The 171,193-nt window shown below is 52.3% G+C and carries 163 protein-coding genes, 1 tRNA gene, 2 pseudogenes, 1 CRISPR repeat array and 1 riboswitch; of the genes and pseudogenes, 55 read left to right on the top strand and 111 right to left on the bottom strand.

The features are described 5' to 3' along the window. Positions 1–91: 91 nt before the first annotated feature. From WMO24_RS14650 to WMO24_RS14600, 11 genes are all read right to left on the bottom strand, one after another. Positions 92–454 carry a DUF1667 domain-containing protein gene (locus WMO24_RS14650; RefSeq protein ID WP_349217116.1) on the bottom strand — a complete coding sequence of 121 codons (363 nt, stop codon included), beginning with the start codon at positions 452–454 and terminating at the stop codon, positions 92–94. Continuing rightward, positions 448–1,689, bottom strand: coding sequence for an NAD(P)/FAD-dependent oxidoreductase (locus tag WMO24_RS14645; RefSeq protein ID WP_349217115.1), 1,242 nt, complete (start codon positions 1,687–1,689; stop codon positions 448–450). Before WMO24_RS14645 ends, WMO24_RS14650 begins: the two co-directional genes overlap by 7 nt. After that, the gene (locus WMO24_RS14640; RefSeq protein ID WP_349217114.1) at positions 1,686–3,137 is read right to left on the bottom strand and encodes an NAD(P)/FAD-dependent oxidoreductase; all 1,452 of its coding nucleotides are present in this window, start codon (positions 3,135–3,137) and stop codon (positions 1,686–1,688) included. The genes WMO24_RS14645 and WMO24_RS14640 overlap by 4 nt, the downstream gene beginning before the upstream one ends. Positions 3,138–3,284: 147 nt before the next feature. After that, on the bottom strand, positions 3,285–3,962 hold the full coding sequence (locus WMO24_RS14635) for a FadR/GntR family transcriptional regulator (protein WP_349217113.1): 678 nt from the start codon (positions 3,960–3,962) through the stop codon (positions 3,285–3,287). 68 nt (positions 3,963–4,030) lie between these two features. Beyond that, positions 4,031–5,191 (bottom strand): MFS transporter, encoded by a 1,161-nt coding sequence (locus tag WMO24_RS14630; RefSeq protein ID WP_349217112.1) that lies wholly within the window; start codon positions 5,189–5,191, stop codon positions 4,031–4,033. A 134-nt stretch (positions 5,192–5,325) separates the two neighbouring features. Continuing rightward, complete coding sequence (locus WMO24_RS14625) at positions 5,326–6,495, bottom strand: Gfo/Idh/MocA family protein (protein WP_349217111.1); 1,170 nt, start codon at positions 6,493–6,495, stop codon at positions 5,326–5,328. Continuing rightward, entirely contained in the window at positions 6,495–8,003 is a 1,509-nt protein-coding gene (locus tag WMO24_RS14620; protein WP_349217110.1) for a tripartite tricarboxylate transporter permease, read from the bottom strand. The genes WMO24_RS14625 and WMO24_RS14620 overlap by 1 nt, the downstream gene beginning before the upstream one ends. 17 nt (positions 8,004–8,020) lie before the next feature. Continuing rightward, positions 8,021–8,500, bottom strand: coding sequence for a tripartite tricarboxylate transporter TctB family protein (locus WMO24_RS14615; RefSeq protein ID WP_349217109.1), 480 nt, complete (start codon positions 8,498–8,500; stop codon positions 8,021–8,023). Positions 8,501–8,625: 125 nt separating this feature from the next. Further along, on the bottom strand, positions 8,626–9,708 hold the full coding sequence (locus WMO24_RS14610) for a Bug family tripartite tricarboxylate transporter substrate binding protein (protein WP_349217108.1): 1,083 nt from the start codon (positions 9,706–9,708) through the stop codon (positions 8,626–8,628). Then, the gene (locus WMO24_RS14605) at positions 9,705–10,037 is read right to left on the bottom strand and encodes a substrate-binding domain-containing protein (protein WP_349217107.1); all 333 of its coding nucleotides are present in this window, start codon (positions 10,035–10,037) and stop codon (positions 9,705–9,707) included. Before WMO24_RS14605 ends, WMO24_RS14610 begins: the two co-directional genes overlap by 4 nt. Then, on the bottom strand, positions 9,937–10,785 hold the full coding sequence (locus tag WMO24_RS14600; protein ID WP_349217106.1) for a LacI family DNA-binding transcriptional regulator: 849 nt from the start codon (positions 10,783–10,785) through the stop codon (positions 9,937–9,939). Before WMO24_RS14600 ends, WMO24_RS14605 begins: the two co-directional genes overlap by 101 nt. Positions 10,786–11,311: 526 nt before the next feature. Between WMO24_RS14600 and WMO24_RS14595 the strand changes: the two genes are divergently transcribed. Further along, the gene (locus WMO24_RS14595; protein WP_349217105.1) at positions 11,312–12,589 is read left to right on the top strand and encodes a chloride channel protein; all 1,278 of its coding nucleotides are present in this window, start codon (positions 11,312–11,314) and stop codon (positions 12,587–12,589) included. Positions 12,590–12,636: 47 nt separating this feature from the next. Here WMO24_RS14595 and WMO24_RS14590 read toward each other — a convergent pair whose 3' ends face one another. Further along, positions 12,637–13,914 carry a hypothetical protein gene (locus WMO24_RS14590; protein WP_349217104.1) on the bottom strand — a complete coding sequence of 426 codons (1,278 nt, stop codon included), beginning with the start codon at positions 13,912–13,914 and terminating at the stop codon, positions 12,637–12,639. Positions 13,915–14,095: 181 nt separating this feature from the next. Here WMO24_RS14590 and WMO24_RS14585 point away from each other — a divergent pair, with 181 nt between their 5' ends. The 4 genes from WMO24_RS14585 to rbr all read left to right on the top strand — a co-directional run bounded on the left by WMO24_RS14585 (position 14,096) and on the right by rbr (position 19,433). Continuing rightward, positions 14,096–14,473, top strand: a complete 378-nt coding sequence (locus WMO24_RS14585; protein ID WP_349217102.1) for a PH domain-containing protein — start codon at positions 14,096–14,098, stop codon at positions 14,471–14,473. Positions 14,474–14,572: 99 nt separating this feature from the next. Beyond that, positions 14,573–16,885: a leucine-rich repeat domain-containing protein gene (locus WMO24_RS14580; RefSeq protein ID WP_349217101.1), complete on the top strand. Its 2,313-nt coding sequence runs from the start codon at positions 14,573–14,575 to the stop codon at positions 16,883–16,885. 119 nt (positions 16,886–17,004) lie between these two features. Beyond that, positions 17,005–17,376: a Fur family transcriptional regulator gene (locus WMO24_RS14575; RefSeq protein ID WP_349217100.1), complete on the top strand. Its 372-nt coding sequence runs from the start codon at positions 17,005–17,007 to the stop codon at positions 17,374–17,376. Beyond that, the gene (rbr, locus tag WMO24_RS14570) at positions 17,376–19,433 is read left to right on the top strand and encodes a rubrerythrin (protein ID WP_349217119.1); all 2,058 of its coding nucleotides are present in this window, start codon (positions 17,376–17,378) and stop codon (positions 19,431–19,433) included. The genes WMO24_RS14575 and rbr overlap by 1 nt, the downstream gene beginning before the upstream one ends. A 57-nt stretch (positions 19,434–19,490) precedes the next feature. Here rbr and WMO24_RS14565 read toward each other — a convergent pair whose 3' ends face one another. The 4 genes from WMO24_RS14565 to WMO24_RS14550 are packed head-to-tail and all read right to left on the bottom strand — an operon-like array spanning position 19,491 to position 22,391. Further along, positions 19,491–20,420, bottom strand: a complete 930-nt coding sequence (locus tag WMO24_RS14565; RefSeq protein ID WP_349217098.1) for a putative ABC transporter permease — start codon at positions 20,418–20,420, stop codon at positions 19,491–19,493. 24 nt (positions 20,421–20,444) lie between these two features. Beyond that, the gene (locus tag WMO24_RS14560) at positions 20,445–21,401 is read right to left on the bottom strand and encodes an alpha/beta hydrolase (protein WP_349217097.1); all 957 of its coding nucleotides are present in this window, start codon (positions 21,399–21,401) and stop codon (positions 20,445–20,447) included. A gap of 35 nt (positions 21,402–21,436) precedes the next feature. After that, positions 21,437–21,811: a desulfoferrodoxin family protein gene (locus WMO24_RS14555; protein WP_349217095.1), complete on the bottom strand. Its 375-nt coding sequence runs from the start codon at positions 21,809–21,811 to the stop codon at positions 21,437–21,439. Between the two features lie 31 nt (positions 21,812–21,842). Then, positions 21,843–22,391, bottom strand: coding sequence for a DUF308 domain-containing protein (locus WMO24_RS14550; RefSeq protein WP_349217094.1), 549 nt, complete (start codon positions 22,389–22,391; stop codon positions 21,843–21,845). Between the two features lie 155 nt (positions 22,392–22,546). Between WMO24_RS14550 and WMO24_RS14545 the strand changes: the two genes are divergently transcribed. Continuing rightward, a complete protein-coding gene (locus WMO24_RS14545; RefSeq protein WP_349217092.1) occupies positions 22,547–23,257 on the top strand; it encodes a Crp/Fnr family transcriptional regulator in 711 nt (236 codons plus the stop codon). Positions 23,258–23,292: 35 nt separating this feature from the next. Here the strand turns inward: WMO24_RS14545 and WMO24_RS14540 are convergent, their stop codons facing one another. The 8 genes from WMO24_RS14540 to WMO24_RS14505 all read right to left on the bottom strand — a co-directional run bounded on the left by WMO24_RS14540 (position 23,293) and on the right by WMO24_RS14505 (position 32,104). Continuing rightward, the gene (locus WMO24_RS14540; protein WP_349217090.1) at positions 23,293–23,904 is read right to left on the bottom strand and encodes an HdeD family acid-resistance protein; all 612 of its coding nucleotides are present in this window, start codon (positions 23,902–23,904) and stop codon (positions 23,293–23,295) included. Positions 23,905–23,917: 13 nt separating this feature from the next. Beyond that, positions 23,918–25,693, bottom strand: a complete 1,776-nt coding sequence (locus WMO24_RS14535; RefSeq protein WP_349217089.1) for an oleate hydratase — start codon at positions 25,691–25,693, stop codon at positions 23,918–23,920. 263 nt (positions 25,694–25,956) lie between these two features. Further along, positions 25,957–27,234 carry a nickel-dependent lactate racemase family protein gene (locus WMO24_RS14530; RefSeq protein WP_349217088.1) on the bottom strand — a complete coding sequence of 426 codons (1,278 nt, stop codon included), beginning with the start codon at positions 27,232–27,234 and terminating at the stop codon, positions 25,957–25,959. Beyond that, on the bottom strand, positions 27,231–27,680 hold the full coding sequence (locus tag WMO24_RS14525; protein WP_349217087.1) for an HIT family protein: 450 nt from the start codon (positions 27,678–27,680) through the stop codon (positions 27,231–27,233). Before WMO24_RS14525 ends, WMO24_RS14530 begins: the two co-directional genes overlap by 4 nt. 12 nt (positions 27,681–27,692) lie before the next feature. Beyond that, on the bottom strand, positions 27,693–28,988 hold the full coding sequence (locus WMO24_RS14520) for an AGE family epimerase/isomerase (protein WP_349217086.1): 1,296 nt from the start codon (positions 28,986–28,988) through the stop codon (positions 27,693–27,695). A 15-nt stretch (positions 28,989–29,003) separates the two neighbouring features. Then, a complete protein-coding gene (locus WMO24_RS14515; RefSeq protein ID WP_349217085.1) occupies positions 29,004–29,852 on the bottom strand; it encodes a carbohydrate ABC transporter permease in 849 nt (282 codons plus the stop codon). Further along, the gene (locus tag WMO24_RS14510) at positions 29,845–30,744 is read right to left on the bottom strand and encodes a carbohydrate ABC transporter permease (RefSeq protein ID WP_349217084.1); all 900 of its coding nucleotides are present in this window, start codon (positions 30,742–30,744) and stop codon (positions 29,845–29,847) included. Before WMO24_RS14510 ends, WMO24_RS14515 begins: the two co-directional genes overlap by 8 nt. A gap of 76 nt (positions 30,745–30,820) precedes the next feature. Continuing rightward, positions 30,821–32,104 carry an ABC transporter substrate-binding protein gene (locus tag WMO24_RS14505; protein WP_349217083.1) on the bottom strand — a complete coding sequence of 428 codons (1,284 nt, stop codon included), beginning with the start codon at positions 32,102–32,104 and terminating at the stop codon, positions 30,821–30,823. A gap of 281 nt (positions 32,105–32,385) precedes the next feature. On the opposite strand from WMO24_RS14505, the gene WMO24_RS14500 reads away from it, so the two are divergent. The 3 genes from WMO24_RS14500 (at position 32,386) to WMO24_RS14490 (ending at position 34,653) form a co-directional block, all read left to right on the top strand. Beyond that, positions 32,386–33,075 (top strand): FadR/GntR family transcriptional regulator, encoded by a 690-nt coding sequence (locus tag WMO24_RS14500; protein ID WP_349217082.1) that lies wholly within the window; start codon positions 32,386–32,388, stop codon positions 33,073–33,075. Between the two features lie 24 nt (positions 33,076–33,099). Next, positions 33,100–33,924: a helix-turn-helix domain-containing protein gene (locus tag WMO24_RS14495; RefSeq protein WP_349217081.1), complete on the top strand. Its 825-nt coding sequence runs from the start codon at positions 33,100–33,102 to the stop codon at positions 33,922–33,924. A gap of 264 nt (positions 33,925–34,188) precedes the next feature. Then, positions 34,189–34,653 carry a TspO/MBR family protein gene (locus WMO24_RS14490; RefSeq protein WP_349217080.1) on the top strand — a complete coding sequence of 155 codons (465 nt, stop codon included), beginning with the start codon at positions 34,189–34,191 and terminating at the stop codon, positions 34,651–34,653. A 124-nt stretch (positions 34,654–34,777) separates the two neighbouring features. Here the strand turns inward: WMO24_RS14490 and WMO24_RS14485 are convergent, their stop codons facing one another. The 3 genes and pseudogenes from WMO24_RS14485 to WMO24_RS14475 all read right to left on the bottom strand — a co-directional run. Next, positions 34,778–35,284: a helix-turn-helix domain-containing protein gene (locus WMO24_RS14485; protein ID WP_349217079.1), complete on the bottom strand. Its 507-nt coding sequence runs from the start codon at positions 35,282–35,284 to the stop codon at positions 34,778–34,780. Between the two features lie 130 nt (positions 35,285–35,414). After that, entirely contained in the window at positions 35,415–35,579 is a 165-nt protein-coding gene (locus WMO24_RS14480; protein WP_349217078.1) for a hypothetical protein, read from the bottom strand. Positions 35,580–35,596: 17 nt separating this feature from the next. Then, a pseudogene (locus tag WMO24_RS14475) lies at positions 35,597–36,364 on the bottom strand (cation transporting ATPase C-terminal domain-containing protein); the annotation flags it as partial. Between the two features lie 393 nt (positions 36,365–36,757). On the opposite strand from WMO24_RS14475, the gene WMO24_RS14470 reads away from it, so the two are divergent. From WMO24_RS14470 to melB, 3 genes are all read left to right on the top strand, one after another. Then, positions 36,758–37,807 (top strand): LacI family DNA-binding transcriptional regulator, encoded by a 1,050-nt coding sequence (locus tag WMO24_RS14470; RefSeq protein WP_349217077.1) that lies wholly within the window; start codon positions 36,758–36,760, stop codon positions 37,805–37,807. Between the two features lie 180 nt (positions 37,808–37,987). Beyond that, entirely contained in the window at positions 37,988–40,069 is a 2,082-nt protein-coding gene (locus tag WMO24_RS14465) for an alpha-galactosidase (RefSeq protein ID WP_349217076.1), read from the top strand. Positions 40,070–40,115: 46 nt separating this feature from the next. Next, on the top strand, positions 40,116–41,648 hold the full coding sequence (melB, locus tag WMO24_RS14460) for a melibiose:sodium transporter MelB (RefSeq protein WP_349217075.1): 1,533 nt from the start codon (positions 40,116–40,118) through the stop codon (positions 41,646–41,648). 210 nt (positions 41,649–41,858) lie between these two features. Here melB and WMO24_RS14455 read toward each other — a convergent pair whose 3' ends face one another. The 19 genes from WMO24_RS14455 to WMO24_RS14365 all read right to left on the bottom strand — a co-directional run bounded on the left by WMO24_RS14455 (position 41,859) and on the right by WMO24_RS14365 (position 64,075). Further along, complete coding sequence (locus WMO24_RS14455) at positions 41,859–42,527, bottom strand: lysoplasmalogenase family protein (protein ID WP_349217074.1); 669 nt, start codon at positions 42,525–42,527, stop codon at positions 41,859–41,861. 57 nt (positions 42,528–42,584) lie between these two features. Next, entirely contained in the window at positions 42,585–42,779 is a 195-nt protein-coding gene (locus WMO24_RS14450) for a hypothetical protein (protein WP_349217073.1), read from the bottom strand. 148 nt (positions 42,780–42,927) lie between these two features. After that, complete coding sequence (locus tag WMO24_RS14445) at positions 42,928–43,074, bottom strand: hypothetical protein (RefSeq protein ID WP_349217072.1); 147 nt, start codon at positions 43,072–43,074, stop codon at positions 42,928–42,930. Further along, positions 43,071–44,390, bottom strand: coding sequence for a restriction endonuclease subunit S (locus WMO24_RS14440; protein WP_349217071.1), 1,320 nt, complete (start codon positions 44,388–44,390; stop codon positions 43,071–43,073). Before WMO24_RS14440 ends, WMO24_RS14445 begins: the two co-directional genes overlap by 4 nt. Next, positions 44,390–45,808: a class I SAM-dependent DNA methyltransferase gene (locus WMO24_RS14435; protein ID WP_349217070.1), complete on the bottom strand. Its 1,419-nt coding sequence runs from the start codon at positions 45,806–45,808 to the stop codon at positions 44,390–44,392. The genes WMO24_RS14440 and WMO24_RS14435 overlap by 1 nt, the downstream gene beginning before the upstream one ends. Beyond that, the gene (hsdR, locus tag WMO24_RS14430; protein ID WP_349217069.1) at positions 45,805–49,071 is read right to left on the bottom strand and encodes a type I restriction-modification system endonuclease; all 3,267 of its coding nucleotides are present in this window, start codon (positions 49,069–49,071) and stop codon (positions 45,805–45,807) included. Before hsdR ends, WMO24_RS14435 begins: the two co-directional genes overlap by 4 nt. 381 nt (positions 49,072–49,452) lie before the next feature. Beyond that, entirely contained in the window at positions 49,453–49,869 is a 417-nt protein-coding gene (locus WMO24_RS14425; RefSeq protein WP_349217068.1) for a hypothetical protein, read from the bottom strand. A 15-nt stretch (positions 49,870–49,884) separates the two neighbouring features. Continuing rightward, the gene (locus tag WMO24_RS14420) at positions 49,885–50,043 is read right to left on the bottom strand and encodes a hypothetical protein (RefSeq protein WP_349217067.1); all 159 of its coding nucleotides are present in this window, start codon (positions 50,041–50,043) and stop codon (positions 49,885–49,887) included. Between the two features lie 422 nt (positions 50,044–50,465). After that, a complete protein-coding gene (gene gloA2 / locus WMO24_RS14415) occupies positions 50,466–50,846 on the bottom strand; it encodes an SMU1112c/YaeR family gloxylase I-like metalloprotein (RefSeq protein ID WP_349217066.1) in 381 nt (126 codons plus the stop codon). A gap of 668 nt (positions 50,847–51,514) precedes the next feature. Next, complete coding sequence (locus tag WMO24_RS14410; protein WP_349217065.1) at positions 51,515–53,188, bottom strand: hydantoinase B/oxoprolinase family protein; 1,674 nt, start codon at positions 53,186–53,188, stop codon at positions 51,515–51,517. Between the two features lies 1 nt (position 53,189). Next, complete coding sequence (locus WMO24_RS14405) at positions 53,190–55,229, bottom strand: hydantoinase/oxoprolinase family protein (RefSeq protein ID WP_349217064.1); 2,040 nt, start codon at positions 55,227–55,229, stop codon at positions 53,190–53,192. Between the two features lie 152 nt (positions 55,230–55,381). Further along, positions 55,382–55,786: a D-ribose pyranase gene (gene rbsD, locus WMO24_RS14400; RefSeq protein ID WP_349217063.1), complete on the bottom strand. Its 405-nt coding sequence runs from the start codon at positions 55,784–55,786 to the stop codon at positions 55,382–55,384. Between the two features lie 15 nt (positions 55,787–55,801). Then, entirely contained in the window at positions 55,802–56,206 is a 405-nt protein-coding gene (gene rbsD / locus WMO24_RS14395; RefSeq protein WP_349217061.1) for a D-ribose pyranase, read from the bottom strand. A gap of 233 nt (positions 56,207–56,439) precedes the next feature. Continuing rightward, positions 56,440–57,960: a xylulokinase gene (xylB, locus tag WMO24_RS14390; RefSeq protein WP_349217059.1), complete on the bottom strand. Its 1,521-nt coding sequence runs from the start codon at positions 57,958–57,960 to the stop codon at positions 56,440–56,442. A gap of 13 nt (positions 57,961–57,973) precedes the next feature. Further along, positions 57,974–58,957, bottom strand: coding sequence for an aldo/keto reductase (locus WMO24_RS14385; RefSeq protein ID WP_349217057.1), 984 nt, complete (start codon positions 58,955–58,957; stop codon positions 57,974–57,976). 49 nt (positions 58,958–59,006) lie between these two features. Then, the gene (locus WMO24_RS14380; RefSeq protein ID WP_349217056.1) at positions 59,007–59,918 is read right to left on the bottom strand and encodes a substrate-binding domain-containing protein; all 912 of its coding nucleotides are present in this window, start codon (positions 59,916–59,918) and stop codon (positions 59,007–59,009) included. A gap of 345 nt (positions 59,919–60,263) precedes the next feature. Further along, positions 60,264–61,208, bottom strand: a complete 945-nt coding sequence (locus WMO24_RS14375) for an arginase family protein (protein WP_349217055.1) — start codon at positions 61,206–61,208, stop codon at positions 60,264–60,266. A 93-nt stretch (positions 61,209–61,301) separates the two neighbouring features. After that, the gene (locus WMO24_RS14370; protein WP_349217054.1) at positions 61,302–62,657 is read right to left on the bottom strand and encodes an APC family permease; all 1,356 of its coding nucleotides are present in this window, start codon (positions 62,655–62,657) and stop codon (positions 61,302–61,304) included. 401 nt (positions 62,658–63,058) lie between these two features. Continuing rightward, a complete protein-coding gene (locus WMO24_RS14365) occupies positions 63,059–64,075 on the bottom strand; it encodes a LacI family DNA-binding transcriptional regulator (protein WP_349217053.1) in 1,017 nt (338 codons plus the stop codon). 360 nt (positions 64,076–64,435) lie between these two features. On the opposite strand from WMO24_RS14365, the gene WMO24_RS14360 reads away from it, so the two are divergent. After that, positions 64,436–65,323 (top strand): IS30 family transposase, encoded by an 888-nt coding sequence (locus WMO24_RS14360; RefSeq protein WP_435414131.1) that lies wholly within the window; start codon positions 64,436–64,438, stop codon positions 65,321–65,323. Between the two features lie 758 nt (positions 65,324–66,081). On the opposite strand, the gene deoC is transcribed toward WMO24_RS14360, so the two are convergent. The 11 genes from deoC to WMO24_RS14305 form a co-directional block, all read right to left on the bottom strand. Then, positions 66,082–66,786, bottom strand: a complete 705-nt coding sequence (gene deoC / locus WMO24_RS14355) for a deoxyribose-phosphate aldolase (RefSeq protein ID WP_349217051.1) — start codon at positions 66,784–66,786, stop codon at positions 66,082–66,084. Positions 66,787–67,000: 214 nt separating this feature from the next. Beyond that, positions 67,001–67,291: a hypothetical protein gene (locus tag WMO24_RS14350; protein WP_349217050.1), complete on the bottom strand. Its 291-nt coding sequence runs from the start codon at positions 67,289–67,291 to the stop codon at positions 67,001–67,003. Positions 67,292–67,525: 234 nt separating this feature from the next. Beyond that, positions 67,526–67,699 carry a hypothetical protein gene (locus tag WMO24_RS14345; RefSeq protein WP_349217049.1) on the bottom strand — a complete coding sequence of 58 codons (174 nt, stop codon included), beginning with the start codon at positions 67,697–67,699 and terminating at the stop codon, positions 67,526–67,528. Continuing rightward, complete coding sequence (locus tag WMO24_RS14340) at positions 67,699–67,851, bottom strand: hypothetical protein (protein WP_349217048.1); 153 nt, start codon at positions 67,849–67,851, stop codon at positions 67,699–67,701. The genes WMO24_RS14345 and WMO24_RS14340 overlap by 1 nt, the downstream gene beginning before the upstream one ends. A gap of 74 nt (positions 67,852–67,925) precedes the next feature. Beyond that, positions 67,926–68,048 carry a hypothetical protein gene (locus WMO24_RS14335; RefSeq protein WP_349217047.1) on the bottom strand — a complete coding sequence of 41 codons (123 nt, stop codon included), beginning with the start codon at positions 68,046–68,048 and terminating at the stop codon, positions 67,926–67,928. 595 nt (positions 68,049–68,643) lie between these two features. Next, positions 68,644–69,273: direct repeats of the CRISPR family, unit length 36 nt; unit sequence GTTTGACTACCATCTAAAACAACACGACTCTCAAAC. A 68-nt stretch (positions 69,274–69,341) separates the two neighbouring features. Next, positions 69,342–70,034 carry a type II-A CRISPR-associated protein Csn2 gene (gene csn2, locus WMO24_RS14330; RefSeq protein ID WP_349217046.1) on the bottom strand — a complete coding sequence of 231 codons (693 nt, stop codon included), beginning with the start codon at positions 70,032–70,034 and terminating at the stop codon, positions 69,342–69,344. Beyond that, positions 70,031–70,351 carry a CRISPR-associated endonuclease Cas2 gene (gene cas2, locus WMO24_RS14325; RefSeq protein ID WP_349217044.1) on the bottom strand — a complete coding sequence of 107 codons (321 nt, stop codon included), beginning with the start codon at positions 70,349–70,351 and terminating at the stop codon, positions 70,031–70,033. The genes csn2 and cas2 overlap by 4 nt, the downstream gene beginning before the upstream one ends. Further along, entirely contained in the window at positions 70,341–71,216 is an 876-nt protein-coding gene (gene cas1 / locus WMO24_RS14320) for a type II CRISPR-associated endonuclease Cas1 (protein ID WP_349217043.1), read from the bottom strand. Before cas1 ends, cas2 begins: the two co-directional genes overlap by 11 nt. Continuing rightward, positions 71,213–75,253: a type II CRISPR RNA-guided endonuclease Cas9 gene (gene cas9 / locus WMO24_RS14315; RefSeq protein ID WP_349217042.1), complete on the bottom strand. Its 4,041-nt coding sequence runs from the start codon at positions 75,251–75,253 to the stop codon at positions 71,213–71,215. Before cas9 ends, cas1 begins: the two co-directional genes overlap by 4 nt. 459 nt (positions 75,254–75,712) lie before the next feature. Then, positions 75,713–75,937 (bottom strand): hypothetical protein, encoded by a 225-nt coding sequence (locus tag WMO24_RS14310; RefSeq protein ID WP_349217041.1) that lies wholly within the window; start codon positions 75,935–75,937, stop codon positions 75,713–75,715. Positions 75,938–75,942: 5 nt separating this feature from the next. Continuing rightward, positions 75,943–76,383, bottom strand: coding sequence for a recombinase family protein (locus WMO24_RS14305; protein WP_494338181.1), 441 nt, complete (start codon positions 76,381–76,383; stop codon positions 75,943–75,945). 346 nt (positions 76,384–76,729) lie between these two features. Here WMO24_RS14305 and WMO24_RS14300 point away from each other — a divergent pair, with 346 nt between their 5' ends. Together WMO24_RS14300 and WMO24_RS14295 are read left to right on the top strand one after the other, a co-directional pair. Beyond that, on the top strand, positions 76,730–77,032 hold the full coding sequence (locus WMO24_RS14300; RefSeq protein ID WP_349217039.1) for a type II toxin-antitoxin system RelB/DinJ family antitoxin: 303 nt from the start codon (positions 76,730–76,732) through the stop codon (positions 77,030–77,032). Continuing rightward, positions 77,029–77,337 (top strand): type II toxin-antitoxin system RelE/ParE family toxin, encoded by a 309-nt coding sequence (locus WMO24_RS14295; RefSeq protein WP_349217038.1) that lies wholly within the window; start codon positions 77,029–77,031, stop codon positions 77,335–77,337. Before WMO24_RS14300 ends, WMO24_RS14295 begins: the two co-directional genes overlap by 4 nt. Positions 77,338–77,352: 15 nt before the next feature. On the opposite strand, the gene WMO24_RS14290 is transcribed toward WMO24_RS14295, so the two are convergent. Continuing rightward, positions 77,353–77,574, bottom strand: a complete 222-nt coding sequence (locus WMO24_RS14290) for a helix-turn-helix domain-containing protein (protein ID WP_349217036.1) — start codon at positions 77,572–77,574, stop codon at positions 77,353–77,355. Positions 77,575–77,768: 194 nt separating this feature from the next. On the opposite strand from WMO24_RS14290, the pseudogene WMO24_RS14285 reads away from it, so the two are divergent. From WMO24_RS14285 to WMO24_RS14260, 6 genes and pseudogenes are all read left to right on the top strand, one after another. Further along, positions 77,769–78,134 (top strand): annotated as a pseudogene (locus WMO24_RS14285) (tyrosine-type recombinase/integrase); the annotation flags it as partial. Between the two features lie 182 nt (positions 78,135–78,316). After that, positions 78,317–78,625 carry a DUF6788 family protein gene (locus WMO24_RS14280; protein WP_349217035.1) on the top strand — a complete coding sequence of 103 codons (309 nt, stop codon included), beginning with the start codon at positions 78,317–78,319 and terminating at the stop codon, positions 78,623–78,625. After that, positions 78,622–79,113, top strand: coding sequence for a DUF3990 domain-containing protein (locus WMO24_RS14275; protein ID WP_349217034.1), 492 nt, complete (start codon positions 78,622–78,624; stop codon positions 79,111–79,113). The genes WMO24_RS14280 and WMO24_RS14275 overlap by 4 nt, the downstream gene beginning before the upstream one ends. After that, on the top strand, positions 79,113–79,352 hold the full coding sequence (locus tag WMO24_RS14270; RefSeq protein ID WP_349217033.1) for a hypothetical protein: 240 nt from the start codon (positions 79,113–79,115) through the stop codon (positions 79,350–79,352). The genes WMO24_RS14275 and WMO24_RS14270 overlap by 1 nt, the downstream gene beginning before the upstream one ends. Further along, positions 79,352–79,567, top strand: coding sequence for a DUF3791 domain-containing protein (locus WMO24_RS14265; RefSeq protein WP_349217032.1), 216 nt, complete (start codon positions 79,352–79,354; stop codon positions 79,565–79,567). The genes WMO24_RS14270 and WMO24_RS14265 overlap by 1 nt, the downstream gene beginning before the upstream one ends. A gap of 292 nt (positions 79,568–79,859) precedes the next feature. Further along, the gene (locus WMO24_RS14260) at positions 79,860–80,231 is read left to right on the top strand and encodes a hypothetical protein (RefSeq protein WP_349217031.1); all 372 of its coding nucleotides are present in this window, start codon (positions 79,860–79,862) and stop codon (positions 80,229–80,231) included. Positions 80,232–80,550: 319 nt separating this feature from the next. Here WMO24_RS14260 and WMO24_RS14255 read toward each other — a convergent pair whose 3' ends face one another. The 3 genes from WMO24_RS14255 to WMO24_RS14245 are packed head-to-tail and all read right to left on the bottom strand — an operon-like array spanning position 80,551 to position 82,484. Beyond that, positions 80,551–81,078 carry a hypothetical protein gene (locus WMO24_RS14255; RefSeq protein ID WP_349217030.1) on the bottom strand — a complete coding sequence of 176 codons (528 nt, stop codon included), beginning with the start codon at positions 81,076–81,078 and terminating at the stop codon, positions 80,551–80,553. A 1-nt stretch (position 81,079) separates the two neighbouring features. After that, positions 81,080–81,766, bottom strand: a complete 687-nt coding sequence (locus WMO24_RS14250; protein ID WP_349217029.1) for a hypothetical protein — start codon at positions 81,764–81,766, stop codon at positions 81,080–81,082. Continuing rightward, entirely contained in the window at positions 81,756–82,484 is a 729-nt protein-coding gene (locus WMO24_RS14245; RefSeq protein ID WP_349217028.1) for a hypothetical protein, read from the bottom strand. Before WMO24_RS14245 ends, WMO24_RS14250 begins: the two co-directional genes overlap by 11 nt. Positions 82,485–83,122: 638 nt before the next feature. On the opposite strand from WMO24_RS14245, the gene WMO24_RS14240 reads away from it, so the two are divergent. Further along, entirely contained in the window at positions 83,123–84,259 is a 1,137-nt protein-coding gene (locus WMO24_RS14240) for an IS3 family transposase (RefSeq protein ID WP_349217027.1), read from the top strand. A 183-nt stretch (positions 84,260–84,442) separates the two neighbouring features. On the opposite strand, the gene WMO24_RS14235 is transcribed toward WMO24_RS14240, so the two are convergent. Then, positions 84,443–84,519: transfer RNA gene (locus tag WMO24_RS14235), tRNA-Met, on the bottom strand. A gap of 165 nt (positions 84,520–84,684) precedes the next feature. Here WMO24_RS14235 and WMO24_RS14230 point away from each other — a divergent pair. Next, positions 84,685–84,831, top strand: coding sequence for a hypothetical protein (locus tag WMO24_RS14230; protein ID WP_349217026.1), 147 nt, complete (start codon positions 84,685–84,687; stop codon positions 84,829–84,831). Between the two features lie 7 nt (positions 84,832–84,838). Here WMO24_RS14230 and WMO24_RS14225 read toward each other — a convergent pair whose 3' ends face one another. The 6 genes from WMO24_RS14225 to proB form a co-directional block, all read right to left on the bottom strand. After that, a complete protein-coding gene (locus WMO24_RS14225) occupies positions 84,839–85,267 on the bottom strand; it encodes an Lrp/AsnC family transcriptional regulator (protein ID WP_349217025.1) in 429 nt (142 codons plus the stop codon). 277 nt (positions 85,268–85,544) lie between these two features. Further along, positions 85,545–87,449, bottom strand: coding sequence for a sensor histidine kinase (locus WMO24_RS14220; protein ID WP_349217024.1), 1,905 nt, complete (start codon positions 87,447–87,449; stop codon positions 85,545–85,547). Between the two features lie 13 nt (positions 87,450–87,462). Further along, positions 87,463–88,167 carry a response regulator transcription factor gene (locus WMO24_RS14215; protein ID WP_349217023.1) on the bottom strand — a complete coding sequence of 235 codons (705 nt, stop codon included), beginning with the start codon at positions 88,165–88,167 and terminating at the stop codon, positions 87,463–87,465. Between the two features lie 128 nt (positions 88,168–88,295). Beyond that, the gene (locus WMO24_RS14210) at positions 88,296–89,111 is read right to left on the bottom strand and encodes a hypothetical protein (RefSeq protein WP_349217022.1); all 816 of its coding nucleotides are present in this window, start codon (positions 89,109–89,111) and stop codon (positions 88,296–88,298) included. Positions 89,112–89,130: 19 nt separating this feature from the next. Then, positions 89,131–90,366, bottom strand: coding sequence for a glutamate-5-semialdehyde dehydrogenase (locus tag WMO24_RS14205; RefSeq protein ID WP_349217021.1), 1,236 nt, complete (start codon positions 90,364–90,366; stop codon positions 89,131–89,133). Positions 90,367–90,369: 3 nt separating this feature from the next. After that, positions 90,370–91,140 (bottom strand): glutamate 5-kinase, encoded by a 771-nt coding sequence (gene proB, locus WMO24_RS14200; RefSeq protein ID WP_349217118.1) that lies wholly within the window; start codon positions 91,138–91,140, stop codon positions 90,370–90,372. A gap of 130 nt (positions 91,141–91,270) precedes the next feature. Here proB and WMO24_RS14195 point away from each other — a divergent pair, with 130 nt between their 5' ends. From WMO24_RS14195 to WMO24_RS14185, 3 genes are all read left to right on the top strand, one after another. After that, complete coding sequence (locus tag WMO24_RS14195) at positions 91,271–91,807, top strand: GNAT family N-acetyltransferase (RefSeq protein ID WP_349217020.1); 537 nt, start codon at positions 91,271–91,273, stop codon at positions 91,805–91,807. Further along, a complete protein-coding gene (gene hflX, locus WMO24_RS14190) occupies positions 91,804–93,051 on the top strand; it encodes a GTPase HflX (RefSeq protein WP_349217019.1) in 1,248 nt (415 codons plus the stop codon). Before WMO24_RS14195 ends, hflX begins: the two co-directional genes overlap by 4 nt. 49 nt (positions 93,052–93,100) lie before the next feature. Next, positions 93,101–93,176: riboswitch (Fluoride riboswitch) on the top strand. A 52-nt stretch (positions 93,177–93,228) separates the two neighbouring features. Continuing rightward, positions 93,229–94,407, top strand: coding sequence for a cation:proton antiporter (locus WMO24_RS14185; RefSeq protein ID WP_349217018.1), 1,179 nt, complete (start codon positions 93,229–93,231; stop codon positions 94,405–94,407). A gap of 76 nt (positions 94,408–94,483) precedes the next feature. On the opposite strand, the gene WMO24_RS14180 is transcribed toward WMO24_RS14185, so the two are convergent. After that, positions 94,484–96,157 (bottom strand): formate--tetrahydrofolate ligase, encoded by a 1,674-nt coding sequence (locus tag WMO24_RS14180; protein WP_349217117.1) that lies wholly within the window; start codon positions 96,155–96,157, stop codon positions 94,484–94,486. A 172-nt stretch (positions 96,158–96,329) separates the two neighbouring features. Here WMO24_RS14180 and WMO24_RS14175 point away from each other — a divergent pair, with 172 nt between their 5' ends. Beyond that, on the top strand, positions 96,330–97,175 hold the full coding sequence (locus tag WMO24_RS14175; RefSeq protein ID WP_349217017.1) for a DegV family protein: 846 nt from the start codon (positions 96,330–96,332) through the stop codon (positions 97,173–97,175). A gap of 19 nt (positions 97,176–97,194) precedes the next feature. Here the strand turns inward: WMO24_RS14175 and mnmM are convergent, their stop codons facing one another. The 10 genes from mnmM to WMO24_RS14125 form a co-directional block, all read right to left on the bottom strand. Next, positions 97,195–98,040, bottom strand: a complete 846-nt coding sequence (gene mnmM, locus WMO24_RS14170) for a tRNA 5-(aminomethyl)-2-thiouridylate-methyltransferase MnmM (RefSeq protein WP_349217016.1) — start codon at positions 98,038–98,040, stop codon at positions 97,195–97,197. Between the two features lie 54 nt (positions 98,041–98,094). Continuing rightward, positions 98,095–98,523, bottom strand: coding sequence for a GNAT family N-acetyltransferase (locus WMO24_RS14165; protein ID WP_349217015.1), 429 nt, complete (start codon positions 98,521–98,523; stop codon positions 98,095–98,097). A gap of 17 nt (positions 98,524–98,540) precedes the next feature. Continuing rightward, the gene (locus WMO24_RS14160; RefSeq protein WP_349217014.1) at positions 98,541–99,152 is read right to left on the bottom strand and encodes an Rnf-Nqr domain containing protein; all 612 of its coding nucleotides are present in this window, start codon (positions 99,150–99,152) and stop codon (positions 98,541–98,543) included. Then, on the bottom strand, positions 99,149–99,805 hold the full coding sequence (locus WMO24_RS14155; protein ID WP_349217013.1) for an Rnf-Nqr domain containing protein: 657 nt from the start codon (positions 99,803–99,805) through the stop codon (positions 99,149–99,151). The genes WMO24_RS14160 and WMO24_RS14155 overlap by 4 nt, the downstream gene beginning before the upstream one ends. Further along, a complete protein-coding gene (locus tag WMO24_RS14150) occupies positions 99,802–100,791 on the bottom strand; it encodes an RnfABCDGE type electron transport complex subunit D (protein WP_349217012.1) in 990 nt (329 codons plus the stop codon). Before WMO24_RS14150 ends, WMO24_RS14155 begins: the two co-directional genes overlap by 4 nt. A 25-nt stretch (positions 100,792–100,816) precedes the next feature. Then, on the bottom strand, positions 100,817–101,470 hold the full coding sequence (gene rpe / locus WMO24_RS14145; protein WP_349217011.1) for a ribulose-phosphate 3-epimerase: 654 nt from the start codon (positions 101,468–101,470) through the stop codon (positions 100,817–100,819). A gap of 67 nt (positions 101,471–101,537) precedes the next feature. Beyond that, positions 101,538–102,746, bottom strand: coding sequence for a S1C family serine protease (locus WMO24_RS14140; RefSeq protein WP_349217010.1), 1,209 nt, complete (start codon positions 102,744–102,746; stop codon positions 101,538–101,540). Then, positions 102,743–104,224 (bottom strand): sensor histidine kinase, encoded by a 1,482-nt coding sequence (locus WMO24_RS14135; protein WP_349217009.1) that lies wholly within the window; start codon positions 104,222–104,224, stop codon positions 102,743–102,745. The genes WMO24_RS14140 and WMO24_RS14135 overlap by 4 nt, the downstream gene beginning before the upstream one ends. 4 nt (positions 104,225–104,228) lie before the next feature. Continuing rightward, a complete protein-coding gene (locus tag WMO24_RS14130) occupies positions 104,229–104,918 on the bottom strand; it encodes a response regulator transcription factor (RefSeq protein ID WP_349217008.1) in 690 nt (229 codons plus the stop codon). After that, positions 104,897–105,166, bottom strand: a complete 270-nt coding sequence (locus tag WMO24_RS14125) for a hypothetical protein (protein WP_349217007.1) — start codon at positions 105,164–105,166, stop codon at positions 104,897–104,899. Before WMO24_RS14125 ends, WMO24_RS14130 begins: the two co-directional genes overlap by 22 nt. Positions 105,167–105,417: 251 nt before the next feature. Between WMO24_RS14125 and WMO24_RS14120 the strand changes: the two genes are divergently transcribed. From WMO24_RS14120 to WMO24_RS14025, 20 genes are all read left to right on the top strand, one after another. Continuing rightward, positions 105,418–105,630: a DUF5348 domain-containing protein gene (locus WMO24_RS14120; RefSeq protein ID WP_317321827.1), complete on the top strand. Its 213-nt coding sequence runs from the start codon at positions 105,418–105,420 to the stop codon at positions 105,628–105,630. Positions 105,631–106,705: 1,075 nt separating this feature from the next. Then, positions 106,706–107,341, top strand: a complete 636-nt coding sequence (locus WMO24_RS14115) for a hypothetical protein (RefSeq protein WP_317321828.1) — start codon at positions 106,706–106,708, stop codon at positions 107,339–107,341. 119 nt (positions 107,342–107,460) lie between these two features. Next, positions 107,461–107,898, top strand: a complete 438-nt coding sequence (locus tag WMO24_RS14110) for a hypothetical protein (RefSeq protein WP_349217006.1) — start codon at positions 107,461–107,463, stop codon at positions 107,896–107,898. Between the two features lie 38 nt (positions 107,899–107,936). Continuing rightward, positions 107,937–110,021, top strand: a complete 2,085-nt coding sequence (locus tag WMO24_RS14105) for a hypothetical protein (RefSeq protein ID WP_349217005.1) — start codon at positions 107,937–107,939, stop codon at positions 110,019–110,021. Between the two features lie 341 nt (positions 110,022–110,362). Next, positions 110,363–111,829, top strand: coding sequence for a C40 family peptidase (locus WMO24_RS14100; RefSeq protein WP_349217004.1), 1,467 nt, complete (start codon positions 110,363–110,365; stop codon positions 111,827–111,829). Between the two features lie 16 nt (positions 111,830–111,845). Beyond that, the gene (locus tag WMO24_RS14095) at positions 111,846–112,223 is read left to right on the top strand and encodes a hypothetical protein (RefSeq protein ID WP_349217003.1); all 378 of its coding nucleotides are present in this window, start codon (positions 111,846–111,848) and stop codon (positions 112,221–112,223) included. Between the two features lie 31 nt (positions 112,224–112,254). After that, positions 112,255–114,693: a VirB4 family type IV secretion system protein gene (locus WMO24_RS14090; RefSeq protein ID WP_349217002.1), complete on the top strand. Its 2,439-nt coding sequence runs from the start codon at positions 112,255–112,257 to the stop codon at positions 114,691–114,693. A 45-nt stretch (positions 114,694–114,738) separates the two neighbouring features. Next, positions 114,739–115,299 (top strand): DUF5697 family protein, encoded by a 561-nt coding sequence (locus WMO24_RS14085; RefSeq protein WP_289598938.1) that lies wholly within the window; start codon positions 114,739–114,741, stop codon positions 115,297–115,299. Then, positions 115,266–115,970, top strand: coding sequence for a DUF6100 family protein (locus WMO24_RS14080; protein ID WP_349217001.1), 705 nt, complete (start codon positions 115,266–115,268; stop codon positions 115,968–115,970). The genes WMO24_RS14085 and WMO24_RS14080 overlap by 34 nt, the downstream gene beginning before the upstream one ends. Positions 115,971–116,125: 155 nt before the next feature. Continuing rightward, a complete protein-coding gene (locus WMO24_RS14075) occupies positions 116,126–117,268 on the top strand; it encodes a hypothetical protein (RefSeq protein ID WP_349217000.1) in 1,143 nt (380 codons plus the stop codon). Further along, positions 117,265–119,121, top strand: coding sequence for a VirD4-like conjugal transfer protein, CD1115 family (locus WMO24_RS14070; RefSeq protein WP_435414112.1), 1,857 nt, complete (start codon positions 117,265–117,267; stop codon positions 119,119–119,121). Before WMO24_RS14075 ends, WMO24_RS14070 begins: the two co-directional genes overlap by 4 nt. 18 nt (positions 119,122–119,139) lie before the next feature. After that, the gene (locus tag WMO24_RS14065; protein ID WP_349216997.1) at positions 119,140–120,372 is read left to right on the top strand and encodes a S1 RNA-binding domain-containing protein; all 1,233 of its coding nucleotides are present in this window, start codon (positions 119,140–119,142) and stop codon (positions 120,370–120,372) included. Between the two features lie 14 nt (positions 120,373–120,386). After that, positions 120,387–120,800: a YbjN domain-containing protein gene (locus WMO24_RS14060; RefSeq protein WP_087169803.1), complete on the top strand. Its 414-nt coding sequence runs from the start codon at positions 120,387–120,389 to the stop codon at positions 120,798–120,800. Positions 120,801–120,860: 60 nt separating this feature from the next. Beyond that, positions 120,861–121,595: a CAP domain-containing protein gene (locus tag WMO24_RS14055; RefSeq protein ID WP_349216996.1), complete on the top strand. Its 735-nt coding sequence runs from the start codon at positions 120,861–120,863 to the stop codon at positions 121,593–121,595. A 184-nt stretch (positions 121,596–121,779) separates the two neighbouring features. Beyond that, positions 121,780–128,046, top strand: coding sequence for a SpaA isopeptide-forming pilin-related protein (locus tag WMO24_RS14050; RefSeq protein WP_349216995.1), 6,267 nt, complete (start codon positions 121,780–121,782; stop codon positions 128,044–128,046). Then, on the top strand, positions 128,043–128,771 hold the full coding sequence (locus WMO24_RS14045) for a class B sortase (protein ID WP_349216994.1): 729 nt from the start codon (positions 128,043–128,045) through the stop codon (positions 128,769–128,771). The genes WMO24_RS14050 and WMO24_RS14045 overlap by 4 nt, the downstream gene beginning before the upstream one ends. 17 nt (positions 128,772–128,788) lie before the next feature. After that, the gene (locus WMO24_RS14040; RefSeq protein ID WP_349216993.1) at positions 128,789–129,052 is read left to right on the top strand and encodes a hypothetical protein; all 264 of its coding nucleotides are present in this window, start codon (positions 128,789–128,791) and stop codon (positions 129,050–129,052) included. Between the two features lie 23 nt (positions 129,053–129,075). Next, a complete protein-coding gene (locus WMO24_RS14035) occupies positions 129,076–129,537 on the top strand; it encodes a hypothetical protein (protein ID WP_349216992.1) in 462 nt (153 codons plus the stop codon). A gap of 287 nt (positions 129,538–129,824) precedes the next feature. Continuing rightward, complete coding sequence (locus WMO24_RS14030; RefSeq protein ID WP_349216991.1) at positions 129,825–130,373, top strand: zinc-finger-containing protein; 549 nt, start codon at positions 129,825–129,827, stop codon at positions 130,371–130,373. Further along, entirely contained in the window at positions 130,370–130,894 is a 525-nt protein-coding gene (locus WMO24_RS14025) for a sigma factor (RefSeq protein WP_349216990.1), read from the top strand. Before WMO24_RS14030 ends, WMO24_RS14025 begins: the two co-directional genes overlap by 4 nt. 178 nt (positions 130,895–131,072) lie before the next feature. On the opposite strand, the gene WMO24_RS14020 is transcribed toward WMO24_RS14025, so the two are convergent. The 11 genes from WMO24_RS14020 to WMO24_RS13970 form a co-directional block, all read right to left on the bottom strand. Next, positions 131,073–131,723 (bottom strand): hypothetical protein, encoded by a 651-nt coding sequence (locus tag WMO24_RS14020; protein WP_349216989.1) that lies wholly within the window; start codon positions 131,721–131,723, stop codon positions 131,073–131,075. Next, entirely contained in the window at positions 131,713–132,447 is a 735-nt protein-coding gene (locus tag WMO24_RS14015; protein ID WP_349216988.1) for a YkgJ family cysteine cluster protein, read from the bottom strand. The genes WMO24_RS14020 and WMO24_RS14015 overlap by 11 nt, the downstream gene beginning before the upstream one ends. A gap of 64 nt (positions 132,448–132,511) precedes the next feature. Then, positions 132,512–133,288: a hypothetical protein gene (locus WMO24_RS14010; protein WP_349216986.1), complete on the bottom strand. Its 777-nt coding sequence runs from the start codon at positions 133,286–133,288 to the stop codon at positions 132,512–132,514. Further along, the gene (locus WMO24_RS14005; RefSeq protein ID WP_349216985.1) at positions 133,272–133,784 is read right to left on the bottom strand and encodes a hypothetical protein; all 513 of its coding nucleotides are present in this window, start codon (positions 133,782–133,784) and stop codon (positions 133,272–133,274) included. The genes WMO24_RS14010 and WMO24_RS14005 overlap by 17 nt, the downstream gene beginning before the upstream one ends. After that, positions 133,781–134,008: a hypothetical protein gene (locus WMO24_RS14000; protein ID WP_349216984.1), complete on the bottom strand. Its 228-nt coding sequence runs from the start codon at positions 134,006–134,008 to the stop codon at positions 133,781–133,783. Before WMO24_RS14000 ends, WMO24_RS14005 begins: the two co-directional genes overlap by 4 nt. Positions 134,009–134,074: 66 nt before the next feature. Continuing rightward, on the bottom strand, positions 134,075–136,051 hold the full coding sequence (gene ligA / locus WMO24_RS13995; protein ID WP_349216983.1) for an NAD-dependent DNA ligase LigA: 1,977 nt from the start codon (positions 136,049–136,051) through the stop codon (positions 134,075–134,077). Continuing rightward, positions 136,029–136,433: a hypothetical protein gene (locus tag WMO24_RS13990; protein ID WP_349216982.1), complete on the bottom strand. Its 405-nt coding sequence runs from the start codon at positions 136,431–136,433 to the stop codon at positions 136,029–136,031. The genes ligA and WMO24_RS13990 overlap by 23 nt, the downstream gene beginning before the upstream one ends. Then, positions 136,430–136,888 (bottom strand): hypothetical protein, encoded by a 459-nt coding sequence (locus WMO24_RS13985; protein ID WP_349216981.1) that lies wholly within the window; start codon positions 136,886–136,888, stop codon positions 136,430–136,432. The genes WMO24_RS13990 and WMO24_RS13985 overlap by 4 nt, the downstream gene beginning before the upstream one ends. Before the next feature lie 409 nt (positions 136,889–137,297). Further along, positions 137,298–137,549: an HPr family phosphocarrier protein gene (locus WMO24_RS13980; protein WP_349216979.1), complete on the bottom strand. Its 252-nt coding sequence runs from the start codon at positions 137,547–137,549 to the stop codon at positions 137,298–137,300. Positions 137,550–137,707: 158 nt separating this feature from the next. Beyond that, positions 137,708–138,334 (bottom strand): helix-turn-helix domain-containing protein, encoded by a 627-nt coding sequence (locus WMO24_RS13975; protein ID WP_349216978.1) that lies wholly within the window; start codon positions 138,332–138,334, stop codon positions 137,708–137,710. Between the two features lie 82 nt (positions 138,335–138,416). Continuing rightward, entirely contained in the window at positions 138,417–139,646 is a 1,230-nt protein-coding gene (locus WMO24_RS13970; protein ID WP_349216977.1) for an ATP-binding protein, read from the bottom strand. A gap of 337 nt (positions 139,647–139,983) precedes the next feature. On the opposite strand from WMO24_RS13970, the gene WMO24_RS13965 reads away from it, so the two are divergent. Then, positions 139,984–140,598 carry a recombinase family protein gene (locus WMO24_RS13965; RefSeq protein ID WP_349216976.1) on the top strand — a complete coding sequence of 205 codons (615 nt, stop codon included), beginning with the start codon at positions 139,984–139,986 and terminating at the stop codon, positions 140,596–140,598. A gap of 153 nt (positions 140,599–140,751) precedes the next feature. Here WMO24_RS13965 and WMO24_RS13960 read toward each other — a convergent pair whose 3' ends face one another. The 21 genes from WMO24_RS13960 to WMO24_RS13860 all read right to left on the bottom strand — a co-directional run bounded on the left by WMO24_RS13960 (position 140,752) and on the right by WMO24_RS13860 (position 166,117). Next, complete coding sequence (locus WMO24_RS13960) at positions 140,752–141,816, bottom strand: LCP family protein (protein ID WP_349216975.1); 1,065 nt, start codon at positions 141,814–141,816, stop codon at positions 140,752–140,754. Positions 141,817–141,863: 47 nt separating this feature from the next. Next, positions 141,864–142,526, bottom strand: a complete 663-nt coding sequence (locus tag WMO24_RS13955) for a CpsD/CapB family tyrosine-protein kinase (protein WP_349216974.1) — start codon at positions 142,524–142,526, stop codon at positions 141,864–141,866. After that, positions 142,523–143,296 (bottom strand): YveK family protein, encoded by a 774-nt coding sequence (locus WMO24_RS13950; RefSeq protein WP_349216973.1) that lies wholly within the window; start codon positions 143,294–143,296, stop codon positions 142,523–142,525. The genes WMO24_RS13955 and WMO24_RS13950 overlap by 4 nt, the downstream gene beginning before the upstream one ends. A 16-nt stretch (positions 143,297–143,312) precedes the next feature. After that, complete coding sequence (locus WMO24_RS13945; protein ID WP_349216972.1) at positions 143,313–144,020, bottom strand: CpsB/CapC family capsule biosynthesis tyrosine phosphatase; 708 nt, start codon at positions 144,018–144,020, stop codon at positions 143,313–143,315. Positions 144,021–144,112: 92 nt separating this feature from the next. Further along, positions 144,113–145,606, bottom strand: coding sequence for an oligosaccharide flippase family protein (locus WMO24_RS13940; RefSeq protein ID WP_349216971.1), 1,494 nt, complete (start codon positions 145,604–145,606; stop codon positions 144,113–144,115). Continuing rightward, positions 145,596–146,168 (bottom strand): acyltransferase, encoded by a 573-nt coding sequence (locus tag WMO24_RS13935; protein WP_349216970.1) that lies wholly within the window; start codon positions 146,166–146,168, stop codon positions 145,596–145,598. Before WMO24_RS13935 ends, WMO24_RS13940 begins: the two co-directional genes overlap by 11 nt. A 40-nt stretch (positions 146,169–146,208) precedes the next feature. After that, on the bottom strand, positions 146,209–146,751 hold the full coding sequence (locus WMO24_RS13930; protein ID WP_349216969.1) for an acyltransferase: 543 nt from the start codon (positions 146,749–146,751) through the stop codon (positions 146,209–146,211). A 63-nt stretch (positions 146,752–146,814) separates the two neighbouring features. Then, positions 146,815–148,119, bottom strand: a complete 1,305-nt coding sequence (locus tag WMO24_RS13925; RefSeq protein ID WP_349216968.1) for an O-antigen ligase family protein — start codon at positions 148,117–148,119, stop codon at positions 146,815–146,817. Then, positions 148,091–149,290, bottom strand: a complete 1,200-nt coding sequence (locus WMO24_RS13920; RefSeq protein WP_349216967.1) for a glycosyltransferase — start codon at positions 149,288–149,290, stop codon at positions 148,091–148,093. The genes WMO24_RS13925 and WMO24_RS13920 overlap by 29 nt, the downstream gene beginning before the upstream one ends. Beyond that, complete coding sequence (locus WMO24_RS13915) at positions 149,268–150,197, bottom strand: glycosyltransferase family 2 protein (RefSeq protein WP_349216966.1); 930 nt, start codon at positions 150,195–150,197, stop codon at positions 149,268–149,270. Before WMO24_RS13915 ends, WMO24_RS13920 begins: the two co-directional genes overlap by 23 nt. Before the next feature lie 6 nt (positions 150,198–150,203). Then, on the bottom strand, positions 150,204–155,198 hold the full coding sequence (locus tag WMO24_RS13910; protein ID WP_349216965.1) for an InlB B-repeat-containing protein: 4,995 nt from the start codon (positions 155,196–155,198) through the stop codon (positions 150,204–150,206). Positions 155,199–155,202: 4 nt separating this feature from the next. Further along, a complete protein-coding gene (locus WMO24_RS13905) occupies positions 155,203–155,868 on the bottom strand; it encodes a prolipoprotein diacylglyceryl transferase family protein (protein ID WP_349216964.1) in 666 nt (221 codons plus the stop codon). A 77-nt stretch (positions 155,869–155,945) separates the two neighbouring features. After that, a complete protein-coding gene (locus tag WMO24_RS13900) occupies positions 155,946–160,187 on the bottom strand; it encodes a phosphodiester glycosidase family protein (RefSeq protein ID WP_349216962.1) in 4,242 nt (1,413 codons plus the stop codon). Between the two features lie 406 nt (positions 160,188–160,593). Then, a complete protein-coding gene (locus WMO24_RS13895; RefSeq protein ID WP_349216960.1) occupies positions 160,594–161,142 on the bottom strand; it encodes a hypothetical protein in 549 nt (182 codons plus the stop codon). A gap of 31 nt (positions 161,143–161,173) precedes the next feature. After that, positions 161,174–162,031 carry a LicD family protein gene (locus WMO24_RS13890; RefSeq protein ID WP_349216958.1) on the bottom strand — a complete coding sequence of 286 codons (858 nt, stop codon included), beginning with the start codon at positions 162,029–162,031 and terminating at the stop codon, positions 161,174–161,176. Then, positions 162,032–162,829: a glycosyltransferase family 2 protein gene (locus WMO24_RS13885; RefSeq protein WP_349216956.1), complete on the bottom strand. Its 798-nt coding sequence runs from the start codon at positions 162,827–162,829 to the stop codon at positions 162,032–162,034. Between the two features lie 2 nt (positions 162,830–162,831). After that, positions 162,832–163,539, bottom strand: a complete 708-nt coding sequence (locus WMO24_RS13880; protein ID WP_349216954.1) for a sugar transferase — start codon at positions 163,537–163,539, stop codon at positions 162,832–162,834. A gap of 184 nt (positions 163,540–163,723) precedes the next feature. Beyond that, a complete protein-coding gene (locus WMO24_RS13875; protein WP_349216953.1) occupies positions 163,724–163,963 on the bottom strand; it encodes a hypothetical protein in 240 nt (79 codons plus the stop codon). Positions 163,964–164,496: 533 nt separating this feature from the next. Further along, positions 164,497–164,856, bottom strand: a complete 360-nt coding sequence (locus WMO24_RS13870) for a hypothetical protein (protein ID WP_349216951.1) — start codon at positions 164,854–164,856, stop codon at positions 164,497–164,499. A 275-nt stretch (positions 164,857–165,131) separates the two neighbouring features. Beyond that, a complete protein-coding gene (locus tag WMO24_RS13865) occupies positions 165,132–165,725 on the bottom strand; it encodes a recombinase family protein (RefSeq protein WP_349216949.1) in 594 nt (197 codons plus the stop codon). A 68-nt stretch (positions 165,726–165,793) separates the two neighbouring features. Then, entirely contained in the window at positions 165,794–166,117 is a 324-nt protein-coding gene (locus tag WMO24_RS13860; protein ID WP_349216947.1) for a hypothetical protein, read from the bottom strand. Between WMO24_RS13860 and WMO24_RS15815 the strand changes: the two genes are divergently transcribed. The 7 genes from WMO24_RS15815 to WMO24_RS13825 all read left to right on the top strand — a co-directional run bounded on the left by WMO24_RS15815 (position 166,018) and on the right by WMO24_RS13825 (position 171,111). Next, positions 166,018–166,377, top strand: coding sequence for a hypothetical protein (locus WMO24_RS15815; protein WP_353963955.1), 360 nt, complete (start codon positions 166,018–166,020; stop codon positions 166,375–166,377). The two genes, WMO24_RS13860 and WMO24_RS15815, sit on opposite strands and share 100 nt — an antisense overlap. Positions 166,378–166,448: 71 nt before the next feature. After that, on the top strand, positions 166,449–167,015 hold the full coding sequence (locus tag WMO24_RS13850; RefSeq protein WP_349216945.1) for a hypothetical protein: 567 nt from the start codon (positions 166,449–166,451) through the stop codon (positions 167,013–167,015). Positions 167,016–167,024: 9 nt separating this feature from the next. Further along, a complete protein-coding gene (locus WMO24_RS13845) occupies positions 167,025–167,474 on the top strand; it encodes a hypothetical protein (protein WP_349216944.1) in 450 nt (149 codons plus the stop codon). Further along, positions 167,471–167,647, top strand: a complete 177-nt coding sequence (locus tag WMO24_RS13840) for a hypothetical protein (RefSeq protein WP_158097844.1) — start codon at positions 167,471–167,473, stop codon at positions 167,645–167,647. The genes WMO24_RS13845 and WMO24_RS13840 overlap by 4 nt, the downstream gene beginning before the upstream one ends. Before the next feature lie 197 nt (positions 167,648–167,844). Further along, positions 167,845–168,324: a single-stranded DNA-binding protein gene (locus WMO24_RS13835; protein ID WP_349216942.1), complete on the top strand. Its 480-nt coding sequence runs from the start codon at positions 167,845–167,847 to the stop codon at positions 168,322–168,324. Between the two features lie 108 nt (positions 168,325–168,432). Further along, on the top strand, positions 168,433–169,224 hold the full coding sequence (locus tag WMO24_RS13830; protein WP_349216941.1) for a hypothetical protein: 792 nt from the start codon (positions 168,433–168,435) through the stop codon (positions 169,222–169,224). 6 nt (positions 169,225–169,230) lie between these two features. Beyond that, positions 169,231–171,111, top strand: a complete 1,881-nt coding sequence (locus WMO24_RS13825) for an AAA family ATPase (protein ID WP_349216940.1) — start codon at positions 169,231–169,233, stop codon at positions 171,109–171,111. The last annotated feature ends 82 nt before the right edge of the window (positions 171,112–171,193 follow it).

The raw sequence follows: 171,193 nt of genomic DNA, 5'->3' as shown, positions 1-171,193 counted from the left end.
CTTCCGATCTAGCACCTGCAGGTGCTTCGCGCGCAAAGAAGACCGCGGCACGGCAGAAGGAGAGACCGATTCCGCAGATCTGAAAAAAGCCTCAGAGGGCGGCCACCTCTTTGGTGACCAGCACGTCCACCCCCAGCCCCAGCACATTGGGCAGCGCTACCTGTCCCACGTGCACCGGCGCTTTCAGGCGAAGCGGACGAATGGCGTTCATCACGTCAAAAATGCGGTCCTTGGGGATCGGGCCGGACAGCCGGACGCTGACCAGCGGAAGCTGGCCGCCTTCCAGCAAAACCGAAGTGGCAATGTTCCGGCGCGGGTCCGTCAGTTCCTGGGTGACGTACTCCTTGCCGCGGGGGCACAGCGCGCCCTCGATGTCGCAGATTTCTCCGTTTTCCAGCTTTGCCGTGATCTCACAGCCGTTGGGGCAGATGATACAGGTATACGTTCTCAACATTGCACACTCACCTCCAAATCGGCTCCTTCCTGCAGATCTTCCGCCTTCAGGGGAACCTGGATCATCTCCGCAGGAAGCGCCTTGCGCATTTTCATCTTCTTAACGGTCCGGCCATCCTGGCGGACCTCCAGCACACAGTTTTTCATGGGGGTGCGCACACGCAGAGACAGTGTCACATCCTCTGCACCGCTGACGGTGTGGGGCAGCACATGGCCCACGCCCGCGCCCGCCCGAACGCAGCTTTCGCAGCGCGGCAGGCCGCCTTCGGCCAGATAGCGGGCCACGCCCTCGGCCAGGTGCTCTGCTTCCAGAGACACAAAGTCCACCACGTCATGAACATGCAGCACGTTGCCGGCGGCGAAAATGCCGGGCACGCTGGTTTGCAGGTACTGGTCCACCACCGCGCCGCGGGTACGCGGGTCCAGAAGAACGCCCGCATCCAGAGAAAGCTCGTTTTCCGGCAAAAGACCCACCGAGAGAATCAGGGTATCGCAGTCGATGCGCTCCTCGGTTCCGGGAATCGGGCGGCAGCGCTCATCCACCGCGCTGACCGTGACGCCTGTGAGCCGGGCGTTGCCATGGATCTCCGTGACCGTGTGGGACAAATGCAGAGGAATGTGGTAATCGTTCAGGCACTGTTCAATGTTGCGGGGCAGGCCGTTGGCATAGGGCTGGATCTCGTACACGCCCAGCACCTGCGCGCCTTCCAGCGTCATGCGGCGGGCCATGATGAGGCCAATATCGCCCGAGCCCAGGATGACCACCCGCTTGCCCACCATGGTGTTGTACAGGTTCATGTAGGCCTGTGCCACGCCGGCGGTAAACACGCCGGTGGGCCGCTCGCCGGGAATGGCCAGCGCGCCCCGGGTCCTCTCCCGGCAGCCCATGGCCAGAACCACTGCCCCGGCCTTGTACTGCGCCAGTCCGTCGCGGCTGGCCGTGGTGACCAGCCGGTCGCCGGACACTTGCAGGACCGTGGTGTCGGGCACAATTTCAATGCCCAGCTGCTGTGCCTGGCTCAAAAAGCGCTGGGCGTACTCCGGTCCGCTCAGGGTCTCGCCGAAGCGGGTCAGGCCGAAGCCGTCGTGAATGCACTGGCGCAGAATTCCGCCAGGCTGTTTTTCGCGTTCCACCACAAGAATATCGCGCACACCCAATTGGTGCAGCTTGACCGCCGCCGCCAGTCCGGCGGGGCCGCCGCCCACGATGACGACGTCTTTGTTCTCACATTTCATTGCTCGCGCACCCTCCCTGTGAACGGATGAGAGCCGGGCCGGTTGTACAGCACATCGGTGGGCTGCAGCCCAAGCTCCTCCTCAATCATTTGCGCCATGCGCATCTGGCAGTATCCGCCCTGGCAGCGCCCCATCATGCAGCGGGTGCGGTATTTTACCGCCACCATGGTGTGCACACCCAGAGGGTTGTGAATGGCCTGCAGCAGTTCGGCACGGGTCACTTTTTCGCACCGGCAAATCAACTCGCCATAGTTGGGGTCCTGGGCGATCAGCTGTGCTTTCACCTCATCCGACTGCTCGGCAAAGCGCACAATGCCCTTTCGGCGCGGATTGAAATCGGGATTTTCCGGCAGATCCGCCTTCTGCCGAATCAGGTTGATCACATACCGGGCAATGGGCAGCGCGGCCGTCAGCCCCGGCGACTCGATGCCGATCAGGTTGACGGCATTGGGCGCTTCGGGCCGCATCTCGATGGTGAAGTCGTGAATGGTGCCGTCCGCGTCCACCCATTTGGACAGAATGCCGGAATAGTTGCGAATGTAATCTTCCCGGCGGATGCAGGGCCACAGCGTATTGGCACTCTCCGCCAGAGATTCGATGCTCGTGGCGGGCACACCATAATAATCAAAATCGTCCACGTATTCGGCGTTGGGGCCGACGGTGACGTTTCCGTCCACCGTGGGAGTCACGTGAATCCCCATGTATGTGTTGCTGGGAACCGGATAGACCGGCATGGGAAGCAGCGGGCCCACCCGCTTGTCCAAAATGATGTAATCGCCTTTGGAGCCGCGGATGCTGTAACCGTGAATGCCCAGCATATCGCTGATTTTTCCGCAGCCGAGGCCGGCACTGTTGATGACCCAGCGGCTGGTGAACTCTCCCTGCTTGGTGGTCAGGTGATAAATGCCGTCTTCCCGGCGAATGGCCGTGACTTCGGCGTCAAAAAAGAAGCGTGCTCCGTTCTGAACAGCGTTCTCTGCCAGCGCCACAGTATACAGGAAGGGGTCCATGATGCCGCTGGTGGGAGACCAGAGCGCGAACTCGCCCACCACGGACGGCACCAGCTGATGCAGGCGCTCCTTGTCGATGATCTCCAGATTGCGGGCGCCGTTGATGCGTCCGGTCTCCAGTGTGCGGCGCAGGCTGGCCATGTCCTCGGGCGTGTTGCCCACCAGCACCTTGCCCGTGCGTTTGAACGGCACGTCCAGCTCCTCTGCCACCTGGTCGAATTCGGCGTTGCCCTCCACGCACAATTTCGCCTTCAGCGTGCCCGGATCGTAGGCAAAGCCGCCGTGCAGCACCGCCGAGTTGCGGCCGCTGGCCTCATACGCCACATCCAGGTTCTTCTCCAGCAGGCCCACTTTCCAGCGGGTGCGGGTCAATTCCCGGGCGATGGCGCAGCCCACCACACCGCCGCCGATCACCAATACGTCGAATTGGGATTCCATGGAATATCCCTCCAAAATCATAGGATGTATTTTATTTTTATTTTAACGCAAATCCCTTTTTCGTCAATAGATTTCCCTTAAAAAAGAAGAAATCAGCGTTTCTCCCAAGAGAAACACTGATTTCTTGTATAAATTTCATGGGATGAATTAGACGGAATCCGAATCCTTTGTACGCCGGTAGGAATTGTACAGCAGATGATACAGCATGGCCTGCTGCGCGTCCGCCTCATGGCGCAGGCGAATGGCCTGAAGAATGCGGCGGTGAGAGCGCACCGTCTGTACGCACTCCTGTTCCGTCTCGGACGCATACACACTGACGCCCCGGGTGATCACGGGGATCAGATTGGACATCACGCTGTTGTGCGTGCAGCGGGCAATGATGGTGTGGAACACCTGGTCCGCCGCGGTAAAGTCCTGTCCCTCCCGGATGCACTGCTCCACGGCGGCACAGGCCTGCTCCAACTCCGTCAGTTCCTGTTCGGTGGCATTGCGCGCCGCCAGCGCCGCAATGGACGGTTCAATGATGCAGCGAATCTCCATCAATTCATCGGTCAGGCGCCGCCGGTCCGACACCAGCGTAAAGCCCAGCGGATCGTCGGAAACGCCCATTTTCTCGCACACAAACGTGCCTGCTCCCTGCCGGATCTCCAGAATGTTGCGGCTGGCCAGCATCCGCACTGCTTCGCGCAGTGTGTTGCGGCCCACACCCAGCATCCGCGCCAGCTCATATTCCGTGGGTATTTTTGCGCCCGGGGCGAGCTGCTGCTCCCGGATATACTGCACCAGCTTTTCTGCGGTGCTGTGCGCCAGCGTTTTTGTCTCCATGCACGGACCCCTTTCCCGGCCGCAAACGGCCACTTTCTATTCAGCATAACGGAAAGCCGGGCCGACCGTCAAGTGCGCTTTGCCCGTCGGGGCAAAAGCGTCAGCGTAAGCACCAGTGCCAGCAGCGCCACCACGCTCATCACGCGGAAGGCGGCGGGCAGGCTCAACCCGTCGGTGAGCATTCCCATCAGAATCGGGCCGGCGGTCATGCCCAGACCGTAGATCGCCTGAAAAAAGCCCATGGCGGTGGAACGGCGGCCGGGGCCCACATTCTGCACGCAAACCCCCAGCAGCACGGACATGGTAAGGGTGTTGCTCACGCCCGCCAGCGCCTGCAGCACATAGACCCACTCCATGGCGGGCGCCCAGGGGAGCACCACGCAGTAAATTGCCGTCAAGCCGAAGCCCACCGCTAAAAGGGACCGGGCGCCGAAGCGGCTCAGCCACTTGCTGGCCACCAGGTAATTGGATGCAACCAGCGGCACCATCATCACAATGCTCATCAGGCTCAGCTGTGCGGCCTGTGCGCCGATGTCTACCGCGTAATTGGTGACAAACCCGCTGTAAGTGGAAAATGCCACCACCTGGGTGAGCACCGCCAGCAGCGTGCACGCCAGCAAATTCCGGTCCCGCAGAAGGCCGGGCACTTCCTGCAGACGGACCGGCGCACCTGCCGGAGCGCTGTTGCGCACAAACAGGCACAGCACCGCTGCCGCCAACCCCGCCAGACCCGCCAGGAAAAAGCTGCTGCGCTCTCCCAAACGTCCCACCAGTGCCGCCACCAGCACAAAGCAGAGCAGACGTCCCGCCTGATTGGCCACATTCAGCATATTGATGGCCTGAGGCCCTTTTTCCGCCGGAAAATAGCTGCTGTACAGCACCGTGAAAGCCACCCATGTGGCCGCGGCAAAGCCGCCCAGTGCGCGGAAAACCAGAAAACCGGCCGGCGTGTAACGAAAATACATGCCGAACCCGGACAGGGATGACAGAAGGCAGCCCGCCAGAATAAATGTTTTGTGGCAGCGGAACCGGTCGGCCGCAATGCCCAGCGGCAGACGGGACAGCAGCTGCGTGAAACCGTAGCCCCCGCCCACCAGGCCGATGAAGGTGGCGCTGGCGCCCATGGCCTGCAGTTCCGGGTTCAGATAAGGGGTGTAGGCGTACTGAGAAAACCAAAACAGAAACGTGACGCAGAACAACGCCCGCGCCGCTGTGCGATATCGGTCCACAACGAAGACTCCCTTTCGTGCGCCTTTCTGCGGCGCGTATTGCCGGAACCCGGCTGGTAAAAGAGCAGAGGCGGTCCGGACAGTGCCGGACCGCCTCTGGGCTGCAAAAGGAAAGCAATGCTTCAATACAGACGTTACAGCTCCACACGGATGCCCTCGCCGTCGGACAGATAGGCTGCGTACACCGCCTGGATGGTGTCGTACGCAAGGCGGAAGCCGGACTGCGGCTCACGGCCCGTGGCAACGCACTCCATAAAGTCCTGCAGCTCGCCCACATAGCCGCGGGCGATCTCCTCGTCTACAAAGACATTCTGCCAGCCTGCTTTTGTCTCTACCTTCTCGGTGATGTACACATCTTCCAGACCCTGCTCGCTGACATGATAGGCCATCATGGCGTTGTTGGGCGCGATGTTGGGCTGATAGGAACCCTCGTTGGTATACACTTCCACCAGGTTGCGCACACCACCCAGGATCATGTCGCCGGCCACAATGTTGGCTTTGGTGCCGTCGCTGAAGGTCAGCACCATGTTGGCCTGATCCTCCACGTCCACCGGACGGGACAAAATGAAGCGTTTCTCCTCTTCGCTCAGGCAGTTCTGGGTCACGCCCATGTCGCCGGTCACGCTCTTGATGGAGATCTCCTCACCGCGGATGGCAGCCTCCTGATGTTTCAGATAGATGACGGCGCTCAGCGGATGGCAGCCCTGACGGATGAAGGAGCCGCCGCCGTTATACTTCCAGTACGCGGCATGGTGCGCATGGGAGCCGCAATGGCTCTCCTCGCCCTTCATGTACAAAATCTTGCTCTTTTTGGCCCGCAGAAACTCCAGCGTTTTCTGGATGGACGGCGCGTACACGAAGTTTTCCGCATACATGAACAGCTTGTCACTGCTCTCCACCACCTTTTTCAGGTCGTTCAGCTCTTCCATCACTTTTTCGTACATGACACGCTTGTCGGACTCGCCCACATGGTCATTGTCAGCGCCCTTTTCTCCGAAATAACCGGACAGGGGTTTTTCGCAGATCACGTGCTTGCCCGCGGCCAGCGCCTGTTTGATCATGGGCACATGCAGGTGCGGCGGCGTGCAGATATCCACTACGTCGATATCCGGGTCCTTGAGCATCTCCGCATAATCGCTGTAGATTTTGGGGATGTTGTATTTTTTTGCAAAATCATGGATGGTGTCCTCTACGGAAGCCACCGCTTCCATTTTGACGTCCAGACCATATACTTTCTGATAAGCGTCGCCGTGCAGGGTGGCGGAAAAACCGCTGCCCACCAGACCCACGGAAATATGCTTCATCACTCTTCACTTCCTTTTTTCTTTTTAAACAGCAGCTTGAACACGCCCATCTGAGACAGGATCAGACCGATGACCACAATCACAAAGAACAGGCTGATGGGACGCGTAAAGAAGGGTGCTACGCTGCCGCCGCTCAGGGTGAGGGCGCGGCGCAGGTTGGAGTCGGCCATGGTTCCCAGTACCAGGCCCAGCATGAAGGGCGCGGCGGGGAAGCGCATCTTCGCAAGGAAGTAGCCCACGATGCCGAAGATGAACATGCACGTTATGTCGAACATATAGTTGCGGACCACGTAGCTGCCCACGACGCACAGCGCCAGAATAATGGGCATGAGGATCTCGCGCTTGATGCTCAGAACGCGCACCGTAAATTTGGCAATGAGCATGGCCAGCAGCCACATGGCAAAGCTGGCGAACGTCATGTACACGCACAGCTTATACAGCAGCTCGGGCGTCTCGCTCATCAGCATGGGGCCGGGACGGTAGCCGTGCAGCTGGAAGGCCGCCAGCAGCACCGCGGCGCTGGTGGAGCCAGGAACAGCCAAACTCAGCACAGGAATAATTGCACCACCAATGCAGGAGTTGTTGCCCGTCTCACAGGAGATCACGCCGTTGGGGTTGCCCTTGCCGAAGGTCTCTTTTTCGGCCTTATCCTTGGTGGAAGCTTTTTCCGCCCAGTAGGACAGCCAGCCGCCGATGTCCTCGCCTACGCCGGGGATGATGCCAACGCCCGCGCCGATCAAAGCAGAGCGCAGAATGTTCAGTTTGTTGCGCATGAGAATTTTAAAACCGGTTTTCATCTCAAAGCCGCTCATCTTGGAGACTTTCTGCTCGGAATCCAGGTTGAACATGTTCAACAATTCGGGGAAGCCGAACAGGCCGATCATGACAGGGATCAGCTGGATGCCGCCGCGCAGCGAAGTGCTGCCGAAGGCAAACCGCGGATATGCATTGATGGGATCCAGGCCGATCATGGCGACCATCAGGCCCAGGATGCCCGAGATCCAGCCGCGCAGCGGATGGCCGTTGGAGGTGATGTTGCCGCAGATGATAATGCCGAACAAAGCCAGCATGAAGTATTCATATGTACCGAATTTCAGCGCCAGAGAGCTGAGCACAGGCGTCAGGAACAGCAACAGAACCACGCTGATGAGCGTGCCCAGGAACGACGCGGAAGTTGCCAGGAAAATGGCCAGGCCGCCCTTGCCTTTGCGGCCCATGGGGAAGCCGTCCATCGCGGTGGCCGCGCTGGCCGGTGTGCCCGGGATGTTCAGAAGAATGGCGGACTGACAGCCGCCGGAAATAGCGCCCACGTACACGGCGATCAGAATGACCAGAGCGGTCTCGGTGGGAAGGCCAAAGGAAAGGCCGGTCAGCAAAGCCACGGCCATGGTGCTGGTCAGACCCGGCAGCATGCCGACGATCAGACCAAGAAACGTCGTCGCAAACAGGCAAACAATGTTCAGCGGGGTGCAGATCAGGGAAAGCGCTTCTAAAATATAGGTACCCATCTTTTACTTTCCCTCCTTTACGGCAGACGTACATGGAACGCGTACTGGAACACGCCCACGATCAGTGCAACGGTGAGAACCGCAATCAACACAGCCCGAACCGGCTTGGTCGAATGCAGGTAGAAGAACAAGAACAGCAGCATGATCAGCGTAGCCAGCCAGTACGGCAGGAACGCCATCAGCACACAGGTGTACACGAACATGATCAGCATGCCCAGCACGGTGTTGCGGGTCTGTTTGCTGTGGAGTGTCTCATGCCACCAGTCTTTCAGCTGGGCCAGCGTGGTTTTCAGGCCGGTCGCCCGCAGGCTTTCAGCCAGAAGAAGAATTGCGGACAAAATCAGCGCGCCGCCCAGAAGCCCCGGCATGAAGCCGGGCGAAACGATAAATGCCGTTCCGGTTTCGATGGTGATGAAAATGCTGTAGGCGAGCACAAACACGCCCAGCACGATCAGGATCAGAGAGACCAGAAAATCGAGGTATTTCTTGTCGTCCATAAGCATTCCTTCCCTCTATGCAAAACTGCACAGAAAATTGCTCAACAAAGGTTCAAAAAGAGCCGCCTTGCCGCGAAGCAGCAAGGCGGCGGTTCATGCAAACATGCAAGCAGACAACGCGGCTGTTATTCCGCAACGCGCTCGATGCCGAACTCCTCAGGGCTCACAGTAACTGTGCCGCCGTCATACAGCGTCCAGTCAACCAGAGAAGCCAGATGTCCAACATACTCCTGGCTGGTGTCGCTGCCGTTGTAGGTAACGACCATGCCTTTGTCCGCGCAGAAGGTCTGGAACGCTTCGCTCTCGGCCACGCCGGGCATCACTTCGTCCAGCTTGTCGATGATGGCCTGATCCACACCGGAAGGAACACACAGAGCAATGGTCTCGCCCATGGGAACCACGTTCTCCATATCAGGCACAGCGCTCAGGATGGAGGGGATGGTGATGTCGCCGATGACCAGGTCTTCGTCGCTCAGAACGGCCAGGCACTTCAGATCGCCGGATTTCACATAGTCCACGACCTCGGTGATCAGCTGGCAGTTGGCGTCGACCTCACCGGAGATGGTCGCCACGATGCAGTTGGAACCGGAGTCATAGGGAACATGGTTGTACTCGAAGCCGGCGCCGTTGGCCAGGATCTCGCAGCCGGTGTGTCCGCCGGAGCCAGTGCCCGCAGAACCGAAGGTCAGGGTCTCTTCTTTCGCAGCAGCGATCAGATCTTCGATGGTGTTGTAGGGAGAGTTGCCGGGGACCACAACTACGTTGGGCGCGTACGCCATGGTGTAGAAGGTCCAGTCACGGTAAGTCACATCGGTGTAGCCGTAGCAGGGATAAGTAACCATGGCCTGCAGACCGGCGCCCAGCAGGTTGTAGCCGTCTTTCGGGCCGTCCTGCACAGCGATGGTACCCACGGAACCGGCAGCGCCGGCGGTGTTGCCGATGGTGATGTTCACGCCCAGCGCTTTGGCCAGCTCATCGGAGAACGCACGCACGGTCAGGTCGGTCACTCCGCCCGGATTCCAGGGCACCGTCATGGTGATGTCATACTCGGGCCAATCGGTCTCCGTGGTAGCTGCCGCGGACGTGGAGCTGGTCTCAGCCGTGGAAGCTGCCGCGGAACTGCTGGTCGCCTCACTGCCGGAAGAGCAGCTGCCCAGCAGCGCCAGCGCCAGAGACAGCGCCAATGCGACGGATGCGAATTTTTTCATAATTTTTCCTCCTTTTTGCCATCCGGATCGTCCGGACGTATGAACTTGATCGAACTGCCTTCCACAAACGTGCCCGGGAACATCCTGCGCACAGTGGACGGCACTGTTTTTCCATTGGTGGCACTGGAAATGCGTTCGAACAAAACCTGCGCCGCTGTCTCTCCAACCTTTGCGGCCGGAAGTTCCATGTGCGCCAGCGGCGGCGAGTAAAGCGAAACCCAGTCCGGGTCACCAATGACAAAAACCGAAAGGTCCTCGGGAATGCGGACCCCGTGTTCCCGAAGCACCGGCAGACCGCCCTGGGCATAGAAATGATACCCATATACCACAGCGGTTGCCTGCGGAAGCGTATCGAGCATCCGGCGGGTCATCCGGCATCCTGCCTCCGGGCTGAAGGGGCCCCTGCAGCACATATTCCGGACGATACGGGATATCCGCTTCCTGTAAAGCGGCCTGATACCCGCGCAGACGTTCCTGCAAACTGACCACCCGGGCCTCCCAGGTGAGAAAGGCGATGTTTCGGTGTCCCTTCTCGATCAGGTACCTGGTCGACCGATAGGCCAAATCAAAGTTATCGATCAAAATGTAATCGTAGATCTCATATCCATAATCCAGCATGGGGCGCTCAGCGATCACCGTGGGCACTCCGATGCGGCGGATCAGCTCATAATTCTGCGTGCTGCGTTCGCTGGGGATCAGAATAATGCCGTCCACCCGCTGCTGAATCAGGCTCTCCAGCACCTCGCGTTCCCGGTCAGGGTCGTCGAAGGTATTGCACATGGTGACCACATATCCCTGCGCCCGCGCCACCTGTTCCACCGCCAGCACCAACCGGCTGAAGAAAATGTTGGTGAACTGCGGTACTGTGATGGCGATGACGCCGCGGCTCTTTCCTTTCAGGCCGCTGGCCAGCGCACTTTTCACATAGTTCAGTTCCTGTGCCGCCGTCAGAACACGCTGGCGAAGTTCATCGCTCACATAGCGGTCCTGCACACCGTTGAGAATGTACGAAACGGTGGCCGTGGAGGTGTGCGCACGCCGGGCCACATCCTTCAGTGTGGTGTATTGCTTGCCCATTTTTTCCACCCTTGCTCTTTTCTGTGAATCCGTGCGAGCCCATATGTAAACGATTACTTATGGAGATGTGTACCCGCGCAGCGTTCTTTCCGCCGCCGGATTTTCGCACATTCGTCGGATGAATTTACCCGATTTCCCTCTTGCAAACGCCATAGGGAAACGATTACTTATGAAGGAAAATAAAAGAGACTTCGTATCTCCCTGAGAAGATATCCTGTCCTCCTTGCAGTTTCTATCTTACGAGCGCTTATAACGATTGTCAATAATTTTTTCTTTTTTAAATAAATTTTGTGCACAAAACAGATAGTTTTCGCGCATGATTGTGCATTTCGTTAGAAATTTAGCAAACAAATCCTGTTTTCTTCTCAAAAAGCGCATTGCAGCGCGCACTTTTCTTTCATCCCATCAAATGCCGCACATTCTTTCCGGTATGTGCTTTTGCCGCTTTCCCGAAAAGCCGCTTGTTTTGAGCGTTCAAATGTCGTATAATACCGGCGCACATTAATCCTGAAAAGGGAGGATCGGTTTGAAGGAACAGCGAAAAAAAGTCATTTCGTCGGCGGGCCTGTACGCCGGCACTCTTCTGAAATGGGTCACCCTGGCGGGCCTCATCGGGCTGGTCAGCGGGCTTTTGGGAACCGTTTTCCATGTGGGGGTGGAAATTGCCACTGAGCTGCGCGGCGCCAATGCCTGGCTGCTGTGGCTGCTGCCGGTGGCCGGGCTGGTGATCGTGGCCATTTACCGGCTTACGCACACGGAAGGCCAGGGAACCAACGACATCTTCGACCAGGTCCACCAGGGAAGCCACATCTCGCTTCTTCTGCTGCCCGCCATCTTCTGCGGCACCATTTTAACGCATTTGTGCGGCGGTTCCGCCGGACGCGAAGGCGCTGCGCTGCAGATGGGCGGCGCGATCGGGTTTCACACCGGGCGCCTGTTCCATTTGGATGACCGCGACCTGCGCACCGTCACCATGACCGGAATGGCCGCCTTTTTTTCCGCGCTGTTCGGCACCCCGGTGGCTGCCGCCATCTTTGCCGTCATGGTGGTCAGCGTGGGCCAGATCTACCACGCCAACTATTTCCCCAGCCTGGTGGCCGCCATTGTCGCCTACGGAGTCACCCTGGCGCTGGGGGTGAGCCCCACTTCCTTTTCGGTGCAGGCCCCTGCCTTTGACGTTGTGCTGACGGGCAAAGTGGCGCTGCTGGCCATCGGCTGCGGCCTGGTGTCCATGCTTTTCTGCACGGCGGTGCACCGGGCGGAAGACATTCTGAAAAAGTGGCTGCCCAACGCCTATCTCCGCGCCTTTGCGGGCGGCCTTGTGCTTGTGGCGCTGACTTTTTTGTGCGGCAGCACCCGCTACAACGGCGCCGGTATGGATGTGATCACCGCTGCCATTGAGCAGGGCCGGGCACAGCCGCTGGACTTTGTGTGGAAAATTCTGTTCACAGCCATCACACTGGGCGCCGGTTTCAAAGGCGGCGAAGTGGTGCCCTCGTTCTTCGTGGGCGCGGTGTTCGGCTGCATGGCGGGCCCGCTGCTGGGGATTCCCGCCGGGTTTGCCGCCGCGCTGGGCTTGGTCACCGTGTTCTGCGGTGCAGCCAACTGCCCTCTGGCGGCCACGGCGCTCTCGGTGGAGCTGTTCGGCGCCGACGGGCTGGTGTATTTTGCCCTCTCCTGCGCGGTGGGCAATCTGTTCTCCGGCTATCAGGGACTTTACTCCAGCCAGACCATTCTTTATTCCAAATGGAAGGCCCGTTACATTCATATTCACGCCAACGACCACGCGAACACGCCGTCATAAAACACATGGGAAAAGCCCGGTGAAGCAAATGCTTCACCGGGCTTTTTTCATCGCCGGTACACCGCCAGCGCCGTGACCAGCGCCAGCATGATCGTGGTGAGGATGGTGGATGCCCAGATGAGCATGTCCCCATCGGAAAGGATCTGCACGATGGACAGCACCGACGCCAGAATGGACACGATGCCGAACAGGGTGATGATGTTGATGACCGTCTCGCTGCGGGCATGCTCGATCTCCTGCTGGTGCGAAGCCAGGATGTTCAGCTTGCTGCTGATGTCGCCGACGGCGGCGGGAATGTCATTGACCTCCAGCAGATTGGCATAGATCCGCTTGACGTTGTGCCAGCGCGAAATGCTTGCGGGCGTCACCGTACCGAACGCCTGAAAATTCAGCATCAGTTCCTTCAGCTCTTTGATCTGGTCTTTTTTCAGATGGGTGATCAGCTCGGTAAAGCGCAGGCAGGTGTACTTTTCGTACAGCGACAGCACCACCATGGGCAGCCCGTCCTCCGCCTGAACGCGCTGCTCGGCCGCCAGGTCCATATCCGCCCGGGCCACCACATAAGAGATGGTCTGCGAGGCCACGCAGCAGCCCCAGCGATACGCCTGTCTGTCCAGATTTTTTGCCGCAAACACATACCGGATGTCCTCTTCCGAAGCGTCCTCCATGGGCGTGTCCGGAGACATCATTTTATGCAGATTGAAGGTGATCCGCCGCATGGGGTCCAACTCCTGGAACCACTGGGGCACCACCGCCAGAATGTAGGCGTAAGCATCCAGCAGGTAGGAGGCGTCACCGTCGAAAAACTTTCGGATTCCCAGCGGCGCCAGAAACGCAGAGAGCCAGTTTTCCATGGAGAACGTGTGCGCATTTTGCTGCGCGTCCAGCCACTCGAACACCGCGGGATTGTGCGCCCAGCCGGGATTGCAGATCGTCTCCAGCGCCTCGATGCAGGAAAAAGAAAGACTCAGGCACAAAAACGCCACCCGTGTGTGGAAGACATACAAAAAGGAATCATTCACCGAAAAATCGAAAGACTGCCCGCAGTCCGTGACCCGAAAACAGCAGGGGCCGTCCGCACCGGGCTTCGGTTCCAGCGCCGCCGTGAGAAACGAGCGGCTGACTGCGTAGCAGGTTCCCACCGAGGAGCCGGACGCAGGGTCCAGCATGGCCTTGATGTTTTCATTCAGATCCATGGTGGTCATGGGCACGCAGGGCGCTGCCCGCTCCAGCCGCGCGCGGTCCAGCGTATCCGGATCGTATTTCAGCGGAATGACGAGAAAGCTTCCATAAGCCGCCTGAAAGCTTTGCGAACGGTGTTCCATAGCAATTCCTCCCCGGTTATTTGCCCTTATTATAGCAGGTCGCCGCACCGGAAAACAGCCTGTTTTTTCTTTTTTCGCGCCCGTTGTACACACAACCGATGCGAAGCCCGAAAAGGGGTATGCTAAAGACAGATGCAGAAGTTTCTTCTGCGGCATTTTAAAAACACAAGGAGGAATCGACATGATCGATTTTGAAAACATGGCTTTCCTGAAACTCCGCCCCGTCACCGACTCCCGTCTTTCCGAACAGGTCGCACCGCTTTTGTGCCCGGGCGAGTCCATTGAACAGCAGTTTCAGGGCATCCGAGACGGCATTGTATTCACCGACCGCCGCGTCATCGCCGTCAACACACAGGGGTTCACCGGCAAGAAAAAAGCCTTTGTGGTACTGCCGTACAACCGCATTCAGGCGTATTCCATCGAATCCGCCGGCGTGATGGACTTCGACACCGAAATGAAATTATGGTTCTCCGGTCTGGGCATCGTCACCTTCGAACTGATCGCCGGCTCGGACCTTTCCTCGCTGGCCCGGCTGATCGGGAACGCCATTCTGACGTGACCGCTCTGCCCGCCCGACAAATTCCGCTGCGGCAACACGCCGCGGCGGAAGTTCTCTGCAAGACAACTTCCGTCCCTATGAAAGGATGTGCTGTAAAGCATGAAAAAACAAGACAAAAACGACCGCGCGCCCGGCGGAAAGGCCGTGCGCTGGAAACGCGGCATCGCCTGTGTTCTGGCGCTTTCTCTTCTGAGTTCCACCGCCTGGGCGCTGGAGCCCGCCTTTGCACCCGAGGTCTCATCCTCGTCCTCGCAGACCGTTTCGGACGCCGAAGAGAGTGCCTCTTCCGACGCCGAGTCCGCGTCCTCTCTCGCGCCGGAAAGCGAGTCCGCTTTGCCCGCCGGAACCGAGGAATCTTCCTCTGCACCGGAAAGCACGGACACCTCTTCCTCTGTACCGCCCGACAGCGCATCTTCCGGCGAGAGCGCTTCTTCCCAGGCCGTGACGCCCGTTCCCGAAAGCACCGAAACGATTGCGGCTTCCGCCTCGGAAGCTGACTCGGAGATCCCGCTGGACACCACGTCCTTCCCGGACCAGGCCTTTCTCGATCGGGTCCGCGCCTTTGACACGGACGGAAACGGAGCGCTTTCCCCTTCGGAATGCGCCGCCGTGACCCGGCTTGACGTTCGAAACAAGGGCATCCGCTCTCTGGAAGGAATCGGCTGCTTTTCCAATCTCACCTATCTCAACTGCATCGGCAACGCCCTTTCGGAACTGCCGCTGGAGCAGCTGCCCCACCTGACGTCTCTGCTGTGCAACGAAAACGATCTGAGCGCATTGGACCTGGCCTGCGTTCCCGAGCTGGAACTGCTCCACTGCCACGACAACCGTCTTGCAGCACTGGACGTCTCCATGCTGCCGCGGCTGCAGGAACTGGCCTGCGGCGACAACCTTTTTGAAACGCTGGACGTATCACAAAACGCAAATCTGACGTATCTTCTGTATCTGGGCGGACCGCTCAAGACGCTGACGCTGTCCAACAACACGGCTCTGTCGCAGCTTTGGTGCTCCTACTCGCTTGTCTCGCAGCTGGATCTTTCGCAGGCGCCCAACCTGGAATTACTGGGCATCGACCGCAGTGAATTTCAGTTTCTGGACCTCAGCGCCAACACAAAACTCACCGATGTCCTGGGCGCGGACAACCAGCTGCTGGCCGTCCGCACGGGCGGTGCTCAGCCCCGGATGGAGCTTTCCAACCAGCGCCCTGTGGACGTGCAGATCGCCGAGGGGGAATCCACCTTTGACCTCACACGGCTCTCAGTGCCCATCGATCCCGCCTGCATCTCGGACGTAACGGGCGCACAGCTGACCGGAAGCGTTCTGAGCGGCATTCAGGACAACAGCATGGTTACATACCGCTATACAGACGGCACCGCCTCCTTTACGGCCACCCTGCAGTTCCACGTCAGCAACGCCTGGCTGGAGCCGCTCACCCTGGAGGACTGGACCTACGGAACCCCGCACCACGACCCACACGCAAATGCACAGTACGGGCAGCCGGTCTACGAATACAGCGCCTCCCCCGACGGAATATTCACCGCCCGGATTCCTGAAAACGCGGGCACCTGGTATGTGCGTGCCAGCGTGGCACCCAGCCCGGAGCATGCGGGCCTGACCGCAGTCACGGAATTCCACATCCTCAAAGCGCCGGCCGTCTACACCCTTCCCGCAAACCTGACCGCCGTGTACGGCAGCACGCTGGACTCCGTGGACCCGGGCACCGGGTTCACCTGGAAAACAGCAGATCAGGCCGTCGGCAATGTGGGCACACACACGTTTGAAGCGCGCTATGTTCCTGCGGACCTGGCCAACTACCTTGTGGCGGACCCGGTGAGCATCCCCCTGCGGGTCACACCCAAACATGCTTCCCAGCTGTGGGTCTCGGATGTGAAAAACGAAGAGGATGCCCGGCACCTGACGGTGCGCGACGGAGACAAAACCCTTCAGGAAGGCGTTGACTATACGCTGGCCTACCGAACCATCAACAATCAGATGATGATCACCATTTCCTTCACCGGCAATTACACCGGCTCCGTTTTCCGGGGATGCCCCATCTCCCAGCCCTCTCCCAACGTTCCCGTAACGCCGGTCCAACCGGAAAAAACGCCGCATCCCCAGACCGCGCGGCCCATCGTGTCAGTCTCAACCTCTTCGTCCAGGCCCGCTTCGGAAAGCACACCCCCGGTCTCGCAAAGCGACCCGGACGCCGACTCTTCCAGCACGGCGGTGTCCGACCCGGAGAGCACAGCTCCTTCCTCCGCCTCTTCCGAAAGCACAGCAGACCCCACACCGTCCCAGAGCCACCCCCTCTGCTGGCTTGCACTGCTCCTTCTGATTTTGCTGGGAATCGCCCTGGCGTTTTATCTGATGCGCAGCAAGGATGCCCCGGACCCGCCGCAAGACACGCAATAACCATCCAGACAAACGGCGCCGGACGAAAGTCCGGCGCCGTTTTGCTGCATTTTCCATTGACTTCTGCAACCAAAATAAATATAATACAAATTAGAATAATTCTAAAATGTAGTGATGAAATGACAACGTATGCAAAAAAAATTTTAGAGCTGATCGAAGCCTCTGACTGCCACATGACAGCGGAGCAGGTTTTTGACGCGCTGCGGAGCACCTACCCACGGGTGGTGCTGGCCACGGTTTACAACAACCTGAACCGGCTTTGTGCGCAGGGGGCCGTGCGCAAAGTTTCCGTCGAGGGCATGCCCGACCGCTATGACAAGACCCGGCGGCACGACCATCTGGTCTGCAAGTACTGCGGCAAACTGGCGGACGTGGACCTGGGAGACCTGACCCGCCAGCTGGAAAAAACAGCGGGCATCCCCATTTTATCTTACGACCTCAAGCTGCTTTATGTATGCGAAGAGTGTAAAAACAAACGGAAAGGAATGTGATGAATCTGAACCATTTGCCATTATCTGTTCGTGTTCCCATCGAAACGGACAACCCCAGCATCGTCCGCTGGGAGGAGAAGTGCATCCGGTGCGGCATGTGCAAGGAAGTGTGCACCCACAAAATGGGCGTACACGGCACTTACACGCTGGAGCAGACCGGCGGGAAAGCGGTCTGCATCTACTGCGGCCAATGCGCCAATGTCTGCCCGGTGGACAGCATCACCGAACGGGACGAATGTCCCCAGGTGCAGCAGGCCGTGGCCGACCCCGACAAGATCGTGGTGGTGAGCACCTCTCCCTCGGTCCGTGTGGCACTGGGCGAGGCCTTCGGTATGGAGCCCGGCTCCTTTGTGGAGGGCAAAATGGTGGCATTGCTGCGCGCTCTGGGCGCCGACTTTGTGCTGGACACCAACTTTGCCGCTGATTTGACCATTGTGGAAGAGGCCAGCGAGCTGATCCGCCGCATCACCCAGAAAGACCGTCCCCTGCCGCAGTTCACCAGCTGCTGCCCGGGCTGGGTACACTTTGCGGAGATCTATGCACCGGAACTTTTGCCGCATCTCTCCACCGCCAAAAGCCCCATCGGCATGCAGGGCGCAACGGTTAAAACTTATTTTGCCCGCAAAATGGGTCTGGACCCGCGCAAGATCGTCCACGTGGCCCTGACCCCCTGCACCGCGAAGAAGTTCGAGATCCGGCGCGAGGAAATGCACGCTGCCGCAGACTTCCATGCCGTCGAAGGCATGCGGGACACCGACCAGGTGATCACCACCCGGGAGCTGGCGCGCTGGGCCGCCCAGGCGGGAATTGACTGGAACGCGCTGGAAGACTCCGCCTATGACTCGGTCATGGGGCAGGCTTCGGGCGCGGGCGTGATCTTCGGAAACACCGGCGGCGTTATGGAGGCCGCTCTGCGCACTGCCTATGAGTATCTGACCGGGAGCCCGGCATCCGATACCCTGCTTCAGCTGGACCCCGTGCGCGGCTACGAGGGCGTGCGGGAGGCCGCTGTGACCATCGGCGACCAGACGCTGAACGTGGCGGTGATCTACGGCACTGCCAACGCGCGCAGCTTCCTCAAACGGATGAAGGAGAGCCAGAAGCCATATCACTTCGTCGAGGTCATGGCCTGCCCGGGCGGGTGCATCGGCGGCGGCGGACAGCCCAAGGATCTGGCCCGCGACGCCGACGAGACACGGCGCCAGCGGATCGCAGCCCTGTACCGGCGGGACGCGGCCATGCCGCTGCGCAAAAGCCACGAGAACCCCCAGATCCGGGAAGTTTACGAGGCGTTTTACGGCCGTCCTCTCAGCGAAATGGCCGAAAAAATGCTGCATACCCAATACACAGACCGAAGCGACATTCTGAATAAGAAAGGAAAAACGACTATGAGCAAATGGAAATGCAAAGTGTGCGGTTATATCTACGAGGGAGAAAACCTGCCCGAGGACTTCACCTGCCCGATCTGCCGGCAGCCTGCCTCCGCCTTTGAAAAACTGGAAGAAGCGCCCGCCAAGGGGCTGAACAAATACGCCGGCACCCAGACCGAAAAGAATCTGGAGGCAGCCTTTGCGGGCGAGTCGCAGGCGCGCAACAAATACACCTATTTTTCTGCGGTCGCCCAGAACGAGGGCTACGAACAGATTGCCGCGCTCTTTTTGAAAACCGCCGAAAACGAACGTGCACACGCCAAACTGTGGTTTGAAGAACTGAACGGCCTGGGCGACACTGCACAGAACCTGCTGCACGCGGCCGAGGGCGAAAACTACGAGTGGACGGACATGTACGACGGCTTTGCCAAGACCGCGGAAGAAGAGGGCTTCCCGGAGCTGGCGGCCAAGTTCCGCCTGGTGGCAGCCATTGAAAAGCGCCACGAAGAGCGTTACCGTGCGCTGCTGCGCAATGTGGAGACGGCGCAGGTCTTTGAGAAAAGCGCGGTCAAGATGTGGGAATGCCGCAACTGCGGCCACATCGTGGTGGGAACCGCGGCGCCGGAAGTGTGCCCCACCTGCCTGTATTCCAAGAGCTTCTTTGAGATCCTCGCCGAGGAATATTGAGCCGGAGCAAGCCAAAAGCCAGGGTGCTGACGCACCCTGGCTTTCTTGTTGTTTCGTTTACTCGTCCCGCAGAAGGTTCTTCATGTCCTGCATGGCTTCGCCGTGCTTTCGGGAGACTGCGTACGGGTTTCGGCGCAGATGGCGCGCAGCCCGCTGATACATCTTGTCCGTGCGGCTTTCCATGGCCCGCAGCTCGCTTTTCAAAATCTGCATCTCGCTTTCCAGCCGCTCCGGCGAGCGGCGCCGGTCGAAACGCATTTCCTCCAGACGAGCCGCCATCATGCGCAAAAGCGTTTTTCGCTCCTCCCGCAGCGCTTGGAGCCGCTGGGCAAACCCCTTCTTTGCACTGCGCACCGCCTCCGCCTGTCTGGACTGTTCCCAGTCCAGCTGGGTGAAGGCCGCGGTCACTTCCAGCTGCTTCTGCAGCCGGGCAATGCGCCGCTTGCTTTCGCTGAGGGCGTTCAGCAGCGAACGCATGTCCATGGCCTCCCGCATGGAGACGATCAGGTCTGCCGTCATCCCCAGGGCCAGCACCAGAGCCAGGAGCCCGGCACCCAGAGGCGACAGCCCCCGGACCAGCCCGGCCACCGGTGGCTGAAGGACCCGCACCAGAAGGATGGAGAAGACGCCCCAGCACAGCGATGCCACCACACAGATGTACCCGTTCAGGTTCCAGCGGAACCGGCTGTAGTCCCAGTAGCGGACATGGAACAGCTTTTCCATGCTGTAGCCGGTAACGTATTCCAGAAGTGTGGCGCCCAGCATGCCGGCCGCAAACACCAGCAGCGTGTTGTTCTGCACCGGCCAGGTGAAAAGCAGAATGGCCACGGCGCCGAACCCGTAGATGGGAAGAAACGGGCCGTTCAAAAAGCCACGGTTCACCCAGCGGTGCTGCTGCACCGACACCAGGCACGACTCCCACACCCAGCCCAGGAACGAATAAATGAAAAAGTACAGCACCCACTGTGCCAACCCATAACCTGTCATGAAAAACCCCTCCCGGTATTCGGTTTAGTAGTCAAGAACAAACGCTGCGACCCGCTCCATCGCCTGCTGAGACTGGGGCAGCGGGAACATTTGAAACACGTGCCACATCTCGGGCCAGCACTGAAGGACATTGGGGATGCCTGCTTCGTCCAGATGCTTTTTCAAGCGGATCGCATCATCGGCGAGGATCTCGTGTCCGCCGTACTGGACCAGCACCGGCGGGAAGCCGCTCACATCCTGAAACAACGGCGAGAGTTCCGGCTGGTCCCAGCCGCCCTGGGGCGCGTAGGCCTGGCGGACTGCTTCCAGATACGCCCGGGTCAGAACAGGGTCGTCCTCTTTGTGCGCCTCATAGGAATCTCCGGAGCAACTCATATCTGTCCAGGGAGAGCACAGCACCAGCTTGCCCGGCAGGCGGCGGCCGGCCTCTTTCAGCGCCTGCGTCAAAACCAGCGCCAGATTTCCGCCCGCCGAGTCACCGGCCAGCACCACGTCCCGGGCGCCGTATCCCAGTTCCATCAGGTAATCCCAGGCGGCCAGCGCGTCTTCCAGCGCGGCGGGATAGGGATGTTCCGGCGCGAGGCGGTATTCGAAGCTGAGCACTTCGTACCCCGTGCTTTTGGCCAGCTTGGACGCCAGCACCCGGGCGTAGCCCAGATTTCCGCTGGTGTAGCCGCCGCCGTGGCAGTAGAGCACCACATGGTGCCTGTCATGACCGCATTCCGGTCTTGCCCACGCCATGGGCATGGACCCCAGCTGAAACGGCTCCCAGCTGTACCCCAGCTCCGGGCTGACCAAACGGCCCAGAATGTTCTGGCTCTGCCGCTGCCGCTCCAGGCCTTCCAGCGCACCGTCGGTGGGCGCGGACAGGGAGTGGACGGTTTTCAGTGCCGCAAGCATTGCCTGCGCGGCTTTTTCATTGACGGAAAGTTCCTCTGCGGCCTCGCTGAAGCTTTGGCCGGTAAACCATAATTTTTTCATAAGATTCCTCTTTTCTGCCGGCGGACCGGCTTTTCTCACAGCGAGCTTTTCCAAAGTCCGTGCAAGTTGCAAAACGCATACGCGGCGACGGGCTGTTCCTGACGGCCCAGCTTAAAAAATGCGGCGGGCGGTTCGTCGGGTTTCAGAAAACGGACCAGGTATCCGCAATTCGTCTCCAGCACGATCCATTCGATCCGGTGCTCCGGCGTCATGGGGTGGGCGATCCGCCCCACCTGCACCTGCACCACCTGCTCTTTCTGAACCGCGTCGGGCACGTGCTTTTCCAGCGACGCGTCCGTCTCGCCGGGTATGAGCTGTTTCATGGGTTCGCCGCAGCACACCACGGGCACCCCGGAATCCTTCAGCATGATGATTTGATTGCCGCAATGGGCACATTGATAAAATTTCATTGTTCATTTCTCCTTTTCATTGATCCGGCGGTCATTTGCCCGCCGGGGTTGCGGACCGTTTGTCCAGCAGAACGGTGAGGAAGTCGCTTGCGCCATCTGCCACCAGGCTGAGGCCGAACACCATCACCACGATTTTTGCGGTTTGGAACGGATTGACCACGATCAGGATTCCCAAAAGGATGGGGATCACCGACGCGAGGATCATCGGCACCATGTTGGGATATTTGTCACGGATTGCGGTGAGCGCCAGCGGAAGTTTTCCCACCCCGTCCACCAGGAGCAGCGAGCCCAGCACCAGCGGCAGAACCGACAGCACAGCCTCGGGCCAGAGAAGCGCGAATCCGGCAAACGCAGCGGGCAGGATCGACAGGAACAGATCTCCCGCCAAAGCGCCTCCCGAACGGCGTCCCTGGATATAGCGCCACAGATGGCTTGCTCCGTACGCCGCGGCCCCCGCCGCCAGTACCCACACAAACAGCGTACTGCTTGCACCCGGAAAAGCCAGCAGCAAAAGCCCCATGACAATGTACAAAACCGCGATCCATACCGATGCGGCACGCACCCAGAAAAATTCAAACATAAAAATTGCCTCCTTTATTTTGTTATATTCATCGTACCATTTTGGCTGCGCAAAATCGGTTTGCCAAACAACGAACCGGATTTTAATCTGCGCTTGAAAGACGACGCTTTCAAAGACTATAATAGGAAAAGAGAGAATTGAAGGGAGTCTTTCGCATGGAAACGGAACTGGATCTTTCCATTCTGAAATCAGGGCTGCTGTTCCGAAATCTTTCGGACGAAGAAATACGGGAAGTGATCGAAACCATGTCCCCGCACCGGGCCAGATACGCCAAACGCGCGGTGATCGCCCGGGACGGAGATCCCTTTCCGGAGATCGGCATTCTGCTGTCGGGCAGCGCCCATCTGGCGCACATCGACAGCAACGGAAACAACAACCTGATGGACGTGCTGCAAGCCGGAAGAACGCTGGGCGAATTGAACGCCGTGGGGCGCTACCGGCTGCACTTTACCATTACCGCCGCCGAACCCACCGAGGTGCTTTATCTCAGCGTGGACCAGCTGCTGCGAAAAAATGTGCTCACCGCGCCTGTCCAGATCCGTTTTCTGCAAAACCTGACTCTGGCCATGGCCCAAAAGGCCCAGTATCTGACCCTCAAACTGGAAGACAGCATCCGCCGTTCCACCCGGGAGCGGCTGCAGGACTATCTTTCGGACCAGTATCACCGCACCGGCAGCCGGACCTTTTCCATTCCGCTGAACCGGCAGGACCTGGCGGATTTCCTGTTTGTGGACCGCAGCGCAATGTCCAACGAGCTGTGCAAAATGCGGGACGAGGGATTGCTGCGCTTTGACAAAAGCCGCTTTGAATTGCTGGTGGAAATGCCCATCACTGAAGACGAACCGGACCCCAACGACCAGGAATAAAGAAGGCCGCGCTTTTGCGCGGTCTTCTTTTTTTGTCAGGCGTCGCCCCGCACGCCTCTGCGGCCGGAAATGGATTCCACCAGCAGAGCCAGCCCGGAAACACTCAGGTAAATGCCCCACACGGCGCTCAGCGCGAACCAGCTGGCAAGCGGATTGGTCAAGAGCACGATACCCAGGATCACATTGAGGATGCCGCTGGTCAGCACCCAGGCGGCGCCTTCCGTGCCGTGCTCCCGCAGCTCCGCGAAGGTGAAAAACTGGCCGATGCCGCTGAGGACCGTGAAGAAAGCCACCACCGTTGCCAGAACGGAGATCATTGTCACGGTTCCGTAAGTGGTCTGCACCGCGGACCAGAGAGTGAACAGGCTGAACCCGGTCAGCAGGATCCCGTTGGCCAGTGCCCAGCCGCTGCGCCGCTCCTTTCCGGCCCGGACAAAGGACACCAGCTGGGTCGCCCCGTAGACCCCCAGCCCCGCTGTGATCACATACGCCAGGGACAGACCCGTGGCCACCGGGGCAAAGGCGGCCAGCAGACCGAAACCGATCATCAGTGTGCCGATCAGCACCCCGCTCGCCACGCCGGTCTTGCGGGGCGTTTCTTCCGCGTGCTCCTGTACGGGCACGGTTGTTTCATAGGTTTGGTTCATAAATGTTTCCTCCTCAAATCAGCTGGTAGCGTTCCAGCATCTCTTCCAATACAGTTCCCTGCAGCTTCTCCAGCCCGGCGTGCAGCGCCAGCTTGTACGGCAGGGGCAGCTTCATTTCCGTCAGTCGGCGTCCGTCCAGCAGATAATGGGTGGCGTTCAGCAGGCAGCGCAGGTCATACACTGACCCGAACACCTCCGGCACGCCGCGCTCCACCTGCAGCAGGGTATACACCGCCTCCATGGCTGTGCGGACCGAGTACTCCGTGGTGAAAATCGTGTCACGGGGCGTCTGGGCAAACTGGCCCAGGAAGGCAAAGTTCACGCAGCCTTCGGGCACAACGTCCGGCCGGTCGCCCGCAGCGCGGGGCATAAAGAACGCGGTCACGTACGGCATCATGCACGGCACGGTGTTGGCCGCCGTGTGCGCCAGCGTCTCAATTTCGTTTTCGGGAACGCCCAGGTGGTACAGCCACTCCATGCAGATCTCTGCGCCGGTGCACTCCTTCATGGGCTTGCCCACAAAATCTCCCGGTTCGTCCGGGTACAGCCCGTAGATCCAGCCCACCAGCTGTCCCTCCGGCTGCGCCTTGAAGTGAGGCTGCCGGTTGAAGGTCCAGCTCATCAGCCAGGCCGAATCCTTTACGGTCACGATGCCTCCCGTGACCACCTTGCCCGCATACGGGTCCCGGTGGCTGATTTTTTCCAGATACGAGGCGATGCGGTCGTCCAGCAGCGTCACCGTGGCAGACTCCCAGCGGGTGGCCTCAATGTCCGAGCAGAATTTTTCCGGCCGGCCAAACAGCGGGTTCTGCACCGCAATGTTTTTCCACAGCTCCCAGCTGGAGCCCTGTCCCGACTCCACATCCACCACCGGCGGGTGATCGTTGTCGCCCAGCGCGCTGGCCTCGGTGCAGGAGCCGTTGGTCACAAACACCAGGTCGTTCTCCGTCAGGTCCATGGTCTCCTCCCGGCCGCCGCGAAGCAGAACCATTTGATGCGCTACCTTCCGGTCCGGGAAAAAGTGGAACAACACGTTGGTCACCTTGACGCCGTACTCAAACTGTACACCCTGTTCCTCCAGGTATTTTGTCAGGGGCAGGATCAGCGATTCGTACTGATTGTACTTGGTGAATTTCAGCGCGGAAAGATCCGGCAGCCCGCCGATGTGATGCAGAAAACGCTGCAGGTACAGTTTCATTTCCAGCGCGGAGTGCCAGGTTTCAAAGGCGAACATAGTCTGCCAGTACAGCCAGAAATTCGACTTGTAGAACTCCTCGTCCAGCACATCGTCGATGGTCTTGTCATACAGGTCCTCGTCCCGGGTGAAAAACAGCCCCATCAGTTCCAGGGCAGCCGCATCGCTGAGTTCAAACCGGTTTCCCGTCTCGGCGCTTCGGCCCTGTTCCAGTGTGGCCCGGTTCATGGAAAAATTCGGGTCATCCTTGTTCAGCCAGTAGAACTCGTCCAGAACGCTGACGCCTTCCTGTTCCAGCGACGGAATGGAGCGGTACAGGTCCCACAGGCACTCGTAATGGTTTTCCATCTCACGGCCGCCGCGGATCACAAACCCCATCTCGGGGCGAAACAGTCCGTCACAGGCGCCGCCGGGCAGCTCCGCTTCTTCCAGCACATGAATGTGGTTTCCCGGCACCTGTCCGTCCCGGATCAGGAACGCCGCCGCGGCAAGGCTGGCAAGGCCGCCCCCCACGAGCCACGCGTGTTTTTCGTCTGCACCCGCCGGTTTCCGCGGTTTGGCAAACGCTTCATAATTTCCGTTTGAATAATACATATTCATACCTCCTGTTTCCGCGGAACTCTGCCCGCGGCCTTTTCAAAAATGGATTTCGTTCGATGAAAAACTTTGCCGCAGACCAACGTTTGCCGCCGGGCACCGCTTTCAACTTGTTCTCAGCTTACGCTTTTCCCTCTGTAAAATCGGTGTTCTAAACAACGAAAAATCAAAAATCCCTGCGTTTTGCACAAACGCAGGGATTCCATGCAAAAAGCCGCGCGTCCCCGCCATGGGAACGCGCGGCTTTTTTACTTTTTTGCTCACGCCTGATACAGGAAGGTTTCCGCCCCGTTGCTGACCGCGGCAACGGTGGCGTCCGGATACTGGGCCATGGCGTCGTCCACGGCCTGCTGCAGCGCTTCCACCGGGTAATGCCGGCATCCGCACAAAGCCATCTCCTCCGGGCTGACCCCATTGCTGACCACCACCAGCCTGCGGCGGCGGCGCATCTTGGACATGCTGTTGCCCACGGCAATGGCCAGCGCGTCTCCCTCGCAGGGCGCGCCGTCAAAAATGCCTTTGACGATTTCATCTCCGTCATCGCGGCCCATCATCTGCAAAAATTCCGGGTGCGGGCCCACGCCCTCGTAGTTGGGCGACACCAGCACGATGGTGCCGCCGCTGCCTCCTTTCAGCGCGTGCTCTGCGGCATACATGCCCTTGGGCGACTGCCAGAAGTCCTGATCGGCCGGATAGCCGCTGACCACCACCACATCCACGCGCTTTTCCACCTTGCAGCCCAGCACGTGCTTGGCCAGCTCTACGCCGGCGCGCTGCGCATGCACATAGTGGCCGGCCACAGCGTGGCACATCTCCAAATCGGAATTGAGCACGGTGTTCACAATGAAATCCAGCCCGATGGTGTCCACCCAGCCTTCCATCATGGTGCGCACGGGGCTGGCGCTGTTGCCGAACAGGTTTTCATTGTACAGCGACGCTTTCAAATGGAAATAGGAGACGGTGTCCTCACCCGCCACACCGGGATACAGAATCTTTCCGCCGCCGCTCCAGCCCATCACCGGATGCGGGACCAGGTTGCCGATGCCGATGCGGATGTCGGCCTCCATCACCCGTTTGTAGGCGTAGATATCCACCCCATCGCTGGTTTTCCCCAGGAACACCAGTTTGTCCGGGTCCCGGAATTCCGAGTTGACCACCTCGTAGCGGGCGTACACCTGTTCGCCCACGCGCTCGGCCAGCTCCTGCGCCGTCATGTGACGGTGACTGCCCAGCGCCACAATGATGCAGATGTTTTCATCCCGCACGCCGATGGCCTCCAGCCGGGCCAGCACAATGGGCAGGATGCGGCCAATGGGCGTCGGCCGGGAGCCGTCGTCCACAATAATGTTCACGCGCATGTCCGGCGTGATCATCTCCTCCAGCCGGGGCGTGCCCACGGGATGGTCCAGTGCGCGCTCGATCTCGGCCGCGAAATCCGGCGCGGGCGGCGTATGCACCGGGTCGTACATTTTCACGAACCGGTCATCGTCCACCTCAAAGCTGACCTTTTCGCCGCCATACGGAAGTGTGACCTTCATTCCTTCATCCCCCTCTTTTTCAACAGCGCGTCCCGCAGACGTTCGATCTCTGCTTCGTACTGTTCCGGCGTCAAGAATACCCGATGCTCCGGGAACATTTCAAAGGGGCGGCCCCAGCCCAGTTTGTCCCGGTACTTGGGGCAGATGGTGAAGTGCACATGGCGCACCTCGTCGCCATAGATGCCGTAATTGATTTTGTCTGCGCCGTAAAGTTCCTGAATGGTCTGTGCCAGCACGCACACATCCTCCATAAACTCATTGCGCAGCGCCCGTGGAATTTCATACAGCTCCTCATAATGATTGCGGAACATGATGGTGCAGCGGCCGGGCAGCGTCTGGTCTTTGCAGAAAAACACTTTTGAAATTTTCAGATCGCACACTTCAAACAGCAGTTCCTGAAAAGACCTGTCCCGTTCGCAGTAATAACAGCCTTTTTGCTTTTCCATGGCGCGTTCCTCCTAAACTTTCTCGTGGGCTGACTGCCGCTCCAGAAGTTCGATCAGCAGCGCCAGATTACGCGTGATGTGATACGGGTCCTTGACCGGAAGCGCCACCACCTTGTTCTGGGGTGTTCCGTCCCGGCACAGAATCTGAATCCACTCGCCCACCTGCGGATTGGGGTTGGGAAAATGGGAGAACGTGTAATCAAACACCTTCTTGTGCCAGTTCCAGAAAGCCTCCTGCCCGGTGCGCAGATAAAACAGCAGCGTGGTGTAAAGCGCCTCGGAGTGCACCCACCACAGCTTGTCGGACCAGCCGTCCAGCACCTGCCTGACCGTGGGTTCCGCGTCCCATGGCCCTGCCGACGCGCAGGGACGTCCGCCCTGGGGCGCGGCGTAATGCAGCAGGCCGCCGCAATCCTCGTCCCATCCGATCTCCAGCGCCTTCAGCGCAATGGACGCTGCCTTTTCGGCCAGTTCATCCTGCTGCAGGATCTCCGCCGCTTCGGCAATGAACCACATATCTTCCAGCGTGTGCCCCGGGTTGGCGTGCTGGCCCAGAAGCGTCGGTTCAAAGGAACCGTCTTCATAAATCACCTCATGGACCACCAGGTCTTCGTCCGTAAATTCTTCCAGCACCTGCCGGGCGGTGCCGCGCATATCCTCGCGCAGCTGCTCGCAGAGCGCCGGTTCAAAGCGTTCCGCCGCGCGGTACAGCTCCACCGCCACATTGGTGAAAATCATGGGCACGCCATGGGCGCGCAGGCCCTTGCCCAGCGGGTAGGGCAGCGTTTTGAAGCAGCCTGTTTCAAACCGGTTTTTGGCCGACTGGTACAGCTTGCGCGCAAAGACATAGGCCTCCGCGTCCTCCGCGGCCCGGGAGTAGCAGGCGAGTCCCGCGATCACAAAGCAGTCCGCGTAGATGCTCATATCCAGATCCGGCCAGTCTCCCACCTGTTTGGGAGCACCGGTCCGGTCCATCAAAAACACGCAGCGCCAGTCATCGCTGCCCATCAGGCAGTGGCTGCGCAAAAACACCACGCCGCTTTGAGCCAGGCGCAGAAAGCGCTCCCGCTGCGCATCGGGGAACAAATCGCTGCGCAGCAAAGCCAGCTTGGAATACATCCACACAAACCGCCCCTGGCTCCAGGTGTATTTGTCCGTGCTCACGCGGCGGGTCCCCTCGTTGTTGTAGCAGTTAAAATAGCCGCCGTACTGCCGGTCCAGGCACCGGGGAAGCCAAAAGGACAGAATGCGGTTGGTCAATTCGTTTTCATAAAACCCCAACATGGTTTTTTGCTGAAATCGATCCATCCCGTTCCCTCCGTATCATTTGATAGCGCCAGAGGTCAGATCTCCGGTGATGTAGTTGCGAATGCTGATGAACAGAATGACCAGCGGGATCGTGGCATACACCGCGCCCGCCATCACGTAATGCCAGGGAATGCCCACCGCGGGGTTGTTTTTCAAAATCTCGTACAGGCTGACGATGATGGGCTTTTTCTCCGTGGTGGAAATGTACGTAAACGCAAACAAGAATTCGTTCCAGGTGCGGGTAAAGGCAAAGATGATCGCCACCGCGATGCCCGTTTTGGAAATGGGCACAAAAATGCGCGTCAGGGTCATGAAAGAACTGCAGCCGTCAATGGTGGCGGCCTCTACCACTTCTTTGGGCACATTGTCGAAAAAGCTTTTCAGCATCAGCACAATGAACGCCAGGTTGAAGGTGGTATTCATGATGATCAGGCTCAGCCAGCTGTCGATCAGGCCCAGATTGTTCATCATGTTGTACAGGGGAATGATGATGATGACCGGCGCAAACATCTGGCTCATCAGCGCCACATAATACAGCGGCTTTTTCAAATAAAAGCGCAGTTTTGAAAAGGCATAGGCCGCCGGAATGTCGATCAGCATAATGGTGACAATGCTGCCCGCCGTGACGATGATGCTGCTTTTGAACCCGTCCAGAATGTTCATTTTATAGAACACGTCCACGTAGTTCTGCAGCTGGACCACCGGCGGAATCCAGGTGACCGGCAGGGAAAATACGTCGTTGGCCCGCTTGAGGGAAACCGAGATCATGGCTGCCACCGGGAACAGCAGCACCACCAGCATCACCAGAACCACTGCGGCAAAGGCCACGCCGTACACACGCTTTTTAAACAGAGCCTTATTCATAAGAAACATCATCCTCCCTTGCAGCGGAGCGCACATACAGCAGCGCGAACACCGAGAGAATCACAAAGCAGATCACGCTCACCGCCGAGGAGTAGCCCCGGTCGTTGAAGCGGAACGCGTAGTCGTACACTGTGTTCACCAGAATGGCCGACGAGTTGGCCGGGCCGCCGGTGGTCATCATGTAAATAACGTCAAAGGAGTTGAAGCCCCAAATTCCGATCAGAATGCCCAAAGTGCGCAGCGACGGAATCATCAGCGGGAAGGTGATGTTCCAAAACTGCTGCCAGGAGCTGGCGCCGTCGATGGAAGCGGCTTCGTAAATATATTTGGGAATACTGTAAAGGGAGGACAGCAGGTTCAGCGCGCAGAACGGAGCCACCGCCCAAACATTCACAATCATTACGGCCAGAAGCGAGGTCTTGATATTGCCCAGAAAATTGACCGCCTCGTTGGTCAGGCCCAGATCGCGCATCAGCTGACCGATGTGGCCGAACATCGGGTTGTACAGCAAGCGCCAGATCATGCACGAAACCGCCGCCGGCATGGCGTACGGGATCAGCATCACGCCTGTGATCATTTTCTTTCCAAAAAAGTTTTTGTACAGGATCAGGGCCATCAAAAAGCCCAGAAACAGCTTGGCAAATGTACCGCCGAACACCCAGATGGCCGTGTTCAGCACAATTTTTGCGGAATCCGGATTTTCAAAAAAGCTTATAAAGTTTTCCAGCCCCACAAACAGCATATCGCCGTTGACTTTGCGTTCATACAGGGACGTGCGCATCACTTCCAGCATGGGGTAAATAATCAAAACCACATACACCACTGCCATGGGAAGCACGTAAAGCATGTTGAAGCTTTTTTCGCGCCGTTCCAGCTTGTTTTTTCCTTTCATGTGTGAAGCTCCCCCTCTCTTCGGAAAGATGTGGGCAAGGGGTGTTCGCCCCTCGCCCACATTTCATACGATCGGATCAGCCGGCCAGAGCTTCGTCCACCTGACCGCCCGCCAGTTCCATGGCTTCCTGTGCGGTCAGCTCGCCCATAACCGCCTTGGTGACGGCGTCGGCCAGATATTTCTGCACTTCTTCCCAGCAAATCAGCGTGGGTTTGAACTTTGCGATGGGTTCATACTCTGCAAAAGGTGCTACCATAATGTTCTCCGGGTCGGTAAATGCCGGATTCTCTTCGTAGTAGCTGGCCTGGTTGGGAACCCAGCCCGCGATTTCGAACACTTTGCCCTGATACTGCGCCTGATGCCAGAACTCCAGCCACTGGCCGGTGATCTCCTCATTGCCGGTGGCAAACATCAGATCGATGTCCATGATGCCCAGGGAATATTTCTCGCCGCCGGGGCCTGCCAGGGGGTCCGCCACAACGGCCCAGTCAAAGTTCTGCCCGGCGTCGCGCATGGCCGCCATGCCCTGCGCATTGTGGAAGCAGGCAGCCGCCACCTGATTGGTCCAGTTGCTCTGCATCTCGTTGATGGTGGCCTCGCCGTAATCCGGCACGGAATACTGAGCCAGGTCCACGTACATCTGCAGCGCGGCCACGCCTTCGGGGTTGTTGAATCCGTTGGCTGTGCCGTCTTCGTTCACAACGTCAGCGCCATAGGCCCACAGGATCGGCAAGAAGCAGTCCACGGTGTTTTTCGCGTGTCCGGCTACCAGCGAGTAGGCGTATTTGGCGTTGGAGGGATCATACAGCTTCGGCGCGATCTCCAGGAACTCTTCCCAGGTGGTGGGGATCGACTCTACGCCTGCCGCGTCCAGCATATCCTGGTTGAACAGGATGGTGCGCACGGACATGTACGAGGGCAGCGCCCACATTTTTCCGTCCACGTTGCACACGGTGCGGGCCGTTTCGGAAAAGTCATTGTACAGCTCTTCGCTGATATAATCCTCAGCGCAGGCAATGTAGCCGGCCTCTTTGAATTCAGGCGTCCAGCCGGAGAAGCCGTACATGGCGTCCGGCATATTGCCGCCCTCGGCCAGGGTGATGATCTTCTGATAGGCATCTGTATACGACCAGGACTCCAGCTTCACTTCCACACCCGTCTGCTCCTGGAACGCAGCCGCTGCTTCTTTCAGCTGTTCCATACCGGTGTCGCCCAGTGTTACATATGTAATGGAACCGGCGCCTTCGGCGGCTGCATCACCCGTGCCGGAACCGGTGGACGTGCCGGAGTCGGAACCGCCGCATCCGGCCAAACTGAGTGCCATTGCAAAAGCCAAAAAGATCGCGAACACTTTCTTCATTTTTCATTCTCCTTTTCAAAAAATTTCCATCACGCGCCGCAGCGGACCGCGTGCTCGTTCCACGGGATAAATTCATATTATGATATGATATTTATCGGATCACGCCTTTATTATATATTGCCCGTTTCTTTTTGTCTTTGCAGATTTAATATGGATATTTTGCATATTTTAATATCACAATATAAGAAAAAAATATTTATTTTGCAAAGTATTTACTTTTCAAAACCATTCGTTTAAAATAATATCATAATATGATTTTCCGTCGAAAGGAGCGCAGCGCCGTGCCGATTGCCAAAACTCGCCTGTCAGACCAGGTCGCACAGGAATTGCAAAATATGATCGCCGATGAAACCTATAAGGTAGGGCAGAAGCTCCCGGTGGAAAACGAGCTGGCGCAAATGTTCAGCGTCAGCCGTGTTACCGTGCGGGAAGCGGTGCGCAAACTGAGCGTCATGGGCATTCTGGACGTTCGCCAGGGCGGCGGAACGTTCGTCAAATGTCTGACGCCGGAATCTTTCATGACGCCCGTGCTGCCCATGCTGGCGCTGGACAAGAAGAACCTCAACGACATCTTTGAGGTGCGCATTCTGATCGAGTGCAAAAGCGCGGAATTGGCCGCACAAAACATTACGGACGCGCAGCTGGAAAAGCTGAAGCGCCTTTTGGACAAGATGGACGCCTGCGCCCTGCAGGAGGATCTGGACACTTACAATCAGTACGACACCAAGTTCCATTATCTGATTTCAGCCAGCTGCGGAAACAAGGTTCTGAAAACCATTCAGGGCCTGGTGGGAAACATGGTGTCCGATGCGATCCGCGCAAGTCTGATCGCCCCCAACGCGCTGACCCGTTCGTGCATTTATCATAAGAAGATTTACGACGCCCTGTGCGCCCACGACCCCGTGGCCGCACAGGAGTATATCCGCACGCACTTGGAAGGCGGTGCGGTCTACATCAAGGAAAACGCTTAACTGGAATCCGTCAAGAGGTGCGTTATGTTTTTTCATCAGCTTTCGGTCGATTCGGTCTCGCAGATCACCCAGCCGCAGACGGTTTCCATGGGGCCCGACTCCTTTGCGCTTTTGCTGAGCACGGCGCAAAATCCCGCGTTCTCCCTGTGCGGCAGCGCGCAGGACAGCCCGGCTTTTTCGCTTTTTCTGTTGGTTCCGGACGAGGCGGAGTGTGTGATCCGGCAGGCATCCTCCTTTCTGCTGATTTCCTTTTCCGTTCCGGACGAGGTCATGCGTGCTCAGATCCGCCTGCTGCCCCGCCGTCTGCCTTTTCCGGAATTCACCGTCCGGCATTTTGCCATTAACTTTTTAAGCGCCTACTCGCTGCACACCCCCATGTATCATGAAAAGATGGCCTACGACCTGCTGACCATTCTGTTTTACGGCCATCTGGCGCAGCACCGCGCCTTTCCCACCGATGCGGCGCTGTCCTTTGACCGCTCGCTGGACACCACGCTGCCCGAAAGCGACACGGCTCTGGCCGTTCGGTACATCTCCGACCATCTGGCGGAAGATCTAACGGCAGACGCAGTGGGCAGCAGCATCCGCATGTCCGGCAAACAGGCCAACGAACTGTTCAAGCGGGAATACGGCTGCACGGTGGCACAATTTATCAACCGGTTCCGCCTTTTCCGCGCCAAGGAACTTTTGTGCTACACCAACAGCAGCATCACCGAAATCGCCACCATGACCGGGTTCAAAACGGTGCATTATTTCAGCCGCTATTTTAAAGAAAAGGAAAATCTTTCCCCTATCGAATACAAGCGAACGGTCACGGAAACCATTTCACTGCATACGCTTTCGGGCTGACCTGCCCTGCGGAATTACAAAAAGCAGCACTCGCAAACCGAGTGCTGCTTTTTTATTCCCGAAAAATTCGATGCCCGCACCTTTCAGACACAGGCCTCATAGTATGAAAAGCGGCGTCCCTTGCGCAAAAGCCGGCCTTTCCGTTGGCCAGCCAACCGACTTTCGATCCCGCACCGGATATACTGATACTGGAAACAAACCTTTGGGCCGGCATTTTGCAAACCGCAGGCGGCTTATTTTCTGAAACGAACCGGGAGGCACAATATGAAAGCTTTAAAATTTATCTTTTTCCCGCTTTTGGCCCTGGGGACAGGGGCTTTTGCAGGATATCTGACCAGCGACAGTCTGGAGACCGTCTATTCCACCCTGGACAAATCGGTTTTCACGCCGCCGGGCTGGGTTTTCCCCATCGTGTGGACCGCACTGTATCTGCTGATGGGACTGGGCATGGCAATGGTCGCTTCCAAAGGCCAGCCCAAAACAGCGCGTTCGGTCTTTTGGTGGTGCCTGCAGCTGGCCCTGAACTTCGGCTGGAGCCTTCTGTTCTTCAACGTGGGCGATTACTTTGCCGCTCTTGTATGTCTGGCCGCACTGTGGATCGCGATTCTGGCGATGACCATCTCTTTCGCCGCCGTCAGCCGTCTGGCCGCCTGGCTTCAGGTGCCCTACCTGGTGTGGGTCGGGTTCGCCGGATACCTGAACGCCGCCGTCTGGGTTCTCAACCGATAACAGCCGCTTTGCCGCAAATACCCAAACCAAACAAAAACACGATGCATCTTTGATGCATCGTGTTTTTTCACGTCATATCCGCCACATTGAACAGCCCTGTCTGCACACCGGAACGCAAATCTCCTCAACGTATTTTTGAAAGCAGCTTTCGCTTTGCCTGCCGGATTCTTGCGGCGAAGCGGCTTGTAAAAATGGCGCCAAGGAACAGCATCCCAAACGCAAAGCCCAGCCCGAACCCTGCCAGTTCCTGATAAGGCGTTGTGTTTTCCAAGTCCGCGGACAAGATCACAAGGGCGGCCGCAAAGCCCGCAAGGCCCGCAAGAAACAACGCGTGCATCCGGCCAAGCAGCCTGCGTTTTTCCTCGCTGCTGTACTCCGCCACCGCAGTCAACGTTTCTGTTTCCTGCTGCGCCGGCTCGCTTTCCCTTTCCCCGTTCAAAAGTTCCCGAAGCCCCACCTGGTAATAATCGGCAAGCTCTATCAAAACGGTCAGATCCGGCAGATTGTTTCCGTTTTCCCAGCGGGATACCGTTCTGCCGGACACGCCGAGATGCTCTGCCAGCTGCTCCTGGGTCAACGAACTTTCTTTCCGTAATTGTCTCAGAAATGCACCGATTTTCCTCTGGTCCATATTGCCGCCTCCCTTTGGAAACAGTGTAGCAGATCCCGCACCGTTCCAACAAGGACACCGAGCGGGAATCGGCCCCCTTTAAAGCGGACATTCTGTGTCCGGGCGCTTCTTTCCTCCCAAAGGCAAAGCGTTATTGCCGGGCACTGTGCTCTTTTTGGGGCTTCATGCCCCAGAACACGGCATTCATCACAATCACGATCAGGCAAACCGCGGCCATTGCCGCCCAAAAGCCCATGTTGATGCCCAGAAAAGAAGTCGTTCCAAACAGGTTGAGCCAAAGCGTGTTCCAATTCATTCAAAGCACCTCCCATGTTAAAGCAATTCCCCGTAATGCCGTACATAAGCCTTTTTCAGGCTGGTTGCCAATGCCATATAAAGCAGGATGCAGGGAATCAGATAGGCAAAATAACTGACCGGCAGTGCAACAAAACCCAGCGCCGCACCCAAAGGCGTAAAGGGAATGACCGTCAGCACAACAATGCCGGTCAGGGTAAGCAGCGTAAGCGGCGCCGACGCGCGGCTTTGCAGGAAAGGCAGCTTCGGCGTGCGGATCATATGGATCACCAGGGTCTGGCTCCACATGGACTCCACAAACCAGCCCGCCTGAAACAAACCGATGTACGTTGCCTGCAACAGCGCCAGTTCCGCGCCATGGAAATGGGCGGGCAGGTCATTGAACAGCACCCCGTTGGACACCACCAGCGGGCAAAACACAAAATACATGAACAGATAGGTGGTAAAATCGAAAATCGAGCTGGTGGGGCCGAGCCAGATCATGAAATTGCCCACACTGGCGGCGTCCCATTTGCGGGGCTTTGCGATAAACTCCTCATCCACATTGTCCCAGGGGATCGCAGTGCAGGAGAGATCGTAAATCAGGTTCAGAAAAATCAGCTGCACGCTCATCATGGGCAGGAACGGCAGCAATGCCGCCGCGGCCAGCACCGAAAACATATTGCCAAAGTTCGAAGAGGCAGTCATCTTGATGTATTTGATCATGTTGGCATAGGTCTTGCGGCCCTCGATGATGTCCTGCTCCAACACCATCAAATCTTTTTCCAGCAGGATAGCGCTGCCGCTGAGCCGATTGCCGGGTTTTACACATTTTGTACATCGCACGTTCCTCCGCATTCCACATCAAATTCAAAACGACCATCTTATCCGGCAGGCAGGGCCAATCCGCCCTGTCCACCCCCTCAGCGGAATCCGTCTCGTTGATATGCTTTCATTATATCCTTTCTCCTCAAAAATTTCAAAACCCGATCGCTGCCTTTCCGCATCATGGCTTTATTGCACACTGTTTGGAAAAGGAGCCGATGAAGCAGCAAAGACCGCTTTGTGTGCCCCGGTCCTGCTTTGACTTTTTACACAATTTCCTCTTGTTTCAAAACGCGATCTATAGTAAAATTATTAGTAATCATTCGGGGGTGAACACGAAATGTTTTACCCTTCTTACGGAACGGAGCAATCACCATGGCGACACTGAAAGACATTGCGGCCCTTGCGGGCGTATCTTCGGCCACCGCGTCCCGGGTTCTGAATCAGGACCCCTCCCTCAGCGTTACGGAACAGACCCGTCAGCGGGTATTGGACGCGGCCCGGGAATTGGGGTATCGGACGGTTCAGCAGCGCTATCAGGCGGTCAAAATCCCGGAGAACACCGGCGACCGGGCGCAGCCCGAAAATGCCGAAAAGCGCATCGGCATTGCCCAGATGTTTGAAACCGAACAGCTGCTGGAAGACATTTACTACATGCTGCTGAAAAACCTGCTGGATGAGGCCTGCTTTGAAAAGCGCTGGTCCACGGTGATGCTGTTTCGCAACGAACAGCACCACTTTGTAAAAAACGACGAACTGCCTTTGGACGGCATTGTGGCCATCGGCCGCTTCACCCAGAGTGAGATCGACGATTTTCACGCGCTCACCGACAACATTGTGTTTCTGGACTCCTCTCCCGACGAGGAAAAATATTGCAGCATCGTGCCCAACTACCGTCTGGCGGTCCAGCAGGTTCTCCACTGCTTCTGGGACCACGGCTACCAGAAAGTGGCGTATCTGGGCGGCGTGCGCACCTTTGGCGCCACCAAAAACCTGACGGTGGATCCCCGGTTCTATTATTATAAAAACTCCCTTCTGGAACGGTCGCTGTTCGACCCCGATTTGGTGATCGACTGCGAGATGAATTCCGCCAGCAGCTATACCGCCATGAACGAATACCTGAGGCAGGGCAAACCGGTTCCCGAAGCGATCTTCGCCGCCAGCGACGTGGTGGCGCCCGGCTTGCTGAAAGCCTTGTGGGAACACGGAATCTCCATCCCCGAACAGGTGGGCGTCATCACGTTCAACAACACCAGCCTGTCCCAGTTTTCCGAGCCGCCGCTGTCTTCGGTGGATGTCTTTCTGCGGGAAAACGCAGAGGCCGCCGTCTTCTGCATGGAGCTGCTCTGGCAGAAAAAGACCCACCCCAAACAGATCATCATCTCCTGCCGGCTGGAAGAGCGCGGCAGCGTGCACAACAAATGAACAAAACCCTGCATGCAGAAGAGATTTCTCTTCTGCATTTTTCATAAAATCCAGTAATTCTTTTAGTGAATATTTTACGAAAATTTTTCCTTTGCACTAAAATTTTAAGTAAATATATTGATACCCTTCTGGCTGAATGCTATCTTTTATAATAGAAAGCACAAAAGGCAGGGGAACATTATGAGCATTGAGGTCAGCGAAAACAAAGACGTATTCCTACTCAGCACAAACTCCACCAGCTACGCCTTCGGAGTGGACGATCAGGGGCTGCTCCGTCACTTGTACTGGGGCAGAAAGCTGACATCCGTGGCGGATTTGGAGATGCCGCCGCTTACCGAAGTTTCCACCAACGACCCCGTGTTTGAGATCACCCGGGAGGAATTTCCCGTGCATGGCGGGCTGCGGTACAAAGAGCACTGCCTGAAGGTGATTTTTGCGGACGGCACCCGGGAGCTGGTGTACCAGTACTGCGGATACGATGTGACACAAAGCGAGGAGCAAGAGGAACTGATCCTTCATCTGAAGGACGAACACTATGCCTTCTATGTGGATCTGCACTATGTGCTGCACCCCGCTTACGATTTGATGGAGCGCAGCGCCGTGATCCGCAACGAGATGTCCGACCCCATCCAGGTGGAAGAGCTGTACAGTGCTCAGTTCCATATTCCCTACGAGAACCTGAACTTTTCCAATGTGCACGGCCACTGGGGCGCCGAGGAGCAGCGTTTTACCCAGAAGGTCAGCTACGGAAAGATCGTCATTGAAAACCGGCGGGGCATTTCCGGCCACAACCACAACCCCTACTTCATTCTGGACCGGGACGCATCGGAGACCAGCGGCGAGGTATTCTTCGGGGCGCTGCGCCGGACAGGCAACTTCCGGGGCGTGGTAGAGCAGACTCCTTACGGTGAGACGCTGGTGCAGCTGGGTCTGAACCCCAGCGACTGCCTGATCGAGCTGGCGCCGGGAGAAAATTTTGCGGCGCCCGCCATTCTCTTCGGCTACCCGCACACCGGCTTTGAGACCATGTCGCACAATCTGCACCGCTTTGCCCGCGACCACATTGTGCACAAGGGAAGCCGGCCGGTGCTGTACAACTCCTGGGAAGCCACGGAATTTCACGTGAACAGCCGGGACCAGATCAAGCTGGCGCAAAAGGCCCGGGAGCTGGGCGCGGAGCTGTTCGTTTTGGACGACGGCTGGTTCGGGGAGCGCCACAGCATTCAGAACGGACTGGGCGACTGGTATGTGAACGAGGGAAAATTCCCCAACGGTCTGGAGGAACTGATCAGCGAGGTCAAAGATCTGGGCATGATGTTCGGCATCTGGGTGGAGCCGGAGATGGTCAATCCCAAGGCACAGCTGTATCAGCAGCACCCGGACTGGATCTACCATTACGAGACCCGGACCAGCGACACTTCCCGCGGACAGTACCTTCTGAACGTGACCAAGCCTGAGGTGCAGGAGTTCATCTACAACATGATGGACAATCTGCTCACCCGATACGACATCGACTATGTCAAATGGGACGCCAACCGCCCCATCTCCCAGACCGGACCCCAGCGAGACATCTGGGTTCGGCACATCCAGACTCTGTACACAATTGTGGATGATTTGAAGAAAAAGCACCCCGAGGTGCTCTTCGAGGCCTGCGCCTCCGGCGGCGGCCGCATTGACTACGGCATTCTGGGTATCTTTGACGATTTCTGGACCAGCGACAACACCGACGCTTACGACCGGTTGTACATTCAGGACGCCTACTCCCGCATCTATCCCATCAAAGCCATGCGGGCCTGGGTCACGGACTGCCCCAACTTTTTGTCCAACCGGGTGATCCCGCTCACCTTCCGGTTCCACAGCGCCATGATGGGCTCTCTGGGCATCGGGTGCAACATTCTCAAGTTCACCCCGGAAGAGATGGAATTGTCCAAAGACATGATTCGCCTGTACAAGGAAATCCGCCCCATCATTCAGGAAGGCGATTTCTACCGTTTGGAAAATCCGTCCGCAGACGATTATTTCCTGTATGAATACCGAAAGGATAACGAAGGTCTGCTCTTCGCCTTCCTGCCTCAGAGCAAGGTGGGGCACCGGGGCACCACTGTTCGGCTGCGGGATTTGGACGAACAGGCAATGTACACATTGCACACAAAGGAGGGCGAGATCACAAAGAGCGGAAGCTACCTGATGTACCACGGCCTGGACCTTCACCTGAACGGCGATTATGCCAGCACCATCATCCGGTTTGAATGCAAGCAATAAGGCCAGGGGTTCCCTGGGATGAAACGATTGTTGGAGGGAAAATGTTATGAAACTGTCCGCTGGAAGGAAGTTGTGCTTCGGCGTAGGCGCACTGGGCAAGGACCTGTGCTATGCCATGATCAGCACCTACCTGATGATTTATTTGACCGACACCGTGGGTCTGGCCCCGTTGTTTGTGGGCAACCTGTTTCTGGTAGCCCATGTGTGGGACGCCATCAACGATCCCATGATGGGTTTTGTGGTAGACAACACCCGTACGCGCTGGGGTAAGTTCCGCCCGTGGATCCTCATCGGCACGCTGCTCAACGCAGTGATTCTGGTTCTCCTGTTCTGGGGCCCGGATCTGGAAGGCTTCAGCCTGTACGCTTTCTACTCCGTCATGTACATTCTCTGGGGCATGACCTATACCGTCATGGACATTCCCTACTGGTCCATGCTTCCGTCCATGTCCTCCACCAAGGAAGAGCGTGACACCATGTCCGTCATTCCCCGCATCTTCGCCAGCTCCGCGTGGCTGCTGGTGGGCGCTTTCGGGCTGGCGCTCATCCAGTACCTGGGCAACGGCAACGAGGCCAAGGGCTATGCCTCCTCGTCCATTGTGGTGGCGGTGATTTTCGTGGCTACCATCCTGGTCACCGTGATCTTCTCCCGGGACCGCAGCTGCCTGGACCCCGCCTCGCAGCAGAACGCAAAGCGCACCAGCCTGAAGGAAGCCATCCACGTGATCACCGGCAACGATCAGCTGAAAGTCTACATCGGCGTCGTGCTGGCCTACAACCTGGTGGTTCAGCTGGCCGGCGGCATGGCTCTGTACTATTTCAAGTATGTGACACAGAACGAGGGCTTGTTCCCCTATTTCACCACCGCCGCCTCCGTCGCCGAGATGGGTGCACTGTTCCTGTTCCCTGTCCTGTCCCGCTTTATGTCCAAAAAGGCAGTGTTCGCCCTGGCCAGCTTCACCCCGGCCATCGGCCTGATCTCGCTGCTGGTTGCCGGCGCCGTAATCCCTTCCAACATCCCGGTAATCATCATTTGCGGCCTGTTCTATAAGTTCGGTTCCGGCCTGACGCTGGGCGCCACCACTGTGATGCTGGCCGACGTCATCGATTATGGCGAGGTGAAACTGGGCACCCGTAACGAAAGCATCGTGGCCTCGTTCCAGATGCTGCTGGTCAAAACGGCTTCCGCCGTGGCCGGCTGGCTCATCGGCGTGGGCCTGACCATCTCGGGTTATGTGGAGAACGTTGCCCAGACCGGGACCACCATCCTGGGCATGCGCATCCTGATGGGTGTCGTTCCTTCGATCATCACCGTACTGGCGTTTGTGATCTACGTCCGCGGCTACAAGCTGGAGGGCAGCTTCCTGGAGAACATTAACGCACAGCTGAAAGCCAGCCGGCAAAACAATAATTCCGTCCCGACGGGCAACGGAACCCCCTTTTGCGGCAGGGGGTTCCGTTTTTTTGCAGATATACCCACGCCAAAGCTGTCCCGCGCATCCTGTGCCGCTTGCTTTGATTCTCCGGCATCGGCTTCCGGTGCCAGCCTTGGTATAATTACGAAGAAAACAGAAGGTTAACCGGGTATGCAGACACATTATCCAATCAAAGTACATGTTATAAATTTCTAAAATTCTTGATTATAAAGCAAAAAGCCGCAGAAATCCCTGCGGCTTTTCATCGGTTTTGTGACATATCTTAATCTTTTCAGAAAAGCGAGTGACTCTCCAGACAAGGAAACGGCGCTTCTGTTCCAACAGCTGCTGCCAAGTGATAGCGTGTCTCCATTCTCAGAACGCGAGGCTGACTGCGATCAGAAACATCGCATAGTAGTAGGTCAAAAGATTGGCGACGTGCACGGCCGGATTCTTTGACGCGTAAAAATACAGGAACAGGATCAGCAGGTCGGAAATCCAAAACAGCGCCGCCCCTGCCAGCACCAGAAAGCACCAGGGCTGGGCCATGCCAAAGGCCAGCTGCAGTCCCTTGCCCAGCAGTGCCGAGACAAAGGCCGCGTAAAGCACCACCCAGGGGCGCAGCCGCCCGGTCTGCATTCCCGGCATGCCGGACAGTACCACCGCGCTGCCGGCCCCCAGCACCGCGGCCAGCGGCACCGGCCAGCCCATGGGCTGCAGCCGGCACAGGCCCCACACAAACAGCGTGTGTCCGGCCAGAAAGGCCCCCAGTCCGGCCAAAAACAGGCCCGGACGGCGCAGGTTGTTGTAGAGTGCCAGCACCACATCTCCCACCACACAGCACAGCAGCGCCGGCAGTAATCGCCAAAAAGCTTCGGGACGGCTGCCCAGAGCAGCGCACACCGCCGCCACGATTACAAAGCAGAGGCTGCACAGTGTCTTTTCGGGCAGATAGCCCCGACCCGGCAAGCGCAGCCGCCGCATCAGCAGCCACAGGGCGGCGGTGTAGGCCACTCCCATTCCGACAATGTACAGTATGCTCATAGGCCGCGCCTCCTTGGCATTGCTTCACTTTCAGTATAGGCAAAAAGCGCCTGACCGTCAATTTGTGCCCTGCCCAAAAATCCAGCAGAGCCTTTGGATACCCTGCGAAGCTTCGGTTTCAGGCTCTGCCGAGTAGGGTTGCTGTGCCAGAACCCCACTGCCCACAAACAATAAAAAAGATGTTTTGAGAAAATCGGGTGGTTTTAGGTCTGGCACGTCAACAGTTTCATTATTGGAAAGAATTGTTTCCATTCTGGTCAGCGGTTCACGAAAGGAGCTGTGAAAATTCAGTATGGTTGTAATGCTTGCAATAATAAATGTGACGGACCTTGAATGTCAATACCAATATTGATTATGATTGTGTGAAAAAAGTTTGGTCCCCATTGCAGCCTATCCAGTTTTAGTGAATTTTTTTGATTATGCACATCCGAATACAATTCATTTTCTTTAAAAAAGCAAAAAACAACGCGCCAAAAAGGCGCGTTGTTTTTTGTTGATCGCTTTCTTTCTCGCTGAGGAGAGCACAAGATTTTTTCGGATCGGTCATAGGATGAAGCTCTTTTTCAGCAACTCCTGTGCGCTCTCTTCGTTTGGGTCGTTGGTGCCCAGCTCGCCGCGGAAGGCGCGGGCGAGGATGGATTTTTTGATGAGGTCGATCTGCTCCAGCACCCCTTCGGCGGCTTCCTTGGCCTGCTGTTCTTTGGCGAGGAGGTCGTCTAGGATGCGGACAATTTCGGTTTGTTCAGGAAAAGAAGGCAAGTTGATTAATATTGCCCCCAATTCTTTGGAATTAATATTATTGATTCCAGCGGATGATTTTGCCTTTTTGAACATTTGCATCCTTGCATCAGTAGAATTTAAATACATAACTAAATAATTTGGAACTACCGACTCTAATGGCTGAATCCGTATTAAAAAAGAGGCATAAGCGTATTCTCTGTCTAATTGTGGTACAAGAACGCTTTTTCCAACCAATTCTCTACTACCGTTCGAGCGAACAATTAAAATGTCATTCTCATGAATTTGATTTTCGTCAGAAATATCCTTATGAGATAGAAATTTGAGATCCTCAAAGCTTAAGCCATCATCTGTGATATTGGGTATTCTAAAAACAGGCATTCCTTTATAAGAATAATCGCTTTTTTCAGATGTTCCGTATTTGAAGCCTATGACAATTTTAGATAGTGTTGTATTATCCCAACTCTCCATCCTCACGCCGTGTTCTTTTCTCCACTGGGCGGTGAGTTCGCCGGTGAAGGCTTTGTGAAGGATGGCCGCTTTGCGGGTTTCAAAGCTATCCAATGTATCCTGCGCCTTTTGTTTTGCCTCGTCCAGTTTGGCAAACAGGTTTTCAATGCGGTCAACAATGCGCTGTTGTTGTTTGATTGGCGGAACCGGGACTGGAAAGTCTTGTAGATTTCCTAAGCGAATGTATGGTATGGCTGTTCCAAACATTTTATCTTTGTTAAAATCAAACCATTTATACTTAAACCAGTAGAAGACGTAATCAGTATTGATTGGCTCTATTATTTCTACCACATAGGTTCGCTGATATGCTTCAAACTTACCGTTGTAGCAACTTATATTGTTAATATCACCATTTCCTGCAAGCAGAATAGCATTACAGTCAAATGAATACCCATGACAACGAATTGGCTCTGCAGCGCATGTGAAAAAAGGATACTCGCCATCTACACTACCGTAATTGGCATCTTTTTTACCCGTTTGGATTTTAGACATTGATTTAAGATATGTCCAGCACCAATTCCCCGGCACCTTGTACGGCTGCTCGCTCTCCGGCACCAGGGCCGCCTGCAGGCGCTCCTCCGGCGTCAGGGTTTCCTTTTTCTTTCCTCTCGCCATCAGTCCCGCACCTCCAGCGCACGCAGCTCCTTCACCACGCTCATGAGCAGGTCCACGGCTTCTTCCAGATTGGCAGCGGCCTCCTCGGCGCTCTGGGCCGGGTCGGGCAAATCGTTGTAGTCCAGCACCGAGTCGTCCCGAATGAGGCCCAGGTCCAGGCTGTTGCCCTTTTCCGCGATCTGCTCCCGGGTAAAGACGCTCCACCGCTCGTCCTGCACGGCATGGCGGTCCTCGGCCTCGAACGCCTTTTCAAAGTCCGCAAAATGCTCGGTTTTCAGCGGGGTGGTCTTACCAAAGCTGGGCATATTGGTGCGCAGGTCGTAGAACCAGACCTCTTTGGTGTTGCCCTTATCGCTTTTGCCCCGGGTGAAAAACAGCACGTTGGTTTTGACGCCCTGAGCGTAGAAAATGCCGGTGGGCAGGCGCAGAATGGTGTGCAGATCACACTTATCCATCAGGTCGCAGCGGATTTTTTCGCCGTCGCCGTCCGCAAAGAGCACGTTGTCCGGCAGCACCACGGCGGCCCGGGCCTTGCCATTGGCTTTCAGACTGCGGTAGATGTGCTGGAGAAAGTTCAGCTGCTTGTTGCTGGTGGGGAAAGTGAAGTCATCCCGGGTGGCGCGCTCGCCGCCCTTCTTGGTACCGAAGGGCGGATTGGTGAGCACCAGATCAAAGTCGTGGAGGGCCTTGCCCTGATTGGACAGGGTATCGGCCAGCAGAATCGGCCCGTCGATGTCGTGGAGCATGGCGTTCATCAGGGCCAGGCGGTGGGTGTCATGGACCAGCTCGCAGCCAGTGAATGCCTCTTCCCGCTCGAATTTGGCCAGATCCGCATCCAGATCATAAAAATCGTCGGTGTGCTCCTTCACATACCGATGGGCGGCGATCATAAAACCGAAGGTGCCGCAGGCGGGGTCGTTGCACCGTTCGCCGGGCTGAGGCTTCATGAGCCGGGTCATCACGTCGATGAGGACACGCGGCGTAAAATACTGGCCCGCGCCGGACTTTTTCTCGCTGGCGTTTTTCTCCAGCAGTCCTTCGTACAGGTTGCCCAGCCCCTCTTCCCGGGCGGAGTACCAATCCAGGCCGTCGATGGTGGTGATGATTTTTTCCAGGTTCTTGGGCTCGTCAATGTTGGTGGCGGAGCCCTGATAGATTTCCCGTACCCGGCCGGTGCAGTTTTCGCCCAGGTGGGTCAGCAGCTCTTTGTAGAACTTCTTGAGCTCGATGCCGCTTTTGGCGGTGAGCTGGTCCCAGCGGCAAGCGGCGGGGATCTGGCTTTCCACGCCGGTCTCCTTGGCCATTTTCAAAAACAGAATGTACGTCAGTTCGGTGACGTACTGATGATAGGTGATGCCGTCATCCCGCAGTACATTGCAGAGATTCCAGAGCTTGGACACGATTTCCTGTGTGGTCATGCGCTTCTCCCTCCATCATCATACAGGTACTCGTTGAGCTCCAGCACGATGCTTTCTAACTTGTTTTGAAAAATTCGGTCGATCTTCTTAAATCCGCCCTCGTTTCGGAACCGGGTGTCCTCATCAAACACGCTCACATTGAGCACTGATTCTTCCAGCAGATATTTTTCCATGCGGCCGATCCACTTTTGCTCGATGGCCGTAAATTTGTGGGCCTTTTTCAGCTTGTCCACCGCCCGGCGGATACGGGCTTCGTGGCTGATGAGCATGGAGCCGATGGCATAACGGCGAATCAGACTGATGATGTCCGCTGCCATCTCCTCGTTGGTCAACTCCGAAACGGCAGTATTCAGCTGCTGAGTGGTGAACCCTTCCCGGTCCAGCGTCAGGCGCAAGTCCTTGAGGCTGGCCCGGGTCAACTCTTTCGGCCGGGTACAGACGATGTTCAGTGCCGCAATTGCGTTGATGTTGGCTTTGACATAGTCCGCAAAAGCGTCCAGATAGTCCTCCGGACGGCTGCCGGTACCATAGCCGCGGGTGTGGCTGACCAGCTCATCCGGTGCGTCGGAAATGACCACCGAGCGGCCTCCATTGGCACGGTTCTCCGCCAACAGCTTAAACAGATCCCGATGCGCCAAAAGGCGGTTGCGCGCCTGCTGCATCGGCTCCTTCTCCAGCTGCTGAATAAACTGAGTAGGGTCCATGCCGCCAGTCATGCTGACGAAATGTTCCAGGGTCTTACTGTCCAGCTTCCGCTTTTTCCGCTGGAGCTTGGCGATGATCTGGTCGATCTGGTACTCGATCTGCTTTTCGTCTTCCAGCACCTCGAGGCCGTCCAGCAGCTGTTCAAAGGAAGCGGACGGATTGGCCACCACCGGTTTCATGGTATTGACCGGTTCCAGCGATTCATATACGCCGACCGGGTCATAGATTTCAAAGTGGGTTTTATGGATCTTGGGACACAGGCGAGTGGCACGGCCCAGCATCTGTTCAAACAGAATGCGGGATTTCACACGGCGCAAAAACACCAGATTGGTAATCTGCGGCACGTCGATACCGGTCGTCAGCAGATCTACAGTGACGGCGATGCTGGGATAGCGCTCGTTCTTGAAGCGCTTAATGGCTTCCTGTACCTTTTTGGGATTGCCGCCGCCAACACTGCCGGTGATCTTCATGATCGCATCATTGTCCACGCCGTATTCCGCGTAGATATTCTTGAGGATATCCACGATCATGTCGGCGTGCTGATCGTCCACGGCATAAATGAGGGTTTTGCCCTGCTCTTCCGGGTTTTCAGGGTCGATGTCTTTGGCGATCTCCGCCAACACGGTCTCGTTGAAGGAGCGGGTGATCACCTTGCGGTTGAACTGCTCCACGTCGAAGTTCAGTTCGTCGTTCAGCAGCTCACTGTTGGTGATTTCACCGGTCACCGGGTCATAGACGGTGACGGTGTCACCGGACTGATAATGGATTCCCTCATCCCGCAATTTGGTGTGAAGATCGTGGGGCGCATCGTGGTCTACCAGATAGCCCTCGATGACCGCTTCCCGGTAAGTGTATTTGAAGACCGGCTGACCGAAAATTTCGGTGGTTTGGAGAGCGGGAGTGGCAGTCAGCGCAATTTTCGCGGCGTCAAAATACTCAATCACGCTGCGGTATTTGCTCTGATAGTCCCGCTGGTCCCGATAGAGAAGTTCGGCGTCTCCGATTTCCTTATCCAAAAGGTAGCCCCGGTGCGCCTCGTCGATGATGATTAAGTCATAGTCGTTGACCGCCGGCATGGTTTCCCCATCATTGTAAAGGATGCGCTTGACCATTCCCTGAACGGTAGCCACCTGGATCCGGGTCTCCCGCTCAATCTCTTTATCTTCCAGCCCTTTGATGTTGTAGATATCCGCCAGGGGCATCAAATCCTCCAGCTTGACCTCTTTGAAAACATCAAGCGCCTGCTCACCCAGAGCAGTCCGATCCACCAGGAAAAGAATGCGTTTGAAGCGGCCTGTTTTCAAGAAACGATAGATCATCCCCAGCACGGTCCGGGTCTTGCCGGTTCCGGTGGCCATGGCCAGCAGAGCAGCATTTTTTCCCTCTATGATTGCTTGCTCTGCTGCCTGGATTGCGCGCAACTGGTAATCCCGCAGGTTCAGGCCGTCTTTATCCCGCAGTAAATCGAAGGGCATCTGCTTCAGCGCCTGATTGCCGGCTTCGTTGTCCTTTCCCAAAAGCTCCAAAAGATTTTCCGGACTCATCCAGCCTCGCAGCGCTTTGGGCACATTGGAAGGGGTCCGGAGATCCAAGAACCAGATGCCGGATTTTGTTTTATACTGTTCCAGATATGGTCTGCCATTGGTCGCAAAAGTGAACGGCACTTTATAGTTGCCCCAAGTCCCGATTTGATACTGTGCATCTGCCGAGCGAATATTGCGCGGATAATCCTTTCCCTGAAAATCAATTACAGAGGGAATATCCTTGTGCGCCGCCTTTGCCTCAATAATGCCGACCAATTGCAGCCCAATAAAGAGAGCGTAGTCAGCACGGCCATGATTCCCCACAGTGGAATCTGTTGGCCACTCTGCGATAGCAATATTTCGGCCTTTAGCGGGGCGAGTGCCGTTAGAGAAGCACAGATTTTCCGTATCAGCCTCCCAGCCCACTTGACGGAGTTGCTGATCAATGATGTAGCGTGTTTCTGCTTCCGTCCTTTGCCGCTGACTGGCAGCTCTGGCTGCCTGCTGGCGGCGGCTGTCTTTCGGAATCGACTCTGCCTGCGCGGCTTTCGTTTCGGCCTGCTGCGCCAAACGGATTTCGGTCTCCGCCTCTGACGTTCGGTCCGCACTCCTTACCTGCTGCGGAGAAGGCATTACAAATGTACGGGGCTGGTAATTCCAATCGCCGTAGGTTTGCATAAACCACTCACACAGGCTGTGCGCCATGGGCAGCAGAGCCCTTGCATCCGTGACCGAAGCGTAGTTCTCATGAACCGCCTTATTTCGAGCTTTCCGAAGCGCATGCAAAATTTCCACCAGGTCCTGTGTCAACAGGCCCTCGCGGTAGAGCGTATCAATTCGCTTCACCGCCGTATTGTCATCTGGAAGCGAAATGCGGTCATAAGTAAACATCAGGTTTACAATGGTTTCTCCAATCATTCCCAGTTTCATCAGGCTGGAGTTTGCATCGCTGGCGCAATATTCTTCCGCCAATCTGCCAAAGTTAAACAGAACCGGAAATTCATTTTCCAAAAACGCAAAGTTACTCGTTGTCATCGTGCACCACCTTCGCAATTTTCTGTGCTTAGGAAGAGTCTTTTTTCCATTATGACACAATGCACGGATGACATCAACGATTGTTTTCTGACAACACCTTAGGGACATTTATCATCTTCGCGCGGCAAAGGCTCACCTTTCGATCGATAAGGGGTAAAATTGGGGTAAGAGGGGCAGAAAACACAAGTTTGAGAAAAAGAAAAACAGCGATGAATCTTTCGATTCATCGCTGTTTTTAAGTGGCTGCGGAGGCTGGATTTGAACCAACGACCTTCGGGTTATGAGTGCGGCTTCGCGGTTTTCACCTGTTTTTTTCTGTGGTATACAGGATTTTTGCACGCCTCAGTTCCCGGAATTTTGCATCCATTCTTTTGCGTTGCATCAATCACCAGAAGAAAAGGGGTAACATTGGGGTAAAGCCTGTTTTGTGCCCCACTCATCACATTCGCATTCCCGATTTGATTCAAGGCATTCAATCATTTCGGCATATTCCTCGGGCGTAAACGCAACTCCTTCGTCCAGTGTTTCAAGCAATGCCATCACACTTGCAATTGAGTTTTCCTCTTTTGAATCATATTCGTATAATTCTGCGAACCATATAACATTCACCCATGCTACCAGCTCCGACAATGACACTGTTTTTGCAAGATACTGTTTCATGGCATACACTACATCGGCGGCAGATACTTTTTCGGATGTTACATCGGCAACGTTGTACAAATCCTCGCCCAACACGCTTTTCAGCTGCTGCAAAGAAATAGCAAAGCGTTTGTATTTTTTCAAAGTGGTTTTCATCATTGCTCTTCAGCCTCATTACATCTTTTCGGCTTTTATATGAACACCGGTTTCTACAGCTTTTTCAAAAAGGTCCGCCATAAGATCAAAAACCTGTGCCGTTTCCTCATAATCAAACGCCTTGTCTTTATAGAGCGTCAAATCATCAAGATATTCTTTCGGATCGAGTTCCGCCACAGTTCCATCGTCGGCAAAGATCCCTTCCTTTTGTTGATAATCTCTTGTAAATTCATTTCATCCCATGCCATCTAGTGCGGGCGCGCCATAAATATCTTCAAGGTATCCCTCTCCAATAAGGAAAACTTCCATATTTGCAAGTGACAGTACGATTTGGGTCTCACCTTCATAACCCTCTGGATCAACGCAGATCATCTTGCACTTTTCAAATATATATTTGGGGGAAGAAATGCTATTTCTTAATCACTTTAATCGCCTTGTTGACAATGTCAGCAACTTTTTTCGTTGAATGAGAAATACTTTCAAAATTGTTGAGATGAGTATGATAGGTGGACAGAACACGGCCGCTCTCGAAAATTCCTTTGCAGATCCAGAACGTTTTGTAGGCGCTGTCCACCACTGTAGATTCTAAACGGGTCTTGCTACTCGTGGATTTCAATGGGTAGTCCATCGGGATCGGTAAAAAATGTCATCTTTTTTCCCGTGAAGGTATCCAGTCGTACCGGCTCACATTCAATTTCACGCTGTTTAAGCTCTTTGACCATATTATCCACCGACTCCACTGTGAATGCCAGATGACGCAAGCCACATGCTTCCGGTCGGCTCACCCGTTCAGGGGGATTCTTCACCGCGAAAATCTCAAGCTCTGTTGTGGCATTAATCCTTAAATCTAGTTTCCAATCACCGCGTTCAGCACGGTAATTCTCCCTGATAATCGGGAAACCAAGTTTTGTTACATAAAACTTTTTTGCTGTGTGAATATCTGAAACAATAATCGCTATATGATGGATGATGTTAAACACAGTAAAACCTCTTTCGATTATATCTCCATAATGTGTTATAAAGTCGAATAAACTCGCAGCACACGCCGTCTATTCTCACTGCTTTCCAGAAGTCCAGAACGACTGTTCTATTCTACAATTTCTACCGCACAAGTTGAGATACCACAAGTTCGATCTATGCGGCATATTAAGCCATAACCGCTTTTCACTACCTTCTCACTGAAAAGTATTCGACACATTTTTAATACAGTGAATTTTTAGACGTGGGGCAATTTTGTTTAGCTACATGAGGCTATTATACTCCGGTGGTTATAATAGAACAAATCATGAGACAGGGTCCTTGGCTAAGCAGGGGCTTGAGCAAATCGTAGAAGGGCATTCGTACTGGTGTGCCTCTCCAGAGTCTTTGAAAAATCTGCACTGGACGTCATTCACCCCATCTCAAATAAACAGGCATCTAACACACCAAATCAGTCCTTTCGCATGAGAAAGTCACTCTTGTGATCTTTCTGATAGTCTCAATACTTAAAACAAGCGAAAACTTTTTGCTCTCCGTGGCTTTGCGAGAAATTCGTTTCGCCAAAACATACTAACTGTAAGCCGGTTGCTGGCATGCCAGCAACCGGCTTTTGTCGTCAAAATTATGGTTTCATTAGCTGCTTACAGAAAAATTGATGCTTCCTCGTTTCTTATGCTTTTCCTTGATAACCATACAATTCTTTTGCCTTTTCCAAAGAAACCTTTTTACGGCGGATATCACGCTCAATCTCTGCCACCGGGCGCTCCAACGGATTGCCGTAACCGGCGCCACCGCCCACTGCCACGAGCATTTTATCGCCGCGGTTGAGCACACGGCTGCCCTTGGACGGCAGATTTTCCTTGGTTCCGTCCGGATGATACAATTTAATATAGGCAGTGGAACCGTCCAGGCCGCCCGCCACGCCTTTGGCAGGATACTTAAAGCGGTCTGAATACACGGTCATATTGACATTGTCTTCCAGAATTTCGTATTCGCGATAGGCGCCCAGGCCTCCGCGATGCCGGCCCGCGCCGCCGCTGTCGCAGCGTAGCTCATACCGTGTCACCCGGAAGTATTTCTGCTCGATTTCCAGGCTTTCCACCGGGGAGTTGGTGCAGTTGCCCAGGGGGTCATCCAGTTGATCCGCGCCATCGTTGCGAATGCTGGCGCCATACCCGCCTCCCAACTGATCGCTGATGGCCACGAAGCCTTTCTTTTCGTCACCGGACCACTGAAGGTTGACTTCGGTTCGCTGGTCGTAACCCTGAGCCGGCACACGCTCGGGAAGGACTTTTTCAAACGCTTTCAACACCGCCTGGAACACGCGCATAATGATGACGTTTCGCCCTTCTACCGGCGCGAATTCCTTCGGGTTGAGCAAGCACCCCTTGGGCGCATAAATGTGCACCGGGCGATAAGAACCATCGTTGATGGGGAAAGACGGATCGGTCATGATCATCTTCAATACCGTGTAGGTGGCCGAGACCGTGGACGAAAACGGACAGTTGATGGCTGTGGTCACCTGCGGGCAGGTGCCGGTGAAGTCCACATAGACCTCGCTTCCCTCTACAGTGACTTTCACCTTGATCACCAGCGCCTCGTCGTGAACACCGTCATCGTCCGCCATGCATTCGCCGTAATACACACCGTCCGGAATCTCTTCCAACGCGGCACGCATGACCTTTTCCGCATAATCGAGAAACTCCTCGCAGATCTCCATAAACGTGTCGTACCCGTAACGATCTATGAGGGCATGCACTCTCCGGCGACCGGTTTCATTTGCCACAAGCTGTGCATTGATGTCGCCGATGGTATCTCTGGGAATTCGCAAATTGGAACGCAACACCTGCTCCAAAATTCCCCCGTTCCAGTCATGGCTGACCGAAAAGACCATTGGGCAAAAGCGGAATCGCTCTTCAAAAATGTCTTTCGCGTGGAGATTGAAGCCTGCCGAATGTCCCAAGTCCGCATGATGGCCGGTGGTGCCAGCAAAGGCGACCAATTTTCCATTGTGAACAATGGGAGAAAAGATGTAGATGTCCGACTGGTGCTGTCCACCGCTGTAGGGATCGTTGAGTATGATGGCATTGTCCTCTGTGAGGTTTGTCACATCCACTTTGCTCAGCGCCCCGGTGAGCGCACGGCTGACTGAGTTCATATGCAGCGGCTGGTCCTGCGGCTGCGCCAGGATACGCCCCTTTGCGTCCGCCAAGAAGGTGGAGCAGTCCGCAGCCTCACGAATCACCACGGAATAGGCGCTGCGCAGGAAATCCGCGCTCATCTCACGTGCGACCGACATCAAATTGTTGGTGAGAATATTGAACAACGCAACGTCCTTTGCCATGTTAGTTTTCCTCCTTTTCCAAAATGATGCTTCCATTGTGCTGCAATTTTGCAATCCAGCCCAAGGGTACCACACACGTGGAAGTTTCATCTTCGATTACAGCCGGTCCGCTGAGCACCGAATCCACCGGAAGTCCATTCCAAGTGTAAAAATGGCAATCACGCCACTGGCCGCCCATCAACACTTTCTGAACGCTGCTTCCCGACTGTCCAGGAATGGGTTCGTACTTCATCCCGCTGAGCAAATCGTTGTTTTGCGGAACGGTGCATTTCAAACGATAGTTGACGATTTCCACCAGATTCTGCGGCGAGTTGAATCCATACCGTTTGTGGTGTGTCTCGTGGAAAACCTGCGTGATCTCTTCGCTGTCGGTGGGAATATGATCGAAGTCCATCTGAAGCTCAAACGCCTGTCCCTGATAGCGCGCATCCACTGCGTACTGGAATTTCAGGCTCTCCTTGCGGAACCCGTAATTGCACATATCCTCTTCGGCTTTTTCACGCATCTTGCCAAACTGGGAGGCCAAATCCTCCGCGCTGGTTTCCACGCACAGAGACACTTTTGTCTGCACATAGTCGCGGATGATGTCCGCCACCAGCAGGCCGAACGAGGAGAGCAGTCCCGCGTAGCGCGGCACCAGCACCCGTTTCATGCCCAGCTCATCGGCGATGGTCGCCGCCATCAACGCACCGGCTCCGCCAAATGCCACCATGGTGTAATTGCGGGCGTCGTAACCGCGCTCGGTGGATGCCAGGCGCACCGCCTGCATGGTATTCGCCTCCATCACGCGGCAGATGGCCTCTGCCATCTCATCCGATGTGACGTTCATTTTCTGTGCGATTTCGCCGATGACCTTTTTGCTCAGTTCCGGATCCAACTTGTAGTTGCCGCCTGCAAAGTGGTCGGGGCGCAGCAGGCCGCGATAGGCCAACGCATCCGAAAGAGTCGGTTTTGTGCCGCCGCGGCAATAGCACGCGGGGCCGGGGTCCGCACCGGCGCTCTGCGGTCCCACCTGAAGCATTCCGCCGCTGTCAATCCAGGCAATGGAACCGCCACCGGCGCCCACTGTCACAATGTCGAGCATCGGAACTGCTATGGCGTTTCCATCAATTTTGTTGGTGGTGGACACCAGGGGATTGCCCTTGTTGATGAGGCAGACGTCGGCGCTTGTTCCGCCGATATCCAGCGTAATAATATCCTCAATTCCAACCTGTTTGGACATAAACACTGCGCCGGTGACGCCGGCAGCAGGGCCGGAAAGCAGTGTGCGCGCCACTTCTTTTCGGAGAGCATCCATGGGGATCACTCCGCCATTGGACTGCGTAATGAAGATCTCTCCCTTGAAATCGCGCTCCTGCAACTGCCGGTACAGGCTTTCGATGTAACGAACCATGACGGGCGCGATGTAAGCCGTGATGGCCACGGTGCTTGTGCGCTCATATTCGCGGAACTGGGGCAGAATTTCATAAGAGGCCGTCACGATGCCGTCCGGAATCTCCTCTTCCAGAATTTTCTTTGCCAACATTTCGTGCTGTGCGTTCGCATAGCTGTGCAAAAAGCAAATGCCGATCGACTTTACGCCCTGCTCCCTCAATTGGCCGGCGATGGTCCGCAGCTCTGCTTCTTCCAGGGGGATCAGCACTTGTCCATCCGCGTTCATTCTTTCGTGTACGGCGTACACCAGGTTTCTCGGCACCACCGGTTCGGGCCGCTGGTAAAACAGATCGTAGATATTGGTTTTATCGCCCCGGAGAATCTCAAGCGTATCCGAGAAACCTTCGGTCACCAGCAGAGCCGTGGGCACGCCTTTGCGCTCCAGTACCGCGTTCGTCGCCACGGTAGAACCGTGCAGCATCTCTGACATATTGGACCAATCTTTTAAAAGTTTGTCCGCCCCTTCAATCACCGCTTCTTCCGGTCGTGAAGGCGTGGAGGCCACCTTCAATGTCTTCAGTTGCGTTTTTCCGTTTTCTTCCTGAAACAAAATAATATCAGTAAATGTTCCGCCGATCTCTGCGGCAAATTTGTTTTTTACACTCATTTTTTGCGCTCCTCCTGTAAAATCATCATACATGCGCTCTTCCCATTGGGAATTTTGCGAATGTGCGGCAGCCCGCAATGACACTGCTCATACATTTTCCTTCCCGTTCTCACATGCCTGCGCGCCCAAGAGGCGCGCAGGCTCTCTTTTCTTTAGTACGGACAGCCACAAACCAGCAATACAGAAGAATAATGATATCTGTTTTCACCCGTGCGGATCGCCGCTTTGCACTCCGCGGTCATTTCCAGCATTTTGGCGTGGGGAATGCATTCAATGGGAATCTGGCGCGCCGCGAACAGTTTTTCGTACTCCGCAAACAGATCCGGTGAATACTGTTTCATCTCATTGGCCATGTATACTTTCTCGATGATGCATTCTTCCAAAATTCCTTCCACCACGGGCACCAGAGGAGGAATTCCCAGCGTAAACGCCAGGTCAATGCGCTCGGCGTTCTGGGGCAGTGGCATTGCGGCATCGGACACAAGCATGGTGTCCAAATGCGTCATTTTGGACAGCGCACAGTTGACCTGCGGATTCAAAATACCATTTTTCAGCATAATAAAACTCCTTTCTCAATACGGACAACCGCTTACAAGGATGACCGAAGAATAATGATAATGGAATTCACCCGTCCGGATTGCCACCGACACTTTATCGGCCAGTTTGCAGAATTCGGTGTGGGGGATGCACTCCACAGGAATGTCTTCCTTAGCAAAGATTTCGCTGTAAATGGCAAACAGCTCGGGAGAATACTCCTTCATCTCATTTGCCATACAGGCTTTCTCCACGATGCATTCCTTCAAGATCCCTTTCACCACAGAGGTGATCTCGGGAATTCCCGGCGTATAGGCGAGATCCACACGGTTCAAATAAGCCGGTAATTCCATGGCCGCATCGCTGATCATCACGCTGTCCTGGTGAGCCAGGCAGGAAAGATGATAATTGATTTGTGGATTGATGATGCCCGTTTTAAACATTTTCATTACTCCTCTCGTTTTTTATCTCCGACCCGGATAATTCATTTTCGCACGGCCGATGCGTCCTTCAGCTGACCGGCGCGTGCAATCGCCTCGTGTGCAACCCGAAGAGCTTTTCGCGCACATCTCCGTTTGGATTTTCTCCTGTGCACCCGCAAGCGGCCCGGCAGTGCATCCGCCGATTTTCCCTCCCTTGCGGACGGCGCTCTCGAAACAGGCCCGCGAACCCCTTTTTATTGCAAAGACGCCAACCGACGGTAAACCGATTGCAACGCAAAATACGCCTCGTCGAAAATCGGTTTCAGTTTCTCGTATTGTCTTTGGGCCTCGGGCTGAGGCGACAGCGCCTCCTGTGCCTGCACAAAATGTTCAACGCTCTCAAAATTTTTCAGCGCACCAACGCCGACGCCGGCCGTCACTGCCGCGCCAATGGACGTCGCTTCCTCCAGATAATTCATCCGCATCGTGTTGCATCCCAGAACGTCCGTGAGAATTTGCGCCACGATTTTCCCCTTTGCAAGGCCGCCAATCAGATGGATGTTTTCAATGTCGGCGTGCTGGCGGAACACCTTGAAGATAATTTCCAGATTCATGGCAATGCCCTCCACGGTCGCCCGCAGCAGGTCTTTGCGCTGATGTTCCATTTTCAAGCCGATGAAGGCAGCGCGTGCTTCCGGAGACCAGCGTGGACTGCGCTCGCCCAGCAGATAGGGCAGATACAAAAGCCCACCGGCACCGCACGACGACATCTCGATTTCACGATCCATGGCCTCATAGACATCTCCGCCCGTCTGACAGACTGCCTCGATCAAATCTTTGCAAAGGTTGTTTTTCATGAAAGAAAGCGAATTGCCCGCCGCCTGCATGGTGCCGGTCGGGGCAAAATAGCCCGGTACAATGTGCGCCCAATTAAAGGTGCGCATCTGCGGATCGTACACCGGCTGGTGGGAAGAATAGGCAATCCAGGAGGAAGATCCCAGATAAGCATACGCGCTGTTTTCTTTGACGGAGCCCGCGCCCACTGCGGCGCAAACTCCGTCGCCACCACCAAGGATGACCGGCGTACCGGCCAACAGCCCGCATTGGGCGGCGGCGCGTTCCGTCACTCTGCCCGCAATGTGCGTAGACGGAAAGACTTCGGGGAAAAATTTTTCATCTACACCGGCAAGACGAAGAATGTCCGTCGACCAGCACATTCTGTTCAGATCAAAGGCATTGGTGCCGGACGCATCCGAATAATCCGTGGCAAGTTCGCCTGTGAGCTGATAGACGACATAGTCTTTTGGATTGAGGCATTTTCCCAACTTGGAAAAGACATCGGGCTCGTGATCTTTCACCCACATCAATTTTTCTAGGCTGTAAGAAGCGCTGATGCGATGCCCTGTAATCCGGTAAAACTCCTGTTGGGAAATGTCTTTTTCCAGATTTTGCGCCTGCTGTACCGCTCTCTGATCCGCCCAGATGATGCCGTCTCTCAGCAGCTCTCCGCGTTTGCCCAGGCAAACGCATCCCATCATCTGGCCGCTGAAGGCAACCGCGGCGATGTCGCCCGCAGGAACCTGCTCCAAAAGGCGACGACTGGTTTCGCATACGGCCTTCCACCAATTCCGGGGATCCTGTTCTGCCCAAGTGCTGTTGAAATAGCGCGTAGGATAGGGATACACCGTATGCGCAACCAATGTGCCATCTACCGAAAACAGTGTTGCCTTGTTTCCAGTGGTTCCTAAATCGTGCGCCATCAAATATACCGCCATAGACATCTTTCCTTTATATATTTTCAAAGGGTGCGATGATTGTCTCGATCTCCGCGAACATTTCCTCCGTCAAGTCCCAGGTCAGACAATGGAGATTTTCCGTCAGCTCTTCTGGCGTACCAGCTCCGGCAATGATGGAAGTAACCTCTGGTTTCTGACGCAGCCAGTTCAGGGAGATTTCGTTCAGCGGATGGCCGATCTTTTTGGCCAAATCATTCAGGCTGCATGCCGCTTTGTAATAACGTTCAAACAGCGGCGGCGAAAATTTCGGGTTTTGATTGCGAATGTCCCTGTCCGAAAAATTCAAATCCTTTTTGAATTTGCCGCTCAAAAGGCCCTGGAACATGGGGCTGTAAGGCATGAACGCCTGGCCGTGGGCTTTCACATGCGGCAACACTTCCTTTTCCGTCTTATATTCCAACGGAATATGGTGGTAGCTGTCCGTATTGCGCTCCAGCATATTGTAGAGCGACTGCTGAGAATGAATCTCCATCAGCGATTCAAAATGCTCGGCGTCCTTCTGTGAAAAGTTGGTCAGGCCCACATAGCGGATCTTTCCGGCTGCCTGCAGTTGTTTCAGCACCTCGACCGTTTCCTCGATCGGCGTATTGTGGTCGGGCCAGTGGAGCTGATAGATGTCCACGTGGTCCGTCTGCAGGCGCGTCAGGCTCTGGTCAATCTCCCACAGGATACTCTCTTTGCTCAAATCGTTGCGCGTCACGCGGTCTTCTCCCCAGCGCAGTCCGCACTTACTGGCAATCAGCACCTTGTTGCGCAAACCATGTTTTTTCAAAATCGAACCCAGCACGGTCTCTGAATGAGAAAATCCGTACACAGGCGCAATGTCGAAAAAGTTAATGCCATGGTCGATGGCGCTCAGCACAATTTTTTCAGTATTGCTGTCGTCGGAGCAATCCCAGTCGCCACCAAAATTCCAACAGCCAATTCCTATTGCGGAAATTGGTTCCTTGATTTTTTCTACCTGCTTGTAAATCATATGTACCGCCTCTCCTCTCTGCAACATCCGTCAAATTTTGAAAAAGCCATCACTCGTTGGGGTAGAGGAGCTTATGTACGGTCGGATCGTCGATGTTGTCCTTTGTGACGATGGTGGCACCCGTGTCGACATCCTTGGGCACCGTGCCGCCTTCCAGCACCTGTGTCAGGAACATCGCGCTCTTGTAGCCGATTCCCATGGGATCCTGAACAACCATGCCCGTGAGCACGCCGTCTTTGACCGCACGAATTTCCTCTTCGTTCGCATCAAAGGCATATGCCATCACACGGCCGGCGGCGCCCGCATTGGCAATTCCCCTGGAGATTCCCACGCCCGTCATATCGTTATCCGCAAAGATTCCGATCAGATCCGGGTTCTCCTCGATCAGCGTCTTGGTGACCTTGGCCGTCAATACGGGATCATTTTCCACATACTGCACATCCAGCATCGTCATCGAGGGAACCAGCGCCTTCATGCGCTCCATGAAGCCGCGGTCACGGTCCTGGTCCACCTTCGACTCGCGGGAAGAATTGATGACCACGAATTTCTTTCCCTCGGGAGAAATTCCAGCCTTCTTCCAATCGCCGAGCATGGCGTCCGCAGCGGAGGCGGCAGCATTGACGCTGTCCGTGGCAAGGAAAGAAACAAAGTTGTCCGAACGGATTCGGTTGTCCATTGTGACAACTGGGATTCCCTTTTTCATGGCCGCGTCGATAGCGGGAATGGTCAGGTCATTGCTGGTGGAAGCAATCGCGATGCCGTCCGGTTCGCTCTCCACCACGCGCTCTAGAATTTCCACCTGAAGAGCAATGTCGCTCTCCTCGGGCGGGCCGTAGGTCGTCACTTTCAGAAGTTCCGGGTGCTCTTTGGCCGCTTTTTTGGCGCCGTTCAACATTGTCTGCCAAAAGTCGGAGTTCAAAGCTTTTACGATAACAGCAACTTCATATGGTTTTTTTCCCATGTTCAATCCTCTTTTCCTTGAATTATTTTGATCCATTTATAGAACCGGTACCATGCAAAAAACCGCCTTTACGCGCTTACCAATGCGGAGGAAGTAAACAAATGACCCAAATTTCTTTACGTTTCGCGTTGGTTTTCTTTCATATAGGCAATGTTTTTGCTCTATGTCCATTTTTCTCTGCATTTTTGCGGAACCGTTTTAGTGAACCGGTTCCACACGGCCTATTATACGAAGCTTTTCGGCCGGTGTAAATTGTTTTTCTAACCTAAAATGCGAACAAGTTTTTGTATACTTTGTATGCCATAGGGACTTTCGCAGAGGCACAGCGCAGAAACGCAAGAAAAATCAGCCCAGGCTCGGGCATTTTTTCCAATTTCCAAGGCCAGCCGCAATCAGCTTCAGGCCGCTCAATGTGCTCACTTCGCGCCCTTCTTTTTCCTCGCCAGTGTTGAAATAGATGGAGTTCAGATTGTACACCGCCACTTTGCCGGTGTCCATCACTGTTTTGATGTTTCTCAGCACGGTATTGATATCGGGACCGCCCATTTCAATGGTAAAATGATCTGGAACATACCGTCCATCCAGAATGTCCGCGTCCACATGCAGATAAAGCACATCCACACGCTTTGCCAGCTCTTCCACCGCGGCCTTCCATTGATCTGCATCGCAAAATGCCTTGGTATCCAGCACTTTTACACCCAAGCGGCTCAGATTGGCGAGTTCTCCCTGGTCGACATCCCGTGCGTCGCTGAGCAGCACATCCGTGTCGCGATAGGGGACCTCAATTCCCACAAACCGGCGCCAATCTTCAAAGCACAGCCCCAACACAGTGGCCAAAGGCATGCCGCCCAACATTCCGGAATTGGTGCTCTCGGGCGTATTGATGTCACCATGTGCGTCCAGGTATATAATACCCACTTTTGTCTCAGGTCCAAAGGCTCTCTGAATTCCTCCGGCCACCGGCACGCCGTACATGCAATAGCCGCCGGTCAGGAGAACGCTTTTCCCCTCCAGCAACCCCGTGCACACCGCGTCGGAAACGCTTCTCGACAGCGTTTCATACACGCGCTCGCCGTCTTTCGGCGCATATTGAATTTCATTAATTGTGACAGGAACATCCGCCGTATGATAAATTCCACACAAATGGTAGTCGTGCAGTTCCCGCGGCTCCGTCCAATATTGCAGGTCGGATTGAATTCCCGCCTCTTTGTTGTTGACGTCCAATCCCCAGCCAATATCTCCATAGGGGATTTCAATCACTTTGAGTGCTTCTACAATTTTCGTGTTCATTTCAAGGCTCCTTTCCGCACAAGGTTTTGGGAATGCAATGGATTAACTTGTGCACGGCGGCATGCGCCGCGCACAAGTCAAAGGTTAAAAAGATCAGTGCACGTCTTCGTCTGCTGCAGCTTCTCCCGATTTCACAATCGACTGGGGATATTTATAACGCATGTACGCGTATACCGGCAATCCAAGCAGCAGGAACAGGAAGCCCCACATGACGGATTCATAGCCCGTTCCATAAATGGCATACAGAAGGTATACGAACGCAAGCAGCGGAAGCGCACATTTTTTGATGTAACGCCAAGGAGTGACCTTGCCGCCCATATCCCGCAGTAACATGATATCCGAAAGCACCGTGGCAATGAAGCAGATGATGGTCGACATGGTCGAGACCAGGATGATGAACAGATAGGCGCCTGCCAGGCCTTTCGTATAGTTGGCAATGATCAGCAGGCTGCCGAAGATTCCTTCAATGATGAGCGCAGTGATGGGGGTGTTGTATTTGGGATGCAGTTTTGCAAAGATCGGCGGGAAGATCTTCTGTTCGCCCATACCGTAAGAGAACTGCGCCGCAGCAAGCAGGGTGCCGCTTGCGCAACCGTAAATGGAGAACATAATGAAGATCGACATGACATAGCTCCACACATTGCTTCCCGTGCAATACTGAAGAATTTCGGAGAAGGGAGCACTTGTGCCAGCCAGCATTTCCTGATCCATGACCCCATACGCTATAAAGATGACCAGCACATAGACAATCGTAACAAACAGGATGGACAAAATGGTACCACGTTTGATGTTTTTCTCCGGATCTTTGACAACACCTGCAGATTGTGCGATGGTGTCAAAGCCCATGAAACACCACATGGTGACGGCAAGTCCAGCGGGAATGGTGGCAAACTGACTTGCGCCGTCTTGCACCATAGCAGGATTCACGGTGGTCAAATTGGCAAAATCGAATTTGGTCGCCGCAATCAGCACGAACAGAATGATGGGGATGACCTTTACCACGGTGGTAATGATATTGAACGCACTGGCGCTCTTGACACCACGAATGTTGATGAGAACGATGAACCAATAAAGGATCAGGCACACAATCAGCGCCGCCACATTATTGACCAGCAGAACCGGGAAAAATACGCCCAGGTAAGCCACCATGCCGACTACCAGACCCGCGATGGAGCTGGGGCCCGCAAACCAGTTGTACCAACCTACCAAGAACGCCGCAAAACTCCCTTCGGCCTTTTTCACGTACACAATGGTGCCGCCGCTCAACGGCATTTTTTGCGAAAGATTCGCAAAACTAAACGCGACGATGATACAGCCAAATGCAGACACTACAAATGCAATCAGAGACGCCAAAGGCGTGCTTGCCGCAGCAAGGTTCTGCGGAATAAAGAACAGACCAGAACCAATGGTATTTCCAACTCCCATTGCAATGACGCCCAACAAACCCATTTGACGCTGCAAAGACTGTTTCTTTTCGGCAGGAGAAATTACATGATTATCCAACTCTTAACGCCTCTCTTTCCTTTCTGTGTGAACAACGTTTTGATGCAAATCTTCAAACGCTTCGGCTTCCACCTCCATCCTTGGGTCCATTTATGCAAAGAAAAATGATCATACTGTTATGAAAAGCAACGCTGTTTTACCAAAAAGAGGAACCGGTTCCTTTTTTTGGTAAAATTATGAGCGCAAAATATTCTTTTGCACTTTCAAATATGCAGTTCCCATACATTAAATATAAATATGATGCAAACAAATATAAAAAGCGGCTCAGTTATTGGAACCGGTTCCTCTTTTTGAGGAAAGAAATGCCCCGTTTTGCCTCAGGGGCATCGGCTTTGTATTGAAAACGCTCACTCGCTCCAACGTTCTGAACCGCGCAGCATCAAGCTTGCGGAAATGATATGTTCTCTGCGGGGCAAGTCGGGTTGAGCGATCCGGTCCATGAGCATATGCATTGCCATTCGTCCCATATTGATTGTGTCACGCTCTACATAGCTGAATCCAATGTTCAAAATGTCAAAAGCATCTACATAATCAAATCCAATACAACATATATCCTTTCCGAGTCTCATTTTAACCTCGAAAATCGCCTTTATGAACCCCAGCGAAGTGAGGTTGTTGCTCAAAAAAACTGCCTGTGGCATGTTGCCGGAAGCGATCATCTGTCGCGTAAGTTCGTAGGCCTTTTGGGTTGTAAAATCGCCTTCATAGATGTACGCCGGATCCACAGAAAGCCCGGAATCATAAATGGCCTGCTTAAATCCTCGAAAGCGCTCCCGGCCATGGAACTGGCTCAAATCGCCCGTGATGATGCCGATTTTTTTATGACCGGCCTGGATCAGCGCTTCCGTAGCCTGATAGGCGCCTCCAAAATTGTCATAATAAATTCCATCCCATTGGGGATTTTGCACTTTGCGGTCCAACAACAGAATCGGAACGTTCAATCGGTCCAAGGCGGTTTTCAACCTGCGGGCCTCTTTGGGTGAACCATAATCCGCTGTAGGCGTGAGAATCAAGCCACGGACCCGCTGTTCCTGTAACATCCGCAAAGCCTTTTGTTCCTTGCTCTGGTTGTTTTCGGTGTTGCAAAAAATCATTGTCAAGTTATTTTTATCCACCACTTCACTGATTCCGCGCAACACCTCTCCGAAAAAAGTATTATCCGCTTCCGGAATCACCACACCGATGGTCCTGGACTCCTGCTTTGACAAACTTCTCGCCATCGCCGAGGGTAGATAATTGGTTTCTGCAATTACTTGTTCAATTTTTTTTCGTGTCTCTATTCCTACGTAACCGGAATTGTTTAGAACGCGGGACACCGTGGATTTTGCCACACCCGCCCGATCCGCAATATCTTTGATTGTCAAAATCTTCTCACGCTCACTTCAAATATGGAAACGGTTCCTTGTTGTCAGTATAATCTATTTTTTAATCTGTTGTCAATAAATTTTAGTGCATAATTTACACTTTTCGCTATTATACAATTTATAAATCCGGTTTTTGCACAATATTACAAGATTATACATCCCGTTCCTCTAGGATGTCTCAAGAACTAGTCGACATCTGAAAAGAAACTTAGGTCCTGATAGGATCAGTATCCGCGTTTAAAATAGCGCGTTCCGGTTTCAAAATCAATTGTGCCACAGCCTTCCAAAACGCAAAGGAGTTCATACAAAACCCTGGCAGAATAGAGTTATCATACGACTAAATCACAGGGTGGGAACTATATGAACTATCATCATCTTACCATAGAAGAACGCAGTTGTATACGGAAATATTATGCGGACGGATTGAGTTACCGGGAGATAGCCCGACTGATCGGGAGAAACGTGAGTACAGTATCGCGAGAGATACGGAGGAATTGCACCCACATGTATGACATCCCGACCTACTACCCACACACAGCACAGAAGAAGTATCTGCTGCGGCGTTCCTACTGCCACCGAGGAATGTTCCATTCCCAGGAGATTATCGACTACATAGTGGGAAAACTGCGTGCGACGTGGTCGCCGGAGCAAATCGCCTGTACTCCTTGTGAATTGAAGATGCCCAGCTGGCGGACGATCTACCGCTGGATTTACGAGAAGTACCTGGTAAACGGTAATCTGAAGGTGCTTCGCCGCAAGGGAAAGAGCCATGGAGTGAAAGAAACATGGGGAAAGTACAGCAAAGGAAAGTCCATCCGCAAGCGGGACAAGTCGGTGTACATCCGCCAGGAAGCTGGACACTGGGAAGCGGATACAGTGGTGAGCGGCCAAGGCAAGAGCAAGGCCTGCTTTGCCACCCTGGCGGAACGAAAGACCCGGTTTTACATTGCGGTGAAAATGCTGGACCGACGAGCAGAGACCATGGAGAACACCATTGTCGCTGCACTGTCCGTGTTTCCTCCTCAGCTGGTCAAGACCATTACCTGTAACCGAGGCACAGAGTTTGCCAACTGGCGCCTTATTGAAGAGCGATTGCATTGTGCTGTCTATTTTGCCGACCCGTATTGCGCCTGGCAGAAAGGCACCAATGAGAATCTGAACGGACTGCTTCGGGAGTTTTATTCCAAGGGCAGAAATCTTTCCCGCGTTGCCCCCGCCACATTAAAAACGAAACCTGGCGTTGATTAACGCCAGGCCTCGCAAGATTCTTAACTTCCATTCTGCCCAGGAATTATGGGACTTCGAGCTCAATTCCCACTGCACTTAGTTTGACAATTCACTCAAACAATCAGCAAAGGAAGAAGGCTAAACGCTACCACTCCGGTTTTCCCCAAAGAGACCACAGGGTCTTATACGGGCACGCGGCGATTGTTCTCCTGCCACGTGGAAACGCCTCATCAGATCGCTTGCGCCGCGGGTGACCCTGACGAAGTCGGTTTTCTCCGTGCTCATGTGATCGGTATGACGCATATATTGTCCCGGCCGACCTCGCAGACATAAGCGAATGCATTCTTCCGAGGCGTTGACGAGGAAGCCATCCGTGCCGATTGAGCGACTCCCTGCACAGCGTGATGCCACGCTGCTCCGTCAAATCCGCGAGCACACGCACGTTTGCGATGCTGCACTGCCACGCTCCTTTTGTCTGCTAACCATGTACAGTTTGCTGTTCATAGCCGTCACACCCAGCTCTTTGAGCACTAACGGTGGCTAGCGCTAAAACGCAAATGTATTCTCTACGACGGTCGAAACGGCCGATGAAATATTCTCGCCAGGACGCGTCCCATAACTGCCAGTCAATCCAATGCCGCTGCGCCCGTCCGCTTCTTGCAGTCTGGCAATCTATTTGGAACACATCCCGTGCAGAAAATTTCGAGGATATCGAAACTGCGTTTTGTAATTTTTCTACATACGGAACGTAGCCGTCTCCCCATAAATCCCGTACTTCATCACTGTTTTTCTCGGGTGTTCTGCATAGATTTGAAGCCCTCGACGATCTCAATGCCGCGGCTCGTGCCGATGCGGCTTGCGCCTGCTTCGATCATCGCCAGCGCCTGTTCGGCGGTGCGGATGCCGCCCGCGGCCTTGATGAGTAGCTTATCCCCGACGCACGATTTCATCAGACGCACATCGTCAACGGTCGCGCCGTGGGTGCCGAAACCAGTGGATGTCTTGATGAACACCGGCTTCACACGCAGCGCCACCTCGCACAGCTTTTTTTTCTCATCGTCTGTCAGGTAGCAGTTTTCAAAAATCACCTTGCTCGTGATGCCCCTCTCGCGGCAGGCCTCCACGATCCGGCGCATCTCCTCCTCGACGTAGTCCCAATTGCCGCTTTTAAGCTCGACGAGGTTCACCACATAATCGACCTCGCCCGCGCCCTTTTCGATAACGTCGATCGTCTCGAACACCTTCGTCTCGATGGTGCACTGTCCTAGCGGAAAACTCACCGCCGCGTCACACAGTACGCCTGTGCCCTCGAGGATCTTTTTGCAAAACGGCACTGGTGCGTTGTTGATTGCAACGGTTTTGAAATGGTATTTTGCGGCGCCCTCGCAGTGCTTGCGCAACTGCTCCAGCGTGGCGTCCGGTTTGAGCAACGTCTGGTCAATCATTCCGGCCAACGTCTCCGCGGTCAGCTCATTCACATTCATCACGTTTCCCTCCTGTAATTCATTTCCATTTTGCAAGGCCGCTGTAGGTATCCAGCAGCGCATGATGGCTCTGATCGAACGACTGTTTGAGCTCGCTGTATTTTTGTGATTCCCCCAGTTGGGCTCCGCCACGTCGTCGATGCGGATAAAGCGGTCAATCGCAGTGAAATCGTGCAGCACATCCGCTCCGACGCCCGCACCGATTGACGCACCCTCATCCAGCCAATTGAGTCTCTTGCCTGTGCGCCGCAGATATCCGCCAGCGCATGGCGGGCCAGGTCGCCCTTGGCAAGTCACCGATTACATTCAACACGGTGAGATCCGTCTCTGCACGGAACACCTCCATGATGATGTACAAATTTATCAGAATTCCTCCGATACACGCCCAGAGCATATCCCCGCGCGCCTCGCTGTTCCAGCGGGGGCTACGCTCACCCATAATGTACGGCAAAAACAGCAGCCCGTTTGCACCCGGGGGCGAGGCGGCGATCTCCTTGTCCTTCATGTGATAAGCGCTGCCGCCGGTCTTCTCCGCGATGCGCTCCAGATCGCGGCACAGCGTTTCTTCATGAGCTTAAACGAGTTTCCCACGACCTATATCGTACCACTGCGAGAATATTTGCCCAGGATCATGTGCGCCCATTTGTACGTGCGCAGCTGCGGGTCGAAGATGGTCGCGTCGCCGGTGAAGACCACCTATGACGACGACCCAAGCAAGATCGTTGAGCGTGTCGTTGCTTCAGACGCTGCCCACGCCCACCGCCGCACATACGCCGTCGCCGCCAATCACGATGGGCGTGCCTGACGCAAGGCCGCACTTCGCAGCCACCGCGCCCGCCACATGCGTGAACAGATACAACTTCGCGAGAAGCGACGTACCGATACGTGCACGTCCAGAATTCGCTGCGACCACTACAGACGGTTCAGGTCGAGGCAATTCGTTCCGGACGCGTCCGAATAGTCCGTCACAAATTCCCCTGTCAGACGGAACAGAATGTCGTCCTTTGCTAAAATCTTATCGAGACGCACCATCTCCTCTTCGCTGATTCCCACTCGGTGCAGCACAGGCTTTTTTCCAGCTGTTCCACGCTAGACGCGCCGCCGATGATGGATGCTGCCTCGAACTTCTGTCGCAGCCGTTAAAGATGTCCCATTTCCTCCGCGAGCGCCTTGATTTTGTGCGCCGCGCCGCCATAGACATGAAACGCTTTACCGACCAGCTTGGGGTTTGTATCGCGGATATCGTGAGAGGAAAAGCCCACCACATTGTCTCCTATGTTTTCTCCAATAAAACGTTCGCATTCAGCCAGCGCATCTGATAGAGCCCCATGTATTTAGTCAGATTATTAAATAAGGTTGTCCATTGTCTCGTAGATGGTGCGAACGGAATTGCTCTCACTCGCATCGCCCCAGTCGCCGCACATGTTCCGGCATCCGGTTCCGAGCACAAAACTCTCTCTGAATTTTAAAAATCTTTTTAAGCTATATATTTCTATCTTCTTTTCTTCGCAAAATCACGTATTCTTCTCTGGCGTTTTTGTGGTATCGGTTCCACATTTTTGCCCAAAACCCTATCACACAAACGTTAAAAATATTATTATCTATATATAACTATATAACATCTATAACATCTTTTATTCAAAATGTCAATTGTTTTAATTTTTTCTATTTTATTGGGATTTTAATGACTGCTGCGGGATCATTCAGGCTTTTATCCATCACCCCGTCTACAAACTATAAATTACGTTTTACCGTTGAATATAGCACATTGCCCCGATGACAGTCAACATTATAGACAATTTGATTAAATAACAATATTTCCCAAAAATCTTCAGAGTTTCCATTATTGGCAGATAGGGTTCACTACCATCTAAAACAACACGACTCTCAAACCCTGCAATTTCCTTTGACAGCACCGGCCAAGTTTGACCACCATCTAAAACAACACGACTCTCAAACCGCCGGAACGGGATCAAAAAGCTGGTATGGGTTTGACTACCATCTAAAACAACACGACTCTCAAACTATTGGTCCAGTCTTACCCACTCGGAAAAAGTTTGACTACCATCTAAAACAACACGACTCTCAAACCACACCAGAACGAGTACGCCCAGTGATAGGGTTTGACTACCATCTAAAACAACACGACTCTCAAACTACTTCCTACAGCAGCGAACACATTGCAAAGTTTGACTACCATCTAAAACAACACGACTCTCAAACCATATCATCCGTCTGCGCAAGAATAGCTTCGTTTGACTACCATCTAAAACAACACGACTCTCAAACTGCAGCGTGGGCGGCGGCACCCACACCAAAGTTTGACTACCATCTAAAACAACACGACTCTCAAACCATAGTTGATCGGACAACTTTAATAGAAGAGTTTGACTACCATCTAAAACAACACGACTCTCAAACAACAGTAATGTACTTCGGAACAGAGAATTCGTTTGACTACCATCTAAAACAACACGACTCTCAAACCTCAAATTGAAAGAAACGCCACGACACCGCGCTGTGTGTTTCAGATAGATTGACCTACCATTTATAGTTTATAACAATGATGCATTTGAATCAAGACGCAGTTCACAGAGTCCAGCGTCCAACAGGCAGATTTCTTCTTGCGGCAGCGGAGCTGTCAGCCGCTGTTCCATCAACAGAATCTTCCACTTTTGATAGGCGGCCATCCGGTACAGTTCACAGAGCTCTTTCTCTGAAAAAAATGCGTGAGCCTCCACCAGAACGAAACACTGGTTTTTCATCAGTCCCTGATACAGTTCAATGTACTGCATCAGGCGTTCCAGCGGATGCGCCCCATCCAGAACCGGTTGGCAGCGCAGCGCTTTCAGCAGCGGCAGCACATATTCGCCTTCGGAAAAACTGACCGGATACTCCACTGCGCCGACCAGCATTTGCAGATACTCTTCAATGCTCTGCTGCAATATATGGGTGGATGTCGCCAGTTCTTCCTGTACGGTCCACTGCAGCCGTGCCTGAAAACGGTTTTGCAGCTTTCGGTCATCCAATGAAAGGCACATAAGATCCCGCAGTACATGTACATGCTCCGCACAATCCAGTGTCTCATAGTCAAGCGACAGAACAAAATCCCCCTCTTCCCCTTGGGCCTGCTCGCTGAGCATGAACACCATGCTTCGGAAGGTTTCCGGTGCTTCAATCACCCAAACCGGAACACGGCCTTCTTTCCAATGCAGCGGGGATGAAAGCAGCGGGTGTGCCAATCTCATAGAATCACCAACCGTTCTTCATCATCAATAATTTCCGTATGATATTCTCCCAGAACAAACTCCATGCGGGAAAACTGCTTTTCTGTGACCAAAAGCATCTGCACCAGCCCTTTGTGCGGCCTGCGGCTGCGCACGCCGTCCATGATACTTCGTGCCGCTGTGGGGTTCAAGGCTAGCTTGCAATATACAGATTCCTGCATCATTAAAAAACCGTCTTTCACCAGCGCCCGACGAAAGCGGGCATATTCGCGCCGTTCCGCTTTGGTCTCCACCGGCAAATCAAAAAACACCAGCACTCGCATAAATCTACCATTCATACTCGATCCATTTAATTTCTGCCATATCTCCGCTTTCCAGCGCCCGGAACAGCCCTGCGCAATACAACCGGATTGCGTACAGAAGATACTGACGCTTACCGTTGTACTGCACTTCACGGTTCAGCAGCCGTACCAAAGCGATTTTTTCTTCCCGCCCCAACTCTTGCGGGCATAGTTCCAGCACTGTTCCATCCACCAACGGCCGCAGGGGTTCAACAAAGTCGCATCCCAAATTGAACGGATTAAATGTATTTTCATGGGCGATTCCCAGCTGATTGAGATATCCCGCAGCGGAAATCTCACGGTTGATTGCCGACAGCAGCAAACTGTACCCATAATTCAATGCCGCATTGACCGGATCACTTCCGGAGCGGGTGAACTCTGCGCCAAACAACGCGTTAAAATAGACTTTTGCCGCATGTCCCTCGCGATTTGTGATATCGTCCCACTGAAGTTGTTCTATATATACGGTGAGTATGTCTGCCTGCGGCAAGCCGCGGCAGCGCAGATGATCCCGCTGCCGCCGCAGCTTTTCCCTCACGATTTCCGTCCATACTTGCTGACACACCGTCCGTTCCCAGCCAATTTGACGGCGAATACGAGCACTGCTGTCGTGGCTGCCATTGACGGGAACCAGTTCGGCACACGGATTTCGGTCATGGTCGCAAAAGATCACTTTAATTTTGCGCCGCATCAGTTCGCACAACAAATAGGCCGTAAGGGAGACCGCTGTGCTTTCCACCATCAGCACGCCGATCTCGCTGAGGTGAATGCGCTTCACTTCATCAAGCGTACGCACTACAAGATAGTCCAGTTTATAATCCAGCTTTGCGTTGCTTGCCACCATCACGACCCGCCAACTCACTGCGCAACCTCCGCCAACAAATCGATTTGCTTTTCAAAAACGCCTGTCACGGACTGATGGATCAGCTTCAACTCGTGGCCCTGGTAGTTGTCCAGATTTTTGGAGAGCAGAAGTATCCCGATACCCGCTTTCCCGTTTAACAATTTTAAATCCGCACTAGCCGCGTTGTCGGCAAACAGGTTCAGCAGCTGCATCAGAATGCGGCACTGATCCGGAACGGTGAGCGTCCCGAATTTTTCCTGCTGTTCGCGCACTGTACTGGCTGCGGTCTCCAGCCGGATACGGTACAGGCGATTCTCCAATTTTTCCAACAGCAGCTGATAGAACTGAACATTCTGCTCCGCTGTCAAACCGTCATACCGGGTAATCGGCAAGTCTGCTTTTGCGCTTTTGCAGCGCTCCAGATATTTTGCAATGTTTTTGACATATTGGTGCCAAACATCATCCACCACCAATGGATTTGCATTTTTAAAACTGATTTGATTGTTAGTGCGTCCGGAAACATGCATGCGGAAACCATCAAAAGACAGCAGTGAATCAATGCGCACCTTGTTCAGCAGGATCACCGGCTGCTGTAAATCTAAAATTTCCCGACAATAGCGCTGCGCATCCTGTTCATACAACCCCTGATGAAGCAGGAAGACGGTTTCCAGAGAACGAACTCGTTTTTTCTTTTTAGTATGTTCTACAAGAATAAAATACGCACCGGTAAGTTTATTGTATCCGCCGTACTTCTCAACAGCCATTCGAGGATCAGACGATTTGATAGAAGTCTGACCTTGTTTTTTGGGGACAATCAGCTGATCGAACAGGCCACCGCCCACCTCCGATGTACGGCGTGTGAGCAGAATATTGTTTTTCGCCATCGTGCGGCGCACAACCGCAATGCTGCCAGCCTCCCCGGCGATCCATGCACGTTCACCACCGCGCTCCACATCAAAATCAAACATCCGGTTCAGGCTGTAACGTGCATCTTTCTGACGGATAAAATTGGCCGGGGTGCGCGTGAATTTAACGTGATAGACGTTTCCTGCTACGATATTCAAGTAGGCGTCCTTCGCATGATGGAACACATTGATTTCACGACATTTTACAAACAGCGGGTCCTGTATCGTATGAATACCCTTGCACTGACCGGCCTGCATTCTATCTCCATCAGCTGTCAGGCGCTGATCGTGCCGGAACGAGGAAACATTCCCCGCTTTTACATACACTATTTCTGTATTCTTCCCGAATTTACGCTGCAGCAGCTCCGCCACGATCTTGCTTGACTGGCGCGTTTCCACCAGTTGCCGCGCAATAAAGCTCGCCTGTTCCTCCGCTGTGAAGCCGGTTGCGCGGGTAAGCCGGTCAAATTTCTCCTTGCTGATCAGTTCCTTTTTTCTCAGCTGCGCCCACAATGGTATCATCTGCTTACGAATCTCAGCGGCAATGGGATATGTATCTGATTTTGCCGCATTCAGCTGACGTTTCACCAGCACGCGATTGCGCAGACTGTCATCCTTTGTTTTGCTTTGCGGGTAGATGTGATCAATGTCATAATCGGAATCCAGTCGCTCCAAATCAATCGCTTCGCCGCTGTACATACACCGCCCCAGCTGCGTGTAATACAGGTACAGCTTGTCGCGCCGCAGCTCTCCCTCCGTCTGGCTCTGAAGCTGCTGGAACAGTTCTCCGCTCTCTTCCCCGCACTTTCTATACAAAGTCTCCAGTTGCGCTTTCCGAGAAACTGTGCGCACGCCCTTTTCGCCATCTTCGCGCGCCATTTCCACAAAAATGCGCTTCGGCGGCGCTTTCATGATTTTTTCGATCTCACCTGCAATTTCAATCACCTGGTGGATAGCACGTTTGATTCCCGGCGAGGCGTAACTTTCGTCAAGATAGTTCTGCAATGTCATCTCACTGCCGGAAAATTTATCTCTGCGATACGCCTCTACCGCTTGCGCAAACGTGTATTTTCCGCTGAGCAATTCCATCAAATTATCATTGGTACGCCACAGCATGTCCAGAATCGAAAACGCTTCTCCGGTAGTCTTGTCCACATGAAAAATCTTTGTCAGGAATGCGTTTGAGAGTCTGCCCCATCCGCTTGCGCGAAAAGCCAGTGCTTTTCTCTCCTCCTCCGCTGAGAGCATCGTTCCATATGTTTTGTGCAACCAGCTGCGCAGCAATTTCCGGTCTTCTCCGAACAGTGTAATATGTCGGATGATTTCTTCCGCCGCCTCGAATCCTCCCGGACGCTGCAGCAGCCAATCGTAATGTTTCCACGGGGCAAGCGTTGCTTTGATCTCATTGTCGAAACCGCCCAGACGGTCTTCCTTCCCCAGTTGCAAGGCATTGCGCAGTTTCGTCTGCGTCACCTTTTTCCCTGTAAGAAACAGTTCTTTATAAAGCATCTGCTTTTGCTGCACGGAAATCTCTTTTCCGTTTATCGTAAGATTGTTGAGCTCATTCAGCACCATAAATTTTGTGTACAAAAGAGAATCTTTCGGTAAAACATCTTCTCCGAGATAGCTGCACTTGGCGGTCATACGCGTAATAAAATTGTGACGGCATTGTTCCAGATCCACCACCCGCTCAAAATTCCACGGATAGATCTTCTCGTTGCTGCGCACAATCCAGCTGTTTGGGGACCGGCTGTCCAGAGGGCCAACATAATACGGGACGCGAAAGCAGAACATCTGATGGATACGCTGTGCCAAAGTCAGTCCGGTCTCATCCGCCTGCTGTAAAAAAGGCAAATACTTTTGCGCGTTTTCCAGAATCCTCACCAGTTCCATCTCGTGAAGCTGATGAGGAATGATACCGTTGTTTTTGCTTGTCGGTCTCGGCAAAAACGTTCCGCATTCCAGTTCTTCCAATATCTCGTCTATCTGCGGGACAGAATCCCGCAGCGAATGGAGCTTTCCCGTCAGGTATTTACGGAATTGATCATAATCGCAGCGGTAATTTGCAGCTCCTTTTCCGGCATAGGCGGGATAATTATCCAGCTTTTTTCCGGCAGTATGAAATATCTCTCTGTAGAGTTTCGAATCTGCATGCTCTTTCAGCACCATTTTCAGTCTCTTCAGGTCTGATTCATGTTTTTGATATGTCTTTACCTTTGCAAAGGAGAGATATTTTTCTCCGTCCAGCATCGTCTCCAGTCGCGACCAGTCATAAATTTCCTTGACAGCCAGAATCAATTCGATGCAGTCACCCAAACGTTCCACAAGCTTTTCTTCATAGAGATCAAATTCATCTTCCAGACTGATCTTGTCGATTTCATCGTTCGCGGTTCCTTCTCCGTACAAGCTGTTCAATGAAACCTTTGCACCTGTCAGCAGTTCTATCACTGCATAGGAGCATCCATCTTTTTTCTCCACATGAAATTGCTGTGCAAGCTGTTTTTTACGTCGCGCCTTATTCAAAGTGCGAGACAGCAGGATATCCTGTAGCTCCTGTTCATTCTCGCACAAAAACTGTTGCTCGCACACCTGTTCCACTGCTCGGGTCAGACGCTCCAATCCGGCATGCAGTGTAATTGTTTCCAAAGAAACGTCCCCATACAGGAAATGGCCACGATTTTTGAAAATGTGGTGAAGCGCAAGGTATATAAGGCGCACGTCAAAGGCATCGTCTGATTCAAGCAGTGCTTTACGCAGATGATAGATGGTTGGGTACTGGCGATGATAGTCTTTGTCACAATAATTTTTGTCCGCAAAAAGCGTGTATCTCCCCAGAGGCAAATCTGCCTGCTTGTCTTCTTCCAGAAACTTACTTTCCCGCAAGCGCTGAAAAAACGCTGGGTCCACTTTGGCGATTTCCTGCGAAAACGCTTCCTGCAGCCATTGAAGCCTGGCCCGGCGGCGTTCGATACGGCGTCTGGCAACGCGATATCCGCGTCGCTCCTGTGCAGTCTTTGCACTCTCGAACAAACGCACACCCCAGAGTGTTTTTCCATATCTTTTTTCCAGCCGATATTGAGAATCCGTCACAGCCCACCCGACTGATTCCGTACCGATGTCCAGCCCCAAATAATATGATTTTTCCTCCATTTCATTTTCCTCCTCAAACAGATTGACATCCGTGTCTGTGCGGTATAAAATGAAATTGTCTTAAGACTACCATCTAAGACAACACGACAGGTTCAAATACGGCATTGCCAAAAATACCGGTATATCCGGACTCACAGTGTGTGAAATGAAAAGCTCGCCTATGCGGGCTTTTTTGTTTTGATAGAAGCGATACACCGATGTGCTGCCCTTCGATGTCAAATGATACTATTGGGATTTCATCAATTTTTATATTTCTCAACAATAATTTTGAATATTTTTACAAATCCATTTTTATTATATTATATTTTTTGTGTATAATAAATATATTTTATGTTAAATAAAGCGCCAATAAGCTCCTGTTTTCATATTGGGACGTCCCAACGCAGAAAAGTGAGTCTATTGGCACTCTTTTTAGGTTGATTCTTTTGTCCCGTATGGGTAAAGCCATATGGGACATTTCTAATCGATTAGCGACTGCAAATCTTCCAAATCGGCAATCAGCTCCCGGATACTATCCGACAAATCCATTTCATTTTCCTGCATTTCCATTTGCCATCGGATATTCTGCGCCATTGCTTTCCAGAATCGGTTGAGCAGGCTGCGGTGCATCCAGAATTGAAATTTCTGCGATATTGTGGTCTGGAATGCTTTTTCCATTATTTGCTCCATTTGTACGAAGTCCATTTTGGTCAACTCCTTTTAAAAGATTCGTTATTCTTCTGTTGGAACATTCGATAAAAGGTACTCTTGCTGACATTCATCTTCCGCATGGCCTCTGCGGCAGTAAGGCTGCCTTTGCGGTATTCGTCTAAAATAGGTTGCAGAGCCGTCCGGTCGATGGGTTTGCGGCCCTTGTATTTCCCGGCCTGTTTGGCGATGGCTTCTTTCTTACTGACGAACCCGATACCCTTGGCGTTCAGCTGTTCCATCAGTTCCAGCAGATCCCGGGTGTTTCTGGCAAAGCGGCTGATGCTCTCCACCACAATGGTAGTGCGAATCGTAACAGGATTCACACAAAGGCGTATCACTGTCTCCGGCATCGTGTTCGCGCCAGATGCGCTCGCCGCAGTAACTGCAGACAGTGGTGTCCGTTTCGGCACAAGACGGACAGACGGCTTCGTCGCCCACATACAGGGCTTCTTCCGGGCGGAGCTCTGCTCCACATTCGGTACAAACGATTTGGCTCATTTTTCTACTCCTTTTTGTTTTTAAGAAAACAGTCGGAAGCGGCCATCAGGACGGCGACCGCGAAGGTCAATGCCGCCTCGATGACCTCTTTGTTCAGGGCAGGAACATCTTTTTTGCGAACATATTCATTCCTCCTTTTCCTATCTTCAGAAGAATGATATATGTTTCAGATTTACGCGGTTGCGGGAATCAGTTGGAGCGCCAACAATGTAGCTACCAAGTGGCTACATTGTTGACAAAGTGAAATCAATCAGGGTATACTATTCTTGAGATCAGGAGGTGATCCGAATGAAAAATGTTGTTTCAGCTCCAAAGACGGATATGTTCCGGATTCGAATCAATCCCGAACTGCGCCAGCAGCTCGAAGAAGTGTATGGAAAAAACGGACTTACTCTGACAGATGCGGTCAATGTGTTTTTTCAACAATCTCTGAATGCCGGTGGATTTCCTTTCACTGTGAACGAAAACAATGCCGAGATCATAAAAGGAAAGGCGATGGCACGTCTGATGAAAGAGCTGGCAGCAGCGCAGAATGATCCTGTCACGCATTCCGAAGAAGATGTCTATGCCATGTTCGGAGTGGAAAAATGAACGTTGTGTACAAACATCTGGCTGTAGTGGATCTTCAGAGAACACAGGAATACATTGAAACGAAGCTCGGCAACCCCCAAGCGGCGCGAAAACTAATTGCATCCATTCTGCATGCAGTGTCCCTGCTGCTGGAAAATCCGATGATGGGGATTTCCATGGAAGCGAAATTCGGAATCGAGTCTTCCGTGCGCTTTTTTGTCGTTGCAAAGCAGCTGGTTTTTTATGAAATCACGGACGAAGACACTTTGACCGTACTGCGGGTATTGGATGGACGTCAGGATTATCTTTCGATTCTTTTCGGCTGAAGAGTGCCCTATCCGTCATACAGGATGCTTTTTGATGAAGTCGATCAGATCCTTTCTGTAAATTCTCCAACTTCCGCCTACTTTGCATGCCGGTAACTTGCCGCTTTGCAGCAGTCTGTAAACTGTGTTTGGATGCAGATCCAGCAATTCACTGACATCGGACGGACGAAGAACGATGCAGGCATCTTCCAACTCGTCCTCGATTGCATTTTGCTCCATTGAATAAAAAAGACTCACGATGAATCACTCCTTGTAAAAATAGTGAGAATTGCACATTACTGTGCTGTTTCACAAATTTCCACCAATTTTATCAATCACAAGACAAAATAAAATCGGCTGAATTCCCCACATGCCTGTATACAGGCGCTGGAGAATTTTCAGCCGATTTTTTATAGTGTTCAAAAGACAGACAGACAACAAAAAACAGATCTTCCTATGAAAACACGGGATATGTAGTGACGAACGAGTTCGGCAAGCCGATCGAGCCGCGCACATTCCGGGATCACTATATCCGGATCTTGAAAGCGGCCGGGCTTCCTCACTTCACGTTTCACGCGCTTCGCCATACCTTTGCCACGAGGGCAATTGAGCAGGGAATGGACGTCAAAGCACTCTCCAAGATTCTGGGCCATGCCAACGTCGGATTTACATTGGATACATACGCCCATCTGCTGGATGACCACAAGCGGGAAAGTATGATGCTGATGCAGGAACTGTACCCGCAGCCGGCTACACAAAAGCCGGAAGGAAAGCTGATTTATCTTCCGTTTACTGCTCGCAATATTGCAAAAGAATAACGCGCCGAAGAAATTCGGCGCGTTAATTTTTTATATGTAGAATTGGGGAAATATGGCGGAAGGCCTGCGCGATGTGTGAAACTCGAGAAGCATTGAAATTTGTTTGCAGAGAGAGCAAGAACAGTAAATGCACAACGTTGTGTTGATAATAGCTTAATTGTTGTGTATAATGAAAACGGGTGATGAGATTGAATTTAATGATAACCACCATTCTGAAGGAAAAAGAACGCGTCGATCGGATGCTGGAGAAATACCAAGAAGAACTGAAAAAACTCCCCAAAGGAACGATTTCCGAAAAGAAAGCCGGACAATCCACCTACTTCTATTTGAAATACCGTGATGGGAAAAAGGTGATCTCTCGATACATCCCCCAAAAGGATGCGGAGGATGTTCGAAAACAGGTGGAAAAACGCAGACATATCGAAACGATGATTCGATCTTTGCAGGAAGAACGTGCGATTGCAGAGCAAGCATTGGAGGGGCATATATGATTTTATATCATGGCAGCAATGTGATTGTGGATCAGCCTAAACTCATTCAGCAAAACCGCTTTCTGGATTTTGGTTTTGGCTTTTATACAACAACGAACAAAATCCAGGCAGTCAGCTTTGCCGATAAAGTCACAAAGCGGCGGAGATCCGGTCAAAAGGCAGTAAGCATCTACGAAATCGACGAGGCTGTTGCTTTTTCAGAATGTTCGATTCTTCGCTTTGCTGAACCGAATGAAGCGTGGCTGGATTTTGTATCCGACAACCGTTCCGGTAATTATGAGGGAAAATCCTATGATTTCATCTTTGGGCCGGTGGCCAATGATGATGTGTACAGGACATTCACACTCTATACTGCTGGAGTGCTGACGAAAGAGCAGACATTGGATCAGCTTAAAATCAAGAAGCTGTATAATCAGTTGGTATTGACTTCGGAAAAGGAACTGGCCTATCTGCGCTTTGTTGGCACAGTACCAGAGGAGGAATTTTGATGGCGGATAAAAAATTTGAAGCAATTTTGACTCTGCTTGTTCCGCAGGTTATCAATCTGATTTGTGAAAACTATCCGTTGGATGAAATGACAGCATCAAAAGAGTTTTACGAATCGAAAGTTTATTCCCTGTTGGAGCAGGAGGATACGAAGCTGTGGCATTTCAGTCCTCTTACTCTGTTCAATATGTTTGACGAAGAAAGAACGACAGGAGATTTTCAAATGCCGGAGGAGGCGTAATGATGAGCAGGCAGGGCGATTTTCTCATTTATTGTGTGGAAACCTATAAAACCGCAAAGAACCTGACGGGGAAACAGGTGGCCGATCTTTTCACCCGTTATCGGGTGTGGGAGTATGTGTACTCCTGTTTTGAGGCGCTTCATACCACAGGAGCGAACTATATCGTTGAAGATATCGACCTCTATATTGAAGCGAGAAAACCGATTATGGCGTAAATCTATCGCTGAGACGGCGCACTCACCAAATTGCTTTTGCAAAAACGGTAAAAATACTTTTTATAGTAATGCAATTTATTTCCATCAAACTCCAAGGACAGACGGACAATAAAAATGAAAAAGTAGATAAAAATTTCGCGTTTTACCCCCATTTTCAAACGTGTTTCAAAATACTTTTTGAAAGCAGCTGTCCGTCTGTCCTTTCAAAAAGGTTGGATTTTTCTCTTTACGATGGGCTGATGTGAATACTTAACTCATCTCGTATCATTTTATTGTTTCTGGATAGGAGAGAATGATGAAGAAAAAATTTGCTGTTTTTGTATCTGTAGTTGTCCTTGCAGTTGCTGTTGCGGCAGCGACTGCTATTGTTAACAGAAAGCCTACCTTGACCGGAAGAGCAATCGTCAGCAATTCCACGATTTTGATTGCGGATGAGAGTGATATGCCGGTACAGCTAAATCCAAAGACAGAAAAAGTGTTTCAGGATGTTACGATCCATACCGGTGATTTGATTCGAATTACATATGACGGCTATTTTTTGTACAGTTCTCCGGCGCAGACTGTTATCGATAAAATTCAGGTGCTGGAACGTGGTTCCATTTCAGACGTGCCCGAAAAAGCAATTGAAGCGCTCAAGGGTAACTACAAGTGGCCGATCGATTGAGTCGGTATTTTGATAAGGTGCCATTTAGGGGTAAAACTGGGGTAAAAGAGATAGAAAAGGCACATTTTGCAAAAAGAAAAGCAGCGATGAATCCTTCGATTCATCGCTGTTTTTAAGTGGCGTGTCGTTCCAAAAAAGATATTTTGGGAAATCGGATGATTTTGGCCCGGAAATTTTCACAATTCAATGCGAACGGACCTTACGTAAAAATCTGCAGTGACCAAAAAAAGTTTTCCAGAAACCACAAGGTTATGCATCGTATTTTTCTTTCAAATCAGCAAACCTGAAAACAGCAATTTAAATCCCGTCACATACTTCCTTACTCTGCAGAGTTAAGGACTTTCTGGATTTCCTTTTGCATATGTTCTTGGAGCACTCCTACGTTCAAACAATTCTCGTTATTGGCCATAATAATTATTTGCTTAAATCGTTCCTTGTCGATTTTTGGCGTGCGTTGGCTATCTTCACAAACTTTACAATAGACCTGTAAAAGATTACCGATTTTTTCGTACGTTAAGTCACACAGATTTGTATGTAGTCCTTCTAATCCCGAATATGCTGTTATACCTGGCTCCGTATCGTCTGTCCGAATACCTGCCCATTCTAAAGCATCTGAATCTATAATTAGAAATTGAGAAGCATTAACTTGGGAAGACGCTAATAAGGCAGCATTAATAGCTTTATCAATATCCTTTTTATCTAATGACTCACTGCGCCAAACCGATAAAGTATTGCTCGATGTCCGTAGGTCTTGTCCTAAAAAGTCAGCCTGAATATTTCGAAAATTGTCCGTATCCCTCAACTTAAATAGACTGGATGGCTTGGAAAGCTTTCTAACATAGTACATACTATCCCTCTATTTCGAAAACTACGCTATCAATATAGGCTCTTAGCCAAGCAGCTCTACAGTCTAAATTTTTAAGTATTGGTAGTAGACTTTTATCCTGCCAATTCTCCAGAAGAAAAACTGCATATTCTTTTACAGTATCACTTTTATGGCTAAAAAGAGATAAAAGAATCATGGGGCCCCACTCAGCAGTCTGCTGTAATTCAAAACTGCACAAGCATTTAGCTATAGCGCACAAAATATTAACGCAATCATTACGTCTAATAACAATCTCTTGAAATGCAGCACCTAAAATAGAAATTGACTTTGAAGCAATATTATCTACAACTGACCATATATAATTTTCACTTTCCTCGTCATAATTGTATAACTCTAAATATGGCATCAATTTTGATACCGCATCATTGATGAGCTTCCGTCTTTTTTCTTCATCGGTCAATGCAATAAAATCCAACAACTTATTCTCTAGCCAAAGTGGAATGCGTTGAGTTGAAAAATTGTTTGTACCTAGCGTATTGGTGGACACATTTTCTCTGCTATTTGAGCTCTGCGGATTTACTTCTCCATACTTGGGGTTATCAATAATAATAAAAAAGCTATTTTCAGAAGAACTGCTTGGCTGTCTTCGGGGAACAGTATCTTCCATCAATTCCGATCCTTGAAGATTTAAACTAAGATTAATCACCACTAATCAGCCTTTCAACATCATTCGCTATTCTTTGCGCTACTGGTGTTACAGTCTGGACAAACTGTTTCAACGCACTTACATCAAAGCGTATATTTGCATTTTTCGGCACTGTATTGATATCAATATGAAAAAGCACTGCTGCTTTTTGCCCCGTCATATCTTGCGCAGAAGTAACTTCAGTAATATAATTCACAAGTTCATCAGCTTCATTTAACTGAATATTTTCTTGCGAATTCGTTCGCATAGACCATTCAGCAAGTGGCTTTCCCTCGTAAAATGCAGCGGCTTTTAGAAGTTCCTTGCCCTTACTTTTCATTTTATCAAAGCTTTCCATTTCGCAGACTTCTTGAATATTAAGTGCTAACCTATTAGATACAGCATTTGAATTGTCGAAAAGTGCAGTAAATGCTTCAATTGCAAGTTCATAAAAATCATCCATAGAGACATCAACATCACTAGGTTTATTGTATGTGACATCAATTCTCTCATTCAGAATACTGATATTGTATTTCTGATCTTGTGTAACAAATCCAAGATTAGAAATTGCCGTAACACGATTGCTTGGAATTTCTATCTGCTGACTTGAAATTAGATTTGGAAGAAATACTTGTTTGGTTCTTTCATTGATTTTCGGCATAAGTGTAGAAATCGTTTCAGGAGTGGGGCTAATAGAAAACTTCCCAAACATAGACAATTGATAATTGATAACTGTCGCCATTCTAACGCTCTCCTTACTATTCCATTCAATTGAAAAATACTTATTGTTGACTTTAAATAGTATTTGGGGAAAATAATGCATATTACTGCTGCCACCTTTCATACAACAATCAGAGGCTGTATTAAAAAGTATGCAACAGTTTAAAGAATATTGTTACCCGTATTCTTTATTGGTTGCATATAATATGGTTCAATTGCTGACTCTATAGCAACCTATTTTTAGTATATTTCATCGCAATAATTTGGTCAAGATGCCAACCCGGAATCTTGTCAAATACTTATTGGTCTCATCTCACAAGGCTATTATGTTTCACTATACATGTTCAGCTAAATGCCACCGCAAGGTTAGGTTGATTTTTCCTTTATATAATGGTATTCTAGAATTAGAAAAGAAGCATAAGATTCCCTTATTTAAGGGAGGATTCGAATGAAACCAAAAGTGGTCCAGCTTATCCCTTTGTCACCACCCAAAGTCAATATACTATGTCGTATGAACCGTCTTGATTTTTCAAGGCGGTTTTTTGTTGTTATGTTTCAGAAAGGAGCATTTGTATGAAAAAAGCAAAGAATTCGTCTGTCGATAGGCAGAACACCAGTTGCTCGTCCCTTTCCATCAATCAGCACAAGGAGGAAACACTTATGAAAACAAATGAACATCCTATCGAACTGGTCCAGAAGTGCTGTGCCGAATACTATGATGGCAAGCCCGTAACAGAAATCAGCAAAGAAAATCAAGTGGCCCGCTGCACTATTTACCGATGGCTAAAACAATACAAAAACCTGTCACCGGATTTAATTCCCACCCAAAGAGCCCTCAGCGACCTGCGAAAAAAGCAGCAGCGGACGGAGCAGATCTGTCAAATTCTGAAAGCGGTTAATTGTACGGCTTCCGATCCGGTTTCGGTAAAGCTCTCTGAGTTGGAAAGACTTCTGGATCAGTATCCCATCCGGGTCCTCTGCGATGCCCTGGAAGTCAACCGCGGGACTTTCTACAATCACATGAAAAGCAAACAAGAACCTTCCCTTCGTACTCAGCGAAGGAAAGACCTTTCTGCGGCTGTCAAAGAGGTTTTTGAGGAAAGCCACGGGTTGTTCGGATCCGATAAAATTCTTGCCGTACTGCAAACCCAGGGATACAAAACCAGCAAAAAGACCGTCCTCGACATCATGCATGATCTGGGACTTTCCAGCTTCCGCACCACTGCTAAGGCAGATTACAAAAAATGGGTGAAGCTTCAGGGAAATCCCAATGTTCTAAACCGCCAATTCAACGTCAGTGCGCCCAACACGGCATGGGTGGGAGACTGCACCCAGTTTGCAGTGTGCGGCAAGAAATACCACATCTGCGCCATCCTGGATCTGTATGCCAGAAAGGTGATTGCCTACAAAATCTCTCCCCGGGCAAGCACCCAGTTGGTGACTGCCACCTTCAAGCAGGCCTTTGAGCAAAGGAAGCCCGGCAAAGATCTGATCTTCCACTCTGACCGGGGATGCCAGTATACCTCCCAGGCCTTCCGAACTCTTCTGCGCGATTACCATGTGACTCAATCCTTCTCCAAAGGGGGCACACCTTATGACAACGGCGTGATGGAGTCTTTCTTCTCCTCCCTGAAGCAAGAAGAACTGTACCGAAGCTCCTACCGGTCTGAAAACGAATTCAAGAAAAGGGTTTCCGAATATATGAAGTTCTACAATAAAAGGCGTCCTCATCGCGCCAACCAGTACAAAACACCGGATGAAGCGGAGAACGCCTTTAATGAAAAAAATACAGGCTGAAACTGTTGCAGAAGCTGGTTCAAATAAGGGGGCTTGAAGCTGTTTATGATCAAAAATGAGAAAGTTTGAATATTTGTGTCGCAGGAGGCCAAATGCCGGAAAACCCTGATATGACAATACAAAACGGGAGTCAAGTTTCGTCCGATCTCACCGGATCGTTCAGAACTTGACTCCCATTCAATATGGTTGCGGAGGCAGGATTTGAACCTACGACCTTCGGGTTATGAGCCCGACGAGCTACCGGACTGCTCCACTCCGCGATCTCTTGCACCCTCTTCTTGGGTGCTAAATTATCTTATCATATTCTGGGGCTTGTGTCAATACCGAAATTTTTGTGAAATCTATTTTTTCTACATGGTTTTTTCATCTCTGAAGCATACACTAAATAAAAGCCGTTTTTTAACCGCACAAACAGGAGTTTTTTCATGGATCTCACTTTTCTCTTTCTTGTCCTTGGCATTCTTGCCGCTGCTGCAACGCTGGTGGCCTACGCCTGCATTGTGGTGGGCGCACGCAGCGAACAGCCGCCTGACAGCTCCTTCTTTGCCAAAGACAACCGTCACAAACAATAAAAAACGCTTACACCCGTGTACGCTTATCCACCGGCGTGGAGAGAATGATCTGGCTGCTGGTCTGCCCCAGCTTCTGAAACCGGTTGATGAGATGCTCCAGCGCCGCAATGCCCGAGCAATGCACCTTCACGATGAAGCTGTGCGCCCCCGTGACATGGAAGCACTGCTGCACCCCTTCCTGCATCTCCGCCATGTTTAAAAAGCGGTCCCGGTCTGACGGGGACACGGAAATGCTGATGAGTGCGTCAATGGCGTTTTTGTCCGGCTTTTCGCCCAACACCACCGTATAGCCTTCGATGACGCCCCCTGCTTCCATACGGCGAATGCGCTCGCTGACAGCCGGGCTGGTGAGCGCCACCCGCTGAGCGATGTTCTTCACGGTCATGCGGCCGTCCTCTTCCAGCAAACGCAAAATTTTGCGGTCCAACTCATCCATTGATTTTCCCTCGCATACAACTTTCTAATGTTTTTAAGTTCAAATCACCGTTCAATTTTTTAAATAAGAATTAACTGAAAACCTTTCCCCTTTTCTTTATTATATTATCCTAAACCTGGTTTGTAAACAACAAAATAAAGCATTTTCAGGGGTATTGGTTTGACAAAATAAGCAAATTCGGTAAAATGATAACTGCAATAAAGATTTCACCTAAATTTATTTATACTTTCCCACCCCTCTATGCAAAAGGAGCCGCTGCAAAGCGGCTCCTTTTGCTTTACGCGTTTTTCTCCTGCAGATCGGGCGGGTTTGCGGGGGCTGCAGCGAAGGAAAGCGTCACCGTAAAGGCATCGCCCCGGATGGAAACCTTCAGCCGGCCGCCGAAGCTGTTCATAAAGCTTTCGGCAATGGACAGGCCCAAACCGCTGCCCTCGGTGGTGCGCGATTTATCCCCCCGGACAAACCGCTGAAGGATCTCCTCTTCGGTAAAATCCATCTCATAGCCCGCGGTATTGGTCAGCGACAGGCACACCTGATCGGGGCGGGATTCCACTTCCAGATAAATGCGGGTCCCCTGCAGCGAATAGCGCAGGGCATTGTCCAGAATGTTCTGCAGCACCCGGTACAGACGCCGGTTCTCGGCAAAGACCCAGGCGCTTTCCGGCAGCGTGGGACGCACGGGAATGCCCGCTTTTTCCACCGCGTCGCCCATATCCGCCAGCGTCTGATGCACGGCCATGACCAGGTCCAGCGGCTCCAGAATCACGGTTTCTTCGCCGCTGGTGGCTTTGGACAGGGTGAACAGGTCATTGACCGTATGGCTCAGCCGCTCGGATTTTCTGCGCAGGATCTTCACATAATCCGCGGCCTCGGCAGGCAGGTCCTGCTTTTCCAGCAGATCCAGATAGCCGATGATGCTGGTGAGGGGCGTTTTCAGGTCATGCGACACATTGGTGATGAGCTCCACTTTCATGCGCTCGCTTTTCAGGGCGCTGGCCAGGCTTTGCTTGACGCCCTCGTCCAGGCGGGCAATTTGAAGAGAGGTTTTATGCAGCGGGCTCTCCTCAGGCAGCGTGGGGCGAGTCTCCTGCCCCGACGCCGCGGCCTCCACCTGATCGGTGAGCGCATCCAGCGCACGGCCGTCCCGCGCCTGCATGACCAGCAGATACAGCATACCCGCCACGCACACCATGCCCAGCAGCAGGGCCGTGGCCAAAATCAACAGGCGGGCCCCAAAGAACACATACAAAAACAGACACAGAAGGACGCACAGCGTCATGCAGGACATTCCCGTCCACAGAATGCGGCTGACCGCCTGACGGCCCACCCGGCCGGAAACGCGCCAGGTTTCGCCCCGGCACAGCCAGGCGATGCCCCGGCAGATGTGGTGCAGGATGCTGTCGGCCCACAGACGGCCCGCTTTGGCCTTGCGGGCCAGGCTCAGCAGCAGCGCCAGCCCCACCAGGCCGATGGCTAAATCAATGGCCATCAACGCGTACGCCTGATCGCCGCGCAGGCTGTCGGACGTGACCAGCAGCGCCATCATCAGCAGCACAGCCAGGATGGCCTCGACCCCCAGCAGGATCTCGGTGGGCCAGCGGTCCACAAACAGCAGGTGCAGTTCGTTGTCCTGCCCGGTGCGGCCTGCCACGGCCAGCAGGTACACCACCAGAAGGCCGATGGCGGCCATCACAAACCAGAAGCTTTGCTGCCACTGCTGAACAAAGGCATAATCCCGGTCGTATTCCTCTTCCATCTGCTGCATATAGTCTTCGTCCATCACAAGGATGAGGTCATCTGCATTGCTCCAGCTGCTTATTCCGTACCACATCTGCCGCGTCTCCTCGGAGGTGCCGTCCGGAACGATGAGTTCATTCTCCGTATAACGATAGACCCAGTCGCCCCCGGCCCGGGCAATCTGTTCCAGGTCCCGGTCGCTGTTGGTCCAGACATCCTCTCCGGCGCGGATCAGATACTCGTAATGGATCTCGCCGTACACACGCCCCTCCTGGGTTACCACAGCACAGTCGTTGAGTGCCGACGCCACCACATTGACGTACCGGGTGGAATCGGTAAACTGCGGCTGGGTCGTATACACGTCACTCAGATCGATGCGCCGGACGGTCATGCCCAGACCCGCCAGCGCCACCAGCGCCGTGAGCACAAAGGCCAGAAACTTCAAAACCGGGCTGCGGCTAAATTTTTTCCATCTTGTAACCAAGGCCCCACACCACCTTCAAATAATTTGGATTTTTGGGATCGATCTCGATCTTTTCCCGGATGCGGCGGATGTGCACCATGACCGTATTTTCCACGCCGAAGCCCGGCTCGTTCCAGACGTGCTCGTAAATTTCCGACGCGCTGAACACGTGACCCGGATTTTCCATGAGAAACTGAACAATGCGGTATTCGGTGGCGGTCAGGCGCACCGGTTCGCCGTCCACCTCCAGAATTTTGGCCTGGGTGTCCAGGGCGAGGCCGCCCAGCTGGATCACGCCCGGCCGGGCGGGGGCGCCCGCCACCGTGCCCAGCGTCATGTAACGGCGCAGAAGTGCCTTGACCCGGGCGGCCAGTTCCATGGGATTGTAGGGTTTTGTCATGTAGTCGTCGGCACCGATGGACAAGCCGGCAATTTTGTCCGCGTCCTCGGTTTTGGCGCTGAGCAGCAGAATGGGCACGTTTTTCTCGCGCCGGACCTGCATGGTGGCGGACAGGCCGTCCATCCGGGGCATCATCACATCCAGGATGATGAGATGCACGGTCTGCTCGTGCAGGATCTCCAGCGCCTCCAGCCCGTCGTAGGCCCGCAGGACCCGATGGCCGTCCAGCTCCAGCAATTTGGCAATGGCCCCCACAATCTCCCGGTCGTCGTCCACGACCAGAATGGTCGCCTGTTCCATGATGCACCGCTCCTTCCGATGGTTTCAGGATACCTCATCTTTTTTACGCTGAGGGCAGGGAAAAACTTACGATTTTCTTAAAACAGCACAGAAAAAGCCCCGCATGGAATCCATGCGGGGCCATGGGGTCATTCCACGGGGTCTTCGGGCAGCTGGCTCTGGGCCACCGAGGAATCGGTGGGCAGGCTGTTGGCCAGATCGTCCATGACTTCCTGCGGCGCGGTCACCACAGATTCCGCCGCGACGGAAGAGCTGGAAGCAGTTTCCGGCTTCATCTCGCTGGCCACGATGGCCGACAGATAATATTCACCGTCGATTTTGGTGAAAATATAGTCCTGATACTTGGTGGGGGTGATGTCCATATTGGAGCTGAACTCGCCGCCCGCGCTGAAGGGAGACAGATATCCCACCGTGACGCGCTTGGTATCGCCCTCGCGCTTGATGCGCTCCACCTTGGGGAAATAGTCGTTGACCGCGCTGGTGACCGGCAGCAGATAGGCCTGCTTTTCGGCCACATACTCAAAGGTCATGCCGTGGTCCTCAAAGGTCTCGTAGGTGAACTTGAAGTCCGGGCCGTACAGTTCGGCGGCGGCCTTGTCGATGTCGATGGTGGGCAGGTACATGGCGCCCGTCTCGTCGTGTTCATAGCTGCTGGAATCGCCGATGCAGCTCCAGATCAGCGCGTTGAGCAGTGTGTTCTTGTTGGCTTCGTCCAGGCTGTCGAAGGGGGTGGGGTCCAGGGCCACCAGGTTGCGCAGCCGCAGCTCGTAGGCCTCTTTCTCCTCGGTGTCGTCAAACAGCGCCGCGCCCAGCTGAATGCCGCCGGACACCACGCTGAACAGGCCGATGACCACCAGAACGCAGACCACCGCGCCCAGCAGCTGCCGCAGACGGCGGCGCCGGCGCAGCGCGCTCAGCTCTTTGCCTTCAGGTTGTGTTGCCATAATGTTTCTCCTTCCGGGCTCAGCGCACCTGGCCGTCGCCCTCAATGATGTATTTGTAGCTGGTCAGCTCACACAGGCCCATGGGGCCGCGGGCGCCCAGCTTCTGGGTGGAAATGCCCATCTCGCAGCCAAGGCCGAACTCGCCGCCGTCGGTGAAGCGGGTGGAGGCATTGACGTACACCGCGGCCGAATCCACCCCGGCGCAGAAGGCGTCGGCAGCGGCGCGGTCCTGCGTGACGATGGCCTCGCTGTGGCCGGTGGAATGCGCGGCGATGTGCGCCACCGCCTCCTCCACGCTGCCCACCACTTTGACGGCCAGAATGTAGTCCAGGAACTCGGTGTCAAAGTCCCGCTCGCCCGCGGGCGTGCCGGGGATGATGGCCGCCGCTTCCGGGCACAGGCGAAGCTCCACATGCTTTTCGTCCAGCGCCTGTTTCAGACGCGGCAGGAACACGGGCGCCACGTCCCGGTGCACCAGGCACACCTCTTCGGCGTTGCACACCGAGGGACGGCTGGTCTTGGCGTTGTACACGATAGCCACGGCCTTGTCCAGGTCGGCGGCACGGTCCACATACACATGGCAGATGCCGGTGCCTGTCTCGATGCAGGGCACTTTGGCGTTCTCCACGCAGGCGCGGATCAGGCCTGCGCCGCCCCGGGGGATCAGCAGGTCCACCAGGCCGCGGGCCTCCATCAGCTGCGTCGCGCTGGCGCGGGTGGTGTCCTCCACCAGGTTGACCAGTGTTTCCGGCGCGCCGTTTTCCCGCAGCGCCGCGCGCAGGGCGGCCACGATGGCGGTGTTGGAATGGATGGCCTCTTTGCCGCCCCGCAGAACGCACACATTGCCGCTTTTCAGGGCAAGGGCCGCTGCGTCAGCGGTGACATTGGGCCGGCTTTCGTAAATGATGGCGATGACACCCATGGGCACCCGCACCTTGCGGATGACCAGGCCGTTGGGCCGGGTGATCTCACTGAGCACGTCGCCCACCGGGTCCGGCAGGTCGGCCACGGCACGCAGGCCCTGGGCCATGGCGGCCACGCGGTCGCCTGTCAGGCGCAGCCGGTCGATCATCACCGGGGCGATGGTGGCCCGGGCGGCCTCCACGTCCTGATCGTTGGCGGCCAGGATGTCTGCCTGATGCTGCACAAGGCTGTCCGCCATGGCCAGCAGAAGGCGGTTTTTCTCTTGGGTGGACAGGGCGGCCGCCGCACTCTTCGCGGCTTTCGCGCCCTGCAGCAGTTCCTGAGTGGTCATGGTTCACATCTCCTTTGCAAGAAACAACGTGCCCACGGTGACGCCGTCCACAATGTCGTACAGGCGGGTGGGGTCCTCGCCGTTGGCGATGATCATGGGCACCCCATGGGAAGTGGCCATTTTGGCCGCGCCCAGCTTGGTGATCATGCCGCCGGTGCCCTGCCGGCTGCCCGCGCCCCCGGCGGCCGCCTCCATCTCCGGCGTGATGTGTTCCACCACGCTGATGAGCTTGGCGTCCGGATGGGTGTGGGGATCGGCGGTGTACAGGCCGTTGATGTCGGACAGAAGGATCAGCAGGTCCGCCTGCACGCTGACGGCCACAATGGCGGACAGGGTATCGTTGTCGCCCACCTTGATCTCGGCGGTGCTGACGGTGTCGTTCTCGTTGATGATGGGGATGGCGCCCAGCTCCAGCAGGCGCTCCAGCGTGCGTTCGATGTTGTGGCGGCGCTCGGGGTCGTTCACGTCCTCGGCGGTCAGAAGGATCTGCGCCACGGTGTGGTTGTAATCGGTGAACAGCTTGTCATAGGTGTACATCAGTTCGCACTGACCGACGGCGGCCGCCGCCTGCTTGGTGGCGATGTCCGCGGGACGGCTTTGCAAAAGCAGCTTGCCCACGCCCATGCCGATGGCGCCCGAGGAAACCAGCACCACCTGATGGCCCGCGTTCTGCAGATCGGCCAGCGTCTTGCACAAAAGTTCCACACGGCGGATGTTCAGCCGCCCGGTTCCATGGGCCAGCGTGGATGTGCCCACCTTTACCACGATTCGCATCATTTTCCCCCCATTTTTCATCCTGCATATAGATATATAGTATACCATAGCTCGCGCGAGAAATCAAAAGGTTTGACGCAAACCGGTGTTTCGCCGTATAATGGGAAAAACTTTGCAAGGAGGCGGCCTCATGACCGATGTGCTTTCTACGCCCCGGCTGGTGCTGCGGCCCTTTGTGCCCGAGGACGGGGCGGAAATGTTCCGGGTGTGGGCCAGCGACCCGCAGGTGACCCGGTTTCTGCGCTGGACGCCCCACAAAGACGAGGCGGAGAGCCTGGCGCTGGCCCGGCAATGGGCCGCCGACCGGCAGGCGCACCAATGGGCCATTGTGCGCGGCTGCGACGGGCAGCTGATGGGCTCCATCGGCGTGGTGCCCGCCGAGGACGACCCCGCCCTGTGGGAGCCGGGTTACTGCCTGGGCCGGGACTTCTGGGGAAAAGGATACATGACCGAGGCGCTGGACGCGGTGGTGCGCCACCTGTTTGCAGACCACGGCGTTGACCGGCTGGGCTGCTGCCACGCCGCCGCCAACCCGGCCAGCGGCCGGGTGATGGAAAAGGTGGGCTTTCACTACACCCACGACGTGATGTGCCACAAGTTTGACGGGACGCCGCTTCCCTGCCGATCATACATTTTATACAAAGAGGAATATTTAAGCAAATTATGACAGAAGACGGAATGATGAACGTTGTGCTGTTCGGGCTGGACCTGGGCGCGTACGACATGGACAAAAGCATGGATGAACTGGCGGCGCTGGCCCAGGCCAACCACATGGTGGCGGTGGCCCGGCTGGTGCAGAAGCGGGATGTGCCGGAGAGCGCCACCTATCTGGGCGAAGGACGGCTGGCCGAAGGGCGGCTGCTGTGCATGAACCTGGGCGCGGAGTGCGCCATTTTCGATGCAGAGCTGTCGGGAAGCCAGATCCGCAATCTGGAGCAGATTCTGGAAGTGCCGGTGATGGACCGGACCATGCTGATTCTGGAAATTTTTAAAAACCGCGCGGTGACCAACGAGGGCAAGCTGCAGACCGAGCTGGCCACGCTGCGCTACCGGCTGCCGCGGCTGGCCGGGCTGGGCGAGAGCCTGTCCCGTCAGGGCGGCGGCGGTGCGGGCGGCGGCGGCGCGCGCCGCGGTGCGGGCGAAAGCAAGCTGGAGTACGACCGGCGCCATGTGCGCCGGCGCATCGAAGCGCTGAGCCAGCGGCTGGAAGAGATGGAGCGCCGCCGGGAACAGACCCGCAAAAGCCGCCGGAAAAGCGGCGTGCCGGTGGTGGCGCTGGTGGGCTACACCAACGTGGGCAAGTCCAGCCTGCTGAACCGGCTGTGCGGGGCCGATGTGCCCGCCCAGGACATGCTGTTTGCCACGCTGGACCCCACGGCCCGGCGGCTGACCCTGCCCTCGGGCCTGACGGTGGTGGCGGTGGACACGGTGGGTTTTGTGAGCCGCCTGCCCCACGGGCTGGTGGAGGCCTTCAAGAGCACGCTGGAAGAAGCCGCCTATGCGGACGTGATTGTAAAGGTGTGCGACTTGTCCGACCCCGAGGCATCCCAGCAGCTGACGGTGACGGACCAGGTGCTGGACTCGCTGGACTGCGGGGACATTCCCCAGCTGACGGTGTACAACAAGTGCGACCGGGCGCCGGGCGCCACGCCCTTTGACACCAGTGCCATCTGCACCAGCGCGGCCACCGGCTACGGGATGGACGCCCTGCTGGCCCGGCTGGACCAGGTGCTGGCGGACCGGGTGCGCCGGGTGGCGGTGCTGCTGCCCTACGACAAGCTGGCGCTGGCGGGGCACATCCGCGCCCAGGGCACCATGCTGACCGAGGAGTACCGGCCGGAGGGCGTGTACTGCGAAGGCGTGGTGAAGGCGGCGGACCTGCACCTGTTCGTGCCCTATTTTGCGGACTAGTGCCCGAACCGAAAAGTTTTGCTTGCAAATTTGCCGCGGCTGTGGCATACTGCTGAAAGGGAATGAAGTTCTCCCCTGGCAATCGGCCAAAACCGCTTTTCAAAGCTGATGACTTCTGTGATCTTGGAATCGCAGGGGGCATTGGCTTTTTTTGTTCCCTGCAAAAGGAGGAACCGTATGTTATTTTCTCTGGCGCTGATTTTTCTGTGCGGCATGGGGCTGGGCAGCCTGTTTCAAAAGCTGAAGCTGCCCGCGCTGCTGGGCATGCTGCTGACGGGCATTCTGCTGGGCCCCTCTGTGCTGAACCTGCTGGACGGGTCCATTCTGGCGGTCTCGGCCGACCTGCGGCGGATCGCTCTCATCATCATTCTGACCCGGGCGGGGCTGAACCTGGACCTGGCGGACCTGAAAAAAGTGGGGCGGCCCGCGGTGCTGCTGTGCTTTGTGCCCGCCAGCTTTGAAATTCTGGGTGCTTTGGTGCTGGCGCCCCGCCTGCTGGGCCTGAGCCTGACCGAGGCCGCGGTGCTGGGGGCGGTCATCGCGGCGGTGTCGCCGGCGGTGGTGGTGCCCAAAATGCTCAAGCTGATGGACGAGGGCTACGGCACCCGGCAGAGCATTCCCCAGATGATTTTGGCGGGCGCATCGGTGGATGACGTCTTCGTGATCGTTCTGTTCACGTCCTTCACGGGACTGGCGGCCGGCGAGGGCGTGGCGGCGCTGGACTTTGCCAAGATCCCCACCTCCATTGTGCTGGGGGTGGCGGGCGGCGTCGCCTGCGGCTGGGTGCTGGCGGAACTGTTCCGGCGGGTCCACATGCGGGACAGCGCCAAAGTGGTGCTGCTGCTGAGCACGTCCTTTCTGCTGGTGACGCTGGAAGACGCCCTGCCCGGGCCGGTGAGCTTTTCCGGTCTGCTGGCGGTGATGGCCATGGGCATTGCCCTGCAATACCGCCGGGGCCAGGTGGCGGCGCGTCTGTCGCAGAAATACGCCAAGCTTTGGGTGGCGGCGGAGCTGCTGCTGTTCGTGCTGGTGGGCGCCGCGGTGGATGTGGGCGCTGCGGCCGAGACCGGTCTTGCGGCCGTGGGGCTGATTTTCGGGGCCCTGTGCTTCCGCATGGTGGGGGTGCTGGTGTGCACCCTGGGCACCCGGCTGACCGGCCGCGAACGGCTGTTCTGCATGCTGGCCTACACGCCCAAAGCCACGGTGCAGGCGGCCATCGGCTCGGTGCCGCTGGCCATGGGGCTGGCCTGCGGGCAGACGGTACTGGCCGTGGCGGTGCTGGCCATTCTCATCACCGCGCCCCTGGGGTCGGTGGCCATCGAAAGCACCTACCGGCGGCTGCTTCAAAAAGAATAAAAAGAGCCGGTCAGGCAATGCCTGACCGGCCTTTTTTCATTGACAGCACTTGCGACACAAGCCGCAAGCCTTTTCCTCAGAACAATCCGCTGATGACACCGTTCTCATCCACGTCGATGCCTTCGGCCGCCGGTTTTTGGGGCAGGCCCGGCATGGTCATGATGCTGCCCATGACCGCTACCACGAAGCCCGCGCCCGCGGACAGGCGCAGCTCCCGCACGGTCATGGTAAAGCCGTCGGGCGCCGCCAGCAGTTTGGCATTGTCGCTGAAGGAATACTGGGTCTTGGCGATGCACACCGGCAGCTTGTCGTAGCCGGCGTCGGCCAGCTCCCGCAGCTGCTTCTGGGCCGCGGCGGAGAAAACCACCTCTTTGGCGCGGTAAATGTTGCGGCACACCGCGCGGATCTTATCGGCCACAGGCAGATCGTCGGCATAGGTGAAGTGCACGGGCCGTCTGTCCAGAATGCCCAGCACGTCCTCGGCCAGCTCCAGGCCGCCTTCACCGCCCTTTGCAAACACCTCGCTGAGGGCGCAGGGCACGCCCAGGCCCGCGCAATAGTCCCGCAGGAACTGGTGCTCTTCCGCAGAGTCCGTGGGGAAGGCGTTGATGGCCACGCACACGGGCATGCCGAACTGCTTCTGCATGTTCTCCACGTGCCGGGCCAGGTTGGCGCTGCCGGCTTCCAGATATTCCAGATTGGGCACGCCCAGCTGCTCTTTGGGGCAGCCGCCGTGATGTTTCAGCGCCCGCACGGTGGCCACGACCACCACCGCCGCGGGCGCGATGCCCGCCATGCGGCACTTGATGTCCAGGAATTTCTCGGCGCCCAGGTCCGCGCCGAAGCCCGCCTCGGTGACCACATAGTCCGCCAGCTTCATGCCCAGCTTGGTGGCGATGACGCTGTTGCAGCCGTGGGCGATGTTGGCGAAGGGGCCGCCGTGGACCAGCGCGGGGGTGTGTTCCAGCGTCTGGACCAGGTTGGGGTCAAAGGCGTCCTTCAGCAGAGCGGCCATGGCGCCCGCCGCGCCGATCTGACCGGCGGTGACGGGTTCGCCCGCGTAGGTATAACCCACCACGATGCGGGCCAGGCGCTCTTTCAGGTCCTTCAGGTCCGTGGCCAGGCAGAAAATGGCCATGACCTCGCTGGCCACGGTGATGTCGAACCCGTCCTCGCGGGGGGTTCCGTTCACCTTGCCGCCCAGCCCGTCGGTGATAAACCGCAGCTGGCGGTCGTTCATATCCACGCAGCGCTTCCAGGTGACGCGGCGCGGGTCGATGTTCAAAGCATTGCCCTGATAAATGTGGTTGTCCACCATGGCCGCCAGCAGGTTGTTGGCCGCGCCGATGGCGTGCAGATCGCCGGTGAAATGCAGATTGATGTCCTCCATGGGCACCACCTGGGCGTAGCCGCCGCCGGCCGCGCCGCCCTTCACGCCGAACACGGGGCCCAGGCTGGGCTCCCGCAGCGCCAGAATGACCTTTTTGCCCATGCGGTGCAGCGCGTCCGCCAGGCCCACGCTGGTGGTGGTTTTTCCCTCACCCGCGGGCGTGGGGCTGATGGCCGTGACCAGAATGACCCGTGCGTCGGGCTTGTCCGCCATGGCCTTCACCAGACGGTGATCCACCTTGGCCTTGTACCGGCCGTAAGGGATCAGTTGTTCTTCGGCCAGACCCAGTCGCTGGGCGACGGCGCCGATGGGCTCCATCACGGCCTCCTGTGCGATTTGAATGTCGCTTTTCATGGCAATGCTCCTTCTTTCTTTGGAATGTTTCCGGCTTTTTTCATCTTACCAAATTGAGCGGACAAATACAAGCCGTGGCCGTGCGCTGTGCGTTGACTTTTGAGCGGGGCAACGGTACAATAAGGACAGGAATACCTGCGGAGCAAAACGGTGTTTTTCCGTGGAAATGAGGTTTTTAATGAACATTCAGATCATTGTTGACAGCTGCTGTGACGTGACCGACGCCTTGCGCAACGTGCTGAGCCTCTCGCTGGCCAGTTTGAAAATCACCGTGGGGGAACATTTTTACGAGGACGACGGCACCATTGACACGGGTGTGCTGGTGGCGGACATGAAGGCCTGCCGGACCGCCCCGACCACGGCCTGCCCCTCTCCGGAAGAATACGCCGCCCTGATGAGCCAGGCCGATGCCAGTTTGGTGGTGACGCTGTCCAGCAAGCTGTCCGGCAGTTACAACGCGGCCTGCGTGGGCCGGGACCTTGCCCTGGAAGAGTCCCCCGAAAAGAAGATCCATGTGTTTGATTCCGAGAGCGCGTCCGCGGGCGAGACCCGCATTGCTCTGCTGCTGCGGGACATGATCGACGGCGGCATGGGCTTTGAGGAGATCGTGGAAAAGGCCACGGCCTTCATTGCGAATATGAAAACCCACTTTGTGCTGGAGGACCTGGGCAACCTGGTGAAGAACGGCCGCATTTCCCGCACTGCGGGCTTTGTGGGCACCATGCTGAACCTGCGCCCCATCATGGGGGAAAACGGCCACGGCGAGATCATCCCGCTGGAAAAAGTGCGCGGCACGGCCAACGCCATGCGCCGTCTGGTGGAACTGGTGGCCGAGGAGACCGACCATCTGCCCGCGGCCAGCAAACTGCTGGTGCTGAGCCACTGCAACTGCCAGGAGCGGGCCATGCAGCTGAAAAAGGCCTTTTTGGAACGATGCGCCGTGTTCAAGGACGTGATCGTGGTGCCCACGGGCGGGCTTTCCACGGTGTACGCCAACGACGGCGGCATTGTGATCGCATTTTAAAAAAGAAAGCGCGTTCCCTTCAGCAGGGAACGCGCTTTTTTATGCAGATCGGCACCGGCGGCAGGCCCGGCCGGTCGGAAAACAGCTCCACTTCCACCTGATACCGGCTGGAAGGAAGGTCCCGGACAAAGGCCAGCACGGCGTCCCGCTCCACGGTGCCCTGCCGGCCGCCCGCATAGGCGCACACGGTCAGCACGCCGCCCGGGCGCAGCAATTCCAGCGCGGTTTTCAGCGCCGGAATGCTGGTTTGGGGCACGGTGAACACCCCGTGGTCCGCGCCCGGCAGATAGCCCAGATTGAACACCGCGCCGTCCACGGTGCCCGGCCGGGCATAGTGCGCCAGGTTGGCGTGGCTGTCGCACACCACCTGCGCCTGCCCGTACCCCAGCGACGCAAGCCGCTGCCGGGTGGCCTGCACCGCCGCGGGCTGAATGTCCATGGCCAGCACCCGGCCCGTGGGGCCCACCAGGCCGCACAGAAATGCGGTGTCGTGCCCGTTGCCGGCGGTGGCGTCCACCGCGAACATGCCCGGACCCAGGTGCTGCGCCAAAAAGCCGTGAACGATGCTGAGGGCATTGCGCTGAACGGGGGCGCAGCGCACCAGCTGCCCGTCCTGGGGCTGAAAACCGAATTTTTCCAAAAAAGGGCGCAGAGCCGCACTGTCCGGCGCGGTCAGCCGCTCTTTGGGGCCGATGCCGCTCTGTTTCAGCGCCTGCCGGTACAGGTAGGTGCCGTAGCCCTTGCGCCGCCAGGCCTCCTGGACCCAGATGCCCGTGAGGCGGCCGGGTTCCAGCGTCAGCCAGCCCAGCACCAGGCCGTCCCGCACCAGTTCAAACCGGTCTGTTTCTCTTCGCACCGAGAGCATGCGGCTCTCCCCCTTTCGGTCAAAAAGGCCCCGGCATGCGCCGGGGCCGATGGTTTATTTCAGGCTGCGCCAAAAGCCGTACTGACTTTTGGAAAAACCGCGCTTTTCCAAAAACTCCTGGCTTTTGATGTTGACGCGGGGACAATAGGCATACACGCTGGAGCAGCCGATGGTCTTCAGGTGGGTGGTCACGCTGAGCAGCATGCCCCCGCCGATGTTGCGGCCGCGAAAGGCGTCCTTCACATAAAAGTCGTTGATGTAGCCCACATTGGCGCACTGACACAGAGACATGCGCACCTCCACGTCGGCGAAGCCCACGGCCTCAGCCCCGTTGTAGGCCAGCACCACCCGGCGGCCGGGCTGGTCCAGCGCCGTCTGCAAATGGGCCAGAAACACCTCTTTGTCCACCGGTTCCTGCCGGTAGGCACAAACCAGTTCATACAGTTTTTCCCCTTCTGAAAGGGTGACATTGCGCACAATCATCCTCGCCGTCTCCTTTCTCAGAACGAGATCAAATGGCCGGTGAAACCATAGATGGCCAGCGCCAGAATGCCGATGTACAGCAGCGTGACCGGCAGGCCGCGGAAGGTGGCGGGCACGTCTTCGTTGTCCAGCTTGCGGGCGCCTTCGCGCACCACCAGAACCGCCAGCACATAGCCCACGCCGCTGCCCAGGGCAAAGCCCATGGTCTGCAGCAGATCAAAATGGCGCGTGGTGCCGATGAGCAGCGTGCCCAGAATGCAGGTGTTGAACGTGGCCATGGGAAGCACGGCCACAATGTCCTTTGCGCCCGACGAACGGAACAGCAGCACCACCAGCAGCAGCACGATGAAAAAGGCCACGGCGCTGCACATGACCAGGACCAGCGGCCGGACATAAGTGCTGTACCACTGTTCGCTGAGCCACAGGTTGACAAAGTACGCCATGGGTGCGCTGATGAGCTGAACGCTGCACAAGAGCACGCCGAAGGTGAGCGAGTCCACTTCGGGGTCGTCCGCCAGCTTGACAATGCGGGAGACGCCCAGTGCACGGGTGAACACGGCGTTCTGGGCGAACACGCCCACCACCGCGTAGAAGAAGAAGGGTCCGAGCGCTTTTAAAACTTCTGTCATGCCTGCTGCTTCGCCCCCAGTCCCATCTGTCGTTTCACAATGTTCACGCCGCCGCGCCAGACCACAATAATGAATGCCAGCACGATAAAGCCGCCGCTGGGCAGCTGCGCCATGGGGAACAGCGGCGTTTTCAGCAGCGTATGGCCGAGCACCGCCCCCGTGCCCAGAAACTCGCGCAGAACGGCGGTGACATACATGGCCATCACGTATCCGGCAGTGGTGATGATGCCCTTGCGGAAAGCAGTGTGGATGCGCTCGCGCTGAGGCCGCTCATACCGTTTCAGAATAATGGGGTCCGCCACCAGCAGGGGCAGGTACAGACCCAGAAGGGTGATGTCCGCACTGGTGAACAGATGCTCCATCACCCAGATGACGCCCACGTACACCGCCGCGCTGGTGACGGCATACGTCAGCCCGCGGAAGCGGAAGTAGGAAAACCGGCTGAGAAACGCCGCGATGACCCGGGTGGGCGTCAGCAGCAGTGCCACCGCCACCGCCAGCATGGTGGCGTTTTTCACATTGATGGCCGCCACCACCAGCGGCGCAAGGCCCAGGCCCTGCATGACCACCGGGTTGTTGAGCAGAATGCGGTCCCGTTTGACTTTGCGGGCCAGCTCATGGTCGACTTCCGGTTTCATGGGATCGATGTTCATGAGCTCACCTCCTCACGGCGCACACGGCTTGCGAACAGGCGGTCCAGATAGCCTGACAGAGCGTTGACGCACAAAATGGCAAAGCAGACGCCCGTGTCATAGGTGCCCACATAGCGGAACGTCATGGTCATGACGCCCAGAAGAATGCCGTACACCAGATGGGCCCGCCGGTTTTTGGGCCGGGTGACCCGCTCGTTGATGAGGAACACCGAGGCGTACAGAAGCGCGCCGGTGAGCAGCTCATACTTCACCGACTGATAGCGCACATACAGATGCTCCCAGGGCACGGCAAGGCCGATGTTGTCGATGCGGGGGAAGAAGAAGGCCACCAGGGCGCAGGCGCCCAGAAAGCCCACGGGAATGGCAAAGTCAATGTCCCGGCGCATCCACAGGTACATGGCGCAGGCCAGCACCACCAGCAGCGCCGTGGTGCCCATGGGGCCGGCGTAGTTGCCCAGCACCAGGTTCAGCGCGCGCACGTTGGGCGTGCCGCCCGCCTGCAGGCTGTGGGCCGCGCTTTCCACCATGGTGGCCTCTGCGGTGGAAAACACCGACATGGTGGTAAAGGGCACCGGATAGGTGAACACCTGGCTGGGCCAGGACACCGCCGCCACCGCATAACCCACCGCCGACGGGTTGAAGGGATAGTGGCCGTAGCCGCCGAAGGGCGCCTTTGCCACCAGAACCACCGTCATGCTGGTGATGACCACAATGTAATAGCTGAGCGTTGCGGGCATCAGCATCAGCATCACCAGCACCGCCGGAATGCTGCTGTTTTCGGTTCGGTCATGGGGCCGGCCCCGCAGCCAGGCCACCAGACGGTCGCAGAACGCGGCCGTGATGCTGCCGACCAGGCACATCACCGCCGGGCGCGCGCCGTACAGATAACAGGATACCGCCAACAGGGGCAGCATCATCCAGACAATGTCCCGGTTCTGCTCCCGCGGGGACAGCGGCCCCAGCGGCAAACTCGTCTCCGAGCTCATAGCTTCGCCTCTTTCTGTGAAAAATTCATTCGCAGGCGCTGCGGATGGCCGCCATGGCAGCGGCCGGGTCCTTGGCGCAGAACACCGCGCTGCCCGCCACCAGCACAGTGGCGCCCGCCCGGGTGCACAGGGGTGCGGTGGCCTCGCCGATGCCGCCGTCCACCTCGATCTCCAGCTCCAGGCCGCGGCGCAGCGCCTCGGCGCGGATGGCCGCGATCTTGTCCACGGCGGCGGGCATGAACTTCTGCCCGCCGAAGCCGGGCTCCACGCTCATGACCAGCACCATCTCCAGGCGGTCCAGATACGGGAACACCGCCTCGGCCGGGGTGGCCGGCTTGATGCACAGCGCCGCTTTGGCGCCCGACGCATGAATGGCGTCAATGGTCTCATCCACGGGGCTGTCCGCCTCGATGTGGAAGGTGATCAGGTCCGCGCCCGCGTCCCGGAAGGTCTGCACGTATTTCAGCGGGTCCTTGATCATCAGATGCACGTCGTAAAAAGCATCCACCGCGCTGTGCAGGCATTTGAGCACCGGCACGCCCAGAGACAGGTTGGGCACAAACTGCCCGTCCATCACGTCAATGTGCAGCCAGTCCGCGCCGCCGTCCAGCACGTTTTGGCAGTCTCTGCCCAGATTTGCGAAATCCGCCGAAAGGATCGACGGGGCGATCTTTACCATAGAAAACACCTCGTGTTTTTTAAAAACTGTTGTACTATTATACGCCTTTTGCCCTCAAAAGGCAAATTCAGGGCGTGCTTTCCAGCAGATTGGCCGTGATGGCCACCGTTTTTCCGTTGCTGTGTTTATAAATTTGCAAATCGATGGTGTCGCCGCTTTTCTTTTCTTTCAAAATCTCCTGCAGGTCCGCGGTGGCGGTCAACTCGCGGCCGTCGGCTTTCAGGATCACGTCGCCGGCCGTCACGTCATGGTTCACCAAATCGCTTTCGGGCAGCACCTCGGCAATGTACAGGCCATGGGCGGGCAGGCCCCGCTCCGGTCCGGTGACCGAGGACAGCGCGATGACCGTGACGCCCAACGTCATGCGGTCTTTCACATAGCCGTAGGCGATCAGGTTCTGGACCACGGGCTGCGCGTCGGAAATGGGAATGGCAAAGCACAGCCCCTCGTAATCCGAGCCGCTGAGTTTGGCCGAGCTGATGCCGATGACCTGACCGTACCGGTTCACCACCGCGCCGCCGGAGTTGCCGGGGTTGATGGCCGCATCCGTCTGGATGAGGTTCATGGTGATGACGCTTCCGTCGGACATCTGGATGGGCACCTGCCGGTTCAAGCCGGAGACGATGCCCTGGGTGACGGTGCCCGCCAGGCGGCCCGCCGCGTTGCCGATGACCACGGTGCGCTCGCCCACCTGCAGCGTGTCGGAGTTGCCGAAGGTGGCGGGGACCAGGTCCTCGGCTTCGATTTTGATGACCGCCAGATCCGACTGGGTGTCCTGGCCGATGATGCGGGCGGAAAACTCCCGCCCGTCGTTGAGGATGACGCTCAAATCGCTGGAATCTTCCACCACGTGGGCATTGGTGACAATGAAGCCTTCCTCGTTGAGGATGACGCCGCTGCCGTAGGCCGCCACCGAAAGACTTTGCGGCATGTACACGTTGATGCACACCACGCTGGGGCCCACCTGCTGGGCGATCTGCGTGGTGGGCAGGCCGTCGTCCATGTCTTCGGGCAGCTCCTGCAATTCAAAGGCGGGGGCGTCTTCGCCCGCACCGGCGGGCGCCTGTTCCCCGATGCGGAAGGGGTCTTTGCCCTGCCACAGAAGCACAGCCGCAGCGCTGACCAGCACCACCGCTGCCAGTGCCAGGCACAAAAGCGTGATGATCAGCGGCGCGCGGCCCCGTTTGGGCGCGGGGCGCGGCACATATTCATACTGCGGCGGCTGCCAGCCGTCCCGCCGCGGGTCCTGCCAGGACCCGTTGGGCTGTTCCATCATGAATCCCCCTTCTCTTCCTCGGGTTTTGACCGGGTTTGCTTTTGCTTGTTTTTCTCCTGCACGGCCACGGGCAGCGTAAAGTTGAACTGGCAGTACTCGCCCTCTTTGCTCTCGGCCCAGATGTTGCCGCCGGACAGGTTGATGAGCACCTTGCAGATGTGCAGGCCCAGACCGCTGCCCATGGTGTTCAGCCCGCGGCTTTTGTCCTCTTTGTAGAAGCGGTCAAACACATAGGGAAGCGCGTCGGCGCTGATGCCGGCGCCCGTATTGCGGATGCCGACCGTGACCATGCCCCGCGCCTGGGTGACGGAGAAGCGGATCTCGCCGCCCACGTTGCAGAACTTGATGGCGTTGTCCACAATGTTGTAAATGACCTGATAGACCAGGTCCTCGTCTGCGTAGACCATGGTTTTGGTGGGCGCAAAACCGCTGATCTGGATCTTGTTGGCCTCCAGCCGCTGTTCAGCGCCGAACACCACGCTGGTAATGCTCTCCCAGATGTCATAATTGCGGGCGTTGACCTGATATTCCCCTGCCTCCAGCTTGGTGATGTCCAGCATGTTTTTGATCAGGCGGGTCAGGCGGCCCACTTCCTCGGAGACGATGCCCAGGTAATGGTCCCGGCTTTCCGGCGGGATGGTGCCGTCCAGCATGCCGTCGATAAAGCCCTTGATGGTGGTCATGGGGGTGCGCAGCTCGTGGGCGATGTTGCCCATGAAGCTGTGGCGGGAGGAATCGATCTTCTCCAGGTTGGCGGCCATGTTGTTGAAGGTGACCGCCAGCTGGGCCAGCTCGTCCTCGCCCTCCACGGGGACCCGGGCGGAGAAGTCGCCGCTGCCGAACTTTTTCGCCGCGTCGGAAATGCGGCGAAGAGGCGTGGTCATGCGGGAAGTGAGCACGATGGACAGCACGCTGGAGACCATCAGCATCAAGCCGGCCGACAGAATAAAGGTGGACAGAAGGTTGGCCACGTATTCACTGAGGGTCTGGGCGTCGGACGCGGCGAAGGCATAGCCCTGCACCTGGCCGTTTTCGTCCAGCATGGCCTTGCCCGCCACGTAGCAGCGGTTTTCCAGCAGGCCGTTCAGGGTGCCCAGTTCGGTGTACACGCCGCCCCGCGCCTGGGCCATGGCTTTGGCGGGCAGCATCTCGCCCAGATAGTGGGACGGGTCCGCGGCGCTGCACAAAATGATGCTGCCCTGTTCGTCGGTGAAGAAGATCATGGTGCCGGTGGCCCGGGAGGTGATGACGATGCCCCGGGTCACGTCTTCCACGCGCTCGTTTTCGGTGTCGGCGCGGCCGGCAGCCTCTTTCATGACCAGAATGGTGTTGTCCACGGTCTGCAGAAGCGTGGCCTCGTTCTCGGCGCGGAAGTACCCCATGGACAGGTACAGCTGGATGAAGCCCATCAGCGCAATGCTGCACAAAAGCAGAATGGCGGTGGAATAAAAATACCGGGTGGTGATGCTTTTTCGCATACGATCACTCTTTTACTTCAAACTTATAGCCCACGCCCCAGACGGTTTTCAGGCTCCACTGGTCGCTGGTCCCCTCCAGCTTTTCGCGCAGGCGCTTGACGTGCACGTCAATGGTGCGGGAGTCGCCGTAGTATTCAAAGCCCCACACCTCGTCCAGCAGCTGGTCCCGGGTGAACACCCGGTTGGGGTGGCTGGCCAGGTAGTACAGAAGCTCCAGCTCCTTGGGGGGCGCGTCCACCACGTTCCCCTTCACCTTCAGCTCGTACCGGGTCAGGTCCACCGAGAGGTTGTCGTAGGAGATGACCCCGTCCGGCGCGGCCTGGGCCGGCACGCAGCGGCGCAGCACCGCCTTGATGCGCGCCACCACTTCCTTGGAATCAAAGGGTTTCACCACGTAGTCGTCGGCGCCCAGCTCCAGGCCCAGCACCTTGTCGAAGGTCTCGCCCTTGGCCGTCAGCATGATGACCGGGGTGTTGTCCACGGCGCGGATCTTGCGGCACACCTCCCAGCCGTCCATTTTCGGCATCATGATGTCCAGCAGGACCAGGTTCGGTTTTTCTTTTTCAAAAGCCGCAAACGCCGCCTCGCCGTCGTTGGCGATGCAGGTGGTGTATCCCTCTTTTGCAAGATACAGCCGCAGCAGCTCGCAGATGTTTTTATCGTCGTCCGCAATCAGAATTTTTTCATTGGCCATGTCGCCGCACTTCCTTTCCCCTTGCAGTTCGCATTATTTCTATTATAACGGATAAATGTGTACAAAAAAAGACTTTCGCCCCGGGCAAAGAATTTTGTGCGCGCGCGTTGCGCCCGGCCGGTTCTTTCTGTATAATAGGTAGGAATACACGCGCAGCGCGCTGCAAGAAAAGAAAAGAGGAATTCATCACTATGAAGCTCGGTATCGTGGTTCACGTTCCTTTTTTCGAAATCTCCATATAAATCCATGAAACACCACAAAATGGCATTATAATGCGGCTTTTTTCGCCTTCAAAAATATATAAGTCAATATAAGCCGCATAAAGTCGCATGAGAAAATGGTGTAAAAATGGTGTAGAGGACACAAAATGGTGTATAACACACCGACCGCAACAACTCACTGAGCCAGTGCAACAAACTTGAATATTTTCATCGAGAGCCAATCCCAATTTTCTGGGGTTGGCTTTTCTTTTTCCAGAGTAGTCAAAGGAGGATTTGCAATGAAACAGGGCGTTTTGGTTTACGATCGAGAGAATGACCGCATCGATATCCGCTTCGGATTGGAGGACTATTATGGGGGCCTGCACTGCGGCACGACTTTCGACGTTCTAATTGGTCGCCGGTGGATACCCACCCGAATTGAACTGGGGAGAGTCTGGTATCTGGTCGGCATAAAAACAAGTAACCTGGAGGGGTTAAGAGTCCGCATCTAAACACACCGTTCCAAAGATCATCACACCAAACCTGCAATCAGGAGGAACCATGACATGAAGTGCCTGCTTAAATATCGTTGGGTCAAGCTTCCCAGAGCCCAACTCCCCCAGGGCAAGGGCGTATTGGGTTATTGGAGCAGACTCGCGGCTCGGGCAGCATTCAGAAAAGGCACGGCATGTTATTGTGGCTATCACAATGAAGTTGTGCCCGGAATGTGGTCTGGTGGAATCGTCGGCCTAAAAAGCATCCTCGGAGTTCGCCGACGTGCTCAGGCGCTTCAGATTATGGATCAGCTACAATCGCTCGGTTATATAAGGTATAGCCTGGATCAGAAGACCAAACGATTGGATTACCAGATCTGCGACTGGGTCATCAGCTGCTCCGGCCAGGGATGCTCAGCCGGAACAGTATATGCCACAGATGGGTATGGTTTCCTCTGCCTCCCGCGCAATATCACACAGAGGCTTGTCAAGCATAACTACAAATTTGAAGAAGCAGACGCATTGCTGGATCTATGGTGCCACACAACATGGCAGGATTCACGCAATGCGTTTTCTTTTTTAGCGCCGGCAGTCCAGTTTGGTGAATACGGAGCAGTTCTGACACTTGAATACCTCGGTCAACGCTGGGGCTGGGAACGGACTAAGGTCTGGAGGTTTTTCAGAAAACATGAGGGTGCCTTTCCTCTTTACCGTCTCCCCGGCTCCTTTGGGTGCCTGGTATTCAATTCCCTGTATCCGACCGAACCCTATTCTGAATTGCCGAAACAGGCCGATGTTGAACGCATTTTGACCAAAATACGCATTATGGGGCAGAATACGCACATTTCTGGCACAGACCATGCCCGTCTTTGCAAGATGGTTTTGTGGTATAGCAGACAACTAAGCGGTGAACCGAGCTGCGTCCCAGCACAGGATGAAATTGCTCGCGTTGCAGTTTCGCACTCTATTAAATACGCGTATTTTTCTCTGTGTTGGAATTGCAAGAATTGTATGTTTGACTGCAGTGAGTGTGAAGTTTTATCGAAAGCACCTGAATCGTTTTTCAACGATCGACAAGATAAGGAGGATTATCATGGCCAAACAACCGATTGCCGAAAAGGCATTATACGAACAAGAAGAACAGCAGATACAAGAAAAGTCCGATGCTTTCATCCGAATTTTGACGCAGCGAGGAATTCTGGGAAACGATCAGATCAAGGACGAACGGATTCGACAAGCCCAGCAGGAAAAGCAGCGCCGTATGTATCACAACACAAGGCTGCTCCTGGAACAATACCGGAATATCGCATGGGCGCTGGAATGTTTCCCCGATACGATTGCTGCGGAACTGGATCACCCGCTGGGGGATCTGGACTCTCTGCTCGGCAAGATGGATCTGGAAATGGGTCTTGGGAACCGCAAACTGGAGAGTCGTCTGGAAAGCGTAAAAAAGTCCCGTTTGTTGCTGGATCGGGTCAACGAGGCTCTGACTGTTCTGAAACGAAAGCCTGACAATGGCCCCAAAATGTATGAACTCATCTACCAAACCTATCTGGCCCCCGAAAAACTGAGCCATGCTGACCTGCTGTACCGGCTTGACATCTCCTCACGTCACTATTACCGGCTTCGTCAGCAGGCCATCACCATTCTGTCAATTCGTTTGTGGTCCGCTCCTTCCAACGAGGTTGATTCCTGGCTTGAAATTCTCACATTGCTTGAAAGCCTTTGATGAAAATGTGATGGCAAAGAAAAAGGCACAAAATTGGCAAGGTGGGCGCCGATGACATGTAAAAGCGAAAAAGGTATACTGATATTGTCCCAAAGTAGGACAAAACGAAAACGCCGCTTTTGAAGCACAAAGCTTTGGAAGCGGCATTTTTTATCGAAAAACAGGAGGACAAATCAATGCAAAAACTCTATTCACTGTGCAAAAAGCGCTTGCAGCCGCTTTTTTGCGCCACTGCTGGCATCCTCTACATGACGATGCTTACCGCACAGCCGGTATTCGCGGAAGATGTTGCGACCGGTGGTGAGAATATCTGGAGCCGCTTCTCCACGATCATGCAAGATGTCTATGGCGAGCTGGTAGCCATCAGCACGATCGTAGCCGTTACAGTGGCATCTATCGCACTGATTATCCGTATGGTTTCGCGGAATCAGCGGGCTGTTGACGAAGCCACGGGTTGGCTCAAGCGCATTGTTATCACCTGGATCGTACTGAACTCGCTGGGCTTCATCGTTGCTTACCTGCAGCCGCTGATCTCTGGCGGCCAGTATACGCCCTGACGGAGAGCCATGGAAGAGAAAGCAAGGAGTGAACCAGCATGTTAGACTGGATTTTTGAAGGGATCATCACCTGGATCTCCAGCATTGCCTCTTCGCTGATGGACGCTGTATCTGGGCTGTTCCTGAACGCTTTAGGTGCCGATATGACCGTTATGGAGGAATACTTCCCCTTCATCACGGTGGCATACACGGTCATGCAGTATATGGCGTGGGCGATTCTTTTTCTGATTACAGTCTGGCAGCTGTTTCGGACGTTTGGAGGCCCCATCACCGAGGCGGAACACCCGCTGCATCTAATCGCACGCAGCTCTATTTTTGCCCTGCTTATCGGGTATGCAAGACCGATATTTATGGTGGCATTGGACATTGCGCGCGCTCCATATACAGCGCTCTTGGATCTCAGCATGACCAGCGAGGATTTTACTTTTGCAGGCCTTGAGGAGACGCTCAGCAATGGTTTGCTGACAATCGCATCGACAGTAACCGTTATTGCTCCAATTCTGTTGCTGATTCTGCTTATTTCGATTGGCTGGAACTATTTCAAACTGCTGCTTGAAACCGTAGAACGGTATATCGTTGTCGGTGTGCTTTGCTACACCAGCCCTCTCGCCTTCGCCATGGGTGGCTCCAAAGAAACCAACCAGGTATTCAAGAGCTGGTGCCGTATGGTCGGCTCGCAGCTCCTGTTACTTGTCATGAATGTATGGTTTCTGCGAGCCTTCAGCTCGTCTGTGGGCCAGTATATTGGAAACGGCGGTGCGGTTTCGACCGGACATGGTTCGATTTTTCTCTGGTTCTTCTGCGCATTAGCGTTTTTGAAGACGGCGCAAAGATTTGACAGCTACTTGGCCTCCATTGGCCTGAACGTAGCACAGACCGGTTCCAGCATGGGCATGGAAATGCTGATGGCCGCCCGGGTGCTTACCGGATTCGCCGGTAGCGCCAGCAGCGCAGGCAGTGTTTTCCGGAATACCTCTGCAGCCGGAACGGCTACAGCTACCGGTTTTGCAGCTGGGTTCGCTAACCGTTTCAAGCCGAACAGCTATGTGCGCGATGCGGTAGTGGAAGGCGGCAGTCGAATGGGGTTGGGCGGCAGTGTTGGCTTTGTCGGACGTGCATTTGGCGGTATTGCTGCGCGCAACGGCGCCACCTTGACCGGCGATTCCATCTCCTCTGTAGCTACACGCCCTGACAGTGTGTCGGGCAGCATTGGCGGCGATATTGCGAACCGCAGTCTCGGTAACTATATGCCGCAGTTGGGACGGCATACTCTGAGCAACACGCAGATCACCGGCGGCCATATCAGCACGACGGCAACCGATGCTGCCGGTAAAACCAGCAATGTTGAACTGTTCAACGCTGCACAGTTTGAGGCCCCGACGGCGCCTCACTCACTGGTCAATGCCGCAGACGGAAGCTCGTGGTATCAGGTCGCAACCGGTGAAGGAAAAGGTGCCTTCTATGACGCACCCAACTTCACAGGAAGTGCTTCGGAAGCTGCCCGGGTGGCAGAAACATTCCCTGGCGCTGCCGAGGGGACGATGTTGCGCACGGTTGGCGAAGGTGTGCTTGAGGCAACCACGGATAACGGAAGTTCGCTCTGGTACAACAGTGCGTTCTTTGCCGAGCCAGATGCTCCACACAGCGTCATGCAGTCGGACAATGGCGTGGAATGGTATGCTATGCAGCCTAAAGCAGATGCGCCTCGATTTGAACAGGGTGATGCAGCAGTCGCATATAATCAGGCTGAATTCCGGCAGTTCATGCCTGGCTTTGATGAGCAGATTGTTGCGGTTGATTCCAGACATCGTGATGACGGGCATTTCGAAGTTCGTCACGAAGATGGTTCCGGTACAGCATTCTATGATACCGCACAATTTGACACGCCCAGAGGCGACTACCAGGTCTATGAGGACGCTCATGGGAAGCAGTGGATTGCAATTCACGGAGACGCGGCTGTGGAACGCCGTCCTGTTTACGAGAACGGTCAGGCCGTTTATGATGGCGAAAACGTCAAAACGGTCTCGGTGGAAACCGTCCGTTACAAGAACACTCCCAGTCGCTTCAAAGAACCTGAGCGGCGCGAAAACTATGATTTCCAGCCACCGCGCCGGAAACGATAAATATATTCAAGACGGGCCTTCGGTGACATTCCGCTGGCCCGTCTTGTTTTTCAGGAGGATAACAGATGGCAGAACCGGAAAAACAGCAATTCGGAGACGGCAGAGACAACTATGCCGGTGCTGCCCGTCAATTAAGCGATGCTCTCCAGCAAGCTGGGCAAACCGGAACCCGACAAGCTGTGTCAAACGGAGCAGCCGCCCTGGTACAATCCGGCATCAAGAGCGGGAAAGCTGTATCAGAGATTGCAGCCGGAACCGCAGCGGGTGGCCCGTGGGGGGCAATCCTTTCCGCAGCGTGGTCGTTACGGCACACCCTGTTTAAGATACTCGCATGTCTTTGTGTGCTTCTTCTCATATTTGTAATTCTGATCGTATCCATTCCCTCAGTCGTGCTCAACGGCGTATTTGGCCTGAACGGGTCGATTGTTGACATGGACAACCCCATGTCTATGATGCAGTCGTATGAAGAAATGTCCGCTGAAGTTTCCGCAGCCGTAGACCGGGGATACCAGGTAGCGCTCGAACGCGTGGATCAACTTATCCAGGACGGTGGATATGACTATGAATTATCCATAGAGTCATTGATCGACGAAGCGAAAAGTGCCTCCGGTTTCAATGCCGCGTATGTATTGGCTGCATATTCCGCATCCATGCTGCAGCAAGGCACAAGCGCGGATGATATGACTGCGAAACTTGACGCTGTGGCAGAGCAAATGTTCCCCATTTCCAGCGAAGAGAAAGAGAAGGAACGGGTCATGCCCCTGACCTACACCACATACCGGGAAGTTACCGTTACTGTGGTATATGGTCAAACCTTTATCGGTATCGTGAATGGCCAGATGCAATTCCAGTATGATGTAGCCGTCAGAGGGGGCTACTATGAACCCGACGGAAGCGTCACAACATTGGAGCCTGTAACCACCACTGCATACCGTGCCGAAGATGTCACGGTTCCCGTTTACACCGATGGCCGTATCTCCGGCACGACCAGCGCCACATACTATGTGCCGGATGGAACTGAAACACTCACCCCCAGCACAGAAACGGTTGTGTATCTGGAATGTACCATCCATCCGTTTGATCAGAATGTCGTTCTGGATGCGTTTGGAATCGATCCTGACGCGCCGTATGACAACTTTGGAATCACCTATGGTGAAGCGATCAGTAATATGGCGACAGCCTTACAGAAGACGCTGTACGGTGCCCAGGGCGGCAGTCAAGGCGGAGAATCGGTTCCGCTCACAGATGAAGAGCTCATCGCATTTGTCGAGCGGCAGAACTGCAATGAAACGCGCAAGCACATTCTGTCAACAGCACTGTCGCTCGTTGGCAAAATCCCGTATTTCTGGGGTGGAAAATCCGATGCCGGGTGGAACGATGAATGGAACACCCCCAAAGTGGTCACGGCTACCGGCTCCAGCGCAACCGGCACGATCCTTCCTTACGGCCTGGATTGCAGCGGGTTCACGGACTGGGTGTTCAAAACGGCAATGGGCGTAAGCATCAAAGCTGGAAGCTGGAACCAATGGGATAACAGCTATGCCATCACGGAGGCGGAACTGCTTCCGGGCGATCTTGGATTTATGGCTGTGCCCGGCACTGTACCCGTCAACCATGTTTTGATATACGCAGGCGAGAATGAGGATGGTGCGCACATGTGGGTTCATTGCACAAGTGGTTCAGGTGTTGTCCTCAACTCCCCGGACTATGTCGAGTACTATCGCCGTCCCATCAACGTCGATTATGATGCGCCCGTTTTATCCGGGACCGGGCTCCAGACGACGGAGCCATCACAGAACAGTGAATGAGCCAGGAGTTCAGACAATGGAAGAAAAAGAATACAGCAATATCTATGCAATTCCAGCAAACTACACCGATTCCGGTAAGCTGCTGGGGGGGATGGTTGAAACCCGATGTGCAGTGGAAGCAATCTTTCTAGTGGGGCTGGTTGGGTATCCGGAGCTGTTTTGGATACCCATGCCCACCACGATCCGCATCGTGGTCATGACGGTGACCCTGCTGCCGCTTGGAGTAGTCGCCCTCATGGGAGCTGATGGAGGCTCTCTCTTACAGTACCTCTGGAATATCATCTATTTTTTCACGCATCGCCGTAAGCTTCATTGCAGGAGGGTTGGTTACAAATATGCGCAGCAAACAGGAAAAAAACGCAAAAACGCCAAAGGCAAAAAGGCAAAAGCTTGATTTTGTCCAGGACTATCTCGGAATCCGGGATTTGAGGAATGGCATCCTTGAAATGTCCGATGGCCGTTACATCAAGATCCTGGAGATCGAGCCCATCAATTTCACTCTGAGGTCGGATGAGGAACAGTACAACATTATTTCCAGTTTTGCGAGCTGGCTGAAAATCTCCCCTATGCGCCTGCAATTCAAGTCCATAACGCGAAAGGCTGATTCTGACAAACACATCGCAATGGTACAAGCAGAATTGGCACAGGAGGACAACGCACAGTGCCGCGCGCTCGGTGAAGAATACATCAAACTGATCCGTGACGTTGGGAGCCGAGAGGCTCTTACGAGGCGGTTCTTCCTCGTCTTTGAGTACGAGGCTGTTGGCCGCCACGAAAGCAACGATTATGCCAAAATCTATGCTGCACTTCAGACCGTAGAGCACAATGCCCGGGCATATTTCCTTCAATGTGGAAACAGCATCGTGCAACCAAAAGACCCGGATGAAGCCACCGCAGAGATTTTGTACATGTTTTATAACCGGCATTCCTGTGTAAATGAACCTTTTTCGTCACGGGTCAACCGCGTCGTGGTTGATACCATGGCTGCAGAGAATAAGGTCATCGGTATTGACCCGATTCCGAGCATCCCTATCGCACATTTTTTGGCTCCCCGTGGCATCGACCTTACCCACCACAACTACATCATCATGGACGGGCGATACTATACGATCCTTTATATCAGAGGCAACGGATACCCCAGCAAGGTACGGGCCGGATGGATGTCTGCGCTGATCAACGCAGGCGAAGGAATCGACATTGACATCCATCTGCGGCGCGAAAACCGCAGCAAAGCCATCGACAAGGTTGCGCAAAGAATCCGGTGGAACCGAACAAAAATCAAAGGAATGCAGGACACCAGCACCGACTACGAGGAGCTGGCCAATTCCATCCAGGCAGGCTACTACATCAAAAACGGTATTGCCAATGACAACGAAGATTTGTTCTACATGAGCACCTTCATTACCGTGTCAGCAAAGACCTACGAGGAGCTATTGTGGCGCAAGCAGCAAATGACCGACCTGCTCAAATCCATGGACATGTTCATCAGCGAGTGCAATTTCCAGCAGGAAGCTGCGCTGCAGTCAATCATGCCGTTTTTAAAGATAGCCCCCAAACTGGAGAAAAAGGCACAGCGGAACGTGCTGACCAGCGGCGCCGCTTCCAGCTATATCTTTACGAGTTACGAGATGTCCGACGATACCGGCGTACTTCTTGGGGTCAACCGGCATAATAATTCCCTGTGCATTGTGGACTTGTTCAACACCAAAATGCACAAAAATGCCAATCTGAACTTGTTGGGGACCTCGGGCGCCGGTAAGACCTTCACCATGCAGCTGTTGGCACTGCGGATGCGAATGCGCGGAATCCAGTGCTATATCATTGCTCCGATTAAAGGCCACGAATTCCGGCGTGCCTGCAACAAGATCGGTGGTGAATTTATCCGCATAGCACCGGGATCACCCCATTGTATCAATATCATGGAGATCCGTCATACGATTTCCCCTGAGATGGAACTCATTGATGAAATTGACTATTCGGAAATGGATTCTCTTCTTGCCCGTAAAATCCAGCAGCTGATGATCTTCTTTGGCCTTCTGATTCCTGACATCACCAATGAGGAAGAGCAGATGCTGGATGAGGCTTTGATCAAAACCTACGCAGGCTTTGGAATCACCCATGATAACCAGTCAGTATATGAAGATCTGTCGGCAACTCCGCCCAAGATGAAGAAAATGCCGATTCTGGGCGATCTCCACAAACACCTGCAGGAAACCCCCATGACACAAAGACTGGCGGCCATCATCAGCCGGTTTGTGACCGGGTCGGCCCAGAGCTTCAACCGCCCCACCAATGTGGACTTGAGCAACAAATATATTGTTCTGGACCTGAGTGAACTGAAGGGAAAGTTGCTTCCTGTGGGCATGTTCATTGCTCTGGACTATGTGTGGGATGAAATCAAATCTGACCGTACAAAACGAAAGGCCATCTTCATCGACGAGATCTGGCAGCTCATCGGTGCCGGGTCCAACCGTATGGCCGCCGAGTTCTGTCTGGAGATTTTTAAGGTCATCCGTGGATTTGGCGGCGCTGCAATTTCTGCAACACAAGACCTATCGGACTTCTTTGGTCTCGATGACGGACGGTATGGCAGAGCCATTATCAACAACTCGAAAAACAAGATTATCCTGAACCTCGAACCCGATGAGGCTGAGCATGTCCGGGAAACGCTCAAGCTTACCCGCACAGAAGTGCGCGCCATTACCCAGTTTGAACGGGGTGAGGCTCTGATCAGCTCCAACAATAATAAGGTCCCGGTGGTGATCAAGGCATCCAAAATAGAGAAAGAAATGATCACCACTGACCGTGCCGAACTGGAGACCCTTCTCCACGAACGGCAGCAGAATCAAACGCATACAGAATGAAATACGCATTTGAAATGAAAATGCGTACAGCAAGGAGGTGAAATTATGTTGCTGGAAGATGAGCAGCATGTGATCAAATGGCTGTCCCAATACGGAGCCCTGCCCAAAACGCAGATCCTGCAGATGCTCTATAATAAGCCGCGCAGCACAGCCGAGAAAATCATCCGCAATCTCAAACGGAACATGCAGATCACCGATGTTGGCGGCGGCTATTATCTTGGCCTGGACGGATTATGCAAGCCCGATCAGCGAATGATCCTGGCCGTTTGGGTACTGCTGAAATTCATCAATGTCGTCGATCCCATGGCGCACTATCCTGCGACTTACCCGGCGCAACTCTTCTTTCTGAAAGAGAACACCGGCTATGAAATTGTGGTTTTGTACGAAGGTGAACAGCACTTGAGTAAATTGCTGCATCCGCAGGACGAAGATACCAAGTACATTTTTGTATTACCCAACATACAGATGGCGTCGCAGCTGGTACTACCTGCGGCGCCTTGTTTGTTTGCAACGGTTGAGTTCAACGGGGAGGAAATCCCCGAGGTATTGTTTTACCGAGGAGGTGATGAGGAATGGACGACATCAGTTCGTTTGCCAGAACGCTGACAAAACTGGAGCGGCTTATGGCCAAGCTCGATATGGCCGTGAGCAATACCCGCTGTATGTTCGGTGTCAAGAACATGGAATTGACCTACGATGTATCGCTGCGAGTAGCGGAACTGATGGAAAAAGCCGTGCTGGTTGCCAGAGCACTGCCGGCTTATACCGGTGCGCCTGACGCAGCCATGATGGTTGCCAGGCAGACCGCTTCCGTAGTCCATGTCGAAATCGGCTTCACAGATGAGGGGTGGTTCTCACTGCGGATGCCCATGCTGCTTCCGAAAAAAGAACATGGATCAGCCGACTATATTCGTTCTATCCTGTTCCCTGAAATGCAGCGGTTTTTCCACAACCAAGCCCCCTGCCGGTTCAAAGATTGTGTGCTGATCTATCGGCACGTCTACTCACGGGATCGGCCGGAGCGCCAACGCAGGGATCACGATAATATCGAGATCAATATGGTTTCGGACATTGTAGCTCTTTATACCATGCTGGATGACGCACCCTCACGATGCCGCCATTACTACTGCAGCGCTGAATCGGACAGCGAAAGAACAGAAGTTTATGTTGTCCCTTCCGAGGAGTTCATCCAATGGCTCAGTCAGGAAAAAGACTTTCCTGCAAACGGCCCAGCCTTGTCCGAATTTGCCCCGAAACAGTCCCAAAAAGATATGTAAAAACTGCTCTTTTCCGCCGCTTCAAAATGACATAGCTGCAATTGGCAGAAAAAGCGCAGAGGAATCCACTTTTTGGGGACATCGACTATGCAGCAATCCGACAAAGAGAGCAGTCCTCTTGTCGGTAAGATCCAATCATTCTGAGGTGTATCACAATGCTTACCTTGCGCCCCGGCAGTCTGGCATACCGGCTCATTTCCATGCTGTCCGTGACAGGTGAATACCCCATTCACTCTCTTCATTTGTTGGGCAACCCTCGTGTAATGCGAGATCTTGTCCGTCGTATGAGCGAACCGCAGCTGGTACGTTTGCCTGGCGCTGATTCGGTACAGACGAAACTGGTCCAAATCAGTGGTAAAGGAGCCGCTAAGTCGGTTCGGTTGTACAGAGGTGCTCTTCCCATTTTGGAATGGATGCACCCGGATGCATTTGACTACTATATGGCCTCGTTCTGGAGCCATCGCTTTCCCGGAGATGCTGCGCATAGGGACCGGAATCATCGTGTGGCTGAGGCGACCGCATTGTGCGCACAATCGGAAATCGAAATCGTGCCTTACCTACTCCCTGCTTTGCAGATGGAATCCATCCAGCATACCGTATCGGAGCGGCCAAGCCTGTACCTTGCAAGAGATCTGAAGAAGATCAACGCATCAGAACAGAACAAGACCATGTTCACCCGAACCGTGGGCGCGCTGTTTTACCCCGGTGGATGCTATGCGATTTATAACACGCGAAGCTCTATCATGAAATGGAGCGGCATGGGCGAATTCAAGTCCCGTCTGAGTCTCCAGGAAATAGCCCGGTTGAATGCCGGCATTGAGACAGTCGATTCGGCGGTTTTGATGGGTGAGTCTGAGATGACAGCCATGGATACCCTGCTGGAATCCGAACGCACCCATCGCCCTGAGTTCCGGTTTGACTCCATTTATCAGCATGTACATTTCGTGCCACTGAACGAGTTTGGGGCAAGCCTGTTGCGGTTGCTTACCATCGAAAACTGGAACAACCGCCTGATGGATCTGCTCTTTGATGCAGATGTTCGTTCGTATGGCCGGGGCACTTTGGAGTATGACGCTTACATTGACGGCAAATATGTATTGTCCCACTTGGATGGCGATCTTGCGAGACTGATCCGCTTCCGCGAAGCCATCAGAATCCAGAACGGAGTTTTTGAGGTGCTGTGTTTTCCAGAACAGATGCAACTGCTCCGGGAATATCTTCCGCCGGAAGTGACCTTAAAGGTTATATCGCTGAATGCAGTTTTGGATCAGTTTCACAGAGAGGAGGGATGCCCGTGAATGAAACGCTCAAACGGATCGTGATCAGTTTGACCGTATTGCTTGCGCTATTCATGCTGCTCTATATCAGCGGCTTGCTCGGCCAGACGCTCAACAACTACGAAGAATGGCAATCAAATGGTGGTATGAGCGGACAGACTGTTATGCGGCCTGTTGATTGGTCGGTGGGGCCATGCATAAAAAACACCTTCAGCATCGGAGGGCTCAAAAGCCTGGGGCTTATCCTACTTGCCGGTGGCGGGCTCACTGCTTACATAAAGCTGCATGACCGCTTCGGAGGGAAAACGAATGACCCCAGAGGTTTTTCGGTAAGCAAACAAGGAACGTATGGCACAGCATCCTGGATGAGCGATAAGGAAATGCGGCAGGTCCTTGAGGCCAAGCCCATCCCGCAGGCCGAGGGTATTATCCTGGGCGAAAAAGATGGCAAGGCTATTTGTTTGCCTGTCGATACACGCCTCAATCGTCACATTACCATCTGTGGCTCGTCAGGAACGATGAAATCCCGAGCCGTGATTCGCCCGGCGCTGTTTAACATCATCCGGCGCGGTGAATCCACGATTATCACAGATCCCAAAGGAGAGATGTACGGCGACCTTGCTGCGCTGTTCCAAAAGAACGGATATGAGGTGCGGGTTTTCAATCTGGTCAACCCGCAACACGGGGATTCATGGAATTGCATGTCCGACTTGAATGGCGATACTCTTCTTGCTCAGGTTCTGACCAATGTGATTATTGGAAACACGAGCGAAGGAAAGGGCGATCACTTTTGGGATAACGGTGAGGGCAATCTGCTCAGGGCTCTCATCCTCTATGTGGATCAAGACCGAACCAGAAGCCCGGACCAGAAAAACCTGGCCGCTGTGTATCAGCTGCTCACCCAGAATAACGAGCGACAGTTGACCGCCATGTTCGAGAAACTGCCAATCGACCATCCAGCCAGGGCACCATTCAATCTGTTTTCCCAGGCAAGTGACACGGTTCGTTCAGGCATTATTCTCGGCCTCGGCACGCGGCTACAGGTTCTCCAGAACGAAGCCGTGCGCCGGATCATCAGCCAAAACGACATAGATCTCACGGCGCCCGGGAAACGGAAATGCGCATACTTTGTGATCCTCAGTGACCAGGATGCCACGATGGCCTTTCTGTCATCGCTGTTCTTCTCGTTCCTGTTCATCAAACTGGTTCGCTATGCGGACAGTACTCCCCAGATGCGCTGCGCCGTCCCTGTCAATCTCGTTTTCGACGAGTTCAACAACGTCGGGAAACTCGGCGGCGCCGCTGACGGCTCGGACTTCGCAAGAACCCTTTCAGTGATCCGAAGTCGTGCAATCTATGTCATGCTTGCTATCCAAAGCCTTGGCCAACTTCAGAATAGATACCCAAACAATCTCTGGGCTGAGATCCTGGGTAATACTGATGTGCAGCTGATGCTCGGCTGTACCGATGACATCAGCGCCGAATATTTTTCTGCGCGCAGCGGCGACATGAGTATCCAAATCAATACCACGATGACGGTTCGGCAAACCCTCGCCGTTGCGCAGATGATACCGCAATACCGGCACACGGAAGGCCAAGGCAAAAGGCGTTTGCTCACACCTGACGAGGTCCTTCGGCTACCGAACGAAGAACTCCTGGTAATCATTCGTGGCCACAATGTTTTGAAGCTGAACAAGCTGGATTACACCAGGCTCCCCATGGCAGCTCAGATTGAGAAACGCAGTATTCTGGATTATACTCCTCAATCCTCTATAACCCGCACGATACCAGAACCCGTCCCAGAACCGAAACCGGAACGGAAAAAGATGCGACCGAGTCTGTACAGCTCAGCATCACCGCCGGAAGATTTTTAATGATAACGGAGGCACCAAATGAATGACGAAATGAATGTTCTGACTGAGGCGATTCCCCAGACTGAAATGGAATCGACAGAAATTTTGGATCAGGTGTCTGAAGGCGAAGCGCAAACCGCCTTCTCCCAGACTGATTCTGAAATGGAGTCTACGGAGGCTTTGACATCAGAAGACGACGCCGAAGGGGCTAAAGAAGTGCCCATCCTCCAGACTGACTCTGAAAGCGCAAGCATCCCGGCTGAAGAGGCGCCGAAGGCACGATCCCGTCGCTCCCGCAAAAGTCAGTCTGAGGAAAGCGCGTCTGGCGGTGAAACTGAAAAGCCCGCCGCACCTCGGCGCCGCCGCGCCAAAGCAAAACCCACCGCCGTTTCTATTGATGGCCAGCTCAGCGTAGAGACCGAAGCCGATAAAGCCCGGGATGCTCTGCTGGACCTGGTCGAGTCCATGAAAACAAAACGCATCCTGACGGGTACTATTCAGGGTGTGGAGCGGCCTACGGATAATCCCACACGGTCCCTTGCAGTCCTGTACCACGGTGATTTCAAAATTATGATTCCGGCAGAAGAGGCTGTGGAAATCCCTGACGATCTGCGCGGAAGGTCCAAAGAAGAAGTGCTGCACTATACTCTGACCAAACGGCTTGGTGCGGAAGTGGACTACATCGTCAAAGGGATTGACGGAGAAGCCGGTATTGCAGTGGCCAGTCGTCTGGAAGCCATGGCAGCCCGCCGCCGTTCCTATTATTTCGGTACGGACCGAGATGGGAACAATCTGCTGTATGAGGGCGTATGCGCGGAAGCCCGTGTTGTGTCGGTGATCAGAGCCGGTATCTTTGTGGATCTGTTCGGGCTTGAAACCTACATCCCGCTGAGGGAACTGAGCTACCAGCGCATGCTGGATGCCAGTGCCGTGTACCAGCCCGGGCAGCGCATTTTGGTCAAGATTCTCAGGATCGATCGCAGTGATCGTGAACATATTCGTGTCGCCGCCTCCATCAAGCAGGCCGGTGAAAACCCGTATGAAAAGGCGTTGCGCCGATACTCTGTAGGGAACCGGTATGTGGGAACCGTGAGTATGGTGGACACCACAGGGGTTTTTGTGGCTTTGGATGGCGGCATCGATTGTCTGTGCAGTTACCCGAAACGAGGCCGTCCTCCCAGAGGCGCCCGGGTGACGATTCGTATCCTGGGAATCAACCATGAGACCAACCGCATTTGGGGAGCCATCACTCATGTGGCTACTCCGCGGTGAAAGGGGGGATAATTATGAACTATTTCATGAGCAAAGAAGAACAACAGCGCCGCAAAGAACTGGCGGAACATGCGCGTGTCATGCTTACACAGGTGCTCCCGGTCGAGGATCAGGATGAAACTTCTCTGACGGCGCCCTATCAGGGCTACTACATGCAGGTGTCTATTTCTCCGCTGCATCCGCTGCTGGTGATCAGTCTGGCGAAGGGCATCAATCACCCGGGTAGCGCCAAGAAACAGCGTCTGGTCAACCAATTGAACTTGACCAGCGTGCTTGGCAGCCATGCGATCAATCAGGACGTGGGGTGCTATGCTTACCGCAGCACGCATTGGCTGGACACTGAATTGGATGAAAATCGGTTTCAGGAAATCCTGGATCGGTGCTTCGAGGAGGCAGACAGAGGCTATGATATGCTGAAATCCGGCTGAGCCGTTGTAAATGCTGTGCCATATCCGTGTAATAAGGAAAAAGCACAAGGAGGATGTGACATGAAAGTACAACTGATCGCGGTAATCCTGTCAGCTCTGATTTTGGCAGGTTGCAGCAATGCCTCACCTACAGCGGAATCTTCGGAAAGTTCATCTTGCGAAAGCAGCGTGAGTGTTTCGGAGGCAACCCCTGCACCATCTCCGGACAAACCGGAATCCGCTGCCACGAGCGCCCCTGAGCCGAGCGCAGCTCCTGAGCCGAGCGCAACTCCTAATCCGATTCCGAGTTCTGCACCTTCCAGTTCTGTACAGCCGGTTGAGGAAGCCTCTCCCGCCCCGGAGTCAACGGTGCAAGCCGACAAGACGACCGCACCAAGTGAGACTGTTGCCACTGGTGCAATCCCGTTCAGTGTTGCTGAGGGGACGGACAAATGGTGGTACATCGACAGCACTGACAGCGCATACTGGGCAGTGCAGGACGGTATCAACGCAATTCGCGCATCGGTCGGGCTTGGCGCTTTGGAGATGGACGACAGTCTGAGTACTACGGCCAGCTCGCGGTGTGAGAGCTTTGTCGCCGGTGGTCCCTTTGACCATTCCGGTATGGTAACAGCCAGCGAGATCTGTGCTCGTGGTCCGATCGGGTCCGCCGCCGCTGTCTGCGAAGCCTGGAAGAACAGTCCGGACCATTATGCGAACATTGTCAGTGACCAGTTCACAAAAATGGGCGTTGGCTGTTGGTTCTGCTCGACCGACCAGGGGCAATATACCTACTGGGTTGTCACCTTTGAATAACCGAATCAATCATCTTTGGGCGTCTGCTTTATGGCAGGCGCCTGTTTTTATGGAGGAAATTATGAAGAAATACAAGTTTAGGCACCGTTTTACGGCCTTGCTCCTTGCTTTTCTTATGTGTATGTCGCTGATGCCGGCGACTGTGCTCGCTGAAGAAATCCCTGCTTCGAGCGAGGTCAGTTCTGTGTCTGAGTCGGCAAGTGAGCCGCAGCCGGACTCCAGTTCTGTACCGGAATCGGAAGTCGCATCCGAAGCGAGTTCTGCAGCAACTTCCGAGAGTGCCAGTACCAGCACAGAGGAGCCTGCTCCGGATTCCCCGACCCTGAGTGAACAGGCACAGGCTTTTATCGCCGCTGTAGATGCGCTCGATCGTGAGAGCATTCTCTCGGCAGTCAACAGCTGGGCGCTGGCAAGCCAGGCCTGGCAGGCAGATAAAGAAAATCCTGATCTGATCGCCGCTCTGGACGAAGCTACGGTGTTGTCAGATGAAGCTTCTGCTCCGGTAACTGCTGCGGAAGATCTGTACCTGTCCCTTACGGAGGAGGAAAAGGCAAACGAGGCCGTAGCGGCTGCGTATTCCGCACTTGCTGCATTGGTTGTAACCATGCAGGCGACCATCGAGACTCCCTCTGTTCCGAGCGAAGGCGGTGACGATGCCGGATCTCCTCCCGATCTGGAAGAGATCCACCAGATGTTGTATGGGGATCTTCCTGATGCACCCACAGATAGCTATATGGGCAGCTATGGTCTTCCCGTTGCGACTGGTGACACCAAGATTGGCATCAGCCACTGGAACGATGACCCGTCGGTTGCCATTGGCTATATGGATTCCGAGGCGCTGAATTCGGATGGGCTGTCCATCACAGTACCCCGTCAGGCCGGCGAGTCCTTTGCCATTGTGCCCATCTTTGTGCAGGTTGAATATCCCGCCAACAACAGCACCTCGCAGATCATCCTGCCTGAAGATGTGGTCCTGCTGGACTATTCCGGCAATCCGGCAGATGAGCAGACCACTGCTGCCATTCTGAACAGCAGTTATGTAGAATCTTCTGCAGCCACGACCGGCATCTATGTGCAGGCAGACCACGATTTTGCCGTGACATTCCGCTACAACGCTCCGGATGGTTCCAGTCTGGAAAAGACCTTGAATGTCTATCTGGAAGGTGAAACGGAGACACAGCCGACGAAGGCCAATGGAATCAGCACCTTCGAAGCTCGCCCCGAGCCTGCCGTGAAGACGGGTAAAATCACCAGTGTGCAGAAAGTAAATGGCTCCTGGCTTATCTGGTTTAATGGCGAGGAAGCATACTGCTGCACACACGGGGCACAGGGCAAACCTGCCGGTTGCCCCACCTACAATTATTCTCACACATCCATCGTAACAGCGGCTCAGTACACGCCCGGCGATCATTTTAGTAACCAAGTAAATATTTGGGGTGGTTTGGGGCAGCTGTCTCTCGGTCTGATGAGTGCCGATGCTGCTATGGATTCCGTCTATGATGAGGTACAGCGTTGGATTATTTCCAACTATCCTGACAGCGTTCCGGCTCAGAGTTATATCCGTTCCTTCGAGCAGATGAGCAACGGTGTATCCACTTATGTGGCGGAAAGTGACTATTATACCTACATCTACCAACCCCCTATTTCCGGTTGGCAGACTGTTGCACTGATCGGACCTCCCACCGGCAGCATCGATCCGGACATTCCGCCCGCAGGTGCCGAGTATTACGCCAGTTGGTCGGCTTCGCCCCAGACTGCCAGCGGCAGTTTTGATGCGAACTACACAGTCAACGTAGACAAGCAGCAACTTGAAACCGGCGAAAAAGTGGACGGTGCCACCATTGAGATTGAACCCTTGGAAAAGGGTGGTACGATTGACGGTGGCAATTGGAGCATCACTCCGGCGGATAAACAGACCGTGACCACCAGTGGCCACACTATGGATGACGATTACCAGGATAACGGAGGCGACGCCAGCGCCAGCTGGAGCCTGCATTACAGTGTGACCAAGACCTCCACCAGCAGCCTGAGCGGCAGTGAGGGCCCGTATTCCAGTCAGGCCGAAGCCGATGCGGCAGCAGCCAGTGCCAAAGCCAGTGCTGAAGCACAACTGCGCGCCGAAGCTCAGGGCATGGTGGATCGGGCCATTGCTGCGGCCAAAAGCGAGCTGGCCAGCATTGATTTCCGTTTCGATGAGACGGTCGTCCCGGTAGGATTTGAGTTCTACAACGGTGAACATGGAAGCAAGCAGACCATCTCGGTCTCCATGGACAGTTCGGATGAATACCTCATGCGAAACGATGAATGGTCGTTGCAGGTCAATATCCGAAAAACGGACAGCGAAACCGGCGAAACGATCACTTCTGATGCAGAGTATGAGGTCTTCGAATGGGATGTTGTTTCTCAAATGTATATCCCGTTCCACGCTGAAAAGCCGCGCGAAGCAACAGCACCTACCTATAACGGATACCATGTGGTCCGCAACGAGGATGGAACCTATTCCGTCGTCAACAGCACCGATTATGGCACCGAGTTCGATACCTCCCGGACCATGTACTACACCCAGCGCAACCAGGGCCGTTTTATCATCGTCGAGACCAAAGCGCCGGACGGCTACTTCGGCGATTGGACAGATATTGACCATCCCGGTGAGCCCGGCACTCCGTTTGGTAAGCGTGCTTACTATATCGAAATCACCAAGGATAATGACGGCAGCGTGATTTGGTTGGATAACGCCGACTACAATGCTGACATTTCCACCAGCTATACCGGCGGCACAAAGCTGACCTTCGACAGACGAGAAGCCACCGTCACCATTTATGGTCAGCCGCAGGATGCCGGTCGAACCTATGTGACCGACAGCACCGGCCTCGCAAACAACGAGGATAGCTATACCATGGTCCCCCAGGACGATGTTTTCCAAAATGACCGAGTTCTGGGCGAGATCATCCTGGCGAAATCCGATTTGGATCAGCTGCGCCCCACCCCGGTGGCCGAGAATGGTGAAGACTGGGAAGTTCCCGGTACTGCGCCCCATGGCGAAGCCAGCATTGAAGGGGCCGTATACGACCTTTATGCCGCCGAGGATATTCTCCACCCTGATGGTGTGAGTGGTGTGGTTGATTACAGCAAGATCACCGATGAGGACGGAACTCCCATCTGGCATACCACAGTGCGCACCAACAGCGGCTGGGATGATTCCTACCTGCCTATCCTTTCCAAAGATCATCTGGTGGCGAGCGCCGAGATCAAAGACGGGCTGCTGGTTTTCGGGAATCTGTACCTGGGCAAATACTATTTGGTAGAGCGGGCTACCGGCCTTGTGCTGCCCGTGGATACCAACAGCAAGTTCTACGTCACCGGTCAGTATCCTGAATTGAACCGCAAACTGGAACCCACCGGGGAATACTCTCCGCTGGAGCAGTATTACGGCGAATACACCGACTACATTTATAAAAACCAGTACTCCGCCGTTGCCGAAGGGCGTTCTCCGGAAGGCTTTAAAACCTATGATGGTTATTACCTGAGCTATGCAGAAGGCTATCTCTGTGACGAGATCAACCATTACGAAACCCTGTCCTATGGCGATGAGTCCGGTTATGTAGTCCGTGAAGGCGAACACAGCCTGGATGCCGTGCTGAAGGGCGGTTTCGAACTGCGCAAACTGGTAAGCACCACCGGCCCGGGCAGCCCCGCTCCTAAGCTGGAAGGCGCTGGTTTTACCGTCTACCGCATCCCCGATCTGAGCAAGGCGGACCAGTTCACCCGCAACCCGGACGGCAGCTACAATGTCCAAAGTGTGCTGGATGCCTACCGCAAGGACAACTACGACCCCGACACTCTGAAATATGATTTCACTGGCGAAGCCCAGGCAATCGCCCGGATGTTCGAGAGCGACGCCGATCTGGTGTACGCTTATAACGCGACTCTGACCGATGCAGGCGATTTCGCCAACGGCAGCGGTCTCGGCTGGGTACCTACTGGCACGACCAACGAATATCGTCTGAGCGAAATTTACACGAATGAGGAAGGCATCATTCGTGTGACCGGCCTGCCCTATGGCCAGTATCTGGTCGTTGAGACCACCATCCCGAAAGATGTGTTCCAGGCCGATCCCTTTGGCTTTACGGTGGACAGCGACACGCCCCAGAGTATCTTCTGTCAGCCTAATGGTAGTGTAACAGAGCCCAGCAACAGCTATGTCATCTACAACATCTTGGATGAGGAGATGGAAGGCTACTTGAAGCTGGTCAAGGTGGACGCCGAGACTGGCAAGGCTGTCAAGCTGGCCAATACTGCATTTGCCATCTATAAGCTTAATGATGATGGAAGCAGGGAACGCCTGTCCATGATCGACCCCGACAGCGGTGATCCCACTGTCAAAACCGATGTGTTCTATACCGATGAGAATGGTATGATGAAGACGCCCGAAAAACTGCCTTTGGGGCGTTATCTCATTGAAGAGTTGGAAGGCCCGAACGGATTCTTCAACGATGAGCAGTATACTGTAGAGTTCGAGATTTCGTCCGACTCCGCCTGGGAAGTGATTGTCAATGCTGTCAACGGCATGGATGAGTACATTCTCACCCAGGAGTACATCAACCACGAATCGCTCGGCAAGCTCACCATCCGAAAAATCGGTGAAGTCCTGATGGGCTGGCAGGAAGATGAGGGTGACATCCTTGATCCCGAATACTCCGGCATGGCGCGTCCTGGACATTTTGTTTATGAAGATCGTCCAATTCCTGGTGCGCAGTATACCATTACTGCCAACGAAGATATCTATACCCAGGACCGCCAGACCGACGCTGATGGCAATCGTTGCTTGTGGTATGCCAAGGGCGACGTTGTAGCCGTAGTCACCACCGGCGACGGCACCAGCGATGTTAATGTATTCCGTCCTGGCCGCACTCAAGCCACCTACGATTTCCTCAGTGTGATCCACGACGGTACGATCGGAGAGGTAACCGTGACGCTGCCTCTGGGCTCCTATCATGTAGAAGAGACCAAGCCGCCCTATGGTTATACCGGTACTACTCAGAGCTACGATGTTGTCTTCACTTGGGACAATCAGACCAACAGCGTGGTTATGGCACAGAGCATCACCAGCACGGATGAGAACGGCAATGCCACCACGACCGAGTTTGAGGTCATCAATGCAGCGGATGCCACTGCAGAGTTTACTGAGCAGCAGACCCTGAAATTCCACAACGACCGCGTAAAACCTGAGATCGATATCTACAAGAAGGATATCAAAACTGGTGAACTGGTCGCAGGTGCGGTCTACAACCTGATTTCCACCGATAATATCTACAATGCGGATGGCAAGCTGCTCTTCCATGCAGGAGATTTGATCGCCACCTCCGCACCGACGGATGAGAACGGTCACACCACCTTCGTTTGTGATCTGCCGATGCGCGGCCAGTACTATGGTGTCGATGGCGTCTATATCCCTGAAAACATCTACGGGACTGGTGCTGATCACACCAAGAACAGCGGCAACTATATCATTCGCGAGATTAAGGCGCCGGACGGCTATTATCTGGACGCTCCGGATGCAGAGATTACCTTCACCTATGCAGGCGCAGAATCCGCTACTGTCACTATTGAATCGACTTTCCAGAATGATGCTACGTCCTTCCACGTTTCTAAGCGCGAGCTGACTGGGGATGAGGAACTTCCCGGAGCAAAACTCACGATCAAAGATACGGACGGCAATGTGGTCCGGGAATGGATCAGTGGTGAAGAACCTGTGGAGATCCGCGGTCTGCTCTTCGACAAGGTATATACCCTGACCGAGACAAACCCGGCACCTGGTTATGCGCTTGCAGAAGACATCCGGTTTAAACTGGTTCAGAGTAAGAATGAGGACGGCGATCTCATCAATGCTGCAGATGTTTATGTCTGCACCGGTAAGGACTGGTCGATCTTTGACCACTGGGAGAAGATGGAAGACGGCATGGTGGTTATGCGTGATGATATCATCCGTGTTGAGATTTCCAAGCAGGACATCACCACCAAGCAGGAATTGCCTGGTGCCCACCTGGTCATCAAAGACGAAAACGGCAATGTGATTGCCAGCTGGGTCTCTTCGGATAAGCCCTACTACATCGAAAAACTCCCCGCCGGCAAGTATGTGCTGATCGAGGAGAGCGCACCTGATGGGTATCTGGTCGCAGAGAAGATTGAGTTTGAGGTCAAACCCACTGGCGAGATCCAGACAGTCGTCATGTATGACAGCCGCGTTCCCACTCCTGAGCAGCCTACTCCGGAACCCCCGACTCCGACCCCGCCGACACTGCCTCAAACCGGTGACCTGCCCTGGCTGCCGGTTGCGCTCGGTGTTGTAGCAGCTGGAGCCGCTGTCGGTATTCTGGTCATGAGCCGCAAGCGCGATCTTGCCCTGCGCAATGATGATTCGAAGCAGGAACAGCAGGATCACGAGCAATGAGGTACTTTCTAAAAGGATTTCTCTATGGAATACTGGGGATTTCTTTGATTGGCCTGATCTGGCTTATGATTGTCCGACCGCAGCTGACCGCCCGGGATGCTGCGGAACTAAAAGATGAGTATTCTGAAACTGTCTCCGGGGCCACAAGCCCCGGAGATTCTGTTGGCGAGGAGTCCTCCGTAGATATCCTTGCTATGCAGCGACAGTACCCGGATATCAAAGCTTGGCTCACTGTACCGGGGACAGTAATCGATTATCCTGTTCTGCAGAGCAGTGAGGATGATCCGGAGCACTATCTCCGACGCAATTACGATGATACTTGGCGTATGGCAGGCAGCCTGTTTTTTCAATACGACTGTACACTTGATTCACGCAATTTGGTGATTTTTGGTCACAACATGTCGGATGGATCGATGTTTGCGTGCCTTCGCAATATGTTTGATGCAGAATTCCGCGAAGAGCATTCACAGATTATACTGCATACGGCAGATAGCACACGCTATTTCCGCGTTGTGTCCGCGATGAAAACGGACTTAACACAGCTTCCGTTTAACCAAACCATGTTCCAAAGTGATAATGACTTCCTTACATTTGCAGAGCAAATGCTGCAGGATACCGATGCCATGCCCAATAGCAACCTCACACTACTTACACTCATCACTTGTGCATATGACTGGGACGGAGCCAGAACAGTAGTTGTGGCGGTTGAAACGAATGAGGAGTGATTATTTGTAGAACTGTATTGGCGTTCACGAAGGGGATGAGACAGACGGAGCATCTGTTGGATAGACTGGCGCGGGAGCAGGATACCGTGGTATCAAATCTGCGCCTTGTGATGTATTACCGTCACAATACAATACTCAAGCTGATCTGCATGCCGAATAAAGAAAGTGTTTCTCTTCCGGAATGGTCGAGAACATTATCTTACTTGGCTGAAACAAACCTTTCTATCAATTCCTACGATGAAGTTGACATGGTTTTGAATGAACTGTTCAAATCATCGTGACCTTAATATCCAGAGGAGGCAGAATGAAAGCGAGAACAACCATATTGCTGGTGCTCCTTTGTTTATGCATCTTTATGGGCCAAACAGCTTATGCGGATACCGACGGTACCGAATTGCAAATACTGGAACCGTCGTACCTTGAAATTCAATTGGGCATAGACTGGGCCGGCACCGAGTTTCAGCTCCGTACAGATATGGGGCTCTATCCAGACACCATCCAAGTTGATGAAAATGGAATACTCCATTTGGAGATAGGCGGAAGCAAAAATTATCTTCTCTCAAATCTGTCGGATGATACGCTGACGGTTACGCTCCCGGAGGAAACAGGTGTGTCCTCCGCACTGGCCCAGGAGGAGCAACGTGACACGAACGCAGACAAGGAAACATGGCCGATATTTGTGATGGTCGGAGTGTTGGTTTTTGCCATAGGCGTTTGTGTAGGAATAGGAGGTGGTATTGCTTACTGCAATATTGGGAAGCGATGAAAACGCTCCCAGACTGATTTTAAAATGCAACATACAAAACGATTGGTAATAATCGCATTATTATAATTGAATTTATAACAAATAGGCTTGACAATCGCCGTTTGGTATGCTATTCTGAAGATGTGGCAGGGGCTTGCGCTCAGGCATACAGTCTCTTCGGAAGAGCTCCCGGAGTCAGACCCTCCCTGCGGGCGGGGAACTGTATCGGATTTCGCGCAATGAGCGATCCACACGGCGCAAGTCACATCTGATCATTTTAGAGCCGGAAGGCTGCTGGGATCAGCAAGATGCTGGAGATGAATATGAAATCTCCTTTGCCATCTTGTTTCCCATGCGGTTTTCCGGCTCTTTTTCTATTTTTAGCTGAAAAGAGGAACCTCATAATGAGAAAAAACAAAAAGAAAGGGAATAATCCTAGTAAAATGCGCTGCCCTTATTGTGGGGCACCAATGATTCTGCGGAGCGCCGATGGGATCTATAAAGACAATTCGCAGCACAATACTCTGTATGTTTGTAGGAACTATCCCGAGTGCGATACCTATGTCCGCACGCGGCCTGGTACTGCGCGTCCTATGGGAACACCGGCCAATCGCGAACTCAGAGTTTTGCGTATCCAAGCACATCGATGTTTTGATGCATTGCACCAAAACGGGTATATGACCAAGCGAGATGCTTATATCTGGCTTGCAGCTCTTCTCCAGATGCCTCAGTCCCAGGCACATATCGGATATCTGAGCGAGTATTCCTGCCGGAAAGTGATTGATGAGAGCACCAGCATGCTGCAGCGGTGTAAGCAACACGCTTCCAATCGGATAAATAAGGTGGTGATTTCGTGAAACTAGATCAGGCTCAGGGCATCCTTGTCACCGAAAACCTCAATTTAGTTCACAAGGTCATCCATGACAAGGTACACAATCCTCATCATGTCGGAATTTTCAGTTACGACGATCTGTTTCAGATTGGTTGTATTGGGCTATGCAAAGCCGTGGCAACAGACAAAGGTGGTGTTTTTTCCACCTATGCCTATCGCCTGATTTGGAATGAGATCTGTACAGCTTTGGAATATGCTTCTGTGCGGTACACAAGAGAGTCATTGATGGACCCCGGAACAATGGTGCAGCCCGAAGCTGTCGCTGCCGCTCCGGACATAAATCATCTGGACCTGGAAGCTGTACTCGATCAGGCTGAGCAACAAGCTTCTGGGGTAACGGCTAAGGGCATACATGCACTCAGACTAAAAGCCAAAGGATTTACCAGCTGCGAAATCGGTGAAGTAATTGGGGGCCCCGGTAAACCATGTTACAGCATGGATTGCAAAAGCCCGCGCTTACCTGAAATCAAATTCACAGTTAAATGATTTGTACACAGTAGGATAAAATGTTAAGACCGGCGTTTTCCATACGGAAAGCGCCGGTCTTTTTTTACTGCAAATACTAAAGAAACAAAATGTCTGTTTAGCTTCGACAATTAAAAAGTTAAATGTACAAAAATAAAGCAGCGGCGCCCTTTCAGAAGAAAGGACGCTGCTGCTCTCATTAAAACATGGCCTTTTGTTCCACCTCTATGGAGTCCACCGGGGGTACGGCCAATGTATTGGTGTTTGCTGCCGTGTCGGATATACGCTTTACGTATTCCGCTGCAAGCCAAGCATTGTAATGTGCCCTGGTCATCAGCATCAACTCACTGAAGGTATCAAAGCTCATACTGATGGCAACATGATTTTCTGGTTTGTTTCCAAACCGAGGTACGATCAGGCCCTTGGCATTTGTCTCTCCCGGACCACTGTCGGCCACGAGTAGAAAGTCTGCCTTGGTGCCCGGCAGAAGCTGTGCTGTCCGGGATAGGCTTTTCCCATCCGCCCGGGAACGTCCGTAACTCTGCAGCTTTTCTGCAGATGTCCCACCAAGCCACTGAAAGAGGGACGTCTTATCGTTCGCTTTTTTCTTGCTTTGGAGGAGATACCGCAGTTCGCCACACTCCAGTTTTCGACAGATTTCGAGGATCTCATCCATGCCGATATAAATCTGGATATTATTGGTCTGGCGTTGCCCTGCAGGTCTGGAAACATCATAGGTTGCAAAAGCGAAGTGAGCTTTTCCGATGGAAAAAGCATCGCTCAGGCTCTCTACAAAACACTCCCGGGCATCCTTGCGGATGATCTGGTTTTGATTTCGTTCATCCTGCATTCTCGGCACCTCCAATACCGGACTCGATCTTGACCAGAATGGTTCGCAGCTCTTCGGCCCGCTCTTCAAACTGAGGCTCAAACTCCTTGTCCATGTCATACCCAAGATACAGCACGTTGTAGATGAGCGTCAACAACATATTGAGTCCGTGGGTCGTCCAGCTGTCTTCCACACTTTTGATTACCTTCGATGCAAGCATTGCGATCCGCTGCCAGCGAATGTAATACTGATCCTCAACGGGGATGCCGAAGGATTCCAGCCACTCGCGCACGGTATGCTCTTCGGCATAATCCCCACAGTCCACCTTGTTCAGAATAAACTGCGGTTTCAGTTCAGCAGTTTCGATACGGCTCATTGTATCTTGTGAGATTGCAAGGCAACGGCCCAAAGGATACATGGCGCAAACGGTGGGCTTCGCCTTATGGACCATGCACTTTCGATCCTTCAGCAACGGACAACGTTTGATACTGCCCTGCGGCCGGAGCCGCACGATAGGTAACCGAGAAGTTCCGCCCATATAAGTTTCGCAATACTGTTCAACTGCTTCTTCCTGCGAGATTGACAGCGTGGCCGCGATGTTATAGAGATCTTTCGGATTCAGCAGGATATCCTCCCGGTTGATGCAGCACTTGCCGCACTGCGTACAATGGAACCGGAACTTTTCATCCGGGCCGATCAGCATTTCCTCCAGGTGTTCTCCGATGTATTTCAGTCTGTCATCCATTTTGATATACCTCCGATATTCAAGAGTACGGCAGCCCGAAGGCTGCCGTTCATTTTGTGTAAACTTAGAGCTGGGGCGATATTTTGTCTCTCATAGCATTCAGTGCATCTACCAGATCATCCGAAAAGTTGATCCAGTCTGCAAGGAACAACTCAAGCGATTCGGCGTTATGGAGCGCGATGTCATCCATCTCCAAAAGTTCATACGGCTCATAGTACACGCAATCATACGGAATATGCAGAAATCCTTCCTGCACGACAAGAATGAAAGCGCCGAGATGTTTTTCGTCCGAAATTGGATAGCGCCAACACAGCTCGTTGCCAAATTCTTCGAGATATGCCTCGCGGATTTCCGAAAGTGCGCGATCTGAACAGCCATTCCGGTAAAGGTAGTCTTTTACATCCTCAGTGCTCATGAGCTTGTCTTTCGGCAGAGAATTCAAAAGCCCGGTCGAAGTATACGGATGCGTTTGGCGGCTGGTATAGTCAAGCAACCACAGGCAAGGTTTCGCAATATGCCAATCAGACCAATTTGCCTGGAGTTTTCGCTTGAGCAAAAGCTCTCCCAGATCCATACCGAAACTGTTCGTCGTTGTGTCGTCTTCCGGCAACGTCCTTAGCCGCACAGTGCTATTTGCCTGGACCGAGTCCATCAGGCGATTCAAATCATCTAAACCGAACCTATAATCCTGAGCAATAGCACCCCAGTAGTCCGTATCTTCCGCCCAGGCCCTGATCAGGATCTTCTTCCCGAGGAGCTCATGAACAGAATCTTCCAAGATTCGGCTCACGGCATCCCAAGACATTCGCCGGGTTTTCGAGATATCAATCTGTTCTTCCATTCAAATCCCTTTCTGCCCTATAGGGCGCATAGTATTGTGTATCTTCTTCATCCTCACGGTACACCCCGATATGCAGCGCCTGATCCGGTTCGCGTTCGGCATTGTACTCGACAAAGCAGACCAGCTCCGGCTCATCATCATTGCTCTGGCAATACACATTAATGGCCGGATACTCATCTTCGGCATACACAACTGCTGTAACAATGCAGCCATCCGGCATTTTCAGCGTTACATGCGGATTGAGCTTCATTGTGCGGCGCAGGTTATAGGGCCGAGACAGACTGAAGCGGGACCTGGGGACCTCAAACCTTGCTCTGGCTGAGCTGAGTGCTGCCTGTAGCGTGTCAAATATCTGATCCACCTGGTCCTGGGAATACCTGTAGACGGCAGTTCCAGCGCAATTTCCCAATAACCGAATCATGCACAGGAGCTTGTTGACCCGTGCTTCTGCCACCCGACGAAAGCGTTCCTCTTTGGTTTCTTTCGGGGGTTTCATGCCGGCTGCCCTCCATTCGGTCTACAGAGTTCATCTGCAGTCAAAATGTTCAGGGTGTAGCGCGTATTCTGTGTTTCAAATTGCAGTTCAAAAGGGGACAAGCTGCCGATTCCCACGATCGGGGAAGTGCGCAAAATCCCGTTCAACTGCTGGATATAAGCAGGACAGCCCACAGTGACAGCCGCAACAGGGCGACCTTCGATAATTACGCGACGCTTGTTCATGTTCTGACTCCTTTCATAAAAGAAAAGCGGAGCAGCATGTGCTGCTCCGCTACGATTGTGCTGCGGTTATTCCGCAATCATGCTCTCGAATTCTTCCTCAGTCAGGGTCTGAATGCCGAGCTGCTGCGCCTTGGTCAGCTTGCTGCCAGCCTTTTCCCCAACGATGAGATAATCGGTTTTCTTGGTTACCGAGGAAGCAGGTCGGGCGCCGAGCATCAGCAGCTTCTCCTGAATCCCGTCACGGGTATAGCCCATGAGCTTTCCGGTAGCGACAACGGTCTTTCCCCAAAACGGGGTCTTTTTGATGGATTCCATATCCGTATTCTCCTTTTTGAAATGTACTTGTGCCAGCAGCGGACGCCAGAGTTTTTCTTCCTCTGTGTCCGCATACCAGGCGTAGATGTTGTCATTCATGGTCTGGCCAAAATCCGGCAAGACCGTAAAGTCGAAATGCTTTTGCAGCGCAGCTTCAAACTCGTCCCAGGACCCGTGGAAAAAACGGTCCAGTTCACGACCGGCGTGCCTGCCGACCATTGGGATGCCGAGTCCGGCAATGAACTTTGCCAGGGTGCAGCTGCGGCTTTTTTCGATGGCGTCATGGATTCGTTCATAGGATTTCTCACCGAATCCGTCCGTGCTGATGATTTCATCCCGGAACTGATCCAGCTGATAGAGATCACCGAAATTCTTCACCCAGCCATGGCCAATGAATTTTTCCAGCGTGACCGCCGATAATCCTTCAATGTTCATCCGGGTTTTCTCACAGAAATGAGCAAACTTCTGCACTAGTTTGGCAGCGCAGTGCGGGTTCTCGCAGTAAAGCTGCCGCGTACCACCGGAAGTTTGGCGGATCGAGAGCCTGTGCCCGCAGCAAGGGCATTGCAGCGGCAGGAAGAAGGTGCTGCTGCGCGTTTCATTCTCTGCGATCTGCGGAATGATCATGTTGGCGCGGTACACCTTGATCGTGTCACCGATTCCAAACTGGAACGAATCAAAGATATCGACGTTGTGCAGATAGGCTCTGCTCACCAGAGCGCCGTCCATGTTGACGGGGTCGAACAAACCGGTGATACTCACCATACCGGTTCTGGTCGTTGCCAGTTCTGCACCGGTAAAGCGAGTTTCATACAGTTCATCCTGCCACTTCAGAGCAATGAGCCGGTTTTCATGATGCCCGGTTGCACCCAGACTACGCCCATACGAAACGTCATCATATTCCATGATGACTCCGTCTACCGGATAGGCAAAGTGCTTAGGCTGGAATTCGCCAACAGCATCGCGCACCTCCTGCTCCGTATGAGATTCGGGCAGGAAGATATAGGGCACAACAGAAAAACCACTGTTTTGCAGCAGCTCCTGCTGGGCCAGTTTGCTCTGATGCTCCAGCGTATCACTGACCAGGTCGAACGCCCAGAATTCCAGTTTCCGTTTCCTGGATTCGCCGGAGTCCAGCTTTCGCACACTGCCAGCAGCCAGGTTGCGCGGATGCGTGTAGTCGCCTCCCAGACTGAGATTGACCTTCTCAAAATTGTCCCAAGAGATGACGCCTTCGCCGCGCACCTCGAATGGCTCCCGAATGGGTATGGTGAGCGGGACATTCAGAAAGGTACGGACCGTATGGGTCACGTCTTCGCCGATGATACCATCCCGGCCACGGGTAATGGCCTGCTGCAGGCCGCCGTTCTCGTATCGGAGCACGATCGTCAGCCCGTCCATCTTCCAGCTGAGCAACACGGCTCGACCGGCGGCGAACTTGACCAAATCCTCGACCTGCTTGGTCTTTCCCGCTGACAGCATCGGTTTGGTATGGCGTACCGGAACCAGTTCGTCCAGGATCTCTCCGCCCACATGCTGCGTGGGCGAGTTGGACAGGATCAGTCCAGTCTCGGTTTCCAGCGCTTGCAGCTCATCCACCAGCTGGTCATATTCCCGGTCTGTCATGATCGGGCGATCCTGCTGGTAATAGGCTACGTCGGCATCGTGAATTTTGCCGATCAGTTCGCGCATGCGGTCATGCTCATTACTGTTTTGATTCGCACTCATGTGCTACCTCCTTGTTGAATTTCTCGTAAGCAACCCATTCAGGGTTTTCAAATATTCTGCGTGCGTGCAGCTCAAGCGCTTCCAACTGGCGTTCAAAATCCCTGTGCAGCCAAGGCATTTCTTGTTCGACCAGTTCTACAAGGCGCTGCTGAAGCGGTTCTTCGCCGGCGCGTTCAATAAGAACGCGGACCAGTTTCATCCACTCGTGCACTTCAAAGTCACCAATCTCCGTCTGGATGCCAAAGCGATATTGAACCTGCTTGCTGGCGCCTCTGCCGTCGATATGGATCACTCGCCCCGTACCGTAGTGACAGATTAAATCCCGGAAGGTGAGCTGCGCCGGGTCAAATTGAGAAGCAGAAACCATTGCATGGTTGCTCACTGCAGCACCTCCCCAAATGCCCAGTTGGCTTTTTCCGGGAAGACTTGGCGAAACACCTCCATGTACCTTTGCACGGCGGTGTTGTCCAGCGGTGCCAAGAGAGATGTCTCGCACCAGCAGATCAACTCCTCTTCCGGAGTCAGGTAAGGGTTCGGATAGAACTTCACGCCATCATAGTGAGGCGGTTTTGGCCTGTCCAACTGTGCTATTTCAGCCTTTGTGCTTGCCTTCATAATGAGTTCCGCTTTTCGCGCGGCCAGTGAACAGAGTAGCTCAGCATCATACCCTCTTTTTTTGTAAAGATGAAGCTGGCCGTGAAGTTTTTGCAATGATTCAAACCTACGCTGTCGCACTGTGTCGGCGGTATCGAAATCGGCAATCACCTGTGCATAATAGGGAATTAGTGTAATCGAATAGTCGCCACTTGCTCGACATGCATCTTTGAGTGCGTCCATTAACACACCCGCCTTTCTTTATAGAGTATCTATGTAAACGGGTGTGCCCGAAGGCTCCCCGAGAAAAAAGGTGGGGAGCCTTCCGACTCCAATCTATATAAAAAAAGCACCCAAAGGACTTTCATCCTCTGAGTGCTTTTGTGGCATAAAGCCAGGATACGAAATGGCGCAGGGCATCTTCCCTTCGCTACATTTCGTTTTGTGCCTCTACACTGAGAAGCATCAGAACAAAAAAGCGCCTGAAAGAAAGAATCTCTCAGACGCTGTGTAACAAGAATACTTTCATCGCTTAAGCAATGACGGATACTGACATATATAGTATATCTGATGTCTTGTTCAAAATCAATATCCGCAAAGCAATTCTCCAAACTTAAATGGCATTGGCCAACAATGAGGCCATTAACTATTTCTATCCATTTAAAACCCTGGACAACTCTTCCAAGGCAGATGATTCGTGTTCACCATCAGCGGTCAAAATCACCTCGTCTCGGTTGTTGATTGCAAGGGCAAGTACCCCAAGAAGACTTTTGGCGTTGACAGTACGTTGTTTATGTGAAATTGTAATGCGGCAGGGGAATTCGTTGGCCTTCTGTACAATCTTAACAGCAACCGATGCCTCTATGCCATTAGGATTTTTCACAATAATAGTAGTGCTTTCCATAAAGTTACTCCTATTCCAACATCTATATTATTTCCGCACTTGTATCCTGTTTGCATTGGACGATGTAGCAATCTTCCTATGTTTTTCATTTTGGGCAATGCCTGTCAGCTCCAAAATGGGAATCGCCCCAATAGGCATAGGTTCGTTTTAGGTTCTTGTTACAGTTCCTTTTTTATTTTGCTCTCTTCCGGTGGAAAAGCCAACCATTTTGCCTCGTAGAAATCAAAATAGAACCGCTGGCCCACCATGTTCTCAACATAATATTCTTTCACACGATACCAGCCACGTAGTTCTTGCTGCAGCAATCGATCAGTGGAAATTGGCTCCACCCATACCTCGTCATATTCATGCAGCTCAGACTTTGCAAGAGCCGGATTGTTGGGAACCGATGGGCCCATCAGAACAGGCGTCATGATGTACAATTCACGTATATTGGAAGTCGGCAAGGTTTCACCATTCGCAAAATGCAATTCCTTGGTTACTGCGTCAACAAATGCCCAGCCGCGAGTTGGAGAGAATACTGGCGTTTCATGTAAGACTGGAATCAGCGAAGAGTCGATTGGCTCAAGCCAATCTTTCCTTGGATCAGCTTCCTGAGAAAGTCCAAGCAAAAAATCAGTCGTGACTCCGTAAAACTTCGCCATACGAATCAAAGCTTCGATTGATGGTGCCTTCCGTTCGCTCTCCCAGCTGCTGAGAGCTGGTTGCGTTACCCCAAGTTCCTGAGCAGCTACCGTCAAAGTGATTTTCTTCATTTTTCGGGCCAACTTATATTGTCGTGCCATACCTGTCTCCTTAATCACGAACGATCTACCTGCCGAACCTACAGTATGATTGCAGTAAAGCTGTCCTAGACCATGTTCTTAATCAGGACAGTAACCAATCAATCAGGTTCAAAGATTTGATACCGTCATAAGAATTGATATAGTTCCTATCCATGGACAATACGATTTTCTCGTAGTTGTCAGGTATCATTCGAAGGGGCTTGAGTTCTCGATCACGCGTTTCCGGTGACTGCATACTTTCAGTCACTTGGATATAAAGCTTATCATCCGGTTTCTCTGCAACAAAATCAATTTCAGTTTCCCCAACTTTTCCGATATAAACGCGATAGTCGCGTCTGATGAGTTCCAGGAACACAATGTTTTCGATGATGTGCCCTCGGTCTGCATCGCGATAACCAAGGAGCATATTGCGGAAGCCCATATCGATGATGTAGTTCTTTCCCAATGTCTTCAGCAGTTGTTTGCCCTTTACATCGTATCTTCCCACAGAGAAAAAAATAAAAGCACTGCGCAGCATCGAGATGTACTTATCTACCGTTTTACCAGCGACATTTTTTCTGTTGCCCTGTTGAATATCACCTTCATGCGACAAAACATTTCCAATGTTGTTGGGAGAGGTAATGCTTCCGATGTTAGAGCAAAGGAAAAGCATGATTTTTTGTAGGATTCTCTGATCTACTTGATTGTTTCTCTGGAGGATATCGCGCAGCACTACGGTAGAATAGATGCCTTCCAGTGCTTGATTGCTTCTTGCTTCATTGAACTGGTATTCTCTCAGAATCGGCATACCGCCAAACTGCAGATATCTCTGAAATTTTTCTTCAGTTGTGACAGAGGGAGCAAATTCATAGAACGCCAAAAATTCTTTGAAAGATAATGGCAACATGCGGATTTCAACATATCTGCCGGAGAGCAGCGTTGAGAACTCCGTCGAAAGCAGATAAGCATTGGAGCCCGTAATATAAATATCCACATCAAAGTCAAGGCGGAAGGATTCAATGGCTTTTTCCCAATGCTCAACTGCTTGAAGCTCATCGAAAATCAAATAGGTTTTCCCTCTCTTGGGTATGCGCTCGCTGACATAGTCGTAAAAAGAGAGATAGGTAGTAATGTTTCTGTAGCGTAATGACTCCAGATTCATGTGAATTATATTGGCGTCAGGTACTCCACTATCGGACAGATATTGATGATACAGATCCAGCAGGGATGATTTTCCACATCGCCGGATGCCGGTTACAATCTTGACCAAATCCACATCTCGATGTTGAATCAACTGATTTAGATATTCAGGGCGATTTATAAGTTCAGTCATAGTGCGCCTCCTGATCTCTTTTTCAATATTATACTCAAAAGAAAATAAGAGGTCAACAGTTTCGGAATTTCAAGTCAGAAACTTATATTCGCATCGAATATTCCGACGCGAATGTCTGAAAAGTGAAAACATCAAGATTAGAGGTTGACGTGTTGTATTTAATGAACTTTGCCGGTGAAATAAGATAGCTCCAAAAAGGTGTACCTTTTTGGATACCGTACAATTGGGGGCGCACCCCCGTTTTCAACATCCGAAAAGGCTATTGTTGATTATTCGGATATATCTGAAAAGAAACAGTCATTTTCGGATGAAATTTGAATTCCCGAGGAGGTTTGAGATGAAAAAGATCTACGGTTATGCCAGAGTGTCCACAAAAGAACAGCACCTTGACCGTCAACTTAAGGCACTGATGGATCACGGCATAGATGAGCGAGATATTGTATCGGATCACGCCAGTGGCGCCAGTTTGGAGAGGCCGGGATACGCTGCTCTCAAAAGCACAATGCTGCGGGATGGCGACACGCTTGTTGTGAAATCCCTGGATCGGCTCAGCCGAAACAAGGAGCATATCATTCAGGAACTGCAATATTTCAAAAACCGGCACATCAAGATTCAGGTTCTGGATCTGCCCACGACGATGATTGAACTGCCGGAGGGGCAGCAGTGGGTTTTTGATATGATCAACAACATCCTCATCGAAGTGCTATCCAGTATCGCCGAGCAGGAGCGCCTAACCATTAAACAACGGCAAGCCGAAGGTATTGCAGTGGCCAAAGAGAAAGGTATCCATCTTGGACGTCCGGTAATTACATATCCTCCTAACTGGGAACACATATACCAGCAATGGGAAGATAAGAAGATAACAGCAGTTGCTGCCATGAAACAACTTGGTTTGAAAAGAAGTACGTTTTACAAATTGGCATCTCAGTTTCGAGCGAATAGAAAGTCGTAAAGATGCGCTGAACACTATGGGGCAACTTAGGTATATTGTACTTGGCAAGTAAAAGTAGACACCCGTCCTTTTGCGGGTGTCTACTTTCATTTTGCGGGTGCTTATTCTTTCCAGGGTAGCTACCGGTTCCTATTCGAGTGTGTTGATTTGGTATTACTCTTGTTCTATACCATCATAAAGCATTTCCTGCAATGCTTTTGCATTTGTCTCAAAATCCACTGAAAACATACTTCGACCACCCATACCACGCATACTGCCATAGGTATCTGCCAAAGGGATTGTTGCCTGGATAAAATCTGTACCCCAGAATTTGGGCGCTATGAGAGCCAAACTCAGGATCTCTTCATTTGTAAGGTTGGTCTGAATCAGCGGAAGAACTGTATCAAGCATAGAATTAAGTTCCAGCACGTTTAAATTTTTCACTTGATCAACCGCCGCTTGAATAACCGTTCTCTGTCGACCAATACGTTTCCAGTCACTATCAATCTTACGACACCGAGCGTAACATAGAGCTGTTTCTCCATTCAGATGATTAAGCCCAACAGATACGTCTTGAAGACCCTTATCGTATTGTCTAGAAATGTAATCAACTTCTGCCTGTGTCAAACAAATATCCACGCCACCTATAGCATTGATTCCATCAATAAAGGTATTAAAGTTTACACGTATATAGTGTGAGACGTCCACTTTAAAGCATTCGCGGATTTCTTTCATCATCAGCTCAGCACCGCCATATCTGAACGTATGCGTGAGCCAGTCATACTGTCCCTCATACTGCCCGTCTAATATAGGTACTCCCATGCCTCGCTCAAAACTAATCAAATGAATTTTGCCTGTTACCTTATTAAGAGAAAGAAGAAGGCATGCATCGCCACGAGCATTTGTGCTAAATTGCTCAGTCCGTTCATCAGTTCCTATTAGCAGAATATTGACTACATCGGAGTCTGTAAAGACGTCTCCAGTTGATAGTGTTGCTTCTCTTTCGTCGAGGCCTTCTGTGGCTGCTTGCATTTCTTCATTAGCAGCAGCATCTTCGTGATCAAACTGGTCGTAGCTTATATCATTGCTACTACTAATAGAAGAGGGCTCCGTTCGAGTGAGCCTGTTGAGCTTCGAGAGAACAAATCCATAGCCGAGTAATGCTGCAATGAAAAGAACGAGGATAGTAATCAGCACAATAAGGAGCAATTTGTTTTTCCGTTTTTTAGGTTTTTCCATACTTATTCCGCTCTCTGATGATGGTTCATGGATTGATTTTCGAACAATTAGTTTTGATAGCGATAGGAGTACCCATCGCCGTGATTTTTCTTTGTATTATTACGAACAACACCAAGTATCTTACTCTCGCTTTTTTTCAGTTGTTCCACGACAGTTTGTGCATGTTGGCGACGAGTGGAATCTCCAACTACCAATATAGTCCCATCACAATTTGGTGCAATTACAGCTGCGTCTATCACTCTACCAAGTGGAGGCGTATCAATAATTACGTAGCGATAATAGTTACGTATAACTGTTAGCAAGGCAGAAAACCGCTGACCGCTGAGCAATTCTACTGGATTCGGTGGATATGTACCTGCAAAAATCAAATCAAGAGCTTGATATTGTGTTCCGCATACAATATCTTCAAAGTTTGCTAACCCGGTAAGATATTCGCTTAACCCTATTACATGCTTAGCGTTTGTATTACGTCCCGCAAGTACAGACTTTCGCAGATCCGAATCAATCAGCAAAACACGATGTCCAAGCTCCGCAAGGCTATAAGCGAGTTGTAGCGAAACCGTCGTCTTTCCTTCGTTTTCATGACAACTTGTAACAGCAATCACCTGAATATTGGGGCCACAGAACTGCAAATTCGTGCGTAATACCTTATAGGCCTCTTGGACAAAGAAATTTTCTTCACCCATTAACTTGACCTTTATTTTGTTCATCTGTGTTCCCTCCGAACTTTTTTGGCATGTTGCCTACTTACTGAGTCATAAACCTTATAGTAGCCATAATTACGTCCTCTTTTTTCGTTGGCGTTTGGTATATTACCCAGAACACTCAATCCCAAGTAACGCTCTATATCTTCTGGTGTCTTTAGTGTATCATCCAACATCCAAGCAATGATTAGTGCAGAACAGACGATAACAATTGCAACTATTCCGATCAACAAATATTCCACTGTACCAATTTTGTTGCAAGGTTCAGATACTTCCTGTCCCGGTTCATAGAGATTAACTTGTTGAAATCCCATTGCTTCAGCGATTTTCTCCTTGCCCAAATAGCAGACTTGATCCGCAATTTCTTTGGACAGAGACACCGATGTTGTGGTTACTTTGACTTCTAGAATTCTTGTGTCATTAGGATTATTCGTTTCAATGCAATCATATAAATCCTCATACTCCATATTTAGCGCTAATGAATTAATCACTTCGTCAAGAACGGCATGACTTTTCAGGATATAGGTGCAATCATTCACAACATCAAGTGCCAAAGAAAAATCTTGATTTGTATAATTGTTTGAGGACGTATGATCTTGTTTTAAAATGTACAGTGTTGCGGTGGATTCGAACTCGGGTATAAAAAAGAGCCACTGGTACATGAATACCGCTCCTACACACAACAAAGGGGCCACAATTATCAGCCATGCCCTTTTGAGCAGCAAAGATACCAATTCTTGAAAAGAGATTGTTCTGCTCCACTGCCGTTCAACCATATATATCGTTCTCCTTTTAATTTAAATTTAGAATTGCATTCGGATTATAAAAGAACAATGCATCAGCAAGTTCTTTTCCATAGCGACGAGATACCTCTTCATAGGCAGCAGTCAGTTCAGGCGGACGGTGTTCCATGCTATGTGTATCAGATGCAACGACATCTACAATCCGATGTTGCAATAACTTTCTCACATTTGGATATCGACGCGGCTGTAAAACAGAAGATGCATTTACCTGAATAATGGCTCCAGCATTATGTAACTTTTCTACACATTTACTTTTCCATCGCAAAGCAGGGTATCGCTCAATATGCGCTAAAACCGGAATAAAGCCATGCCGAAGGAATGAAAAGACCGCAAATTCGATAACAGAATAAGATTCATCATAATCGAAATCGACAAGAATATTTCTGGTTCCATTCAGTGTAAGACATTCCCCGGATTCCAGCCACTCGATACAGCTGGGACTGTAATGTAGTTCATTCCCAAGGCATAACTGCAAATTTGGATATTTACATTTTGCGTATTGAGTCAGCAACTGATACATTTCCATGGAGCTTCCAGAATTATTCCCATAATAGCCAGGATGGTAGTGTGGGGTACAGCAAATACTAACCACCTGGTCTCTACAAAGGGCATCTAGCAACGCATACATCTGTGATAGCTTTTGTGGGCCATCATCTACACCAGCCAAAACGTGCGCATGTATATCTGTAAACTGCATTTACCAATGCTCCCTTCTGCAAAACTACCTGCCTATAGAAATTGGCCTTTTGGTTCCTTAGAGCCAAACTACCTATACAAGTATTGACGGTGTTAAATAAGTTTCTGGGAGTTTATATGCTTCACTGCTTTTTTTATTCGTTTATAGTTCAATGCAACCATAGGCAAACAATATAAACAAACTGTTAGCCCCAAAACAAAGAAATAGTGTAACTCCAGATGGATGAATACCTGTCTAGCCAGTCTCGCAAAGACCATGAACCCTATTGATTCGAAAATGAATAGTGCATAGTAGCCTTTGTCGAAAAAATATATTACCCTAGTCCCTAAACATTTTGCTGAAAGTTGCAACAAAAGCAATCCCTGTAACAGAGTTGTGATTAACGTGGCAAGCGCCGGCCCTATTTCAGAAAACTGTTTGAACAAGACGATATCTAAAAAAACATTCAAAAGGAGAGCGCTTACTGATACGGTCATGATTTGAAAAGTTTTTCCAGACGCACTCAACAGCAGCGTTATTGTAAAAACCACAAAAATATCGACTACGATATATAACATAAATACTGAGATACCGTATGATGATTGAAGATATTTTTCAGAATATAGAAACCGCATCAACTCTGGAGCAGAACATAAGGCACCAGTCGCCAAAATTGAGGTAGATACAAATGATAGCTCCAAAAATGACCGATACAGAGCAACGGTTTCATGATGCTTTTTTTGTGCAATATATTTAGTAAGGTACGGCAAGAGAACCGTACAAAATGAAGACATAATGAGGTCAAACGGAAGTTGTTTCGAAGCATTTGTATACACCGCAAGATTTACAGAATCCGTATAATACGAGATGATATATTTATCGCAATCTCGGTATAACGATCGAATAATCGTTGACATTGCCATGGGTATGCAATAGGTCAAAACTTCTTTCACCGAAGTCTTGTCAAAATGGAATAATTCAATCAAATATCCGTTTCTTTTGAGAACGATGTAAAAGTAAATAATCTGGAGGACATCTGTGATTACCTGACAAATCAGCACACATGCGATATCATGGATCACATAACAAGCTACAAGAATTGCAGCCAGTTTGAGAACAGAAACGATAAAATTTCTAACTGCAATATGCCTTGCCTTCCCAACGGAAATGAATAAAATCTGAAGCAGGGAAATGCTGTTTTGAGCAATCGGCAGCAACGCGGCAAACACAAGTAACCTCTTTACATCCGCATTGCTGAAATAGGCGGAAATCGGTACAGCACAAAGGAGCACAAGTATTGAAACAACTACACCGATGACAAGCTGAAGGGAAAAAATAGTGGAAACGCGGGCATTTCTCTGAAGCGGATCCTTTTCACGGCAGAAGAAATAATTGAGACCATCCATCATTCCCAAAATGGTAATGCTGCTGATGGAATTTGTTAACAGCAATATGGCCGAATAGGTTCCATAATCATGAAGAGAAAAATAACCCGACAATATCCTTGTCGTGATAATCCCAAGTGAAAGTGTTACTATCCTGACAAACATCAGCAGAAAAGAGTCTCCCGCAGCGCCGGAGAAAACAGATTTTACTTTATTTAACATCAATGGACTTCACCACTTTTGCAGGATTGCCTGCAACGATTGTGAACGGCGGAACATCTTTGGTTACCACAGCCCTTGTAGCAATAATAGAACCTCTGCCAATTGTTACACCTTTGAGGACTGTCACAAATTGTCCAATCCAAACATTGTCTTCGATGACTACAGGAGCATATGCCGCATGCTTCCAACTCCAGCGATCATTATTAAAACCGTACAAACTCATTTCCATTCTTGCTGAAGGGGAAATTGGGTGGTTGTTGTTATCATATATCTTCACGTCATTCGATATAATCACGCAGTTCCCGATTCGTATTTCGCAAGCAGAACCGATGAAGCTATTACTTCCGAGATAAAAATGATCGCCAATCTGGATTTTTCCTGTTTCAGAAACATAAAGACTTCCTTGGAGTAGCGAATTTCCACCAACCAAGATACGACCAGGATCGCCGGAAAGGTTTGTGCAGCGACCTGCATATCCGAATTGGACATTTTGTCCTAAAACAGCGTTTCTTCGATATGTGAAGATACATTTTTGTTTTTTCAGCCAAGTAAAGGGAAACATTAAACTTTCCTACCTTATCTTTTAAAATGCGGATAGTGCCTTATTGGTCCAACTCATCTCTTGGTTTGTTCCGATATTTAACTACACGTGCAGGATTGCCACAGGCCACTGCATAAGGAGGCACATCCTTTGTAACCACAGATGATGCTCCAACGATTGCACCATCTCCAATTGTTACGCCAGGTAATATAGTAACTCGACTGCCCAGCCAAACATCATTTCCGATTTTGACGGGGCGTTGAGGAGTGCTTCCCTGTCGCTGCATAGGAATATCGGTCCGTGATGTCTCATGATTATAAGTGTAAATAAAACACTCGCGCCCCATCATTACATAATCACCGAGAACGACCTTTCCATATAGCCTACTGTTCTCACCGATGCCAGAATAGTCTCCTATTTCAGTAGAAGCAGAAAAGCGTGCTCCTTTTTCGATATTGATGTGTTTCCCCACTTTTGCAAGCATCAATCGTGCGCAAAAAGCGCGAATTGACCTACCGCCCAGATTGATCTTTGCATATGACTTTGGAAGGTGAATACCAATCGTGCGATAAAGCAAATAACCAGTCCAATATGCAATATTCATTGTTACCTCTCATCTCTATTCGTTGCATTTTCTGATAGGCTACGAGAGTTGTGATTATTATTCCTATCCAAAGTGCTGTTTGATTTGTTCTTGACAAGTTTCTGTTCCTGGAATGTGTAAGGAAATTAGAGACATATACATCAGACCGTAAACGGGAAGAATGTACATTCCCTGCAAGGAACAGAATAAAGCGCAAAAAACAATTACTGCCAGATATCTAAATAAGCCCCTGCTTAGAATTTGTACATGAGCATTTCGTTGCACTTGAAAAACCAGCATTCCCAAAAAACCAAAATAGAGTAAAAAGCCAAGCAGACCAATGTAGTAAAGAACTTCCAAGTACAAGTTGTGCGTACCAAGTTCAAGAATCTCTGCAGCCATTCCTTCTCCAAAAAGTAGCGAACTCGCAGAAGATAATATTTTCGCCAAATAAATCTGAAACAAACTACTACGACCTGTCGTAAGTTCCTGTATTGAAGATGCACTAAGAATCCTAAAAACAGTTGTTGCAAACAGTGTATTGACGAGAATATACGCCAGAACACCTGTCCCTACTATAAATAAAATTCCCATCCACTTGCTTTTCCGCAAGATATGTAAAAAGCAAAATAGCCAAAAAAGGCATAACAGGAAAAAAAAGGTCTTACTGTAAGTCAGCGCTCCAAATATCAACAAGCTCGCTGTACCAGTCAGGAAAAACCGTCCTGATAACTGATGGTAAAACCAAAGTAGTGTAATCAAGACGAGAGACATGATAATCAAAGCCATATAATAATTGGGATCACGGTATAATCCTTGGAAACGTGTTTGAGTACTTTTCCAAAATGCGGAAACTTCCTGACCGATGATTCTGATAATAGGAGATGTATTTCGGAAAATCAGAGCATATATTGAAGAAATAATTACATTTGAAATAAAAACCTTGATACCCAGAATACTGCTCTGCCTATCCTCCCAGGAAACCATCATATATAGGATTAGGAGCTGGCTAACGCACAACAGGAAATTATTAATCGACATCTGCATACGCATCAACAGATAACATATCAGACTTAAAAAAACTGCAAATGATGGAACGATAACTAAACCATCCCGGAAAACGAACCAAATTTCTGCAGCTAAGACCAATGGGACAACACAAGAAAGTCCAGAGGGTGTTGAAAAAACTATTGATAGGCAAATCAGACCACAATAATCCACATTAAAGATCTGCCGATCATATCGGACCAATCGATACAAGCAAAGCCCAAGAGCTATATAATTTAGCCAAGCTCCCACAAACGGGGAAGTATAGATCAATGCCGAAATTAAGCAAAAGCCCCCCATAGGCCAGCGCAGATTATCCTGTTTTATTTGCGGTTTCAGCATATTGATCACCTGTTAGCAATGCAAATTGCTCCATAGCGAGCTGGTTTCCAATGCTCACATTCCGAAGCGTAGAACGCACAGCTTTCAGCTCTTTTTCGTTTCCAAGGATTTTCTCCAATGTGGCATTAAGTGCACTTTGCGAATTCGCACAAACCCAGCCTCCACCACGCGCTACAACCATTTCCTCACTGGATGTGGTTTGTGTACTGAGTACTGGAATTCCAAGGGCATAGGCCTCTTCAATAACCATAGGAGCAGCTTCATGATGCGAAGTGAGCAGCAATAAGTCCGCATTCACCATATAACGGTAAGGATTTTCCTGTTCGCCGTGAAAAAAGACAAAATCCTGGATACCTAACTCGGTAGCCAATTGGCGGAGATCGTCACGCATCATTCCATCTCCAACAATATGTAATTCTAGGTTGATTCCATGCTCAATCTCATGAGCCGCCGCCCGGATTGCCCGATCAACAGCCTTTTCGTGGGCCAGTCGCCCCACAACCAGGAGGTGAAATCGATTGGGAGTATATTTAACCGGCGAATCAGCTGCTAGTCGTCTTATCTCATCGTATCGGTGGAAGTTGCGTGCTGTGATGCATTTTTCCTGCAGTTCCGGGATAGTTGCCAAAAAAGAGTGCCGGCAGCCATCAGAACAGGCCGCGATACAATCGAACTGTTTGTAAAGTTTATTGTTGGATGAAAAATTGGCTCCGCACCGGCTGTAATCGCAGTGCAGATAGGCAATTTTTCGAGTTGCATGAACCTTACTAAGAACAAACTCGTTAACTCCTCCGTAAAAGGATCGCCTGTTGCCATTTTGCAGATAGGAAATGGCAACATCATACTTTTCAGGGATCTGTTTTTGGCTGCACAGCATCAAGCGAATTACAAAAGGGCGGCCCAATATCCGACAGAATGTAGCAAGGCATCCTCTCAGCAATTTGTCATATAAACGGTGGCATTCGCTTTGGCTTATCCCCAAATAGCGAAACAGTGAACATACGGAATAAACTTTGACCTGTTTTGGAAGCTGCGATATATAATCGCCTGTTTCACTGAAAAGGCACAGTGTGATATCGTACTGGTCTGAGATGGCCCACAAAAGATTGAGTAAGCTCTTTTGCACTCCACCGACCTTCATATTATTGTTAACTATCAGAATCTTCTTCATGCCTGGTTTTTACCCATCTTTCATAAGAGATCAACTGTGGAAAACTTTTGTATCCGTACCAAAGATAAGCAATACGCTGAAAAAAAGGCAGTTCCGTTTCCATCTTCTTGCTCGCAATACGCAAACAATAAGGCAATGCCATAATTCCTAGTGAATGTCGCGCCAGCGCACCTTTATCAAAGTAGTATTTTTTTCCATAACCAGAAAAACAGGTGGAAGTATCCTTGTTGGTTACTGCAATCGCCTCATCCCAAGCATAGATGTGCAAATGTTTTTTATAGCATTGCACAATAAAGTCGGTGTCCTCGCCATACGAGTATAGACAACCGCCACCGAAAGATTCCGTAAAGTGAAGATTGCAGCGTTGTACCGCTTCACGGCGAACAGCAATAGCGCAGGTACCGTATCGTAACGCCCGATAAAAGGGGAGTCGTCCTGTTTTGGGTAGTCGACTTTTGAATACCACCCCGTTTTTAGCATAGCGGATACCGAATACAATCATATCTGCCTTCGGGAAATGTTTGAACGCTTCAGCAACAATCTCTACAGCATTCTGTGTATATTCCATATCATCGTCCGCAAACAGAAGAATATCTCCTGTTGCGAGTGTCAATGCAAGGTTCCGGTTTTTGCCAACCCCTTTGGTCGCGGTGGTCAGCATTTCAACCTTAGCACCATCCATCATCTTTTCGACGTAGTTGTATGTATCTGCTTGATTTGCAAATACCGCATCACAATTATAAATATGCATTTCGCGATATTTTGAAAAATCTGTTTGCCACATGGTGGCACAAAGAATCTGAATTTTATGGCCTTTTATCATGCCTACCACCAATTGCCATATAACACAGGTAAGCAGCATCCTTGTGCGCAGGCTTAGGGCCTGCGCACAAGGGATACTGCTCACATTAGGTTATTCTAGAATCATCTTTCCGTCATCTGCAAAGGTGTACTGTCCCGGTTCAAGCAAACCGTTCGTTACCGTGATCCAATATGTTCTGCCATGCACAATCTCTGCGGTAGAGGTCTTTGCGTAATAGTAGTAGCCGTCAATTTGAATGAGACCTGCGCCGGTAGGAACATCGTTCACATAATAATAGAGGCTGCCGTTTTCAGCTACAATACCATTCTTTGCCGGCTCCGGGAATACAAGGCGGCCTTGCTCATCAAAGGTATAGATACCTGCGGGCAGTAACTCGTTAGTTGCCGTGACCCAGTAATCTCTGCCGTGGATTACTTCTGCAGTAGAAGTCTTTGCATAGTAATAATCGCCATCAATTTCGATGAGTCCGGCACCGGTGAGTACGCCATCCACATAGTAGTACAGGCTACCGTTTTCAGACACGATACCGTTCTTTGTCGGCTCCGGGAATACAAGGCGGCCCTGCTCATCGAATTTATAGATACCTTCCTCCAGCAAGCCGTTAGTCTTGGAGACCCAGTAACTTGCACTTGTTACAAAAGCGCCGTTGGAGGTTTTGGCATAATAGTAATATCCATCGATATACATCAGGCCGTTGGCAATTATGATGCCATCCACACAGAAATAGTAGTTTCCGCTGGTTTCATCGTAATAGATTCCGCTGATGGAAGTATCTTCGAAATGACGGATAACGCCGCTAGACTCGAAGGGATAGTTGATACCGGCGGGCAAGTCCAAACCGTTATTCTTTTCCACCAGATAATCGGTCTGTTCCTCATTACCTTTATAGGCTTTTCCGTCTGCGCCAAAGTAATAGTAGTTAATCTCGCCGCTGTCCAAGATAATGCGCACAAGGCCAGCATTCTTGATTACTTTTCCGTCTTCTACCCAGAAGGTATCAGCGCCGGAGTCATGGAGACCATTTGTATCGGACAGGAACTTACCGGTCACATCATCAAAGACAAATAATGCCGTTTCGCTTCCATCTCGAGAGATTGTCTCAAAGATGCCTTTGGCGACATAGCCGTCTTCCTTGAAATAATAGGAAGCTCCGTCGATATCCTTCCACTGACCGTGGACGATAACACCATTCTCCACATATCCAGTTCCGATCTCGTCAGTGAACCAGCCGTTCCAGAGCTGCCACTGGGCATAGAGAGTAATGTCTTCCGTGAGCTGGATCTGAGCTGCTTCATCTGCGTAGTCTGCGCCGCTTCCATCTGCAGCAGTGTTCCACCCTATAAATTTATAACCTTCACGAGTGAAACTGTTGGGAGCAAGAGTAGCGTCCTGTCCCTGGATAAAGGTTTGCGGCTCCATACTTCCCTCACCGCCGTTTGCGTCAAAGGTTACTGTGTACCGAACAATGGGGGTAGCAGTAAAGGTAGCCGTATAGGTAACATCTCCAGTTACAATAGCAAGTTCCGGGGTCCAGCCGCTGAAAGTGTAGGTGTTGTCTTCGTCAGCAGCTTTTTCAGGGAGTTCACCATTGTATTCTGGCATGGTGCCATATGGAACTTCTGCATCAGTTTCCAGAACAGTCTCGTCCCAATTCTTCCAAGTCACCGTATATGTATTCGGAATAATTTCAAACTGCGCAGTATACTCAATGTTCCCGGCAACAGGAGCGATTGCGGGCGACCATCCGTTAAAGGTATAGCTGCCCTTTTCATCTGCCTCCCGAATAGGTTCCGTGCCATTGTACTCAGGCATAGTGCCGTAAACTACTTCAGAATCGGTCTCCAGAATCGTACCGTCCCAGTTCTTCCAAGTCACAGTGTAACTATTGAGAGCAGCAGTAAACTGTGCTGTGTAGTCGGCATTTCCAGTGACCGGAACGATTTCAGGCGCCCATCCAGAGAAAGTGTAGCTGTACTGAGCATCTCCTTCCTTCTGTGGAACTTCGCCAGAATAAACTGGTGTTTCACCGTAAGCGACCTGCTCCGACTTCAACACAACATCACCGTTCATCCAACGGATTGTATACTGCTTTACCGTCTGACTAAAGGTAGCGGTGTAGGTGATATTGCCGGAAACTGTATCCACAGCCGGGGTCCAACCAGTGAAAGTATAGATGTACTGAGCATCATCCTCGCGGGTGGGAGCAGCGCCATTATACTCCGGCACGGTACCGTAAGGCACATCTTCGTCGCGCTCCAGCTCAGTTCCATCCCAATTCTGCCAGATAACAGTATAAGAATTGATTGCTTCCGTATAGGTAGCCGTATACTCAGCGTTTCCAGTTACGGTTGTAATCTCCGGGGTCCAACCGGCAAAGACATAACTATGTTCGGCATCGCCTTCACGTGTGGGTTGCTCACCTGTGTAAACCGGTGTTTCGCCATAGGCGACCAATCCGCTCTGCAGTTCCGTTCCATCCCAGTTTTTCCATGTGATGGTATACTGGTTAACAGTCTGCTCATAAACTGCCTTATAGGTAATATCGCTTGTAACAATAGACAGCTCAGGCGACCAACCTATAAAGGTATAACTGTACTGAGCATCTCCAGTTTTCTGCGGAATCTCACCGTTATATTCCGGCATGGTGCCAGAGGGCACATCCTCATCTGTCTCCAGTACTGTGCCGTCTTCGTTCACCCAAGTCACGGTATAGGAAGTCACGTCTTCCGTCCACTGGGCGTAAAGAGTGGTGTCTTCAGTCAGGTTAACGATTGCGCTATCAGCATAGGGGACGCCTGTACCATCTGCCATAGTATTCCAGCCAGTAAAGGTGTATCCCTCAAAGCTGAAGCTATTCGCGTTCAACACGGTGTCCGTTCCGCTTGCGACAGTCTGAGGCTCCATTTTGCCTTCGCCGCCGTTAGCATTAAATGTTATAGTAATTTCACTGGCAGAACCTTGTTGTTTCCACATGCCACTAGCGCTGTCCCAAACATAAGTACTTCCAGGCAATGCGCCGTCGGTTAGAGTGAACTCCTGTTCGGTTCCAACGTATTGCTCACCGTTATACAGCTTAGCAGAAGTAACAGGGATTGCATCGTAATTAGTAGTGTAATCCTTGTACATGTAGGTTTCTGTCTGCGAACCGGCACCATTTGTCATGACAATTCTACCGGTTCCCTGGCTGCTGATAACTTTCGCACCACTAGCAGTAGTATAGATTGCGCCATCAGAAAGAAGCAGGCCATTTACATCGATACAAGCATCGATTAGATCCGCTTCTGTACGATTATAACTTCTGGTAGGAGAATATATCGTCTTCTTGAATTTGGCTGTAGAGGCATAATTTGCCTTGATCCATTCATCGCGGTCATAGGTGAACAGGGAACTGCCAGAAGTGATCTGCATTGTAGCGCCTTCAGCAATGTTGATAGAAGCGCCAGCCAACAATGCAGCATCTTGAGTGAACTGAGTAGTACCAGATGCTACGTTGATTGTCATACAATTGTTTATGGGAAGAACATACCTATCCGAGGAAATGCTGATTCCCATAAGTGTCAAGGTCAAGCTGTTGATTCTTGCGTCACCGTTAACAGTGACCTCCAATCGATCCTGCTCAGGTAGGTATTCCTTGATAAGGGATCCGCCTTCCTCAACAGAGAACAGTGCATCCTTATTACCGATGAAATGGACTGCCGTTGATGTCGAAGTAGAAGCCGCAAAAATCGAAGTATAGACGAATTCATCGGCTCCAGATTCTAACGTAAGCTTAGTCTCAATATTCTGAACGAAATATTGATTGATAGGGAAAATCTTCTGCTTATTATTGTTCATTCCTGCGGTGGTAGTCCCACCACGGAAGTCACCAATCTGCATATTCTCATAAACAGTTGCCCCTGATTTTGCATTCACTTCGCCCTTACCGGAAATGAACCCATAGACATACAGAGCGCCACCCTGGTTAACAGTGATGGAACTTCCCTCATCCATGTAGATATAACCGTATTTACCATCTGGTGCACCTGCTCCAACCTGACCATAGGCATAATGCTTAGCACTAACACTAATGGCACCATTAACCGAAAGGGAAGCCCCCTGCGCCATGGTAAGCTTACGGTAGACCGAGGGAGAAGTACGTTTATCACCCGTTGTTGCAGGAGCAGTGGTGTAACAGGTGTTGGCTGCATCAAAAGGAATTAAAAGGATAACACCCTGCGATACGGTATACTCTCCTGCGGGCAGAATACCATCAGATACAAGCGAAATTTTCTGGATACCATTTTCTACTGCATAAGCATTAGCTTGATTCAAATCTGTAAACTTGAACCCACCCACATCAAAAACAGGCGTTTCTTCAGGGATAAACTGGGCAGTAATTGTTTGATCGCTATCTAAATACAAAGACAGTGTTGCTTCGCTTGAAAGATACTTTTCTTCTAATACGCTGTACCAACCAACAAACTTATAGCCAGAGGCTGGTGTAGCGTTCAATTCATAGGCAACGGTAGAGGATTGTGTCTTCTCCGTTTCTGCAGTAACTGGCACGCCGTCTACAGAGTAGCTACCATTTTCCGCTGGCAGGAAAATAGTAGTGGTCTGTCGCTCAACAATCATCGACAAATCAGTGATGGTGATGGATGTTGCCGCTTTCGTGTCGTTAGATTTTAGGTATACCTTAATGGAAGCACCCGGCTCCAATGTGCTGGAGTAAGTCCCATTTTCAGTAACATTAGTGCCCGCAACTTGGATTGTTCCATTATTTTTAACGATTGTATAAGAGAAGGATAGTTTCGCAGTTTCGCTTTTGTTGTTTGTGAGAGTCAGTGTGGTTTCGTATTGGGTGTCGCCACAGGTTCCACCCTTTCCGATTGCTTGGCCTATAAGAGAGTTACCTCCGGTTACAGACCAACTTGCTTGTGCGTCATCCTCACTTGTATAACTCGCGCCAATATCGGGGTTACTTAGTCCAGACAGCACACCACCACCTGCTGCGTATGCTGGTGCTGGAAATACCATGAAGAGTGGCAATAGCATAGCTGCCGAGAGTAAAAGTGCTGTGAGACGCCGCAGAATTCTTTTTTGCATAATATCATCTCCTGACTTTTTTCTTGGATCGAAGTTCCGCGTAGAAACTTAGACCGATGCAAAAAGAGAGCATAGCCCAAAGATGTGAAATGTGAAAAATGCCGAATGAATGTTCGGAATATCGCAAAAACTCAACGAAGAACCTAAACACCCCATAGGCAATCATATAGATAGGATAAGCTGTTCCGTTTGTCTGCTGGTTAATAATACGGTGTCCAAGCCAAACCAACAGAATAATATAGAATAGAATTTCCATTTCCCGAGTCGGCCAGTGCAACCCAGATGTCCCCGGAATTAGTAGGCCACTACAACATCCAGCAATAATGCAGTTAATGCGAGCGCACATGACCGTACTAATCATGCAAATACTAAAGATATCGAATACATCTGTTACTTTTCGTTTGAACAGTTTTGCTCCAAGCCAGTACGCTACAGGCATAAAGAACACGCCACCAAATAGGCTCATATTATCGAAGCTGCCCTCTGCAAATCCTGTTTCCAAAAAGGCGAATGCTTTGACGGTAACCACTCCATATAGCGTATGTAAAAGGGCAATAGGCAAAGCGGCATACCATCTCATACCAAGCCGTTTCCCCAGCAGGCAAAGCCATGAAAACGAAATCAGTGTGCCGATGCCTAAAAGAATCAGTAATGCAAAATCCGCCCTCATACGCATCATCGCCTCCGATTGGTGTGTGAAATTCCAGATAGCCCCCGGGAGGAAATCCTCCCGGGGTTATACACTGATTACAGAATCATCCGCCCATCATCTCCAAAGGTATACGGGCCAGCAGGTATCAAATCGTTGGTAGCGGTAACCCAATAGGTGCGGCCATGAACAACTTCGCATGTAGAAGTTTTTACATAGTAGTACGCGCCATCCAGTTGAATCAGGCCAGCCGGGGTCAGCACATCATCCACATAGTAGTACAGGCTTCCGTTCTCCGCTACGATACCGTTCTTCTTTTCGGGTCCCGGATCAACAGTGGGCGGATCAATCATTTTGCCATTTTCGTCAAAGGAATAAGGACCAGCAGGCAACAGACCGTTGGTGCTCGTGACCCAATAGGTTTGACCATGAACAACCTCGCATGTAGAAGTCTTCACGTAATAGTACGCACCGTCAAGTTGAATCAAGCCGGCCGGGGTCAGCACACCATCCACATAGTAGTACAGACTACCGTTTTCTTCTACGATGCCATTTTTCTTTTCCGGATCCGGATCAACGGTAGGCGGATTAATCATCTTGCCATTTTCGTCAAAAGCATAAGGTCCAGCAGGAAGCAGATCATTGGTAATCGTGACCCAATAAGTCCGTCCTTTCACTGCAGTACCTGTACTGGTTCGGAAGTAGTAGTAGTCTTCCCCAACCTTAGCCAGTCCAACACCATTGCTCCAATAGCCATTCTCAATCAGATAAATTTCTCCTGCTTCATCTGTGTGCAGGCCAGAATAGTCTTCTTGCCAAACGGCTGTTTCTTGGTCAAACAGGCAATAGCCCAGCTCCGTGTTACTCCCGTACTTATACAACTGTTGATGCAGGTCTGTCACGAAGTAGCCGTATGGGGCTTTTCCCGCATAGTATTTGTTGCCGTCAATCTCTACCCAACTATTCATGACCCATTCGCCGGCCCATTTATAATGGAAGCCTTCTTTTGTATGGATCAAGTCGCCTCGAGTTAGCACACGGTCTGTGAAGGTATAATGGTATCCGTCAATAACCTGTTGACCGTCCAACGCCATTCCAGTATCGGGATCAAAATAGTAATATTGATCGATTTCGTTCTCCCTAAAGATGCGCCACCCTGTAATGAGCATACCATTAACGGCGTAGTACAATTCTCCGTTCAAATCGAAGCGACCCGTTACTTTCCCCTGACATACCCCATGATCATCAAAGCGATATGCGCAGTTTACATTCTCATCCTCATAGCTGGGTACGATTTGTATGCCTGTTACCGGCACATTATCCTTATAGTAGTAACGGTCATCACCAGCATTGCGCCATCCCTGCCAGATAGATCGATCCAGAGTAAAAGCATCCTCGAAACTCTTATATGTCGTTTCGAAGTGTCCTCCACGCTCACTGGGGTCTTGGGGATTAATGTAGGGATAGATATCATACTGCTGCTGCATTGAGGGTTGACTTGCTAATCCGTACAGAGTGCTTGACCGCAGATAGATATCATAACTTAGTTTGCCCTGATTGGTGATAGCAAGGCATCCGTCTTTATCCCAAGCTGCGTCCGCACGAGCTTTTGCTTTTATTCCACTAAGGATACAAATAGGATTAGCTGTTGCCGCATCAATTGCTGCTGTTTGTTTGTTCCAGTTGAAGGTGATAGTCAGAGTATGCGTATTCTCATCAAATTGTGTATCTGTTAACGTGAAGTACTCATTGACCAATGTTACATCCGAAAAGTCAAGTTCCAAATTGGGATCCATTTTCAAATTGACTTCCACCGTAGTCATTGTACCCACACGTTCAGCAAGTCGAAGTAGCAAATCCCATGCGCGGACATTTTCAATGTCTCCACCAGCGACCAGCCCCAAAAGCGGCTCAATTTTTTCGGGTACAGGTACAGCTGTCATGTCCAACGCAAAGATATAGGAAATGTCCATTTCCTGATTTGGATCAGTGATATGATAGTAAACCTCATCTGTTGTAGTGGAATTGGTCACATCACGGTTCCACGCAAAGGAGTCATCGCCTGCCATGGCAGAGTCAAAGTCAAAAATTGCCTCTCCGTTTTTATAGAGCGCAAGTTCCATGGTGTCTTTAATCGAATAATCCTTTGCCAGCCGGGCAGTTACTGTAACGTGCCGAATACCTGATGCTTCATCGCCTACAAAAACAAACCCTTTGATTTCGCCGGCTGCAGCACTCAATTCAAAGCTAACATCTGACTCGCAAATAGCTACAGGGTTCCCGTTCCAAGTCGCTTCAACAGGGAGCGTTAGCTCAGCGCCATATACCGCATTCATGCCATCTTTTGTAAAGCTTAGTCCATCAGGTTCAACAACTTGAATGGTCTTACTACCAAGGACTAAACCATCCAGCTCTAGCGTAATTGTCGCAGAGCCAAGCGCGACTCCAGTCAACACTCCATCCTTGAGGGTAGCAACACTTTCATCCGAAACCCGTAAAACAGCTCCTTCAGGCAGCGGAGCGGCATTTCCCGAACCGCTAACGCCCACTGCAGATACCGTTAAGGTAGCTCCAACTGTCATGAAGTCCTTATCGGTAGTAACCAAAGCATGATCAAACTCTGTAGATGCTTTGGCCGTAGAAATAACCATAAGCGAAGAACTAACTGACCGTTCGTAGCCGTCCGAAGGGCGATTAACCACTGTCAGACTATCCGAGCCCTCCTGTTTGGCAGCATATGTAGTGGAACCGCCGCCATCCAAATTGATAGCGGTAACACATCCCGCTTCCAACATGATTTGCGCAATCTCTTCCATGCTGCCACCTGCGGAGAAAGGCTCCTGACGGCCATCGAGTACCATAAGTACTACTTTGCCATCCGCAGTCAGGCCAACACAAGTGCGTGAAGCACGGGAGCTGTAATAATTTTCGGTAGGCGTAACCGCAATTTTCCCATTGCGAACGAGATAATTCGCACCGCCTATGGCCTCTTTGATCTGATCTCTATACTGGGAATACTCCTCCGGTCCACCAATCATAGCGGTACCGTCTTTCAAAATCGCAAAGAAGTTTTCACTTCCCACCCCATTGTACTCTACACCTTCCATGACAAGTGCACCGGACGGGCGCCCTGTGGTCATGTTGTAAAAGTCACCGTTCACACCAACAATAGGGGTGAAGTTCTCAATATAGTAATCACTATCCGGGTCTGAATACTTCGCTTGTGCTGCTGCGATCTGGTCCGTTACACGGGCTGTACCCCAAACCGAGCCATCGTTATTCTTATAATTAGCGTAAATGCCGATATCGTCACGACTGATATCGATTGTGGCTGTGTAAAATACAATCTGTTTTTCGTCAGCTGTCAGAGCATACGAAATGTTCTGCTCGATGCCGGGGGCAAGGTTAGATAACTCTTCGTCAAAAACAGTATAATAAGGATTCTCTGGCTCGACAGGTGTGAGATGATCCTTTGCTAATTCATAAAGATAGTCAGCAAAAGCATAACAACAAGCTGTACGTAAATCGGCATCTCCGGTTAGGCCACGTTCGGTTTCCAGGAGACCAATACCAGAATTCGAGGAATATGCCTCATATATTGACTCTCGCACAGTTGGAATATCGAACGCATCTTCAAATCGGTTGATAAGGAAATAAGCTGCTCGATCAGTGTCGTTGAGTTCGTTGGTATAATAGGTTTCGATAAGAGAACTCAGGGAAGCATTACCAGAAAGATTGCTCATGAAATAAAAACTATCCAAATCTGCATATATGTCCTGGTAACCGAAAGATGGAGAATTATCGTCATCTACACCAAGATAGTTGGAACGGATTTCTTCCGCCATCGTCTCCACGTCCGTAGCCGCCAGTTTTCCCTTGGTATAGGCCATTAGGTCGCAGATATCGCCAGCCCAGCTACCAAAATCTGCTGAGGTCTGTATGTTCTTGTTGTAATAGGCGATGTTCAGGGCTCCAAACATATGAGCAAATTCCACAGTCTGCCCATTTGGCGTTTGGAATACGCCAATACCGCGCAATGCTTGAGCTGTGGTGCCATTAATGGTATCCTGCTCCATCACATACGAAACAAAGGCTGTGTTCTCTGCACCTGCAAGAATCGCCCAACTGTCCGTATTGTACTTTTCAACGCCGGTACGGATATAATTGATGACCAGCTCAATCGGATCAAGGCCACTGTTAAGTGCCGCATAATCTCGGGCATATCGCTCCAGAACCTTCAAAGTGCTCACAAAAGTACTGTAATCGGTTACTGTGGCAACAGAAGGCTCACCCGCATCATTCGGCTCAGAATAGTTACCTGTGCCTTGTTCTTCATCCACCACGGTGTCAGGGTTATTAGACGACTCGGGCTCAGACGTAGACTCGGGCTCAGACGTAGACTCGGGCTCGGACGTAGACTCGGACTCAGACGTAGACTCGGGCTCGGACGTAGACTCGGGCTCGGACGTAGACTCGGGCTCGGACATAGACTCGGGCTCGGACATAGACTCAGGTTCAGTTGTAGCAGCAGATTCTGTTGCAGAATTGGTTTCTTTCATTGTGGTCGATGTTACCGCGCTATCCTCGGTAACAGTTAAGTCGACTCCACCATTTTCTGCCGTTACATCGGCCGCATAAGCAGTCATCGGTGACAGTATACTTAGTGTCATCGCCACAGTGAGTATCACAGAAAGGCATTTACGCCACACTGTTTTTACTCTCATTTTTCATCCTCCTCACACTTCTTTATTTCAGATGATCAATCAGATAATTCAGATCTTCTTGCATTGCGGAAACACGATTTTTCTCTTCATCCGACAAATCATCACCAAAGACCAATTCGAATACCTCCATGTGGACGTCCCGTTTTGTCCCTGATTCATCCGTTAGCTCGCCTACTAACACATCTTCACTGACTCCGATTGTTACTTGGAACATAGGATAATCTGTACCATTGATTTGGGCCGAGAAGATAACTTCCAACGAGTCTCCATTATAGGTATTACTTGTTATCAGATAACTCTCCCACTGTTCGGGATAATACAGGTCACCATAATCTGTATGGACGATCATATCTTCGGAAGCGGTGGCCTCTGAATTTTCTTGGGTGAGAGCATCAGTCTGGTTACCATCCGAACCAGAGATAATTTGGCCTTCAGACGCATTAGCGCTGATGCCATCCACAGGCTCAGAATTTCCAATAAAGTTTCCGATTAAAATCCCTACAATTAGTGTTAGAATTAATGCCAATAAAATTAGCAAGAGAGTTTTCGATTTCTTTGTGCTTTTTCCCATAGCTTGTTCTCCGATCTGTATGATACTAATTTCAACGTATACTTCGAGTGAATTCTTTTATTTTCAGATTTTTCTGTACATCACGATACAATGTGTATGGATGCGACAAGTCGACAATCTCACCATGCACCTTTTTCCCCCTCTCGCTTACAGGTGTGGGAACTTGATAGTCCCCATACAGTTGCATTAAAATCTCATGGTATTGTCGAGGCGCTGGAAATTCATAACCTTCAAACAATAGTTTTTTTGTTTCCAGAAACCACTCTCTGGGGTATATATTCTTGCTGTATTTTGAGGACGCCGCAAAAAATGTATGTACTTTCTTTGTATGATTTCCTCTTTCATTCCGAACAAAACTAGCTAGAATCTTACGAGGGAACAAGTGCGACAACAAAATAAACAATTTCTTTTTGATGTTGTCGGTAGAATATCCCCTTGCACTTAAAGCCTTTGCTATTACAAGTTTGGATGCCCAGAATTGCATTTTACGAAGAAGCGGCTGATCGTACAGATTATCGCACGGAAAAATATCAATATATACACCCATGTGGGTGTCATAATCTTTTGGGACATATCGTTCAATGCAAGCCGTTCCATTTCTTCTAAGTTTTGTGAAGAACATTGGCCAGTGCGAAGAGAATTCTGCTTGGAGGTAGAATGCGCGTGTATCAATCTCCTGTGCAGCGATTTTTAGAAAACGCTCATACTCCGGTCGAAGCATCACAATATCCAAATCATCGTCCCAGGGAATAAAGCCCTGATGCCGAACGGCTCCCAGTAACGTACCGGCAAAGAGTGTATATTGAATTTGATGCTTTTTGCATATGCGATCCACTTCGCGAAGCATTTCCAGCATTACTTGTTGATGCTCCCTGAGATCATAACTCATTTAAATCGCCCTATTCATACTGTTGTGTATCCGTAGATACTTCCATAAATTACGGCATGCATATACTGCAAAATATCGGACTGCGGTCATCTTACCTACACCAGCCGTAGCATATGTTCTCCATTGCATTTTAGCGGCACGAATTTTATTGCCTGACTTACTGTGTCTTCCGATACGATAGATGAGCAACGGCTCATTAACCCCAGTTGCATACGGTATTGTTCGGAGAATTCTGAGCCACGTAACATAGTCTTCATGTATCATAGGGTCGCGGATCATTGGATATCGTTCCAACACATTTTTTTTTGCCAATACAGAAGAACAGGAAATCAAATTTTGTTTTAGTAACTCCTGATAGCAGATTTGCTCTGGAACCTTAAGGGTGTAGCCATAAGGAATACCGCGCTCATCAATAAAAGAAGATCCCGTAAAACAGAGAACGCTAGATTCATCATTACTTAGCGCCACACATTGCTTTTCAATCTTATCCGGCTGCCACATGTCATCGCTGTCTAAAAATGCTATCCAGTCCCCGTGCGAGAGGGCAATTCCGCGGTTGCGTGAGCCAGATACTCCAAGGTTGGTTTCATTTGTAATTACATGTACACGCACATCTTCACGCGCAAACTGTTGCGCTATTTGTAGAGTATTATCAGAGGATGCATCATTTACAACTATCAATTCTAAGATTGTATAGGTCTGATCTAAAACTGATTGGATTGCTTGCGCAATGGTCTTTTCAGCATTAAAAGCAGGCATCACTACTGATATTGCAAAATCACCACTATTGCTTCTCATTTTTACCGTGCTCCTTCATGGGTAAAAACAAGTTTGACCGTTTTCAGAATGCACCACATATCCATCCATGTATTGCGTTCGTGGATATAATACATGTCGTACACAATCTTTTCTGCCGGTCGTAAATCATAACCTCCACTTACCTGAGCCAATCCTGTAAGACCCGGTTTAACTGCCAGTCTCTCTCTAAAGCCGTGAATATAGGTCTCAAACTCCTCGTAGAAGCAAGCCCTCTCAGGCCGAGGCCCCACAAAACTCATCTCTCCTACCAATATATTTATTAGCTGAGGCAGCTCATCAAGCCGCGTCTTTCTCAGGAACTTTCCAATGTTAGTACACCGAGGATCATCTTCGTCTGCCCATTTGGGACCATCTTTTTCTGCATCCAAAATCATGGATCGAAACTTCAACATTGTAAAAGGGCGACCATTCTTACCCAATCGTTCCTGGCGAAAAATGATTGGACCAGGGGAATCTAAGTATACAAAAAGAGCGATTATGGCCATAGGTAACAATAAAAGGATTAACAAAAGGACCGAGAACACAATGTCAAAAGTACGTTTGAAAATCAGATAGGCTTTTTTGACTTGCCTATCGGTCGAATATGATGTTGTCAGCAGATGCTGCCTGCTCCCGGTTAAGCTGTAAAAATCATCTTGAGAAAAAACTGGGACCTTATTCTGGACTATTTCAGCAAGAGCTTTGTTCATTTTTCCTTCTCCTCACACTACTTTCAAAGAAAAACCAGCAGGAGCACGGTCGCTCTTTGCTGGTTCAATCGTAAATGTTTCCGCAATCTTTCTTCGGAATTTACTGTATTCCGATAATCCCCGCAAAACTCTATTGGATTAGACCAGGAAAAATATTCGTTTGTAACTGCGATTCGTTTTTGTTCTAATCGGTAGTATTGTGGTGATTTTCAAAAGAAACAGAAAGACTTTCCTGGTCGGGCAGTATTTCCTCGACCGCACTATCCATTAGTTTGATTAACTCTAAAGCACTACGGAAATGAGCTTGCTTATTCTCCTCTGCCCAAAGCACCGTTCCTTGCCATGTAGCATTTTGCCGATATTTAACATGAACCAAAAAGGTAGCCATATTACCTCTATTCACAGATAGCTGCTCTTTACTCAACTGCCTACGCATCTCCTTTCTATGGACTGCTCTTTTCCGTTTAGGCCAAAAACTACGCACACGCAGCGCTGCTTGAGGGTAATCAAGTTGGTCACACAAAGTATCTATATTGACTATCAGCTCATGCTGACTATGGAATTGAATGGGCCGTGCCGAGTAATAATGATAAAAACGTCCGGTATAGTATCCGTCGCAAATCAAATCAACACAGATGCAACATAAATTCGGTGCATATCTGTTAAGGCTTTGACTCTGTATAGATACCACCTCCCTCGCTTGCGAATAGCGTTTATTACCCTCACCGGATAAATAGCTCTGAGCTAATCGAAATAAACACGCTTAAAAAGTGTAAATGTACTGCATTACAAATTCACTTGCGCAGATAAGCTGCAAGATAATTAGCTGCTTCCTGCTGGTTCATAAAAGAGCCCCTAATCCCACAAATATATGAAACGGCATCGTTCCATTCATGTATGCTGTACTCCCCTGGAACAATTCCCCGTAGAACACGCCGCAAAAGTACATGGTTTGATTTAAGACGCAAGTCTGACAGGTAGAAACACCCCCACTTGCCTACTCAATGTTTCAAGCAAACCAATAGTAGACTTCGTTACAGCCTCTTTTGCTCTTATTTCGTCAAGTATTGCGATTAAAGCTTTGCTACCCAAAATTGATACCGCAAATTGGCATGTGGGCGATTGAGAGGTTTCTACATGTGATAACTTTGCAGGAACAACTGTAATAGTTATCGATTTTTCGTTCGCTGATGCATCAGAAGAAGGCTCACCATCCAACTGGACCTCAGTCGCATTTAAGAAACAATCTACAATTCGCTCAACCGTCTTTCGATTGGTGACAGTGGTACAGATATTGTTTGATGCCGAATAAATCAATAGAACCCCCTCGCTTTCACTAAAATTTAATCCAGTAGCCCACTGCACTAACGAAAGAAAAATTAGACTTTTTCGAGCAGCTGTTATATAATGGTAAAAATGCTTTTTTCGTGCTGTTTTATGTTGAAATAGAGAGTTTTGTCCACATAACGCTATTGGTTATTGCGAACGAAAAATTTCTACATTATACGCTCAAAAATATGCAACATGTGTACGATTTGTGATTTGAATCACTATTTATGACATAGACAATGAATTGCTTTTACAATTACTTATCAATCTTCATGCGCCCAACGTAAAAATGTGTCTTGTGCAATTTCCAACTGTTTTGCCGCCTTGCGTGATGAAATTTCCCCCTTCTTCCAAGTCTCCTTTATTTGATTGAATGTTTCAGGGCGATCTTTAGGGGGTCTGCCGAATCGCACACCACGCTTTTTTGCTGCAGCGATACCTTCTTTTTGCCGTTGCCGAATATTCTCCCGCTCGGTCTGCGCTACATATGATAAAATCTGCAGCACGAGATCCGCAACAAAGATGCCTGTTAGATCTTTTCCTGTTTCCCTTGTATCCAAAAGCGGCATGTCTAACACCACAATATTGACTCTTTTTTCTTTTGTGATAATTCGCCACTGTTCAAGGATTTCTTCATAATTTCGTCCTAAGCGGTCAATCGCTTTCAAGACTAGCGTGTCTCCGGGCCTTAACACACGAAGAAGTTTTTGATATTGTGGTCGATTGAAATCTTTTCCACTGATTTTATCTATAAAAATATTGCCTTGTGGAACTGGAAACTTCCACAAGGCTATCAGTTGTCGTTCTTCGCATTGTTCCTTTGTTGAAACCCGAACGTAACCATAAATGATTCCCATGCTTCGAAACCTCCTAAAAGTACAATCTTAAGACGTTGTAGCGAATACTATCAAAAATCGCTATCAAATCAATTATACCTGTCAGAAATGTTCAAGCAGAATAATCCATCTGTGAAAATAAAATGCTCATGAAATGGCACACTTTTGGCAATAGTAATGCCGATGACGCGGAAAATACGTGATGCTATAATGTTACTGTCCCCCATTAGATCGTGAGGCATGGCTTTTGTGGCCAAATACTCTCTTATGGGGGATTTTTTATATGAAGTATTGTCCTTATTGTGGTGCGCCCTTGCAGGATTCTGCCGCTTCGTTTTGTTCGGAGTGCGGGCAAAAACTTGTTCCCGTCCAGGAAGAAAGCTGTTCTGAGCAGAAGAAGAAACGGTTTCCACCTATCTTTCGTGCCAAAAATCAGAAACAGCAGGCAACGGACCCCGTTGTGAGCGAGCGGGAACCGGCTCCGCCAGACGAGTCTTTGCTGGATGCAGAATCGGATCGGAACTATGACGGGTACTATGATGATATTCTGCCCACCGATCTGGGCAAAAAGAGGGAACCAGTGGACCGATTGCTTGTGATTAAAGTTTTGCTGCTTTGCACAGCATTTTTTCTGATTATCTCCGCATGTGTTGTGGCGTTGTATCTGCTTTAACTGTTGCAAAACCGACTGTATTGGCAGTGTAATGTTAGTATGAATAATCAACAGCCGAAAGAGGTGTTAATATGAGATATCTTGCTAAAGGGATTGTTCAGAAACAATCTACAGAGCATATCCTTCGCATTAACCACTTCGGCAGTGAGTTTGTGCTAACAGGCCTACGCGCAAGACTTTGGCTCGATGCACGGCTGAACATTGCCGAAACGGATGGTAAAGATTTTGCTGAAGAAAAGGAACTTCGTCAATTGCTGAAGATGGAGCTTGTGGAAGAGGTTGGCCCTGACGCGGTTGATGAATACCGTGCCTTGACTCACTGTGTCATTGTTCCGGCTCAACATCGCGGCCTTTCTCTCCCGCTCGCACCCGTGGAAAACAATCTGTTGCACTGGATCACTGGTGCAGGGTTGCGGCTGACAATGGCCGAGCTTGTGTATCTGGAAGAGCATAAAATCACCCCGGAAGCCGGATGGCTCGGGGAAGAGAACCGCCAAAAACTCACTGAGATGATTTACACAACAGATACGATCTTTGACAATATTCTGGAAACCCAGATGGAAGCTGCCGCATGCCGGGATCGCACGGTACAAGCGATTCTCGCACTGCTACGCAAAAAGCGAATTCTCCTGCTGTGAGGTAGAAGTATGAACAAATTGAAAGAATTGCCGCCACCTCTCACGCGGCAAATCGTATTTCGTTTTGTTGGGGCCGGACTGAGTTTGTTTGCCTGTATTTGCTCATTCCTGTTATACGGTGAACCGTATCTGAGCATTTCACTGCTGGCGATTGCCCTGGTCGTGGGCATATCGGGTGCATGGTTTTACTACACAGTTGCCACTGGGCAATATGTTGTTGTCGAGGGGCGATGCCAGAAGGTTGAGCAAACCTACCTGTTCCGGAAAAACAAATCTGTATATGTGTTTGCAGATCCTCACACAATTAAAGTGGTACCGCATCGGCGGAATATGGAGGTGCAGGTCGGTGACATGCTGCGGTTCTATATTGCATCACGAACGCCGGTTTATCATGCGGATCACTGTGAAGTGCTGAGTGGTTATATGGCGATGGAAATTTTGAAAGGGGCAGACAAATGAACCAGGTCGATGAAATTGTCGCATTAGCTGAAGAAATCCCGCAACTCATTAAGCAGAACATCACCCCCGACGGGCACTGCCGCTTCGACCCCGTTAAGACCAAGATCGCTTTGGAACTGGTCAAATATGAAATTGAAAAGAGCATCAGGGCCCAGTCTCTTCCCAGCAATTGACGAATCAACCGAGCAATGATATAATGACACCATCAGTATCAGGGTTCCGTTTGGGAATGCCATAGTATCTGGTTACAAAGTGTCAATGAGCACATCCGTGCTTGTTGGCACTTTTTTTATTTTCTGGTTTCCTTCCCAATCCGGGATCGAAATATATCATTGCACTGCAGGCATCCCTGCAAGAAAGGAGTAATCTTATGTTAAAGGTCATCGCAACTGATGTCGTCATCTCGAAAGGGTATGACGGCGCACCGGCACTTCGGTTCTCTGAGAAAGGGGTTCGGTTCAGGGTCGGCAAGAAAGTCTATGACACCCGGGCCGAAAACAACCAGCGCTGGATCAACCTGTCGGTAAAGGCATTCGGGCAGACCTCTGAGCGCATCAAAAAAATGCAGCTGAAGGAGGGCTCTTTTGTCAACATTCTTGGCCGGTTGGACGAGGATGTGTGGGAAGATTCCTCGACCCACGAAAAAAAGAGTGCCACGGTCATCATCGTGGACGAGATCGAATACTGCTCTTCCGGCAAACACGCAAAGGACAACGCTGATTCCGCTGAGCAGACGGCGCCTTCGTATCAGGCGGCCTCTCAGCCTGCGGCACAACCTGCCGCGCAGCAGAGTGACAACTTCACCGGCTATGAGCCCTTCGGCGGCGCCAATTCTTTTTTTGATGAGTAAACTACAGGCCAAGGTGCCTACGCACAAATGATTCACGCGAACAAAAAACGCACATGGGTATGAAAATTTCCCATGTGCGTTTTTTTGTACCACAAGAAAGGAAAAGCCATGAAAAACAAGGAATTTCAGCGCCGCCTGGTCTACGACACCCTGATTCTTCTCGGGGTGTTTACGGTAATTCTGTTCATGTGCCGACTTTGGCCGCTCATTCTGCTGTGCATCCTGGGCCTCTTTGCGGCGATGATTCGCCTCTTGTTTTTGTCACGCAAAGAAACGGTGATCATTCAATCCGTACCCCAGGAACCCGCAAAGGCAGAAACAGAAAAAGATCTTCAGCAGCTTGCCTTTGAACTGGCAATCCGCCGGATCACCGAACGGGTCACTGACGACTTCCCGCAGGCAAGATGGGTTTGGAAATCTCAGCATGCCAAGGAAGATATTCTGTCTGGTCGCGATACTGCTATTCTGCTGAACCAGGCCGGCGGTTATCGTGAAGCAATTGTACACATCCAAAACCTCCAGGTAGCCGGTATCACTTACGGCACATCTCCTGAACCGGAACAAGAGGCACCGGAAGTCCCGGAGCCTGATGAGGAACCGGTATCGAATCCTGACAGCCAGGCCTCAGAAGCCGAGCCGGTGGCTAGTGCCCCTCGGGTGGACTATGAGCTGCTGGCATGTGAGTGGGTTGAACTTCATGTTATGGAATTGAACAGCCGATGCAACGAATGTATCGCAAACGGAGATTCCGAACTCGCGATCCCCGCTTCTGAGCTTCCTGACCCCCAGTGCTGGGAGTATATTTGCCGTGAGCTGGTAAGCAGCGGTATTAAAGAATGCAACCCGACCGATGAGGGGATCAAAATCAATCTCAAGCAGAAGAACTGCAGAAAGGAATGACATTCAATGAGCGTATCCATTGCGAACCTCTTCAATTACTCCCGCGCACTTCCGGAACCGTTTGATTCCCTGACGAGCAAGAAGGTGAAGGTGGCATCGAAATATGCCAGCGGCACGGAGGCAACGCTGTGCGGCTCTGTGATCAAAGCTGTTCATGCGTTCTATCATTGCGCAACCAACGGTGGCGAAGGTGCCGTCGGTTGGGTCGAGAACAAGAAATGTGTCGCCGAATACAAATCCTCCATGGGGCCGGATCTCTATCATCTGGTAGTGATCGATGTCGCCAGCGGGTCTGCACTGGCAAGCGTTTACGACAAAAACACCGAGACGGCAGAACAATATGTTGCCCATGCCAGCAAGCGTGATGGTGCGGCTTTGTTTTTCTGCCTGATGCCTGTGCTGATGTCGGACGATGAGTTTGCAGACAACTATAATGCCTACAGCAATCAGATTGCTGCGGGATATCCGGATATGAAGCTGGCCACAGAATCCATGGCACTCATGTGCGACAACGCGTATCGCCGCATCAAGGATGAAACCTGTGCTGCGCATATCAAGATCAATGTGGATAAATCCGGGAATCTGCTGCGGGTCTCTCCGGCACAGCTGGACTCTGGTGTGTTCTCTCCGACCGATGTGGTTGCCGGTGAATTTACCATTTTCGCCAAAACCGGGAGAGTGGTAATCTCCAAAGCCACCAACGAGATCAAACACAGCGATTTTGAGGGCAAGTATGTCCTCGATCCAAGCCGGAAACTGTCTGCAGCGGAACAGTCGTTGGTTCCGAAACTGCCCGAGTGGTATATCATTCCTCCCGAAGCAGTTGAGATCTGTAAGCACGCGCAGGTGACCACCGGTAAACCCATGCAGATGCGGAATTTCCTTTTGCGTGGCCCTGCCGGTACCGGCAAGACAATGGGCGCAAAAGCGATTGCTGCAGGTCTTGGGCTTCCGTACATGAAATATACCTGTTCTGCCGGAACCGAGATTTTCGACTTTATCGGCAGCGTGTTCCCTGAAACCGATTCTTTCTCCACTGGAGATGCCGAACTGGATCGTGAACGGGAGATGCTTAAAACCATGGGCGGGATCAACTACGAAAATGTGTCCAAGCTCATGCAGCTTCCGGATCTGGACGATATGGATTATGATCCGGCAGGCGTCTATCATGCGCTGACTGGTGAGGAAAAACCCGATGCTACCACACAGGAGTGCCTGGCCGTTGTGCTGGATAAGGTGACCGAGAAAGTTCGGGCATTGACCGCTCACAGCGATCAGCATCAGAGCACTGGACAAACCTATACTTATGTGGAAACGGATTTTATCAAGGCTCTGAAAAATGGGTATCTTGTTGAGATCCAGGAACCTTCCACTATCATGCAGCCCGGCGTTCTGGTAGGTCTGAACTCCCTTCTGGAGCAGGATGGAACCATTACGCTGCCGACTGGCGAGATCATCAAGCGGCATCCGGACGCAGTCGTCATTGTAACGACAAACGTGTCTTATGAAGGCTGTCGTGGCATGAATCAGTCGGTAACAGACCGTATGAGTTTAGTTAAAGACGTCGAGCTGCCCCCGCCTGAAGTGATGGTCCAGCGTGTTATGGCCGTTACCGGCGCCACCGATGAATACCAGGTTTCTCAGATGGTCCAGGTCGTAAATGACATGACGGACTACTGCCGAAAAAACAGTATTACGGATGGTTCCTGTGGAATGCGCAGCCTGATCGACTGGGTAATCAGCACCGAGATCTCCGGTGATCCTTACGAGTCTGCACTCTACACCATCATCAGTAAAGCCACTGCAGATGAAGAAGATCGGGAGGCGCTGATCAGCACCATTCTCGAACCGATTTTCGCACCTAAGCGGAAATCGGCAACAGCATAACGAAAGAAAGACTAACTATTAAAAGTCAAGTCTAAAATGAAAGGTTTTTGAATGAATTGCAAAAATGCATTTCAGATATAGT

Source organism: Ruthenibacterium intestinale, assembly GCF_040096265.1.
Classification (GTDB): Bacteria; Bacillota; Clostridia; order Oscillospirales; family Ruminococcaceae; genus Ruthenibacterium; species Ruthenibacterium komagatae.
Note: the sequence above shows the minus strand (reverse complement) of the source record. Positions and strands in the feature narration are given on the sequence as shown.

What these genes read in the sequence shown, in the direction of transcription:
- WMO24_RS13975 (WP_349216978.1), bottom strand. Translation starts at nt 138,334, where the DNA reads ATGGCACGACAATATAAGTTGGCCCGAAAAATGAAGAAAATCACTTTG.
- WMO24_RS14120 (WP_317321827.1), top strand. Translation starts at nt 105,418, where the DNA reads ATGAAACAGGGCGTTTTGGTTTACGATCGAGAGAATGACCGCATCGAT.
- WMO24_RS14410 (WP_349217065.1), bottom strand. Translation starts at nt 53,188, where the DNA reads ATGGCAAAGGACGTTGCGTTGTTCAATATTCTCACCAACAATTTGATG.
- WMO24_RS13955 (WP_349216974.1), bottom strand. Translation starts at nt 142,526, where the DNA reads ATGAACAAAATAAAGGTCAAGTTAATGGGTGAAGAAAATTTCTTTGTC.
- WMO24_RS13980 (WP_349216979.1), bottom strand. Translation starts at nt 137,549, where the DNA reads ATGGAAAGCACTACTATTATTGTGAAAAATCCTAATGGCATAGAGGCA.
- WMO24_RS14135 (WP_349217009.1), bottom strand. Translation starts at nt 104,224, where the DNA reads ATGCGAAAAAGCATCACCACCCGGTATTTTTATTCCACCGCCATTCTG.
- WMO24_RS14185 (WP_349217018.1), top strand. Translation starts at nt 93,229, where the DNA reads ATGTTATTTTCTCTGGCGCTGATTTTTCTGTGCGGCATGGGGCTGGGC.
- WMO24_RS14205 (WP_349217021.1), bottom strand. Translation starts at nt 90,366, where the DNA reads ATGACCACTCAGGAACTGCTGCAGGGCGCGAAAGCCGCGAAGAGTGCG.
- WMO24_RS13885 (WP_349216956.1), bottom strand. Translation starts at nt 162,829, where the DNA reads ATGAGAAGCAATAGTGGTGATTTTGCAATATCAGTAGTGATGCCTGCT.
- WMO24_RS14270 (WP_349217033.1), top strand. Translation starts at nt 79,113, where the DNA reads ATGGCGGATAAAAAATTTGAAGCAATTTTGACTCTGCTTGTTCCGCAG.
- WMO24_RS14225 (WP_349217025.1), bottom strand. Translation starts at nt 85,267, where the DNA reads ATGGATGAGTTGGACCGCAAAATTTTGCGTTTGCTGGAAGAGGACGGC.
- WMO24_RS13950 (WP_349216973.1), bottom strand. Translation starts at nt 143,296, where the DNA reads ATGGTTGAACGGCAGTGGAGCAGAACAATCTCTTTTCAAGAATTGGTA.
- WMO24_RS14300 (WP_349217039.1), top strand. Translation starts at nt 76,730, where the DNA reads ATGAAAAATGTTGTTTCAGCTCCAAAGACGGATATGTTCCGGATTCGA.
- WMO24_RS14310 (WP_349217041.1), bottom strand. Translation starts at nt 75,937, where the DNA reads ATGGACTTCGTACAAATGGAGCAAATAATGGAAAAAGCATTCCAGACC.
- proB (WP_349217118.1), bottom strand. Translation starts at nt 91,140, where the DNA reads ATGCGAATCGTGGTAAAGGTGGGCACATCCACGCTGGCCCATGGAACC.
- WMO24_RS14280 (WP_349217035.1), top strand. Translation starts at nt 78,317, where the DNA reads ATGAGATTGAATTTAATGATAACCACCATTCTGAAGGAAAAAGAACGC.
- WMO24_RS14255 (WP_349217030.1), bottom strand. Translation starts at nt 81,078, where the DNA reads ATGTACTATGTTAGAAAGCTTTCCAAGCCATCCAGTCTATTTAAGTTG.
- WMO24_RS14645 (WP_349217115.1), bottom strand. Translation starts at nt 1,689, where the DNA reads ATGAAATGTGAGAACAAAGACGTCGTCATCGTGGGCGGCGGCCCCGCC.
- WMO24_RS13985 (WP_349216981.1), bottom strand. Translation starts at nt 136,888, where the DNA reads ATGGACGCACTCAAAGATGCATGTCGAGCAAGTGGCGACTATTCGATT.
- WMO24_RS13910 (WP_349216965.1), bottom strand. Translation starts at nt 155,198, where the DNA reads ATGCAAAAAAGAATTCTGCGGCGTCTCACAGCACTTTTACTCTCGGCA.
- WMO24_RS13965 (WP_349216976.1), top strand. Translation starts at nt 139,984, where the DNA reads ATGAAAAAGATCTACGGTTATGCCAGAGTGTCCACAAAAGAACAGCAC.
- mnmM (WP_349217016.1), bottom strand. Translation starts at nt 98,040, where the DNA reads ATGCTCTCGGTGCGAAGAGAAACAGACCGGTTTGAACTGGTGCGGGAC.
- WMO24_RS13920 (WP_349216967.1), bottom strand. Translation starts at nt 149,290, where the DNA reads ATGAAGAAGATTCTGATAGTTAACAATAATATGAAGGTCGGTGGAGTG.
- WMO24_RS14495 (WP_349217081.1), top strand. Translation starts at nt 33,100, where the DNA reads ATGTTTTTTCATCAGCTTTCGGTCGATTCGGTCTCGCAGATCACCCAG.
- hflX (WP_349217019.1), top strand. Translation starts at nt 91,804, where the DNA reads ATGACAGAAGACGGAATGATGAACGTTGTGCTGTTCGGGCTGGACCTG.
- WMO24_RS13865 (WP_349216949.1), bottom strand. Translation starts at nt 165,725, where the DNA reads ATGGGAATCATTTATGGTTACGTTCGGGTTTCAACAAAGGAACAATGC.
- WMO24_RS14380 (WP_349217056.1), bottom strand. Translation starts at nt 59,918, where the DNA reads ATGGGAAAAAAACCATATGAAGTTGCTGTTATCGTAAAAGCTTTGAAC.
- WMO24_RS13945 (WP_349216972.1), bottom strand. Translation starts at nt 144,020, where the DNA reads ATGCAGTTTACAGATATACATGCGCACGTTTTGGCTGGTGTAGATGAT.
- WMO24_RS13930 (WP_349216969.1), bottom strand. Translation starts at nt 146,751, where the DNA reads ATGAATATTGCATATTGGACTGGTTATTTGCTTTATCGCACGATTGGT.
- WMO24_RS14000 (WP_349216984.1), bottom strand. Translation starts at nt 134,008, where the DNA reads ATGAACAAGCGTCGCGTAATTATCGAAGGTCGCCCTGTTGCGGCTGTC.
- WMO24_RS13880 (WP_349216954.1), bottom strand. Translation starts at nt 163,539, where the DNA reads ATGAACAAAGCTCTTGCTGAAATAGTCCAGAATAAGGTCCCAGTTTTT.
- WMO24_RS14080 (WP_349217001.1), top strand. Translation starts at nt 115,266, where the DNA reads ATGGACGACATCAGTTCGTTTGCCAGAACGCTGACAAAACTGGAGCGG.
- WMO24_RS14045 (WP_349216994.1), top strand. Translation starts at nt 128,043, where the DNA reads ATGAGGTACTTTCTAAAAGGATTTCTCTATGGAATACTGGGGATTTCT.
- WMO24_RS14650 (WP_349217116.1), bottom strand. Translation starts at nt 454, where the DNA reads ATGTTGAGAACGTATACCTGTATCATCTGCCCCAACGGCTGTGAGATC.
- WMO24_RS14055 (WP_349216996.1), top strand. Translation starts at nt 120,861, where the DNA reads ATGAAAGTACAACTGATCGCGGTAATCCTGTCAGCTCTGATTTTGGCA.
- WMO24_RS14600 (WP_349217106.1), bottom strand. Translation starts at nt 10,785, where the DNA reads ATGGGCAAGCAATACACCACACTGAAGGATGTGGCCCGGCGTGCGCAC.
- rpe (WP_349217011.1), bottom strand. Translation starts at nt 101,470, where the DNA reads ATGGTAAAGATCGCCCCGTCGATCCTTTCGGCGGATTTCGCAAATCTG.
- WMO24_RS13940 (WP_349216971.1), bottom strand. Translation starts at nt 145,606, where the DNA reads ATGTTAAATAAAGTAAAATCTGTTTTCTCCGGCGCTGCGGGAGACTCT.
- WMO24_RS14160 (WP_349217014.1), bottom strand. Translation starts at nt 99,152, where the DNA reads ATGACAGAAGTTTTAAAAGCGCTCGGACCCTTCTTCTTCTACGCGGTG.
- WMO24_RS13895 (WP_349216960.1), bottom strand. Translation starts at nt 161,142, where the DNA reads ATGGGAAAAAGCACAAAGAAATCGAAAACTCTCTTGCTAATTTTATTG.
- WMO24_RS14465 (WP_349217076.1), top strand. Translation starts at nt 37,988, where the DNA reads ATGAGCATTGAGGTCAGCGAAAACAAAGACGTATTCCTACTCAGCACA.
- deoC (WP_349217051.1), bottom strand. Translation starts at nt 66,786, where the DNA reads ATGAATGTGAATGAGCTGACCGCGGAGACGTTGGCCGGAATGATTGAC.
- melB (WP_349217075.1), top strand. Translation starts at nt 40,116, where the DNA reads ATGAAACTGTCCGCTGGAAGGAAGTTGTGCTTCGGCGTAGGCGCACTG.
- WMO24_RS14535 (WP_349217089.1), bottom strand. Translation starts at nt 25,693, where the DNA reads ATGTATTATTCAAACGGAAATTATGAAGCGTTTGCCAAACCGCGGAAA.
- WMO24_RS13835 (WP_349216942.1), top strand. Translation starts at nt 167,845, where the DNA reads ATGTTAAAGGTCATCGCAACTGATGTCGTCATCTCGAAAGGGTATGAC.
- WMO24_RS14085 (WP_289598938.1), top strand. Translation starts at nt 114,739, where the DNA reads ATGTTGCTGGAAGATGAGCAGCATGTGATCAAATGGCTGTCCCAATAC.
- WMO24_RS14030 (WP_349216991.1), top strand. Translation starts at nt 129,825, where the DNA reads ATGCTGGAGATGAATATGAAATCTCCTTTGCCATCTTGTTTCCCATGC.
- WMO24_RS14175 (WP_349217017.1), top strand. Translation starts at nt 96,330, where the DNA reads ATGAACATTCAGATCATTGTTGACAGCTGCTGTGACGTGACCGACGCC.
- WMO24_RS14620 (WP_349217110.1), bottom strand. Translation starts at nt 8,003, where the DNA reads ATGGGTACCTATATTTTAGAAGCGCTTTCCCTGATCTGCACCCCGCTG.
- xylB (WP_349217059.1), bottom strand. Translation starts at nt 57,960, where the DNA reads ATGGCGGTATATTTGATGGCGCACGATTTAGGAACCACTGGAAACAAG.
- WMO24_RS14385 (WP_349217057.1), bottom strand. Translation starts at nt 58,957, where the DNA reads ATGATTTACAAGCAGGTAGAAAAAATCAAGGAACCAATTTCCGCAATA.
- WMO24_RS14445 (WP_349217072.1), bottom strand. Translation starts at nt 43,074, where the DNA reads ATGACCGATCCGAAAAAATCTTGTGCTCTCCTCAGCGAGAAAGAAAGC.
- WMO24_RS14580 (WP_349217101.1), top strand. Translation starts at nt 14,573, where the DNA reads ATGAAAAAACAAGACAAAAACGACCGCGCGCCCGGCGGAAAGGCCGTG.
- WMO24_RS14480 (WP_349217078.1), bottom strand. Translation starts at nt 35,579, where the DNA reads ATGAATTGGAACACGCTTTGGCTCAACCTGTTTGGAACGACTTCTTTT.
- WMO24_RS13925 (WP_349216968.1), bottom strand. Translation starts at nt 148,119, where the DNA reads ATGCTGAAACCGCAAATAAAACAGGATAATCTGCGCTGGCCTATGGGG.
- cas2 (WP_349217044.1), bottom strand. Translation starts at nt 70,351, where the DNA reads ATGAATGGTAGATTTATGCGAGTGCTGGTGTTTTTTGATTTGCCGGTG.
- WMO24_RS14260 (WP_349217031.1), top strand. Translation starts at nt 79,860, where the DNA reads ATGATGAAGAAAAAATTTGCTGTTTTTGTATCTGTAGTTGTCCTTGCA.
- WMO24_RS14625 (WP_349217111.1), bottom strand. Translation starts at nt 6,495, where the DNA reads ATGAAGCATATTTCCGTGGGTCTGGTGGGCAGCGGTTTTTCCGCCACC.
- WMO24_RS14215 (WP_349217023.1), bottom strand. Translation starts at nt 88,167, where the DNA reads ATGGAACAGGCGACCATTCTGGTCGTGGACGACGACCGGGAGATTGTG.
- WMO24_RS14065 (WP_349216997.1), top strand. Translation starts at nt 119,140, where the DNA reads ATGAATGACGAAATGAATGTTCTGACTGAGGCGATTCCCCAGACTGAA.
- WMO24_RS13840 (WP_158097844.1), top strand. Translation starts at nt 167,471, where the DNA reads ATGAACCAGGTCGATGAAATTGTCGCATTAGCTGAAGAAATCCCGCAA.
- ligA (WP_349216983.1), bottom strand. Translation starts at nt 136,051, where the DNA reads ATGAGTGCGAATCAAAACAGTAATGAGCATGACCGCATGCGCGAACTG.
- WMO24_RS13960 (WP_349216975.1), bottom strand. Translation starts at nt 141,816, where the DNA reads ATGGAAAAACCTAAAAAACGGAAAAACAAATTGCTCCTTATTGTGCTG.
- WMO24_RS14125 (WP_349217007.1), bottom strand. Translation starts at nt 105,166, where the DNA reads ATGGATTTATATGGAGATTTCGAAAAAAGGAACGTGAACCACGATACC.
- WMO24_RS13830 (WP_349216941.1), top strand. Translation starts at nt 168,433, where the DNA reads ATGAAAAACAAGGAATTTCAGCGCCGCCTGGTCTACGACACCCTGATT.
- WMO24_RS14105 (WP_349217005.1), top strand. Translation starts at nt 107,937, where the DNA reads ATGTTAGACTGGATTTTTGAAGGGATCATCACCTGGATCTCCAGCATT.
- WMO24_RS14140 (WP_349217010.1), bottom strand. Translation starts at nt 102,746, where the DNA reads ATGATGGAACAGCCCAACGGGTCCTGGCAGGACCCGCGGCGGGACGGC.
- hsdR (WP_349217069.1), bottom strand. Translation starts at nt 49,071, where the DNA reads ATGACAACGAGTAACTTTGCGTTTTTGGAAAATGAATTTCCGGTTCTG.
- WMO24_RS14295 (WP_349217038.1), top strand. Translation starts at nt 77,029, where the DNA reads ATGAACGTTGTGTACAAACATCTGGCTGTAGTGGATCTTCAGAGAACA.
- WMO24_RS14240 (WP_349217027.1), top strand. Translation starts at nt 83,123, where the DNA reads ATGAAAACAAATGAACATCCTATCGAACTGGTCCAGAAGTGCTGTGCC.
- WMO24_RS14130 (WP_349217008.1), bottom strand. Translation starts at nt 104,918, where the DNA reads ATGGCCAATGAAAAAATTCTGATTGCGGACGACGATAAAAACATCTGC.
- WMO24_RS14640 (WP_349217114.1), bottom strand. Translation starts at nt 3,137, where the DNA reads ATGGAATCCCAATTCGACGTATTGGTGATCGGCGGCGGTGTGGTGGGC.
- WMO24_RS13845 (WP_349216944.1), top strand. Translation starts at nt 167,025, where the DNA reads ATGAACAAATTGAAAGAATTGCCGCCACCTCTCACGCGGCAAATCGTA.
- WMO24_RS13850 (WP_349216945.1), top strand. Translation starts at nt 166,449, where the DNA reads ATGAGATATCTTGCTAAAGGGATTGTTCAGAAACAATCTACAGAGCAT.
- cas9 (WP_349217042.1), bottom strand. Translation starts at nt 75,253, where the DNA reads ATGGAGGAAAAATCATATTATTTGGGGCTGGACATCGGTACGGAATCA.
- WMO24_RS14575 (WP_349217100.1), top strand. Translation starts at nt 17,005, where the DNA reads ATGACAACGTATGCAAAAAAAATTTTAGAGCTGATCGAAGCCTCTGAC.
- WMO24_RS14515 (WP_349217085.1), bottom strand. Translation starts at nt 29,852, where the DNA reads ATGAATAAGGCTCTGTTTAAAAAGCGTGTGTACGGCGTGGCCTTTGCC.
- WMO24_RS14520 (WP_349217086.1), bottom strand. Translation starts at nt 28,988, where the DNA reads ATGGATCGATTTCAGCAAAAAACCATGTTGGGGTTTTATGAAAACGAA.
- WMO24_RS14540 (WP_349217090.1), bottom strand. Translation starts at nt 23,904, where the DNA reads ATGAACCAAACCTATGAAACAACCGTGCCCGTACAGGAGCACGCGGAA.
- WMO24_RS14425 (WP_349217068.1), bottom strand. Translation starts at nt 49,869, where the DNA reads ATGATGAAAACCACTTTGAAAAAATACAAACGCTTTGCTATTTCTTTG.
- WMO24_RS14350 (WP_349217050.1), bottom strand. Translation starts at nt 67,291, where the DNA reads ATGAAGGACAAGGAGATCGCCGCCTCGCCCCCGGGTGCAAACGGGCTG.
- WMO24_RS14230 (WP_349217026.1), top strand. Translation starts at nt 84,685, where the DNA reads ATGGATCTCACTTTTCTCTTTCTTGTCCTTGGCATTCTTGCCGCTGCT.
- WMO24_RS13970 (WP_349216977.1), bottom strand. Translation starts at nt 139,646, where the DNA reads ATGACTGAACTTATAAATCGCCCTGAATATCTAAATCAGTTGATTCAA.
- WMO24_RS14470 (WP_349217077.1), top strand. Translation starts at nt 36,758, where the DNA reads ATGGCGACACTGAAAGACATTGCGGCCCTTGCGGGCGTATCTTCGGCC.
- WMO24_RS14195 (WP_349217020.1), top strand. Translation starts at nt 91,271, where the DNA reads ATGACCGATGTGCTTTCTACGCCCCGGCTGGTGCTGCGGCCCTTTGTG.
- WMO24_RS14485 (WP_349217079.1), bottom strand. Translation starts at nt 35,284, where the DNA reads ATGGACCAGAGGAAAATCGGTGCATTTCTGAGACAATTACGGAAAGAA.
- rbr (WP_349217119.1), top strand. Translation starts at nt 17,376, where the DNA reads ATGAATCTGAACCATTTGCCATTATCTGTTCGTGTTCCCATCGAAACG.
- WMO24_RS14435 (WP_349217070.1), bottom strand. Translation starts at nt 45,808, where the DNA reads ATGACCACACAGGAAATCGTGTCCAAGCTCTGGAATCTCTGCAATGTA.
- WMO24_RS14490 (WP_349217080.1), top strand. Translation starts at nt 34,189, where the DNA reads ATGAAAGCTTTAAAATTTATCTTTTTCCCGCTTTTGGCCCTGGGGACA.
- WMO24_RS14440 (WP_349217071.1), bottom strand. Translation starts at nt 44,390, where the DNA reads ATGGCGAGAGGAAAGAAAAAGGAAACCCTGACGCCGGAGGAGCGCCTG.
- csn2 (WP_349217046.1), bottom strand. Translation starts at nt 70,034, where the DNA reads ATGAGATTGGCACACCCGCTGCTTTCATCCCCGCTGCATTGGAAAGAA.
- WMO24_RS14370 (WP_349217054.1), bottom strand. Translation starts at nt 62,657, where the DNA reads ATGGGTTTGTTGGGCGTCATTGCAATGGGAGTTGGAAATACCATTGGT.
- WMO24_RS14005 (WP_349216985.1), bottom strand. Translation starts at nt 133,784, where the DNA reads ATGAAACCCCCGAAAGAAACCAAAGAGGAACGCTTTCGTCGGGTGGCA.
- WMO24_RS14450 (WP_349217073.1), bottom strand. Translation starts at nt 42,779, where the DNA reads ATGGAAACAATTCTTTCCAATAATGAAACTGTTGACGTGCCAGACCTA.
- WMO24_RS14585 (WP_349217102.1), top strand. Translation starts at nt 14,096, where the DNA reads ATGATCGATTTTGAAAACATGGCTTTCCTGAAACTCCGCCCCGTCACC.
- WMO24_RS14245 (WP_349217028.1), bottom strand. Translation starts at nt 82,484, where the DNA reads ATGGCGACAGTTATCAATTATCAATTGTCTATGTTTGGGAAGTTTTCT.
- WMO24_RS14405 (WP_349217064.1), bottom strand. Translation starts at nt 55,229, where the DNA reads ATGAGTGTAAAAAACAAATTTGCCGCAGAGATCGGCGGAACATTTACT.
- WMO24_RS14150 (WP_349217012.1), bottom strand. Translation starts at nt 100,791, where the DNA reads ATGAGCTCGGAGACGAGTTTGCCGCTGGGGCCGCTGTCCCCGCGGGAG.
- WMO24_RS14530 (WP_349217088.1), bottom strand. Translation starts at nt 27,234, where the DNA reads ATGAAGGTCACACTTCCGTATGGCGGCGAAAAGGTCAGCTTTGAGGTG.
- WMO24_RS14165 (WP_349217015.1), bottom strand. Translation starts at nt 98,523, where the DNA reads ATGATTGTGCGCAATGTCACCCTTTCAGAAGGGGAAAAACTGTATGAA.
- WMO24_RS14075 (WP_349217000.1), top strand. Translation starts at nt 116,126, where the DNA reads ATGCTTACCTTGCGCCCCGGCAGTCTGGCATACCGGCTCATTTCCATG.
- WMO24_RS14615 (WP_349217109.1), bottom strand. Translation starts at nt 8,500, where the DNA reads ATGGACGACAAGAAATACCTCGATTTTCTGGTCTCTCTGATCCTGATC.
- WMO24_RS13825 (WP_349216940.1), top strand. Translation starts at nt 169,231, where the DNA reads ATGAGCGTATCCATTGCGAACCTCTTCAATTACTCCCGCGCACTTCCG.
- WMO24_RS14590 (WP_349217104.1), bottom strand. Translation starts at nt 13,914, where the DNA reads ATGGAACACCGTTCGCAAAGCTTTCAGGCGGCTTATGGAAGCTTTCTC.
- WMO24_RS14265 (WP_349217032.1), top strand. Translation starts at nt 79,352, where the DNA reads ATGATGAGCAGGCAGGGCGATTTTCTCATTTATTGTGTGGAAACCTAT.
- WMO24_RS14210 (WP_349217022.1), bottom strand. Translation starts at nt 89,111, where the DNA reads ATGGCAACACAACCTGAAGGCAAAGAGCTGAGCGCGCTGCGCCGGCGC.
- WMO24_RS14610 (WP_349217108.1), bottom strand. Translation starts at nt 9,708, where the DNA reads ATGAAAAAATTCGCATCCGTCGCATTGGCGCTGTCTCTGGCGCTGGCG.
- WMO24_RS14635 (WP_349217113.1), bottom strand. Translation starts at nt 3,962, where the DNA reads ATGGAGACAAAAACGCTGGCGCACAGCACCGCAGAAAAGCTGGTGCAG.
- WMO24_RS14060 (WP_087169803.1), top strand. Translation starts at nt 120,387, where the DNA reads ATGAACTATTTCATGAGCAAAGAAGAACAACAGCGCCGCAAAGAACTG.
- WMO24_RS13905 (WP_349216964.1), bottom strand. Translation starts at nt 155,868, where the DNA reads ATGAGGGCGGATTTTGCATTACTGATTCTTTTAGGCATCGGCACACTG.
- WMO24_RS14545 (WP_349217092.1), top strand. Translation starts at nt 22,547, where the DNA reads ATGGAAACGGAACTGGATCTTTCCATTCTGAAATCAGGGCTGCTGTTC.
- rbsD (WP_349217061.1), bottom strand. Translation starts at nt 56,206, where the DNA reads ATGTTTAAAACGGGCATCATCAATCCACAAATCAATTATCATCTTTCC.
- WMO24_RS14115 (WP_317321828.1), top strand. Translation starts at nt 106,706, where the DNA reads ATGGCCAAACAACCGATTGCCGAAAAGGCATTATACGAACAAGAAGAA.
- WMO24_RS14035 (WP_349216992.1), top strand. Translation starts at nt 129,076, where the DNA reads ATGAAAGCGAGAACAACCATATTGCTGGTGCTCCTTTGTTTATGCATC.
- WMO24_RS14020 (WP_349216989.1), bottom strand. Translation starts at nt 131,723, where the DNA reads ATGCAGGATGAACGAAATCAAAACCAGATCATCCGCAAGGATGCCCGG.
- WMO24_RS14305 (WP_494338181.1), bottom strand. Translation starts at nt 76,383, where the DNA reads ATGTGGGCGACGAAGCCGTCTGTCCGTCTTGTGCCGAAACGGACACCA.
- rbsD (WP_349217063.1), bottom strand. Translation starts at nt 55,786, where the DNA reads ATGCTGAAAAATGGTATTTTGAATCCGCAGGTCAACTGTGCGCTGTCC.
- WMO24_RS13935 (WP_349216970.1), bottom strand. Translation starts at nt 146,168, where the DNA reads ATGTTTCCCTTTACTTGGCTGAAAAAACAAAAATGTATCTTCACATAT.
- WMO24_RS14505 (WP_349217083.1), bottom strand. Translation starts at nt 32,104, where the DNA reads ATGAAGAAAGTGTTCGCGATCTTTTTGGCTTTTGCAATGGCACTCAGT.
- WMO24_RS14555 (WP_349217095.1), bottom strand. Translation starts at nt 21,811, where the DNA reads ATGAAATTTTATCAATGTGCCCATTGCGGCAATCAAATCATCATGCTG.
- WMO24_RS14015 (WP_349216988.1), bottom strand. Translation starts at nt 132,447, where the DNA reads ATGGATGACAGACTGAAATACATCGGAGAACACCTGGAGGAAATGCTG.
- WMO24_RS14360 (WP_435414131.1), top strand. Translation starts at nt 64,436, where the DNA reads ATGAACTATCATCATCTTACCATAGAAGAACGCAGTTGTATACGGAAA.
- WMO24_RS13890 (WP_349216958.1), bottom strand. Translation starts at nt 162,031, where the DNA reads ATGAGTTATGATCTCAGGGAGCATCAACAAGTAATGCTGGAAATGCTT.
- WMO24_RS14095 (WP_349217003.1), top strand. Translation starts at nt 111,846, where the DNA reads ATGGAAGAAAAAGAATACAGCAATATCTATGCAATTCCAGCAAACTAC.
- WMO24_RS14155 (WP_349217013.1), bottom strand. Translation starts at nt 99,805, where the DNA reads ATGAACATCGATCCCATGAAACCGGAAGTCGACCATGAGCTGGCCCGC.
- WMO24_RS14560 (WP_349217097.1), bottom strand. Translation starts at nt 21,401, where the DNA reads ATGAAAAAATTATGGTTTACCGGCCAAAGCTTCAGCGAGGCCGCAGAG.
- WMO24_RS14455 (WP_349217074.1), bottom strand. Translation starts at nt 42,527, where the DNA reads ATGAGCATACTGTACATTGTCGGAATGGGAGTGGCCTACACCGCCGCC.
- WMO24_RS14275 (WP_349217034.1), top strand. Translation starts at nt 78,622, where the DNA reads ATGATTTTATATCATGGCAGCAATGTGATTGTGGATCAGCCTAAACTC.
- WMO24_RS14510 (WP_349217084.1), bottom strand. Translation starts at nt 30,744, where the DNA reads ATGAAAGGAAAAAACAAGCTGGAACGGCGCGAAAAAAGCTTCAACATG.
- WMO24_RS14565 (WP_349217098.1), bottom strand. Translation starts at nt 20,420, where the DNA reads ATGACAGGTTATGGGTTGGCACAGTGGGTGCTGTACTTTTTCATTTAT.
- WMO24_RS14550 (WP_349217094.1), bottom strand. Translation starts at nt 22,391, where the DNA reads ATGTTTGAATTTTTCTGGGTGCGTGCCGCATCGGTATGGATCGCGGTT.
- WMO24_RS14010 (WP_349216986.1), bottom strand. Translation starts at nt 133,288, where the DNA reads ATGGAAGAACAGATTGATATCTCGAAAACCCGGCGAATGTCTTGGGAT.
- WMO24_RS14525 (WP_349217087.1), bottom strand. Translation starts at nt 27,680, where the DNA reads ATGGAAAAGCAAAAAGGCTGTTATTACTGCGAACGGGACAGGTCTTTT.
- WMO24_RS14375 (WP_349217055.1), bottom strand. Translation starts at nt 61,208, where the DNA reads ATGAACACGAAAATTGTAGAAGCACTCAAAGTGATTGAAATCCCCTAT.